Raw genomic sequence first — 230,686 nt, forward strand, 5'->3', positions numbered from 1 at the left:
CTCAAGGGTTTGCGCGTGGATGAATTGCATTCAAGGCAAAAGCTCTCGCATGCGAGCAATTTCTGGAATGGTAAATTGTGGCGGAAACGCTTGGCGCAAATTTTACGCCAGCCAAATCGCGACGATGTGCATCGCTTTTTTGCCGAAACAGTGACGCCTGCAATGTACTTGATCGAGCAAGAGCTGACGCAACGCGGCGTGAAGGCGCGCGTGCAGTTTATCGATGAAGATACGCTGCAACTGGTGGTGGAACAAGATCGCTTGCGTGATTTTGTATACGGAGTGAAATGCACGCAGCAAGCGGTGCCAGACTTTGCATTGGCGAATGAGGCGCTGCCATTATCAAGCCAGCCGGTGACATTTGAGCCAACGACTTATTTTGTTGATGGTCGTAAAGGTTACGATATTCAGTATTTCACCGAAGAAGAAATGCTGGCGGATATTTTGAAGCAGTACGAGCGGCACTTGAGCCTATCGTTGAATGCGGATGCGGCCTTGTTACAGCATGCGCCATCGCATCGATTCGGTGTTTAAAATCAAAAGTACACGCTAAATGCATTGGGTGGCGATGTTTTAAGCTATAACATGGTTACCCATTTTGCATTGACGCCTTCTGATGAAACAATCAACTCAAGCTTTGATACCCCGATTGCTGCAGCGTTTGACTGCGCAAGTCGGGGTTTATTTTTTATTTGCAATTGCGATGGCGCTGGGTTTGTTTTTGAGCGTTTTAATGTTGCAAAGTGGTGACCGGGTCAACGCAGTTACCCAGCCGTTGGTGATGCGCTTAGTACCATCGTTGCACGACATCAGCGATTTAAAAACGCTAGTGACCGAGCGCCAAGTCATCCTAAATCAGTATTTTGCGTACGGCTTGAGTCAGCAGCAGTTTAAAGAAAAACTGCAAATCAACCATCAGCGGATTCAGGCTCTGATCGACAAAGCAAGATCGAAATGGAAAACCGCGCCGCAGCATTTAGCGCTGGTGGCTTCATTTCAAAATACGCAGTTGGTTGCTGAGAAATTAGATCAAATTATGTTGTCCGAGCAGCCTGATTTGGACGAGGCGCGTGCTTTGCTGGTTGAAAATGCAATCGACACCAAAGACATCCTGAATCAGCTCGATGAGGCGTTTGTTTTAGCGAGTCAAAACATTGAGCGAGCGGGGCAAGTTTCGGCGCAAGAAGTGCAAAATATGATTCGTTTGGTGCTGACTTATAGCTTGGCGATTCTGATTATTGCGATCTTAGTGGCCTACTATATTCATGCAAGGCAGCGCGCTGAAAATCGGTTGGCTTACGCCGCCCGCCATGACCGATTGACTGATTTACTTAATCGCAGTGTATTTGAATCTGACCTTGCGGAACTGAACCAGCAGCCGCACGCGGCGATTTTGATTTCAATCGACCGTTTTCAACGCGTGTTGGGCGGTTTGGGCTATGAGGCGGGTGATGAGTTGGTGGTGGCGGTAAAAAATCGGCTGCAACCTGTCGTGCAGCAGTTGGGCGGCACGCTGTATCGATTTGAAGGCACACATTTTGCTGCTTTGTTTGCGCTGAACCAGCCGCAGTACCCGCAAAATTTACTGCCCTATCAGGCTTTATTGCATGCACTGAATGAAGCGATTCATGTTGCAGGGCACGAGCTATTTGCCACCTTGAGCATGGGCGGCGCAATGTATCCCAAGGATGGAGCGAATGCCATCGATTTGATTCGGAATATGGATGCGGCACTAGAGGTCGTGCAGGCGCAAGGTGGCAACGCATCGCAGTGCTATAGTTTAGAGATGAATGCAAAAGCGGTTGAACGGCTTGCGATGGAGGCAGAGCTGCGCTATGCCGTCGAGCGTGATGAATTGCTGCTGTATTTTCAGCCACAAACCTTGATTCCCAGCCTACAGGTCATCGGCGTGGAGTGCTTAGTTCGTTGGCAACATCAAGGCAAGCTGGTGCCTCCGTTTGAGTTTATCCCTCTGGCCGAAGAATCGGGCCTGATTATCCCGATTGGCGAATGGATTTTACGTACCGCTTGCCAGCAAGCGAAAGCTTGGCAAGCACAGGGTATGCCCTTGGTCGTGGCGATTAATATTTCGGCACGCCAATTTCAGCACCCGAAGTTTTTTGCTTTGGTGCAGCAAGTGTTGATCGAAACAGCAGTTGATCCTCAACTGATCGAGCTCGAAATCACCGAGGGCGTGGTGATGCAAGACGCCGATCATACGATTGAGCTGCTGCAACGCTTGCGTGGCTTGGGCGTGATGCTGTCGATTGATGATTTTGGTACTGGCTACTCCAGCCTTTCTTATTTAAAACGCTTCCCGATTAATAAGCTCAAAATCGATCAAAGTTTTGTTCGCGATATGGATAGTGATCAGGGCGATGCGGCGATTGTTGAGGCGGTGATTCGCCTTGGGCATAGTCTGGGTTTGACCGTGATTGCTGAGGGCGTAGAAACCGCAGCGCATTTGGCTGCGCTGGAGCAATTAGGGTGTGATGAATTACAAGGGTATTATTTTTCTCGCCCTTTACCTGCCTTAGATGCGCAGGCTTTCTTGCAAAAACAATTACTGCCCGAGTCAATTCAATAGGCAAGCCCTTGCGTTGGCGCAAGGTTTCAAATTAGTTTCAGGAAATGGCCGTAAAACTAGCAAATTGTGCAGTCTTTTGCGGCGATTTTCGGTATAAGAGAGCCTTCGTGTTTTACCGCCATTGAATTTGGAATTTCTATGCCTAGCAAAAAGCCCCCTCAAAATAAAACTGTCGCCATTATTGGCGGCGGCCCGGCTGGTTTGATGGCCGCAGAAGTCATTGCGACAGCAGGCTTTGCGGTGGACGTCTTTGATGCGATGCCTTCAGTCGGGCGCAAGTTTTTGCTGGCGGGTGTGGGCGGAATGAATATTACGCATTCAGAAGACTCGACTGCATTTTTGGGGCGTTATGGTCAGGCCAGCGCTGATTTAGCGCCGATGATTGCGCAGTTTGGTGCGAATGAACTTATCGCTTGGGTGCACGGACTGGGTATTGATACTTTTATTGGTTCGTCGGGCCGCGTCTTTCCGATCGAGATGAAGGCCGCGCCATTGCTGCGCGCGTGGTTAGCTCGGCTTAAAGCCAGTGGGGTGAAATTTCATGTCCGCCACCGTTGGCTAGGTTGGGGTGCGAACAAGTCGTTACGCTTTAGCAGTTCCGAGGGTGAGATTAGTCGCACGTTTGACGCGGTGATTCTGGCTTTGGGTGGTGCGAGCTGGGCTAAATTGGGTTCTGATGGTGCATGGGTGCCTTTACTCGCCGAGCAAGGCGTTAAGGTAGAGCCATTGAAACCCTCTAATTGCGGTTTTGATGTGGCTTGGAGCGCGCATTTAGCGGATAAATTTGCGGGTGCTCCCGTGAAAACCGTCGCCGCTGCAGCGCGCCCACACGATGCGAAAAAAACGGGTGAATTTGTATTGACGCAAAGCGGTGTGGAAGGCAGTTTGGTGTATGCCTTGTCGAGCCAATTGCGCGACGACATTGCCGAAAATGGCACGGCGACCTTGTGGCTGGATTTAGTGCCGCAAAAGTCATTGGCGCGAATTACTGAAGAACTGTCACAACCGCGCGGTGCGGATTCGATGGCGAATCATTTGCGCCGTAAACTTGGCATCGAAGGTGTCAAAGCGGGCTTGCTGCGTGAAATTGTGAGCAAAGACGATTTCACGCAACCAGCCAAACTAGCGGCGGCGATTAAATCGCTACCGATTACTTTAATCGCGCCACGGCCAATTGATGAGGCAATTAGCAGTGCAGGTGGCGTGACCTTCACCGGCCTTGATACGAATTTGATGTTGTCGCAAGTACCGGGCGTGTTCTGCGCGGGTGAAATGCTCGATTGGGAGGCTCCCACTGGTGGCTATTTACTTACCGCGTGTTTCAGTAGCGGCCGTGCGGCAGGCTTGGGCGTTGTGAATTGGCTTAATTCAGCGCACAAACCGCTCGCGAAAAAGAGAACCAAGGCCGAGCTGAGCGCCGAGACCGAAAAGTCAGCGCGCAAAGTGGCTAAATCAAAAACGGCAGAGGGTGACGTCGTTGCTGCTAAATCCAAGCGCAGCAAGGCCAAAGCTGAAAGCGCCGACCCAGTGGAGGTCGCTATCAAACCCAAGCGGGCGCGTAAGAGCAGCTAAGAATAAAAATTCATTACTATTTGAGATCGACCAATCATGATTGATGATATGCAGCAAGACCTGTTTTCCCAACTCGATACCGCTTTGGCCAACCGTGCCGCGTTGATTGAGCAACTCGCCAGCGAGCAAACCAACGCTTACCGCCTGTTTCATGGCGGTATTGAAGGCGTACGTGGTTTAACGATTGATCGTTACAACGACATGATCTTGGTGCAAACCTTCCATCGCACGCTGAGCCCAGAGCAACTCGAAGAAATTCAAGCGTTTTACGCCCGTACTTATCCAGACTGCGTGCTCGTGTACAACGATCGCAGCCACAGTAGTGGCCGCGTGATTAATCGCTTGACGGAAGCTGAGGAAATTATCGCCTACGAGCCGCGCATCGCACAGGAATTTGGCGTCGATTATCGAATCCAAGGCCGCCACAATATGCCTAATCCGTGGTTATTACTCGATACCCGTGCAGTGCGCCGTCGCATCATGCAAGAAGCGGCGGGTAAATCAGTGCTTAATCCGTTTGCCTACACCAGCAGCGCAGGAATTGCCGCCGCCAAAGCGGGCGCGCGTCATGTGGTGAATATTGATTTTTCAGAAGCCAATATTCAGATCGGTAAAAACAACGCCAAGCTGAATGATTTGCCGATTCGCGTGCGCTTTGTGCAATCGGACGCGTTTGCCGCGCTGAATCAATTATCGGGCAAGGGGCAACCTGCGATGGTGCGCGGTAAACGCATGCCATCGTTTCCCAAAATGGAACCACAGCAATTTGAGCTGCTGATCCTCGATCCACCGCGCGTGTCGAAAAGCCCGTTTGGTGTGGTCGATGTACTGAATGACTACGCTTCGGTGTTTAAACCTGCGCTACTGTCGACTAAGGAAGGTGGCACAATGATTTGCTGCAACAACGTCGCGCAAGTTTCGCGCGAAGCGTGGTTAGCACAAATGGAGCGCTCCGCCGCCAAAGCCGGCCGCCCGATTCAAAGTATGGAATGGATTAACCCAGACAGCGATTTCCCAACATCAGATGGCCCGCATCCTTTGAAAATCGCTTTGTTGCGAGTTTGATGAGTTAATAAAAACGGCCTGCTTTTGCAGGCTTTTTTGCGATGTTCAGATTGGGGGCTGATGGTCTTAAGTGCCTGCGGCACGGTGTTTTGCAGTCGCAATCCGCGACGGGGACTTACTTCTCTTTTCGCTACGAGAAGTAAGCAAGAGAAGGCGACCCATATATCTGCACCGACTTCGTCGGCTTGATATAAGGGATTTTATAAACCCCAACTCGACGATCGAGAAACTAATATCAACACGTTATCTGAATATACCAATTTTTATGGGTATGTCTAGGTATGCATTATTAATAAATGACTTTGCGCGTATACCTTTGCTTTGGTAGGCCGTATTTGACGCGAAGCGGCAATACGTAGCTGAGGTGCACCGCGTGCCGTGTTATGCCTTTGGCGATTAAGTGCCTTAATTGCGATTAACTCAAACTGCCGATCTGGATTCGTGAACGTTGGAGCGTCATCCGGCTGCTTGTGCTTTCGAGCGCTATCGTAATTTGTGAGCGTGCTTCCATCGTGAATCTAAGAGTCACCGGTTCTGTGGCTGTGTGCTTGGCTTTGTCAAAGGCATCGAATATTTCGGTCTCATCGATACTGATTTCCGCCATCAATTTACTGCCGCTTGGGCTGAGATAGGTGATTTGCACAAATCTTGGAATCGGCTCTAACACAAGGGGCGCAGACTGGGAGAACTCATGGAAGTGTCGCTCTCCGTTGAAGCTACGTACAAATATGTGCAAAGGGTCGGCTTTGCCGTCTACAAGTAGTCGCCAACGCTGACGCCGAGCACGGCGTGGCCATGTAGAGACGGGCGGACCGTTTTTCTCCAATGTCGTAAACTCTTCCTGACTGAGTCGCTTAGTTAAGGTAGAGCGGATAAATTCGGCACGGGGAATCGCCGGATTGTTAAGCACTGTGCTCCAATCTTGTGAAACTTGCTCTAGGCGAGCAGTTGCCACTTCCCGCACCAGACCATCACCCGCTAGCCAAACACTCACCCAGCCACCTAAGCCCATGCCGACGATGATTCTATGCCATGTGCTGCGTTCACGGGTGAGTGGTGTTGCAAACCCCTCTTCGAATAGTTGCCTAAGTAAAGCGTGGGGGAGTGGGATACTGCCTCCGTAGAACTGGTTTTCGGTAAAAGAGAACCAGGTCAATTTAAGGTGCTCCGGTATCGGCTTTTGTAGGGCACCCTCGATGCGTATTGAGCCAAATTCACCCCAGCCATTGTTGATGATCTTGCCCGTTGGGATGACCGCCGCAATTTCATCGTTTCGAGCCAGTAGTAAACCAGAAACCAGCATCATCGGGAAACGTTTGTCGGCACATTCGCTTGGGAGCCATTCAAATTTTTTAGACTGATCTAAAGCAGCCTGTACAGCCCTAGGCATACTCAAGGTAAAAAGCCCCGTGTGAGCGGCAAGCTTGAGGAAAAAACGGCGTGGATTGCAAGGTGCATCTGGCATGGTGGATTTCCAAATTAAATGGGTCAAACGATTTATCGTCTTCAACGCTGCGCTAATCGTATCTACTGATTGCAGTTTGTGATGCCAGAATCGGATTGGCGAGTTACGTCGTCGGCTAATCTTCCCTACGGGATTGGTGTATTTGATTGCAGGCTTTTATTTGTAATGCTTAGCTGGCAATACATCGGATTTATTGCTTCTCCGCTGACTCTTCTTCCACTTCCGGTTCTGCATGCGCTTCCAGCGAGAGGTGATCCAGTCCGCTGCTGTGCTCTTCTTTGCGGTGGTGTTGGCTATTGAGTTTGATTTTGAGGCGCAACTCATTGAGTGAATCGGCATTTTTCAGTGCTTCTTCCATGCCGATTTTGCCGGCTTCGTACAAATCAAACAGCGCCATATCAAAGGTTTGCATGCCGAGTTCTTTTGATTTGGTCATTACGGCTTTGATGCCGCCGATGTCGCCTTTGAAAATCAAATCGGTAATCAGCGGGGAATTGAGCAGGATTTCAATCGCGGCGCTGCGCCCTTTTCCATCAGGGGTTGGTACCAAGCGTTGCGAGATGATGCCGCGCATATTCATCGACAAATCCATATACAGCTGTGGGTGACGCTCTTCGGGGAAGAAGTTGACAATGCGCTCTAAGGCTTGATTCGAGCTATTGGCGTGTAGCGTGCCCATGCAGAGATGGCCGGTTTCAGCAAAATTCATTGCGTATTCCATCGTTTCACGGTCGCGAATTTCGCCAATCAGAATCACATCGGGCGCTTGGCGTAGCGTGTTTTTCAGCGCGGCAAACCAGCCCTTGGTATCGCGGCCGACTTCGCGGTGCGTGACGAGGCAATTTTTGTTTTTGTGCACATATTCAATTGGGTCTTCGATGGTGATGATGTGACCGTGGCTGTGCTCGTTGCGGTAGTCGAGCATCGCGGCCATCGTTGTTGATTTACCCGAGCCCGTTCCGCCGACCAGCAAGACTAGGCCACGTTTGCTCATCACTACTTCTTTGAGGATTTTGGGTAAGCCCATTTCATCAAAATTGGGAATTTTGCTGGTGATCGTGCGCAGTACCATGCCGACTTTTTCTTGCTGCATAAATACATTGACGCGGAAACGACCAATGCCTTCGGGATTGATCGCAAAATTGGCTTCAAATTCTGCTTCAAATTCAGTGCGCTGGTCAGGGCGCATAATGCAGTAGGCCAAGGCTTTGCTGGCGATGCCATTGAGTTTTTGCGAGCCGACGGGCGTCATTTTGCCGTTGATTTTCATCGCCGGAGGAAAGTCGTCGGCGATGAAGAGGTCGGATGCTTTGTGCTGAATCATCATTTTCAGCAAATCATTCATCGTCTTAGTGGCTTGTTCGGGACTCATGAGCGGACTCTGAAAGGTTGTGGCAGACCTTGTTTATAGTTTGAAATGAGGGGTTTGCCGTAAATTTGGTACGTTTGGCCGGATGATACGCATTGTGACTTGATAATAAAAAACCCATGTGTTTTGACATGGGTTTTAGAGACAAACATGTGTAATGTAGCTATCGATTATTCATCACGGCGTTTGTGACCACCACCGCCTAAGAGGGCTGCGGTTTGGCTACGGTTGTTGCGATTACCACGTTGCGATGAGCGTTCGCCACGTGAGGTGCCATAACCGTCATTCTGGCGATGACCACCGTGGTTATAGCTATCGTATTGTTTGTTGCCTTGGTAAGTCCGCGATTGGTGACTACGCCCGCTGCGCATCAATTCTGCGGGCAGTGTATTGGCGTTGCTCATCGGTTGCTGTTCATCGTAATTGATCCGTTCGCGACGAGGTGCGGCGACGGCTGAATCGTTACGTGCTGCGTTGCGTGGATTCCCGTTGCGAGGGTTACCGTTACGAGGTGCGCCATCTTGACGAGGACGGCGCTGCTCACGATCTTGCTCTGGATTGCGTGGGCGGCGGTTGTCTGCGTTGCGCGGGCGACGTTGCTCTTTGGCTCCTTCTGGACGACTTGCGTCACTTTCGCCTTCGGTACGTTCAGTACGAGCGCGGCGTTCGGCACGGGCTTCGCTTTTAGCGGCTGCTTGCGCTGCTGCGGTTTCCGCGAGAGCTTTGCTACGCGCGCCACTAAGGCGTGCACCACCGGCAACGGCTTGACCGCGTGGCGCGCGTGAGTTGCGATTGGGATCACGCGGTGGGCGATCACGGCCTAAACCACCGCGGATAATCGGTTCTGGTTTGACGCGCAAATCGGCTTCGAAACCTTCGAGGCAGAATTTTGGAATCTCTTGTTTGGTAATGCGCTCGATTTCAGCGAGTAATTTCAGTTCATCGACGCAAACCAGCGATACCGCTTCCCCGGTGCAGCCGGCGCGGCCAGTACGGCCAATTCGGTGTACATAATCTTCGGCCACGTTCGGCAATTCAAAGTTCACCACGTGCGGGAGTTCTTCGATATCCAAACCACGCGCGGCGATGTCAGTGGCGACCAAGACTTGCAATTCACCTGATTTAAATTGCGCCAAGGCGGCAGTCCGCGCGTTTTGGCTCTTGTTGCCGTGAATCGCCATCGCGGTAATTCCGGCGGCGTTGAGTTTCTCCGCGACTTTATTACACGCATGTTTGGTGCGCATAAATACTAAAACTTGGTGCCAATTGCCGTCTTGAATCAATTTGGTCAATAGCGGCAATTTTTTATCGCGGTCGACTAAATGCACGCGCTGGCTGATGAGTTCATTGGTCGTATTGCGGCGCGCCACTTCAACCAAGCCCGGGTTTTGTAGCAGTTTGTCGGCGAGCTCCTTGATTTCATCGGAGAACGTCGCTGAGAACAGCAGCGTTTGTCGCTCTTTCGGGAAAATCGCCATCAGTTTTTTGATGTCGTGGATGAAGCCCATATCGAGCATGCGGTCGGCTTCGTCGAGTACGAGGATTTCGATACCCGATAAATCGACTGAGCGTTGGCCAACCAAATCGAGCAATCGGCCCGGTGTTGCCACCAAAATATCCAATGGCGTACGTAAGCGTGCTTGTTGCGGGCGAATATTGACGCCGCCAAACACCACCATTGAGCTAATTTGCACGTATTTGGAATAAGTTTGCACTGATTCTTCGACTTGCGCGGCGAGTTCACGCGTCGGTGTCAGGATCAATACACGAGGGCGGCCTTTGCTGGTGAGCGGCTCTTTGCCGAGCAAAAGTTGCAAAATCGGTAGGGTGAAGCCAGCGGTTTTACCGGTGCCGGTTTGGGCGGCAGCGAGTAAATCGCCACCTTGAATCACCAAGGGAATCGCTTGGGCTTGGATTGGGGTGGGTGCAGTGTAGCCGGTGTCGCTAATCGCACGCAAAAGTGGTTCGGCTAGCCCTAGGTTAGCAAAAGTAAGTTCAGACATTTAGTGTTCCTGCTGCGGCCTGTCGCAAGGGGCGACACCAATCTAGGGCAGGTGGGGGTGTGTTGGATAGATGGCTTGCGCGGTTCGAACTAGGTGAGGAACTTGGGCAAGCAGCGCGCCGATTGGTAGGACGCGATCAAGGGCGCAGTGTACCTTGATTTTTCAAAAACACCAATGTTATCTGCTAGAAGGGATGAGGGCTGGGGATTAGGAATTGGGGATTAGAATCTAATTCCCCATTCTCGACTCCCAACTCTCTGCCTTTCAGCCATAACGCTGCTGCGCGACGACGGACAAGCCGCAGCCGACGCTGCCAAAATGATCGCCTTCGACGGCGCGGGCGGCCGGAAATTGCGCGGCTAGCGCGGCGCGCAGTGCTGGTACCGCCGATGAGCCACCAGTGAAAAACAGCGTATCGACTTGGCTGGCGGCAATGCCAGCCTGCGTGAGCGTGGTTTGTGCTGAAGCACAAATGCGTGCTGTTTCTTGTTCAATCGCTTGTTCAAATTGCCGGCGCTCGATCTGCGCCACGAGTCCTTTTTCGGCTTCGACTAAATCCAGTGCGAAGTGATCTTGCTCTGAGAGGGCGATTTTGGCCTCTTCGACGCGCATCGCGAGGTGGTGACCCGCTTGGCTGCGAATCACATTGAGTAAACGCTCAAATCGCACATTGTCGACCACTTCCGGCGAGATATCTTGAAAGCTGCGCCACATTTTGCGGGTGTAGGCAAAGTTGATCGTGTGCCACGTGGCCAGATGGAAAAATGCACTATTGGGTAATTCAGCGTTATTACTTAATCGCGAGCCTAAACCTAGCTCTGGCATCACGCAGGCGAGCGAGAGACGTTTATCAAAGTCAGTACCCCCTATGTGTACACCGCCGCTGGCTAATAAATCAGATGTTCGGTCGGCAATACCCCGTCTTTCTGGTGAGAGGCGAACCAAAGAAAAATCTGATGTACCGCCGCCGATGTCGACCACTAAGACTAATTCTTCTCGTTCGATGCGCTGTTCGTAATCGTGGGCTGCTGCGATGGGCTCAAATTGAAAACTGACTTCTTTAAAGCCTAAACCGTGCGCGATGTCGGCCAAGGTTGCTTCCGCTTCAGCGTCGGCGGCATCGTTATCATCAACAAAACGCACGGGACGGCCAAGCACGACTGCATCAAATTGTTGCCCCGCCGATTGTTCGGCGCGAGTTTTGACTTCGCCAATGAGCTGACCAATCAGATTTTTGAATGATAAATGACGCCCCCCGATTTCGGTGCCTGCATCCATTAGGCTGCTGCCGAGTAGGCTTTTCATCGAACGCATCAAGCGGCCTTCGTAGCCTTCCAAATATTCAGCCAAGGCAGCGCGACCGTAAGCCCAGCGTTCTTCTTCTAAGTTAAAGAAAACCGCCGAGGGAAGCGTGAGCTTTTGCTCTTCGAGAGCCAATAAAATCGCCCCAGCTGGGCGTACAATACCTGCCGTTGAATTGGAGGTGCCAAAGTCGATGCCGCAGGCAGAATAAGTCATATTTGGTGCAGGTTGAGCCTGTAAGGGGGTCGTTAGCGTACGCTGCCTCGCTGTTAGCGTCAAACGCGCTTGCTCAGTGGTTGGGGTTCTAATGATGTTGCCCTAGCGCAAAACCCCTAGAATGCTTTAATCTACGGGCAGCGCGCATAGACTCATTAGATTACCAACAGTAGATTACAACTAGGCATTGTAAACAGGCGATTCAGGCGATGATTTTTTTCTGTGGGGACGTCCACGGCCAATTTGGGCATATTATTACGGCGGTGAAACAACATCGGCCGGATGCCATTGTGCTGCTCGGCGATTTGCAAGCCCCACAACCGCTTGAGACCGTGCTCGCTGAAATCGTCGATCTAACCGAAGTTTGGTATATCCACGGCAATCACGATACCGATGGCACGCGAGATTATTGCAATCTGTGGGATTCGGGCATGAGCGATCGCAATCTACACGGTCGTGTCGTGGAAATCGCTGGCGTGCGGATTGCAGGTCTTGGCGGTATTTTTCGTGGTCATATCTGGATGCCGCCAGCGCATCCGGTTTACGCAAGCCCTGAGCATTATTTGCAGCATTGTGGCAAAGCCAATCAATGGCGGGGCGGTTTGCCGCGAAAACAACGCAGCAGTATTTTTTATGTGGATTATCAAGCTTTAAGCCATGAAAAGGCCGACATTTTGGTGACCCACGAAGCGCCGAGCTGCCATCCTTGGGGCTTTTCTGCGCTGGATCGCTTGGGGCAAGCGTTAAAAATCAAAAAGAGCTTTCACGGTCATCAACACGACAGCCTCGATTATCGCGACCATGACGCCCGCTTGGGTTTTCAAGCCTACGGTGTTGCGCTGCGCGCCATCATGGATGAAAACGGTAATCACATCGTTATTGGCGAATAAGTATTTTTAGCTCGTTTTTTCCTAATCCGTTTTTCGACATCAAATTGCAATCCCGTTTGTGGATAATGCCTGCTTGTTAATAAATACCAAGTCGTAAAAGTACCCATTTTTTTTGCTGATGAAGCGGCAAAATAGTGTACTTATTGCAATGGAATAGAGAACGATGATGTCGGATGAAATACTGCGCTTTATGGCCGCCCAACTTGATGCAGGGCAAAGCTTGCCAGAGGCGATTTTAGCGGTTGAGCAACAATTCAAAGTGAATTCAAAAGAGGTGTATCGCTCGCTAGCCTTTTGCGAACGACGTCAGCATTAAGATACCCATATGTTCTATTTGGGTAAAAATGACGCTGCTAAGTAGTAAAAATACCAACCTAGCTAACAAATTCAATAGCAGAATCAAAGGCATCTTTCATCGTTAGGATGCGGTCATGAATCAAGCTATTTTGGCATTTGTTCATCAACACCAAAGTGCAGGTCACACCTTGAGCCAAGCTGCGAGTGCTGCGGCAGTTAAGTTTAGTCTGAGTACCACACTGATTTATTTATCGATGGTGCAGGCGCAATGCCAGCAATCTGGGATTCCCCTTGCAGGGATGTGAATGAGGGGCGAAGCGGGCCGATAAGCCGGGTCCTGTCCAGATGTTACCATCCGTGACCATCATTCCTCTAGGCGCACCATTACTGATGCGCTCAAGCAACCTACCCGTAGACTCAGCGAGCCGCTTCAACGCCTACTGCTTGGTCTTGCTCCGAATGGGGTTTACCCTGCCAGACACTGTCGCCAGTGCTGCGGTGCGCTCTTACCGACCCCTTGCGGGGCTCCTTTTGAGAAGGACACCTTTTCACCCTTACCAGTGATCCAATCCCAATCATCTCATCTGATTGTTCAACTTGGCTCACTGGCGGTTCAGCTCTCTGTTGCACTTTCCGTCGGCTCACGCCGCCTGGCCGTTAGCCAGCATTCTGCTCTATGGAGCCCGGACTTTCCTCCCCCGCCAGCATTACACTGGCAGCAGCGATGGTCTGTCCCGCTTCGCGGTGGCGATTATCACCGCAATGCGGGTATCGGGCAAGCGAAGATGTTTGAGTGGTCACGGCTAGTGCGTGGCTTTGGCCGCCGCAATATTCCAGTGTGGTGATGCCTGACTCGCTAAGCTATTGCTTTAGTGATTCGATTAATTCCATTTCTTCCTGAGTAAATCCAGCCTGCTGCCGCGCAAGCTGATTCAGCGTGCCACGAAAGACGGGTGCGTCGTAGTCCCGCAGTAGCGTCACAAAAGTCTGGATGGGGTCGAGTGCGCGCTCTTGGCAGCACCAGTGATACCAGTGATTGCCAATACGCACATGGCCGATTTCATCTTGCAAGATGATGTCGAGAATTTCGCAGGCGCGCAGATCGCCAATATTGGATAGTTTTTGTTGAATAGGCGGAACGGCATCGAGGCCGCGCGCTTCCAAAATACGCGGCACTAGCGCCATGCGCGCCATGACGTCACTGTCGGTTTTAACGGCCATTTCCCACAAGCTGTTGTGAGCCGGAAAATCTCCGTAATCAAAGCCCAAGGTGTTTAAGTGCTCACGCAGCAAATTGAAGTGATAAGCTTCTTCGCGCGCAATCTTTAGCCAATCTGCGTAGTATTGGCTGGGCATGGTTCGAAAGCGATACAGCGCATCAAGCGCTAAGTTGATCGCATTAAATTCAATATGAGCAAATGCGTGTAATAGTGCGGCACGGTTTTCTGCTTCGCCTAAATTTCTACGGCGTGGCAAGTCTTTTGGAGCGACTAGCTCGGGTTTGCTAGGGCGACCTGGGGTTTCGATTCTGAGAATCGGTGTGGCGTCTTGTGCATCGAGATGGCTGATGTCGATGCCAGCAAGCTGGGCAATTTTTAAATCAGGGTCGGTTTCAATCAGGGCAGCAAAGGCAGCGGCAAACACAGCAAATATCCATATGAATAAGGCTGTGGCAGTATTGCGGCTCAGATTCAAACTGGCAAGCGGATTGAGCAATAAAATCGAAAGAAAAAACCGGTAAATTAGTTAAATGGAGTTGGTATTGATTTAGCAATCGAAAGGTGTATGCCAATGGCATTTTAATTGGCGTTGAAGTTCTTGCTTATAAATAATAGATTGTTACGAACAATAAAAGTGATTTCTGTTATCTAGAATTTTGACAATTGTTGTAAAAATAGACGCAAAGATTTGCGTTATTTATTTGATATTGCAAGACGAACTCAGAATTAATTTAAAGTTTGACGTTCATATTGTAACGTGGAAAACTAATGCTTCACTGACCTTGAGTGTATTACTGAAGGCTTTTTATTTGCTAGGCTAAGCACAATGATCTCATCTGATCTGTTGCAAGCATTATTTGACATTTCTCCTGCCGGTATTGCGATTGCGGACCAGCAAGGCCGCTATTTACAAGTAAATGATTCTTATTGTTGCCTATTTGGTTATTCCCGCGCCGAGCTAATTGGCAATACTTTTCGTTTGATTTTAACTGAGCAGGATCAAGCACTAGAAGCCATGATTTTGAATCTGGCGCTAACTCAAGATCGGTCGGCTCCCACGGAATGGCAGGTACGACATAAAAGTGGTCGGACTTTATTTGTTCACTCCGCCTTTAAAACTTTTTTCTATTCAGACGGCAGCGCCAAGATTCTCACTGTGTTGAGCGATGTTTCGGCCTTGGTGTGTTCGCTCAATATATTGCAAGACCAAGAAGCTCAATTGATCAAAACGAATGAATCATTAGAGCAAATGGTGTCCCGACGAACGATTGAATTAGAGCGTGCCAATGATGAATTGGCGCGACTTGCGACGCAGGACTTTCTCACCGCCACGCTAAATCGCCGCGCATTTGAATGTGAGGCCTCCAAGATTATCTATGCCTCTGATCGTTATCATCGGCCTGCTTCGTTTATGTTTTTAGATATTGATCATTTTAAGGCGATTAATGATCAATATGGTCATGCCGCAGGCGATGTGGTATTGCAAAAATTGGCATTGAATATTCGCGCCTTGCTCCGTGAGTCAGACCTTTTGGCGCGTTGGGGTGGGGAAGAATTTGTGGTGTGTTTGCCTGATACGGTATTGGCGGATGCGATTGTGGTGGGCGATAAGATACTTGAAGCATGCCGCCAGATGAAATTAAGTCATCAGCAATTTAGCATTGCCTTAACAGTCAGTGGCGGCGTGGTGCAGCGCACATTGAATGAGTCATTGCACGAAGTTTTACAAAAAGCCGATGTTTTATTGTATGAAGCCAAGCGGACGGGGCGGAATCGCTTGTTATCCGAAATGCCTGCGAGCACTGCCGCTAACGAAGCGGCGTTGTTAAATTTTCATATTTAATAACCATGCTGAGCATCGCATCATTTATATCGCACGACGATGATCGTGCAATAAAAACGGGCCGTTTGGCCCGTTTTCTCATTGGATCGAGATATGTTACTCGATGCCCGCCATGTCTTCTTCACTGGCGGAGGTCGCTTTTGCGCCATTTGTTTTTGGCCGTGTTGGATGCATGACATCGGGCTTGACGCCTTTACCATCGGGACCAACGTGTTGATTCACTGCGGGCAGATGATGAGCAATCCCTTTGTGGCAATCAATACACGTCATGCCTTCTGATAAGCCTTTTTGGTGCGCATTGGCTGAGCGGCTATTTTGCTCCATGTAATCAAAGTATTCGTAATTATGGCAATTGCGACACGCTTTGGAGTCATTGGCCTTCATTCGCTTCCATTCGTTTTCCGCGAGTTCAATCCGCTTGTCGAGGAATTTCTCACGAGTATCGATATAGCCAGTAAGTTTGCCCCAGACCTCTTTAGAAGCTTGGATTTTCCGAATCATCTTTGGCCCCCACTCATGTGGCACGTGGCAGTCTGGACAGGTCGCACGTACACCAGAACGATTCGTGTAATGGACGGTTTCTTGGTATTCCGGATACACATTGCTCTTCATTTCATGGCAAGAGAGGCAGAACTCTTCGGTATTGGTCATTTCAAGTGCGGTATTAAAACCGCCCCAAAATATGATCCCGACTAGAAACGCAACAATCGCCCCAATATAACCGAGGCGAATGGCTTTGATTTTTTGTACTACAGCACAGAGCCGACCTTTCAGCGTCGGTTTGCTTGGAATATCACTCATTTTGTGTTCCCTTATTGATTTACACCACTTGGCGATACGTCCGGCAAGTGGTGGTTTATTTATGTAGTTTTATTTCTTCACCAAACCTGCTGCGGGCTGAAAGGTATTGCCGACCAAGGGTTTGGCGTCGGTTTGGGGAACGTGACATTGTTGGCAGAAATAACGGCGCGGTGAGACATTGGTGAGCTCTGTACCACCCCGTGTTTTAAAATGCGTAATCGAGATCTTTGTCGCCCCAGTATCGGCGGTACGATCCCAGCTGTGGCAGTCCAGACATTTATTAAACTCTTTGGTAATTAAATAGCCTTTGGTACTGTGCGGAATAATCGGCGGCTGCTGCACAAAATGTCTTGGCAAAGGCTTGCGGTCTTTTTCCCAACGAAAATTTTCTGATGGCACATCGCCATTCATGACTTCGCTGCCTCTGAGTGATCTCAGCTCGGCGTGAGCCAGTGAACTGATCCCGATACAGATTAAAAATAAGATACTCATCAACGACTTCATTTTGATCTCCTAAGCAATAGAGTTAGCAGGTATTTGCTGCTAGCTCTATTGATTGAATGCTTATGTCTACATACCTACAATTTATCTGGCTTGACCTTGTTTGATTAAGCCTTCACGACTTTTACCGCACACTTTTTAAAGTCGGTTTGCTTCGAAATCGGGCAGGTTGCGTCCAAGGTGAGCTTGTTCACCAATCGCCCTTCATCAAAGAAAGGAATAAAGACCAAACCCACGGGTGGTTTATTTCGACCACGGGTTTCAAGCCGACCCGTGATCTCACCGCGGCGTGATGCGACTTTCACCACCATGCCACGTTGTAGGCCGCGTTTTTTGGCGTCATTCGGGTTCATAAATATCATGGCTTCGGGAACCGCGCGGTGCAGTTCGGGTACGCGACGGGTCATTGTGCCGGTGTGCCAGTGCTCGAGTACGCGGCCAGTGCATAACCACATATCGAAGTTGGCGTCGGGCATTTCGGGCGGCGCTTGGTATGGCAGGGCAATGATGTTGGCTCTGCCGTCTTTATTGCCGTAAAAGCGCACGCCTTCACCTTTTTTAACATAAGGATCAGAGCCTTCACGGTAGCGCCATTTGGTTTCTTTACCGTTGACCACCGGCCAGCGCAAGCCTCGCTCGAGGTGGTAGGTATCAAAGGTGGCTAAATCATGGCCATGCCCACGACCAAAGACGGCGTATTCTTCAAATAAACCTTTTTGAATATAAAAACCAGCCAGCTTGGCTTCGAAGTTTTCAAAGCCTTTTTGTAAATCGGTATTTTTAAAACGATTCACGTTGCCATTCATAAACAGCACTTCAAACAAGGTTTTGCCGTTCATACCCGCTGATTTGGCAATTAAATCGCTAGGCCAAACGTCTTCTACTTTGAAGCGTTTGGCAAACTGCATGATTTGCCACAAGTCAGATTGTGCTTCACCTGGCGGATTGACTTGTTGCCGCCAGAATTGGGTACGGCGTTCAGCGTTACCAAAGGCACCTTCTTTTTCTACCCACATTGCAGTTGGCAATACCAAGTCGGCTGCCAGCCCAGAGACGGTGGGATAAGGGTCGGAAACGACAATAAATGTGTCGGGGCGACGCCAGCCTGGATAGAGCTCTTCATTGATATTAGGGCCCGCCTGCATATTGTTATTGGCCATTTGCCAATACACTTTGACTTTACCGTCTTTAATAGCTCGCGCCATTGCAACGGCATGTAGGCCGATTTTGGCTGGCACCGTGCCCTCTGGGAGGCGCCAGATTTCTTCTGCATGTTTGCGGTGTTCAGGATTGGCGACCAACATATCAGCCGGTAAACGATGGGCAAAAGTGCCTACTTCACGCGCGGTGCCACAGGCCGATGGCTGTCCAGTCAAAGAGAATGGACTATTACCGGGTTCGGCGATTTTGCCGGTAAGCAAGTGAATGTTGTAAATCATATTATTCGCCCAAGTGCCACGGGTATGCTGATTAAAGCCCATGGTCCAGAACGACATTACTTTGATTTTTGGATCGGCATACAGCTCTGCTAACGCAATCAGGCGATCGACTGGAATACCGCAAAGTTTGCTGACTTTTTCGGCGGTGTATTCAGAAACGAATTTAGAAAACTGCTCAAATGAGCCTGGTTTCATGTCGTTCGGATTGCCTTTGGGCTTGCCATCTGCACCGGGGTAGCCATTGGTTTTAGCATTGGCTTCTAAAGGGTGTTTCGGGCGTAAACCAAAGCCAATATCGGTTTCACCAATTTTGAAATTACAGTGATCTTTGACGAATTTTTGATTTACTCGACCCGTCGAAATGATGTGATGGCAAATGAAGTTCATCATCGCCAAATCGGTCTGTGGGGTGAAAACTAGTCCATAGCCAATATCGGCTAATTCAAAAGAGCGATGCTCGTATGTTGAGAGCACACTGACTTTGACTTTAGGGTTTGAGAGGCGACGGTCGGTAATGCGGCTCCATAAAATCGGGTGCATTTCCGCCATATTGGAGCCCCACAGCACAAATGCGTCAGCAGCTTCAATATCATCGTAACAGCCCATTGGCTCATCCATGCCGAAAGTCCGCATAAACCCGGTTACGGCTGAAGCCATGCAATGACGTGCATTTGGGTCGATATTATTACTACGGAAACCGGCCTTCATTAATTTGGCAGCGGCATAGCCTTCCCAGACGGTCCATTGCCCTGAGCCAAACATCGCAATAGATTCAGGACCGCCGCTTTTGAGTGCATCTTTCCATTTCTTTTCCATGATATCGAAGGCTTCTTCCCAGCTGATTGGGGTGAATTCGCCGTTCTTGTCATATACGCCATTTTTTTTGCGTAGCAAGGGCTGGGTGAGGCGGTCTTCGCCGTACATGATTTTGGAAAGGAAATAGCCTTTTACACAATTGAGGCCTTTATTGACTTCTCCATCGGGGTCGCCTTGCGTGGCGACCACGCGACCATTTTGTGTGCCGACCAAAACCGAGCAGCCAGTGCCACAGAAACGGCAAGGTGCTTTGTCCCAGCGAATTGCATTGTCGCCTTTGCCTGCGACGGTCGGCATCGCTGGCGCAGCTTGGGCTAATGGAATGCCAGCGCTGGCTGCTGCAGCGGCTACGGCTGATATTTTAATAAATTCACGACGATCCAAACTCATGACAAATGCTCCTTGGCTGTTTTTTGTGTTGCTAATTCTTTAGGTGGTTGAGTCTCATCGTCGCTGTACTCATAGGCTAAAGTTGCTGAGGCGACATGAGAAATTTCCTGAATATTTTTTAATACGTCTGAGCCACGCAGACCGGGAACATCTTCAACGGTTGCGATGATTTTTCCTTCGTGCTCGATATGAATTTCTACGCCGGGTTGCGCCAAAATCGCAGCGCGAACTTCATCGTAGTGACCGGGCACTGCGCGAATGACTAGGCTGTAAATATTCATGTCGTTATTTCCAGTATGTTTAGACTTTGACTTGGGCAGGGCGCGACACAAGCGCCACAACCAGTACATTGCTCGGTGTTGATGTGGGGCTTGGCTACTTTGCCAATCGCTAATTCAAAACGAATCGCGCGCACGTCGCATACTTCGCCGCAGATTCGACATTCAATGTTCTTTAAGGCCAAACAGTTGTCAGTTCGTACTGCGCGTAGTGACCAAGGCTCAGCAGCGCTTTGCTCAATTGCTTTGGTGTTACAGACACGACTGCATTCGCCGCAAAAGGAACATTCGCCGTGAGCAAAATCGACAGTAGGAAACCCAGCGTCGCCGACTCGGATAATCTGAGTGGGGCAGGCCGATACGCAGTCGCCACATCGAGTGCAAATATCAACGAAATTGGGCTTGGACCACGGTGGGCGTGGCGCAGCGATTGTTTGTGGTTTGCGGCCAAAAAGTAAGTTGCGGCGGGATGTATCCACGATCGCGATTAATCCTATCTATTGATTGAAGAAGAGTAGGTGGTACGGCACCTTGCAACAATGCCTCTTTAGGGGGTAGTCCTCCGTCCACACCTCGGCAGACCACCTCTTTGTAGGTAGTGGCGCGGCATCTGGTATTTGCTTAAACGAGCTCGGTCATGGTGTACTCAAGGAATCGTCAAGTAGATGCTGAGATCTAGACTAAATTGACAGTTCATTGACGAGAGGATGGCGCCGCTTGGCGGGAGTTATCGTTGAATGGAGTTCGGTTCCATTCACCGAATGGAAATTTGGAGGTAGTTGTATTTGCGAGTAATGAATTACTTTCGGCAGGCATCGATTGTTCGCTTTATAACCCAAGCGTTGTTGCTGATGCTGGTGCCTGCTTTGTTGGCGCTGATACTGAGCTGGGCGATGGTTGTGAATACCACTGGCGAAGGCGTAGCGATTAATGTGGCCGGCTCACTTCGTAAACAAACTTATCTGATTGTGGCAACGCATTTGTCGCCGCCCGCGCCTGTTCCAGGTAGCCGTCCGATGTTGCACCAGGTGATCGATGAATTTGAGCGGCGCCTTTATAGCCCTGCGCTACTTAAAAACTTGCCGGACAATCCCAGCGACCCGATTCGAATCGCTTATAACCGTATGGAAATGTCGTGGCGTACCGAAATGAAGGATTTGTTTACGCCCTTGTACCGTGCACCCGATGGGAGTTTATTACCTAGGGCGATTGAGTTTGCCGCATTAATTGATGCGTATGTAGCCGCAATCGAAGCGCGGCACGAGTCACGGTTAGCCTGGTTGGGGCATTTCCAATGGATCTCGATTGGGGTGATGGCTTTGTTTTTTGCCTTGACGCTACTGTGGTTAAGGCAACGCGTTACCCGCCCATTGACCCAAATGGCGGCTGCGGCACAGAAGGTCAAGCAAGGCGATTTGCAAGTGCGTGCACCAGAAGATGGCGCTGGAGAAATCACGCAATTAGGTCAAGCGTTTAATCATATGGTCGCAGAGCTGGTGCTGGGGATTGAAGCCTTAGAAGCAAGAGTGGCCGAGAAAACGCAGGCTTTAACGCAAAATCAACGCAGCCTTGAGTTACTGTATCGCACCAAGCAGCGCTTATCGGATCAAGAGCCGAATCAAGCGACATTTGATGAAGTTTTAGCTGATGTGCGTGCGGTGGTTGAGCTTGAGCACGCCGCTATTTGTATTACCGAAACCGAGCAAGCGCCGCAAGCGTTTCGGATCTCCGTGGTGCCGAGCAAGCTCAGCGATGCTTGCGAACAGACCGACTGTGCCGATTGTGCCGAGGCTGCCGAACGCCCTTTAGTTGCGAGCCACTCACCGGTTTTTAAACTAAGTGATGGCCGTCGTACTTACGGGATTATGCCGATACAGCTCAAAACTCAACAGGCTTTGCTCGATTGGCAACAACAATTATTGGAAGCGGTGGCTAGACAAATTGGCACAGCTTTAGCCAATGCCAAGCGCAAGCAAGAGCAGCATCGCTTAGCCTTGCATGATGAACGCTCGGTGATCGCGCGCGAGTTACATGATTCATTAGCGCAGTCTTTGTCGTATTTAAAAATTCAAGTAGTGCGCTTAGAAAATCAATTTCCGGAAGTGCAGCGTAGCGATACCGCGAGTGCGGCCTTGGGTGAGTTGCGTGAGGGCCTGAATGGCGCATATCGCCAGTTGCGTGAATTGCTCAATACCTTCCGTTTGCAAATGAACGAGCGTGGCTTGACCGCGGCGCTGGAGCAAACGGTACAAGAATTTTCTGAGCGAGCTGAGCATTCAATTCAATTAGAAAACCGTTTGTTAGGGGTGGAATTAGCCGCCCACGAGGAAATACATATTTTACAAATCGTTCGTGAAGCTTTGGTCAATATTGAGCGGCATGCCAAAGCTCAACAGGCGTGGATTAGCTTGGCGTGGGAGGGCGAATACATCGTCGTTCGCATTGCTGACGATGGCTGCGGGATCGATGAAAACCCACATAAAAAACAGCACTATGGCTTAGGCATCATGCAAGATAGGGCCTTGAGTTTGCACGGTGATTTGCAATTATTACGGCGTGAACCTCGCGGCACCTTGGTGCAACTTAAATTTATTCCTTCGACGCCTTTTGCGATGTCGAATCCAATGAAAGAAGGTGAATCTCATGAGTCAATTTAATGTGATTGTGATCGACGATCATCCTTTGTTTCGCAAAGGGGTCGTGCAATTATTGGGGCTAGATCCGCGCTTTGTCGTGGTGGCCGAAGCCGCCAGCGGTGCCGAAGGGCTGGTGCTGGTACAGCAGCACAATCCTGATTTGGTGATTTTGGATTTGAATATGAAGGGCATGGACGGCATCGCCACGCTGCGCGCGATCAAGGAGCTGGATGTCGATTCGCGGGTGGTGATGTTGACGGTGTCGGATCAATCTACCGATCTGGTCGCTGCGGTACGCGCGGGCGCCGATGGCTATTTACTGAAAGACATGGAGCCAGAGGAAATCGTCGCTAGTTTGGCTGATGCACTGGAAGGGCAAATGGCGATTCCCGAGCGCCTTGGCCGTGCGCTGGCCTTGGCTCTGCGCGAAGACGATGGTAACGAACGCAATGCGATGCTGGAATCGTTGACCGAACGCGAGCGTGAAATTTTGGTTTGCCTCTCGCATGGTCTTTCAAACAAATTGGTTGGCCGTGAGCTTGGCATCGCTGAGGGTACGGTCAAAGTGCATGTGAAAAGTTTACTGCGTAAACTCAATTTCCGCTCACGGCTGGAAGCGGCGATTTGGGCGGTGGAGCAGGGGGTGAAATAATGGGTTTGTTCAGATTTGATGTTGATGAAAACTCGCTTCAACTTAAATGAATACGTTAATTTTCTATTCACCGTGGTCGCGCTGATGCCGCGCGGCACTTACTTTTCTTGAACGGCCAAGAAAAGTAAGCAAAAGAAGGCCGCCCTGTATCTGCGTCCGGCTTCGCCCGTTCTGGCCTAAGGCCATGGGCTTCGCTAAGGCAACAAGTTGCCAAGCTTCGCCACACCTCGCTGCGGACAATCGACAAGGCGGCGGGCTTTAACAAAACAGAGCCCGCCGAAAGCCCCTTGCCGCTTGTTCCTCGCTCGGCTTGATACAAGGGATTTCGCGCAGCTCAACCATTGCGGCACAGCATCAAAACCCAACTTGAATATCACCTAAATAATGCAGGTATTGCTATCTAGCTTTTTATTAATAATGGCTAGATGGTAATACATCGTTATTTATTCCTGCACGGAGCGTACCAATCTAGCTCTTTTTGATACAGCGACGTTTTGATATTCAATAAGCCCAAGGTCGAATGAAACAGGTTGTCGTGCGAGTATTTTTCGCCGGCCTTCGCTTTTAAACAAGACAGATCGATATTCGCCCTTGCCGCATATTCAGGCGAGAACCACAACATCGCAGGCACGTGTGTTTGTTGATCAGGCGCGAGCAAGTATGGCGTGCCGTGTAGATACAGGCCGCGTTCGCCCAGCGATTCGCCGTGATCAGAGATATACGTCATCGCCGTATCGACTTTGCTGCTGTTCTTGCGCAATAAATCAATCACATTTGACAGAACAAAATCGGTGTACAGCAGGCTATTGTCGTAGCTATTGGTGATTTGTGTTTGCGTACATTGATCGAGCTGCGCGGTATCGCAAGTCGGTTGGAATTTGGCAAACGCAGCAGGGTAGCGTTTGAAATAAGCGGGACCGTGGCTGCCCATCATGTGCAGCACAATGACCGTATCGCGCTGCATCGCGTCGATTTTGCCTTGTAAACCTTGTAGTAAGGCTTCGTCTAGACATTCGCCATCGTGGCATAGTTTGACTTCAGCAAAATCACGAGTATTTTCATTCGGTACGCGGTCACACGCGCCCTTGCAGCCTGATTGATTGTCGCGCCATAGCACTTGATAACCCGCACGCTGCACCACGTCGAGTAAGCCTTGATGGCTTTTCGCTTGATCTGCGCTGTAGTTATTACGCTCAAACATTGAGAACATACACGGTACCGACACTGCGGTATCGGTGCCGCATGAGCGCACCTCGGGTAAATTGATTAAGCCCGCTTCTTGTTTCAGTCGTGGGTTGGTTTCTCTAGCGTAACCATTCAGTGAGAAATTTGCGGCTCGGGCTGTTTCGCCGACCACGATGACGGTCAGTGTTGGGCGAGTCCCCGCAGTGGTGCTGCGTGTTGCATCAAGGCCAATCGGTGCGACGACGACGGCTTTAAGCTTTGCGTTTTGCTTGAGGTAGCTCGAGGTCGCTTGAATGTAATTGCTGGGTGCTAGCAAATAGCGCAGCTCGCGGTGATTGCGAAATACCGAGGCGAATTCTTTATAAAAGCCAAAACTAATCAATCCCAGCACCAGTGCGCTAGCGAGCACGATGGCGAGTTTAATTAAGGCTTCGCGGCGTAGTGGGCGAAACACCAGCGGCGTTCGCCATAAAAAAAACAGCGGCAGGCCGCCGAGCAGCAACCAGTACAAGGCCAACTTGGGCGTCAGCAAATCGAGCGTTTCGGTGGTATTGGTTTGCACTGCATTGCGTAGCATATCGACGTTCATCATCACGCCAAACTGCGCCATGAAATACACCACAAACGGCGTAATAATCAGCAGCAAGCTCAAGACCGGTTTCAGTACGTAAGGCAGCGCCAGCAAGGTTAGCAATAGATTGAGCACGACAACTAGAAAAAGCGCGCCAACCGCCATAAACAACCAGCCCGCTACGCCGCTAGGCTGCTGCACGGAATACAAGTGCTGCCAGAAAACGGGGTTGCTGACCAAAATAAAAAACAAGGCGGCAATCAGTGTTAATTGCTCACTACGCAGTGATTTACGCATGGCACACCTCCGCTTGTGCTTGAGTGGCGGGCGGCCAAATCAGATAGAACAGCGTTAACACACACCAAACGGTGAATAGAGTCCACAAATTGTGCGACAAGAAATGCGCGCCGCGCATCATTTGCGTCCAGCCCATCAGCGTGCCAACGATCAAGCCCGCGGCTAGTCCCCAGTAGGCTATGCGGGTATTGCTGCCAATGAATGAAAAATAAAAGGCCAGTAGCGCATACCCGCCAGATGAATGCCCGCCAGGAAAACAACGGCCGGCTTGTGTGCCACTAGGTAAATCGGCAAACAGCGGTAATTCAGCCGCAAAGCCGCCATAGCGTGCCAAATCCCATGGGCAAGCGTGAATGCTGAAACGCTTGAGCGTGGTGATCGTTAGCGTGCTCAATACAATACCGAGCCACAGCCAGAGCCAGCGTCGTTGTTCGGGAGCCTTAGTTTTTTTTGCGTGTAGCCAGTAAAAAAAAGTCGCCAAGCCGATCAGTTGCAGCGCAATTTTGAGCCCATCGTGCATCACGGTGCTCAGGATGAGTTGGTCGCGCCAAAAGAAATGCAGTTGAGGATCAAAATAGGGCGCGATTAGCGCGTGATCCCAATCAGTTTGTGGATAAAACCACAATAAAAAGCCACCCAAAATCGCAGGCGCGACCACATTCCACCACCGTAAATCCCGCATCATCCGCACTCATGCTATTGCTATTGAGCCAAGCTTAATGCAGTGCTTGTGAGCGATTTGCGAGTGAGCTGTGAGGGTTTTGTGAGGGCGAGATGGATCGCCCATTCGCGCTCAGCATTTTGCAGTAGCGCTTATTGCTGGCGTTGTGGCGTGTTGATTCGATGTGATCTGGGAATGAGATTTACACGTCAGCTACAAATCGTATGCTGATATGACTGCCTTGGCCGACTTCACTTTCAACGTGGTAGCGCCAGCCCATGCGATCACAGATAGCGGCGACAATCGCTAGCCCCAACCCGTGCCCTTCGGCAATATCGCTAGCGCGGCGAAAGGGCTCGAAGATATGCGGCAGCGCATCGGCAGCGATACCGCAGCCGGTGTCACTGAGCGTGAGTTCGCCGTCGGTATATGTCGCGGTGACGCTACCTTGTTCGGTATAGCGCCATGCGTTCGAAAGTAGATTATCCAGTAGTAGCGCGAGTAATTCGGGATCGGTTTCGATGATCACATCGCTAGCAACTTGATTGCGCCAATCCAATTCACGCTTGGTGTCGGGCAGGCGTTGCTCTGCTGCGTTCAGTGCTGCTGCCAAATACAGCGGCGTGCTTTGCTTTTGTGCAACGCCGCGCGCCAGCAGCAAGAGGCCGCGTAGTTTGCCTTCGATTTCATCAACAGAATGCACAATTTTGGCGATGCGGCCATGTTGCGGAGCTGGGCTGGAGTCGAGTAAGAGCTCGGCACTGGTGCGGATGCGCGTCAGTGGCGTGCGAATTTCGTGGCTTAAATGCGCGGTAAATTGTCGTTCCCGCGCCAAAAGCGCTACTTGTGCGTCGCGAGCTTGAGCGATGCGCTGCGCCAAAATAGCGACCTCTTCATCCATCGCAGCGTATTGTTCAACGGGTGTGTTGTTTTGCACCGAATGGGTGAGTCTTGCCAATTGGGATAATAAGGAATTGGCGAGATAGCGCCCGACAATCCACGCCAAAGTAATCACGCCCAGCGCGGTAATCAATAACCATAAGCGCAAATTATCCAAGCGTCGTTCGTGCGTTTCGGTGTTGTACAGCACATACCAGCGTTCACCATTTTTTTCGCGTACGCCGACATGAAATTCCAAGCCGCCTTGATACCATTCGGCATTGCCAATCGGAAATTGGAGTAACTCGGGAGGCAGTTGCGCCGGCACTTGCCCGAGTGGCGCGTGAAATAATTGCAAATGTTTCGGTAATAGAAAATGTTGGCTCGTGGGTTGCGCAATGATGCCATCGAGCGCGGTATTGACCACTTCATCGATTAAATCTTCTTCGCGCTCTTCGGCGGCCATCGAGAGCGCGATGGCAAAAATGATAATCGCTGCACTGGTCAGTGCGCTCATCGTCCAAGCGAGGCGTTTTTGTAGGCTGAGTTTTTTCTTCATGGTGCGCCTATCGTGCCCAGTTCGATCAGTTTATAGCCGCGGCCATGTACCGTTTGTAATGGACTGCGACCATCGGCCAGCGTTAAGGCGCGGCGTAATTGCGATAAATGATGGCGTAGCGTATCGCTGCTGTCTTGTGCCTCGCCCCACACGGCGATTTCTAAGCTTTCGCGCGTCACCAGTTGCCCGCTGTGTGCCAACAGCATCAGTAATAATTGCAGCGTTTTCGGTGGCAATTTTAAGACTTGGCCTTGCCAATGCGCCTCGCCCGAGCGGGGGTCGTAGCTGAGTTCACCACAGCGCATGATCGAATCGATCATTTGCCCTTGGCTGCGCTTGCGTAGCGCCTGAATGCGTAGCTCTAATTCTTTTAGTGCGAACGGTTTGACTAAATAATCATCTGCGCCTGCGCCAAAACCAGCGACTTTGTCGTCCAAAGTGTCGCGCGCGGTGAGCAGCAATATCGGTGTATTGAGCTTGAGTTGCGTGCGGACGCGCTGTGCGACTTCGAGCCCTGAAATGCCCGGCAGACCAATATCGACCACCAGCACGTCAAATACGTGTTGCTCGAGTAAGTGCAGCGCAATCGCGCCATTGAGTGCGGCGTCAACTTGATAGTCACGCGCCGCCAAATAGTCGTACACATTGGCCGCGATGTCGGCGTCGTCTTCGAGCAGCAAAATTCGGGCGGGCATGGGCGTCTCACTGAAAGCAGAGTCTAATTATGCCTGCTTTGCCGGATGAAGAACTAGCTCTGCCTTGTACTGGTGAACCGATGGTATCTGAATTAAGTGACGTATTGCCAGCTAGCTATTGATTAATAATGGCTAGCTGGCAATACATCATTGATGCTGCACCGAGCTGGCGGTGGTGTGTTGCTTTTCTTTGATGAGGCGGATTTCTTCTTTGAGCCAGACTTCATCTTCTGAGCCCGGCTCAAGTAGCGCCAATAATTTATTCCACCATTCAACGGCGGCGGCAATGTCGCCACGCTCGACGGCGGCGCTACCTGCCAGCATCAGCGCATCCGGTTCAGACGCATTGATGCTCAGCGATTTGACCAATAACTCGGTCGGGCGTCCCGCAAAGCTGGTTTTTTCAATTGCCAGTACGCCGGCAAAACGCGCCAATTCACCGGCGTTTTTTTGCAGCTCAGGCCATGCTTTTTCATACGCGGTGACCGCTTCGGCGTAACGCGCTTGGGCACGATAACTGCGCGCTAGCATCAACCAGCCTTTGGTATCGTTCGGTTCCAGCGCCATGCGCGCCTCGAGTTTTTTGACCATGCCGGCAATTTCATTCGGACCAATATCGGGGCGCTGGCGGGTCATCGGGTCGAGCGCCGTTGGTGTGCCGAGCTGCATGTACAGACCGCCAGCCGCCAACGGAATGAGGGTGAGTAAAATAATTGCGAGTTTCTTGGCCGGTAGATCGAGCTGCTTTTCCGCCACCGAGTCTGCAGTTCCCATTTCGCTGATTAAACGCGCTTGCGCTTCTTGGTGCGCGCTGTGGTGATCGCTTTCGCTTAAACGCCCATCGCGTAAATCGTCGTCGAGTTCTGCCAATATGCGCTCATGCAATGCGTAGCGTGCTTGGCGAATATCGCCCGCTTGTGAGCGCCCGCGCAGCAGCGGCCACAGTAAAAATAATAAAGTGACGACGATCATGACGGCGCATAGCAAGGTAAACAGACCAAAATTAGCTGCGTTCATGAGGTTTTCCTTCTGATTCTGCAAATTCAGCGCGCAAAGCAGCTAGCGCGGCCTCGTCGACCTGAGGCGGATTGACGCGGCGGCGGCGAATTCGGCGCACAAGTAAAAAAATGCCCGCCATCATCAGCAGTGGCGGTAGCAACCATAAAATCAAGGTGCGCGTTGTGAATGGTGGACGGTAGGTGACAAAGTCGCCGTAGCGTTCGATCAGATGCGTCATGATTTGCTGATTGCTGTCGCCTGCTGCAATCCGCTCACGGACTTCACGGCGCAAGTCTTCTGCCAGTGGCGCGCGCGAGCTGGCAAGACTTTCGTTTTGGCACACTAAGCAGCGCAGCTCGGTTGAGAGTTCAACCAGGCGCGCTTCGGCTGCCGGGTCGCTGGCCGCTGGTGCTGCGGTTTTGGCTTGGCTTGCGAGTGGTAGGCATAAAGTCAAAAACAGAAAAAGTCCACCAAAAACACGAAAGGCACGAAAATAAAGCCAACTTCTTAACGATAAATTCCTATGTGAACTGAGAGTGAAGCGCGGCGAAGCATAGTGAACTTGTTTTCGCCTTTTTTCGTGCTTTTCGTGTCTTTCGTGGACAACTGGGTTTGATGTTGAATTCATCGTTGTGCCTTTTGTAGCTCGGGCAGGATTGTGTTTTTGAACACCTCGGGCGTGATTGGGCCGATGTGCTTGTAGGTGATGATGCCAGCCTTGTCGATCACAAAAGTTTCCGGCACGCCGTACACCCCGTAATCAATGCCCACACGACCATCGCGGTCGGCAACGACGACGGCATACGGATTGCCGCGCGTTTGTAGCCAAGTTTTCGCGTCTTCATCTCGGTCTTTGTACGCGAGACCAACGAGCTTCACCTTGTAGGATTTCGCAATGTCGTTGAGTACCGGATGCTCTTGAATACAAGCGCCGCACCAAGACGCCCAGATGTTGAGTAAATACGCTTGGCCTTTAAGCTCAGAGGGGGAAAACTGCCCTGGAGCATCAAGTCGGTCGAGCTTAAAATTGGGCGCAGGTTTGCCTATCATCACAGATGGAATTTCACGCGGATTGAGCGTGAGACCCACTGCGAGCAACACGACCAGTGCGGCAAAAATAATCAGTGGTGCATAACGTTTCATCGTGTTTTCTTCCCAAAACGTTTTTGGCGGTAACGCTGATCGCTAAGCGCAATCAACCCACCCAAAGCCATCAATAAGCAGCCGTACCAAATCCAGCCCACCAACGGTTTGTAATGAACCCGCACCAACCAATCGCCAGTAAATGGATTTTGACCAATCGGCTCACCCAGCGCGACATAGATGTCTTTGATTTGCGTGTGGTGAATCGCCGCTTCGGTCATTGGCATTTGGCTAGAGAAATACTGGCGTTTTTCTGGCTTGAGTACACTGAGTGCTTTGCCGTTTTTGCTCAAGGTGAGGTTTCCGACTAAGGCGGCATAATTGCTAGCGCGCTCGGGTTTTACACCGTCAAAACGCAGGGTGTAGCCTGCAATTGAATGTGTATCGCCAATCGCCATCCGTAAATCGTCTTCGTGCTCGTAGCTCGATACTACTGTTACGCCAGCGACAAACACGGCAACGCCAAGGTGAGCGATGTGCATGCCGGAAAACGCCGCCGGTATTTTGCAGAATGCGGCGAACCAACTGAGGCCAGCGCGGCGGTAACTCAATAAACGCAAACTCCAGTCACGAACCGCCATCAGCGCGACCCACAGCGCCGCAGCTAGCGCGAGTGCAACGCCCCAGCGCCACGTACCCCAGCACAGCGGCAGCAATGCGCCGCCGACGATGGCGAGGATTAATGGCACTTTGCTCGCCAACCAAATGCCGTGGCCGTCTTGGTATTTCCAGCGTATCGTGCCACTGAAACCCATTAAAATGACAGCGGGCAGCATCAGCGGGATAAACACACTATTGAAGTACGGCGAGCCAACTGAGAGCTTGCCTTGGCCGAGTGCATCAATTACTAGCGGGTACAGCGTACCGATAAACACGGTGGTGCAGGCCACCACCAGTAATACGTTATTGGCGAGTAGTAAAGACTCGCGTGAACACCAGTCAAACGCGCCGCCACCTTCGAGCATTGGCGCTCGCCACGCGTACAGCGCCAGCGATGTGCCGATCACCACGCAAAGGAAAATCAAAATAAACGTGCCGCGCGCCGGATCGGTCGCAAACGCATGCACCGACGTGAGCACGCCGGAGCGAACGAGGAAAGTGCCGAGCAATGATAAGGAAAAAGTAGAAATCGCCAGCAGCACCGTCCAGTGCTTAAACGCATTGCGTTTTTCGGCCACCGCCAGCGAATGAATTAGCGCCGTGCCTGCTAACCACGGCATAAATGACGCATTTTCGACCGGATCCCAAAACCACCAGCCGCCCCAGCCGAGTTCGTAATACGCCCAAGCACTGCCGAGCATAATGCCCAACGTCAGCATTGCCCACGCCGCCGTCGTCCACGGGCGGCTCCAGCGCGCCCAAGTGGCATCGAGTCGCCCTGAAAGTAGTGCCGCGACGGCAAAAGCAAACGCGACTGAGAAACCGACATAGCCCATATACAGCAGCGGTGGATGGAAAATCAGCCCTAAATCTTGCAATAGTGGATTTAAATCCGCACCGTCGCTCGCCGCGGGCAGTTGCCGAATGAAGGGGCTCGACGTCAGTAAAATAAACAAATACAAGCCGCTACCAATCCAGCCCAATACGCCGCCGACTAAAGACTGCACCGACAGCGGCAAATTGCGCCCTAGCAGCGCCACCGCAGCGCCCCAGCCGGATAGCATCAATACCCACAGCAAGAGCGAGCCTTCGTGCCCACCCCAAACCGCAGCAACTTTGTAAAAGGTAGGCAGCAGACTATTCGATTGCCGAGCCACGTAGCGAATTGAGAAATCGTCTTGCAAAAATGCCGTCGTCAGTAGGCCAAACGCCGTCGCGGTGAGCAGCAGTTGCAATACCGCCGCGGGGCGCGCCACGCGCATCAGCGGCAGGCTGTTGTTGATGCCGCCCCAAATCCCCAACGTGCCCTGCACCAGTGAGACCAGCAGCGCCAAAATCAGCGCAAAGGTTCCAAGTTCACCAATCATTGCTGTTCCTTTTTCGCCGCCGCTTTTTGATGCGCTTTATTCACTGCGTCTTGGGCTTCGGGTGGCATATAGTTTTCATCGTGCTTGGCCAGCACTTCGCTGGCAGTAAACACACCGTTTTCCCAGCGACCCTCGGCGACCACGCCTTTTCCTTCTTTAAACAAATCCGGCAAGATGCCGCGATATTGCACCGGAATGGTTTTGTCAGTGTCGGTGACGGTAAATTGAATCGTCACCCCATCGGTTGCGCGCACCAGACTTTTGTCAACCACCATGCCGCCGATGCGGAACGCGCGGCCTTGCGGCGCTTCACCCGCTGCGACTTGCGTTGGCGTATAAAAAAACACCAGATTTTGTCGGAAGGCGTTGACGACAAAAAAAGTCACCAAAGCCAGTGCGATCAATGCGCCGATAATCCACGCTGCGCGTTTGCGTCTAGGGGTCATTCTGCTGTCCTTTCTAGTTCATCGGCTAAAGCCATCCGGCGTAATTGTTTCAGAACGTTTTTGCGCTGTTGCTTGATTAATACCCACTCTAGGCATAGGCCGATAGCGCATGCGACAAAAGAGCCCCAGACATATACGCCATAGCCGCCCATGGCGAAAAATTCACTCCAGGAATTCCAGACCATTATTTTGCTCCTTGTGCGATGAGTTCTTGCACCCAGCGGGTATGCCCTTCGCGCAGCAAAATCAGCGTGCGAACGCGGGACAATGCCGTTGCGATGCTGTACATCCACGCTGCGAATGACATCAGCAGCATTGCAATCAGCATGGTGGTCGCCATCGTTGAGCCTTTTTCGATTGAAATCGATGCGCCTTGATGCAGCGTATTCCACCATTTCACCGAGAAATAAATCACCGGCACATTAAACACACCCACAATCGCGAGCACCGAGCCTGCTTTGTCGGCGCGATCAGGTTCATCGATACTGCGCGTGAGTGCGATAAAACCCAGATACAGAAAAAACAGCAGCAACATCGACGTCAGCCGCGCATCCCACACCCAATACGTGCCCCACATCGGCTTGCCCCACAGCGCACCAGTGACGAGTGATAAAAACGCCATCAGCGCACCAGTTGGCGCGAGTGCTTGCGCCATCATCGCCGATAGCCGCGTGCGTAAAATTAAATGCATCACTGACCAAAACGCCATCACGATATAAATAAACATCGCCATCCAGCTCGTTGGTACGTGCAGGAAAATAATCCGATAGCCTTCCCCTTGTTGCGCATCAGCGGGGGCAAGGGCAAAACCGAGCCATAGACCAGCGATTGCCAGCAGCGTGGCGAGTGTTGCAAAAAATGGCAGCAGTTTGCCGGCCAGCGGGTAGAACTGCAGTGGCGAGGCGAAGTGAAATAGGTTTAGCCAGCGTGGGGCTTCAGGGTTCGGTTTCATTTTTACTGCTCTGTTATGCGGCGATGCCGCGTGTTTTTTAGTGCGCGGGCTGCCGCGCAGCAGGAAGGGGGCTTTGCTTCTCCAAAGCCCGCTTTACCCCAAAGGAGCCCCGAGGCGCGCCCAGCTCCGCTGTTCCCTTGCTCGTCGTGAGCCAAACGATGAAGCTGTTGGTCTCTCTCCTCACGCGGTGCGCGCTTTAACGGGGGTTTAAGCCCCTGCCCAATCATCGCGGCACTGCATTTGTGATGTTGCTGTATTGAGATTTTGTGCTGATACGATGTCATGCTCGGTGGACTGAGGTTTTTAAATCTCTCGATATCAAGCCGACGAAGTCGGTGCAGATATAGGTGCGCCTTTCTTTGCTGATTTTCTTTGGGGACTGAATATATAAAATCCCAAAGAAAGTAAGTCCTTGTCGCGGATTGCGACTGTAAAGCAATGTGCCGTAGGCACTGCAAAGAATGCGGACTTGAAAGCATCGCTTACTCCACCGCCAGCCGCATGGCCATCGCTGCTAACCATGGCGCTAAAAATAGCGATCCGCACAGAATCGCCGCCAGTAATGACAATTCGGCGTAACCGGTTAATCCGCCACTGACCGCCGCCACCGCGCCGCTGCCGAAAATCAGCACAGGCGCGTACAGCGGTAGCGCCAGCAAGGCCAAGAGCATTTCGCCTTGGCGTACGCCCAAGGTCAGCGCTGCGCCAACGCTGCCGAGTGCGCTGAGGGTTGGTGTGCCAATCAGTAGCGTCGCCATCAGCATCAATAATGCATCAGCCTCTAAGCCGTATTGAATGCCCAGTAGCGGGGCAATCAAGGTCAGTGGTACGCCAGTGCTCAGCCAATGGGCGATGAGTTTGCCGGCGACCATTACGCTGGCGGGGGCTGGCGCAAGCAGCAGTTGTTCGAGCGTGCCGTCTTGCCAGTCGGCGTGAAACAGCCGTGGTAGCGCGAGTAAATTGGCCAAAATCGCCGCTACCCACAACACGCCGGGGCCGATCCGCGCCAGCAATTGCGGCTCGGGTCCGACGGCGAGCGGAAATAGACTGGCGACTAAGACAAAGAAAACCAGTCCAACTAGTAAATCACCACGTTGTTGCCATGCGAGCAGTAGATCACGTTGAATGACGGTGAGGAAAAAACGGCTGTAGCTCATTTTTTCACCGATAGATTGAGTTCGGTGAGGTTGGGTATAGTCTCAGGAATGATTTGATGCGAGGTAAAGATCGTGATACCTCCGTTGGAGCAATGTTCGCTGATCCATGTTCCGAGTTGTTCTTGCGCTTTGGCGTCTAAACCCACAAACGGCTCGTCTAGCAACCACAGCGGACGGGGCGTAGCCACTAGTCGCGCCAATGCAGCGCGTTTTTTCTGCCCTTGTGACAAGCTCCGCACCGGTAAATCGGATTGCCGCGCCAAACCGACTTGCGCCAAAGCCTGCAAAACCGCCGCTTCAGAGAGTGGATTGCCCGCCAGTTTGGCCGTGAGCTGTAAATTGTCAAAGGGACTGAGCAACTCTTTCAGTGCGTCTTTATGACCGAGGTAATGCAACTGCGCGTAATAATCGTCGCCAAGCTTTGCAATCTTTTGCTCGCCCCAACTAATTTCACCGTGCAGCGGCTGCGTGAGACCTGCAAGCAACTTGAGTAACGTTGTTTTGCCCACGCCATTTTCACCGCGTAAATGCACACAATCGCCCGCTTGGAACGTGAGTGAGAGCGCAGAAAACAAAAGGCGATTGCCGCGTTGGGCGGCCAGTTGGGCAATAGAAAGCATGAGTGTCAGTATACGGAAGGTGCTGCTTGCGCGGCAGGTATTTGGCTCTAGCTGCGGCTATCTAATAAGAGGTAGTCCTTAATGCAAGCAGCATGGAGCAAGAATTCTTTTATAGTAATAGGTGCGGCGTGTGGCTTCAGATCGCAGACTATTCCATCGAGTGCAACAATGTGTTGTGTTGAATATAGATTCCGCCGCGATAGATTTACTCGTACAGTTCGACTCATCTCTTAACACTGGGCGTTGCTTGTTCGCCCCTTTGTAATACGCCGTTCATAGGGAATCATGCAAAACCTCATCAGTACTTCGCCAGTGTCATCAGATCGGGGGTTAGCCGACCGATTTGGTCGCGCCATCCGTTATCTACGATTGTCGGTGACTGATCGCTGCGATTTGCGCTGCAATTATTGCTTGCCGAAGGGTTTTGATGGTTACGAAGAGCCAAAGAATTGGCTGAATTTCGATGAAATCACGCGATTAGTCGGCATTTTTGCACAGGCTGGCGTGTCGCGCGTGCGTTTGACTGGCGGTGAACCGCTATTGCGCAAGAATTTGCCTGAACTTGCGGCGCGTTTGGCCGTTTTGCCCGGCATCGAAGATCTGTCTTTGTCGACCAACGCGACGCAACTGGTTAAACACGCTTCCGCGCTAAAAGCGGCTGGCGTAAAACGCATCAATGTCAGCCTCGATTCGCTCGATAAAGGCTGTATTAATACCATCACCGGCCGCGATAGTTTTGACGCGATTATGGCGGGCATTATGGCGGGCAAAGCCGCTGGCTTTGCGCCGATTAAACTCAATATGGTCGCCATGCGTGGCGTCAATGACCACGAAATCAGCCGAATGGTCGCCTTCTGCCTCGAAAATGACTTTATCTTGCGGCTAATTGAAGCGATGCCGATGGGCGATACTGGCCGCAATGCGCAGTATCTCGATTTGAATCCAGTGCGCGAGCAACTGGTACAGCAATTTGCTCTGATTCCCGAAGTGGCCGAGCTGGGTGGTGGCCCAGCTCGCTATTGGCAAACTGCCGACGGTAGCGGTCGAGTCGGTTTTATCACGCCGATTTCGCAACATTTTTGCGCCACGTGTAATCGCGTGCGCTTGGCGGTCGATGGCACTTTGTATATGTGTTTGGGGCAAGAAGAAAAATTCGAATTTGCGCCTTTGTTGCGTGGCGGAGCTTCGGATTCTGAAATCCTTGCGGCATTAAAAGAGGCGATTGAGCTAAAACCGGAGCGGCATGAGTTCAAAGAGCAGCCGGGGAAGATTATTCGGTTTATGTCGCAGACGGGGGGGTAGGTATTAGCTTATAAGCTTTGTCTATCAATTGCTCTATTTGTATACCTGCTTTTTTTATGTGCCTGCGGCACGATGGATTTCGATGCGCGTTTCCGTCGCGCGGACGGGTTCATTTCTTTTGCTTCTCCAAAAGAAACGAACCAAAGAAAACGAGCCCCGGGCGCGCCCAGCTCCGCTGTGCCCTCGGTCGTTCGTGAGCCAAACGATAAAGCTGTTTGTCTCCCTCCTCACTCGGTGCGCTTGGACGGGATTTGAAAACCATGCATCTACCATTGGCGTACTTGGTTGCGTGAATTGTTTGGTATCGCATGGTGGGTTATAGGTTTTATGTGCCTGCGGCACGATGGATTTTGGTGCGCGGGCTGCCGCGCGGCAGGTCTATTTCTTTTGCTTCTCCAAAAGAAATAGACGAAAGAAAAGGAGCCCCGGGCGCGCATCGGTTCCCGATGCCCTCGATCGGTCGTGAGCCAAACGATAAAACTGTTTGTCTCTCTCCTTACTCGGTGCGCTTAGACGGGATTTGAAAACCAGACATCCACCATCGCGTGCTTGGTTGCGTGATTCGATGGACATAACATCGTTGGTTTCAGGTTTCAGGTTTCAGGTTTCAGGTTTCAGGTTTCAGGTTGATGTGTGGACGTATTTGAATGTGGCCTTTATTTATCATGGCCTAGATGGCAATACATCGATTTTAAATCGCGCTCGTTGGTCTGGGGTTTAATATCCCGTTAAAACGAACACCGAGCACGAAGCGAGACGAACGGTTTTATCGTTTGGCTCGCGCCACGCGAGGGAACGGCGGAGCCGGGTTCGTCCCGGGTCGCCTTCTTTTGCTTACTTTTCTTGGCGAAGCAAGAAAAGTAAGTGCCGCGGCGCATAGCCGCTGACGATGCTTGGAAGTAAATGGAGTGGATAGGTTAAACTGTAGTTTTTGACTTGCCGCTGGCTAGAACCGGAATTTGAATATAATTATCGTTTAGGCCAACAAAGACAATTGAGAATCGACTAAGAAATCATGAAAAAAACAAAGCTTAAATCTCTACTTATAGTGTTATTTTCACTTACTTTATTTTCGTTTTACTTGTATTTTTCATCGAGCCCTATTGAGCGATATGCTGAAGTAAATCCCAAAGGCTACTTAATACTTACTATGGCCTACAAAACTTGGCCTGTTACTTCTCCAGATATTGTTAAAGAGCAAATGGAAAAAGAAGGTTATCTAAGTCTCAAAGTATTTCGTGAATTTTTTCAAAAAATATTCTTAGTCCATATTTAACTAAGGAAAAACATAAAGATAGGTTAATTGATAGTGTGAGAATAAAAAACAATCAAGACTACGATGAGGCAGAGTTGGAATTTATGAGAAAAGGATTGGAGAAGGAAATCGCTCGTAAGTACCAAATATCAAATTAGATAGCTACGTAGCTCCGATTAGCGTAGCGTAATCGGAGGAATGACTTGCGTACGATTACGCTATGCTAATCGTACCTACCTGCTGATGTTTCCGCTTTGGGTCGAAATCTGATTTTCATATCTAGTGGTAATTAGATTGGTTGTTAATAAAAAAACGAGAATTAAATTGTTTGTTTAAAATCTTAAATGCTAAAAAAATCTCCCCATATCCTCGCCATCACCGGCTACTCCGGTTCCGGTAAAACCACCCTTATCGAAGCACTACTCCCCGAACTCGCTCAACTTGGCTGGCGGGTGAATGTGATTAAGCATTCGCATCATGATTTGGAGCTGGAGCCGCCGCGTAAAGACAGCGCGCGGTTTCGCGCGGCGGGGGCGGGGGAGGTGATGGTGGTTTCGCCGTTTCGTTATGCGATTGTGCATGAACTGCGCGGCGCGGCGGAACCGACGTTGGCCGAGCAAATCGCCCGTCTTGCGCCAGCGGATTTGACGCTGCTGGAAGGCTTTAAGTCGGCAGAAATTCCTAAGATTGAAATCTGGCGCGAGGCGAATGGTAAACCACTGTTGTATCCGATTGATGCCAGTATTATCGCGATTGCCACGGATAGTAATGAGCAGCAGGCGATACCCGTGCTAAATTTGAATGATATTCCCGCGCTGGCGCGGTTTATTTTTGATTTGTTTGCTAAAAAACCGTAGTCCACGAAAAACACGAAATGCACGAAAAAAATTTTTCTTTAGCGACGAGTTTGGCGTTTAGGACTTGGTGCATATTAACTTCCCAATATTGGCGTCATTCCCGATAAAAGTATTCGGAGATGATGGTTTGGTTGAGCTTGGCATTTCGGACGCTTATTTTTAACCTAATTGTCTTTGTTCGTGTTTTTCGTACCTTTCGTGGGCTCCGCTTTTGACTTGTTCTGATTAATTTTTTGGAAACTCGCATGCTTGATTTTGATACCGCGCTGGCTAATTTGTTGGCTGCTGCGCGCCGCATTACTGATATTGAAACCGTGCCGCTGCTCTCTGCGAATGGGCGCGTGTTGGCGCAAGATATCGTCGCGCCGATTAATGTGCCCGGTTTTGATAACAGTGCGATGGATGGCTATGCGCTCAATATTGCCGATTTTGCCGCGCCACCAGCCGATTTTGTCATTAGCCAGCGGATTGCGGCGGGTGAGGTGGGGACAAGCTTGGCGGTGGGGGAGGCAGCGCGGATTTTTACGGGCGCGCCGATTCCTGCGGGGGCGAATGCGGTGGCGATGCAGGAAGTCTGCAGCGTGAGCGAAGGCCGTGCCAGCGTGGCGATGTCGCTGAAACAGGGCGCAAATATTCGGCGTGCAGGCGAAGACATCGCCGCGCAGACTGTGGTGCTGGCGGCGGGAACGCGCTTGGGTGCAGCGGAAATTGGTTTGGCGGCGTCGATTGGTGTGTCGATTTTGCCGGTGGTGCGGCGCTTGAAAGTGGCTTTGCTTAGCACTGGGGACGAGTTGGTCGAGCCGGGATTCAATTTGGCTGCGGGGCAGATTTATAACTCGAATCGCTATGCGATCAATACTTTGCTGCAAACGCTGGGCTGCGTGGTGAGCGACTTTGGCATTGTGGCTGATGAGCGCGAGGCGACGATTGCGCTGTTGCAAAAAGCCGCAGCAGCACACGATGTTGTTGTGACTTCTGGAGGGGTATCAGTTGGTGAAGAAGATCACGTAAAGGCTGCGGTTGAATACCTAGGTGAGCTTGATTTGTGGAAAATCGCGATGAAACCTGGCAAACCATTCGCGCATGGCCGGATTGGCGACACTGATTTTATTGGCTTGCCCGGCAACCCAGTATCAAGCTTTGTGACTTTTCTGATGCTGGTGCGACCGTTCTTGTTAGCAAGACAAGGTGTTCAGCAGCTTGAACCGATGCGTTTGCCGTTGATCGCTGCATTTGATTGGAAAAAGGCCGGAGATCGACGTGAGTTCTTGCGTGTTCGGCTCAATCGTACTGGTCAAGTTGAGCTATTCCCACGCCAAGGCTCTGGCGTGTTGACCTCGATGGTGTGGAGCGATGGTTTGGTCGATTTGCCGGCAGGACAAACGATTGCAGCGGGCGAGGTGGTGTCGTACTTGCCCTTGTCGGTGTTGTGTTAAAGGAAAGATTATGATTTCCGTAGTGTATTTCGCGCGTTTAAAAGAAGTATTTGGCCTTGCTGAAGAAACGCTGGCCAACACGCCCGCTAGTGTTGCTGATTTAATTGATTTACTGGCGGCACGCGGTGGCGTCTGGAGCGAGGAATTGGCGGGGGGCAAGGTGTTTCGCGTGGCGATAAATCAAGAGATGGCGCGCCTGAGCGATGAGATTCCCGAGGGCGCCGAAGTGGCGATTTTCCCGCCGGTGACCGGAGGTTGAGTGTGGATCAAACTGTCGCAGATCTGATTGTTGTACAGACGCAGGATTTTGATGTGGCTGCTGAGTATGCGCGGCTTGCGGGTGATGCCCGTATTGGTGCGGTGGTGATGTTTGTCGGTCGCGTGCGGGATTTGAGCCCTGAGCCTGAATTGATCGCCTTGGAATTAGAGCATTACCCCAAAATGACCGAACGGGCTTTGCAACAGATTGTGGCTGATGTGCGAGCGCGTTGGGCGCTTGACGCGGTGACGCTGATTCACCGCGTTGGTCCCTTACACCCAGCTGAGCAAATTGTGTTGGTTTTGACCGCCAGTGCGCATCGCGATGTCGCATATGCTGCAAATGCGTATATCATGGATTACTTAAAAACAGAGGCGCCGTTTTGGAAGAAAGAAGTGAGCTCGACCGCTAGTCATTGGGTGGATGCGCGCGAATCTGACCAAACGGCAAGGCAACGTTGGGAATGATGTGATGGTCGTGGCAGCGATTGCGTTAGCACGGGCGGGGAAGAATCAATGATCGTGGATGCGGTGATTTTGGCGGGCGGTGAAGGCCGCCGAATGGATGGTCGGGACAAAGGCTTGGTCGAGTTGTCGGGGCGGCCATTGGTTGAGTGGAGCTTGGAAGGCGTACAGCGCCAATCGGTGGCGGTTAACCATGTCTTGATTTCTGCTAATCGCAATCTGCCAGATTATGCCCGCTATGGCTTTGCCGTACTGCGAGATGTGTATCCCAATCATCCGGGGCCCATGGGCGGCATTCATGCGGCTTTCTTGGCCTCCCCTGCCAAGTTGATGCTGGTGATTCCGTGCGATTCGCCGTTTTTGCCTGCCGATTTATTGCAACAATTGCGCGCCGCGATGGAGCCCACAAAAGCACAGGCAGCAGTGGCCAAAACCAGCGATGGCCGGATTTATCCAACGATTTGTTTGCTGTCTCGCTCTGTTTTACCGTCTCTGATTGAGCATTTATCCTGCGGGCGTTTGAAAATGCTCGATTGGCTCAAGAGTATCGGCGCGGTTGAAGTCACGTTTGCCAAAAATAGTTTCCCTAATTTGAATACCTTGGATGATTTATCGGGTTTGGCTAATCGCTTGTCTGGCGCTGAGGCAATTCCGGTGGCGGGGGGGTTGACGCATTTTAATAGTGCGGGTGACGCGCATATGGTTGATGTTGGCAAAAAAGCCGACACGCACCGTGTTGCGACCGCGCAAGGCGATATTCGAATGCTGCCTGATACACTGCGTTTGATTGAAGAAGGGAATAATAAAAAAGGCGATGTGCTGGGTGTGGCGCGAATTGCCGCGATTATGGCGGCGAAAAAAACCAGTGATTTGATTCCGCTGTGTCATCCATTACCACTAACCAAGGTGAACGTAGATTTTCAAATTGACCGGATGAAATCGACCGTGCGCTGCATTGTAACGTGCGAAACCTACGGCAAAACCGGTATCGAAATGGAGGCACTTACTGCCGTGAATGTAGGGCTGCTGACCATCTACGATATGTGCAAAGCGGTCGATAAAGGCATGGTGATGACGGATATTCGTTTGCTGGAGAAAATCGGCGGTAAATCTGGGCATTGGGAAGCCCCCGTCGACTCGTTAATGATTTAGTGCTGCGCTAAGCTAGCGCGGTTGCTGAATTTGAAAAACAGATTAAAACAAAGCCCAGCTTGAAGATTCTAGCTGGGCTTTTTTTTCGTTTATGCCCAAGGGATTGGGGTTTTTGTTACTGCCACCGCGATCATATAGCCAAATGTTGCAAGCGCAGCAACAAAAGCGCTTGCACGGATCGCAAGGGTTTTTCCGCGTTTAATCGCAATCGTGCCCAGGCCGATATAGACAATTAGGGCGATCAGCTTCGCCATAATCCACGGCGTTTCACTGGGTTTTAAGCCTAGCATCACTGCCAGACTCACCCCCGCGATCAGCAAGCCCGTATCGATAATATGCGGTGCAATCCGCAAAGTTTTCATTTGCAAAGCCTTGGATGACTTCAGCATTAATAGCCCGCGTAGTAAAAATAGCACGCCAGATAGCGTCACTAAGCTTATGTGCAGATGCTTGATGTCCAAATAATATTCCATGCTTTTGTCTCGATGTGATGAATAGGTCTTATGCCTAGACGATTAAAACAGTAAAATGTTGCATTGTCGGCCTTAAATTGTAGAAAAAAATGGAAGAACCACTTCGCTTATCTAAACGCATGGCCGAATTAGGTCTGTGCTCCCGTCGCGAGGCCGATGAATACATCTCACGTGGTTGGGTTTTGGTCGATGGTCAGGTTGTCGACGTGCTGGGTACTAAAGTATTGCCGAGCCAGCATATTGAACTGCATAAATATGCGGCGCAAGTACAAGCTGGCCGCGTAACGATTTTGATTAATAAGCCGGTGGGTTATGTTTCGGGTCAGGCCGAGGATGGCTATGAGCCAGCTGTGGTGTTGTTTAAGCCAGAAAACCGCTGGGAAGGCGACAATAGCGGCATTCCGTTTTCGCCCGTTCATTATCAAGGTCTCGCACCTGCTGGCCGTTTGGATATTGATTCGGTCGGTCTCTTGGTGTTGACGCAAGACGGTGTAGTCGCCAAAACCTTGATTGGTGAAAACTCACAAGTTGAAAAAGAATATTTGGTGCGGGTGTCCGGCCATTTGAAAGCCGAAGGCTTGCGACTGCTCAATCACGGTCTGGAGCTTGATGGTGAAAAACTCAAGCCGGCGCGGGTTTGGTGGCAAAATAAAGACCAGTTGCGCTTTATCCTGCGCGAAGGTAAAAAACGCCAAATTCGCCGTATGTGTGAGCTGGTTGGCCTGCAAGTCGTCGGTCTACAGCGGATTCGCATTGGTCGCATTTTGCTGGGCGATTTGCCGCGCGGGCAATGGCGCTATTTGGCACCGAATGAGTCGTTTATTGGTGGCGATATCGAGAGCTAGGCCGTCGCGCCTTGCTGTTGTTGCGGCTTAGGGTCTGTTGACGTTTGGTTTCCCGCCGCGCTGGAGTGATTTTCACGGCGAATCAAGGCGTAGTAAGCGATGCATAGTCATTCTATGTGAGCTTGCTACAACGCAGAGTCGCCGCGAAAAGCGCCCAGCCGCCCTTCGGGTTTGACGGCTTTTGGCCTGATGCTGCGTTACAAAGCGCTGGCGTAGAATGACTACGCTGCGCGCTTCGTGCCTTGCCTCAGGCCAAAATCCGCACAAACGCGGCTGGTAAACCAAACGTCAACAGACCCTAGCAGCCCTCTCGTTGAGAGGGCTTCTTATTGAATGGGATTGAATGTGATGCGTGCAGATTTATGGCTGGTTGAACACGGCTTTGCCCATTCACGTACCGCGGCGCAAACGATGATTTTGGCTGGTCGCGTATCGGTGGATGGCAAGTTGCTCAGTAAAGTCGCGACCAAGCTAGCACCATACGCCAAGGTGAACGTAGCGGCTGATGAGCTGGATCGCTATGTGTCGCGCGGCGGGCTGAAACTCGCAGGCGCTTTGGCGGCGGCTAAGCTGGACGTAACGGGAATGCTGGCACTGGATGTGGGCATTTCCACGGGTGGCTTTACTGATTGTTTGTTGCAAGCCGGAGCGCGCCGCGTGATCGGCGTAGAAGTCGGTCATGATCAATTGCACTCACGCTTATTGGCGGATGAACGGGTTGAGCAATTTGAGGGCGTCAATGCGCGGCATTTGAGTCTGGATGTGATTGCGCCAGCGTTGCGTGATGAATCGATTGATTTGGTTGTCGGTGATGTGTCGTTTATTTCGCTGACTTTAGTACTACCTGCGCTGCGCTCGGTGCTGCCTGTCGGTGGGCAACTCCTGTTTTTAGTGAAGCCGCAATTTGAGTTAGGGCCGCAAGCTTTGGGCAAGGGCGGCATTGTGCGGGATGAGGCCTTATATCCGCAGGTTGCAGAGAAAATCAGGCTTGCTGCGAGCAATACTGGTTTTAAAGTGCAAAATTATTTCGCTAGTCCGATTGCTGGTGGCGATGGCAATAAAGAATTTTTTATTCAGGCCGTGGTCGTATAGTGTTATGGTATATGCTTGTAGATATTGATTGATAATGCTTTTGATCGTATACATCGATAGATAAATGCAAGCAGGGTCATCTTGTTGAATCAATATGACCCTGATGCATTTCTAATGCTTAGAAACCATCGTTCAGCGCAAAGCCGGCTCCGATGGTGTTTTGGCGCCAGTTATGGTCAATCATCGTTTCACCGTAGCCAGTAAAGCCTTGGACATAGGCACGCAATGGGCCTAGTACGGGTGGCGAGTACCAGCCGACTTGCAGCGCGCCTTTTCCGGTACTGAGATTGCCGCGAGCTAGCGCAGTAAAGCTGTGACCGTTCCAGCGATAGACTGCATTGAGCTGGCCGTGGCCATAGTAATCAAGAATGTCTGGATTTTCATCGACATCGTCGCTTTCAGACAGGCGATGCCATAGCTTGCCGTAAATGGCGAAATTGCCGTTTTCGATGCCTACTTCAGCAAAGAGTCGATCCCAGCTGCGTGAGATGCTCTCTGTTCTACCATTCGATTGGTGAGCGTAGCCTGCATTGAGCAATTTCCATTTGAAACCGGCACCTAAATCCACATCTGGGGCATAGCTGACGATCAGCTCAGGCATGTAGTTGGTTTCGCGGAATGGGCGCGAGTGATCGGCGTTGTAGACTTGCCAGTTGTTGTTTTGGGTGTAAGCACCCCAAACGCTCCAGCGGCGATCATCGGTGGTCCAGACCCGGCCTTTGAAACTGAGCTGGAATTTGGCTTCGATTGAATCTAGCTCATCTTTTGCATCCGGTTTTAATACTTTATATGGCGCGTTATTCGGGTTGTCTGAGTAGCGGCCTAGCAAAATATAGTTTGAATGATAGGTGCCAAGCTGATAGCGATCAGACGATGGGTCTAAACCCCAGGCGGTAGCAATCATTGATGTTGATTCGGTGCTTGCTGGGCTTGGTGTGGCAGCAACTTTTGCTTCTGGTGCTGGAGCAACCACAGGGGCTGCTTCTGTGCTAGTGCTGGCTATTGAGGTGGCAGCTTCAGGTGCGCCGCCATTGGCTTGGTCGTAGCAAGCAAGGCGTTCAACGCTGGAGACGATGCTGCGGCAATTGGATTGTGCCGCCGCGCTGCCTGCTGCAAACGCAACCAGCAAGGCCAGTGAGAGTGAGGTAAATTGCATTTTAGATTCCTGATGTTAATCGTTGATTTTTTGCGATTTTACTGTATTAGTTGCTCTGTGGTTTGAGTCGGACGCTGATGGTGCTGAGGCGCTTTAACTGCTTGTATTCATTTTTTATAGGCCAGCGGTCATAGGTCAAAATTTCTACCGGACGCCAAATTAAGACCCAAGCAAACACCACTAAACTTTGCTCTAGTGTGACGATCAGTCGTGAATTAGGAAACGCATTCATCAAGCCTAGGCCAATTAAAGTGCATACTAGAAAAATTAAAAAACCAATGAACAAACCTTTGCGACCAAGTCGGATGCCTTTGGCGAGCTCGGCTGCTTTGTCTTCGCTTCGGGTGACAAAATGGTGCCTGATTGTTCGCTCTAGTTGCTCGGCATTGACTTCTGGCAGTTTATTGGCCGGTAGAAAAATATTTAGTTCTATAGGCTCGTTGAGCGGAAGATTTTCGCAGTTGGCCAAAATATAACGCTCTGCTTGAGGATCTAATTCACGCTCACGAAAAGGAGCGGGATCAAAGCCGTTAAATAATTGCTCAGTGGTATTGATGCGCAGTTCAATTTGATGAGTCATCTCTAATTCCTGTTTATTGGCCATACATCAATGTCAGGCCGAATAGCAGCACCACCGCGAACAAAGTCATGGCCGCAATCGGCCAGTGCCCTAATGCAGTATCTAGTTTGGCTGCGCGGCTACTGATTGCTGTGGCGGGCTTTGTACTAGCTTGCAGTACGGCTTGTCCAATATCACCTGCCTTGATTGTGGGGAGTCGAATAGGGATGAGCCAAAGTACCGATGCTATGCTGATGCCGGCCAAAATAGGCCATAAGCCAGCCCATAATTTATAGGCTTCAAGGGCTTTGAGTAGTTCATGATTTGAGGAATGGGCGATTAAGCCTGCCGGTAGCAGTATGCAGCTTAGCGCTAGCCCAAGCCATGCGCTAGATTGGCTCAATAGCGCCTGAGCATCGGGTGTTGTTGCGAACATGGTCTTGAGCTGACGAATAAAGTGCAGCATCAGCAGCGTACTCGCAACAGAGGATAGGGTGGCCACCGTGTACGCGAAACCATCCCCCATGAAGTCTTTTGTAACGGCCTTTGCTAAATCGCCACCTGTCAGTGGTAAGCCTGCAAAACTCAGTGCAATCAAGATGACTGGCGTTAGCACGAACCAATAGCGGCGCTGCCCCGTGGCCACAATAACTCCAATTGCAAGGAATAAGCCCCCTTTCGCAACCACATGGCGCGCAGCATAAAATGCGGCAGCCAATCGTGCGCCGTCATCGGCCACCATTAAACCCATGCCCAAAATCGCGATGATAAAACCCATCTGGCTCACGCTCGAGTAAGCAAGGATGGTTTTCGGGTCTTTTTGTGTTAAGCCAATTGCTACGCCATAGAGCGCGCCAAATAATCCAATCGCTGCGAGTGCCATACCCCAATCGGGCAGAGCAAGCTGGTGTGGTAAAAACCGAATTAATCCTAATACACTGGCTTTGATGACTGCGCCACTGAGTACTGCGGCGACGGGGAGGATGGAAACGCTATAGGCTTTTGGCATGAAAAAATGCGTAGGAACCAGCCCAGCTTTAATACCAAAACCAATCAGTAATAAAGCAATAATCAGGTCGCGTTGCGATGAATCAGCTAAAGCCAGCGACGCATCATGAATCCACAGGCTATGCTCTGATGTAATCGAAGCGAGTAAGACAAAAGCGAGTAATAAAAAGGTCTCAGCAAATAAGGCTATCCCAAGATAGATCATTGCCACTGATTGCGAGCGAGCTGAGTTTTCAATCATCACCAAGCTACTCGCACCTACGCTCAGTAGCGCTAATAAACCGTAAAAACTGACCATGTCTGCCGCTAGATAGACGCCCATGCAGCCTGCGAGCGTCATCAACCAGCATACTGAAAACCGTTCGGGATTGACTGTGGACGGCAGCGATTTTTGCGCGTAACACGCACTGGCAATCCATAAAATAGCGGAGGCTCCCAGCAAAATCGCGCCTGCTAAATCTAAGGAAAAAGCGACGGGAACTCTGGGGCTGCCTAAAATCAGTGCGGGGGCGTCAACAGATAGTATTGCTGTAAAAACAGCAGGAATTGGTGCGTAGGGCAGTATACCTAGCATTTTTTTGCGAAGTGGTGCAAAAAAGCAGGCTAGTAATAAGGCCAAGGGTAAGCCAACGGTAATGCCGATCAATAGCGTAGCAAAGTTCATGGTTGCCCCAGCAAAACGGTGGACGGACGACCAATTTGAATCAGATCAATCGGTAGAAATGCGGCAAGTCCGAGTAAAAATGCCGTAAGTGCTAAGGCTAATACCACAAGTTCACGATAAAGTGGCACCGCCATTTTAGCTGGCGTTGGCTCAGGGTTGATTTGCATCGCTTGCACCATCACGATAAATACGTAACAGCTGGTGAGCAGGCCACCGATCAGCATGACTATCGCCCACCACCATTGTCCCGTGTTGAGTGCGGAGGATAGTAAAAGCCATTTGGCCAAAAAACCGCCTGTTGGGGGCAAGCCAATTAATGACGCTCCAGCCAGTGCAAAGGCCAACATCGTTAACGGTAATTGACGACCGACTCCACGCAAATCTGCGATACGGTCATGGCCTAAAGTACTGTAAATCAAGCCAGCAGCCATAAACATCGCTGCTTTGGCGGTGGCATGTGAAATCACTTGCAGCATGCCGCCGGTGCTTGCGCTTTCAGTCGGCAAGTGGAGTGCAGCAAGGCCAAAAAATAGCGGGAACATCAAAAATAAATAACCAATTTGCGCCACCGTCGAATAGGCAATCAGTAGTTTTAGCCTTGCTTGGCGTAGCGCAACGATATTGCCCACGATAATAGCGGCAACTCCTAATCCCGCCAAACACTGCGCCGCAGATAAAGTAACTAGCTCGGGCATTACATCGAGCCAGAGTCTCAATAATAAAAAGAATGAGCCTTTCACGACCAAGGCTGACAATACCGCACTGGCGCCGGCGGGGGCACCTGCATGCGCGGGGGGGAGCCACAGATGCAAAGGAAACAGCGCCGTTTTGGCTAACAGCCCGACAGTCATTAAAGCGGCTGCGGCATAACTGATTGCCTCTGGACGGATGGCTTGTGCAAGCAGCGTGATATCCAGCGTGCCGTAGGCACCATAGAGTAAAACCGCGCCTAGTAGATAGAGTACAGAACCCAGCAGAGCAAATAATAGATAGCGTAGCGCTGCTTGCAATGTCGCGGTCTTGCCATCGAGGCAAACCAGAGGAACGCCGGCAAAAGTGACTAATTCGAGTGCAACATACAGCGTGAATAAATCACTCGCGAGGAAAATCAGATTCAGCGCACCCCAGACTGCGAGTAGCAGAGTCCAAAACATCAGCGGTGCACGCGCTTCTTTGACCTCGCTGGGCGTTGTAAAGTCAGCGCGCGCAAATAGAGCGACGGCAAACAAAATCACGGCTGTGACCAGCAGCATTGCCGCTGCAAAACCATCAAGGTGCAACTGAATTCCCAGTGGTGGCGCCCATCCGCCGAGTAGATAATTCAGTGAGTTTTTGGTTTCGATCAGTTGCCAAACAAGCGCTGCGCTGAGTGCAATTCCGATAAAAAAGGCGAGGGTGGCAACGGTCTGTGCGCGTCTCCCTCCCGCAACAAAAGCGATGATCATGCCAATAAAAGGCATGGTCAGCGCCAAAACAAGGAGTGGGTCTCCGGCAGAGCTGATTTGGGATACCGAATTGAGCATTATGTTTGAGTAGGTGGCGTGGCGGATGGTGGTGTCTCGTCATGACTCAGGCTGGCTGTTTGACTGCTGTCATACAGGCGTAATAGCAAGGCGACGGCCAAGGCGGTCGCTGAAAAAGCAACCACGATTCCCGTAATTACTAAAGCATGTGGTACGGGATCAACGAGCATTGTTTGGGCTGCGCCGCGTCGTGCAACGACGCCGAATAATAGAAAAATGCCACTGCCCATTAAGTTAAACGCTAGAATTTTTCGCAAGGGCTGCGGATGAACAATAAAACCATACAGCCCTAAACCAATTAAAAGCGCGCCACATACGCCAAATAGTGTCGTTGAACTCATTCAGAATCGCTCCGCTTGGGAATGCCAATCACCAATAAAGCTAAGGTCACTGCGATTGAAATCATTGAGGCTAATTCAATCGCGATGATAAGTGGTTTGGCGATATGCTCTGGATAGGCTAAGAAGGCTTCCGCGAGTGGTAGCCCTGCGAAACCAATCACTAAAAACACCACAGTGCCGAACACTAAGCTGATTCGTAAACTGCGACGGCTGACCGCAGGTAAATCAATCAAGCCAGCCATCACTAGCAGTAGCGCCATTGCAGCCAATAAGGTTCCTGCTTGAAATTTGCCGCCCGGTAGGTCTGCACCCACCCACAAAATATATACCGCGATGACGATGCCAATTGGCGGAAGCAGCCGTGCTAAGTAAGTGAGTATGCCATTGGGCTCATTTTGGATGGCTATTCCGGGTTTTCCTCCCCAGTATTGATCTGGAGTCAGCGACCAGACTGCAATTAAGGCCAATACCAAGACAATCGCTTCGAGTAATGTATCAGTGGAGCGGAAGGCGAGTAGTACCGCAGTGACAGGATTTCCTAGGCCAGTACTCGCCATATTCTCAGCGACGTACGGCACCAGCGTTGGGCCTGTTTCAGGTAGTGTGAGCACGACAAACACTAATCCGGCGGTCACCACGATTGAGAGTAAGGCAGCAGCCCCGCGAGTTATGCGGTTTGGCCATTCGGCGCGCAGTGGAGCTTCTGTTGGACGTAATCGCATGGCTGCACCAATCAGTAGTATGCCAGACAGTCCGCCACCAATTGCGGCTTCAGTTAAGGCGGCGTCAATCGCATCTAAGCGCACCCAAACTAGTGCTAATAATAAGCCGTAAATGGCAAAGCCAATTGCTGCTGAAAACGTATCGCGAACTGCGATAATCCAGATTGCCAAAAGCAAAATCAGCACGAACAAACTGTAGTCAAATAGGAGTCCCATGTTCGCTCCTAATCGCCTGAGCGGCGTGCAAACCGCGCAATCAGTTGTGAAACGACAGCAGCCATCAGCATGATGAGCAGCCATATTCCAATTAATTTGAGTGCAACTAAGGGGCTAGAGACTCTGGGTAGCAGGCCGATGATGATGAGACCGAGTCCCAGATTGTCTGCTTTGGTTAATGCGTGTAGGCGGGTCAGCGTATCGGGAAAGCGTAAAAATCCGACCGTGCCGGCTAAAAAGAAAAATACGCCAGCAGCAACAAATACAATCGTAAAGAGGTTAAGTAGCGTATTCATTCTTGCTCGCCATCGTCGCGCTGGTCACCTGAGGCGGCCGCTTTCACAAACGCAATCGATGCCATTGCTGCCAATAAGGCTAAGCTGAGTGCTACATCAATAATGGCAGTTTCATTGCTTGCTGCGCTGAGTAATAACAAAATAGCGACGCCGCCGGTGCCAATCAATTGCGCAGCAAGTACACGGTCAACATCACTGGGCTCACGAAATAGCCGATACAAACTTAATGCAGTTAGCAGTAGGACTAAACACGCGGCAGCCATTAAAAACTCATTCATTGCTGTGATCGTCCTTTAGCACGGGAGCGAGCAATTGTTCTTCATGTTTTAGGCTTGCGCAAACATCAGCATTGATGTCTAAAACGTGATATTCCAGATGTTTAGAGCTTTGACCGCAAGGTACGGTGCCAGGCAATAAGCTGGTAATACTGGCAAAAGTGTTTCGTAAGAAGCCCGCGGAATGATTTACTGGGTACTGGATTAGGCCTGTGTTTAAAGGCATTTTGGGATCTAGCGCTCGTCGCGCCACATCCCAACCCGATAGAACCGATTGCCAGAGAAAGTGTGGAAAAAACAAAGCGAGCTGCCGTAACTGAACAGATTGCACTTTCGGTGGCATCAGCCAGAAGCTGACTTTGCTTGCCACCAGTGCTGCAATTCCGCCTACAATGAGATCTGCTGTTTTGCCAAACCCCATCAATACAATCCAAAGCACCATCAGTAAGGCCCATCGGATTATTGCTACGGCGAGTCTAGATTTCATTTTGTCGCTAACTCGGTTGGTGTTTCTGCTTCTGCCGATGATTTCGCTTTTGGTGGCTTGCCACCAAATACAGCAACGTACATTGCAGGCAGGAAGACCAAAGTCAGTAAGGTTGCAACGAACAGTCCACCCATAATCGCAAATGCCATTGGTCCCCAGAAGACCGTTGGTGCAATCGGAATCATCCCTAAAATAGTTGATAATGCAGTGAGCATCATTGGGCGTAAGCGAGACGTGCTTGATGCAATCACGGCTTCCCAGATGTCTTTACCGTCTTTGCGATCACTTTCAATCTGGTCTATTAAAATTACGGCATTTTTAGCAATCATACCTAACAGCGCCAAAATACCGAGAATTGCAACAAAACCCAGCGGACGACCTGATATCAATAGCGCGCCGACAACCCCAATTAAGCCCATTGGCATCAGTAGCACGACCATGCCAAGTCGGCGGAAGCTCACCAGTTGCAGCATCAGTAATGCAAGCATGGCTGCAAACATTAATGGCACAACTGCTAAAACTGAAGCTTGAGATTTTGCACTTTCTTCGGCAACACCAGCGAGTTCAATTTTGTAGCCTTTAGGTAGACTTGCATTGAGCTTTTCGATTTTGGGCGCTAATTCAGTTACTACTGCATCAGGCAATATACCTTCTCTAACATCCGCCATAATCGCAATCGTTGGCACGCGGTCACGACGAGAGATACGTGGTAATTCTTGAGTTTCTTTCAGCGTCGCGATTTGACTGAGTGGTACATTTTTTCCATTCCGTAGCGGAATTTGTAATGTACGCAATGTGGCAAATGAAAGTCGCTGATCATCATTCGCACGCGCTACGACATCAATCAAATAAATGTCATCGCGGACTTGGGTGATTGTCGAGCCAGATATCGCCATGTTTAGTGTTGCCGCCAAGGAAGCAGAGCTTACACCTAGTTGTCTTGCCTGATCTTGATCGATTTCAAGTCGTAGTTGGCGAGACGGTTCCATCCAGTCAAAATTAACCATGCGTGTGTTAGTGCTGGAGCCCATAATTTGAGCCACGTCACGGGCAATTTTCCGAACCTCATCAGGATCTTCACCGCTGGCGCGATATTGAACTGGCCAGCCGACGGGAGGCCCTAGCTCGAGCGGTGAAACGCGAGCTACGACTTCAGGAAACTCGTTAGCGAGCGCTTTTTCTAATTTATCTTGTAATCGCAAGCGTGCATCAAAGTCTTTCGCGACCACGACAAATTGACCCACAAATGCATCTGGCGTAAGTACATTGAGTGGCAGATAAAAGCGGATTGCGCCTTGTCCAACATAAGCACTCCAGTGATCGACATCTGGATCATCTTTGAGAATCTTATCAAATCGCTTAGATAGATCTTCACTCGCAAAGATCGAGGAGCCTTGCGGTAGATTCAGATCAACCAGAATTTCTGGGCGATCTGACGATGGAAAGAACTGTCTTGGTATAAATTGCGAGGCAAAAAGAGCAGCACAAAAAGCTGCTATTGTTAAGCCAATGGTGAGCCACTTTGCTTTTAAAGCTGCGTTTAAGAACGCGCTAAAGCCTTTTAATAAAGCACTCGGTTTAGGATTTGCCTCGACTTTAGGTGCTCGCAGTAAAGCCATGCCAATTAAGGGGGCAAAAATCACAGCAACCAGCCAAGAAACCAATAGTGCAATGCCAACAACAGCAAAAATGGAAAAGGTATATTCACCGGCAGAGCTTTTAGCAAAACCGATGGGTAAAAAGCCCGCAATCGTAACCAAAGTACCAATGAGCATTGGCGCTGCTAGCGCTTTATAGGCATAAGTTGCGGCCGCTTCTTTCGGTTCACCCATACCTAGGCGGCGAATCATTGCATCAACTGTCGTCATTGCATCGTCTACCAGCAGGGCTAGCGCAATAATCAATGCCCCTAGTGAAATCCGTTGCAGGTCAATTCCGTAGATTTGCATCACGATAAACACAATTGCCAAGGTCAGTGGAATCGTCAATGCAACGACTGTACCGGGTCTTGCACCTAGTGTTACAAAACTCACTGCGATAATGATAAGAATCGCTTGCCAGAGGGAGGTAATAAATTCGTTAATGGCAACGTCTACTGTCACTGCCTGATCGGAAACTAAAAATGATTCAATGCCGATTGGGAGTGTGGCCTGAATTTCAGCCATCTCTTTTTTAAGGTTTTTACCAAGAGCAAGAATGTCTCCAGAGTCACGCATTGCAATTGCTAAACCTAGGGCGGGCTTGCCATTGACGCGGAACATCGGTTGCGGTGGGTTTGAGTAGCTGCGCTTGACTGTGGCGATATCACCGAGTCTGACCATGCGGTCGCCAACGGCAAAGTTAAGTGCCTCAATATCTTTTTCTGAGTCGAATGAGCCGGAAACCCGTAGTGCAATGCGCTCGCTCGGTGCATGCAAAACTCCTGATGGACTAACCACATTTTGCGCACGCAATGCTCTGGCTATTTCGCCATAATCTAAGCCTAGTCCTGCAATTCTTTCAGTAGAAAACTCGATAACAATTTGTTCGTTCTGAAAGCCAATGATGTCCACTTTTGATACATCTGGTACATGAAGTAGGCGTGAGCGGGCATTCTCAACAATGTCGCGCAATTCGCGTTGCGAGAAACCATCAGCAGTGAAGCCATAAATGGTACCGAAAGTATCGCCAAAATCATCGTTAAACGCCGGTCCAAGGACTCCTGCAGGTAAAGTGCCACGAATATCATTGACATTATTACGAACACGCTGCCAAGTGCCTTGTACTTCGCTTGGTGGCGTAGAGCCTTTTAAATCAACGAAAATCGTTGTTAATCCAGCTCTTGTCACGCTGCGAACCGTATCAACGTGGGGAATCTCTTGAACTCGGCGTTCGATTCGCTCTGTCAGCTGTTTCTGGGTGTCTTCAATATTTGCACCCGGCCATGCTGCATTAATCACCATTGTGCGGAAGGTAAACACCGGATCTTCCGCGCGCCCTAAGCCCAAAAAGGCGGAAATGCCGCCAACTAAGGCCATAATCATTAAAAAGATGATTAATGATCGGCGGTTAATTGCCCATTCGGATAAATTGGGTCCGATCATTTATCACCTCGAGCAGTATTCACTTTTTGATTTGGGCGTAATGCTTGCACCCCTGCGGTCACGACTATGTCACCTGCATTCAGTCCTTTACCGACGGTGACACTAGCAAGACTTGAATGAACAACGTCTACGTTTCTTAAGTTGACTAGACTGGTTTTGGGGTCAACAACCCAAACAGCTGTTGAATTATTTGTGCGATTTAGTGCTGAGCTCGGAATTTCAAAGCCCGGAGGGGTGTCAATTTTAATTCGGCCCGTCACGGTTGTGCCAAGGCGCATCGCTGCGGGAGGATTGATAATTGACACACGGACACGGAATGAGCCCGTAATGGGGTCTGCTCGTGGAGCGACTTCACGCACACGACCTTCTGCTGTAACTCTTGGGTCAGTCGCTAGACTAATCGTGATTTTGGGGTTTTCTGGCGCCGTTTCTTTCAGTTGCGGTGGAATATTAAAGACAGCATCTAAGCCATCGTTGGTTGCAACTTCTACTACCATCCGCCCACCTTGTACTACTTCCCCAGGCTCGGCACCAACGGCAGTGACAACCCCGGTGACGCCTGATATTAATTTCGTAAAACCTAAGCGCGTTCTTGCAATATCTAAATTGGCTTTCGCGGAGTTAAATTGTGCTTCAGCGCTTTGTGCTTGTTGCACAATGCGATCAAAAGCGGCTTGAGAAATGAAATTTTGGCTGAGTAAGTAGCGATTACGTTTTTCATTGGCACGGGCTTCAATGAGTAATGCACGTGCGCCTTCGACATTTGCTTCTGCAGCAATCACGCCGCTTTGCTCTGTTTCAGGGCTTAGCACAGCAACTTCTTGCCCTGCTTTGACTTGATCGCCCACATCGACTGAGCGACTGACCATGCGTCCATCGACGCGGAATGCAAGATTGACCTGATTCTGGGCTTGCACTGTACCCGAAAGGACAGTTAAATCAGTTCCGTCGGTTTTGCCAACTGTGATGGTCTTCACTGTGCGTACTTCAACCGGTGGTGCTTCATCTGCGGGCTTGCACGCGACGAGGGTTGAAACTGCAACTGAGAGTGCGATGGTATTTCGCATGATCAGTGTGAATTTCGCATCAATTATTGACATAAACATGGCTTCCAATCAAAAAGATGGGTTGGTTTGATGTGCGCTGTATTGGTAAACGTTTTGCACAAAATATTAGTGAGTAAAAATTTCTAAATTATTGAGATTCAAAATTTCAATAAAAACAACGGTTTCAGCTGATTTATACGAAAAAACCTCACCCAAACTTTGCTTGGGTGAGGTTGATACTTAAATAATCAGTATCTCATTGTGCTTGTTGCATTTTCTTAGAAATCAACTGGATCCCGAACGATTGGGCAAGTCATGCAATGTCCACCACCACGGCCACGGCCCAATTCTGCGCCGACAATCGTAATGACCTCAACGCCTTCTTTACGCAACTGAGTATTGGTTTCAGTGTTACGGTCGTAGGCAAAGACAACGCCAGGAGCAACTGCAACAAGGTTATTACCACTGTCCCATTGCTGACGTTCTGATGCGTAATGATTGCCTGCTGTTTCAACGACACGCAGTTTTTTGAAGTTGAGTGACTCTGCGACTACATCGATAAATGATTTTTTCTCGATAGTGGCTTCAATGCCGCTTGGTTTATCGCTTGGGCGTAAGGAGATCGCGTGAACTTGGCTCATAAATTCAGGCGATAGTGTTACCACATCACGATCAGCAAACGTGAAAATGGTATCTAAGTGCATTGCGGTGCGTTTGCTTGGCATTGCTGCAATGATCACGCGCTCCGCAGCACCTTTTTTGAACAAATTGTTGGCCAATAAGCTGATGCCTTGGCGAGACGTGCGCTCACTCATACCGATCAACACCACGCCGTTACCAATTGGCATCACATCACCGCCTTCAATCGTCGCGCCACCAAAGTTAGTGTCAGGATCGCCAAACCAATATTCAAATTGAGCGCTGGTGAAGGTTGGGTGGAATTTATAAATAGCGGTGGTTAATAATGTTTCTTCTTTACGGGCAGGCCAGTAGAGTGGATTGAGTGTTACGCCGCCATAAATCCAGCAAGTTGTATCACGGGTATACAGTGTGTTAGGTAGTGGCGGTAATAGGTATTCGGTCACGCCGTGTGATTCGCGCACCAAATCAAGGTATCCGCATGATGAAAATTCATCCGGCAAATCCATTACCGAAACGCCGCCAATCAGTACCTCAGCTAAGCGGCGCGGGTCAAGGCTTTCTAAATAGGCGCGAGTTTCGTCAACTAAGCCAATCCCGACATTGGTTACTGTCACTTTGCGATCTAGAATCCACGCACGGGCTTCTGGAATCGCGACCGTTTCCGCCAATAGATTGTGCATTTCCAGAACTTCTACACCACGGTCACGCATTTTGCTCATAAAGTCAAAGTGGTCACGTTTAGCGTTCTGTACCCACATAACATCGTCAAATAGCAGTGAATCGTTATTGCTCGGTGTTAAGCGTGTATGGGCTAGGCCTGGGGCGCAGACCATGACTTTACGTAGTACACCAACCTCTGAATGAACACCAAAAGCAGTTGCTGCTGTCATTTTAAATACTCCTTATTGGGTATGATGAGCTTAAATCGCGATTTGGCCAGTTGCTAACGCAACAATACCGACGACTGCGCCAACACTCGTTGCGATAAACATGCCTTTCTCGATTGGGTTAAATACAGTATTGCCTTGTTCACGTTGCGCCATGATGAACATGATTGAGCCTGGAGCAAAAAGAATACACGCCAGCAAAATATGCTTGAAGCCGCCAGAAAACAGCATAAACAGCGCGTACAGTGTAGCTACGGCTGCAATTTTCATATCGCGCGCTAAAGCCGCGGCGTCATCTGCGTAAGATTCGCCTTTCTTGGTCAGTTTGAGCGCATACGCAGCGACTAATACGTATGGAATTAATGTCATTGCGCTGGTCATATCCAATGCAAGATTAAATGCTTCTTGGGCAAATAAAGTAGAGAGCAAGAAAACTTGTACCAGAATATTAGTCACCCAAAGTGCGGTTACGGGGACGCCATTGCTGTTTTCACGTGCTAGAAATTCTGGCACGAGTTTGCTTTTCGCTGCTGCAAATAACACTTCTGCAGCTAGTAATGACCATGCGAGGAAAGCCCCCAATACTGAAATAATCAAGCCAATACTGACAAACCACGCGCCCCAAGGGCCTACGATATGGGATAAAACGCCAGCCATTGAAGGTTGGCGCAGAGACGCTAATTCAGGACGAAACATTACGCCAAAAGGAAGCAAGGTCACAAGTACTAGTAAGCAAAGCACACCTACAAAGCCCATTACTGTGGCCCAACCCACATCTTCACGTTTTCTGGCAAAGCGCGAATACACGCTCGCGCCCTCAATACCAATAAATACGAAGACTGTCACTAACATAGTGCTGCGAATCTGGCCGAAAATGTCGGCAAAGCTATAAGCACCACCGCCCCAGAAGCTGGCAACAAACAAGTCTTTTTGGAAGGCAAATGCAACAATAATCAGGAATAGAATCAGGGGGATGATTTTGGCGATGGTGACAACTTGATTGATGAAGGCGGCTTCTTTTACGCCGCGTAAAATCATAAAGTGGAAGGCCCACAAGATAATTGATGAGAAGAAGATTGCCGATACTGTATTGCCATCGCCAAACATCGGCACGATAGCACCAATGGTTGATTTTATTAGAATAAAGTAGGTAACGTTTCCTAAGCAGGTACCAGCCCAAAAACCAAAAGCAGCAATAAACCCGGCGTAATTACCAAACCCTGCAGTCGCATAGCCGTAAATGCCGGTGTCAATTTCAGGTTTGCGTACGGCAAGAGATTGAAAGACAAACGCCAGCATTAACATCCCGCCGCCAGCAATAATCCAAGAGATAATCGCACCAAATGGTCCTGTCGCGGCTCCAAATCGAGCTGGGATTGAAAAAATTCCAGCTCCCACCATAGACCCAACTACCATGGCGGTAAGGGCGAGGCGCGAAATTTTTTGATCAGATTCTGTACTCATCATCTCTCCTGGATTTTGCTTTCATTAGATTGAGTTTTTATGTATGAGACTAACTATTTCTCGTAATATTGACTTATTACAGTGAGAGTCGTTTGAAATCTATAGTAATTCACTGTATGTGTCAAAAGCCTATCGTCAATATCGTATTTCACTGCCTTGTTCTTTATTTGTGCACTAAATGTGGCACACTGTTACTATTGCCTGAAAATTTTAACTCATTTTAACTATGAAATATGTAAGTTTGAAGAGGTTGACGTGAAACTTAAACCTATTTTCTTTTTGCTGGCTGTAACTCTTGCTGGTTCTGTTCAGGCTGTCGATTTAATTGATGCTTGGCGTGCAGCTCAAGCTTACGATGCAAATTTCTCTGCCGCTAAATCAGCCCAAATTGCTGGCCAGGAAAAGGCCATTCAGGGGCGATCTTTATTGCTGCCGCAAGTTGGCTTGGGCGCAAATTTGAATCATGCGCGAATTGACAGTTCACCTGGCAATCCCACCCCAACCAATCCGCAAGTAGATAAATCAGGGCAAACCTATGGATTTAGCGTTCGCTTAACTCAGCCTATTTATCGACAAGACGCGTTTGTTGCGGCCGATCAGTTGTCTAAACAAACTGAGTTGGCTGATTTGCAATTTCGTGTGGCCGAGCAGAATTTAATTCTACGTGTTGCACAGAGTTATTTTGATGTGCTGACTGCACAAGAAAACGTGGTTTTGTCAGCGGCACAGCGCGAGTCGGTCGCGCAACAGCTTGCGCAAGCAAAGCGCTCGTTTGATGTGGGGTCAGCAAACATCAATGATGTGAATGCTGCGCAAGCAAGATATGACGGCATTATTGCGACTGAGATTATTGCTGCGAATGAACTCGATATTCGACAAAACGCTTTTCGCTTGCTGACGAATTTGAATTCCGATCAATTGGCGACTGCGGCGAATAATATTGAGGCAACTTTGCCGGTACCGAATGATTTGAATGAGTGGCAGGCGCGCACTGAAACCGGCAGTTTTGAGTTGCTGGCTCAGCGTTTGAATTTAGATATCGTAGCGAAGAATATTCAACTGTATCGTTTGCAAGATACGCCAACTTTAGATCTAGTCGCGAGCTATGGTCAGAACTTTGACAGTAATGGTTTGGCGCGTAATGGAGGTACGGATCGATTAGGCACAGGCGTCATCGGTTTGCAATTTTCGGTACCTTTGTATACGGGTGGTCGTCGTTCATCCCAATTGCGGGAAAGCTTAGCTAATCGTGATCAACAAATGGATCGTGTCGAAGCCACACGTCGTGATGCGTTACAAACTAATAAGCAAGCGTTTCTTGGTGTCTCAGCAGGAGCAGCGCAAATTAGAGCACTGCAACAAGCCTTGGTATCGAGTAAGTCCTTATTGGACTCAACCAAGTTGGGTCATGAAGTCGGGGTGAGTACGATGCTGGATGTGCTCGATGCCAATCAGCGTTATTACGAAACGCGTTTTCGTTTAGTGGTCGCTAAATACAATTATATTTTCTCGACACTGCAGCTTGCAGCATCGACGGGCGTACTCAATGAGCAGGTGTTGCAGCACGCAAATCAATGGTTTGTCGCAACACGCTAATTGATGTCGATGGTAAAAAAGCCCAGCTGTGAAGAGATTTCGACAGCTGGGCTTTTTTATTGTGCTGATTGTTTAAAACGAACCAAACATCGTACCCAAAATAATCACTACCACTAGCGCAATAATCGCACCAACGATGCAGCTCATGACGATATCAAAATAGCTCTTACTATGCGTTGAGCCACATAAAGTCAGTAATGTAACGATGGCACCGTTGTGCGGTAGACTATCGAGCGTGCCTGCACCAATCACGGCGACACGATGGAGTAAGGCCGGATCCATGCCGATTTCAGTCGCTAACTGCAAGTAACTTGCTCCCAATGCATCAAGTGCAATCGTCATCCCGCCCGATGCTGATCCAGTAAGCGCAGACAGAATATTGGTTGAAATCGCTAATGAAACGAGTGGACCGCCTTGAATAGATAAGACCCAGTCTGTGATTAGTGAGAAGACCGGCATCGCCGCAACCACTGCGCCAAATCCAACTAAACTTGCCACACTTAAGATCGGCAAGCTGGACGCATTAGCACCAGCGGCTACGCTTTCGCGTAAATTGCCAAGGCGCTGGTGGTTGCCAATAATCAGTACAACAATGGCCGAGAGTAGTGCCACAATCACCGACCAGACGCCACTGACAGATGAAAGACTAATGCCACCCCATTGTGAGCTTTCTAGAAAGCTCGTGTCCATCCTCGGCAGGATCACCATCGACATTAAAAAATTCACCAAAATCACGACCAGCAACGGTAAAACAGCGATAAAAATACTCGGTGTTTGAGCACTATGGCAGCCAGTATGAATTTCATGAGGGTCAAAAGCGTCGGACGTTGCCGCACGTTCTCGTGTCATTGCGCTATCGGCGATCTCGGCGACTTTTTCAGTTTGGTCTGCGGCATCGACTCTGCCATAGCCTTCTCCGGCTAGGCGAGCTTTGGCTGCAGCTCTCAGCAACCACCACATGCCAAATGCGAACATGACGACTGACGCAATCAGCCCTAAGCCGGGTGCGGCAAAAGGTGTGGTACCAAAAAACGGCATTGGAATCGCATTTTGTACCGCAGGCGTACCCGGCATTGCCGACATGGTGAATGTAAATGTGCCTAAGCCAATCGCAGCTGGCATTAAACGATAAGGAATATCGGCTTTGCGAAACAAGCCTTGTGCCATCGGCACAATAACAAAGAAAGCGACAAATAGGCTCACGCCGCCGTAAGTGACTAATGCGCCCGCTAAAACGACAGCCAAAATTGCGCGCTCAATACCGAGTTTTTCAGTCATAAAGCGGGTAATTTCGGTGACTGAGCCGCTATCATCCATTAACTTACCAAACACCGCACCCGCCAAAAAGAGCGGAAAAAATTGCGCCACAAAAACACCCGCGGCACCCATGAAGGTCTGAGTCCAGTGTGCCAACATCGGCTCTCCTGAGCTCAGTGCCACAATTAGAGCGGCTAATGGTGTTAAGACCAATACACTCCAGCCCCGAAATGACATCCAGATGAGAAAGCCAAGCCCTAAGACAATACCTAGTAAGCCCATTTGCTTAAACCTCGGTCAGTAGACGATCAATATCAAGCGTAGAACGAACGCCAATATCGTTGCCATGTTTCGCTAAAAATGACTCGGCCGCTTTGCGCCCTTCGTCGCGCAGCATGCAAAAAAATGCCCACTCAGCGAGCATTTTTGATGACGCGCCCAACTGCAGCATAATGTCTTCACTCTCTACGCGGTGAATCCGCATCTTGGCCCATTGTGCGCCTTCGCCAGTGCTGGTTTCATTCGCGACTTGCCGCAAGAGTGCCGCCATGCGCAGCTCTTTGATTAGCGGTGAATTAAATGAAATTTCATTGAGACGATTATTGATTTCATTGGGGGTGCGTGGTGTTCCTGACCTTGCGACTGGGTTGATAGTCACTAGAATCGTATCGTCAGATTCGCAGTCGCGCACTAGCGGTGTAATGGTGGGATTACCAGTAAAGCCGCCATCCCAGTATGGCTCGCCGTCAATTTCAACCGCTTGGAATGTGGTGGGCAAGCAGGCGGATGCCATCAGGACATTGGGGGTAATTTCGTGATTACGGAAAACTCGGCCTCGGCCAGTATTGACATTGGTGGCCGTGATAAAAAGCCGTGGTACGCTGGTACTGGTCAGTCGCGTGAAATCGACACATTCTCCTAAAATCCGACTGAGTGGATTTTCGCTTGGCATGAAGCTGCTGTAGGGGGAGAGTAGCCGAGTTGATAATTCAGCAGCCATAAAGGCGGGCGAATAATCCAGCGTCCACATGCCAGTTAGAATTTCAATCGGTCCACGGCGAAATGGGCTCAGTAGAGCCGCATCTGCGACTGAACGCCAGAATTTTTCTAATGCTTTTTTGGCTCCTTCACGTCCGCCTGCGGCTAATCCATCCGCCATTACAGCGGCATTCATTGCGCCGGCCGAGGTGCCGGAAATGCCATCAAATTCTAGCCAAGTTTCTTCCAAGAACCGATCTAAAACGCCCCATGTGTAAGCACCATGCGAGCCGCCACCTTGTAATGCGAGGTCAACCAGCACGGTTTTACGATTCGTTTTTACTGCTGTTTTTGTGGATGCCGTCGTCATTGTGAGCCTTGTCAGTCAAATAGATGAATAGTCAGAATGGTGTTTTGAGCGTGTATTGTTGTGGCCTGTTTGGCTCTTCGACTGTTGCACGAATTTCTGAATCACTATCACTTGCTAAATAGATTGCATGCTTTTTTATGGGTATTTGCTTTTGAGCTTTGTTTAATAAAGACTGTATTGATATACCTGTACTATGTTGCTGTGCAGCATAAATATATGGCTATTTTAACGCAGCTTAGTTAAAAAGAAAGTTAAATTTGAGTAAATACAAAGATTTAGTTACAACTGATGCCATGCTTCGCTTTAATGATTGCAAGTAAGTTCGCAAGCGATGAGATGGGTTTTGCGATAGATCAGGGCGTTGCGAGGCTTAGGGTGGTTTGTGCTTGATGCTCGGTGCACATCGCCACTGTGAGTGGCAAACGCTTATCAGCGCTATGTCGGCGTGAATTGCTATGGATCGAATGTTTGAATAGCAACGGCATCAAATTCATTGATGCCGTTGGCTGTTTATTGATTTACTGCAGATGCTGATTGCTCGAGCGGATCAGCTGGGCGTTTGAGTTTGAAATCCAAGTTACGATTAAAAAAGTCACGTCCTTCATCAACTTCCTTAACCAGTGCTCTTACTGCGGGTTCTTCAAAACTAAATAAAGTTTCATAGAAATAGTCGTAGCTTTCTGGATAGGCAAACGCGGCCTCACGCATTAGCTTTTGGGCAATCGCTTGGTTGCCGCTTAAGGCTTCCATAATCGCCTGATCGGTCATTTGACCCGGATAAGGTCGCAGTGCGTTTAAATGCCGCAAAATACCGAGTTTCCATTTCATTTCACTTTGGCTGGCCACGATGTAATTTGATAAGCCGTAATCAGCGTAAAAATCAATCAGCGGGTTGTGGCGTAGCGTTTCTAATGTATGGATGCGTTCTGCGTTTACTTTTTCGTCTTTCGCTGGATCTAAAATCGGATAAATTTGCAGATAAAGCTGCCCACCTAAAACGGCAATCGTCAGCGCCACGCCGCCCCACATTGTCCAAATCACCCGCGCTACACTGGTGGGGAGCTTCAGGTTTGGTGCATCACTGCGTAGGAAAAATAAGGCTACCGCAAACGGGCCAAGAAAATGGAAGTACCATAAGGGGTATTCAACTAGGCTGTGCAGTAGTGATACCACTGCGAGCGATGCCCCATAAACAACTATTGGATTAGTCCATTGGCGGAACAAATTACAAAATGCCCAGACAATCCCACCAAGAATAATCATGCCACCAAAAATACCCGTCTCAGCAAGTAGGTTCAGCACGGAATTGTGCGCGTGCGTAAACAACACACTCTCTGACACAATCGCAAATTCAGGATTAACTTGCAGTGCCACACTTTGCGCGCCAAATGCGCCCCAGCCGATACCTGTCCAAGGATGAGCCAGAAACGCTTGCCATGCTTTATGCCATTCGACCAAGCGACGAGAGCCATTCGAGTCGATTCGGTCAAGCCCAGTTGGCACTTCGTTTTGGGCCTTGAGCATCGCTTGTAGCATTTCATTCACGACAGGCGCGATGAATTGCATAATCAGAATGAGCGCTGCAGCGATGGTGAGCGCTTTACCAAACTGGCGAACGATCTCGCCGCCGCGCCACCATAAAAATAGCCCCGCAGGTAGCCAAGCAAAAGCGTATAAAAATGGTGAACGGGAGCCGCAAAACGCTAAAGAGAGCGCTAACCAAGGAGCGACAATCCAGAACATCCACTTGGGGAGTTCATCTTTTTGTGTCACCAGATAAGCTGCACTCGCTAAGCCCCACGCTAAATAATGGCCATATAGATTTTTTTGCCCGATATTGCCAAAGATGAGCCGTGGTCCTTCTTGAATCAATTGCATGATTTGCGGGATGGCTAGGCCGGAGTTGAAAATCGACCCCGCTAATAAGCCCCATGCAAACATGGTGACCAGCTCATTTTTGTCATACACCGCAAATGCGCGGGAGAGCCCCCAAGCCACGCCACCCGCGCCCAAGGCATAAATGATGGGGTAGACGACTTCAGTGTGGTAATAAGGCTGGGTGATTAGCGCTTGCACGCCAATCCAGCTTGCAAAGGCAATCCAAATCAGGCTGGTCCAAGGTGGGTTTGATTTTTCACCGCGTGAGTTGGGAATAAAACCACCAGTGAGCGTAATTAAAACGCATAAGACAAAAGCAGCTAATTCAGAAGGAAAAACCGGATTTGGATTCCAGCGAAACGGAATACCACAAGGAACGGCTGCCAGTAAAAAAAGCAGCGTCTGCAAAATACGCAGTTGGATCATGGTTAACTCAAATAGGGATTATTCATCAATCGGGGGCTACAGGTTTCGGACGATACAGCATTCCGGCGATAAATACACCGAGTTCATACAGTAGCCATAAGGGAATCGCCAATAGCAATTGAGAAACGACATCGGGCGGGGTTACAACCGCGGCAATGACGAATGCACCCACAATGACGTAGGAACGAACTTCACGTAGCTTCTCAATACTGACCACGCCCATTTTGACCAATACAATCACGGCAATCGGTACTTGGAAAGTCACCCCAAACGCTAAAAACATCCCCAGCGCGAAATCGAGATATTCTCCTGAGTCGGGTAGCCACTGCATGCTCGTTGGCACGACTGAGACGATGAATTTGAATACGACACCAAACACCAGAAAATAAGCAAACGCCATGCCGATTAAAAATAAAAAACTGGAAGCAAAAATCAGCGGCACGATCAGTCTTTTTTCGTGCTGGTACAAGCCTGGAGCAATAAATGCCCATACTTGGTAGAGCGAGTGCGGAAGAGTCAAGACGAAGGCCACTAAGGCCGCAATTTTAACCTGCACCATAAATGGCGATGCAATGCCGATAGTGACTAATTTCTGCCCCGGTAGCACATGCGCCAACGGTGCAACCATCAGGTCGTAGAGCTGGGCAGAAAATGCGAAAGCAATAATAAAACCCAGCAAAAACACCAATACACCGCGCACTAAGCGCGTGCGAAGCTCTAATAAATGGCTAAATAAGGGTTGTAGATTGTCGTTCATCGCTTCGGCGTATCCGCCTCGCCGGTGACGGGGGAGGAGTAAGGTGTAAAAAGGGTGCTCATCATGGCCTAACGTCGATCACGGTAAGCACTATTGAGCGGCTGAATATTGCTCGCAAATAAGTCGAGCTGCCCGTATTCATTTTGCGCTGCTGCCACGCTGACTTCAGTGTGTGTTTCATCAGCGGCTACGGTTGGCGGCGTTTGTGCGCCCTCAGCTAACATGGCGGCTGCGTCTTGCAATGGCTGATGGATCGATTGCTGAATGTCATCCGCCTCTTTGCGCAAATCCGCTTCGAGTCGAGCCAACTCGCTCATTTGCATCTCTTGCTGGAGTTCCGCTTTGACATTGCCGATAAAGCGCTGAAGTTTGCCAATCAGCATGCCCGCCGTTCGCGCCACTTTGGGCATCCGTTCGGGGCCTACGACGATCAGCGTCACAGCACCGATTAGAATGAGTTCACCAAAGCTAACGTCAAACACAGGCGTAACCGTTGCATTCAGAGGATAAAGGGAGCAGGGACGGTGGCACCGTCCAGCGTGTGCTCACGATTAAGATTTGTCGTTGTCAATAACGCGGCCGACTTCTTTCTCGGCGGGTTTTTTCTCACCTTCTTCGCCTTCTTTCAGGCCATCTTTAAAACCTTTCACTGCCGAGCCTAAATCTTTACCGACAGAGCCCAATTTTTTGGTGCCAAAGACCAATACGATAATTACTAAAACAACGAGCCAATGCCAGATACTGAATGAACCCATGATAAACCTCAAAAAATATATGCTTGCTGCTGCAAAAAATAAAACGCTGCATAGGGTATATCTATGCAGGCTAATCAAAATAATGACTAGCGTCTATTACTCTTGCGGGGTACCTAAGACGTGCAAATGCAAATGGAAAACTTCTTGCCCACCTGCTAATCCGGTATTGATCGCGGTTTTAAAACCAGCCCCCAGACCTTGCTCACGAGCGATGACAGGGGCTAGAGCTAGCATTTTTCCGAGCAAAGCTTGATCTTCCATCGACGTGGTGAGCAATGACTCAATGTGGCGTTTTGGAATCAACAAGAAATGAACTGGTGCCGCTGGGCGAATGTCATTAAATGCGATGACATCATCGTCTTCATAAACGACTTTGGCCGGAATGGTGCCCGCTACAATTTTACAAAATAGGCAATCGCTCATTGGGTTAACCTTGTTTACGCGCAGCTTTTTCATCGATGCCGGAAATGCCTTCCCGACGCGCCAATTCAGCCAATACATCTTCGTGGCTTAATCCTTCGTGCGCTAGTAGCACCAAGGTGTGAAACCATAAATCAGCCACTTCGCGCACCAAATGCAGCTTGTCGCCGTCTTTTGCCGCCATGATGGTTTCAACTGCTTCTTCACCGACTTTTTTCAAAATCTCGTCAGTACCTTTGTGGAATAACTTCGCCACATAGGATGTAGACGGATCAGCCGAACGACGCTCAGCGAGCGTAGTAGATAGACGGTCAAGAATTTCAGCGGAAACCATAGGAACTCCTCAAAACGGCGATTATATTGCGTATACATTACAATTTCGTGGCTATTGTAACCCTGTGCGCGGGCGCTGTGTTTCTGCTGAATCAATTTTATTTGATTTTTGCCAGTGTTTGGGGCTCGGTACGCGATGGTTCGGTTTTATCTTCTTTTTGTCTCGGAATGGCACGGGACTTTCGTATATGATCATACAGCAGTGTTTACGTCGAATATGACCTAATTTGGTGCTGCTTAGAGCCAATTCAAATGTTATTGAAGAGATCGTGAGTTATGTTTGCAAAGATATTTAGTTTTTTTCGTTTCACGGTCATTAAACCAAGCCATTTGCTGGCAATTTTATCGATTATTTTAGTGTTGTTTGGTGTGGTGGCTTGGGGTTCATTAGCCTTGTATTGGTCTAATTTACCGTGGTGGACATTGCGCTTAGTGGTTTCGCTGGCATTTGCTGTGTTTGGGATCTGGGCGTTGTGGTTGTCGCGTCGTTCGAAGATGCGTTTTGTTTTTGCTGGCGTTTTTTTGCTGGTGTTGGCGTATTGGTGGGTAATTCCTGCTTCGCATCAGCGGATATGGCAAACCGAAGTTGCAGTGATGCCGCATGCTGAGATTGATGGTGATCGTGTTGTATTACGGAATGTGCGGAACTTCACCTATAAGACGCTGGACGATTTTACCGTGCATTACGAAGATCGCGAGGTGTTTCTATCTCATTTAACTGGCGTTGATTTCTTCATCTCGTATTGGATGCAGGGGCCTGTTGGCCATACGTTTTTGAGCTTTACTTTTGATAATGCACCGCCATTGTCAATTTCGATTGAAACTCGCCCCGAGTCACACGAAGGCTTTCATCCACTGGCGTCGATGTTTAAGCAGTTTGAATTGATTTATGTGGTTGGTGATGAAAAAGACATTGTTGGAGTGCGTACTAATCATCGCAAAGAAGATGTATTTTTATATCCTGTCCGCGTTTCAGCCGAAGGCGCACGGGCTTTATTCTTGATTTATTTAGAACGAATTAACGAGCTAGCGGCTAAGCCAGAGTGGTATAACTTACTCAGTAATAATTGCACTTTGAATATTGTTCGCTATGCCAACCGCGCTGGCCGGGTGGGAGACTTTAATATTCGGCATTTATTGAACGGCTGGATTGATGCCTATTTATATCATGCTGGATTTTTAGATACCGATTTACCATTTGATGAGTTGCGGCAACGTTCGCATATCAATGCTGCGGCACAAGCGGCGGAGGGTGATCCTGATTTCTCGAAACAGATTCGAGCGAGCTTGCCGATTGCTCCGGCTCGTGCAGCGAGTGCCCCTTAATTAGATTGAGATTGCTTTTGTATGTTTTGCGTAATGCAAATTCAGTAATATTATTCTGTGGTAGGTTTTTGCGGCATCATGCTTCGAATTCATGAGTGGTTCTATAATTCGAATTGATCAGCTGTGCGGGTTTTATGTTTTTAAATAAAGGAAATCAAAATGCAATGGTCTAAATCGTTAGTTCAAGCGCTGTTTGCGACATCATTGGTGTCGGTCGCAGGTGTAGCTGCCGCGCAATCAACAGTATCGTATGGCCGTATTACTGCGATTAATGCGGTAACTGAAGCCAATACGAATGCACAGGTCGCTGGCGCGGTGGTCGGTGGTACGATTGGGTTGGCATCAGGTTCTGGTCGCTCGGGTAGTAATCGAGCTTTGCGTGCAGTGGGTGGTGGTGTGGCTGGTCAGCAATTAACGCGCATGGCGACCAATTCACAAGCTTTCCAATACACGATTTTGATGAACAATAATCAAACCATCACCATGGTGATCGATCAAGGTGGCAAGCGCGTTGGTGATTGTGTATCTGTTGAGCAAGGTACGTTTAACAATTTGCGTCTAGCTGCTGATTCGCGTTGTACTGGCCGGGCTCAAGCACCTGTAGCGCGGAAAGATCAGCAAAATGCCAATGCGTGTGATGAAGCGAAACAAGGCTTGCTAACTGCAACAACTGATGCTGCTTTTGACCAAGCGGAACGCCGTGTACGCTTGCTGTGCGGATTCTAATCTAGATTTGAGTTGACAAAAAAAGACCACGCACAGCGTGGTCTTTTTTTGTCCGAAGAGAGATCAGTGAGAATGTCCAGCACCGTAAATTGACTTAGGGTCTTTGAGTACGTCTTCAGTGATCAACCATTCGCCGTCAGTCAAAGTACGGAAAAAGCAACTTTCGCGGCCAGTGTGGCAAGCGATGCCGCCTTCTTGGCGAATTTTGTAAATCAACACGTCGCCATCGCAATCGAGTTGGATGCTGCTCACGTGTTGAAAATGCCCTGATTCTTCACCTTTGTGCCACAGTTTTTGGCGTGAGCGTGTCCAATAGTGAGCAGTATGCTTCTGTGCGGTAAGCGCGACGGCCTCTGCATTCGCATACGCAAACATCATGACGCGCCCCGTGTTTTCATCTTGAGCGATCACCGGTACCAGACCGTTGTCGTCCCATTTAATTTCAGCCAGCCATGCGGGTAAACTCATAAGCGCACCTCAATCCCCGCTGCTTGCATCGCGAGTTTAGCGTCGCGAACTGAATATTCACCAAAATGGAAAATACTCGCCGCCAATACTGCATCAGCGTGACCTTGGGTAACGCCGTCAACCAAATGCTGCAAATTACCCACGCCGCCAGAGGCAATCACCGGAATGCTGACCGCATCCGATACCGCACGCGTCAGTGGCAGGTTGAAACCAATCTTGGTGCCATCGCGATCCATGCTGGTGAGCAAAATTTCACCCGCGCCCAGTTGCTGCATTTTTAGCGCCCATTCGACGGCATCTAGACCGGTGGCGCGGCGGCCACCGTGGGTGAACACTTCCCAGCGGCTATTGGTCGCATCGGTGGCTTTGGCATCAATTGCCACCACAATCGCTTGGCTACCAAAACGGCTAGCGGCTTGCTCGACGACTTCGGGATTGGTCACGGCAGTGGTGTTGATGCTGACTTTATCGGCGCCAGCATTCAGTAGTCGGCGCACATCGTCAGGAACACGAACGCCACCACCGACGGTGAGGGGAATAAAAACTTGTGAGGCGACGGCTTCAATGACATGCAAAATCAAATCCCGATTGTCGCTTGAGGCGGTAATGTCAAGAAAGGTCAGTTCATCTGCGCCTTGCTCATTGTAGCGACGGGCGATTTCGACAGGGTCTCCCGCATCACGCAGTTCGAGGAAGTTGACACCTTTAACGACACGACCATTTGTCACATCAAGGCAAGGGATAATTCGTTTAGCTAAAGGCATTTTATGTCTGTGAGGAGTAAGGAGTGAAGGGTGAGGTGAGGCGCTGCGAAAGGTGTGCGGTTTTACTTTTCACTCCTAACACTTTACTCCTCACGCTGTTGCTGTTTCCAGTTCTCCCAGATCGCCGCCGCCACCTCGGCGTATTGGCCGCGGCCACCGGCAAATTCGGGAGTGAACCATTGAGTAAAAACATTAAATACTAATTGCTGCACATCATCGACGCTCATGCACTGCGGCAAGCTGCGCATGATGCTGCCGACTTCGGGCGCATAGCCTTCAGGTTCGCTGACGAGGCTGATCATCATCGGATCGTAGTCAAACAGTATTTGACACACTTGAGCAAACCACTCGGGGTGATTGCTACGTAGCCATTCGCCCGTTTTTCTTTCGTCGCTTGCCCAATCAAACCATTCTGGTTTTTCCATGCGCCCTCGCGGTGTCTTAGGCGGTGAGTTCGTCCGCTAGATCTTGTGCTTTAGCAAAATCAATTGTGCCTTCATAAATGGCGCGTCCGGTGATGACGCCTTCGATGCCTTCATCCGCCACTTCGCATAGCTTGCGTACATCATCAAGGTTAGTCAGGCCGCCTGAAGCAATCACTGGAATCGTTAATGCTTGCGCCAATTTCACGGTCGCTTCGATGTTTACTCCCGACAGCATGCCATCGCGGCCAATGTCGGTGTAAATGATGCTTTCAACGCCATAGCCTTCAAAGCGTTTGGCCAGATCAATCACATTGTGGTCGGTGACTTTAGCCCAACCATCGGTTGCGACCATGCCGTCTTTGGCGTCCAAGCCAACGATGATATTGCCAGGGAAGGCGTCGCACGCTTCGTGCAAGAAGCCGGGCTGTTTGATTGCTGCCGTACCAATAATGACGTAATCAATACCCGCATCAAGATACATTTCGATGGTTTCGAGTGAGCGAATCCCGCCACCCAATTGCACCGGAACTTCGCCTTTGATTTCTGCCAAAATTGCTTTCACTGCGGCTAAATTTTTCGGTTTACCGGCAAATGCACCGTTTAGATCCACCAAATGCATACGGCGGGCGCCTTGGCCTAGCCAATGGCTAACAAAACTCGCCGGATCATCAGAGAAAACGGTTGCACCTTCCATTTCACCTTGGCGCAGGCGAACGCACTGGCCATCTTTTAAATCAATTGCAGGGATAATCAGCATGATATGAGCGTGTTATTGAGTGAGTCGTTAAGGGGGTTAACAAAAAAATAGTATAGGTTATAAATTTGTAACGTGATGATTTTTCAGTTATTGCAGACCATTCCACAGCACAAAATTCTTTAATAATTGCAAACCTGCCGTGCTGCTTTTCTCTGGATGGCATTGGATTGCAAAAATATTGTCTTTGGCAATCGCCACCGCAAATCGATTCGGGTAGCCCGTTTCGAGAATCGTGTCGTGTGGCTCGGTCGGCGCAAAGTGATAGCTATGTACAAAATAAAAGCGTTCAGTGTCGCTGATTCCGGCCCATAGCGGATGATCTTGGACAATAAACATTTCATTCCAGCCCATGTGCGGCACTTTGAGCTTCTGGCCGTTGGCATCGAACATATTTTCAGGTTTGAATTTGATGACCTTGCCTTTGAATACGCCTAGGCAATCCATATCGCTCTCTTCGCTGTGCTCAAACAATAATTGTGCGCCAACGCAAATCCCTAGGAATGGCTTGCTGGCGGCGGCATCAAGTACCGCTTGTTTCAAACCGCTGGCTTCTAATTCACGCATACAGTCGGGCATCGCGCCTTGGCCGGGGAAAACGACTTTATCGGCGCTGGCAACGACCGCAGGATCGGCGGTGAGGATGATTTCGGCGTGCTCTGCGGCTACTGACTCGAATGCTTTGGTCACGGAATGCAAATTGCCCATGCCATAGTCAACGATGGCGATTTTTTGCTTACTCATATCAACCTACCAAGGTGCCTTTGGTCGACGGTGTAATGCCGGCCATCCGTGGATCGAACTCAACCGCCATGCGTAGCGCACGGCCTAAGGCTTTAAAAATCGTTTCGGCTTGGTGGTGGGCATTTTTGCCCTTGAGATTGTCGATGTGCAAGCTGATTGCGGCGTGATTGACAAAACCACGGAAGAATTCGCCAAACAAATCGACATCAAAGCCGCCAATCATCGCACGAGTATATTCACAGTCGTATTCCAAACAGGGGCGACCAGAGAGATCGACCACGACGCGGCTCAGTGCTTCGTCGAGCGGCACATAGCTGTGCCCGTAACGGACGATGCCTTTTTTGTCGCCCACCGCTTTGGCAAACGCTTGGCCGAACGTGATGCCGACGTCTTCAACGGTGTGGTGTGCGTCGATGTGCAAATCGCCAACGGCTTTGATTTCAATATCAAACAGGCCGTGGCGCGCCACTTGGTCGAGCATGTGTTCGAAAAACGGTACGCCGGTATCAAATTTGCTCACGCCCGTGCCGTCGAGGTTCAGCGTAATGGTGATTTGGGTTTCTAGCGTATTGCGGGTGACAGTAACTTGGCGCATGGATCGATTCTCGGTGTTTGGGGCGTTATCGCTGCACATGCAGGCGCTAACGACTTAAGACGCTTATTTTCTAACAGAAACCGCTTTACGGGAAGTCTTACTAGCGATTTCCCCGGTAGGCAAAATTTGCTAGAGCGCAAAGGCAAGAGAATTGACCTAAATATCGATGGGTATATCAATCAATCTAAATTTTATTAAAGCTTTTGTTTGTATACCCCATGGTTTTTATGCTGACAGCCTAAATGGCATCGATTTTAATTGTTTTGCAGGCATCGTGTGTAGCGACTGGGTTTACAGTGCGAAATGAAATGTCCACTGAAATTTGCAGCTCAAGCGCCGGCCGTCGCCAGCGTTTAACTTGCCGGACTGGGCGAATCTGAATGACGCCATAAATTCAAATAGGTGTGCTCAGGATCGTAATTGGCGATTTGTTTTTCGATACTGAAGCGGCGATTGGCGCGCGGGTCAGTGCCGCAGCCGGCCAAGTACAGCCAGTTGCCTTGATTGCTATACACATCGTAATCGATCAATTGTGTTTCAAACCAAGCCGCGCCAGCACGCCAATCGCATTGCAGCTGATGAACCAGAAAGCTGGCGACGTTTTGGCGCATTCGATTCGATAAATAGCCTGTGGCCGTCAGTTCGCGCATGCCAGCGTCGATAAAAGGCTCGCCGGTCTGGGCTTGGCACCATCTGTAGAAATTCTCTGTATGGTGAGCAAGCGTTGCGGCGGCATTCAGACCGTTGGCACGATACAGCTGTCGCCCATAGCGCAGGTGTAAAAATCGAAAATAATCACGCCACAGCAGCTCAAACCCAATCCAATATGTGCTCTCGTTAGCACCCTCGCTGGCTTCGTGCGCCTTGATAGCATGGTTAATTTGTCTGGCTGACAGCGCGCCACTGGCGAGCCACGGTGAAAACTTTGTTGAATAATCGGTGCCGATTAATCCATTTCGCGTTTGTTTGTAGCTATCGGCTAAACCAGATTCAATGTAGTGCTGTAAATGCGCCGCCGCTGTTGTCGCGCCACCGCGCCATTGGGCGTGGTGATACGGAAAAGCGCTGCGCGCATCCTGCAGTGCAAATCCAGCCCAAGTCTGAATATCCACCGTCGCTACTGAATCAATCGCTGCGGGCGGTGCTGGCAGTCGCTCAATTGAGGGCTGTGGTGCTGGAGCGCGGATACCGGATTTTTCAATCTGCTGGCGAAATGGCGTGAATGTGGCGGGTAATTGGGCAATTGCAAAGGGCAGTTGGCTTGGATCGAATAAAGTCGATTGCCACTTCGTCGTGACCGTGACACCTTGTGCGCGTAAAGCCTCGACTTGCGCAATTTCTTCGGGCGCGGCAATGCTTTCACAATACAGGGTTGTGGTATTGAGCTGCCGCATCAGTTGCGGCAGGACTTTGCTGGGTTGACCTACAATAATCAGTAATTGATTACCGAGTCGTTTGCATTCTTGGCTAAGATCTTGCAGGGTATCGGCCAAAAATGCTTTTCTATGCTTGCCTATGCGAGTAAACCCCCACTTGGTATCTTCATCCGGCGCGAGGCAATATACCAGCGCCAGCTCTGTTGCTTGTTGGCAAGCTAAATTCAGCGCGGCGTTGTCGCTTAAGCGTAAATCATTGCGAAACCAATACAGGGCACTGGACATGATTCGTGTGTTGGATAAGGTGTGTGAGGCAAGGCTTGCGTGAGTAATCAGTGTTTCGTTGATGACTCGGTTTGATAAAGGCCCCTTGTAGTGCGATTGCCTTATCGATGCGAATGATATTCCAGCTGTTCATGCGCTGTCCTTGTTGGCAAAGTTATAGGTGATCAAGCTGTTCCAAATACAGCTCGGCTTGCGCAAGTGTCGCTGCGCGCTCAGCGTCGGGCATTTTTTGCCATGTTTGATAAGTCATTCCCAGTCTTGGATTTTTCTCAAGTTTTGCCGCGTGGCGGTGATGAAAATGCCAATACAGACTATTGAATGGACAAGCGCTTTCGCCGTGCCGTTGCTTGGGTTCGTAATGGCAGCCTTTGCAATAATCGCTCATCTTATTGATATAAGTTGCTGATCCAGCGTAGGGTTTACTGCCTAAGAGACCGCCGTCAGCATACTGGCTCATGCCGCGCGTATTGGGCATTTCAACCCATTCAAATGCATCGACATAAATCCCCAGATACCACGCATCGACCTCATCGGGCGCAATCCCTGCCAGCAGCGCAAAGTTGCCGGTCACCATCAGCCGCTGAATATGATGCGCGTAGCCCAGTTGCAGTGATTGCTCAATCGCGTGATGGGCGCAATTCATCTTGGTTTTTCCGTCCCAATGCCAGCTGGGCAAACGGCGTTGATGATTGAGCGCATTTAATTGTCCATACTCGGGCATTCGCGCCCAATACACGCCGCGAACGAACTCGCGCCAGCCTAAAATCTGCCGCACAAAGCCTTCCACGGTCGATAGAGAAACGCGCCCAGCTTCGTATTCATGCAGTGCAGCCTGAATCACTTCGAGTGGATGCAGTAATTTTAGGTTGAGCGCAAAAGAAAGCCCTGCGTGAAATAAAGTGGGCGACGCCGTGCTCATTGCGTCTTGGTAAGCGCCAAAATTGGGTAGCGCGTTTTGAATAAATTGCGCCAAAGCGTCTTTGGCTTGTGACCTAGTTATCGGCCATGGAAAAGCGCTGGCTTGCGGCTGGCCGATGGTTTTGACGCCGGCGGTGGTGATTTCTTGCCATAGCTCGCTTAAATCTGCCGCGTAATTGGGCCAGGCTGGCGCGGCGGGTTGACCGTTCCAACGTTTGCGATTGTCTTGATCAAAATTCCACTGCCCACCTAGCGGTTGACCTGTTGCATCCAATAGGATTTGGTATTGCTTGCGTAGTGCGCGATAGAAAAACTCCATGCGCGGAATTTTTTGCCTAAATTGAGCGCTAATCGCAGCTCGATCGGCGAGGAAGTGCTCACTATCGACGACAGTAACGGGAATTTCGAATTGCGCTGCGGCGGTTAGAAATTGACTTTCTAAGCGATATTCATCAGCCTGCTGGCGCTCTAACTGTGTAATTTGCTCTGTTTTGATGAGCGAGATTAAGTTGCTGATAAAGTTTTGCTGATTCTCTGCGTCGTTAATGCGGATATAGCGTACACGGCAGCCAGCATTTTGTAGTGCGCTTGCAAAGCCGCGCATTGCGGCAAAAATGCCCAGTACTTTTTGCGCGTGATGCCATGCGTAATCGGTTTCGCTGCGTAGCTCCATCAGCACATACAGCACATCGCTACGCTGGCGTTCTACTTCACTAAACCAACTATGGCGAATATTGAGCTGGTCGCCCAAGATGAGCCGGAGTGTGCTCATGATTGACCCTTGCGCTGCGCACAGCGCACGCTGCAGTATTTAACGGATTCCCAGTTGTTTGCCCATTTTTTCCGCCATGTAAAAGGGCGCTGGCAAACGGGGCAGGTTTTCTGGGGTAGCGTGAGTTTATGGTGCGTCATTTTTTAATGTATATGCCTATAAGCATTATGAATAATTATCTTCAAGGCTATACATATTAGATTTTTGGAAGTGGGCGTAAATGAGCATGCCCGCCATCCACACCAATGATTTGCCCGGTAATCCAGCGCGCGGCGTCGCTGAGCAAAAAAGCAATGAGCGCGGCGCTATCAGCGCCTTCGCCGACGATGCACATTGGATTCATTTTGGCATTGCGTTCCAGTGCTTCGGGTGTGCCGGTCAGTCGCTCTGATAATGCAGAACGCGTCAGACCCGGCATCACCGCATTCACACGAATACCTTTATCTGCATAGGTGGCTGCCGCCGTTTGTGCCAAGCTGGCGACCGCGGCTTTGGCGCTGGCAATCGCTTCGTGATTGGCAAAGCCCGCGCTGGCAACTAAAGAGCCGACTAACACGGCGGAGGCTGGCGTTTTGTTTTTCAGCTGCAAGGCAATAAATGCTTTTAGTGCATAAAAAGCCGAGAAATAGTTTTGCTTAAAGATCGCTTGGCAGTCATTGGCGCTGGTTAAATGCAGTGGCCGAATGAGCGTTGAGCCGACGCAATGCGCGAATCCATTAGGGATGAAATTAAGCTGTTGGGCGGTTTCTAAAATGATTTCGGCTGAGCCATCGGTGCTCAGGTCGCCGGGAATCACTAAGGATTCTGTGGCTAACTGCGTTGATAAAGTGAGCAGTTTTTCTTCGTGGCGACCGCTTAAAATAAGGCGGTGCCCTTGCTCAGATAAAGATTGCGCCAAGGCCGAGCCGATCGCACCAGCCGCACCGGTAATCCAGATCGTTTGCGACATCATGTAGCTCCAATACTTTGCAGGAATAAATGTTACTAATAAGTAGCAATATATACCTTTAAGTACGTTTCGCCAATCACTGTTGGTAAAAACAAAATTGATTATGCGCGCTGCTGCCGTTCTGGCAGTTGAAGGGGCTGCTGGCGGGGAATATAAACCAGATTATTTTGTGATTCGTTTGGCTCTTAAGGCTGCTGCGATACCTTCTTTTGCCCAATCGAGAAGTGTGATTTGCGATTCGTACGCTGATTCTGGCAGCGGGTAGTAGCTCATGGTTTGAGATCGATCATCTTTCATCGCAAAGCAAAATGGCGAGAGCTGTTCAGTCAAAAAGCGCTGACGATTGAGATCATCGACTTTGATGTACAGTACCTCATCGGCGATGAGGGCGAAAAATAGCTCATCATAGTAAAGGCCAAAGCCACCAAACATGGCTTTGGCACGTAAGTGACCGAGCGGAGCGAGTTCGTCGAGCAGATAGTCGACGTATTCACTACGTTTAGCCATTGCGATGTTTGCGCGTTCTTTGTACCAAGTGATAAATAATCACGCCGGCCGCCAAGGTCGCTAGCAAGTGCTTGAGGGTGTGGCCACTCATAAATCCGAGCAGGGCGTAAATTTGGTAATCAGCCAGTTCGGCTATTTTCGCCAGTACATACAGTGCAATGGCGGCGGCAAAAGTGAGTCGCTCTGCTTTGGGCGCATGCCATTGCCATGCCGGAATGAGCACCAGTGGCAAAATTTGCAAAGCAAGGTATAGGCGCAAATCCCCAGAGTAATACCAATACACGACGCCCACGATCGCAAAAATGCTGAGTGCGATGACCAAAGGCCATTGATTTTTTTGCGGTGAAAAGTCTTGCCACACTCCCGCTAATAAACCTGCACAGGCCAGCGAAATGGGAATTCGATCCCAAACTAGGCGTTCGTCATTCGGCATCCAGTGGTAGTAGCTAGAGCCTATCGCGGTGAGGAAAATCGCAAGCACAAATAAAGTGAAGCCGAGATTAAGTTGTGCTCGCCTTGGCCATAGATAGAAAACACCCCATACTGCGACCAGTGCAAAGCCAAGATTTGAACAAACATCACCACAATTGACTATGCCAAAGCGCATCACCGTATCGGCAAACGAGTGATAGCCTTCTAGCTGTGCAATCGGGCCGTTGATTGCCATTCCGATGGTCAAAGCCAATACAATAAAAAGAGTGATTAATTTCTGCATAGAGCAACCTAAAACACAAAGGGTATCGCGCAGATTAGCATAATTTGAAAAAATCAGCTCTAATCGTTATTTATTGGTGGTATTGCTTTAAAAACAATGTTTTTCAATTGCTTGATGGCAATACCTGTTGGTTAATTTGCCGGTTTAGCTGGAGTGAGCCGGGCGGGAATATTTAGCAGCTGATCTACCGTCGTAAAACGGTAGCCTTGTTGTTTTAATTCTGGAATCAATTGTGCGACCGCCATGATGGTCGGTTTCCGGCCTCGGCCACCGCTGTCGTGCATTAAGACGATCGCTTCTGGGTGAATATAATCGCGAATCACGTTGGCAATTTGTGTCGCAGCCAGCTCGTCGATGCTGTTTTTGTGGGTGTGATACCAATCAGCGGTATCGACTGACCATAAAATGGCAAACATTCTTTTTTGCTGTAAAAGCTCGACTTGTTGGTCGCTGATAAATCCATACGGTGGGCGCATCATACTGGGTTGGAAGCCCAAAATAGTTTGGTATACCGCTTGAGTTTTTTCGATCTGTTGACTCCACCATTGATTGCCTGCTGCTAAAGGGATTAGGCGCGGGTGGTTATAGCTATGATTGGCGAGCGTATGGCCCTCGGCGTAGGCGCGGCGCGCTAATTCAGGAAATTTTTCTATTTGACTACCTTGCCAGAAAAAAGTCGCTTTGACATTTTCTTTCTTGAGTAAATCAAGCAAGGCGGCGGTGTCGGCACTCGGTCCGTCGTCAAATGTAAAAGCGATTTGTTTTCGATCTCCCAAACCTTCTAAAAAATAGCTGGTTGGAAAATCGTTGGCCTGCTGAGCCAGCTTAGCAGGAGGAACTTGGTCCCAGCCTTCGACAAAAGGGGTGCGCAAACGCGGCGGACTTTGCGCGATGGCTTGCGCGACTAAAATAGTGAGGCAGGCAAACAGGGTGGTTTTGTGGCGCAGCATCGGTATTGCCTCCCTATAAATTCAACAGCGCGTGTGGCACTGCCAAGCGGCCAAAATGAGAAAAGTTCAATTGGCGAATTGTTTGCTCAATTATTTGCGCTGTAGATTAAAAAAGCCATCAATTCGTTGCAAGCGCCCATCGTTGCTGAACCCCTGCGGTTAAGCCCTTGCACGATTGCTGTTATCTGCTTGGTGCTGAGCGAAATGCTGTTTATGCTTAGTATTTAAGTCTTGAATGAATTTTAATGATGAATGCAGTCCAACTAGGCGCACACAATCAGCAATTAGCAGAAATGCAGCAGCTCATTTTTACCGAGCCCGTCTTGGCTCGGCAAAAATGTGGCCAATTGTTGGCGCATGCGCGGCATGCTTTTGATGCGCCGACGTTTATTTCGGCTGCTTTATCTTTATCATTAATCGAAGACCAGCTTGGTGATTTGCAACAGGCGATTTCGGTGCTTTCTGAGGCTTTAGTGTTTGCCGAGGAGTTCAAACAAAAGCAGCGAATTCCGCAATTGCTGGAGCAAATTGGCCGCTGCCATTACTCACAAGCCAATTATCCGCAGGCCTTAGATTATTGGCATCAATGTGCTCTGCAATGCGGTCAGCAGAATGATTTGCTTGAGACTCGTGCTTTGGCTTTAATCGGTTTAGGGCAAATCTGTGATGCCTGCGGCGAAAATGCACAGGCGATTCATTTGCATCAATTGGCGCATGACTTATTACTGAGCATCAACAATTATTTCTTACTCACGATGGCTAAAATCAATTGGGCTGTGAACTTGCAAAAAACAGGCCAATCGGAAGCTGCCCGTACGATTTTGCAAGAGTCGCTGCAATTGAGCTTGGCGCATGAGTTGCCACATCATGCGGCTGAAAGTCAGTTTCGATTGGCAGAAATCGCCATTAGTCTGGATGAGCTGATTTTGGCAGAGCAATATATTGAAGAAGGTTTAATGACAGTCGCTCTAACGCCTTATCACTGGTGCGAGATTAATTTACTGGCGCTGTGGGCTCAGTTGAGTTATCGCGCAGGACGTTTGGCGCAAGCCTTGGACATCGTTAAGCGCGGGCTACATATTGCGGAAGAAGATGGTTTACGGCATCTGGTATTTCGCTTGAGCCAGCAAGCGGTGCTATATGCTCGGGCTGGTGGGCTCAATGCGATTGCGGACGAATATCAGCGCAAGATTGATTTTTTGCAGGTGCATTTACACACGGAAATAGCGCAACCAAATGCACTGAATTTGCAGATGTTACGTGATTTAATCGCTTAGACTTGCTATTATCTTACGTGCTGCAAATCGGCAGCTTAACTCCACCATCAAGGCTCAGCGTGATATTCGTTTGGGTCGTCACATTGAATTAATTGGAAATACTCAGGCATGCCATTAAGCGGGCAAGAATATCGGCAGCATTTATTGGCGCAAAATAAAACCGAGATGTTTACTGATCCGGTTCGCGCGCGCGCGCAGTGCCTGAGTTTGCTCGATGAAGCGCGTCGTGTATTTGATACTAGTGCATTTATTGATGCGGCCTTGCAGCTATCGTTGATTGAAGATCAGCTTGGTGATTTAAATAGTGCGATTAGCCATCTTTCGGAAGCGATTGTGTTTGCAGAGGAATTTAAAAAAACGCAGTACATTCCCGAATTATTAGAGCAAATTGGCCGCTGTTATTACACGCAAGCCTGTTATCCACAAGCACTTGAGCATTGGCAGCAATGCGTTACGTTGTGCAAAAATCAGCCTGAATTTCTGAAAACCCGTAGCTTGGCATTGATGGGTTTGGGGCAAATTTGTGACGCTGGTCGAGATAATCGTTTGGCCGTGCAAATGCACGCCGCGGCACATCAATTATTGGCGGATGCTGGCGATGCATATTTATTGGTGAAAGCCAAAATTAATTGGGCAGTGAATTTGCAAAAACTGGCCGATTCAGTCGCGGCCAAGGCATTGCTGCGTGAAGCGCTGATACTATGTTTACAGCATCATTTTCCGCATTATGCCGCCACGTGCTGTTATCGCTTGGCTGAAATTGAATTGGCTGATGGGCATTTAGTGGCCGCGGAAAGTTTGATTGAGGAAGGTTTATCCATCGTGGCCAGCACCCCCTATCATTGGGCTGAGGTCAATTTATTGGGTTTGTGGGCGCAATTGATTGCCAAGGATGTGACGCAATTTGGGCGCGCGCTGGACGTGGTGGGACGCGCTTTAACGATTGCCAATGAAGATGGTTTTCGGCATTTGGAGTTGCGTTTGCTCGAGCAGGCTGAGCATTACGCACGGGAGTCTGGCTCTGCTGAATTGGCTGATGAATATGCTAGAAGAGCGAATTTTATTCAGCTCGATCTGTATTCGGCGATGAGCCCGCAGATGATTCCAAATGTAGCTGGCTTGAGTGCTTTATTGCTTTGAATGGGTATATTGCTCTATGTAATGAAATACATTGCTCAGAGGAATATACATAAAAAACCCGCGTGGCAGCGGGTTTTTTTATGGGCCATCGCCGCAGATTAATTCAGACGGAATTCTGCCGCGTTGGCGTGTGCGGTCAGTCCTTCGCCATGCGCTAAAACGCTGGCAATTTTGCCCAAGTTTTGCGCGCCAGCTTGTGAAACCTTAATTAAGCTCGAGCGTTTTTGGAAGTCATACACGCCGAGAGGGCTAGAAAAACGGGCGCTGCGAGCGGTTGGTAAAACGTGATTGGGCCCCGCGCAATAATCGCCCAGACTTTCTGAGGTGAATTGCCCCATAAAAATCGCGCCGGCGTGACGAATCAGCGGCAAGAGCGCATCAGGATTGCTCACTGATAATTCCATGTGTTCAGGAGCGATGTAATTTGCAATTTCGCACGCTTCAGCCAAGTCTTTGACCAGAATCAGCGCGCCACGATTGGCTAGCGATGCGCTGATGATGTCTTTGCGCGGTTGGCTTGGCAGTAATTTGGCGATACTGGCTTCGACTTCTGCCAAATAGGCTGCATCGGTACAGAGCAAAATTGATTGTGCGATTTCATCGTGCTCGGCTTGGCTAAATAAATCCATCGCCACCCAATCGGCAGGCGTGGTGCCATCAGCAACGACTAGAATTTCTGATGGGCCAGCGACCATATCAATGCCGACAATACCAAATACCGCACGTTTGGCCGCCGCTACATAGGCGTTGCCAGGGCCGGTGATTTTATCGACTTGCGGAATCGTTTGCGTGCCATACGCTAGTGCGCCAACGGCTTGCGCGCCACCAATCGCGAATGCGCGCGAAACGCCAGCCACGTACGCTGCGCCGAGCACCATATCGTTACGCTCGCCGCGCGGCGTTGGCACCACCATGATGATTTCTTTGACGCCAGCGACGTGGGCTGGAATTGCATTCATCAGCACTGACGATGGGTAAGTTGCTTTGCCGCCTGGCACGTAAATCCCCACGCGATCAAGAGCGGTAACTTGTTGACCGAGCATGGTGCCGTCTTCGTCTTCGTACGTCCACGATTGCATCACTTGTTTTTCATGGAAGCTGCGTACGCGCGCGGCGGCTGCTTGCAGCGCGGCGGCTTGATCGCTAGGCAGTCGCTCAAATGCGGCTTTCAGCTCGGCTTGGGTGAGTTCTAAATCGCTCATTGACTGCGCGGTAGTGCCGTCAAATTGATTGGTGTATTCAATGACTGCCGCATCGCCACGCGCTTTGACGTCGGCCAGAATCGCCGCTACACGGACGTCAACTTGTGGATCTTGCGAGGTTTCAAACGCCAACAGCGCGGTGAGCTCAGATTGGAAGTCGGCAGAAGTAGAATCAAAACGGCGAATCATGGCGTAGGCTCAGGGCAGTAAGAATGACCTCGATTATACCCTGACTTACGAAGCCGGTCGTATTCGTGCGGCGGCTGTCGCGGGGAAAAATGCGTATTGCTGAGTTAAGACAAATCAGATTGTTGCGATAACGGAGCGCTAGTGAATTATTGTTTTTGATGGTTTGCGAAATTTATTCTGGGTATTGCTACCTAGGCTTTAAAAATTAAAGTCTAGATAACAATACCTAATGTTTAGTGAGTGCTGCCAGAAACTGAATGCAGTAATTTATCTGTGTAGGCGAGTGCTGCTGCAGAAACTAAGAAGGTTAGATGAATGATGACTTGCCATTTCATCGTTGCTTCTGGAATGTGCGGCGCATTGATAAAAGTTTGCAATAAATGAATCGATGAAATGCTGATGATTGCCATCGATAGTTTGACTTTTAGCACTGTTGCATTTACATGATCTAGCCATTCGGGCTGATCAGGATCTCCGTCAATATTTAAGCGCGACACAAAGGTTTCATAGCCTCCCATCGTCACCATTAGCAATAAGTTGGCAATCATCACCACATCAATCAAACCTAACACGGCTAGCATCACGTCGGTTTCTGACATCGAAGTGAGGTTCATCAGCATTCGCGCTAGGCCTGCCAAAAATTTATATGCGTAAACGCCTTGGACGATAATGAGCCCGAGGTAGATCGGTAACTGTAGCCAACGACTACCGAAAATCATTTTTGCCAGTAAGTTGGATGTATTGCTTGGACGTGAAAATTCAGACATACGGGCTCCTTATCACGTAGAACGGTTTAAGTTTTTCTCTGGAAAAATCACCCGGCTAAACACTAGCGTAATGAAAATCCCAAAATGCGTTGAGCCAATCAATGATTCGGCGATAAATAACAATTTACCATCGGCATTACAGGGCAAAAAATCACCAAAGCCCACGGTTGCAAAGATGGTGGCTGAAAAATACAGGGAATCTAAGAAATTAGTATTATTCGTGCAGCCATCACTGGTGCCGTAGACATCAAACATTTGCCAGCCTGCGGCAAAAGTCAGAATCAGTAGCATATTGCTCAATATAAATAACCAGACGGCTTGCGCAGGATGCAGCCCTTGCTGCATCCGTTGACCATAAGCAATGCTGAAAATAAAAGCTAAATAATTGAGGTAGGTGGCGGCGATGAACCAATACATTGTCTCGGTGCCGTGATCTAATAAATCAAACCGTATTAGCAACGGCCAGAGAAACATGAACACCAAGGTATATAGAGGGACATGCCGCCAATGAATATCTTTGAGCGACATTTAGGCGTTGTGGCGACTAGCGACCGTGGCGCTAAAGGCATCAATCATTGGTTGTAAACGTTCGTGCTTGAGTTTGAGCGCTGATTGATTAATCACCAGACGGCTGGAAATATCGCGAATATGCTCAACCGCAGTGAGGTTATTGGCTTTGAGTGTACCGCCCGTCGACACCAAATCGACAATCGCGTCAGCCAAGCCCACCAGCGGCGCGAGTTCCATCGAACCATACAACTTAATTAAGTCGACATAAACGCCTTTGCTGGCGAAATGCTCTTTGGCTTGTTCGGTGTATTTAGTGGCCACTCGCAAGCGTGCGCCTTGTTTTACGGCACCTTCGTAATCAAAGCCATTTTGTACTGCAACCATCAGGCTGCATTTAGCGATTTCTAGATCCAGCGGCTGATACAAGCCTTGGCCGCCGTGTTCGATTAATACATCTTTACCCGCAACCCCCAAATCCGCCGCGCCGTATTGCACATAGGTTGGCACGTCTGATGCGCGCACGATAATCAGTTGCACATCAGGCTGATTGGTGCCAATGATCAATTTCCGGGTGCTTTCTGGCGCTTCGCTGGGCACAATGCCTGCCGCAGCCAACAGGGGCAAGGTTTCTTCGAAAATCCGTCCTTTGGATAGGGCGATGGTAATCATGGTGTTTCCTTTGGTGATACGAATGGGGCTGGGGTTGCCCCCTCACACCTCACTCCTAGCGCTTCACATTATTTAAATATTTTAAAGTTTGCCGGATATTTTGACGGCCAGCCATTCATGGCTTTGGCCGCTTCCCAGACTGAAAATAGCGATGCACCAATTGCCATCCACCAAATAAATAAGGCGGTATTTAACATCATCGCGGCCATCATCGATAGTGCGTAAAAGCAGCCCATCATCATTTGAAAGTTCGCCGCTTGCACGGCATGTTGCTCAACAAATTCCGAGTGAACCCGCGCAAATTGCAAGCCCAAAAAGGGAATAATCAGCGCCAAAATCGGAATCGGGATAATCGGTAACCAGCACAAGCCTGATAAATGAATAATGACAGCAGCAGCTTTTTCCGCCTGATTGGGCGGTTTGATTTTGCCGTCGCTGTCTTCACTAGCGGGTTTTGGATTGATCGTGAGCATTAGTGAAAGCGCTCGATGCTAGCGCCGATGCCGGCAAGTTTGGTTTCAATGTGCTCGTAACCGCGATCCAAATGGTAAATTCGATCCACAATCGTTTCACCTTCGGCAATTAAGCCAGCAATCACCAAGCTGGCGGATGCGCGTAGGTCGGTCGCCATCACGGTGGCACCAGATAATTTATCCACGCCAGTGATAATCGCGGTATTACCTTCGGTATTGATTTTCGCGCCCATCCGAATCAATTCGGGGGCGTGCATAAAGCGATTTTCAAAAATGGTTTCAGTCACGACGCCAGTACCTTCGGCGATGCAGTTAAGCATCATAAATTGCGCCTGCATATCGGTTGGGAACGCTGGATATGGCAAGGTACGGATATTGACGGCTTTGGCGCGGCGTTTCATATCAAGTGAAATCCACGTATCACCCGCTTCGATGTAAGCTCCAGCTTCACGCAATTTATCCAGCACCGCATCAAGAATGTCGGCACGGGTATTTTTGAGTAGCACTTTGCCTTGCGCGGCCGCTGCAGCGACCAAGAAAGTGCCGGTTTCGATGCGGTCGGCGATAATCGCGTGCTCGGCGCCATGCAAGCGCTCAACCCCTTCGATGGTAATCCGATCGGTGCCGTGGCCGCTGATTTTGGCGCCCATTTTGATTAAGCACTCGGCCAAGTCAACCACTTCAGGCTCACGCGCTGCATTTTCAATCGTCGTAATGCCGTCAGCCAAGGTCGCGGCCATTAGCAAGTTTTCGGTACCCGTAACGGTCACCATATCGCAGACAATACGCGCGCCTTTGAGGCGGCCTTTGGCTTTGACGTAACCGTGTTCGATGATGATTTCCGCGCCCATCGCTTCGAGGCCTTTGATGTGCTGATCAACCGGACGAGCACCAATCGCGCAGCCGCCTGGCAATGACACTTGCGCTTCTCCAAAGCGAGCCAGCGTTGGACCGAGCACCAAAATTGACGCACGCATTGTTTTAACTAATTCATACGGCGCGGTCAGGCTAGAGAGTTCAGCGGCAGTCAGTTCGTATTCATGCACATTGTCGGTCATCACACGTACGCCCATGCCTTGCAGCAATTTTTGCGTGGTTTTGACGTCGGCCAATTGCGGAACATTGGTTAGGCGTAGTGTTTCTGCGGTGAGCAGCGAGGCGCATAAAATCGGTAAGGCCGCATTTTTGGCGCCAGAGATTGTGATTTCGCCCGACAGTGGATGACCGCCGATAATTCTTAATTTGTCCATTTTCTACCTTTGCTGCCGTGTAGGAGCCGCTTTCTAGCTCTCTACCGGGCTGAATTTATTTAAAGTAAGTCCACCAAATGATCGCAACAATACCGATTAGCCATGGAATATTGGTCAGTGCGGTGATGTGACTCACACTGCGGTCTTGTGGCTTGCGGGCGTCGATTTTGGCTTGTTCAATAATTGCTTTTTGATCGTCGATGGCCGAGAGGTCAAAGCGTTTGTCGGGCTTGTTCATTGGCGTTGTGCTAATTCACTGGGGGTGAGTGTGGCGCGCATTGAAATCGCGTGCAGTTCACCCGAATCGATGTGCGATTTTAAGCCGTCATTAATTAGCCGATGGCGTGCCAATAAGCCCATGCCGGCAAATTGCTCGGAAATAATCGTCGCATAAAAATGGTGCCCATCACCTTCAACGTCAAGCTGCTCGCAAGGCAAAATTTGCGCGATCAGGGCTTTTACTTGTTCTGGCGTCATGTTGTCTTCTAAGTAACGAGTGTTACGCACTAAAAATCGTCCACAAGTACGTTAATGCTCAAAATATTATTTTGAGGGTATATTAACGTAGGCTAATTTAAATGGTGCTTGCATTTAAATACCCATATCAATTCGTTCAAGCCATTGCGCTAAAAAGCAGCGAGGGCTTGTTTTACGTGGACAAAACCTTTGTAACTAATGCCTTAGCGGCGAATTTTGTAGCCGGATTTTATCAAACTGAGCGTGAATGCGGCGAGAATAAGTAAACTAAATCCGACGACAGTCAAAGAAAGCCAAGGATTTACATCGCTTTGCCCGAAAAATCCGTAGCGGAAGCCATCGATCATATAAAACACGGGGTTGAAGTGAGAGATGTTTTGCCAAAACACTGGCAAGCTATGGATAGAGTAAAACACGCCAGAGAGGAAGGTGAGCGGCATAATCAGAAAGTTTTGAAATGCGGCCAATTGATCGTATTTCTCGGCCCAGATCCCGGCAATAATCCCCAAAATCGCCATTAATCCGCTGCCTAAAAAAGCAAAGAAAAATATCCATAGCGGGTATTGTGGTATAGGCATTGGGAATAATAGCGAAGTGAGTAATACCCCTGATCCAACTACAAGTCCGCGCACGATGGCGGCGAGGGTGTAGGCGGCAAAAAATTCAAAGTGCGATAGCGGTGGCAGCAAGATAAACACGATGCTGCCAGTCACTTTGGACTGAATAATGCTGGAGCTGGTATTGGCAAATGCGTTTTGCAGCATGCTCATCATCATCAGACCCGGAATCAGAAAAGCCGTGTAGCTCACGCCAGGAAAAGGCTGCACGTGTTCAGCGAGTACATGCGCAAAAATCAACAGGTACATCAACGCCGTCAGCACTGGCGCGGCGACGGTTTGAAAACCTACTTTCCAAAAGCGAAGAATTTCTTTGTAAAACAGAGTCGAAAAGCCAGTCATAACGTGTGAGGAGTAAGGTGTGAAGCGTAAGGGCTTCGCCCTCATTGCCTTGCCTTGACTCGTTTTCCTTATTGATTTTGCGAATAAACGATGGAGGGCGGTGGTTTTCCAGCTAACGCCTCACCCTCAGGCCTTAGTTAATGTTCATCATTTGCACGAAGATGTCTTCGAGGTCGGGCTGCGAGATGGTGACGTCTTTTAGCGTAATGCCTGCCGCTCGAACCTCGTTGAGGATCATTTCAAGCTGAGTGCAATCGGTCAGTTTCAATTCAAAGCCCTGTTCGTGTTCGTGTAATAACAGCGGATTTAATGCGCTTGGTAGTTGCGCCGGTTTTAGCTTGAGCAACACCGTTCGCGCCGCGCCGCGCGCCATGATTTGCGCTTTGTCTTCCAGCGCGAGCAGGCGGCCTTGTTTGAGCATGGCGATGCGATTGCAGAGTGTTTCGGCTTCCTCAAGGTAGTGGGTCGTTAACACGATGGTGTGGCCGTCGTTATTCAGGCGACGGATAAACGCCCACAGCGTTTGCCGCAATTCGACATCGACGCCCGCGGTTGGCTCATCAAGCACAATCACGGGGGGTTTATGCACCAAGGCTTGAGCCACCATGACGCGGCGCTTCATACCGCCTGATAATGCCCGCATATTGGCATCGGCTTTATCGGTGAGTCCCAAATTTTCTAAAATTTCATCAATCCACGCCTGATTGTTTTTGATACCAAAATAGCCCGATTGAAATTGCAGCGTTTCTCGGACGGTAAAAAACGGATCAAACACCAATTCTTGCGGCACAATCCCGACCGCACGCCGTGCTTGGCGATAATCTTTTTGGACGTCGTAGCCCATCACGGTGGTGCGACCTGCGCTGGGTTTGCTCAAGCCCGCTAAAATCGAAATCAGCGTGGTTTTACCTGCGCCATTGGGGCCAAGTAGTGCGAAGAAATCGCCTTCGGCCACTTCAAAGCGAATGTCGTTCAGCGCGGTAAATTCGCCAAATCGCTTGCTGATTCCATCAAAAACAATTGCGCTCATGGCTGTGTCTCGGTGCTTGCATGGTGTGTTGCTGCATCGGCCGCGTGCTCGACTTCATTATCGATTTCGTCGTCGCCCATCGGCAGTGGGTGCGGAGGATTACCATGATGAATTTTAAACCAGCGCCGTTGCAAGTAGCTGTCGCGAATAAACGCATAAGGATCGCTTTGTTCTTGAATCACGGCATCGAGTGGCAGTAATTGTGAACGCGCATTGATGATGAAGATTGAGTAATACGCGATTTGCCCTGATAAGTCATCGATATAATCAATCGGCCCCCACGCCAAGCGCACCAATGGGTCGGCGCTATCGCGTAGTGTCAGTGGGCCATAAAAAGGCACCATTAAAAACGGCCCTGACGGCACTCCCCAGTGCCCTAGCGCCTGACCAAAGTCGTTTTCTTGCTTTTCAATATTGAGGTCACTCGCCCAATCGATTAAGCCTGCCACGCCCAGAGTGGTATTGACCAAGGCACGGCCAAAGCTTTGCGAGGCTGGCGTTGCTTTTCCCTGTAATAACGCGGCTGGAATGGCAAATAGATCATCAATATTTTCAAAAAAATTATCGATCCCTTTACGCAGTGGCGGAGGTATAAACCGCACGTAACCTTGGCTAACGGGGCGTAGCACAGCATCATCAACGGCTTTGTTGACAGCGAAAATGGGGCGATTGATCGATTCGAGCGGATCGTAATTGTTCTGTGGGGTCGCACAAGCGACCAGTAACAACAGAGGTAAAACAATTAAGCGACGCATGATGGTTACTCAGGGGAAAAACGTACAGGACTGAATTATAGAGTTATTTTTTCAGGGCTTGTTGAGGTTTGCTGCTGCGAGTTTCGCAGCTCGGTTGCTGATACGCGGCAAACTAAACGTCAACAGACGACCCCAGGTTCAAGACGTCGAGCAATCCATAGACTGCAATCAGTTGACGCAAATTATTGGGTAAATTATGCCAAACCAGTTGGCATTGCGCCGCTTTCGCTCGGCGCTGCCATTCCAGTAATACGGCTACCGCGCTTGAATCCACGATTTCCAAGGCCGCGAAATTGATCGCCAAGCGGCCAGTCGCTAGTGTGCTATCGAGCAGGTTTAGTGCCGCAGGGCTATTGCGTAGCGTCAGTTCCCGGCCTAAGACAATCTCATGCATTATTTATTCGGCCGTGAGTTATTGTTTTTTTCCGCCATATTTTTGATTAAGCCGTCGATGCCATCTTTGCGAATGACGGCGCCAAATTGATTGCGGTGATTATTGATAAAGCTAATTCCTTCTACAGTGATGTCGTAGACTTTCCAGCTGCTACCTACTTTTTCAAAACTAAAGTCCAGAGGAATTGGTTTCTGATTTGGGAGCGTCACTTCGGTGCGGATGGTTTGCTCTTCATCATCGTTGCCCGCGCGAGTGCCTTTGATATTGATTTGTGCGTTTTTATACAAAGTTAATGCCGATAAATAAGTGCGCACCATCATGGTACGAAACTCTTTGCTCAGCGCTTCTTGCTGGGCAGGGGTGGCGCTTTTCCAATAGCGACCGACGGCAAGTGAAGTCATTCTTTGGTAATCAGCCAGCGGAGATAGACGTTGATCCACTAAATCGCGGGTTTTGGCGGCATCTTTTTCATTTTTTTGGATGATTTCTAATACATCTTTGCTCGCCGCACGAATGATTTGCTCTGGTGTTTCGGCGCTGGCAAAGCTAGCGCTGGCGATGAGACTCAGCGAGCAAATGAATAAGAGATGGCGTAGTTTTTGCAGCATTGATTACTTCTCCGAATGATCAGTTTTGTCGGCTTGGCTAAATAAAAACCGACTGATGAGTTGCTCTAAGACAATCGCCGATGACGTCACTTTGAAAGTGTCGCCAGCAGCTAGATTTTTTTCTTCCGCACCGGGCGTGATGCCGATGTATTGTTCGCCCAAGAGGCCAGAAGTCAGAATTTCAGCTGAGCTATCTCGACTGAAATGATAACGACTATCGACCGCCATTTCGACACGAGCAACATAGCGTTCGCTATCGAGCGTGATATTGCTCACGCGGCCAACGACAACGCCAGCGCTTTTGACAGGAGAGCGAGTTTTCAAGCCGCCAATATTTTCAAAATCAGCAATCAAGGTGTAGCTTGCCGTAGCAGGGAGTGAGCTTGAGCTACTCACTTGTAAGGCCAAGAACAGCAATGCCGCCAGCCCTGCGGCGGCGAATAAGCCAACCCAAAAATCAATCATTCCACGTTTCACGGCATACCTCTTAATTTTTTAAAACTTGTTTGGCTTAGAAAACCACAAAAAAACAACAAAATCATGCAGGGGTTCACTTTCGTGTTTTTGGGTTTTTCGTGGCAATTTTCTTGCTAAACCCCGCGGAACATAAATGCCGTCAGAATAAAATCGAGCGCCAAAATCACTAATGAACTGGTCACGACCGTGCGCGTTGTGGCGCGGGAAATCCCTTCGGCGGTGGGCGGCGCATCATAGCCTTCGAACACCGCGATCAAGGAAACAGCAAAGCCAAAAAAGGCACTTTTAATGATGCCATTCATCACATCAAGACGAAAATCGACAGAGCCTTGCATTTGCGACCAAAAACTACCGTCATCCAGTCCGAGTAATTTCACACCAATTAAATAACCACCCCAAATGCCCATTGCGCTAAAAATTGCAGCGAGTAGCGGCATTGAGATGACGCCGCCCCAAAACCGTGGTGCGACCACGCGAGCAATCGGATTGACCGCCATCATTTCCATTGCCGACAGTTGTTCGGTGACTTTCATCAGGCCAATTTCCGCGGTAATTGCGCTGCCCGCACGACTAGCAAACAGTAGTGCGGCAACGACGGGGCCGAGCTCTCGCACCAATGATAAAGCGACTAAAACGCCGAGCGAGCTGGACGCGCCAAAGCGCTGTAGCGTGTCGTAGCCTTGCAAAGCCAGCACCATCCCAACAAATAAGCCAGATACTGAAATAATTAATACCGATAACACGCCAGCGAACCAAATCTCGCGTAGCGTCAGCCGTGGGCGTAATAAACTCGTGCCGGAGTGGCGCAAGATAGCAACGAGGAATCGACATGCGAAACCCAATTTTATCAGCGCATTGCTCAGTGGCGCACCCAGCCGACTAAAAAAATTAAATAACACGCGTCACCTCATGCGGGGCGGCTATCTTCAAAATGCAGTGCATATTACAAGCCCAATTGTTCGGCATAAATGGGGGCCGGTTTATGGAAAGGCAATGGGCCGTCCGGACGGGCATTGATAAATTGCTGCACATACGGATGTGTCGATGCTCGTACTTCATCCGGCGTGCCTTGCGCGACAATCACGCCTTCGGCAAGGAAATAAATATAATCCACAATCGCTAGCGATTCTGCTACGTCATGCGTCACGACAATTGAGGCGGTACCGAGCGCGTCATTGAGCTCACGAATCAGTTTGCCTACGGTGGCGAGTGAAATTGGATCGAGGCCGGTAAACGGTTCGTCGTACAACATCACCGCAGGATCAAGCGCAATCGCGCGAGCCAAAGCCACTCGGCGCGCCATGCCGCCTGATAATTCATGCGGCATTTGCTGCGCCGCACCGCGTAAACCAACCGCTTCGAGCTTCATCAGAACCAAATCACGAATCATGGATTCAGGCAGTTGGGTGCGTTCGCGCAGCGGAAAAGCGACGTTGTCAAAAACCGATAAATCAGTGAATAAAGCGCCAAACTGAAACAACATGCCCAGCTTGCGGCGCATCGCATACAGGCCGCTTTCATTGAGTGCACCAACGTTCTCACCGTCTAACCACACCGCGCCTTGCTGCGCTTGCAATTGCCCGCCGATGAGTTTGAGTAAAGTGGTTTTACCTGAGCCAGAGCCACCCATAATCGCCACAACTTGTCCGCGGGAAATCGACAGAGACACATCCCGCAAAATCGCGTTTTCTCCGTAGGCAAAGCTGACATTTTGAAATTCAAGCAGATTCATGGGGGGGGCTTCAGTGAATGACGGCAAATTTTAGGGTTTTCTTGCCAGATACGCTAGAAATATACCTGTTATTGCGATGCAGCATAATAGGGGAAAGCTTAAATTGAGCTTAATTTAACATGATTAAAGCGCCCTGAATCAGCGGGCCAATTGCCTTAGCAGCGAAGTCTCGAGTGAAGTGTTGTCATTTTCAAACGCACTATTTTTGATGTATTGCTCTGTACTTTTTGATTTTACTTGCTTTGATGGCAATACCATTTGATTGTAGTGTATTTTTAAAACCTTTCTTCAGTCTTTGTTACGCTTTTTATTTCTGAAAGATATGATGGGTTTTGAGAATCAGTACATATTCACAGTGGCATTGTTGGTATCTACAACCGAGTGAGGAGGAAGACTTTTGTACCTTGAATTTTTTGGTTTAAAAAGTCCACCATTTCGACTGACCGCGCATCCTGATTTTTTCTTTAGCGGCGCCGGGCGCGGTGCTTTACTGGACGCCTTGCTGTACGCGGTTACGTCGGGCGAAGGCCTGATTAAAGTTACAGGTGAGGTCGGCGCTGGCAAAACGATGCTGTGTCGTATGTTGCTTGAGCGCCTGCCGGCGCATGTGGACGCCATTTTTTTACCTAATCCTGCATTAAGTGAAGATGAATTACTGCTGACCTTGGCGGATGAGCTCAAAATTCAATTTCATTCTGATCGCGCCTCGCAAAAAATACGCCTGATCGAAGAAAGCTTAATTGCCAAATATGCCGCAGGTCGACAAGTGGTCTTGATTGTTGATGAAGCCCATGCGATGCCCAAAGCGACGCTCGAGCTGATTCGGCTGCTGTCCAATCTCGACTCTGGGCAGCAAAAATTATTGCAAATTGTGCTGTTTGCTCAACTGGAACTCGACGATATTTTGCAATTGCACGAGCTACGCGCGTTGCGTGAGCGGATTAGTTATAGCTTGATGGTGCCGGTGCTTAATGCCGCGGAAGTTGGTGATTACTTAGCTTGCCGATTATTTGCCGCAGGGCATCACGGCAGCGCTATTTTTACGCCCGTGGCAGTCAAACATATTGCCGAAGTAGCTCAAGGCTTAAGTCGGCGAGTGAATTTATTGGCGGACAAAGCGATGTTAGCTGCGTTTTCTGAAAACTCAACGCAGGTCACGCTAAAACACGCCAAGTTGGCCGAGTTAGAGTGTGAATATTCTAATCCATCGTCAAAACAAAAATACCTCCTCGCGGCACTCTTGGTGCTGACTTTTGCCTTGCTGGTGACTGCCTGGCATTTTTGGTCCAGCAATTCCGCTATCAGCGTGGAAAAAGTAGCCGAAGGTCATCGACTGGCCGAATTAAGGACGATTTCGGCTGCGCACTCCGTTGCCTCTTCGATTGAGCCGACGTTTGGCGAGTTGATTTTGATGTCGCGAGATCGGATTAAAGCTGCCGAAGCCAGTAGCGTGACGGTACTGGTCTCAAAAATTCCTTCACAACAAAGTGAGCAACTCAAGCCGCTAATTAAGGACATCGACCGATTGATTGGCCCTGGCCGCATCATTATTTACCCCACTAAAGTCCATGGCGTTTCCGCATGGGGTGTGCTTGCTGGTTTATATCCAGATCGGCAGCGTGCTCAATCGGTCAAAAATCAGCTGCAACATCATAAAAATTTACGCGGTACACAGGTGTTGACAATTGGAGTACTGCGCAGCGAAATGTTGTTGCCCCGCGACTAGCTCGCTTGAAATGGGCGATAAACTCGGTTTTTTTAGATGCTGTGCTAAGTTAAACAGAGCTTATCTATTTATTAAATACGGCATATGAAAAAAATAATACTTGGGATTGGGGTACTGGTTTGCTCAGTAACGGCTTGCACCACCTCTAGTGGACTTGGGCCTTTATCTCCTGCTCATATTACCGCGCCGGCTAAAAATGAGCCGCCTGTGGCATCAATTCCGGCGTTAGCGCGCCCTATCCCGCAGTTGGCAAAACCCAGTGCAACGCCCAAATTAGAAACTTATAGCGTGGTGGTCAGCCAGCTGGATGTACATGATTTACTGTTTGCATTAGCGCGTGATGCCCGAATTAACGTTGACGTCAGCCCCGGGGTGACCGGTGTTGTTACGCTGAACGCGATTAATCAGACGCTACCGCAGATTTTAGATCGGATTGCCCGCCAAGTTGATTTGCGCTGGAGTATGGAAAATGGGGTTTTGAACATCACTCCCGACTCACCGATGGTGAAGATTTATCACGTTGATTACTTCAATTTAGCGCGAAATATGAAGTCAACGTTGAATATCTTGAATTCTGTCAAATCGGTTGCCGAAGATTCAGGTGGCTCGGGGGCTAATGGCAGTACGTCGTTTTCGTCGATAGACAGTGAATCACAAAATCAATTCTGGAAAAGATTAGAAGCTAATTTAAAAGAAATTTTAGATGTAAAAGCCGAAGGCGCAGCAACAGCGACCTCGCTCAATACTGCAAAAATTGCTCAGCTAAGTCAGCAAGCGACACAAAAAATTGTGCCGCAGTCTGCCGATGCATCGACGGCGCTAGCGGTGGTTGATAAAGCGGCCAAGCTCGATAAAACCCTCGCGCAAACTGAAAAAGTGCAAGCCGAGACGGCCGCTTTGCAAATGAAGCCCAGCATTGAATCCAAGCCAGTTGATGCAAATTTTGTGGTGATTAATCCTGAAACTGGCACGATTACCATTCGTGCCAGTAGCAAAGGTCAGGCTAAAGTTGCTGAGTTTCTCGCTTCAATTCAAGCTTCTGCACAAAGACAGGTTTTAATTGAAGCCACAATTGTTGAAGTGGTATTGAGTGATCAATATCAAGCAGGCGTTGATTGGTCGCAAATTGCCAATGGTGCCGGATGGAGCTTTGGGCAGAGTTTAATTGGCGCTAACTTATCAGCTGCGCCATTGAGTTTGATTTCTTATAAAAGTACAGATTTTAACGCCACGGTCAAATTGTTAGAGCAATTTGGTAAAACTCGGGTTTTATCTAGCCCTAAAATTACCGCGCTTAATAATCAACCGGCAGTGATGAAAGTCGTCGAAGAGTTAGTGTATTTCACGATGAATGTCACTCAGTCGACTTCAGATTCTAATGGCGTTATTACGCCACCGACTTATGAAAGTGTACTACGCACCGTGCCCGTGGGTTTGGTGATGCAAGTAACGCCGCAAATATCCGCCTCTGGCATGATTTCGATGAGTATACGACCAACGATTACCAACGTCAGTGGATATGTAGAAGATCCCGCAGTGGCGATTATTGCTGCGCAGACCAATACTACGCTCAAAAGCTTAGTGCCTGAACTACAAGTAAGAGAATTTGATTCCACGCTGAAAATTGCCAGTGGACAAGTGGCGGTGTTAGGGGGGCTGATTCAGGATAAGCAAACTAATCTCCGCCAAGGGGTTCCGGGTTTATCCAGACTGCCTTGGTTGGGGGATGCGTTTAGCTATCGTGATGATAAAGTCAGAAAAATCGAATTAGTTGTGTTTTTGCGTCCAATTGTCGTGAAAGAAAATGGCCAAGATGAGCGCTTAGGCAGTTTGAAATCGTATTTACCAAGTGATGATTTTTTCAATCTGCCGCAAGATCAGGAGTTATCTGCTTTTCAAAGTGGCCTGATTCCATTCCCTCGTCAGCAGGGAGTTCGGTAATGAGTTTGTTATTACAAGCGCTAAAAAAAGCTGAGGAAGATAAACGCCGCCGCGCGGCACAGGCCAATGCTGAGGAAGTTGCAACTGCGCCAGAAGTTGAGTTCCCAACTTTAAATTTAGTTGAAACAGAAGCGCAGGAGCCTGCGCCACAAATCGAGTTGGAAGCCGCTGTAGCTGTGCCGCCTGTGCCGGATGTGGGGTTGAATGACTGGGCGGTGGTGCCGCCCGATATGCCTGCTGAAGTTACGCTTGCCCCCGATACTGCTGCCGCGGAATTGGGGCAAAATCGTACTGATTTACCAGAATTGATTGAATCTCCTATGGCTGTGGTGGATAGCGAGCCGATTGCGCCACAGGTCTCTGCCAAGTTGCCCGAGGTCGAAGTTGCCCCGTTGAGCCAGCCCGCCGCGGAAATCAATGAGTCTGTTGGCGCGCGCGCGTCGATGACGCCTCCACCGCTTGCTACTGCCGTTAGCCCGTCGACGCCAGCGCAAGCTATCGCTAAAAATTTTTTTACTCGGTCGAATACTCAGCCCACGCGGGGACTTTTACCGTGGTTATTCCTTGGTGCTGGCCTGTTATTGGCTGGCATGATGTCTTGGTTTGTGTGGCAGTACCGTCAGCTCACCCAGCCTATTGCAGCGACCGAAGCGCCGGCATCGCCGCCAAATGTGGCTAGTGCTAGTGCAGTTAAGCCTGTGTATTCTGATGAAGCTATTGTAAATAATGAAGTAGCGGAAGATACCTCGGTAAGTCAAGTAGCGAACATCGATAAAGCTGCAGCGGCTAAGGCTTCTGTGGTTGCTGAGTCCTTGGTAACAAAACCAATTCAGGCAGAGAAAACGACGCGTGTGCAGCCAGATTTGATGCCTCCCCCTCAGTTTGTAAGGCAATCGGCATCACAAAATAGCCCTGATCCTGTGTTGTTGGCGTGGCAAGCCTATCAAAGCGGTCATTTCGAGCAGGCTGAATCGCTTTATCGCAAGGTATTACTGGCCGATCCGCGGCAGCGCGATGCTTTATTGGGCTTGGCAGCGATCGCGCAGCAACGTGGTGATGTTGGTGCCGCATCGGCTTTGTATCAACGGGTGTTACGTACTAATCCACAAGATGAAAGTGCGAAAGCCGCTTTACTATTACTGAATTCTGCACAATTGCCCGAACAAGAGGCGGTACAGCTCGAGCAAAGTGGCAAGTCTGATCCGATGGTGTTGGGTCAGTATTACGCATCGCAACAGCGCTGGAGCCAAGCGCAAGAGCAATTCTTTTTGGCGTATTCTGCCAATCCCAATAGCGCCGATGCCGCTTTGAATTTGGCCGTGAGTCTGGATCATTTAAAGCAAAGCGCTTTGGCAAAAACTTATTATTTGAAAGCTTTGCAAGCGACGGGCACTTATTATTTTGATCGGAGTCAGGTTGAACAACGCTTGGCGGAATTGAATGCGGCGACAGGGGTTACACCATGAATGCGCCGCGTAATAAATTACCCTTGGGCGAGCTGCTAGTTAGCAAAGGGATTATCACCGACGATCAATTGCGGATTGCGCTTTTGGAGCAACGCCGTTCAGGCGCACCACTTGGCAAGTTGATGGTGTCGCTCGGTTTTGCTTCTGAAAATGTACTGCGTGAAGCCTTATCAGAAAACCTCGGCCAAGAAAGTGTCGATTTAAGCCGCGTCATTGCCGATGTGCAAACAATACGTTTAGTCCCCAAGGAAATGGCCAAACGCCTGTTGGTGTTGCCGATAGGCTTGAATTTGGCGAGTAAACGTCTCACGGTGGCGATGGCCAATCCCAATAATTTGGTCGCCTTGGATCAGCTAAGGCTGCAAACCAAAGATCAGTTTGAAATTGAAACTCTGCTGGCCGCCGAATCCGATATCGTTCGTGCGATTGATCAATACTACGGCTTTGAATTATCAATTGACGGTATTTTGCGTGAGATCGAGACTGGAGAAATTGACTACGCAAGCCTCGCTAACGCTGAAGCCGAGTATAGCCAACCGGTAGTGCGTTTGATTGATGCTTTGCTGGCCGATGCAGTCACGCGTGGCGCGTCGGATATTCACTTTGAGCCCGAGCAATCGTTTGTGCGGATTCGCTATCGGATTGACGGTGTGTTGCGGCAAATTCGGGCCTTGCATAAAACGTATTGGCCGGCGATGGTGGTGCGGCTCAAAGTATTGGCGACGATGAATATCGCTGAAACGCGAGCGCCGCAGGATGGGCGAATTTCGCTGACTTTGTCGGGGCGGGCGCTCGATTTTCGGGTTTCGGCGCAGCCAACCACATGGGGTGAAAATATCGTATTGCGGATCTTAGACCGGCAAAAAGGTTTAGTTCCGCTCGAAGAACTCGGCTTAAGCGATGAAAATCTGGATGCGCTGCGCCTAATGATTGCGAGGCCAGAAGGCATTATTTTGGTCACCGGGCCAACTGGCTCGGGTAAAACCACCACCTTGTATTCGATTTTGAATCACATCAACTCGGTTGCTGTGAATATTATGACTTTGGAAGATCCGGTCGAATATCCGATTGCGCAAATTCGGCAAACCTCAGTTAATGAAGTCTCCAAAATGGACTTTGCCAACGGGATTCGCTCGATGATGCGGCAGGATCCCGACGTGATTTTAATCGGTGAGATTCGCGATAAAGACACCGCTGAAATGGCGTTTCGCGCTGCAATGACCGGCCATCAAGTGTATTCGACGCTACATACCAATTCGGCGATTGGTGCTTTGCCGCGCTTGCTGGATATTGGCGTACTGCCGGATATCTTGTCGGGCAATATGATCGGCATCATTGCACAACGCTTGGTGCGAACCTTGTGTATTTTTTGTGCAGAGGCGTATAGCCCTGATGACTTTGAAAAACAATTGCTACAGGTTGATACCCAATCAGATATTCAAATTTATCGTGCCGTCGGTTGCCCTAAGTGCGAGCATCAAGGGTATCGAGGCCGGATGACGGTGATTGAAATTTTAAAACTCGACGCTGATCTGGATGAATTAATCGCGCGGCGCGCCACGATGCGTGAAATCCGGCAGTTGGCAATGGCCAAAGGATTTAAACCGCTGGCCGTTGATGCTTGCCGCCGGGTGTTAGAAGGTAAAACCACGCTCGATGAAATTGCTCGCGTCGTCGATTTAACGGATCGAGTGGGCTGATGCGTTTTGTCTATCGGGCTGTTGATGGCCAAGGAAAAGTACAGCAAGGGCAAATCGAAGCTGCCAATCTAGCCGATTTAGAATTGCGATTGGGTCGGCTAGGCATGACGCTGATTCATGCCAAAAGCAGCAGCACAGATTTATTTGGTCGCCGAAAAATCAGTCGTCGTGAGCTGATTACCTTTACTTTTCATCTTGAACAATTAACCCGCGCTGGCGTGCCCTTGCTCGAGGGGCTTGCCGATTTGCGCGACAGCATCGACCACCCTGTTTTTCGCGAAGTGATTGCCAATGTGATTGAGGACATCGAAGGCGGCAGCTTGCTCTCGCAAGCCTTGGCCGCGCATCCCAAGGTGTTTGACGTGGTGTTTGTGAATTTAATTCGTGCAGGAGAAGCCAGCGGTGAATTGGCCGAGGTGCTCAAAAACCTAACCGAATCGATTAAATGGCAAGATGAACTGATTGCCCAGGCGAAAAAAGTCGTGATGTATCCGGCATTTGTTGCTGTGCTGGTGTTTGGCGTGGTGTGTTTTTTGATGGTGTATTTAGTGCCGCAATTGGTTGAGTTTATTAAATCGATGAAGCAGGAAATACCATTAAATACACAAATTTTGCTGTGGATTTCGAACTTTTTTGTGCATTTCTGGTGGCTAATTATGCTGACGCCACCTCTCGTTTTGGCGGTGATGCGCTGGCGAGTCAAAACAGACCCTGCGTTTCGCTTTCAAGTGGATGGTTGGAAACTGCGGATTCCCCCAGTCGGTAGCATCTTGCACAAGATTATTCTGGCGCGGTTTGCGAATTTTTTTGCGTTGCTGTATGGCGCCGGGATTCCGATTTTGGATTGCATTCGAATTACCCAAGGGATCGTCAACAATACGGTGATTGCCGATGCATTGGCGCGCGTTGAAGGGCAAATTCGTGAAGGCCAAGGCGTGAGTGCGAGCTTTGAGCGTGTGGGTATGTTCCCGCCGCTGGTGCTGCGGATGCTGCGCGTTGGCGAAAATACCGGCCAGCTTGATCAGGCTTTGCTGAATGTATCGTATTTTTATAATCGCGACATCAAAGAAGCGATTGAGCGGGTGCAAGCTTTGGTTGAACCGACCATGACGGTGATTTTGGGGCTGATCTTGGCGTGGATTATGTCTTCGGTCTTGGGGCCGATTTTCGATACGATTAGTAAACTCCGATGAAGAATAAGAAGATTGTTCTACTGTTAACGCAAGCGCATCTGGCGGCATTGGCTTGGTCAGAACGGGGGGCGCTGCCGCTAAAGCACTTTGCCCACGATGAAGCGGGTCGGGCAGACTTGGCTGAGTTTGTGCTGCGTTATCCTGCGGCACGCTATTATTTATTGACTGATCTGGTTGAGGAAGATTTTCAGCGTGACGTCGCGCCGCATCTATCGAGTCGTGATCAGTCGCAATTGTTACGCCGCAAGCTGGATCAATTATTTCGCGCCACGCCGTATCGCCGTGCCGTGGTGCAAACGCGTGGTAAGCGTGGGCAACAAGATCAGTTACAACTGTCGGCAATTATTAATCGCGAATTGCTCGACGTCATTGTCGAGGTCTTATTAACGGCACGAGTTGATTTGCAGGGCATCTACTCGGTCGCCTTATTAAGCCAAGATATTTTTTACAAACTCAAGCTCGATATACCGCATCTATTGCTGATGTCGTCCTCTTGTGCCGGCACTTTACGGCAGAGCTATTTCACTCCCGCTGGATTGCAGTTTTCTCGCTTAGGCGCGTTTGACGCCAAGCAACAGCTCTCTGGGCAAGGTTTGCTGATTGCCGCTGAAATTCGTCGAGCCCGGCAATATTTAAGTACATTACGGCTGATGGGGCGTGATGAACAACTGCAAGTCTTAGCTTTGTTTGACGCTAGTTTTGCCGAACAATTGCCGTTGGTGATTCATGAGTTAAGCGAGGAAGCGGAGCAATTGGAGGTGGTGGCGGAGTCGGGATTGCCGATGTTAGTGCAAAAACTGAAATTGCCTGCACAGTGTTCAACTTGGCATGATGTCTTGGTGGCGTCGCTATTGAATTTAAAAGTAAGCAATCATTACGCGCCACCCAAGATATTGCGCTACGGTCGTTTGTATCAAATCGGCAGGGGTATGCAGTGGGCTGCATTATCTATATTTGTGCTTGGGTTAATACTCTCTGGTTTTGGTTTTTGGCAAAGTGATCAGATTCAGCAACAATTGAATTTAAATAATACGCAGATTCAGCGCGAACACACTCGCTTGCGCGAGTTAAACCAAAAATTAAAATCAGCTAATGCCGAGCAGCCTGCGCAAATTCAAGCCGCGGTGGAATTGTATCGACGAGATATTCAGCACTGGCCCAGTGCCGAGCACGCCGCGCAGCAATTTAGCCAAATCTTCCTAGCGTTCCCGCGCTTGATGTTAGAGAAATTTGAGTGGCACGTTGGCGGAATGACGCCAGCTGTAGCAGAAGGCCAACCCGTGAGCGGCGAGCCCACTTTGCCACGCGGCGCTGAGCAGTGGATGATTGCTGGGCGGGTGAGTGACCCTGCTGCTTATCGACAGGCCTTGTCGGATGTGAATCGTTTGGCGGAGCGATTGCGGCAATTGCCCAACGCTACGGTTAATATTTTAAAGCAGCCGATCGATATTCGCCCGGAAGCGTCGGTCAACACTAAAGTCGCTGGTCCTGATGGCAAAGCGCGCGTTGATTTCATCATCCAAGTGACGTTGGCAGCCACCACCGCGGAGCTTGCGCCATGAACTGGACCAGTTATTCACGACAAGATTGGCTGTTGATTCGTAGCGCGCTGGTGGGTTTGAGCGGGGCGATGCTGGTTGCTGGCGTCTTGTTGTTGGGAACGCAAATTTACCTGTATTTTAGCCAGCAAGAGCAAGTACGCACGCAACAGGAACTACAGCTCGCCCGTGCGAATGCTGATGCCGCGCAGCGCGCTTGGGATAGTGTGCGTCTGCATCAAGCCGAGTTTAATCTATTGCAGCAACGCCACATTGTGGGGGCTGAGCGACGTTTGGATTGGATTGAGGCCTTGTCGGTGCTAGCTCAGTCTCGGCCAGAGCTGCAGTTGGAATATCAATTTTCGCCACAACAAGTGCTCGAACAATCGCCCCCAATTAATCAGTTTCAAGTGTATGCCAGCTCAATGAAGCTGGGCTTGCTGGCTAAAAATGAGACGGTCTTTTCCGAGATGACGCAATGGCTGAGCCAGCAGCCAGGCTTTGCTGCGCCGGCTGCGTGCCAAATGCAACGGGCAGAGCAGCCGGGTATCGCCGTGTCTTGTGATTATGTCTGGCTAACGATTGCTCCTGTGAAAGTTGAGGCTACACCATGATGCGTCGACCGATAAATAGGCTGACAAAAATTTCCGCCCATCGTGGGCTCGGCTCGCTGCACTATTTGTACGCTCTTCGGCTTCGCCACCGGGGTCGAAAATTGTGGGTCAGTTACTTATTGTGCTGCTTGATTGCGCTGCCTGCACATGCGGGTCAATGGGGGCGATTGTTTTACTCGGAGCAAGAGCGTCAAGAGGGCGTTAGCCATCACGCGCCACCGAGCGATCCGGTGCAAAAACCAGCGCAACTTCAGCGCTTTGACGGTGAATTGCAAACGCCGCGTGGCAAAGTGCGCTGGGTGAACGGCCAAACCGCACAGCCGCCCGCAGGCAAAAAGCCAGGAGACGTTTGGCAAGAATAAGGAAATGCCTAGCTTAGTGGGTATTGCTTGCTAGCAATTGATGTTATTGATTTTCATGTAGATACATTGTGTTTTTGTCGATTACTTTGTTTTTGACTAGAGAAGGCGCTGTAAACACTGTGTTACAGCGTTTTTTTATGGTGCGAGTAAAATGCGGCGCATTGCTCGCCAATCCGGCGTAGGGGAAGTCAGTGTTTGATGCGCGTTTGCGTTCTAATATTTTTGCCTTGTACTTGGTGCAGGGGCTTAACTATGTCGTTTCCTTTGTTACTTTCCCTTTTCTTTTAGTGCAACTCGGTACTGAAGGCTTTGGCGTGATGAATTACGCCTTTGCTGCGATTCAATACGGCGTGTTGTTGACCGATTTTGGTTTTAATTTGTCGGCGGTGCGCGATGTGGCGCAAGTGCGCGACGATCCTAAGGCCGCCGCGCGGATTTTTTGGCGAGTGACTTGGGCTAAGACCTTGCTGATGGTCGTTTCAAGTTTGATTTTGCTGGTGTTGACGTTCTCGCTAGGCAGCTGGCAAGCACATGCCGATGTGTTTTTATGGAGCCAGCTCTATATTTTGAGCTCGGTGTTATTCCCGATTTGGTATTTCCAAGGTTTTGAAAAATTACAGCTCGCTTCTGGCTTGATGGTGTTTGCCCGCGCCTTGACGCTGGGCTTTTTGCTGCTGTGGATTAGCGGCCCAGACGACGTTGCGCTAGCGGTGATTTTACAAGCGACGCCACAAATTTTGGCGGGCGTGTTGTGGTGGTTGACGGGTTGGGGCGTAGCTAAACCAGAATGGGTAAAAATTCATTATTCTGAATTAAAACAATCGCTCAAGGGCAGTTGGCCGTTTTTCCTCTCGGCCATCTCAACCAGTCTTTACACCACTTCGACCACGGTCTTGCTCGGCTTGTTTTCTGTACCCTTGCAAGTTGGTTTGTTCGCGGCTGCGAATAAACTCGTCTATATCGCACAAGGTTTGATCGGCCCCTTGGTACAAGCCACTTATCCGCGGATTGCACAGCTCGCGGTAAGCGACAAACCCGCAGCGGTTCGTTTGATTAATAAATCATTTTATATTCAGGGCGCAGTGGGCTTGGCGATGACATTGGCGCTCGCTTTAGCTTTGCCACTGTTTACACCTTTGAGCGTGGCATGGTTTGGTGCCGATTTTTCTTTGTCTCGTGCTTTTCTTGCATTGAGCAATTCGCAAGACGTGATGTATTGGTTGTCGCCGGTGATTTTGCTCGGGGCGCTATCGTACGTGTACGGGCAACAAACCTTGCTCGTGTTTGGCTTTGAGCGCTATTTTGCACGCGTGCTGATTGCGGCGGGGATCCTGAATGTCGTGTTGATGTGCTGGTGGGTGCCAGGCTCCAGCGTGGGCGGGGTGCGTGCGGCACAAAGTGTGCTGACAGTTGAATTATTTATTGTGCTGGCTTTTTGGTGGCGAGCACGGCAAATTGTTCGTGATACGCTTTCGGAAGACAAAGCCTAATGCCCACCGTTTCTTTTTTACTGCCTTGTTTTAACAGCGCAGCGTTTTTGCAGCAGACGCTTGATTCAATCAGTGCGCAAACATTTAAAGACTTTGAATGTATCGCCATTGACGATGGCTCGACCGATGCTACGCTGAACCTCTTGCAAGCACATGCGGCAAAAGACGCCCGATTTGTCGTGATCACCCGTGAAAATCACGGCTTGATCGCTACGCTTAACGAAGCAATCGTCGTCGCGCGCGGTGAATGGCTGGCGCGGATCGACGCCGATGATATTTGCACGCCAGATCGCATCGATAAGCAGCTTGCCAGATTGATTGAAACCGGCGCTGACGTCTGCGGCGCTTGGGTGCGCTTTATCGGTGATCGCAGTGGCGTTTGGCAAACGCAAAGCAGCGACGGCGCGATTAAAGCGGGCTTATTGTTTAATTCAACGTTGGCGCATCCCACCGTGATGCTGCGCGCCAGCTTAGTCAAAGCGCAAGGCTACGATGCGGCTGCGCTGCATGCTGAAGATTACGCATTGTGGTGTCGATTGGCGAAACAAGGTGCGAGCTTCACTGGCGTTCCCGAAGTGTTACTTGAATATCGCTGCCACGCGGGGCAAATTACGCAGTCAAAAAAAGAGCAATTGCGCGCCACCGCGCAGAAAATTCGTCTGGATTACGCAAGCCATGCGCTACCGTTGCCCCTGCAACCCGTGGCCGCAGAGTTTGTTGAGCTCGCTGAGCCTGGTCAAAGCTTGTCGGTTACCGAATGCCGTAGCCTGTTTATGATTTACCTGCAATTGCTCCAGCTTTGGCCGGAAAGCCGGGCGGCTTTGAGTGAAGTGTGGCTAGATACTTTGCAAAGAACGCAAGCTGTTAATTTGGGTATGTTATTAGATGTATTGTCAATGAAGGCAAAGCTGGCTATACCTAGCTCAGAGAAATTAAAATGGCGTAAGCAGTTGTTGCGTATTGTGCTGAGTGACACCGTTTGGCAAATGCTAAAGCGAGGCCGAGCATGAGCGAAACTTCAGGCAAGAAAATCGCCATTTTCCTCCGTGATTTAGGTTTGGGTGGCGTTGAGCGTTGCGCAGTACTGGTTGGCGAGGCGCTCGCTGCGCGTGGTTTTGCCGTGACGCTGGTGCTGCTGGGCGGCAGTCGCAATTTGTGGACGTCGCGAATTAATCACATTCAAGTCGTTGATGTATCCAAGGCATGGCAACCGCTAAAACCGTGGACGTGGTTGGCAGGCTGGCGCGCCGCCCGCTGCATTGCCCGTGAGCATGATGTGGTTATTGCGGGCACGTTTTTGCTGCCCTTGTACATGGCGTATGCGGCGACTTTGGGGCTGAGAAAACGGGTGTCGCCCGAACCAACTTGCGTCGCCAGCGCAGACGTGACGCGAAGCCACCGGAGTGGACATCAAGTCCATGAGGATGGCGAGCAGCGCACGACAAAGTCACGGCCAGCGCAGCAGCAAGCTTGCCGGGTGATGGGCTGGGTGCATGGGCCGTTTTATGAGTTGGATGCGTTTGCCAAAATGAATCCGGTGCATCGTGCGGCCTGCCAGTTTGTGTATCGGCGCTTGGATGAGCTGATTTTTGTTTCTAATCACGCCAAAGCTTCAATGGCGCGTTGGCTAGATTGTGAGCCCAAATCAACGTGGCAAGTGCTACCCAATTTCGTCGATGCGGCTCAAGCGCTGCCCGCCGTTCTGCCTCGTAAAGAGGGTGCTCCGCTACGACTCCTATTTGTTGGCCGGATTGCGGTCGAAAAACAGCCGCATCTGTGGCTGGATACTTTGGCGGCGCTCAATGCCAAACATGTCGCCGCGCATTTAACGATTGTGGGCGATGGGCCGTTGGAAGAATGGCTAAAAAATGAAGTCCTGCAGCGCGGTTTGAGTCAGCAAATTCACTTTGCGGGGCGACAAGACAATGTCAGCCGCTACCTTGGTGAGTCGGATGTGCTGCTGCTAACATCCAGCTTTGAAGGCTGCCCCTTGGTGGTATTGGAAGCAATGCCAATCGGAATAATGGTTGCCAGCACAAACGCTGGTGGAGTATATGAGCTATTTGCCGAGCGCCGCGCTGAGTTTGTGGTGAATCAAGCCAGTGGTGAGGCCTTAGCCGAGCTCATTATTCAGCAACAAACTCACGCCGCCGAATTAGCCGCTTGGCTCAAGCAACGCGCTGAGTTTTATTCGCAAGGGGCGCTGATTGCACGTTGGGTGGCGCTGTTGCAAAGGGCGTACGATGTTTGAGTTCGACCATTTTTTTGAGTGGTATGAATTCGGCGCTCTAGAAAGCGTTATGCTGGTGCTGGGTAAAGCAGCAGAGTGAACTATTGTTGCCAACTATACCCTTGGTGATTCGTTACTAAAGCCCAAGCTGTCGATTTGCATAATCGACCGCTTGGGCTTGAAAAAGTTACGCAGTCAGCAGGCTGTTGGTTTCTGTGTTGACTGGATTTGCTTTTACTTTGCTAGCAAGCAATAGCGCAGTGCTAATCGCTCCCACAATTAGCGCGGCATACATGGCCATAAAGCCTGTAAAACCTAGCGCAGCGGCCAGCGGTTTGGCGATACCTAAAAAGGCGGCAAATAGCCACGAGGTGGCAGAAACCGCGCCTAACATAAACATGGTACGCAAACGCGCAGTTTCGAGACTGCATAGTGTTTTTCGAGCAGCAAAATTGGGTAAAACAAGGCGATGCAATAAATAGCCATTCAGCGTCAGTATTGATACTACCGTTAGTTTGGCCATCAGTTTAGCTTTTGCGGCGAGTTCAGCCCAACTTGGCCAGTGGCTAAAATCGATGGCGATAATGCTTAGCCCTGTTAACCAGAGCACGATCAACGCAATACTAACGATGCGTGATAATTCCATTAAAAAAACCGTATCGGTCTCAGTCAGTTGCCCCTTACGCAGAATACATTTCGCATCTGAAATGATAATTCCGCCGAGTGCCACACAGCATGCAAGTAGGTGAGGGTAGAGTGCGATGAGGCGCCAGCTAGAGTCGAGCATGGGTGTTGACCTTTTTATATTTGTTTTCAGATGTACGGTATTGATTTTTGGAAATATTATGCATATCCAAAATTTGCTGCAATAAAAAATTACAGTTAATTATGTTTTGTATTGTTTGTTGCTTACAATCAATCGGTTTTGCACTTAATTTTTGGCTATTCCCATGAATTTATTGGGGATTTGCATTTTGATTTAGTTGTTGTCAAAGTGTTGCACTTTTGTAAGTTACGCTGTGTAAAACAGTGCCTAATGTTCTTTTTTTGGCTGCACTTGTCGTTGATGTCTCCGCAGACTTTTTTATCAGACTGCGCTGCAGCCCAGCGTTGTTGCCGAGTGTGTAAATAAACAGCATTGCCAATAGCAAATCCCGTTAAAATAGTGACTTATTAGTGAAAAAAAATGCTATGAATCGCGCCACATTTTTAATTCCCCATTTCAATAATCCCCAAGGGCTAGTCGCCTCGCTGGCATCGGTTGGCACAGCCGAATTGGTCGATGCGGTGATTGTGGATGATGGCAGTGTGCGCGCGCCGATTGATGAGGCGCAATGCCGTGCCGCGTGGCGCGCTCAGGGTGAATTGAAGTTTTATTATTTGCCGCATAATTGCGGCATTGAGTATGCGCTCAACACGGGGCTGGAAGCGATTTTGGCGGCGGGTTACGAATTTGTCGCCCGACTTGATTGTGATGATCTGTGTGTATCTGACCGTATTGCTCGCCAAGTGGCGTTTTTAGACCAATACCCTGAAGTTTATTTGCTTGGCAGTGCGGTGACTTTCTTTGATGCATCGGGTGACCGTTTTACGCTGAAGCAGCCACAGACGCATGCTGAGATTGTGACGCAGATGCATAAAGACAATGCGTTTACGCACCCAAGCGTGATGTTCCGTACAAAAGGCGTGCGCGAAATTGGCCTATATCCGATGGATTGCAAGGCGGCAGAAGACTTTGCGTATTTTTGGCAATTTGTAGATCGCTACCAAACGGCGAATTTGGCCGAAGTTTTGACCAAAAGTGAGTATAACGACAGCGGGATTTCGATGAGTCGCCGCCGTCAGCAACAAGCAATGCGAATCAAAATCCTCGCCCGCTATTTTGATTGGCGACCGCAGTCGGCGCTCAATATAGCTAAAGCCACAGCTTCATTTGCGCTACCTGTTTCATTCACCCGCAAAATCAAACGCCTACTTGGAGTTGGCACGTGGAATTGAGCTCCGTGCCGATTGATTTTGGCGAGAATGGTTTTGCCTGGCTACGTGGCGCACTAAGCGCCGATCAGTGCGCCGCATTAAAATTTACGTTGCTAGATTTTGCTGTGGCTGCCGGTCGTGGTGGTGTACGACAAATCCATCAAAAAAGTGAGACCATTCAAGAATTAGCGCTGCAGGGTGAGCTTGCGATTTTGGCTCAAAATCTATTACAAGAACCCATACATTTGGTGCGTTCGATCTTCTTTGATAAAACGCCGCAACAAAATTGGTTAGTGAGCTGGCATCAGGACTTAACCGTAACAGCAGCAGAAACTTTTAGTGCTGAGGGTTGGGGGCCGTGGTCGAGGAAAGAAAATATAATTCATGTGCAGCCTCCGCTGGAAGTTTTGCAGTCCATGTTAACCATGCGGCTACATCTAGATCGAGCAACGAAGCAGAACGGTTGCTTGAAAGTGATTCCACGCTCGCATCTTGGCGGTATTGTTCGTTCTGAATTGAGTGCCAAAGAAGTGAATGCAGTTTTTTGTGAGGCTGAAGTGGGGGATATTTTGCTGATGTCACCTTTACTGTGGCATGCATCATCAAAGGCCATTGAAGCTAGTAGCCGTCAAGTTTTACATTTTGAATATTCAAATCATCGCTGTGCAACAGATTTAGCTTGGCCGGCATTGGAAATCGCATGAGTGAACAGCTGCCCGTTTTATTATTAATCCCGCACTATAACAACCCTGCCGCGCTAGTGAAATCGCTGGCGAGTATTGGCGCAAATGAGCCGTGTGACGTGTTGGTGGTGGATGATGGTAGTGTGCGTGCGCCGATTGATATGACGGCGGCCAATGGAGCCTACCAAGGTTGCGGTAGATTGCGCGTGTTGAATTTGCCGCAAAACAAGGGCATTGAAGGCGCGTTGAACGCCGGTTTAGCGTGGGCCAAATCGCGTGGCTATGAATGGATTGCGCGGCTCGATTGCGGTGATGAGAACGTATCTGACCGTATCACTCGTCAATTGTCGTTTCTAGCTAAACACCCCGAGGTGGTATTGCTTGGTGGCGCGGCGAGTTTTGTCGACCAACATGGCGTGGAACAATTCGTTTTGCGCCATCCGACAGGGCAAGCTGAGATTCTTCAGTTTATGAAGAAAAACTCAGCGTATATTCATCCGAGTGTTATGTTTAAATTGTCTGCGGTAGATACGTTGGGTGGGTATCCATTGGATATGCCAGCGGCGGAAGATTATGCGTTGTTTTGGGCGCTAGCGCGGCAGTTTCCAGTGGCGAATTTACCTGATGTATTAATTAAGTACGAACTCGATCCGAATGGTATTTCCTTGGGTAAGCGTAAAACGCAGCTGCAGTCGCGCTTGAAATTGCAACGCAAGTATTTTGATGGCAGCCCGGCGGCGGTTGCGGGCATTGCGCGCACCGTTGCTTTGCTGGCGATGCCGTATGAGTTGGCGTTTAAAATCAAGGCCAAATTGCGTAAGGAAAAAGCATGAGTGCGATTGTCCACGTGGTTGAATCATTTGGCGCGGGCACGCTGTCTATGGTGTCGGCTATCGCCAATCGGCAGGCGCAAGACGGGCATTCTGTGACCGTTATTCACTCGGTACGCGAGGAAACTCCCGCTAATTGGCGTGCGTTGTTTGCGGATGCAGTGCAATGTATTCATCTGCCAATGCAAAGGGCGATTCACCCGCTGAATGATTTTCGTACGGGTCGTGCCTTGTTGAAATGGATTAAGGAGATTGCGCCGGATGTGGTGCATCTGCATTCGAGTAAAGCGGGTGCGGTTGGGCGGTTGGTGAGTTTGGCTTGGGCGGGCAAGGCGGACGGGCCGCGTTGGTTTTTCTCGCCGCATGGTTTGTCGTTTTTGCAGCGCGCCGAGGGGCGGCTGAAAAATGGGGTCTTTTTGGCGATTGAAAAAGTCCTGGCGGGGGTGCCAGTGACCTTTATCGCCTGCTCGCCGTCTGAGGGCGAAGAAATCCGCACGCATTTATCGAGCAATGTACTGGTGGTCAATAATGCCGTCGATTTGGCGGCGATTCCTCAAGCTCGCTCAATCAATGACGTGGCAAACGAGCGTAAAATTCGCATTGGTACGGTGGGGCGCGTGTGTTTAGCGCGTAATCCTGAGTTTTTCGCTGAAGTTGCGCACAAAATGGCTACCGATAACGCAGAGTTTGTCTGGATTGGCGGTGGTGATGACAGCGGTGAATTGGCTTTAAAAAACGCCCAAGTTGCAGTGTCTGGCTGGTGTGATCGCAGTGCGGCGCTGGCGGCTTTGGCGACCTTGGATATTTATATTCAGACCAGCCGTTGGGAAGGCTTGCCAGTGGCGGTGATTGAGGCGATGGCGGCGGGCTTGCCGGTGGTGGCGACTAATGTGGTGGGTAATCGTGATTTGGTGCAGCACGGTGCAAATGGCTATTTGGCGCATACGCCCGATGAATTTGTCGCGCATCTCAAATCCTTACTGGCTGACAGCCACTTGCGCGCTCAATTAGGGCAACAAGCGCAGGCTTTTGCACGTGAGCGATATTCTTTAGATCAAATGATGGGCAGTTTGTACGCCGCGTATGGCCTGCCATCAATAACAAAAAAACGTAATAACGAGACGCAATGAAACAAGAAAAACATTTACAAGCTGAACCCGCCAAACCTTGGCTTGCGATGGCTGACTTTACCGCACTGGCGATTTCGTTTGGCGTGGCGATGTTGCTGCTGTGGATTTTTCGCTATGGTCGAATTTCAGCCAGTTTTGAGTTGTGGTGGGCGTGGGAAGGCCGCCAACAAGGTCTAGCCTTTTTGGGCTTGGCGCTGATTACCGTCATTAACTTTTGGTGGCGTGGTCACTACAGTTTGCGACTACCATTCTGGGATGAATTGCTGGAAATTTTACGGGCACTGCTTCTGGCTGCGCTACTCAATGGTATGTTGGTTTTGCTGGGTAAATTTACCGTATCTCGGTTTTTGTGGCCGGTATCTTGGGGTATTGCGCTGGTGCTATTGCCGTATTGTCGCGGCGTAATGCGCGATTTTCTGCTTAAAAAACGGATCTGGCAGCTGCCGACGGTGATTATTGGCGCTGGCGTCAATGCGATTGAAGCTTATCGAGCGATGCATAGCGAGCGTCAATTGGGTTTTGAAGTGCAGGCGTTTTTGTCGGTTGATCAAGACGCGCCGAATGAGTTATTGATTAATGATGACGTCTTGCCAGTGGTGCGTTTACCGCGGGAAGAGTTGCTCGCGTGGCTGGCGATGAATGGTCGCCCGCATGTCGTGATTGCGGTGAATGAGGATGAGTTGCGCCAGCTGGAAAATCAGATTGAGCAATTATCGCTGCGCTACAAAGATATTCATATTATTCCGCCGATTGCGGGGCTGCCGCTGTTTGGCGTGGTGCCGCATCATTTCTTTAGCCATGAAGTGCTGCTGCTGCGGGTAAGAAATAATTTGCTGGTCAAGCCGCTCATTTGGTTGAAACGTGCTTTCGATTTATTTGGCGCGATGTGCGGCTTATTGTTGCTGGCACCGTTGTTGACGTATGTGGCATGGCGTATCAAATGCGAGGGCGGTCCTGGGGCGATCTTCTTTGGTCATGTGCGTGTCGGCATGAATGGTGTGCCGTTTAAGTGCTGGAAGTTTCGTACGATGGTACACAATTCGCAAGAAGTGCTTGAGCAGCTATTGGCGACCGATCCACAGGCGCGAGCGGAATGGGATACCGATTTCAAATTAAAAAACGACCCACGGATTACCAAAATCGGCGCGTTTTTACGTAAAACCAGCCTCGATGAGATTCCACAATTGTGGAATGTGATTTGCGGTGAAATGTCCTTGGTGGGACCACGACCCATTATCGATGCCGAACTTGAGCGCTATGGTGATAAAGTTGATTTTTATTTGGAAGCACGGCCAGGGCTTACGGGATTGTGGCAGGTATCGGGTCGTAACGACACCAGTTATGCTGAGCGAGTAGCGCTTGATGCTTGGTACGTTAAGAATTGGAATTTGTGGTACGACATTGCGATTGTCTGCAAGACGATAAAAACGGTGGTCAGTGGTCGTGGAGCGTATTAGAAGAATGTGAGGCGTTAGGAATGAGGCGTGAGGAGTAAAGTCAAAAGCTTTTCCCCTTACTCCTCACCCCTTACTCCTCACCTACCGGAGGTAGGTAATGCAAGATTTTGTTCAATGGTTTCGCCAAGCTGCGCCTTACATTCATGCCTTCCGTGGCCGAACTTTCGTGATCGCTTTGGGGGGCGAAGTGGTGCGTGATGGCAAGTTTGCCACGCTGACGCACGACATTAATTTGCTGACCAGTTTGGGCGTACGACTGATCGTTGTGCACGGTGCGCGGCCACAAATTGAAGCGCGTATCGCAGAGCGTGGGCTGGAAGGCCGTTACTTGAACGGGATTCGTGTCACTGATCAAGCTTCGCTGGAGTGCGTGATTCAGGCGGCAGGTCATGTGCGCGTTGAGATTGAATCATGGTTGTCGATGGGATTACCCAATTCGCCGATGGCCAATGCCGACATTCGTGTTTCGGCGGGTAATTTTATTACCGCGCAGCCGATGGGCGTGCGGGATGGCGTTGATCTGCAATATACCGGTGAAGTGCGTAAAGTCGACACCACGGCGATCAATTACCGGATGGATGACGGCGAGTTGGTGTTGATTTCCACCATCGGTTATTCACCAACTGGCGAGATTTTTAATTTAACACTGGAAGATGTCGCCACTGCGACGGCAACGGCGCTGAAAGCGGATAAATTATTATTTTTATTTGGTCAGGCGGGCGTCGTGAATGATGCGGGCGAGTTGCAAACCGAATTGACTGCTTTAGAAGCCGAGCAATTTTTAGCGGAGCATCCCGATACCAATGACGATGTTTCTTTGTATTTGCCCTGCGCGGTACGTGCGGTGCGTAATGGTGTACAGCGGGCGCATTTGATCAGTAATAATGTCGATGGTAGCTTGTTGATGGAGCTTTTCACGCATGATGGCATCGGTACGATGATCTCGCGTGAGTCGCTCGAAACCTTGCGCCAAGCGACGATTGATGACATTGGTGGGATGTTGGCCTTGATCGAGCCGCTCGAAGAGCAAGGTGTGCTGGTGAAACGGGGGCGCGAATTGCTCGAGCGTGAAGTGCATCGTTATTCGGTGCTGGAGCACGATGGTAAAACTATCGGTATTGTTGCGATTCACCCTTTCCCAAATAGCAAAATGGCCGAGCTGGCCTGCTTGGTGATTCATCCGGATTATCGTGACGAAGATCGGGGTGCGGATTTACTGCGTCACGTTGAGCAACAAGCGCGCGGCCTCGGTATTGAAAAACTCTTTGCCCTGACCACGCGAACCAGCCATTGGTTTGTTGAGCGCGGCTTTAAGCAAGCGTCGGTTGATGAGTTGCCGATGGAAAAGAAAGAAATGTATAACTACCAACGACGCTCTAAAGTATTTATTAAGCAATTACAACGTTAAGTGTGGTTAAGTTTCGGCGTATGCTCAAGCTGGAGCGGGTAGCGTGGTGGCCTAGGCTTTAAAAGTATGTCTCAACTACTGGATCGCTGCGAAAACGCTCCGGCGCAGGCTAATATGAGCCAGTGCTCTGTGCTTTGCTGTCGTGGTGTTGTTGCAGGTTGATACATTTGCGTGGCTTGAGCTTAGATCAAGCATCCGAATTGACTGCGCGTGTCGTATTTCGCGCGACAAGTTGTATATTTTCTCCATGCAGGATTTTAAGAGATAGTAAGCTCAGAAGATGTCCTTATTTTCCTTCTCTCCACGAACTCGCTTTATTGTGGCATTTTGCGTGCTGCAGATCGTGCTGTTTGTTGCTTTGATCGTTAATACCCAGCGAATTTGGTCTGAAATCGTTCAGCAAGAAAACGAACAGCATGTGCAATCGCTGTCACGGTTATTGAAAACTGCATTTATTCCTTCGATGGTCGCGGGGAATCGAGTCAAAGCGGCTGATTTATTAGATAGTTTGCAAACGGCAGATGGGATTGAGTATTTGGTCTTGCTCGATGCAAATCATCGAGTGATCGCCGCTCGTGGTTGGGATGTCTCTAAACCGATGCCAGTCATTGAGCCTGGGATGTTGATGGCGCCCAAGGCTGGTCGTTTGATGCACGCGCGTTTGAGTTTAGATTCTGGCGGTGAATTTCTAGGTGAAATCCGATTTGGCGTGTTAACCGATGCATTAAGTTCGGGCTTTGATCGTTTGTTGCTACAAAATGGTTTGTTGCTATTGCTTGGATTTGTGCTGCTGTCAGCATTGCTGATTTACGCCGCGTGGTGGATTTCCAATCATTTGCAGCGGATGATTCAGGCTACCGAAGCTTCGGCAACCGGTTTTTTTGAGCCAATGACGGTGCCGGCGGGTGAGGATCAAATTACCAAGATTTCGCAGCGTTTTAATGAAATGGCGTTGTCGATTAAAGCGCATGTGCAGGCACTTAACCAAAGTGAAACCAAATACCAAGCGATTGCCGATGCATCGACTAGCGTTGAGTTATTACTTAGCCCCGAAGGAAAATTACTGTGGGTGAACGCGGCGGTTTCACGCCTAACTGCGTATTCAGTCAATGAATGTATGCTGCTGCCGGATTTCCCGTTGACGATTGCGACGCCAGAAGAGCGTTTACGGGTGGAAGAAACGCTGCGCAGCGCGATTGAGCAGCAATCTAGCGAGCAAGATTACGAGTTTCGTGCGATGCGGCGCGATGGCACTTTGTTCTGGGCTGCAGCTAGTTGGCAGCCGATGTTTGATGTCAACCATAGCTATCAAGGGTTAAGGCTGAGCATTCGCGATAACTCTGAAATCAAAGATGAGCGTCTCGCGCTTCGCAAATCGGTGATTGAATTACGCCAAATCCAATCTTTAGGCAAAAGCTATTTGCAGCACGCCGAATCAGAACGCGCGCGGATGTTGGCTTTGCTCGCTGCGATGCGGTTTGGCGTTTTGTTTGTTGATAATGAAAATCGAATCGTCTTTTTTAATCCTGCATTTTGCGAAATGTGGGGTTTGTCATCGCAACAAATCATGATTGGCCGCCCAATTGGGCAGATTTTACAATTGGCAGATAATCGCCCTGCGATGGGGGATGTGCTGTCGTATTACCTAGAAGAATTTGCCTCACTGGAAGAGCGGGTCGACTTTGGTGAGGTCACCTTGAATGACAATCGAATTATTCTACAAAGTTGCTACCGCGTAATGGATCCGCAAGGTGAAACCAATGGCCGAATGTGGGTGTACGAAGACGTCACGCAACAGCGACTCATTGCTGAGCGCATGGTCAGTTTGGCTGAGCGCGATGCATTGACTGGATTATTTAATCGACACCGCTTTCAACAAGAATTGCACCGGATGGTCTCCGAGGCTGATCGTCGGCAAACCACGATGGCCTTGGTGTTTTTTGATTTGGACGAATTTAAGCTCGTCAATGACAGCTTTGGTCATACGGTCGGTGATGAATTATTGAAAAGTATTGCGCGTGAAGTCGGCAAGCAAGTCCGGCTCCATGAAGTCTTTGCCCGTTTGGGTGGGGATGAATTTGCAGTGCTGTTGCCAGAATGCGATGAGTTTGAGGTGAGTAAACTGGCTGATCGTATCGTGCAAACCGTCTTGCAAATGCAGTTTGTGGCAGGCAATCTTCCGATGCGGCCATCAACCTCGGTTGGCGTGGCGATGTATCCACTGCATGCGAGCTCGCCCGATCAATTAGTTGCCCATGCCGATACGGCGATGTATCAAGCCAAGGCGGCTGGCAAAGGCACATGGCGGATTTATCGCCCAGAATCAGATCATACCCGCAGTGAGTTGAGCCGATTGTCGTGGAAAGAGCGAATCATCGATGCACTTGAACATGATGGATTTGAGCTGCATTACCAAGGCATTTATCACACCGAAGATAAAAGTCTGGCGCATTTGGAAGCCTTGGTGCGGATGAAAGACGCTGACAGTCCGGGCGGCATTATTATGCCGGGACAGTTTATTCCCCATGCTGAAAAGACTGGCAAAATTGTGGATTTGGATCGCTGGGTGATTCGAGAGGTTATTCAGTTACTGGCGCAATATCCCGATTGCCCATCGATTGCGGTGAATGTCTCGGGGCGCTCATTTGATGAGCCTGAGTTGCCTTTATATATTGCGAGTTTGCTGGCGCAATATAAAGTGAATCCAAAGCGGCTGTTGGTCGAGTTGACCGAGACTTCAGCGGTATCGGATTTGTCGGATGCGCAGCGCTTTATTGATGCCTTGCGTGATACCGGCTGCGTGGTGTGCTTAGACGATTTTGGCGTGGGCTTTGCATCATTTGCCTACTTGAAGCAATTAAAAGCCGATGTATTGAAGATTGACGGTTTGTTTATTCGTGATCTGCCCAATGATAGCGACAGTCAGATTTTTGTCCGTGGCATGGTCAGCATCGCGCACGATATGGGTAAAACTACGATTGCTGAATTTGTCGAGAGCGAAACGATTTTCAATATGTTGCTTGAGTTTGGTGTCGATCAAGTGCAAGGGTATTGGTTAGATAAACCACAAAAAAATCACCCTGGTCTGAAGTAGGTATTGCTCAAAAGTCATTGATTTTTCAATTCTTTCCAAGCAATACCTTATGGTGTTTATTGTTGAGCAATCACTGCTTGAATGTTTTTCTCGCCGGTAACGCGGCTGATCACAGCAAGGGCATCATTGCGATTTGCAAATGGCCCTAAACGCACTTTATAAAGATTGGCAACGTTTTGAATGCCGAGTTTATTCGCATCATGGTCGAGTTCACGGGCAAGGTGTGCTTTAAAGTTTTCGGCGTTGCTCTGTGATGAAAATGCGCCTAACTGCACATAAATGCTGCCATTGGTTTCTGCAATCGGAATCGGACGTGGGTTTGCGGCAGTAATAACATTGCTGCTGGCAGGCGGTGTTGTGCGTGGCGCGGTGGCTGATGCAATAAATGCACTCGGTGCATCGCTAGGCACTAGGCTCTCAACAATGACTTCGGCGCTCCCTTGGTTGGCATAACCTAATCGGCAAGCGGCTAAAAATGATAAGTCCATCACCCGCCCCTTGTGAAAAGGACCGCGATCATTAATTCGTACAATGACGCTGCGGCCATTTTTAACGTGCGTGACCCGGGCATAGCTCGGGATCGGCAGTGTCGGGTGTGCCGCGGTCATTTGAAACATATCATAGGTCTCACCAGTACTGGTTTTTTGCCCATGAAACTTGCGACCATACCAGCTAGCAATCCCTTGTTCTTTGGCTTGCCCGATTTGATCTTGCGGCGTAAATGAGAGTCCGAGTACGTTGTAGGGGCGGTTGGCCCATTTGTGAAAGGGTTCCCAGCGTGGTATTGGCTCTTGGATGTAGTCGATATTGGCGGGGAAATCGGCCATCGGGCCATCATCTTTATAAAAAGCACCGTTGCCGGATTTGGGATTGTAACTGCAGGAGTACGGCGATGGTTTAGCGCTGACCGCCGGTGGCGTCGGAGTAGGGGTGGCTACCGGTGGTTTGCTTGGTGTACTGATATTGGGTGTGTTGCTGCATGCTGCTAACAATAAAGCATACAGCGATATACCAAGTTTATTGTTCTTCATTTCACACCTGCAAGATTCATAATCACCCACAGCTCACACTTTCATCAATGGTCGATCGCGTTGAATACTCATTAAAATCCCAAAGCCCGCCAAAATGGAGACCATCGATGTTCCACCGTAGGAAATCAGTGGCAAAGGCACGCCAACCACCGGCAACATGCCGGTGACCATGCCCATATTGACGAGCGCATAGGTAAAGAAGTTCATCGAAATCGCCCCCGCCAACAGGCGACCAAACAAGGTCGACGCATTATTTGCGATCATCAAACCACGGAAAATCACGGCTAAGTAGATCATCAGTAACACTACATTGCCAGCCAAACCAAATTCTTCGCCATACACGGCAAAGATAAAGTCGGTGGTTCGCTCTGGAATAAAGTCCAGATGCGTTTGTGTCCCTGCGAGCCAGCCTTTGCCAAACAGGCCGCCAGAGCCAATCGCAATCGTACCTTGAATAATGTGATAGCCAGCACCGAGTGGGTCTTCCATAGGGTTTAGCATCGTCGCGATTCGGCGGCATTGGTATTCATGCAAAATATTGATGCAAAGATCCCAATGCGTGACGGTATAAGCACCAACCGCAATCCCGACGCCCATCACAGCTAATACTACCCAAGGTAATCCAGCAAAAAAGAGAATATAAAAGCCAGATGACGCAACCAGTAGACTGGTGCCTAAATCGGGTTGTTTCAAAATCAAAGCAACTGGAACCAAAATAATCATCGCACCACCGATAAAATGGCGCCAATTGAGGCTAGCTTGGTAATGGTTGAAATACCATGCCATCATCAGCGGCAGGGCAATCCGCATGATTTCTGAGGGCTGAATTCGGGTTACGCCAATATTGAGCCAGCGCGTTGCACCGTGGCTGGTAATACCAAATAATTCAACGGCAATCAGTAAAATTACGCCACCAACATAGGCTGGCAGCGCCAATTGCATCAATGTTCGCTGCTGAATATTGGCGACAAACCACAGCACCCCCAGCGAAATTCCCATGAAAACGACTTTATCAGTGACACGATCCAAGTCTCGATTAGAGGCGGAATACAAGAGCCCCGCGGAAAGCGCAAAGATAATTAAAATAAAACAAAATAGCGCAGGATCGATTGGGCGCTTGATGCGCCCCCAAATATAACTAATCACGAACAACATCCTCTGCGGGTGCGATGGCTGATGCGCCGGACGCAGTTTTTTCTACTGGGTCTGCCGGCATTTTGCCTAAGAGGTAAAAGTCCAATACTTTACGGGCAATCGGAGCGGCAGCTTGCGCGCCGAAGCCACCATTTTCGACAATGACTGCCAACGCAATCGTCGGTTTGTCGGCCGGAGCGAAGGCAATAAACCAAGAGTGGTCACGCAAGCGTTCTTTCACTGCATTGGCATTGTATTTCGCGCCTTTCAAGCTATAAACCTGCGCGGTGCCTGTTTTACCTGCGGAGACATACTCAGCGCCTTTAAATACACTCGCGCCAGTCCCGATAGTCATTACCCCTTCCATGCCACGAATGACGCGTTCGATATTTTCCGGCTTCCAATTCATGGTTTTGCTCGGCTGCGGCTCGACTAAGGTTTTCTTGCCGCTGCTTGGATCGGTGAGCGTGGCGACGACATGCGGCTTGAACGCTACGCCGCGATTAGCCAGTGTCGCAGTAGCATGCGCCATTTGCATAGGAGTGAATGAGTTATAACCTTGGCCAATCCCGATTGAAACAGTTTCACCAGAAAACCATTTCTGTTGCGCTGGGTTTTTAAAGCGCTGCTTTTTCCATTCTGGGCTAGGTAAGATGCCCGCGCGTTCACCGGGCAAATCCACGCCAGTCTGCTTGCCGAAATCCATTGACGACATAAACCCAGCAATTTTATCAATCCCCATTTGCACCGCGAGTTGATAAAAATAGGTATCGCTAGATAGCGCAATCGAACGATCAAAGCTCATTGAGCCGTAACCGCCTTTTTTTGAGTCATTAAAGCGATGCCCACCGTACATAAAGTAGCCGGGGTCAGAAATCGTTTGGTGAACCAAAGGGGTGTTGTATTCGAGCGCCGCCATCGCCATAAATGGCTTGTAGGTTGAACCGGGTGGATATTCGCCGCGAATTGCACGATTCAGTAAGGGTTTATCGATCGAAGTATTCAGTTCATTCCAGCTAATGGGATCAATGCCATCGACAAATAAATTCGGGTCAAAGCCCGGCTTGGAGACCAGCGCTAATACGCCGCCGGTTTGCGGATCGATTGCGACCAAGGCACCACGACGGTCGCCAAATTGTTTTTCGACCATTTCTTGTAAACGAATATCGATCGACAAGGTTAAGTCTTGGCCAGACATTGGTGGCGTTCGGCTGAGCGTGCGTACTGCGCGGCCGCCAGAGTCGATTTCTACTTTTTCAAATCCAGTTCTGCCGTGCAGCTGTGCCTCATAGCTACTTTCGATCCCGAGTTTGCCGATGTAATCAGTACCGCGATAATTGGCGTACACGCCTTTTTCTTCGAGGTCTTTGATATCTCTATCATTAATGCGGCCAATGTAGCCAATTAAATGACTGCCGATTTCGCCCATTGGGTATTGACGAAATAAGCGCGCTTTCAGCTCAACGCCGGGGAATAAATAGCTTTGTGCAGCAAAGCGGGCGACTTCTTCATCGCTTAAGCGAGTGCGAATTGGCAAGGTTTCAAAATCTTTGGTTTCTTCTTGCAGCTTTTTAAAACGGCGTCGATCTTTGGGAGTGATATCAACAATCCCTTTTAAGCGAGTGATCGTGTCTTCCAAATCGTCGACTTTAGATGGTGTGATTTCCAAGGTATACGCTGAAAAATTATGCGCTAATACGACGCCGTTGCGATCACGAATAATTCCGCGCGATGGTGGAATTGGCACCAAAGAAATTCGGTTTTGCTCGGCCAGAGTCAAATAGCGATTGTGCTCGGCGACTTGTAACCAAATAAAACGAGCTAGCAAGACGCCAAACATCGTCAAAATAAATAACACCGCCACAATGAGGCGGATTTGAAACGCAAAGCGCTCACCTTTGGGGTTGAGAACCACCTTTTTATTCATCATGCACTCCCGAGCTTGTGCTGCGCGGTACAGCAAAAATCGAGGTCAGCAGTGGCGCTGAGAGAAAAACTAAAGACATGACTGAGTGGGCCAAAGATGCAGGTTGATCGTCGAATTCATAATTCGTCAGGTACGTTTTTGCGCTGGTAGTGCAGCATTAGATTTGAGAAAGGAGGCCATAAGATCGAAGCAAATAAGCTACCAGCAAAATAGCCCCAGCCAACAAATGGCTCGCCCATCAGACTACGAATAAATACCATAATCGCTTGCGATAAAATCAGCAAAGCAAATGCAACTAGCGCTTGTTGCCAGAACGGAAAAATCGCCAGTTGTCGCTGCCGAACCAAGGCTAGATAGGCAATCACCGAATAGGCGAGCGCGTGCTGGCCTAATACATTGCCATCAGCGACATCCATCGCCAGCCCAAGAAAGAAAGCGCAAGCTACACCGACGCGGCGAGGTTGATTAAGAGCCCAATAAATAATCAGAAAGGCAATAAAATCGGGTGCAAAATTGATTGCGGTCGCTTGCCAAGGCAATAAATTAATCAACATCGCAATCAGAAACGATGAAATGATAAATCCAACGCCGGCGGGGCGTAATAATTGGCGACTAATTGGCATAATGTAATCCCCTCAGGCGAGTGCGAAGCGGTGGCATTAGTGTTTTTTGGCTTTTGGCGCTGAGGCTTCGGTTGGGTAAGGAGGAGGCGTAGCTGGCGCATCTAAAATCAGAAAATAACGATGCTGATCGATCTGGGCTAAAGGCTCACTGTAAATTCGAGCAAAAGCGTTTCCTGTGGTGCGTTCAATCTTGGTGACTTTGGCTACGGGCAGTCCGGCGGGGTAAATGCTATCGATGCCAGAGGTGAGTAAGCGATCGCCAACTTGGATATCGACATTTGGCGCCATATTGCGCACTTCCAACGGCGCATGCCGTCCAGAACCATAAACGACGGTGCGTAATTGATTGCGTTCAATCATCACTGGCACCATGTGATTTCGATCCGACAGTAGGCGTACTTCGCTGGTCAATGGTTGAACTCGAACGATTTGCCCGACCACACCACTGGCATCCAGCACAATTTGTCCGGGGCTAATGTCGCTTTGTTGTCCTTTATCTAGCACCAATTTAGCCGCAAATGGATCGCGGCTATTGTATAAAATTTTGGTCAATTGAGCTTGGCGAGGCGTGTTTTCGCTGGCAATTTTTAGATTACGTAAGTGCGCATTTTCTATTTCTAAGGCATTTAGACGCATCGCCATGCCTTTGGCAGCTAATTTCTCGTTATTCAGCATTTTGTTTTCGCTGACCAGCTGAGTTTGTTGCTGTAGATAATCATTGCCTTCAATTAAGGCGTTAATTGGGGTTGTTGCCAGCCATTGCAAAGGATAAAGCGCTAGCGATAGCTTATCGCGGACTTGATTCAGTAGCTGATAATTGGCATCGCCCACCATCAATCCAATCGAGATTGCTGAGAATATTAAAACCCGCGTGAGCGGTTTAGGGCCTTGCTTAAAAAAGGCGGGTTGGTTGGCTTGCATTCTGAGTTAGGACTTAGGGGTTAGCTGTTGCTTAGATTTGGCGGGCGTAGGCGTATGAGGCGTGATGCGACTTATTTTTCCCCTCACGCCCAGCACCTCACTCCTTACACGACTTAGTCGTTTGCAAAAATGCCAATGCTGCCTTTGTCGAGCTTCTCAAGTGCTTTGCCCGTGCCGCGTACCACGCAAGTCAATGGATCTTCGGCCACAATCACGGGTAAGCCAGTTTCTTCCATTAAAAGACGATCCAAATCGCGTAAAAGTGCGCCGCCACCTGTGAGCACCATGCCTTTCTCGGCAATATCAGCACCCAATTCTGGAGGAGTTTGCTCCAGTGCTTGTTTCACCGCAGAAACGATTTGGTTGAGCGGGTCAGTCAATGCTTCCAAGATTTCGTTGCTAGAAATCGTGAATGAGCGTGGAATACCTTCGGCCAAATTGCGGCCTTTGACTTCCATTTCGCGCACTTCAGCGCCAGGGAAGGCAGAACCGATGCGTTTTTTGATTTCTTCCGCCGTCGTTTCGCCAATCAACATGCCGTAATTGCGGCGAATGTAGTTGATGATAGCTTCATCAAATTTATCACCACCCACGCGAACGCTAGAAGCGTATACGATGCCGCCGAGTGAAATTACGCCAACTTCGGTCGTGCCGCCACCGATATCAACCACCATCGAGCCCGTTGCTTCTTCAACAGGCAAGCCAGCACCGATCGCGGCGGCCATAGGCTCTTCGATCAATTCCACTTTACGCGCACCAGCGCCAAGAGCCGATTCGCGAATCGCGCGACGTTCCACTTGCGTCGAGCCGCAAGGTACGCAAATCACGATGCGCGGTGGCGATGAAAACATACGGCTTGGGTTCACCTTTTTGATGAACTGTTTCAGCATTTGCTCGGTGATAGTGAAGTCAGCAATCACACCATCTTTCATTGGGCGAACTGCGTTGATATTGCCAGGCGTGCGGCCTAACATTTTTTTTGCTTCTGCGCCGACCGATAAAATCGTTTTTTTGCCTGAAGGGCCGCCATCTTGTTGAATCGCCACTACTGATGGCTCATCCAAAACGATCCCTTTACCTTGCATATAAATCAAGGTGTTAGCGGTGCCCAAGTCGATGGCGATGTCGTTGGCAAAGTAGCCAGAGAGAAGTCCAAACATTAAATTTCCCGCAATATATGAGGTGTGATGGCCGGCTGAATTTGGGTTCAGCCCACTAGTAAATGGGTAGCGTGCGCGTATTATGCTGCATTGCAACGAAACTCGCAGCGCATTTGTTTTTTATCGTTTCGCGTCCACTTTTAACGCTACAACGAGCGGTTGTCGCGGGTGGGAGAAACAAACCCGATATGATACCCTATTGTGCTGATGTTGAAGAAGGTTTAACGGAGTAAATACGACCATGTTGCAATCAATTTGCGATCTACGGCGTAACAGAGCTCCGCGCGTAGTTTCAGGTTTGTATCTACAAATCGACGATGTTCGGCGTCAAAGGGCTACGCTGCCGCTTAAGGACGTGTCTACAAGGAATTTATTATGTCGTTATCAATCGACGATGTTCGGCGCATTGCGCGTCTGGCACGGATTTCCGTGACCGAAAATGAAGTGGCTGAGAGCCAAGTCCAGCTCAACCGCTTGTTTGATTTAATTGAAGAAATGCGCGCCATTGATACCACCGGCATCGCACCAATGCCGCATCCGCAAGACATGCTACTTCGCTTACGTGACGATGTAGCAACCGCGACCAATCGTCGCGAAGCGTTCCAAGCGGTAGCGCCAGCGGTAGAAAACGGCCTGTATCTAGTTCCGAAAGTCATTGAATAAGGAGTTGCGGTGAGGTGTGAGGTGTGAGGAGTAAGGTGCTAAAGCCTTTACCCCTCACCCCTCACTCCTTACCCCTCACACGCTATGAATTACACCATCAAACAAATCATCGACCAACTCGCTGCGGGACAAACAACCGCCGTGGCGTTGGCCACGCAATATCTAGATCGAATCGAAGCGCATGCAGATCTGAATGCCTTTATCACTGTGGATCGCGAAAAAGCCTTGGCGCAAGCCGCTGCTGCCGATGCCGCTCGTGCTGCGGGCGACAAACGCCCCTTGCTCGGCGTGCCGTTTGCACACAAAGACATCTTTTGCGCCGAAGGTTGGAAAACCACCTGCGGCAGCAAAATGCTCGACAACTTTGTCGCTCCGTATTCATCGAATGTCGCAGAGCTTTGCGACGCTGCGGGTTTAGTGCCGCTAGGTCGCACCAATATGGACGAGTTCGCAATGGGCTCGAGCAACGAAAACAGCTTCTACGGCGCAGTGAAAAACCCGTGGGATTTCAACGCTGTTCCCGGTGGTTCATCAGGTGGTTCGGCAGCAGCAGTCGCTGCACGTTTAGTGCCGATGGCAACGGGCACCGATACTGGCGGCTCGATTCGCCAACCTGCGGCTTTTTGCGGGATTACGGGGATTAAACCGACCTACGGTATCGTGAGCCGTTTTGGCATGATTGCTTACGCCAGTTCCTTGGATCAAGGCGGTGCAATGGCGCAAACCGCTGAAGACTGCGCGATTTTGCTCAATGTGATGGCGGGTTTTGACGAGCGCGATGCCACCAGCCTTGAGCATGCCAAAGAAGATTACACACGTGATTTGAATACGCCGCTGGCCGGCATCAAAATCGGCTTGCCGCGTGAATATTTCGCCGAAGGTTTGGCCGACGACGTTCGTGCTGCAATTGAAACCGCGATTGCCGAATACAAAAAGCTCGGTGCTACGATTGTCGATGTGAGCTTGCCGAACACCAAAATGGCGATTCCAGCGTATTACGTGATTGCACCCGCCGAAGCCTCGACTAATCTGAGCCGTTTTGACGGCGTGCGCTACGGTCACCGCGCTGCCGATTACAATGGCCTCAATGATATGTATGAGAAAACGCGTGCAGAAGGGTTCGGGAACGAAGTCAAACGCCGCATTTTGACCGGCGCGTATGTACTGAGCCACGGTTACTACGACGCGTATTACCTGCAAGCGCAAAAAATCCGCCGCATTATTTCGGATGATTTCCAAGCCGTATTCAAACAATGCGACGTGTTGTTTAGCCCGGTGTCACCAAGCACCGCATGGAATCTAGGTGAGAAAAACGCCGATCCAGTCGCGATGTATTTGGAAGACATCTACACGCTCGGCGTGAATTTGGCTGGCTTGCCAGCGATGAGCGTGCCAGTCGGCTTCGGTAGCAATGGTCGCCCAGTGGGTATGCAAATCATCGGTAATTACTTGTCGGAAAGCCGAATGCTCGGCATCGCGCATCAATTCCAGCAAGTGACTGATTGGCACACCAAGGCGCCACAACTCTGAGGAGAGCGGCATGGCATTAACGCAAAGTGATTTTGTTTCGCCTGAGCAATATTTGGCTGAAGAAGAATTACGGCAGGAACGGCATGAATATTATGACGGACTCGTTTATGCCATGACGGGGGGCACGTTGGCGCACAATATACTGGCGATGAATCTGCTCGTTCGTCTGATGCCGCATTTGCAAGGCTCACCTTGCCGAGCGTTTATTAACGACGTGCGCCTACAGATCGAGAGTGCTGATTGTTATTTTTATCCAGATTTATTGGTGCATTGCGCTGAAACTGCCAAATCGAGTTCGACGGTGAGTTCAGCCAAGATCGTGGTCGAAGTGCTGTCGCCCTCGACGGGTAGCTATGATCTGGGTAAGAAATTCGACATCTATCGTCAGCTCGATTCATTGCAAGAGTATGTATTGATTGACTCGGAATCAAAGAATGTACGGGTGTATCGCCGCGCAGAGCATGGTGACTGGGTTTTTCACGCCTATACCTGTGATGAAACTTTGCGTCTAGCCAGTATTGATTTTTCTGTGTCGTTGACTGAACTGTACGACGACACGGGCATTGAGGAATAAACCATGAAATGGGAAGTCGTAATCGGGCTAGAGGTTCACACTCAGCTCACCACAAAATCGAAAATTTTCTCACCGGCCAGCACCGCATTTGGCGCTGCGCCGAATACGCAAACTGCGGTGGTGGATATCGCCTTGCCGGGTGCTTTGCCAGTGATGAACCGCGCCGCCGTTGAGCGCGCAATTCAGTTTGGCCTTGCGATTGGCGCGAACGTCAAACGCAGATCAGTCTTTGATCGTAAAAACTACTTTTACCCTGATTTGCCAAAAGGCTATCAAATTTCTCAAATGGATTTGCCAGTGGTTGAAGGCGGCGTCATCACGATCCAAGTCGGCGATGAAGAGCGCAAAATCAACCTCACTCGCGCCCATTTAGAAGAAGATGCCGGCAAATCGCTGCACGAAGACTACCAAGGCATGACCGGTATCGACTTAAATCGCGCCGGTACGCCGCTGCTCGAAATCGTCTCTGAACCAGAAATGCGCTCATCGGCTGAAGCGGTGGCTTACGCCAAAGCGTTGTACGAGTTAGTCACGTGGATTGGCATTTGCGACGGCAATATGAGCGAGGGCTCATTCCGTGTCGACGCCAACGTGTCGGTGCGCCCCGCAGGCCAAGTTGAATTTGGCACGCGCCGCGAAATTAAAAATCTGAACTCGTTCAAATTCTTGCAGCAAGCGATTGATTACGAAATCCGCTGGCAAATCGAAACCATCGAAGACGGCGGCCGCGTCGTGCAAGGCACGGTGCTGTTTGACCCCGACAAAGGCGAAACGCGCATGATGCGCAGCAAAGAAGACGCGCATGATTACCGCTACTTCCCCGATCCAGATTTGCCGCCGCTAGTGATTTCAGAAGAATGGATTGAGCGTGTACGCAGCGAATTGCCAGAATTGCCAGCAGCAATGCAAACACGCTTTGTCGAACAGTATGGTATTACCGCCTACGATGCGCGGATGTTGACCACTAGCAAGATACTGGCCGCTTACTTTGAAGCCACCGTTGCCGCGGGCGCGGATGCCAAACTCGCCGCGAACTGGATCATGGGCGACATCTCCGCCACGCTGAACCGCGAAGAGAAAACGATTGCCGATTGCCCTGTGTCTGCAGAAGCGCTCGGCGCGCTGATCGGCCGCATTGCCGACAACACGATCAACAATAAAACCGCTAAAGACGTGTTGAAGAAAATGTGGGAATCGGGCGATTCAGCCGATGTGATTATCGAGCGTGATGGTCTGAAGCAAGAGTCGGACACTGGTGCGATTGAAGCAATTGTTGATACCGTGCTGGCGGCCAATCCAAAGGCGATTGAAGAATATCGCAGTGGTAAAGAGAAGGCACTCAATGCCTTGGTTGGCCAAGTAATGAAAGGCTCAGGCGGCAAGGCCAATCCAGCGATGGCGTTGGAGTTGTTGAAGAAGAAGGTGGGGTAAATTTATTAAGTCGGTGAAAACCGACTTAATTCTTTCTAGTGCATTGCGATCGTGCGTGAGTTGAGGCTAGTTAGTTGCTGCCCGACTCTTCTTCGGCAATTCTAAGAAGGCAATCTTTTTGTGCTGTAGCGCCAAGTTTTTTGTCTTTAGGAACTGTCAATTTAAAGGATGATGATGATCACTGCATTTAATCTTGCTGGTTTTTTTGCCGCGCACGCTATTTGGTGCGTTTCTGATGGAGAAGTCCTGACACCAATGTTTGCCTATGTAGACGATCATGATAAAAAAATGGAGCGGCTCGACGTTGGCGGGGACTTGGAAAAATCTGTTGATTACGGAAAACAAATGCTTGAGTCTAATAACTCAGACGCCAATGATGCTGTTTTGTTGTACGACGGAAGGATCACAATTAATGGTGATAAAATCGATGCAATCATTGTGGAGATAAGGTGTTATTTTTCACCGTCCTCTAAAGCAATTATGGCTATTCCTTATAAGACAGCTGCGGTTGGAGATTTTCGTGTGTTCAAGCCAAAGCTCCTACAATGGGATAATTGCGATGACTTTAGTCTTGATTCTGCTTTCGAGTCATTTTTTTATGGTGTTGACTCCCATGAAAAAGGTTCTGCTGTGTGGGATAAGGCGATAGATCAATCAATGTGATTGTCGTTGCAAGTTTGCCTTGCTGCCACGTAGCTAGTAGGGCGTAATCGCCGAAGGCATTACGCCGCATGAATATGGCTTGGTGTATTGCCGCTTCGCGTCGAATACACCCTACCAATAACAAAAAAACCGCCCGATTGATTCTGGCGGCTTTGTTTTATGCGGCTGCGCCGCGAAGGTTTTGGGGCGCGAGCTGCGCGCGGCAGGTTCATTTCTTTTGCTTCTCCAAAAGAAACGAACCAAAGAAAAGGAGCCCCGGGCGCGCCCAGCTCCGCTGTGCCCTCGCGTGGCGTGAGCCAAACGATGAAGCCGTTTGTCTCCCTTCGTGCTTCGGTGCGCTTAGACGGGATTTGAAAACCCATGATTCCACCATTCATTTACTTTATTTTGAGTTGCTACTGGTTGGCATTGCCACTGGATTCCGGCCTGCGCCGGAATGAGAGTTTATTGGGTAAGTTTCCTATGTATTTAATTGTAGCCATTGATTAGCAATGGCTGGATGGCAATACATCTAATTAATTTCAAATTTATTTTGCTGAAGATACTCTGGCGCTCAATTAGAGCGGATTGCCCGTGGAGCCGCGCCGTTCGGGAGGCGGTTGGCAAGGTTTTAAGACGCGACTGTTTGAGCTGCGCGACGCTAGCGCGCAGCGAGTTTGAGCGTCGCCTTGCCAATTGCCGGACGGACGGGGTTTCGCGGTGATCGGGCGCGCTGGGGTTGTTAGGGGTGGGGCAAGACCACCCCTAACTCGTCAGGCCGGCGAAACGGCCGGTTCACCGCCTGCGCAGCAGGCTTTGCAACTTTGGATCAATCTGCCAGCCCATCGCCTATAGTATTCACACCAATCCCTACGACAGTCTGTAGTAATATCCCGCCATCCCAAATTGGAGCCCAATATGCTCGACCGTTCCTACGTAGAAAAAGCCGCCGACAGCGGCTTAAACAAACTGAAATTACTGCAAACCGATCCGCGCCGCTATGCGCTGCGTTCGATTTTGGCGGGGATGTATTTAACCATTACGGTGTTTGCTTACTGGACGATGGTTCATAACCTGCACGATCTTGCGGTTGGCAAAGTGATTACATCGCTGTTTTTTGGCGTTGGCCTGATCATTATTGTGTTTACCAATGCCGAGCTGTTCACCAGCAATACGATGTATTTGAGCGTGTCGTCTGCGGAAGGCAAAACCAATTGGAAAGAAACGCTGTTTTTGTGGACGGTGTGTTTTTTCGGGAATTTTTTGGGTGCGGTGATTGTAGCGGGTTTGCTCTACGGCGCTGGGATGATTCAGGCTTTGCCCCTCGATCATGCGCTGTATACGGGCGCGGCGCATAAAGTGCATCAAGCGGGTAGCGAGATTTTCTTTAAGGGGATTTTGGCAAACTGGGTGGTGTGTTTGGCGGTGCGCTTGGCTTTGCGCTGTAAAGAAGACGTGGCGAAAATTATGGTGATGATGCTGGTGATTTCTATTTTCGTCTACAGCGGTTATGAGCACTCGATTGCCAATTTGGGTACGTTTTCGATTTCGCTATTAGGTAATGGCAGCATCACGTATAGCGAGGCTTTGCATAATTTGCTGTATAGCACCTTGGGCAATATCGTCGGTGGGGTGGTGCTGTTGGGGTTGCCGTTTGCGTATCTGAATCCGACGGATTATCAGGATGCGAATGTGGATAAATAAATGGGTTGATTGAATTGCAGCATATTTTTTGCGGGCAGGAACTGATTGCAATGCGCTGAGTCTGACCCCACGTAGAGAAACCGTAGTACTTTATTCATGAAAAAGGGGAATTGAAATGGGTTTGTTTGATATGTTCAAGAGCGACACCAGCACGACAATGAGTCCGCATTTCGCTTTTGCGACGGGCTTGCTGTATATGATGTCGGCCGATGGCGAGATGGATAACGAAGAAGTGGGTCATTTGTTGTCGGTATTGGGCGGACAAAAATCAAGCAGTGGTGCGATCGGTGTTGGTGCGCAAAATCGTCAATTGCTTGACCGTGCTTTGGCCTACCGTCAAAAGAACTCGATTGATACCTTCCTTGCTGAAGCGACGCCAGTGCTGACTGATGCGCAAAAAATGTGCATTTTGATGAATATGCTCGATTCTGCTTTCTCGGACGGTGAAGCAGAGCCAGAAGAGCAAGCTCTGTTTGCCAAGATTCAAACTGCGTTTGGCATCAGCGATGAGCGTTTCAAACCCTTCTTTGAAGTGCTGATGGTTAAAAACGATCGCTCAGTGTTCGTAAATAAAGATCACCCAAGCAATCAACCTGGCTACACGGTGAAATTGAGCTAATTTACTGTTTTCGTTTCACATAAAACCGCCCTTGTGGCGGTTTTTTATTGGGCGAGCACAAAAAAGCAGCGCGTATGTCTCGCTGTCGTGGCAAATTGGGCTCTGAGCGGCTAGGCTAAAAGCGTCTCGTAGATGCTGGAGAAGTCTGATGTCAGAACCGCAAATTGCGCAAAAAGCGCCGTATGTTGTCGAGGTTGAGGCTGGTAAAACTTATTATTGGTGCGCCTGTGGTCATAGTAAAACTCAGCCGTTTTGTGATGGTACGCATCGGCATACGCATATGCAGCCGATTAAGTTTGTCGCCGAAGACAGCGAGACGTTGTATTTATGCGGCTGTAAACACAGCGAAGAAAAACCGTTTTGCGATGGCTCGCATGCTCACTTATAAACCACCAAGATGTATTGGCGTGTAGGCTTTGATTTGTATTGCTTATAGGTTAATACATCAGATTTATTCGAGTTGAGCCAAACTTTTCACCATGTGCAGATAGGTTTCAGCATGCGCTTGGCCGTGGCGAGATTCACGCAGCGCCAAGCTCCATTGTGCAATTGCAGCTTTGAGTTGCTGTGGCGTATTGGCGGCCTTGATTTTGTCTTGCATATTCGCAGCCATGACGCCTAAAAAGCGCGTAGAACTTTCTAGCATGATTTGCTGAATTTCGGCGTAGGGCAGGTTAGTTTGCTGGATCGCGGAGGGTTGAGCAGGGCTAGGGCTGATTGCCTGCACAATCAAATTGCCGCCACTCACCCCAATTGGCTCGCCATCCGATTTAGCTGTGTCTTGCATCAGTTTGACATAGCCATCCATGATCAAATCGTATAAGGCTTGACCAAACTGAATATGGTTAAATTGCTGAATTAGCTCGCGTGCGGTATGGCGGCCATCGACCAGCACCAACACTTGCCGCATATGCAGCGATAGCGTGCGCTTTTGCTGGCGAAGTACGGCGAGGCCTTTTTCAGTTTTGCAGTAGAGCGAATCTGGCAGGATATAAATGGCGTTCATCATCAAATCCTTATATACACAAACATAACACCAACATAGCTCTGCTTTCTATTCGTGCAAGAAATTGTTTTTCGCTGCTGATAAACGGTAGGTGCTTGTTTTTGTTACGTATTTATTGCTGCTGTGGCAGCTAGGACTGATGTGGCTTGCTGCTTCGCAACGCAGCAAAGCATGGTGAAGTGGTATTGAAGTTGTGTATTTTTATCTGAGCAGTGAGTAGCTCTGCGCCGAGCGGGTTGGAGACGCGGCACATGCTGAGCCGACTCAATTTGAATCAGCAGAATGAATCTTTTACTCCTCAGCAGTCCAATTGCGCCATGCTCGCAGTAGCGCCGCTTGGCCGTGCTTGACACCTGCTTCATCGATTAAATTCCACACGGTCGCATTCTCAATCCAAAAGCGGCGGCCTGATTTGGCGATACGCAGGCCGCGATAGCCTGTGCTAAAGCCATGTTGATCTACCGCCGCGAGTAATTGGGCGCGCTCCTCGCGATTAGGTGCTTCGGCTGATAGCCGCGAGGGCAGGCCGATCAATTCGGCGTGGGCATATTCAAAGCAGTTTTGTGCCGTTTGATTGGCATAAATAAAGCACGGGTCACTGGCGGTATTGTGCGCGAGAATTGCAAATGGTGCGTCGTGTTGTAGCCAGTCTGCGGCTTGCTCGGCGGTGTAGCCTGCTGGCGTGAGTGATTCACCGAGCAGACGCTGGTAGCTGCTGAGAATGAGTTGGCTTAGTTCAAGTTGAGTCATAGGAATCGGTCGACGAAAGACGCTGCTACTGTAGCTGAAATCGGTGATGTCGAGCTAGTGCTGAGGGCGTGTCGTAAGCGAAGGCGTAAAAAAGGCTGCTAGTCGAGTGCTAGCAGCCAGTATGGTGTTGATACGACCGACTCTGTTGAATCAATCAAGTCGGTCATTTCATCGGATTATTGCAAATCAAAGCGATCCAAATTCATCACCTTGCTCCATGCAGCAACGAAATCAGCGATGAATTTTTGCTGGGCATCGCTGGCTGCGTAAACTTCGGCAATCGCGCGTAGTTGCGAGTTCGAGCCAAAGACGAGATCCACGATGGTCGCCGTTGCTTTGACTGCACCCGTTTTGCGGTCACGCCCTTCAAGCACGCCTTCGCTGGCGGTGCGTTGCCATTGCGTACTCATATCGAGTAGCTGCACGAAGAAATCATTAGTCAATGTTTCAGGTTTGCTGCTGAAATTACCATGTTGGTCTGGGTTGAGGGCACGCAAGCCACCAATCAACACCGTCATTTCTGGTGCGGTGAGCGTGAGCAGTTGCGCTTTATCGATCAGTAACTCGGCAGATGCAGACTCTAAGCCGGCTTTAACGTAATTACGGAAACCATCGGCCAGCGGTTCTAGCACCGCAAACGAGGCGACGTCGGTTTGCTCTTGCGTCGCATCCATGCGACCAGCAGCAAACGGCACTTGTATTGCCACTCCCGCTTTTTGCGCGGCAGCTTCTACTGCGGCATTGCCACCCAACACAATTAAATCGGCGAGCGAAACTTGTTTGCCATCGGTTTGTGCACTATTAAATTCAGCTTGAATCGCGCTCAGTTTGGCCAGTACGGCGGCCAATTGCGTCGGTTGATTCACCGCCCAGTCTTTTTGCGGCGCAAGGCGAATGCGTGCGCCGTTGGCACCACCACGTTTATCACTGCCACGGAAGGTCGACGCTGAAGCCCACGCTGTTGTAACTAACTGGCTGATTGAGAGGCCACATGTAAGTAGTTTGGCTTTGAGCGCGGCAATGTCTTGCTCGTTGATTAACGGATGATTCACTGCAGGAATCGGGTCTTGCCAAATCAGTGTTTCGCTTGGCACGAGCGCGCCCAAATAGCGGCTGCGTGGGCCTAAATCGCGGTGCGTTAGTTTGAACCAAGCGCGGGCAAATGCGTCGGCAAATTCGGCGGGGTTTTGATGGAAACGGCGCGAAATTTTCTCATAAGCGGGGTCCATGCGCAGCGACATATCGGCGGTGGTCATCATTGGTGGATGTTTTTTCGCTGGGTCGTGTGCATCGGGAATCATGTGCTCGGGTTTCACATTTTTGGCAACCCATTGTTTGGCACCGGCAGGGCTCTTGGTGAGTTCCCATTCATAGCCAAACAGCATATCAAAGTAGCCGTTGTCCCACGTGGTTGGGTTCGGTTTCCACGCGCCTTCGATACCGCTAGTGGTGGTGTGTACGCCTTTGCCACTGCCAAACTGATTAATCCAGCCTAGACCTTGTGCTTCGATTGGTGCGGCTTCTGGTTCCGGGCCAACGAGGGCAGGATCACCTGCGCCATGGGCTTTACCAAAAGTATGTCCTCCTGCCACCAGTGCGACGGTTTCTTCATCATTCATCGCCATTCGCGCAAAGGTTTCTCGTACGTCACGACCCGATGCGACTGGATCGGGGTTGCCATCTGGGCCTTCTGGATTCACGTAAATCAAGCCCATTTGTACCGCAGCGAGTGGATTTTCCAGCTGGCGCTCGCCTGAATAGCGGCTGCCTGGCTTATCGCTGGTTGCTAGCCATTCTTTTTCCATGCCCCAGTAGATATCTTCTTCTGGCTCCCAAATATCGACGCGACCGCCGGCAAAACCAAAGGTTTTAAAGCCCATCGATTCGAGCGCAACATTCCCTGCGAGAATCATCAAGTCAGCCCAAGAAATTTTGCGGCCGTATTTTTGTTTAATCGGCCATAAAAGACGACGGGCTTTATCCAGATTTCCGTTGTCGGGCCAGCTATTGAGTGGGGCAAAGCGCTGATTGCCAGTACCTGCGCCGCCACGACCGTCGGTGACCCGATAGGTGCCGGCTGCATGCCATGCCATCCGAATCATTAAGCCGCCATAATGCCCCCAGTCGGCTGGCCACCAGTCTTGTGAGTCAGTCATCAGCGCTTTTAAATCGGCGGTGAGTGCGTTTAGATCCAGTGTTTTAAATTCGCTGGCGTAGTCAAATGCTGCGCCCATTGGATCGGATTTGCTGGAGTGCTGGTGCAAAATGCTCAGTTTCAGTTGGTTTGGCCACCAGTCGGCGTTGGATGGTGCCGCAGCAACTGCGTTGCGTTGCAGGGTATTCGAAAATGGGCACTTAGATTCATTAGACATGACGTACTCCTTAGTTGATGTGAAATCAAATGGCTGTACTACTCTAGAACGTTATGGTTTGATTTTCTAATTGGATTTAGCAATCGGCTTAATAGTTCTAATTCTCATTGTGTGATTAGTTCATAGCGTGGGCTGCGTTTTTAGATCAGTGCGAGCCGTTTGCCTTGGTGCTTGAATTGATCAGGCGTAGCATGATTGGTTTCTGACGGGGGGAGGCGCTGTATGCAATTGGTGATCGGCAATAAAAATTATTCGTCTTGGTCTTTGCGTCCTTGGCTGGGTTTGAAAGTGGCTGGCATCGAGTTTGAAGAACGCTTGCATAATTTGTACGCGGAACATGCGCGAGAAGAGCGCTTGCAATGGTCGCCAACTGGCAAAGTCCCGGTGCTGCTCGATGATGACCTCACGATTTGGGAAACTATTGCGATTGCTGAATACATCGCCGAGCGTTTTCCATTGGCGCAATTGTGGCCACAAGATCCGATTGCCCGCGCCTTAGCGCGTACCGTTTGTGCTGAAATGCATGCGGGTTTTGCGGCTTTGCGAACAGCGTGCCCGATGGATGTGCGTAGTCGTCATGCTTTTGAGCTGACGCCGGAAGTCGCTGCTGATGTTGCGCGTATTGTTGCCTTGTGGGCTGATTGCCGCGAGCGTTATGGGATTGCCTCCAGTGAAGGTGAGTTTTTATTTGGTCATTTCACGTGGGCGGATGCGTTTTTTGCGCCGGTGGTCACGCGCTTTGTCAGTTATGGCATTGAAGTGCCGACAGAGGCGCAGCTCTATATGCAAACTGTGCTCGCTTTACCTGCGATGCAAGAATGGATTGCCGCCGCTGAACTTGAAGCTTGGACAGCACCGTAAGTTCAGCGCGACATCTAGTGCGCTGGCGGTCTTGTTACAATAAATAATCCAAAAACAGCGCTTACGAGTGCTGTTTTTTGTTGCTCATTTTTTAGGCAAGAGGTAGAATTCGCGCCTTCCCTTTTTCGACATTTCTGCCATGCATATTGGCCCGTATCAGCTGAAAAACAATCTGATCGTTGCGCCTATGGCTGGCGTGACCGACCGTCCTTTCCGTAAATTGTGCAAGCAATTTGGCGCGGGTCACGCGGTGTCAGAAATGATGAGTAGCGATCAGGCGCTACGCAGTAGTCAAAAATCGCTGTTGCGTGCCAATTTCGAAGGTGAGTTGGCACCGATCTCCGCACAAATTGCCGGGCATGACCCAAAAATGCTGGCCGATGCTGCGCGTTTTCAAGTCGCCAATGGCGCACAAATTGTCGACATCAATATGGGCTGCCCAGTGAAAAAAGTCTGCAATAAGCTCGCGGGTTCCGCGCTATTGCAAGATGAAAAACTGGTCGGTGAGATTTTGGATGCGGTGGTGGATGCAGTGGATGTTCCGGTCACGCTGAAAACCCGCTTGGGTTTTAGCAATGGCGCCGAGAATATTATTCGCGTCGCGCAGCGCGCAGAAGCCGCGGGTATTGCGGCGTTGGCGATTCATGGTCGCACCCGTGAGGATATGTATAACGGCAGCGCGCGCTACGCGCTGATCCGCGAAGTAAAACAGCAGTTATCGATCCCCGTGATCGCCAATGGCGACATTGATAGCCCGGAAAAAGCGGCGCTGGTGCTGCGCGAAACGGGCGCTGACGCAATTATGATCGGTCGCGCCGCACAAGGTCGGCCATGGATTTTTCGTGAAATAGCACATTTCTTAGCCACGGGCGAGACACTACCGCCGCCCGCCGTGCTGGAAATTCGCGATGTATTACTTGGCCATTTGGAAGAGTTGTATGCGTTTTACGGCGAATATTCGGGTTGCCGGATCGCGCGTAAGCATATCGCTTGGTATACCAAAGGTTTACACAACAGTAATGAATTTCGGCAGTCGATGTATGCCGAGGAAAGTACCGCAGGGCAAGCGCTAGCGGTGGATACCTATTTAAAAAGTTTGCTCGCCTTTGGCGAGCGACTGCAATACCGCAACGAGTCGGATGATTGAATCATTCGTTCGTGACGACACAACAATAAACTAACACCGAAAAATCGGGAGAAATATGTCTGAACAATCAGATTTGATTGCTGCAGCGATTACCGCGTCGCTAGCGCAATATTTTAGTGATTTAGATGGCGAGCCGCCGAGTGCTTTGTACGAGATGGTGCTGGCGCGGATGGAAAAACCGCTACTGATTGATGTACTCAAACGAGTTGATGGTAATCAGTCGCGCGCCTCGGAAATGCTTGGGATTAATCGCAATACCCTAAGAAAAAAACTGCAGGCTTACGATTTGTTGTGATGTCGTGGCGGCACCAACGGGCCATGACCCGATACTAATTTTGATAAATTCAATGGACTGAGGATTTCACATGAGTAAAGTAACTCGCGCACTGATTAGCGTTTCAGATAAAACCGGCGTATTGGAATTTGCCAAAGCCTTGCATCAGCAAGGCGTAGAAATTCTTTCCACAGGTGGCACGGCAAAACTGTTCGCTGACAACGGTTTGCCAGTGATTGAAGTGGCTGATTACACTGGCTTTCCAGAAATGCTTGATGGCCGAGTGAAAACTTTGCATCCAAAAATCCACGGCGGTATTTTGGGTCGTCGTGATTTGGACGCGCATGTGGCGACGATGTCTGAACACGGCATCGGTAATATTGATTTGGTGTGCGTGAACTTGTACCCGTTTGAAGCGACCATCGCCAAACCCGATTGCTCTTACGAAGACGCAATCGAAAACATCGATATTGGTGGCCCAGCCATGGTGCGTTCCGCAGCAAAAAACCATGCGCACGTGGCGATTGTGACCGATGCGTCTGACTACAATTTGTTGATCGAAGAAATGCAAGCCAACGGCGGCGCATTGACTTTGGCTACGCGCAAAAACTTGGCGAAAAAAGCCTTTAGCCATACCGCAGCGTATGACGGTGCGATTTCTAACTACCTGACTGCTTTGACTAGCGATGGCGAAAAAGCAGCTTACCCAACGCGCTTGAACTTGCAATTCGAAAAAGTGCAAGACATGCGTTACGGCGAAAACCCACATCAATCAGCGGCGTTCTACCGTGATTTGGATCCAGCAGCGGGCAGCTTGGCCAATTACAAGCAATTGCAAGGCAAGGAATTGTCTTACAACAATATCGCTGACTCAGATGCGGCGTGGGAATGTGTGAAGCAATTTGCGGAACCTGCCTGTGTAATTGTGAAGCACGCTAATCCATGTGGTGTTGCCGTGGGTAAAGACAGCTATAGCGCATACCGCTTAGCGTTGGCAACGGATACCACGAGCGCATTTGGCGGTATTATTGCCTTTAACAAAACTGTCGATGCCGACACGATTGAAGCCGTTTCGGCGCAATTCTTGGAAGTTTTGATCGCGCCAGCCTACACGGCAGAAGCTTTGGCATTGATCGCCAAAAAACAAAATGTCCGTGTATTGGAAATCGCGATTGAAAGCGGCGAAAACCGTTTTGATTTGAAACGCGTTGGCGGCGGCCTCTTGGTGCAAACGCCTGACGTGCATGCCTTGATGCTGGCTGATCTGAAAGTCGTGACCAAATTGCAACCGACTCCAGAACAATTGAAAGACCTGTTGTTTGCTTGGAATGTCGCTAAATTTGTGAAATCAAACGCGATTGTGTTCTGCAAAGGCGGCCAAACGCTGGGCGTGGGCGCAGGCCAAATGAGCCGTGTTGATTCGACCAAAATTGCTGCGATCAAAGCGCGCAACGCAGGTTTGGAATTGCGTGGTTCTGTTGCGGCGTCAGACGCGTTCTTCCCGTTCCGCGATGGTGTGGATGTGATTGCTGAGAATGGTGTTTCTGCGATTATTCAACCGGGCGGCAGTTTGCGTGATGAAGAAGTGATTGCGGCGGCAGATGAGCATGGTATTGCGATGGTGATGACCGGCATTCGCCACTTCCGCCATTAATTTGCGGCTGCGCCGTGCTTGGGCTTTGTCACTTGGTCGCTCGTGTATAAAGCATACACGTCGCTTCCGCGTTTCGTGCCTAAACGCGGCTCGCTCGCAAATGGGTGAAATTACGGTGGCTTTGTCGCTGCGCGGCTTGTGTACATTTCAGTCACGTCGCTGCTAGCTTCGCGCCACCACCGCGCCCGCTGCCGATTTTGTTGTAATAAATAAATTGATTGAAGCCCGATTCGTCGGGCTTCATATTTCTAAGTTCGTCAGTTTTTTGGGCTGCTTATCTAATTCAGATGCTTGATGTAGTAAAATAGCCGTTCATTGAAAACTATTACTGATGATCTTGGGTGTATATCAGTGTAGCCTTTTCTAAATAAAACCTACATGAATATACCTTTATGGAAATCGTATGTTTAAAAAAATATGGGCTCTGATTACGCTATGCGCTTTGCTCTCATTGCCTGCTCAAGCAGTCGACTGTGAGAGCTGGGTTTGGGGATTTGATACTGCCTGTTCGCATATTTCTGGCACTTGGAATGAGGGCAGCGCCGGTCTTTATTTGACGGGCTACGCTTGGCACAATCGCTCGACTTATGATGCCGATAAAATCGACTCCTACAATGAGTTTGCTTATGGTGGTGGATTGGGGTATCACCGGCCAATTGGCAATAAGAATGAAGAAATGATCTATACCCTTGCATTTGCTGATTCGCATGAAGATCCGCAAGTGCACGTCGGTTATGCATATATGTGGTATTGGGATGTGATCGGGCCGCTGCGCGCTGGCGCAGGTTGGACGGGGGGCTTGTTTTTCCGTAACGCCGATTATAACTATGCACCGATGCCATTTGTGTTGCCAATTTTGGGCATGAAATACGATAAAGCTAATTTTTACGCGACTTATATTCCAGGGAGTAAAAACAATGGCAATGTGCTGTTTGTTTTTACCCGATTTGATTATTGATTTTTAGATTAGATGTGAGGAGTAAGGCGTGAGGCGTTCGGTGTAATAGTCCCTCACACCTCACCCCTTACTCCTCACGGAGTTTATATGAATATATTAGTGATTGGTTCTGGTGGCCGAGAGCATGCTTTGGCTTGGAAATTAGCGCAGTCAGAACGTTCTAGCAAAGTGTTTGTCGCGCCGGGCAATGCAGGCACCGCCTTAGAAAAAAATCTAATCAATGTACCGATTAGCGATATTCCAGCTTTGATTGAGTTTGCTAAAGCCGAGAATGTGCATTTGACCGTGGTGGGCCCAGAAGCACCGTTGTCGCAAGGCGTCGTCGATGCCTTCCGTCAGGCTGGGCTAAAAATTTTTGGTCCAACCCAAAAGGGTGCGCAACTCGAGTCATCGAAAGATTTCGCCAAAGCATTTATGCAACGCCACGGTATTCCAACCGCGGATTACCAAACCTTCTCGGATGCCGCCGCAGCGCACGCCTACATCGATGCCAAAGGCGCACCGATTGTCATCAAGGCCGATGGCTTGGCGGCAGGTAAAGGCGTCGTTGTGGCGATGGATTTGGCTGAGGCGCATGGCGCAGTCGATGCGATGTTGTCGGATAATCAATTTGGTGATGCGGGCGCACGCGTGGTGATCGAAGAATTCCTCACCGGCGAAGAAGCCAGCTTTATCGTGATGGTTGACGGCAAAAACGTGTTGGCGATGGCGTCCAGCCAAGACCACAAACGCTTGCTCGATGGCGATTTAGGCCCGAACACCGGCGGCATGGGCGCATACAGCCCGGCGCCAGTGGTAACACCAGAAATCAATGCCCGCGCGATGCGCGAAGTGATTTTGCCCACCGTACAAGGGATGGCGAAAGATGGCATTGAGTACACTGGTTTTCTCTATGCCGGTTTGATGGTCAGCCCCGATGGTTCATTGAAAACACTCGAATTTAACTGCCGTTTTGGTGATCCAGAAACGCAGCCGATTATGCTGCGTTTGAAATCGGACTTTGTGACGCTGATCGAACATGGCGTGAATGGCACGCTCGATCAAGTCGAGTGCGAATGGGATCGCCGTGTGGCGCTCGGTGTCGTGATGGCGGCTGCAAATTACCCAGAAACGCCACGCAAAGGTGATGTGATTACCGGATTGCCAGGTGAGTTGGACGACGGTCATGTCTTCCACGCTGGTACAACGCTGAACGCAGCGGGCGAGCCGGTGACTAGCGGCGGTCGTGTCTTGTGTGTAACGGCGTTTGGCGAAAATTACCAACTCGCGCAAAAACGCGCGTACGAAATTTTGGCCAATGTGAAATTCGACGGTGCACAATACCGCAGTGATATTGCATGGCGAGCCATTAACCGTAAGTAGGTCGATTCTAGTTCAAATGAAAAAGCGGCTTCGGCCGCTTTTTTTTTACGGATAAATTTAAAGAGTAGCCAGTACTTGATGGGTATATGTATTGAGACTTTGTTAGAAAATTGCTCTGACAATATACCCTATGATATTGAGTTATTGTTGTATTTATTGACCTTGCACAATGTGGGGGAATAACTTATCTGTGGTATTATCAATCGTTCTCATTTAGGTCTTCGCTATGTTGAATCTTGCCCAATTAGCGCTGCATCAGCGCGCCGTCGTGCGGCTTATTGCCACAGCTAGTGACTTGGTGCCGCGTTTATCGGCGCTAGGTCTGCGTGAGCAGTGTGAAATTACGGTACTGCGTCGTGGCTGGTTGGGTGGACCTTTGCAGGTTCGGGTTGGCAATACTGACTTTATGTTGCGTCGCGCTGATGCAGCCTTGATTCAGGTGGCGATTTTAGAATCGGCACCTGCAGCACCGCTTGAAGCAGCCGAGGCGTTGGTATGAAGCGCGTCGCACTGGTGGGTATGCCCAATACAGGCAAGTCGACGCTATTTAATCGTTTAACTGGCGGTACGGCGCGGGTGGCCAATTGGCCAGGTTTGACGGTGGAGTTGGCATCGAGCCGTATTTTGCTCGGCGCTGAGATGGTGCAAATTTTCGATTTACCTGGCATTTATGATTTAACGGGCGGCGCAGAAGACGAACAAGTGGCGCAGCGATTTTTGGCTGAGGCTCAACTGGATGCGATTGTATTGGTGCTGAATGCGACGCAGCTTGATCGACAATTGGCACTGGCCTTGCAGCTCAAAGCGCTGGGCGCGCCGATGTTGATTTGCTTAAATATGCGCGACGAAGCCAAACGCGCAGCGATTAGCGTTGATTGTGAGCAGTTAGAGCAAGAGTTGGGCTGCCCGGTGCAATTGATTAGTGCGAAGTTGGGTGATGGCTTACCTGAAGCAAAAAACAAACTCAGTCGATTATTCGCTCAGCCTGCGGTCGACATCAATTTGGCAGGCGTACCTGCGGCTACCACGATGTATGCTGAGGAAAAACGAATTTACTCAGCCGCAGTGCATCAGCCGCCGATCTTGGCCGCTGATACCACCGCCAAAGTAGACCAGTTCGTGCTACATCCTTGGCTCGGCTTGCCCTTATTTATCTTGGTGATGTTGGGCTTATTTCAACTGACGTACGCAATTGGCACACCGTTGCAAGACACGATGGAGGCGGGCTTAACTTGGCTTAAGGAAACCGCGCTGCTGCCATTGACTCAGAATCTACCGAGTTTTTGGCAAGGGCTGATCGTCAATGGCCTGTTTGATGGTGTGACGACGGTACTAACGTTTGCACCGCTAATTTTCCTATTTTTCTGCCTGATGTCGGTGATTGAAGATTCCGGCTATTTTGCGCGTGCTGCCTTTATGATGGACGGCATCATGAGCCGGATGGGTTTGGACGGCCGTGGTTTTGTGATGTTGATGATGGGCTTTGGCTGCAATGTGCCAGCGATTATGGGTACGCGTGTTATCCGCGATCATAAAGCACGTTTGCTGACGATGCTCACGATTCCGTTTTCCTTGTGCTCGGCGCGCTTGCAGATTTTTCTGTTTTTAAGCGGTGCGCTGTTTAGCCCCGCCAATGCGCCGTGGGTGTTGCTGTCGCTGTATTTGATGAGTATTTTGATTGCGATGCTGACTGCAGTGCTGTTTCGTTCACATTTCAAATCGAACGAGCCATTTGCACTTGAATTGCCGCCTTACCGCCTACCGCTAGTGAGCCATATCTGGCGTCGTGGTTGGGGCGAGGCGCGTGATTTCCTGCGTTTGGCCAGTACGATGATTGTGATCGGTGTAGTGTTGGTCTGGCTGCTAACGAATTTCCCCAATCCACAGCATAGTTACGCGGGGATCATTTCTGACTTTTTCCAACCTGTACTATCGCCGATTGGTATTGATTCAACCTTGTCGATTGCTTTGATTTTTGGCTTTGTTGCTAAAGAAGTGGTGCTCGGCGCGCTGTCGGTGATTACGGGGCACGAAGGCGCGGCGCTGGCAACCCAGCTCGCGCATACGCTCGATCCAGTGTCCGCTTATAGTTTTATGTTGTTCACGTTGACGTATATTCCCTGCGTTTCGGTGATTGCAGCGATGAATAAAGAGTCTAAATCCAGCGCATTTACCGCATTTTCACTGGTTTGGTCGCTGGGTTTGGCGTGGTTAATTTCCTTTGTATTTTATCAATCAGCGCGTCTGCTGAATTTTTAATCGCCGTCTACTCCTTTAGTGTGGCGTGAAGTGGGTGTTTTCAGGGTAAAATGGCGGGTTTTGCACCTCGCCATTTTTTCATGAACTTGCTCGTCTTAGGCCTGAACTACCAAACTGCTCCGCTAGCGGTACGGGAGCGGCTAAGCTTTAATCCGGATGAGTTAAACAACGCTTTGGCCGATTTGGTCGCGATGAAGGGCGTGTTTGAAGCGGCGATTGTGTCTACCTGTAATCGAACCGAGCTGTATTGCCACGCCCGCGATATTGATCAGGTGATGTATTGGCTTGCAGCCTATAGAAATCAAAGCGTGGATAGCATTACCTCGCATCTTTATATTCATCAAGGCGAAGCGGCTGCGCGCCATGCCTACCGCGTGGTGTCGGGCTTAGATTCGATGGTGGTCGGCGAGACGCAAATTGTCGGCCAGTTTAAAGACGCCGAACGCATCGCGCGCGAAGCGGGCACCTTGGGCACTTTGCTCAATGGCGTATTTCAGCGCGCCTTTTCAGTGGCTAAAGAAGTACGCACGCAGACCAAAATTGGCGCGTCGTCGGTTTCGATGGCCGCCGCTGCGGTACGCTTGGCCGAGCGAATTTTCCCGTCGATTGCAGATTGCAATGTGCTGTTTATCGGCGCCGGTGAAATGATTGAGCTCTGTGCCACGCATTTTGCCGCCCAAAAACCGAAGAAAATAGCGATTGCCAATCGCACGCTGGAGCGTGGCGAAGTTTTGGCGAGTAAATTTAATGGCGAAGCGATGTTGTTGGGCGATTTGCCCAGCCGAATGGCCGAGTTTGACGTGGTCGTTACATCTACCGCCGCATCGTTACCGATTGTCGGCAAAGGCATGGTTGAGCGTGCGTTAAAAGCCCGGCGCCATCGGCCGATTTTTATGGTTGATTTGGCTGTGCCACGCGATGTGGAAAGCGAAGTCTCGGAATTGAATGACGTGTATTTATTTACCGTTGATGACTTGGCGGAAGTTGTGCGGCAGGGTGTTGAATCGCGTTCGCTTGAAGTAGAAAGCGCCGAGGCGATTATTAGCGAGCGCCTGCATGATTTTAATACTTGGTTAGCCGGTCGGGCACTGGTGCCAACGATACGTGATTTGCGTGATCATTCCGACCGAATTAGCCGCACTGAAGTGGCGCGCGCGCAAAAACGCCTCGCTGCGGGGGATGATCCAAGCAAAGTGCTCGAGCAAATGGCGCAGCAGATGCAAAATAAATTTCTGCATGCACCGCTGGCTGCCCTCAATAGTGCGGCACCGGATGAGCAAGAAACGCTGATCAATTTGGTACGCCGCTTGTACCGATTGCAAGATATAGATTAGAAATGTGAGGAGTGCGGTGTGAGGGGGCTGTATTTAAGCCCCAAACATTGCACTCTTTAATGATTATTTGGTGAGTTGATGGTGGGAACGCGAGGGTTTTACTCCTCGCTCCTCACCCCTCCCACCTCACGGAAGACAAATGAAACCATCGATTCAAGCCAAGTTATCGCAACTGGCCGACCGTTTAGAAGAAGTGAGCGCACTGCTCGCAAGTGAAGAAGCCACGCGCGATATGGATCAATATCGCAAACTCAATCGTGAATACAGCGAAATCACGCCCGTGGTTGAGTTGTGGCATGAGTTTAATCGGATTAACGCTAATTTGGCCGATGCCGAAGCGATGCTGTCCGATCCGGAAATGGCCGATTTGGCCGCAGAAGAAATCAAAGACGGCAAAGTGCGCTTGGAGCAACTCGATTACGACTTGCAAACGGCGCTACTGCCGAAGGACCCGAATGACGAGCGCAATATTTTCCTTGAAATTCGGGCTGGCACGGGCGGCGACGAGGCTGCGCTGTTTGCTGCTGATTTATTCCGCATGTATAGCCGCTACGCCGAGCGTAATCGTTGGCAAGTCGAAGTGATGTCGGTGAATGAGTCGGAGCTGGGCGGTTATAAAGAGGTGATCGCACGTATCGTCGGGCAGGGCGCGTATTCTCGTCTGCGCTTTGAGTCGGGCGCGCATCGCGTACAGCGCGTTCCGGCAACAGAAACCCAAGGCCGGATTCATACCTCGGCGTGTACTGTTGCGGTGATGGCCGAGGCCGATGAGTTGGAAGAAATCAATATCAATCCGGCCGATTTGCGTATTGATACCTTCCGCGCCAGCGGTGCCGGTGGGCAGCATATTAATAAGACTGACTCCGCGGTGCGTGTTGTGCACATCCCAACTGGGATTATTGTTGAGTGCCAGGACGACCGCTCGCAGCACAAAAATAAAGCGCGTGCGCTCGCGGTGTTGTCGGCGCGGATTAAAGACGCGCAAATGCAGGAAATCAATGCCAAAGAGGCCGCCGAACGCAAATCGTTGATTGGCTCGGGTGATCGTTCAGAGCGCATCCGTACTTATAATTTCCCGCAAGGCCGTATGACCGATCACCGGATTAACCTCACGCTGTACAAGCTCGATTACATCATGGATGGTGATTTGGCCGAATTAACACAAGCCTTGATGAGTGAGCGGCAGGCAGAATTGCTGGCACAATTAAGTGAATAAATGGGTATTGCTCGCTAGCTTTTGAAAATAAAGATTTAGCAGGATATACGGGTTGGTGTTTTAAATCGATAGATCAAGTTTGGCTTTAGCTTTGGCGCATAAAAAATGAATGTATTTTACGAAGAAGATGGCAGCTTTAAAGTAGCAACGATTCAAGACGAGCAGCCAGCGAGCTTGCAAGTGGAGGATACGCGCGGCAAGCGCAGTAAAATCAAGGCTGCCAATGTTTTGCTGAAATTCGATAAAGTCAGCTTGGATGATTTTTCAAAAGCCGCGCAGGCCGAAGCTGCTGAGATCGACGTGACTTTGTTGTGGGAATGTTGCGGTGGTGAAGAGCTTGGTTTTGCCGCGATTGCCGCTGAATATTTTGGTAAAAATCCAAGCTTGATTCAGCAGGCTGCTGCTGCCATCGCGCTGCACGCAGCGCCGATGTACTTCTATCGTAAAGGTCGTGGTAACTACAAAGCCGCGCCAGAAGAAAACTTGAAAGCGGCCTTGGCAGGCCAAGAGCGCAAACAGCGCGAAGCCGAGCAAATGGCTACATGGCAAACTGAGTTGCTGGCAGGTATCTTGCCAGAAGCCTTCAAACCTATTTTGTCTAGACTAATACATCGCCCAGATAAGAATGGCTTGGAATACAAAGCCCTAGCGGCGGCGGCTGATGCAGCGCAAACGTCGACATTGCGTTTACTCGATAAAGTCGGCGCGATTCCGAATATTGCGCAATATTTCCTCGATGGCTTTTTGGCCGAGCATTTCCCGAAAGGGCGTGGTTTTGCTGAGTTTGAGCCAGTGACAGCCCCCGAAGATTTGCCAATCGCTGATGTGCAAGCGTTTTCAATTGACGATGCGACGACGACCGAAATTGACGATGCGTTTAGTTTGGTGAAACTGAAAAACGGCAACTGGCAAGTCGGCATCCACATTGCTGCGCCGGTGCTCGGTATTGCGCCGGGATCAAAACTAGATCAAGTGGTGCTCGACCGCCTGTCGACGGTGTATTTCCCCGGCGACAAAATCACGATGTTGCCGGATGATGCAGTCGATGTGTTTACACTGGAAGCAGGTGCAGCGCGCCCTGCGGTATCGATGTATCTGGAAGTGTCGCTCGGTTTTGATATTTTGAGTTATCGCTCGGTGATCGAACGCGTGCCAGTGGTCGCCAATTTGCGCCATCACGATATCGAGCCGTATTTCAATGAGGAAACAGCAGGGCAAGACGTGCCTGATTATGCGTGGAAAGACGAGCTCAATTTCCTGTGGCATTTCGCTGGCGCGCTCGAAGGGCGTCGTGGCAAGGCCGATCAGCCGCAACAAACGCGAATGGATTACAACTTCTACATTGATCGCGATGTTGTTGATGGCGTTGAGAGTGAAAAAGTGCGTATCGTGCCGCGTAAACGTGGCGCACCGATGGATAAGCTCGTCGCCGAGCTGATGATTTTGGTCAATAGCCAATGGGGCAAAGAGCTGCGCGATGCAGAAATCGCCGGCATTTATCGCTCACAAGGTGGTGGCCGCGTTCGGCTGTCTACACAAGCGACTGCGCATGCAGGGCTCGGCGTCGAGTGCTATATGTGGTCTAGTTCGCCGCTGCGCCGCGCCGTGGATTACATCAATCAGCAGCAATTAGTTGCTATGCTACGCAATGAAAAGCCGCGTTATCAGAAAAATGATGCTGAATTATTTACGGCGATTTCGTCATTTGACGCCGCGTATGCCGCTTACGCTGATTTCCAAGACAAAATGGAACGCTACTGGTGCTTGCGTTATATGGAGCAGGAAAACCTGAAAGACTTTAGCGCGCAGGTAATTAAAGAAAATCTGGTGCGGATTGATGGAATGCCGTTGGTGATTCGCGTTGGTGGCTTGCCCGAGTTGCCAGCTGGAACTACGGTGGCTTTGCAGCGTCTGAATATTGATTATCTCGACTTAACCGTAGAAATGCGCCTCGCGCGGATGTAAAGACGCTGCGCATCCCGTGATTGCCATTCGGGTGGTGCTCAGAATCCTCATGTACTTGATGTACATTCCGGTTCTTGTGCTCCAGCCTCACGGCACTGACGGGCGCTCGCAGTCTTTAAACTATACGTTGAGCGAATGAGTTGGATAGCTTGGGATCACAACGATCCGATCTGAAGTTGTACTTTTGAAGGAATAACGATGCAGCCTAACCGCCGCCTCAGTGATTTTTTACCGTTGAAGTTTGGCAACGGTAATCAAGTGAAACAGTTTTCCAAACCGTGCGTGAAATGCGGCACGATGCTGGAAGCCAAGCATATGAACGGAGTGGCGCGCTTGGTTGAAGATCATATTGCGATTGCCGCCGAAGCCAAATGTCACAAATGCGGCGAGACTTTTGGTGTCGCTTGTGTGATTAATCCAGAAAAACAAGTCAAACGTGTCGTTTTGCCGCGAATTTTGTTCAACTGGTATTTGCGCGCTTTACCGGCGCAAAAAGGCGAAATCGCACCGCAGGCGATGCTCAATCGTTCTGTGCTCGATTCATTGCCAGAAGCTCGTGATGCTGCTGAAGATGCGGCTGAAATCGCCCGCGCAAACGCTGCACGCCGCCAAGTGAGGGCACAAAATATTGTACGAGCTGATGAAAGCATCGGGCGTTTTCAAGATAAGGCGATTCCGGCTTGGCTGTTGCTTGATGGTAATCGCTTTGAATTTGACCGGATTGCACCGAATGCGCAGGTGGGCGAGGGTGAATATTTGCTCGATGGTTGCCTGATTTATCGCGCGAAAGCTTGATATTTATCGTTAATACGCATTGGCAATTAAATGAATCCATTTATAATCGCGCCATTATGAATGCGCTTTATATTCGGCTTGTTTTAAACGAGCCCACAGCGCGGGAGAAAACTTATGCAACGCAATATGTTGAAATCTAAACTGCATCGTGTGACAGCAACCCATGCTGAGCTGCATTACGAAGGCTCGTGCGCGATTGATGAAAACTTGCTTGAAGCGGCCAATATTCGCGAGTACGAAGCAATTGATATTTGGAATATCAATAACGGCGCGCGTTTTTCGACTTATGCCATCAAAGGCCAACGCGGTTCTGGCATTATTTCAGTTAATGGCTCGGCCGCGCGCCATGCGCAAGTGGGCGATTTATTGATTATCGCTACGTTCGCTGATTACTCTGACGAAGAACTCGTTGATCACAAGCCGTCTTTGATTTATGTCGATAGCAATAATCAAATGACACACAGTAAAAACGCGATTCCAACGCAGACGCTGTAAGCTTTGTTGGCTGGTGGCGCTTGCTGTTGCCACCTTGAGTTGAGCAAGCCTCAAACATTGAGTTTGAGGCTTTTTTTATGCCCTCATGTTGCTTGACGCTAATGTGAAACATCTCACCCTGTACGGGAAAACCCGCCCCCTAATGTATTGATTTGTCATGATTTGTTTGTAATATTAGCGTCCGCTCATAGATGTGATCGACGATGCTGAAGATTGCAGATGGTTTTCTTGCCGATATAACGGTACAAATTTGACTCAAATTTTTGCCGTACTTACGTCTGAGTTCATCTGCAACAAAAAGCTAATCTTTAATCGTTACTCAGCAGCCAGATTCCCATTGCCACTGCTTTGCTGGTAATTTGCCGTTGGCATAAAAATAATGAAAATCGGAGTAGAGACTCATGAAACAGATGTTGCGTATTGGTGTATTGGCTGCAGTGATTAGCCAGATTGCGCCAGCCCAAGCCGCTACCGTTACAGAGTGGAGTAGCAGCAAAACCTACGAGACCGCAGGCACGGTGGTGAGCTACCAAGGCCAGTTGTATAGCAATAAATGGTGGACGACCAACGATAATCCTAGCCTTTCTGGGCAATGGGGCGTGTGGGCCAAGGTCAGCGGTGCGGTGATAACCCCTGCGCCAACGCTGGCTCCCACAACGAAACCAAGTGTAGCTCCAACGAATGCGCCGACCGCAGCGCCTATCGTCACTAGTGCGCCAACGGTGACAAATTGTAGCGCTGCTGCATGGAACAGCGGCACCGCCTACACCACGGGCCAAAGCGTTAGTTATAACGGCCGTATTTACAAGGCACAGTGGTGGACACGCGGCAATGTGCCGAGCGAGAACGTTGGCGTCGGCCTGCCTTGGCTTGACTTAGGCGTGTGCGCTGCAAACGTTACGCCAAGCGCGGCACCGACAGTCGCGCCGACGCTGCAAGCAACGGTGAGCCCTGTGCCGACAGTGGTGGCAAGCATTAAGCCAACTGCAACACCGATGTCAACTGTTGCTCCGACTATTAAGCCAACAGCGACTTCAGCTCCGACTGTAGCCCCAACGATTAAACCAAGCGCTACGCCGACTGCCACGCCAACAGTTAAACCGACAGCTACGCCAGTTGCCAATAATATTGTGCCGCCGCGCGCGCTGACTTTAGAGCAGCCGGGTGATATTGGCACCTTGCGCACCGCGCAATTACGCAGCTTTAACCACACGCCATTCCAATCGACGGGGTATTGGGTACAGCCGGGCGATACACTGGTGGTGAATTATGTGTACAGCGGTCTTGCGCCAAACAAGCAACCCGAAATTTGGCTACATAGCATTGATGACGACACGTGGAATTACGATTCAGATCAAAAAATCAAACTGAATGTCGGCAGTAATACCATCGTGTCGAACGTGAAAGGCGCCGTGTATGTGGCGGCGTTTAATCAGCCGACTGGCGGTGAGCTCAAAGTGGAGATCGTTTCCGGTGGTCGTGTGATGCCGCGTTTTGTGCTCGGTCAACATACGCCAGCTAATTGGCAAGCAATGCTGGCAGCCTACGGTGATGCGCCGTACGGTGAATTGGTCGGTAATCGCATTATGCTGACCGCAACGATGGAAAAAGTGAAAAAACACGTTGATGATCCAGTGGCTTTGATGACGCTGTGGGATCAAATCGTCGGTTTAGCCAATGAGCAATATGGTTTGAAAGCGGGTAATGCCACACCGCATATTCCAACGCCGCATCGCTTCCATTATGTTGAATTGCCGCCGTACGATGGCTGGATGTACTCATGGCAATATCGGATGGCATCCGCGTCCGCTGATGGTGCAATTCGCCCAGTGCTCAATAGCAAAACTTTGCGAGAAGATGGCTGGGGCCCGTGGCATGAGTTGGGTCATCAATATCAAATGAGTACGTTTACTTGGACCGATCAAACGGAAGTGACGGTGAATTTGACTTCGGCGTATGTGCAGCGTGCTTTGGGTCAGCCATCGCGTTATGAAGTCGAAGGCACTTGGACCAATACCTTTGCGTATTTGAAACAAGGCACGCGTGACTTCGCGGCGCAAAAAGACTTGTTTGTGCGTGCGACGATGTTTTGGCAACTCGATTTAGCATTTGGTCGTGATTTCTACGCCAAGCTCGGGGCGAACTATCGCAACTTGCCTGCGGCGCAACGTCCAAGTGGCGACGATGCTGAAAAGCAAATGTTCATCGTCGAAACCAGCCGTGTTGCAGGTTACGATTTGACGCCGTTCTTTAATGCTTGGGGCATTCCAGTGACGGCTACAACGCAAACTAAATTGAACGGTATGGCGTTGAAAACGCTGACTGATCCAATTTGGCTCAATCGCGATAGTAATGTAGCTTATAAATTTTATTGATAAGGGTATTGCTCTGTAGTTATTTATTTTTATTTGCTACAGAAATATACCTATAAAGTTTTTCTAAGCTGATGCTCCCGCTTGTTGAACAAGCTGGAGCGTTTTTATTGGTGCGCGTATGATGCGGCCATTCTGTTGGAGCCGTTTATGAACATCACCGCCGTCAAAGATTACCTGCTGACCTTGCAGCAAAATATTGTCGCCACTTTGGAAAACCTCGATGGCGCGTGCTTTCGTACCGATAGTTGGGAGCGTCCAGAAGGCGGTGGTGGCATTAGTCGCTTGATTGAAGGCGGCGCATTGTTTGAGCGCGGTGGCGTGAATTTCTCGCACGTGATGGGCGCAACTTTGCCACCCTCAGCCAGCGCGCATCGCCCTGAACTCGCCGGTCGCGCGTGGGAAGCCATGGGGGTGTCGCTGGTGCTGCATCCGCGCAACCCTTACATTCCCACCGTACACATGAATGTACGATTTTTTATCGCGAAGCCGCCCGAAGTAGAACTGGCAAAGAGTGCGGGAGCGAACCAAGGAGACGCTGACGAAGCCAACGCAGGGGCAGCCCCGCAATCGCAGGCAGTTTTTTGGTTTGGTGGCGGTATGGATCTGACTCCTTATTACGGCCATCAGGAAGATGCCAAGCATTTTCACCAAACCTGTGCTGAGGCACTGGCGCCATTTGGCGATGAGCTGTATCCGCGCTTTAAAGATTGGTGTGATAAATACTTCTTCCTCAAGCACCGCAACGAAGCGCGCGGAATTGGTGGTATTTTCTTTGATGATTTTTCTGAACTGGGTTTTGATGGCAGCCTTGCGATGCTGCAAGCAGTCGGCGATGCGTTTTTGACTGCGTACGTACCGATTGTGGAACGCCGCCGTGATTGTGAATACGGCGCGCGTGAACGAGATTGGCAAGCTTATCGTCGTGGTCGTTATGTCGAGTTTAATTTAGTGTGGGATCGCGGCACACTGTTTGGTTTGCAATCGGGCGGGCGCACTGAATCGATTTTGATGTCGATGCCGCCGATGGCCAATTGGCGCTATGATTATCATCCTGAAGTTGGCAGTCCAGAAGCGGCATTGTTGACGGAGTTTTTACCGATCAAGAACTGGTTGCAGGCATAGTGACTCTTGTCATTCATCGCAGGGGATAAGCATGAAAATGATTTGGCACATGGTGTTTCTTTTTGCTGTTGCAATCAGCGCATTTGCCGCAGATGTTTCGTACCTTGGTGTTAAACCCGCTGTGATCATTGATGTGCGAACGCCAGAAGAGTTTGCCGCTGGTCATCTTGATGGTGCTGTTAATATTCCGTATGAGCAAATCGGTAAAGGGATCAATACTATCCCTTCGCTCACCAAGTCGAGCCCGATTTTGATTTACTGCCGCAGTGGTCGCCGCTCGGCGATTGCTGCTCAAAGCCTTGAGCAATTAGGTTTTCAGCGTGTTTATGATGGTGGCGCGATGAGTGATGTGCAGAGAAAACTGCAGTCTTGTGCTGCCAAAACTTGCTAGGGAGCTGTTCTAAGTTGGTTCGCCGCGGGTGGCATTACGATGTTGCGTGCGAAATGCTTGCTTCGCGCTATACATGGCCTGATCGGCCGCAGCGAGCAACGCATCTGGATTGTCATAAGTATTGGCCGTAAAACTAGCTACGCCAATACTGAATGAAATGCCATGTTCTGCGGTCAGAGGCCTGACTTGTTGCTCTAATCGTTCGCAGATTTGCTGCGGGTTTTCATCACTTAAAAGCAGCGCAAATTCATCTCCGCCAATTCGAAAAGCTTGCGCATTACTTTGTTTGAGTAACTTGGCGCATTCACACAGTACCAAATCCCCTCGATCATGACCAAACTGGTCATTCACTTGCTTAAATAGGTTCACGTCGATATAGAGCAGAGCGCCGGATGTGCTGATTAGCGCTTGTTCGAGTTGCGCAAATAAGGCGCGTCGATTGCCTAGTTCTGTTAATTCATCCAAATAGGCTTGTCGATAAAGTTTGTGTTCGAGTTTGTCTCGTTCGAGCATCACACGAATAAAGGCAAGTCCGATAAAAAAAATGCCACCTGCAAAAAAGAGATCGTCCAGCATATTGACTAGTCGACCTTCTGGACTATTAGGGTGAAAGACGCCATCCAGCCAATCTAAGACACTCGCAGTCAAATACAGACTGATTCCGAGTAAGAAGGAGCGGAGTTCCGTTCGAAACCCCAAGTGAAACCAAGCGTAGCACAGCAATAAGCAGGTGATCAGCAGACCAAAAAAATCGTGGCCGCCTGGAATTTGTAGCAATTCAATAAGTCCGCGAATCCCGATTAAAATTGCGATCCAGAATAGAGCGTGCCAGTGCAGCATGGTTGATTGTCCTACGCGATTTAGCGCGTATATTTATCGACGATACGCTGGTAACTGCCATCTTTTTTCATCGCTTTGATGGCTTTATCGATGGCGTTGCGGGTGGCGCTGTGGTCTTTGGTTTTATAAAAAGCGAGATAACTCTGTGAAGTGTTTATTTCGGGTGATAAAACAGTCACTTGGTCGAGCAATTTATTTTGTTGCAATAAATGCAGCGTGCCAATTCGGTCGCCAGCCATCAAGTCAATTCGTCCAGCTATCAGTTTTTTGATGTTGGTGAGCGTGTCGATGCTGAACTCGGGGTGTTTTAAGGCGCCGTTTTTCACTGCAGCATCAAATACCGCGCCATAACTGCCTTGGCGTAGTAAGCCTATGTTTTGTTCAGCAAGCGCATTGAGGTCGCCGTTGTATTGAATCGGGCTTCCTTTTTTGACAAAAAATACAGAGGACAGCGGAATGAGTGATTCGTTTGAGAAATTCAGAAGTTGTTCGCGTTCTGGGGTTTTTATGGTTGCAAACACGGCATCGGCCTCGCCATGTTGTGCCATCCAGAGCGCCCGAGCCCAAGGAACAACTTTAAATTCGACCGGTAGTTGACTACGAGCAAATGCCTCTTTCAGAACCTCAACGACTAGTCCTTTAACTTCGCCAGCCTCTTCGTATTCGTAAGGCGGGTAATTGCCGGTGACTAGGCGAATGGGCTCGGCCGCGATGGAGACTGAACCGAGTAGGACGAAACTCAATATCAGCAGCGTTATGCTTTTCATTGTGCCCGCCATTCATTTCCCATATTGATTGATTGCCGCAGCGACTTGAGCGAGTGGAATAATTTTACTGACGCCTTTCATATCAATCGCCTCTTTAGGCATGCCAAATACCACGCAACTGGCGTGATCTTGAGCGTAGGTGGTGGCGCCCATATCAAACATTTCTTTCATGCCGCGTGCACCATCATCCCCCATGCCGGTGAGAATGAACCCCACTGCATTTTTTCCCGCTGCCGCGGCTGCCGAACGAAATAACACATCCACTGAAGGGCGATGACGGCAAACTAGCGGGCCGTCGAGCACTTCAACTAAGTATTGATTATTTGCGCGCTTAATTAATAAATGCTTACCGCCGGGCGCGATCAAAGCCACTCCGGGTAAAATTCGATCATTGTTTCTCGCTTCACGAACTTCAATTTTGCAGCGGGTATTGAGGCGTGAAGCAAAACTGCTGGTGAATTTTTCGGGCATGTGCTGAACAATCACAATGCCCGGGGTATTGGTCGCGACTTGTGTGAGGACTTGCTCAAGGGCTTGGGTGCCCCCGGTGGAGGCCCCTATCGCGATAATGGTTTCGGTGCTGCCAATAAACTGTCGGTTGTTTGGTGCCGATAGCATCGCGTCGGCGGTTAGCTTGGGCGTGTGCATTCGTTCGGTGAGAGATCCCGGAGGGTGTTTATCTGACTGGCGTTCAGGCGAGTGTGAGCGCGAATGGGTGGCGCGCTCGCTGTGGGTACTGGTGGCCGGTTTAATCGCGGCGGGCGTTTCACTGGGGGTTGTGGTGCTGCCGCCAGATAGTCGGGCTGTTATTTTGGCTAAGTGTGCGCGTTTGGCATTGCTATCCATCGCCGTGAACTCCGATATTCATACACTTATTCATAGTGCCTACCGCGATTGAAAGATAGTTGTCGACTGATATAAATTAAGGTTCTATGTATTTTTATACGGGTTTATACGTAAATCTGGCAAACTACCAGTAAATATTATTGGGCGAGCGAGGAATAGATAATGCAAGATCAGCAGGGGATGTACGATCCCGCCAATGAACACGATGCCTGTGGCGTTGGCTTTGTAGCACATATCAAGGGCCAGAAGAGCCACAATATCATTGAGCAAGGCTTGCTCATCTTAAAAAATATCGATCATCGCGGTGCGGTGGGGGCTGATGCTTTAGCAGGTGATGGTGCGGGTATCTTGATCCAGATCCCAGATACATTGTTCCGCAAGGCAATGCTGGCGAATGGCGTTGTATTACCGCCAGCAGGCGATTATGGCGTGGCAATGTGTTTCTTGCCGCAAGAAGCTGCCGCCCGCGCTGCCTGTGAAGAAGAAATTGAGCGCGCTGTTCGCGCGGAAAAACAAGTTGTTTTGGGCTGGCGTGATGTGCCGGTGAATCGCGAGATGCCGATGTCGCCGCTGATTAAAGCGACTGAACCTGTGATTCGCCAACTCTTTATTGGTCGCGGCAATGATGTACTGGTGACTGATGCGCTCGAGCGCAAACTGTACATTATTCGTAAACGCGCTAGCCATGCGATTCGCGCTTTGAAACTCAAATATGGCGGTGAGTATTACATTCCGTCTTGTTCTGCGCGCACCGTCAATTACAAAGGTTTGCTGCTTGCCGATCAAGTGGGCGAGTATTACCTTGATTTACAAGACCCAGCCTGTATCTCGGCGCTAGCCTTGGTGCATCAACGTTTCTCGACCAATACCTTCCCAACTTGGGATTTGGCGCATCCGTTCCGCTATATTGCGCACAACGGTGAAATCAACACCTTGCGTGGCAATGTGAACTGGATTCGTGCTCGCGAAAAAGCCATCAGCTCGCCGGTACTCGGTAAAGACATCGACAAAATCTGGCCGCTGATTTATCCAGGCCAATCGGATTCAGCGTCGTTTGATAACGCGCTTGAGCTTTTGGTGATGGGTGGATACTCATTGTCACAAGCGATGATGATGATGATTCCTGAAGCGTGGGAACGCAACGACGAGATGGACGAAAATCGCCGTGCTTTCTACGAATATCACGCGGCGATGATGGAGCCATGGGATGGCCCAGCGGCCGTCGCGTTTACCGATGGTCGCCAAATCGGCGCAACGCTCGATCGTAATGGTCTGCGTCCAGCGCGCTACTTAGTTACCAACGATGATTTGGTGGTGATGGCGTCTGAGTCAGGCGTGTTGCCGATTGCCGACGAGCGTATCAATAAAAAATGGCGTCTACAGCCGGGCAAAATGTTCCTGATCGATTTGGAACAAGGCCGGATTATCGACGACAAAGAAATCAAAGACAGTCTTGCTAATGCCAAACCGTATCGCGAATGGATCGATAAGATCCGCGTGAAACTCGATGATATCGAGGCGGAAGGCGATGCCGCAGTTTTGCCCCAAGCGAGTTTGCTCGATAGTCAGCAAGCTTTTGGTTTTACCCAAGAAGACATCAAATTCTTGCTCGAACCAATGGCAAAAAATGGTGAAGAAGCCACTGGCTCAATGGGCAATGACGCCGCGTTGACCGTGCTGTCGCAAAAAAATAAACCGCTGTATCACTACTTCAAGCAATTGTTCGCGCAAGTGACCAACCCACCGATTGATCCAATTCGTGAAGAGATGGTGATGTCGCTGGTGTCATTTATCGGCCCGAAACCGAATTTGCTCGGCACCACCGACATTAATCCGCCGATTCGCCTTGAAGTGACTCAGCCGGTACTCTCCAGCGCGCAATTTGAAAAAATCCGTAATATCGGCCAATACACCAGCGGTAAATTCTATTCGCACGAACTGAATATTTGCTACCCAGTGGCTTGGGGCAAAGAAGGCATTGAGGCGCGCTTGGCGTCCTTGGTGGCCGAAGCCGAAGACGCAGTGAAGTCAGGTGCGAATATTCTGATTGTGTCGGATCGCAAGATGGATGCCCAGCATGTAGCGATTCCAGCGCTATTGGCAACGTCTGCGGTTCATCAGCACTTGGTTAAACGTGGCTTGCGTACAAGCACGGGTTTGGTCGTTGAAACCGGTTCGGCGCGTGAAACGCATCATATTGCTTTGCTGGGTGGTTACGGCGCGGAAGCGGTTTATCCGTATTTGACCTTGGCAACGCTGGCTGACCTAGCCAACGGTGATGCCGAACTGGCGGCCAAATATCAGAAAAACTTTATCAAAGCCGTTGGTAAAGGCTTGATGAAGGTGATGTCGAAAATGGGCATCTCAACCTATATGTCGTACACCGGCGCGCAGATTTTTGAAGCGATTGGTTTGCAAAAAGCCTTGGTGAAAAAATACTTCACTGGCACCGCAAGCAATATCGAGGGTATCGGTCTGTTTGATGTTGCTGAAGAAGCGGTTCGGCTGCATACCGCTGCATTTGGTGCCGATCCAGTATTGGCGAATCAGCTTGATGCGGGTGGCGAATACGCTTTCCGGATTCGTGGTGAAGACCATTTATGGACGCCTGATTCGATTGCCAAATTGCAACACGCGACGCGTAGCAATTCCTACTCAACGTATAAAGAATACGCCGCGCTGATTAATGATCAAAGCAAACGTCATCTGACTTTGCGCGGTCTGTTTGAGATCAAACCTGCTGGCGCGCCAGTGCCGCTGGACGAAGTTGAGCCAGCAGCTGAAATCGTTAAACGCTTTGCCACAGGCGCGATGTCGCTCGGCTCGATTTCGACCGAAGCGCATTCAACCTTGGCGATTGCGATGAACCGCATCGGCGGCAAATCCAATACCGGTGAAGGTGGTGAAGACGCAGCACGTTTTGGCGTACTCAAAGCTGGCCAAACGCTGTCGGAAGTCATCGGCAAAAGCCGGATTGAGCGTGACTATACGTTCAAAGAAGGCGATAGTTTGCGCTCTGCGATCAAGCAGGTCGCTTCGGGCCGCTTTGGTGTGACGACCGAATACCTCGTGAATGCGGATCAAATCCAGATCAAAATGGCGCAGGGCGCGAAACCCGGTGAGGGTGGTCAGTTGCCAGGCCACAAGGTTTCTGAATACATCGGTAAATTGCGGCATTCAGTGCCGGGGGTGGGCTTGATTTCGCCGCCACCGCATCACGATATCTACTCGATTGAAGACTTGGCGCAGCTGATTCATGACTTGAAAAACGTCAATCCAGTTGCATCGATTTCGGTGAAATTGGTTGCTGAAGTCGGTGTAGGTACTGTGGCTGCTGGTGTTTCCAAAGCCAAAGCCGATCATTTGGTGATTGCTGGTCACGATGGTGGTACCGGTGCTTCGCCACAATCGTCGATTAAACACGCAGGTGGCCCGTGGGAATTGGGCTTGGCGGAAACGCAGCAAACGCTGGTGCTGAACAAACTGCGCGGTCGGATTCGTGTGCAAGTCGACGGTCAAATGAAAACGGGTCGTGATGTGATTATTGGCGCCTTGCTTGGCGCTGATGAGTTTGGTTTTGCGACTGCGCCGCTGGTGGTGGAAGGCTGCATCATGATGCGTAAGTGTCATTTAAATACCTGCCCAGTCGGTGTTGCAACACAGGATCCGGTGCTGCGCCAACGTTTCTCAGGCCAGCCAGAGCATGTGGTGAATTACTTCTTCTTCGTTGCTGAAGAAGCGCGTCAAATCATGGCAGAAATGGGCGTGCGTAGCCTTGATGAATTGATTGGCCGCTCTGATTTGCTCGATAAACAAAAAGGCATTGAGCACTGGAAAACCCAAGGTTTGGATTTCAGCAAAGTATTCCACCAAGTGGCTGCGCCAGCAGAAGTGGCTCGTCTGCACGCCGAAACGCAAGATCACGGCTTGGTTAAAGCGCTCGACAATGAATTGATCGCGCAAGCCGCACCGGCGCTTGAGCGTGGTGAAGTAACGAAAATTAGCCTCGCGGTGAAAAACATCAACCGTACCGTCGGTGCGATGTTGTCAGGTGAAGTGGCGCGTCGTTATGGTCATGCTGGTTTGCCAGATGACACACTACAAGTCGCATTGAATGGCACTGCGGGTCAGAGTTTTGGTGCGTTCTTAGCGCGTGGCATCACTATGAGCTTAACCGGTGAAGGCAATGACTACGTCGGTAAAGGCTTGTCAGGCGGTCGCATTGTGATTCGCCCGAACGCTGGTTTTGTTGGTAAAACGTGGGAAAACATTATTGTCGGCAATACCGTGTTGTTCGGTGCGATTGCGGGTGAAGCATTCTTTGCTGGTGTCGGCGGCGAGCGTTTTGCGGTGCGTAACTCAGGCGCTACGGCGGTCGTTGAAGGCCTTGGCGATCATGGTTGCGAATACATGACGGGCGGTACGGTCGTGGTGCTTGGCACAACGGGGCGCAACTTTGCAGCGGGGATGTCGGGCGGGATTGCTTACGTTTATGATCCAGACGGTATCTTTGCTGGTCGTTGCAATATGGCGCAAGTGGCGCTTGAGCGCGTTATGGCGGCAGATACACAAGAGCAACCGTTCCACAATGGCGTGGCCGATGAAGTACAGCTCAAAGCCTTGATCGAAAAACATGCCGCCTTAACGGGCAGCCAACGCGCCGAAGAGATTTTGGCCAACTGGCCAGCTAGCCGCGCTGCGTTTGTCAAAGTGTTCCCGAACGAATATCGTCGTGCACTAAAAGAAATCGCCGCTGTTAAAGCAGAAACAGCGCAGAAGGAGATTGCATAATGGGTAAGCCAACCGGTTTTTTAGAAATCGACCGCGTTAAAGACAGTTACGAGCCGGTCGCGCAGCGCATTACGCATTATCGCGAGTTTGTTCCTGCGCTGACCGACGACAAAGCCAAGCTGCAAGGCGCGCGTTGTATGGATTGCGGCATCCCGTTTTGCAATAACGGCTGTCCGGTTAACAACGTGATTCCTGATTTTAATGACTTGGTGTATCGCCAAGATTGGGAAAATGCGCTGACTGTGCTGCATTCGACCAATAACTTCCCTGAGTTTACCGGCCGAATTTGCCCCGCGCCGTGCGAAGCGGCCTGTACGCTAGGCATCAATGACGACCCAGTGGGTATCAAATCAATTGAGCGCGCGATTATCGATAAGGCGTGGGATAACGGTTGGGTCGTTCCGCAAGTTGCGGCCGTGAAAACGGGCAAAAAAGTCGCGATTGTCGGCTCAGGCCCCGCAGGTTTAGCCGCGGCGCAGCAACTCGCCCGCGTTGGGCATGCGGTCACCGTGTTTGAGAAAAATGATGCTGTTGGTGGTTTGCTACGTTATGGCATTCCTGATTTCAAACTCGGTCAAGACGTGATCGATCGCCGTGTTGCGCAACTTAAAGCTGAGGGTATTGAGTTCAAGACTAATTCAGTGGTTGGATCGAACGATATACCTGCTGGTATCGTTTGCGATGGCAAAACTGTGATTACGCCAGCGCAGCTTGATGCTGAGTTTGATGCGGTGATTTTGGCGGGTGGCGCCGAAGTGCCGCGCGATTTGCCCGTGGCAGGTCGTGATTTGCAAGGCGTGCATTACGCGCTGGAGTTGTTGATCGCGCAAAATAAACAAGTCGGCGGTGGCGCAGCTAATCCAATCAACGCAGCGGGAAAACATGTGGTGGTGATTGGCGGTGGCGATACCGGTTCTGACTGCGTGGGGACGAGTAATCGCCACGGCGCAGTGAGCGTGACGCAGCTTGAATTAATGCCACAACCGCCAGAGCAAGAAAACAAATCCATTGTTTGGCCGTATTGGCCGGTCAAAATGCGTACTTCAAGCAGTCACGAAGAAGGCGTTGAGCGCGACTTCGCGGTGCAAACGCAAGAATTCGTTGGCGAAAACGGCGTGCTAAAAGCGGTAAAATTGGTTCGCTTGGAATGGAAAGACGGCAAACCAACGCCAATCGCTGGCAGCGAATTTGAGCTGAAAGCCGATTTGGTGTTCTTGGCGATGGGCTTTACTAATCCAGTGGCCAGTTTGCTCGACGCGTTTGGAGTGGAAAAAGACGCGCGCGGTAATGCAAAAGCAACGACTGATGGTGTGGGTTGCTACCAAACCAGCGTCGCCAAAGTGTTTGCCGCTGGCGACGTTCGCCGTGGTCAATCGCTCGTTGTCTGGGCAATCCGCGAAGGCCGCCAAGCCGCACGTGAGGTTGATCAATATTTGATGGGGGCTTCAGTGCTTCCTCGCTAGTTGGTATGTGCTTGCGGGTGCAGACTTATTTGGATTTCCGCAGTATACGTAAGTAAAAGAGCCAGCTTTGCTGGCTTTTTTATTTGGCTAGAATTTTGCTGTTACATTGCCTCAGGGCTTACTGAGGCATTTACTTAGCGCATTCCATCAGGCGGATCAGGCTATTTTTGTCAGGCTTAATCAAGTACCATCCGCTCTTCAAATGAAAGAGACTCACGTAATGAACGAGCCAATCCAGCAAGAAACGCCATCGAATTGGTATGTGATTCTGCGTCCAAATCATGAACGTAAAGTAGCAGCAAAGAGCAAGCTATATCGCTTGCGAAATTACCAGCCAGAGCGCGTCGATTTGCTTGAGGAAATCGCCGGTGACGCACAGTTTAAATACAATCGATTTAAGCGCGTGATTGATTCACCTGAGCAATTTTTGATCGATCGTTTAAAACGTGCTTGTGTTGAAAAGATTGGTCATGATCGCGATATTATTCATTACATTATTGCGATTGCGCTGGAACGCAGTGAGTTATCTAAGCGTCGCTAGTCTGGATCTGAATTCGTTTGAACGCAGTTTGTGTAATGAAATCACCCCGATTTATTCTCGCAAACTGACTATGTTTTTAAGTAATTCATCTGATGGCGTATGCCATTATTCGTTTGTCCTTGGGGTTTATCCCGATTGTCCCTTTGGGTTGCGTTTAACACCCTTTATCGCTAGAATCAAGCCCCTTTGCTTGACTAGGGTCAACCCCTAGTTGCATGTTTTTGATTGATTATTGGTCTTTGAAGGTGCCGCTGTGATGGATAGACAAAGCTGGTTGAAGGGCACGTTATACCGCCCGCAGTTCGAGCAAGATAGCTGCGGCTTCGGTTTGATTGCGCAAATGGATGATAAACCTAGCCATTGGCTGGTTTCGACTGCAATTAACTCGCTAGCCTGTTTGACTCACCGTGGTGCGGTTGCTGCCGATGGCAAATCGGGCGACGGCTGTGGTTTGCTGTTCCGTTTGCCAAAAGACTTTTTGCGCGCCGTGGCCTTGGATAATGGCTATAGCTTGGCAACGCAATTCACTGCGGGTTTGGTGTTCTCAAACCTAGATAAAGCAGAATCAGCGAAGTCGATTGCCAACTTAGTGGCTGCAGTTGAAGGCCAAGGCCTTGTTGTTGCTGGTGTTCGCGATGTACCTGTCAATTTAGACGCGCTTGGCGAAGCCGCAATGCGCTCATTGCCAACCATTCAACAAATTTTTGTGAATTCGCCAGACGGTTTGTCTGAGCTTGAGTTTGCCCGTAAATTGTATCAAGCACGACGTATTGCCGAGAAAGCCAATGCGGGCGATGTTCACTTCTATATACCTACGCTAAACCCATACGTGATGTCGTACAAGGGTTTGGTGACGCCAGACAATCTGCCAGTGTTCTACCTCGACTTAAAAGACGAGCGTTTTGCTTCGAGTATGGCGGTGTATCACCAACGTTTCTCGACCAATACTTGGCCACAATGGAAATTGGCGCAGCCGTTCCGTTTCCTCGCGCACAACGGCGAAATCAATACGTTAACGGGTAACCGTGCGTGGGCCAAAGCGCGTGAAGCGATCATGGACAGCAATCTGCTCGACATGGAAGCGATCCGTCCTATCGTGCAAACCAACGGTTCCGACTCGATGAGTATGGACAATATGCTGGAAAGCTTGGTGCTCGGCGGCGTGGATATCTTCCGCGCCTTCCGTTTGATGGTGCCACCGGCATGGCAAAACGTCGATACCAATGACCGCGATCTACGCGCGTTCTACGAATACAACTCGCTGCATATGGAGCCATGGGATGGCCCAGCCGGTATCGTTTGGGCGGCAGGCGATTATGCTGGTTGTGCGCTTGACCGCAACGGCTTGCGCCCAGCGCGTTATGTGATTACCAAAGATCGCCACATCACCATCGCCTCGGAAATCGGCGTATGGGGCTACAAGCCAGAAGAAGTGGTGAAAAAAGGCCGCGTGAAACCGGGGCAAATCGTTGCGGTAGATTTTAAAACCGGCGAATTTATTGAATCTGAAGCGATTGATAACAAGCTCAAAACCGCGCAACCGTACCGCGCTTGGCTGAAAGAGCACGCCAATCATTTGGAAATGGCGGCCGACAATAGTCCACTCGAAGAAATGGACAAAGCAACCTTGCTGACGTACCAAAAACAATTCCAACTGACGTTCGAAGAACGCGATCAGATCTTGCGCGTATTGGCTAATGACGGTCAGGAAGCGATTGGTTCGATGGGTGATGACACGCCAATGGCCGTGTTGTCAGAAAAAGTTCGCTCGCCGTTTGACTACTTGCGCCAACAATTTGCCCAAGTAACAAATCCGCCGATCGACCCGATTCGTGAAGCGATAGTCATGTCGCTGAATACGTGTTTTGGCCCAGAGCGCAATCTGTTTGAAGATGGCCCAGACCACGCCAAACGGATGGAAGTCACGTCGCCTGTCTTGTCGACTGACAAATTCGCGGTGTTGACTAGCCAAACTGATCCAGACTTTAAGACTGCGTATTTCAATTTGGCGTTTGAAGGCTCTAGCCTGAAAGCTGCGATTGAAAAGCTGCAAGCCGATGTGCTCGCGAGCGTTCGTAACGATGGCACTGTGATCATCGTGTTGTCGGATAAAAATATCGCCAAAGGCCGGATGCCAATTCCTGCGCTGTTTGCTGTTGGTGCGGTGCATCATGGTTTGATCAATGCAGGTTTGCGTTGCCGCACGAATATCATCGTAGAAACGGCAACGACGCGTGACCCGCATCATTTCGCTTGCTTGATCGGTTACGGCGCGACCGCAGTGGTGCCTTACCTTGCCTACCAAACGATCAAAGAATTGATCGATATGGGGCAAATTGAAGCAACGCTTGAAAAAGCGGCGAATAACTTCCGTAAAGGTATCAATAAAGGCTTGATGAAAATCTTGTCGAAAATGGGTATCTCAACGATTGCATCTTACCGCGGTTCACAATTGTTTGAAGGCGTGGGTATCGGTGAAGAAGTCATCGATTTGTGCTTAACCGGTACGGTTTCGCGGATTTCGGGTGCGAATTTCGCCGATTTTGAAGCTGATCAAGTGAAGTTGAATCGTTTGGCATTCAACCCAATGCGCCCATTGGCGCAAGGTGGCTTGCTCAAATATGTATTTGGCGAGGAATACCACGCTTACAACCCAGATGTGGTCATGGCGCTACAAAAAGCCGTACAAAACGGTGATTACAAAGCCTACAAACAATACGCTGATCTGGTCAACAAGCGCCCAGTGGCGATGTTGCGTGACTTGATGGCGCTGCAAATTGACCCCGCGAAGTCAATTTCACTCGACGAAGTTGAGCCGCTAGAAAGCATCGTGAAGCGTTTTGACTCGGCGGGTATGTCGCTTGGTGCCTTGAGCCCTGAAGCACATGAAGCCTTGGCAGAAGGCATGTACCGTCTTGGCGCACGCTCGAACTCGGGTGAAGGCGGTGAAGACGAAGCGCGCTACGGCACGCCGAAAATGTCGAAAATCAAGCAAGTGGCTTCAGGTCGTTTCGGCGTAACGCCGCACTACCTCGTGAATGCTGAAGTCTTGCAAATTAAAGTCGCCCAAGGTGCAAAACCAGGTGAAGGCGGCCAGTTGCCAGGCGATAAAGTATCGCCGCTGATTGCCAAACTGCGTCATAGCAAACCAGGCATTAGCTTGATTTCTCCGCCTCCGCATCACGATATTTATTCGATTGAAGATTTGGCGCAGTTGATTTTTGACTTGAAACAGGTCAATCCAGAAGCTTTGGTTTCAGTGAAGTTGGTCGCAGAACCAGGTGTTGGTACGATTGCGGCGGGTGTGGCAAAAGCCTACGCTGATTTGATCACGATCTCGGGGTATGATGGCGGAACCGCTGCTTCGCCGCTGGCTTCAGTGAAATACGCTGGGTCACCATTTGAATTGGGACTGACCGAAGCACAGCAAGTATTGCGTGCCAACGGTTTGCGTGGCCGGGTTCGCGTGCAAGCCGACGGTGGTCTAAAAACCGGTATGGACGTTGTGAAAGCTGCAATTATGGGTGCTGAGAGCTTCGGCTTTGGTACTGGCCCGATGGTGGCTTTGGGTTGCAAATTCTTGCGGATTTGCCACTTGAACAATTGCGCGACGGGCGTGGCAACGCAAGAAATCAAATTGCGCAGCAAGTTCTTTATCGGCTTGCCAGAAATGGTCGTCAATTATTTCACGTTCATCGCGCAAGAAACGCGTGAATTGATGGCGGCCTTGGGCATCCGTAAATTTGAAGACTTAGTGGGCCGTACTGAATTGCTGGGCTTAATCGAAGGCGTCACTGAGAAACAGAAGAAACTCGCGATGAGCGCGCTGTTGAGCCAAGGTACGACGCCAGATTCAGTGCCACGTTTCTGCGTTGAAGCAAGCAATCCGTCATTCGATAAAGGCGAGTTGGCCGAAGAAATGGTTCGTGATGCATTGGCGGGTATTAAAGCCGGCGCGAAACAGAGCTTTGAATACGATGTACGCAATATTCACCGTTCAATCGGTGCGCGTTTGTCGGGTGAGATCGCTAAAGCGCACGGCGCAGCGGGCTTGCCGGATGGCTCATTGCATATCAAATTGAATGGCTCTGCAGGTCAATCGCTGGGTGTTTGGAATGCGAAAGGCTTGACGATCGAATTGGCGGGTGACGCTAACGATTACGTTGGTAAAGGTATGAACGGCGGTCAAGTGATTATCTATCCACCAGTGGGTAGTGAGTTCGCTTCAAGCGACGCGGTGATTGCTGGTAATACGTGTCTGTACGGCGCAACTGGCGGTGAATTGTTTGCGGCGGGTATGGCCGGTGAGCGCTTCGCGGTGCGGAACTCAGGTGCGACCGCAGTGATCGAAGGCGTGGGTGACCATGGTTGTGAATACATGACTGGTGGCTGCGTCGTGGTGCTCGGCGAAACCGGTTATAACTTTGGCGCCGGTATGACTGGTGGTTTTGCGCTGGTTTACGATCCAAATCAAAAATTCGCCTATCGCTACAACAATGAATTGATTGATACCAATCTGATCAATGGTGAAGCCTACGGTGCGATCCGTGCCTTCCTGAAAGACAAAATCACTGCTCACGTGGCATTGACGGGTTCGAGCAAGGGCGCTGAGTTGCTGGCTAACTTTGATGAAGCGGTGGACTACTTCTGGTTGGTAAAACCAAAAGTGGCCAAGTTGGATGCTTTGTTGAAAGACTAATGTGTGAGGCGGGAGGTGTGAGGTGTTAGGGGTAAAACCCAGCCTCCTTCTCGCGCGAAAGTGAATGGATTAAGGATGGGTGGTTTGGGAGTTCGAGGTTTACACCTCACCCCTCACTCCTCACTCCTCACAGAGGTAATACAATGTCAGACGTATTTCAGTTTCTGAATGTCGCGCGCAACCCTGGCGATAAAGTCGCGGTTGAAAAGCGTAAATTTGTCTTTAAAGAAATCTACACGCCGCTGGATAAAACAACTTCGGGTGAGCAAGCGGGTCGCTGCTTGTCCTGTGGTAATCCGTATTGCTCATGGGAGTGCCCAGTGCACAACCACATTCCACACTGGTTGAAATTGGTGGACGAAGGCAAATTGTTTGAAGCGGCTGAGTTGAGCCATAAAACCAACTCGCTACCAGAAATCTGTGGCCGCGTTTGCCCGCAAGATCGCTTGTGTGAAGGCGCATGCACGCTCAATCAAGTTGATGCCGGTGCGGTATCGATTGGTTCGGTCGAAAAATACATTACCGACGAAGCGTTCAAAGCCGGCTGGCGTCCTGATATGTCGGGTGTGATTCAAACGGGTAAAAAAGTCGCCGTCATTGGCGCAGGTCCAGCAGGCTTGGGTTGTGCGGATATCTTGGTGCGTAATGGTGTAACGCCCGTGGTGTTTGATCGTTACGAAGAAATCGGTGGCTTGCTCACTTTCGGTATTCCAGAATTCAAACTGGAAAAAGACGTTATCGCAACGCGCCGTAAAATCATGGAAGAAATGGGCGTTGAGTTTCGCCTGAATACTGAAATCGGTACCGACGTAAGTATCGAAGAATTGCTCGCTGATTACGATGCCGTATTTATGGGTATGGGCGCGTACAAATACATGAAAGGCGGCTTTGCTGGTGAAGAGTTGCCCGGCGTGATCGAAGCACTGCCGTTCTTGATTAATAATGTGCGTAATAGCATGGGTACACTGGGCGAAGAAGCTTTTGTTTCTATGCAAGGTAAACGTGTGGTGGTGCTCGGTGGTGGTGATACCGCCATGGATTGCAACCGCACTTCGATTCGCCAAGGTGCAGCCAGTGTGATTTGTGCTTACCGCCGTGACGAAGAAAACATGCCAGGCTCGAAGCGCGAAGTAGCGAATGCTAAAGAAGAAGGCGTTGAATTCCAGTGGAACAGCCAGCCAGTGAAAATCGAGCAAAATGCCGATGGCAGCTTGGCATTGACTTTGGTGTCGACGCAATTGGGCGCTCCGGATGAAAAAGGCCGTCGTCGTCCAGAATTGATCGCGGGCTCAGAGCGTGTGGTGAATTGCGATCACGTGGTGGTTGCGTTTGGTTTCTCGGCTGAGCCAGAAAGCTGGTTTGAGGCACAGGGCGTGAAAACCGATGACTGGGGGCGCACGCTTGCGAGCGACAAGCAAACCTTCAAGCACCAAACGTCTAACCCGAAAATCTTCGCCGGTGGCGACCAAGTTCGTGGTGCAGATCTTGTTGTGCGCGCCGTTTATGAAGGCCGTAATGCCGCTGAAGGTATTTTGGAGTACATTGGCGCTTGGTAACAGCCACGTTCAAGAAAAAGCCTCGCTGTTTGCGGGGCTTTTTTTATGTGTGGCGTTTGCAGTCGCGTTGAATTGGGTGTGTGAGTAATGGACAAATTAGCAATTGGGCGAGTGCTACAGCGGCAAGGTCATCCCAAGCGGGCAATGCAGGCCTTGTTAGATGGCTTGGCTTTGGCGCAAAACAGCAAGGGCGACGAGGCGGGTTATTGGCTCGCGATTGCCAATCTGGAGCATGAAGCGGGGGAGTACGCGACGGCGCTGGCCTTGCACCAACGTGCTTTGGCGCTCGCGCGCTGTGACAAACAGCGATGCTCGGCGCAACTGGGTTTGGCTGCTGATTTGTGGGCGATGGGGGAAGAAACGACGGCTTTGGTGCTTCAGCAAGCCGCCTTGTCATTTGCAGGCCTGGCTGCTGATCCGGTGTTGTTGGAAGAGTCGGCAAGGTTGTATCGGCTGCAACAGCAGTGGTTACTTGCCTTGCAGCAATATACCGCAGCTGTGAGTGCGGTGACTGAAGCTGATGCGCTGGCTTTGCATTTGGCAATTTTAGAAGTGCACTTACAGTTGCCGACGATTGACGGTTTAGTTGGCGCGGTCGAGCAGGCCAAGCAGGCACTGGCCTTATCGAGTAGCAATCATTTGCATGAGGCGCTATTGCTCGCCTTAGCGCAGTGCTGCGAGCGCTTGGCGCACTATGTGGCTGCCGCCGAGTTTTACCAAGCAGCGCTTGCGCTGCAAGCAGAGCAAAAAACAGTAAAAAAAACGCCACGACGTTTATTGAGCATTGAACTCAAGTTGCAACAAACGATTAGCGAAATTGAAATTGACGTACTGCAGCACAAAAATGCCCAGCAAATCGAACAAGTACAGCGCTTAGAAAGCGCGACGTATCGTGACTCTTTAACGGGTTTACACAATTTGCGCTATTTACAGGCGCGCTGGGAAGATTTATTAGCGCAAGCGCAGCAAACCCATGCGCTGTGTGTGATTCATATGGGGGTCGATCAATCGACGCATCTGCGCGATGTGATGGGCGATGAGGTGGCCAACGAATCCGTGTTGCGAATTGCCAATGTGTTGCGGCGCTGCTGCCCTGCAGACGGCGTATTGGTGGCTGCCAATAATAGCGAATTTAGATTGTTATTGCCTTTGGCTGAGAAAGCACCGGTACAGCATTTGATCGACATGATTCAGCGTGAAGTCGCGCTGCTCGATTGCACGCAATTACCAGAGGCGTTGACAGTGAGTTTTGGTTGCACCGCATTTCAAACCGGAGATCATGTTGATGTGCTGCAGTTGCGCGCAGATTTAGCGCTGTATTTAGCGATGCGCCGAGGTGCTGGTGCGGTAGTGTGGGAGGAGCAAGCATGAGTGTGAAGGGAAATCAAACTGAGTTTGCCACAGCGCTCACTTGTGCGTTAAGAAATGCTGAGTGTGGCTCGCCTCCGCGGTTTGAAGTCGCCAGCGAATGGGTACAGCAAGCTAAAGGCGATGCTCATTTATACGGCATTGCACTCGAAATCTTGGGTCATGCCCATCAGCATTCCTGTGAACACCGCCTCGCTCAAACGGCATTTGCGGCGGCGGTGACTCAATATCGGCAGGCCGGTTCTTTGGCTTTTGCGACCAAGGCACTGATTTTACTGGGAACTTCGCTGTTGCTGACAGAAGAGCCTTTGCTGGCACTGGAGCAGTGGTCGGATGCTTTAGTGATTGCACGCGATACCAAAGATCTTGCCCAGTGCGCCAAAGTGTATCTGGCAATTAGCCAAGTTTATATTGGCTTTGGCGATGACAAAGCGTCGCTGCATTACAATCAAATGGCTTTGAAAATGGCCAAAGTATTGGGCGATTCTTATCTTACGTGCGAAACACACTTGTATGTGGTGAGCGATTACCTACGTTTGCAGCGCTATACGCAGGCCTTGGCGGAGCTTGATTGCGCTGAGCAATTATTGTCGGTGCCAAATAAAGTATGGTCGGCAGAAATTATCTATTACCGCGGCGCGATTCACGCTAAGCAGGGCTTGTTGCCGCAGGCCAAGGTCGAGTTAGAGACGGCTTACGAATTAAGTACTGAGAATGCTAATTTGTGGGGACAAATTCATGCTTTGGCCGCATTAGGTGAGGTGTTATTGGCGTTGAATGACCCGAAAACGGAAACGGTGTTGCAGCAGGCTTTAACGTTGGCTGAGCGGGTTCAGCTTAGCCAGATCGTTTTGCGATGCAATACAGCCTTGGTGCAATGGTTTTTGCAGTGCCAGCAGGCTAAAGACGCAGTGCCTTTATTGGCGAAACTGACCGCATTACATCGCCCTCGTACGGTAAAAATCACCGCCAGCCATCAACAGCGGATTGCCGAGTTAGAAAATAATAGCCGAATTTTACAACTGCAGCGCGAGTTGACTTGAGTATTGTTTTGATGGGTATATTACTCTAGCATATTTCCAACATGACCTAATGATATATACCCTGATGATATGCTTTCTGCTTTCTGCTTTCTGCTTTCTGCTTTCTGCTTTCTGCTTTCTGCTTTTAGCGAAATATGAAGGCCGGGCGCGGTTGGTGAACTCCTGACTTTCCCGTATCACGATGACGCGGTACTCGGTGTACACTGCAGCCATGGAATCGCAAACTTTTCTCTCTGCTTTTATCTTATTGCTCTTGGTGACCGACCCCTTGGGGGGGATTCCTTTATTCGTCGCTATGATGAAAAAAGTCCCTCAGGCGCGGCGCTGGCGGATGATTGCTCGCGAAGTGAGCGTCGCGTTTTTAGTGCTCTTGCTGTTTATGGTGTTCGGGCAGAAATTTCTGCAAGTGATGCACTTATCGCAAACTTCGCTGGGTATTGCGGGTGGAGTGATTTTATTTTTGATTGCCTTGCGGATGGTGTTTCCGCACCCTGACGGGGTGTTTGGCGATACTAATGATGGTGAACCGTATATCGTGCCACTGGCAATTCCACTCTTGGCTGGTCCTTCGGCATTAGCAACGGTGCTATTGCTGGTGTCGCGTGATCCTGAGCGGCTGTGGGTGTGGGTGGCTGCTTTAGCATTGACGATGCTAGTTTGTGCCTTGACCTTGGCATTCTCTGAGAAAATTTCTCAGGTCTTGGGCGAGCAGGTGACGACGGCGTTTGAACGCTTGATGGGCTTGATTTTGACTGCGATCGCCGTGCAAATGTTGCTTGATGGGATTCGCCAGTATTTATCCTCCTTATAAAAAAATAGCAAAAATTTCTTGCGCAGTAGCAAGCCGAGAACAGGTCGAATCATCTGTTGCGGTGCTTTGCCTGAAGATTGACTCGACGTTGCGCGGTTGATTTGCACGCTGGTGTTTGATGCGTCACAACTCTAGCGGTGGTTTTCGGTGCGAACGGGTAAAAATACCCTAAAATTGCGCTGTCTGCTTATAATCGCCAAACTAAGGAGTTTCCCTGATGACGCAAAATGAATTGAAAGAAGCCGTTGGCCGCGCTGCGATTGCTTATGTGCCAGAAAATTGTATCGTTGGTGTGGGTACCGGTTCGACCGCGAATTACTTTATTGATGCGTTGGCGGAAATTAAGGGGCAAATTCAAGGTGCGGTGTCCTCATCGGAGGCCAGTGTGGCGCGTTTGAAATCCCACGGCATTCCGGTATTTGATCTGAATACGATTAATGAGCTGCCGGTATACGTCGATGGCGCTGATGAAATCAATCATCAATTGCAAATGCTCAAAGGTGGCGGTGCAGCGCTGACGCGGGAAAAAATCATTGCCGCGGTCGCAGAACAGTTTATTTGCATCTGCGACGAGAGTAAATTGGTTGATGTGCTGGGCAAATTTCCGTTGCCAGTTGAAGTCATTCCAATGGCGCGCTCGCATGTGGCGCGAGAAATTGTGAAGCTAGGTGGTCATCCAGCGTATCGCGAAGGCGTCATTACCGATAATGGCAATATCATTATTGATGTGCATGGACTTTCGATTAGCCAAGCGACAGAGTTAGAAACTAAACTCAATCAAATCGTTGGGGTAGTGACCAATGGTTTGTTTGCCCATCGCCGTGCTGACGTGCTGCTGCTTGGAACCGCAAATGGTGTAAAAACAATTAAATAATTGTTATGACAAAACTTCCCCAGCTACGTTGCTTCGTCTCGCTGTACAAAGTGTACTGTCTTCGACTTTGCGCCTTGCTGGGAAAATTTTGTATTCTTACTTAAATGATCGCCTGAACTGCAGATGAAACAGTATTGTAATAAAAAGCTGGTATTTTGCATTGATTAACACACTGGAGAACCGTGTCATGTCAGAACATATTTCAAAGCAGTTTGATGCCGACTTGGAGGCAATTCGCTCACAAGTTATGGGCATGGCCGGTTTGGTCGAAGAGCAAGTCCGTTTAGCAATGCAGGCTTTGGCTTCTGGTGATATCGAAATCATCGACAAAGTGATGGCACAAGAAGCAACTGTGAATGAAATGCACGTCAAGCTCGACGATATGTGCGTGCACATGATTGCGCGTCGCCAACCTGCTGCTACTGATTTGCGTATGGTGATGACGGTGATCAAATCGGTTGAGGACTTGGAAAGCATTGGCGATAAAGCGTATCGTATCTGTAAACGTGCTAAAAACATTTATGATTCAGGTCGTTTGCAAGTGCCGCGTTTCCATGATCTGAATCACATTGCTGATTTGGCTTTGGAAATGTTGAGCAATGCTTTGGATTCGTTTGCGCGTATGGATTCGGCAACGGCATCCGAAGTGATTCGTGCTGATGCACAATTGGATCAAGAATACTCGTCTTTGCATCGTCAATTAATCACGGTGATGATGGAAGATCCGCGTTCAATCACTTTGATTTTGGATATCTTGTGGGTAGCCAAAGCGATCGAGCGGATTGGTGATTTGGCGGTAAATGTCGCTGAGCACGTGATTTACTTGGTCAAAGGCCAAGATATTCGTCATAAAACTCAAGCTGAAGTGGATGCGGTTGCGTTGAAATAATCGGGAAGCTTGGGCGCTCTGCGTCAGGTTTTACTGCGCAAGACCAAGAAAGGGTGGCTTTGGCCACCCTTTCTTTATTTGGTATTTGCCATTGCGCGGCGTAGCACGTATTGTTATGCCCGCAAGCTTGCGACCTACTGGAGTGAATATCGAATGAGCGACTGTTCTGTCATTGCCGCTGTTGATCTCGGCTCCAACAGCTTTCGCCTGCAAGTCGCTCGGGTGGTCGAAGGTTCTTTGTTTCCCCTTGATTCTTTAAAAGAAACTGTCCGTCTCGGTGCTGGTTTGGATGCGCAAGGTTGTCTGACGCCAGAGGCGATCAACGAGATGGTCGAGGCTTTAGGTCGCTTTGGCGAGCGTCTGATTGGCTTGCCTCCGCAATGTGTGCGAGCCGTTGCCACCAATACCTTCCGTGTTGCGAAGAATAGCGCTGATTTTCTCCCGCAGGCTGAAGCTGCCCTAGGTTTTCCGATTGAAATTATTGCCGGTCGTGAAGAAGCGCGTTTAATTTATATCGGTGCGGCGCATAGTTTGCCCAGTACCAAAGAGCGACGCTTGGTCGTCGATATTGGTGGAGGCTCTACAGAACTCATTATTGGTAGCCAATACCGCTCGTTTAGTACTGAAAGTATTCAATTGGGTTGCGTCGGCTGGAGTGCGCGTTATTTTCCAGACGGCATCATTACTCGCGAACGAATGGAAGCGGCCGAGCTAGCGGCGCGCGGTGCGTTTTTACCGCTAGTGCCAACTTTTTATTCGGGCGAATGGCAGCGCGCAATTGGCACCTCGGGGACGGCGCGTTCATTAGCGGATATTTTAGAGTTAAACGATTTGTCTGCACTGGGAATTACGCGTGAAGGTATGGCTGCGCTGCGTGAGAAAATGATTGCGGCAGGACATATCGATCAGTTGCAACTGAATGGTCTGCGTGATGACCGACGACCCGTGTTGCCCGGTGGTTTTGCGATTATGCATGCGGCGTTTGATATGCTGGGCATCGAACGGATGTCGATTACCTATGGCGCGCTGCGCGATGGGGTTTTGTACGACTTGGTGCAGCGTCAAACACAGTACGATGTGCGTGACCGCACGGTTGATTTCTTTCAGCGTCGCTACCATGTGGACGGCCCGCAGGCTTATCGGGTTTCTCAATTGGCGGCGGCGTTATTTGATAGTTTGCGCGGCGAAACGCAATCGGATGACGCGGTGTTAGCGCGCAATTTAACCATGGCGGCTGCCTTGCATGAAGTGGGGCGCTCGATTGCGCATGCGAGCTACCATAAACATTCGGCTTATATTTTGCAGTACGCTGATATGCCCGGGTTTTCCCGCCGAGAGCAAATTTGGCTGTCACGCTTGGTATTGGCGCACGCAGGCAGCTTAAATAAGCTCGCGAATTTAGAAATTAAGCCAGCGGAATGGGATGCGATTTTGTGCCTGCGCTTGGCAGTGTTATTTTATCGCGCTCGCCTTGACGAAGCGCCGCCGCTGGGATTGTTATCCCATTGTGCCGAAGGTTATTGCTTAGAGCTCGATGCGGCGTGGCTGGAGGCGCATCCACTGACCTTATACGCCTTGAATGAGGAAATGAAAGCATGGCAAAACATGGGCATAAATCTACAGATCAGTCCCGTCGTCAGCGTGTAAAAGCGCATCTTGCGGCCGATAAGGCGGGTGCTGCGCCCGGCACCATGCAGTATGTTGGTCATCAAGCCCCCAATCCTACCCTTGCTACTTTGATCGAATTTGGTCCAGAACCTGCTGATTTTCTGGAAACGACGTTTGATGATCTTGAATCGGGGCGCGATTATCAGCCCAAATATTCAACCTTATGGCTCAATGTACATGGTTTGGAAAATCACGAACTTCTTAAGCTAATCGGCAAGCGCTTTAAATTGCACCCTTTGGTACTCGAAGACATTCTAAATACCCAGCAACGCCCCAAAGTTGAGCAATACGGCGAGTATTTATTTATTACTGCGCGTTTAGTGAGTGTGGATGAGGAAGGTCAGCTCGGTAGCGAGCAGGTCAGTATTATCGTTGGCCGCGGATTTGTGCTGACTTTTCAAGAAAAGCCGACCGGCACGTTTGCGGCCATTCGGGAAACTTTGCGCAGTAGTGAATCGCAAATCCGTAAATTAGGCCCAGATTATTTGGTTTATTCTTTGCTGGATAAATTAGTTGATCGCTATTTCTTGGTGCTAGAACAGCTCGGTGAACGGAGCGAGAGCTTAGATGAGGCGATTAATGCATCACCATCGCCCGAGCAAATGAGTGAAGTGCAAGATTTGCGCCGAGGATTGCAGTACATCAAACGTAGTCTATGGCCGATGCGCGAGGTACTTAATACTTTGCAACGTGATGATGCTGATTTTTTTCATAGCGAAACTCAGCTGTATTTACGTGATGCCTACGATCACACGGTGCAATTGATTGAGACGGTGGAGTCTTTGCGCGAGGTCGCCGCGGGCTTGCAAGAAATGTATTTGTCTTTGCAATCACAGCGCTTAAATGAGCAAATGCGGATGCTGACGGTAATCACCACCATTTTTATGCCGCTCACCTTGATCGCCGGTATCTATGGTATGAATTTTGACAATATGCCAGAGCTGCATTGGGCGGGCGGTTACTATGCTGTGCTGGGCTTGATGGGGGCGATTGCCATCATGTTAAGCTTGTTTTTCTGGTTACGTCGCTGGGTTTGATGTATATCGCTAGAGTCTTTGCTAATCAAAGCAGTTAGCGATATACATATAAGTCATTGTCTCTCGTCGTGCGCTGTACGCGCTGCAGCAAGCGCAGCAGATGCGGTTTAAATCAACCAAGCAAAGATAAAAACGCCGAGCATGGCTAGGGCAAGTCCTACTTTGGCAATAGCTCCTAATAGCATTCCGATACCACTGGCAACCCCGACTTTGCCTGCTCGTAGTAGGTCTTGGCGTGCATACAACTCACCCGCTGCCGCGCCGAGGAAAGGACCTAAAATCATCCCCGGAATTCCGCCCAAAATGCCAATCACTGAGCCAATTAAAGCACCCCAGACGGCGGCTTGACTGGCACCAACGCGCTTGGCGCCAATTGCGCCAGCAAAATAGTCCAGCACGCAGGAAAGCAGCATCAGCACGAATAGCAGCAGTAGTGAGAGCCAGCCAACCCGTAGAAACTGATCGTGCCATGCCAGCAAGACCATGCCAGCAAACATTAGTGGCGTAGAGGGTAGTAGCGGTAGTATGGTGCCGGCTAAGCCGCCGAATATCATCACACCACCGAGCAGCCAAATGATGAGGTCTAAACTTTCCAAAATGAAATCCTTCTGTGGTGCTTAACGCTGAGGCAGTTTGATTTGACGCCGAGACATAAAAATAGTGCCGCAGATTGAAAAAATAAAAACACGGTAAAACAATCATTTATTAGATTGTACTTCCGCTAATCAAAACAAATCCATCAAAAGAGTTGACGCTGAGCGCTGGGTGGTGTTTAATTGCGGCTCTTCGAAACGAAGCAGTGTTTCGAATGGCTCGTTAGCTCAGTTGGTAGAGCAGCGGATTGAAAATCCGCGTGTCCGTGGTTCGATTCCGCGACGAGCCACCAAGTATTCAAGGGTCTAGCTACTGGCTAGACCCTTTTTCAAATGCTCTAGTAGCATGGCTCGTTAGCTCAGTTGGTAGAGCAGCGGATTGAAAATCCGCGTGTCCGTGGTTCGATTCCGCGACGAGCCACCAGAATTTCGGTTTAAACCGAGCAAAAGCCCGCGAATGCAAGTTCGGCGGGTTTTTTGTTATCTGGGGTATTGTCCGCTAGCGCTTTGAGGTGAATGCCTGTAGTGCAATACCTAATAAAAAAAAGACAGCCGAGGCTGTCTTTTTTGTTGGATGCAATGCAATTTAATCTTTGCGTTCCACTTGGCTGACATCGCGCACTGCGCCAGTGTCGGCACTGGTGGTCATCGCGGCGTAGGCGCGTAGCGCTGCGCTGACAAAGCGTTCGCGGCTAACCGGTTTCCATGCGTCTTTGCCGCGAGCATTCATCGCTGCGCGGCGAGCATCGAGTGCTGCGGCGTCAATTTTGAGATTGATGCTGCGATTTGGAATATCAATTTCAATCGTATCGCCTTCTTCCACCAAGCCAATCGCACCACCTTCGGCGGCTTCTGGGCTGGCGTGGCCAATCGATAAGCCGGATGTGCCGCCCGAGAAGCGACCGTCAGTGAGTAGGGCGCACGCTTTGCCGAGGCCTTTTGATTTGAGGTATGACGTTGGGTAGAGCATTTCTTGCATGCCAGGGCCGCCTTTCGGGCCTTCGTAGCGAATGATGACAACGTCACCCGCAACGACTTCATCGGCCAAAATACTAGCAACGGCATCGTCTTGTGATTCGTAAACGCGTGCGCGCCCGGTAAATTTCAGGATCGAATCGTCTACGCCAGCGGTTTTGACGATGCAGCCGCGTTCGGCGATGTTGCCGTATAGGACTGCGATGCCGCCGTCTTGCGAGTAAGCGTGTTCTTTGCTGCGGATGCAGCCATTTTCACGATCCAAATCTAATTCAGGCCAGCGCATGCTTTGGCTGAATGCAATCGTGGTGGCTACGCCGCCGGGGGCTGCGCGATACATCAAGTGTGCCAAGCTATCGGGTGAGTTTTTGATGACGTCCCATTGATCTAAGCTTGCGCCCATGGTTTTGGCGTGAACGGTAGGGACGTCACGATGGATTAAGCCCGCACGATCAAGTTCGGCTAAGATGCCGATCACGCCGCCAGCGCGGTGTACGTCTTCCATATGGTATTTCTGTGTGGCTGGGGCGACTTTGGCGAGGCAGGGTACTTTGCGGCTCATGCGATCGATGTCGGCCATTTTGAAATCAACACCGGCTTCGTTGGCGGCAGCGAGTAAGTGCAATACGGTATTGGTTGAGCCGCCCATCGCGATGTCGAGCGCAATCGCGTTTTCAAACGCTTTGAAGGTGGCGATATTGCGTGGCAAGACCGATTCGTCGCCTTGCTCATAGTAACGTTTGGCTAGCTCAACAATGGTGCGGCCTGCTTGTAGGAATAATTGCTTGCGATCGCCGTGTGTGGCGAGCATTGAACCGTTGCCTGGTAATGAAAGACCGAGTGCTTCGGTGAGGCAGTTCATTGAGTTAGCGGTAAACATGCCAGAGCACGAACCACAGGTCGGGCAGGCGCTACGTTCAACGGCGGCGACTTCTTCATCGCTGACACGGCTGTCGGCGGCTTCGACCATCGCATCAACCAAGTCGAGCTTGCGAATTTCGCCATTCCAGTTCACTTTGCCCGCTTCCATTGGGCCACCAGAAACGAAAATAACTGGGATATTGAGGCGTAAAGATGCCATTAACATGCCGGGGGTAATTTTGTCGCAGTTTGAAATGCATACGATTGCGTCGGCGCAATGGGCGTTGACCATGTATTCGACTGAATCCGCAATTAAATCGCGGCTTGGCAGGCTATACAGCATGCCGCCATGACCCATGGCGATGCCGTCATCAACGGCAATCGTGTTGAATTCTTTGGCGACGCCACCCGCTTTTTCGATTTCACGAGCCACCAATTGGCCCAGATTGTGTAGGTGAACGTGACCAGGGACGAACTGGGTAAATGAGTTGCAAACAGCGATAATGGGCTTGTCGAAGTCGCCGTCTTTCATGCCAGTGGCGCGCCAAAGGGCGCGGGCGCCGGCCATATTACGGCCGTGAGTCGTGGTGCGTGAGCGATAGGTTGGCATGTCGTTTCCTTTTGCGGTGTGCGAATAGTGAGTAGATTGTAGCGAAAAAAAAGCAATACAGGTTTTCAGAAGTGCGCAAGGTAAATTGTCTTTGTGTCTGTAATACGAAAAGCTGATAGAAGTGAAGTGTCTGGCGGTATAATCGCGGCCTCACTTTTAGAGGCTGATTATGTTAGTTCATCCGCAATTTGATCCGGTCGCCATCCATATTTATGGCGGATTTGGTGTGCACTGGTACGGTCTGATGTACTTAATCGGATTCGTTTTGTTTGTGATGTTGGGGCGCTGGCGGATACGAAGAGGCAATCCGCCGGGGTGGCAGACGAGCGAAATGGATGACTTGCTCTTCTATGGTGTCATGGGTGTGATTTTGGGGGGGCGCTTAGGGTATGTGTTGTTTTACAAACCTGCATTTTATTTGGCACATCCATTCGATATTCTAAAGGTCTGGGAAGGCGGAATGGCTTTTCATGGCGGATTTTTGGGGGTGTTGGTGGCGATGGCCTTGTTTGGTCGCAAAACCAATCGAAGTTTTTTTCAGGTGACTGATTTTATTGCGCCATTGGTTCCGCTGGGTTTGGCCGCAGGGCGGTTGGGGAACTTCATTAATGGCGAATTGTGGGGGCGAGTGACTGATGCGGCGACGCCGTGGGCGATGATTTTTCCGCAAGCAATGGATGGTTTGCCGCGACATCCCTCTCAACTGTATCAATTTGCGTTGGAAGGGGTATTGCTGTTTGTGATTTTGTGGCGCTATTCAGCCAAGCCCAGAGCGACTGGGCAAATTTCTGCGTTATTTTTGATTGGTTATGGTGCGTTCCGTTTTATCGCCGAATTTGCACGTGAGCCAGATGACTTTTTGGGCTTGCTTGCGATGAATTTAAGTATGGGGCAATTGCTGTCGCTGCCGATGATTATCTTCGGGTTGGTTTTGTTGGTTTGGTCTAATGGTAAGAAAAGCATGCTATAGGCGCAGTAGAGTAAAAATATTTACGTAATAAAATGAGTGCGTTAGCTATTTTTACCTAGAAAATTAAGTCAAAATAGTCAAAACTATTTGACGTCTTTGGGGGCTCTGTTCATAATGCTGGCTCTCTGTGGCGGGGTTACCCCAGCGGTCAACGGGTCCGGACTGTAAATCCGGCGGCTCTGCCTTCGAAGGTTCGAATCCTTCCCCCGCCACCAGAAACCCAATTGTCGAGCTTGCGACAGTAAGGGCGAATCACAGGAATAAGTCATGCGGGTGTAGCTCAATGGTAGAGCAGAAGCCTTCCAAGCTTACGACGAGGGTTCGATTCCCTTCACCCGCTCCAGTTTTTGCCGATGTAGCTCAGGGGTAGAGCACTCCCTTGGTAAGGGAGAGGTCGTGAGTTCAATTCTCATCATCGGCTCCAACAGTTGTCAGTTATTAATTTATTTCAAGATCTCGAGAAGGAAATAAGCAATGGCTAAGGAAAAGTTTACGCGGACAAAGCCGCACGTTAACGTGGGTACAATCGGTCACGTGGATCATGGCAAAACAACGCTGACAGCTGCGATTACTACAATTCTGTCGAAAAAATTCGGTGGTATTGCTAAAGATTACGCATCAATTGATAGCGCGCCAGAAGAAAAAGCACGTGGTATTACGATTAATACTGCGCACGTTGAATACGAAACTGAAATCCGTCACTACGCACACGTTGACTGCCCAGGTCACGCGGACTACGTGAAAAACATGATTACTGGTGCCGCTCAGATGGACGGCGCAGTATTGGTTGTTTCTGCGGCCGACGGTCCTATGCCACAAACTCGCGAGCACATCTTGTTGTCTCGTCAAGTTGGTGTTCCATACATCATCGTATTCATGAACAAAGCTGACTTGGTTGATGATGCTGAGTTGCTTGAATTGGTTGAAATGGAAATTCGTGATTTGTTGTCTAAATACGATTTCCCTGGTGATGACACTCCAGTTATTACTGGTTCTGCACGTTTGGCGCTTGAAGGTGACCAATCAGAATACGGCGAGCCAGCCATCTTCCGCTTGGCAGATGCTTTGGATACTTACATTCCTGAGCCAGAGCGCGCAATCGACGGTACATTCTTGATGCCAGTTGAGGACGTGTTCTCAATCTCTGGTCGTGGTACTGTTGTGACTGGTCGTGTTGAACGCGGTATCGTTAAAGTGGGTGAAGAGATCGAGATCGTTGGTATCGTTCCAACTGTTAAGACGACTTGTACTGGTGTTGAGATGTTCCGTAAATTGCTTGACCAAGGTCAAGCAGGTGACAACATCGGTGCCTTGCTCCGTGGTACTAAGCGTGAAGACGTTCAACGTGGTCAAGTTTTGGCAAAACCAGGTTCAATCACTCCGCACACTAAGTTCACTGCAGAGATCTACGTTTTGTCTAAAGATGAAGGTGGTCGTCATACGCCATTCTTTAGTAACTACCGTCCACAGTTCTACTTCCGTACAACTGACGTGACTGGCGCGATTGAGTTGCCAGAAGGTACTGAAATGGTAATGCCTGGTGACAACGTATCTATCACTGTAACTTTGATCTGCCCAGTTGCGATGGAGCAAGGTTTGCGCTTCGCGATTCGTGAAGGTGGTCGTACTGTTGGTGCAGGTGTTGTAGCAACAATTTTGGTATAAAAAGGTTGTAAAAAGGGTGTAACGCTGTTATAGTTATGCCCTCTCCGTAGGCGAGTAGCTCAATTGGTAGAGTACCGGTCTCCAAAACCGGGGGTTGTGGGTTCGAGACCCCCCTCGCCTGCCACAATATATCAACGGAGCCGTTCCTGAGAAGGAGCGGCTCTGTTTTATGGGTCGCAGATAAAGCAATGCAAAGCATAGAACGAGTGAAGATAGTAGCTGCCCTTTCGTTGGTGTTGTTGGGTGTGGCTGGTTTTTATATGGTTCCGGCAGGGCAATCCTTTTTGGGTTCTGTGTCTGTCGCTGTGGGCTTGATTGCAGCAGGTGTAGTAATGTGGTTCACCACTTTGGGCCGCACATTTGTTGACTATGCTCGTGATTCGGTTAAAGAAGCGCAGAAGGTTGTTTGGCCTAGCAAGAAAGAAACTTGGCAGGTGACTGCGGTTGTTTTCTTATTTGTTAGTGTTTTATCTCTGTTTATGTGGGCGGTTGACTCTGGTCTCGCTTGGTTGTTTTACGATATCGTGCTCGGTCGCGGTAAATAAACGGAGTGTTAACGATGGGTATGCGTTGGTATGTAGTACATGCGTATTCTGGCTTTGAAAAGAGCGTTCAGAAAGCATTGATTGAAAAAATTAGTCGGCTGGATATGGGCCATTTATTTGGCCAAATTTTAGTTCCAGTCGAAGAAGTGATGGAAATTAAAAACGGTAAAAAAACGCTCACTGAGCGTAAATTTTATCCAGGTTATGTCTTTGTAGAGATGGACATGACCGACGACAGCTGGCACTTGGTGAAAAGTACGCCAAAAGTGACTGGTTTTATTGGCGGTAGCGGCACTAAACCAATGCCAATTCCTGCGCGAGAAGTTGAGCGCATGATGCAGCAAGTGCAAGAAGGCGTTGAGAAGCCGCGTCCGAAAGTATTGTTTGAAGTAGGTGAGTCATTGCGTGTAACGGATGGCCCATTTGCCGACTTTAACGCAACCGTTGAAGTGATTGACTATGAGAAGAGTCGCCTGAAGGTGTCGGTGATGATTTTTGGTCGAGCTACTCCGGTTGATCTGGAATTTTCACAAGTCGAGAAGATTTGATTTGTGTAGGCTGACGCAGTAATGCGTTGATGTTTGGGGAGCTGGATATTTTCCAGCGTTTGACCCGTTTTTTAGGAGTTGTATCGTGGCTAAAAAAATTGTCGGCTATGTAAAGCTGCAAGTGCCCGCTGGTAAAGCAAATCCATCGCCACCAATCGGTCCGGCTTTGGGTCAGCGTGGTTTGAATATTATGGAATTTTGTAAAGCATTTAATGCTGCAACCCAAGGTGTTGAGCCTGGCTTGCCAATTCCAGTGGTAATTACTGCATATGCAGATAAATCATTCACTTTCGTGATGAAATCGCCTCCTGCAACTATTCTGTTGAAGAAAGCTGCTGGTATCACTAAAGGTTCTTCACGCCCACATACTGACAAGGTTGGTGTTGTGACTCGTGCTCAACTTGAAGAAATCGTTAAAACTAAGCAAAACGACTTGACTGGTGCTGATATGGACGCTTCAGTACGTATTCTTGCGGGTTCTGCACGTTCAATCGGTATTACCGTGGAGGGCGTGTAAATGGCTAAGGTTTCTAAGCGTCTTGCAGCTCTGAATGCAACTGTTGATCGCAACAAATTCTACCCAGTAGCAGAGGCAATTGCCTTGGTGCAATCTGCGGCTACTGCGAAATTTAACGAATCAGTTGACGTATCTTTCAACCTTGGTGTTGACCCACGTAAATCCGACCAAGTTGTTCGTGGTGCGGTGGTGTTGCCAAAAGGTACCGGTAAAACTGTACGTGTTGCTGTGTTTACACAAGGCGCGAACGTTGAATTGGCTAAAGCAGCTGGTGCAGACATCGTTGGTTTTGACGATTTGGCTGAACAAATTAAAGCTGGCGTAATGGACTTTGATATTGTGATTGCATCTCCAGATGCAATGCGTATCGTTGGTCAATTGGGTCAAATCTTGGGTCCACGTGGCATGATGCCTAACCCGAAAGTAGGTACTGTAACTCCGAATGTTGCTGAAGCGGTTAAAAACGCAAAAGCCGGTCAAGTTCAATACCGTACTGACAAAGGTGGTGTTGTGCATGCAACAATCGGCCGTGCAAACTTTACTGTCGCTGATTTGCAAGAGAACTTGGTTGCTTTGGCAGATGCTTTGCAAAAAGCAAAACCAGCAAGCTCTAAAGGCGTGTACTTTAAGAAGATCGCTGTTTCTAGCACTATGGGTGTAGGCGTACGCGTCGACACAGCCACAGTTCTAGCATAAAGACTTTGGGTTGCTGAACCATATCTCGATATGGCTCAGCAAAATGTCAAAGACCGTAGGCGCCAAAACCTAGTTTTGGCTTAATCTAAGCGACCAAACGCTAGCCTACGCAGACGGTGTGCCCAATGCAGGCTTCTCATTGACTCATTCGAGTTAATAAAAGTCTCCTGAATATTGGTCGCCGTTTGATTGGGTGGCGCGATTTATCGCGCTGAACTTAACTAATGGAGGTTGACCTTGAGTCTGAATCTTGACGACAAAAAAGCGGTCGTGGCTGAGATTGCAGCGGTAGTTGCAAACGCTCAAACCATCGTTATCGCTGAATACCGTGGAATCGGGGTTGCTAGCATGACTGAATTGCGCAAACAAGCGCGTGAGTCAGGCGTATACTTGCGTGTTCTTAAAAACACCTTGGCACGCCGTGCTGTTGAAGGAACACCGTTCGCTGCATTGGCCGACAAAATGTCTGGCCCATTGGTGTACGGCATTTCTGAAGACGCAGTTGCTGCAGCTAAAGTCATCCAAGCTTTCTCGAAGAAAGACGAGAAAATTAAGGTGATTGCTGGTTCTTACGAAGGCAAAGTATTGACTGCTGCTGAAGTTGCTCAACTCGCTACTATCCCGAGCCGTGAAGAATTGCTCTCGATGTTGCTGGGTGTTATGCAAGCACCAGTTTCTGCATTTGCTCGTGGTCTTGGCGCATTGGCTGCCAAGAAAGCCGAAGGTGCTGCACCTGCTGAAGTTGCTCCTGCTGCCGCTGAAGAAGCGTCAACAGAAGCTCCAGCTGATGCTGCCTAAGCTTTTTCCCTATTTTGAATTTGATTTAATCTGACAAGATTTTCAGGAGTACTAGAAATGGCTGTTACTAAAGAAGACATCCTTGAAGCAGTAGGTTCATTGACTGTTATGGAATTGAATGAGCTGGTTAAGGCATTCGAAGAAAAATTTGGCGTTTCTGCTGCTGCTATGGCAGTTGCAGGTCCAGCTGGCGCTGCTGGTGGCGCTGCTGCTGCTGAAGAACAATCTGAATTTGACGTTATCTTGACTGGCGCTGGCGCACAGAAAGTTGGCGTTATTAAAGTTGTTCGTGAAGTAACAGGTTTGGGCTTGAAAGAAGCTAAAGATTTGGTTGATGGCGCTCCAAAAACAATCAAAGAAGGCGTTTCTAAAGCCGACGCAGATGCAATCGCTAAGAAATTGATCGAAGCTGGCGCGACTGCTGAAGTTAAGTAATTCTGCTGAAGTAATGTAGTACAGGCAGACGGAGCAATCCGTCTGCCCTTTTGCGTTTGTGTACTAAGGCCTTTCTTACAAGGACTCGTGTCATAAATGCGTCGTTTGCAGCTCGTTCTTGCAGCTGACAAACCTGAGACCGCTCACTGCCGTTTGATCGGGCGTTTGCGGTTTGTCAATTGCGCCCAACCCATGGAGAGTTTATGAGTATGAAATACTCGTTCACTGAAAAAAAACGCATTCGCAAGAGTTTTGCGAAGCGGGCGAGTGTCCTCGAGGTGCCATTCCTATTGGCGACTCAGATTGACTCTTATTCCGAATACTTGCAACTTGGCGTTTCTGTTGAAGATCGTCGCGAAATTGGTTTGCAAGCTGCGTTTAATTCAATTTTCCCTATCGTTTCCCATAACGAATATGCACGTTTGGAATTTGTGCATTACACCTTGGGCGTGCCAGCATTCGATGTTAAAGAATGTCAGCAGCGCGGCATTACTTTTGCCGCTCCGTTGCGTGCGCGTGTTCGCTTGGTCATCATGGATCGCGAATCGTCGAAACCAACGGTCAAGGAAGTGAAAGAGCAGGATGTTTACTTCGGTGAAATTCCGCTCATGACACGCAGTGGCTCGTTTGTTATTAACGGTACCGAACGTGTAATCGTTTCTCAGTTGCACCGCTCTCCGGGTGTGTTCTTTGAGCATGATAAAGGCAAAACCCATAGCTCAGGCAAATTACTGTTCTCGGCTCGTGTGATTCCTTACCGCGGCTCATGGCTCGATTTCGAATTTGATCCGAAAGATCTGTTGTTCTTCCGTATCGACCGTCGTCGTAAGATGCCAGTGTCTATCCTGTTGAAAGCGCTAGGGTATACGGCTGAACAGATTCTGGCTCAATTCTTTGATACAGATACCTTCTACCTCACTGATGATGGCATTTATTGGGAACTTGTTCCTGATCGCCTACGCGGTGAAGTGGCTAAATTCGACATCATCGCCGATGATGGTCGTGTATTGGCACAAAAAGACAAGCGTATTACCGCTAAAACAATTCGCGATATCAATAATGCCGGCATGACGCGCATTCAAGTACCGCTGGATTATATGTATGGTCGTATTCTATCGACTGCGGTGATTAGTCCTGATACGGGCGAATTGGTCGCAAAAGCGAACGACGAAATTACTGAAGATCTATTGGTTAAACTCGATAGCGCTGAAGTAAAAGAAATTAAAACGCTATACATCAATGACCTCGACCAAGGCGGCTTTATTTCTGCCACCTTGCGCACTGATGAAACATTGGATGAATGGCAAGCACGTGTGGCAATTTACCGCATGATGCGTCCTGGCGAGCCGCCAACAGAAGATGCGGTACAGGCTTTGTTCAAAGGCTTATTCTTTAATGATGAGCGCTACGATCTTTCAGCCGTTGGCCGTATGAAATTTAATAGCCGTGCTTATCCAGATCGTTTGGATGAAAAAGCACCGGGCTGGCAGCGTCGTTTCTACGAGCAAGCGGGCAAGAAAGGTATTAACGGTTCTGGCGTCTTGTCGACAGAAGATATCGTTGCGGTGATCGGTATCTTGATCGAACTACGTAATAGCCGTGGCGAAGTGGATGACATTGATCACTTGGGTAACCGTCGTGTTCGGTCGGTCGGTGAGTTGGCAGAAAACCAATTCCGCGCTGGTCTTGTGCGTGTTGAGCGCGCGGTTAAAGAGCGTTTGTCACAAGCAGAGTCAGACAACTTGATGCCACACGACTTGATCAATGCCAAGCCGGTTTCGGCGGCAGTGAAAGAGTTCTTTGGTTCGTCACAGTTATCGCAATTTATGGACCAAACGAATCCATTGTCTGAAATCACCCACAAGCGCCGTGTGTCGGCACTGGGTCCAGGTGGTTTGACGCGTGAGCGCGCCGGCTTTGAAGTTCGTGACGTGCATCCAACGCATTACGGTCGTGTTTGTCCGATTGAAACACCGGAAGGTCCAAACATTGGTTTGATCAATTCATTGTCTTGCTACGCACGCACGAATGAATATGGTTTCTTGGAAACGCCGTACCGTAAAGTGATTAATGGTCAAGCGACGCTTGAAATTGAATACTTGTCGGCGATTCAAGAAGGTAAATATGTTATTGCGCAGGCGAATGCCGGTTTGGATGCCGATAACAAATTGACCGACGAATTGGTAACTTGCCGTGAAGCAGGCGAAACGATCGTAGCTACGCCAGATCGCGTGCAATACATGGACGTTGCGCCGAGTCAGATCGTTTCTGTTGCAGCTTCATTGATTCCATTCTTGGAACACGATGACGCCAACCGTGCATTGATGGGCGCCAACATGCAACGTCAAGCGGTTCCTTGCTTGCGCGCAGAAGCACCTATGGTCGGTACCGGTATCGAGCGCACGTGTGCAACTGACTCAGGTACTGCGGTAACTGCATTGCGTGGTGGTGTCGTTGATTTCGTTGATGCAACACGTATCGTGGTTCGTGTAAACGACAGCGAAACGGTAGCAGGTGAGACCGGTGTAGATATCTACAACTTGGTTAAGTTTACCCGTTCGAATCAGAATACCAATACGAATCAACGTCCGATCGTCGTAAAAGGTGATCGTATCGAGAAAGGTGATGTGGTTGCCGACGGCGCTTCAACTGATTTAGGTGAGTTGGCATTGGGTCAAAATATGACCATCGCCTTCATGCCTTGGAATGGTTACAACTTCGAAGATTCGATTTTGATCTCCGAAAAAGTCATTGCGGATGACCGTTACACTTCGATTCATATCGAAGAGTTGAACGTGATGGCCCGTGATACAAAATTAGGCCCTGAAGAAATTACCCGTGATATTTCCAATTTGTCAGAGCGTATGCTCGGCCGCTTGGATGAATCTGGCGTGGTTTATATCGGTGCAGAAGTTGAAGCTGGCGATGTATTGGTGGGTAAAGTAACGCCAAAAGGTGAAACCCAGCTCACGCCAGAAGAAAAACTGCTGCGTGCGATCTTCGGTGAAAAAGCGTCTGACGTTAAAGACACTAGCTTGCGCGTGCCTTCAGGCATGGTGGGTACTGTGATTGACGTGCAAGTGTTTACTCGTGAAGGGATTGAACGTGATAAACGTGCCCAAGCCATTATCGATGAACAATTGCGTCGCTACCGCCAAGACTTGAACGACCAGTTGCGTATTGTTAACGATGACTTGTTCGAGCGTATCGAGCGGATGATTGTTGGTAAAGTCGCGAATGGCGGTCCTAAACGTTTAGCTAAAGGCACAGAAATTACTGCTGAATACTTGGCAGACCAAGTGTCGAAACATGACTGGTTCGATATCCGTCTTGCGGATGAGGAAGGCGCGCGTCAATTGGAAGCGATGAAAGACTTGATCGCTCAAATGAAGCAAGAGTTCGAACTGCGCTTTGAAGACAAAAAACGTAAATTGACGCAAGGTGACGAGTTGCCTCCTGGCGTTATCAAGATGGTTAAAGTGTATGTGGCCGTTAAACGCCGCCTACAACCTGGCGATAAAATGGCCGGCCGTCACGGTAACAAGGGTGTGGTTTCGAAAATCTTGCCCGTAGAAGATTTGCCACACATGGCCGATGGCACAACGGTTGATATCGTGTTGAACCCATTGGGCGTTCCATCACGGATGAATATCGGTCAGATTCTTGAAGTGCATTTGGGTTGGGCTGCCAAAGGGATTGGTCAACGAATTGATGCGATGTTGCGTGAACAGCGCAATGTGGCCGAAGTGCGTGAAACCTTGAACAAGATTTATCAGTCAAAAGGCCGTGCCGAAGACATTAGTGATTTGTCTGATGAAGAGATCATGAATCTAGCGCAAGGATTGCGTACAGGTATGACTTTTGCCAGCCCGGTATTTGACGGCGCTGATGAGTCTGAGATTCAAGAAATGCTGCAATTGGCGTATCCAGATGAAGATCCACGTACGCAGCAACTTGGTTTCAACAGCAGCAAGACGCAAATGCAGTTGTTTGATGGTCGCACGGGTGAACCGTTTGAACGTAAAGTGACCGTTGGCGTGATGCATTACTTGAAACTGCATCACTTGGTTGATGACAAGATGCATGCGCGTTCAACAGGTCCGTATTCTCTCGTGACTCAGCAACCATTGGGCGGTAAAGCTCAGTTCGGTGGTCAGCGTTTCGGTGAGATGGAGGTGTGGGCATTGGAAGCATATGGCGCTGCATACACTCTGCAAGAAATGTTGACTGTGAAGTCAGATGACGTGAATGGCCGTACTAAAGTTTACGAAAACATTGTGAAGGGTGATCACCGCATTGATGCTGGCATGCCAGAGTCCTTCAATGTATTGGTTAAGGAAATCCGCTCGCTCGGTATTGATATCGATCTGGAAACCTACTAATCGCTGTGAGGTATAGGATCGCGGGCTAGATTTAATCTTGCCTTGCGATCGATACCCTGATTGTCCTCACTGGAGAATATTGGAATGAAAGGCTTACTCGAACTTTTCAAGCAAGTCGCGCAGGACGAAGAATTTGACGCGATTAAAATTGGCCTAGCATCGCCAGAAAAAATCCGTTCTTGGTCTTTCGGCGAAGTGAAAAAGCCAGAAACCATTAACTACCGTACGTTCAAACCAGAGCGTGACGGTCTGTTTTGTGCTCGTATTTTCGGGCCAATTAAAGATTACGAATGCTTGTGCGGTAAATACAAGCGTTTGAAACATCGCGGTGTAATTTGCGAGAAGTGCGGCGTTGAAGTGACCTTGTCAAAAGTGCGCCGTGAGCGTATGGGTCACATTGACCTTGCTTCACCTGTTGCGCATATTTGGTTCTTGAAATCACTCCCAAGTCGTTTGGGTATGGTTTTGGATATCGCTTTGCGTGATATCGAACGCGTCTTGTATTTCGAAGCATTCATCGTGGTTGAGCCAGGCATGACACCACTGACACGTGGTCAGTTGCTCACCGAAGAAGATTACTTCGCCAAAGTTGAAGAATACGGCGATGAGTTCGTGGCCTTGATGGGCGCGGAAGCTGTACGTGAATTGCTCAAGTCAATGGACGTTGACCAAGAGATTAGCAATCTGCGTGCCGAACTCGATAGCACCGGTTCAGAAACCAAAATCAAGAAAATCGCTAAGCGCTTGAAAGTGCTTGAAGCGTTTGATCGCTCAGGTATCAAGCCAGAGTGGATGATTATGGAGGTGTTGCCGGTATTACCTCCGGAATTACGTCCATTAGTTCCACTGGATGGCGGTCGTTTTGCGACTTCTGACTTGAATGATTTATATCGTCGCGTAATCAACCGTAATAACCGTTTGAAGCGTCTGCTTGAATTGCGCGCTCCGGAAATTATCGTCCGCAACGAAAAACGTATGTTGCAAGAAGCGGTGGATTCATTGCTCGACAACGGTCGTCGTGGTAAGGCGATGACTGGCGCGAACAAACGTCCGTTGAAATCGCTTGCCGATATGATTAAAGGTAAGGGCGGTCGTTTCCGTCAGAACTTGCTGGGTAAACGTGTTGATTACTCAGGTCGTTCTGTTATTACCGTTGGTCCTACTTTACGTTTGCATCAATGTGGCTTGCCAAAATTGATGGCGCTCGAGTTGTTCAAGCCATTCATTTTCCATAAATTGGAAGTAATGGGCTTGGCAACAACGATTAAAGCAGCGAAGAAAATGGTTGAAAGCCAAGAGCCTGTAGTTTGGGATATCTTGGAAGACGTGATTCGCGAACATCCAATTCTATTGAACCGTGCGCCAACATTGCATCGCTTGGGTATTCAAGCCTTTGAGCCGATGTTGATTGAAGGTAAGGCGATTCAGTTGCATCCTCTCGTTTGTGCGGCATTCAATGCTGACTTTGACGGTGACCAAATGGCGGTTCACGTTCCATTGTCGCTTGAAGCGCAAATGGAAGCGCGCACTTTGATGTTGGCCTCGAACAACGTTTTGGCACCAGCCAACGGCGAGCCGATCATCGTTCCGTCGCAAGATATCGTGTTGGGTCTGTATTACATGACTCGCGAAGCGAAATATGCCAAGGGTGAGCGCCTGAATGAAGATGGCAAACGCCTGACTATTTTTGCCGATGTTGCTGAAGCATTGCGCGCATACCAAAGCAAAGAAGTCACGCTGCAAACACGTGTATCGATTCGCTTGAAAGAATGGTTCAAGAATGAGTCTGGCGATTGGGAAAGCAAACTAGTTCGCCGTGATACTACGGTTGGCCGAGCGATCTTGTCAGAAATTTTGCCAAAAGGTCTTGCGTTCTCGCATATCGACAAGTCATTGAAAAAGAAAGAAATTGGTAAGTTGATCAATGCTTCTTTCCGTCGCTGCGGCTTGAAAGAAACCGTGATTTTTGCTGACCAATTGATGTACACCGGTTTTGCATATTCAACTCGCGGTGGTATTTCAATTTGCGTTGATGATATGTTGGTTCCAGCGAACAAAGTACCGTTGTTGGCGGCAGCGCAAGCTGAAGTGAAAGAAATCGAGCAGCAATATAGTTCTGGTTTGGTAACGAACGGCGAACGCTACAACAAGGTCGTTGATATCTGGGGCCGTGCTGGTGACCAAATTGCGAAGGCGATGATGGATCAGTTGGCGAAAGAGACTGTCTTTGATGCGAATGGCAACAAAGATGAGCAAGAATCGTTTAACTCGATTTACATGATGGCTGATTCGGGTGCGCGTGGTTCTCCTGCACAGATTCGTCAGTTGGCCGGTATGCGTGGTTTGATGGCGAAACCGGATGGTTCGATTATCGAAACGCCGATTACGACCAACTTCCGTGAAGGGTTGACGGTTCTGCAGTACTTTATTTCGACGCACGGTGCGCGTAAAGGTCTTGCAGATACGGCATTGAAGACAGCGAACTCAGGTTACCTGACTCGTCGTCTGGTTGACGTTACCCAAGACTTGGTTGTGACTGAAGACGATTGCGGTACAAAAAATGGCGTTTCAATGAAAGCCGTTATGCAAGGCGGTGACGTTGTTGAAGCGCTCCGTGACCGTATTTTGGGTCGTATCGTGGTTAAAGACGTGGTTGATCCATCAACTCAAGAAACGATTTTCGAAGTCGGTACATTGCTGAACGAAGATGCAGTTGATGAAATTGAAGCACGTAATATCGACGAAGTGATGGTTCGTACACCATTGTCGTGCGAAACACGTTATGGCTTGTGCGCGAAGTGCTATGGCCGTGACTTGGGTCGTGGTCAGATTGTTAATGCCGGTGAAGCGGTTGGTGTTATTGCAGCGCAGTCGATTGGTGAACCAGGTACTCAGTTGACGATGCGTACGTTCCACATTGGTGGTGCGGCATCTCGAGCAGCAGCTGCAAGCCAAGTTGAAGCGAAATCAAACGGCCGTATTGGCTTTAGTGCCAATATGCGTTATGTAACCAATGCGAAAAACGAGTTAGTGGTGATTGCTCGTTCAGCAGAGCTGTTGATTTTGGATGATGTGGGTCGTGAACGCGAAACACACAAAATCCCTTACGGCGCAACGTTAACTGTTAAAGCCGATGATATTGTTAAAGCGGGGACTGTTCTCGGTACTTGGGATCCGCATACTCGCCCAATCATTACGGAGTACTCAGGTACAGTTCGTTTTGAGAATGTCGAAGAAGGTATGACGGTTGTTAAACAAGTCGATGAAGTAACAGGCTTGTCTACACTGGTTGTTATTGCTTCTAAAGCAAAAGTGACTGCGTCTAAAGCGGTTCGACCATTGGTTAAACTGATTGATGAAAACGGTCATGAAATGAAATTGGCAGGTACCGATACTGCAGTAACGATTTCATTCCAAGTTGGCTCTATCATTACAGTGAAAGATGGTCAGAAAGTGGGTGTGGGTGATGTATTGGCTCGTATTCCACAAGAATCTGCGAAGACACGTGATATTACCGGTGGTCTGCCACGTGTTGCTGAGTTGTTTGAAGCTCGCTCACCGAAAGATGCAGGTATGTTGGCGGAAATCACAGGTACAGCAAGCTTTGGTAAAGATACCAAAGGTAAGCAGCGTCTGGTCTTGACTGATCTTGAAGGTACGCCGCATGAATATCTGATTTCTAAAGACAAGCATGTGATGGTGCATGATGGTCAAGTGGTGAGTCAGGGTGAAATGATTGTTGACGGGCCTATTGATCCGCATGACATCTTGCGTTTGCAAGGTATTGAGGCATTGTCTCGTTACATCGTGCAAGAGGTTCAAGAGGTTTATCGCTTGCAAGGCGTTAAGATTAATGACAAGCATATCGAAGTGATTGTTCGTCAGATGTTACGCCGTGTTGTAATTTCAGATGCAGGTGATTCGGAATTCATCTTGGGCGAACAGGTTGAGCGTGCAGAAGTATTGATCGCAAATGACAAGCTGGCCGAAGAAGGCAAAGAAATCGCGAAGTTTGACAATATTCTTTTAGGTATTACGAAAGCCTCATTGTCAACCGATTCGTTTATTTCGGCGGCTTCGTTCCAAGAAACCACTCGCGTACTCACAGAAGCTGCAATTATGGGTAAAGTTGATGATTTGCGCGGCTTGAAAGAAAACGTGATTGTAGGGCGTTTGATTCCTGCTGGTACAGGTCTTGCCTACCACAAGAATCGTAAACGCCAGCTAGCTAAGAATGAAGTTTTAGCGCCATTTGCTGAAGCTGCTGCAGAAGTTATTGCTGAAATCGGCGATATTTCGGAATAATCACTAAAATGCAAGCCGACTCTTGTCGGTTTGCATTGACGTGGATTCGTTCTTTTCCTTATAATTCAAAGTCTTTTTCTGCGGAGAGCGATTTTGTCGCTCTCCGCAGCGTTTCCAGTAAGGAAACCTTAGCCAGATCACACTCGTGATATGGTTTTTTTTAACGCGGTAGGAAGTGAAAAACAATGCCAACTATCAATCAACTCGTTCGTAAAGGACGCGTTGCGGAAAAACTAAAGAGCAAAGTTCCAGCTCTTGAGGCTTGCCCGCAAAAACGTGGTGTATGCACTCGTGTGTATACAACAACTCCAAAAAAACCAAACTCTGCATTGCGTAAAGTATGCAAAGTTCGCTTGACCAACGGTTTCGAAGTTATTTCGTACATCGGCGGTGAAGGTCACAACTTGCAAGAGCATAGCGTTGTATTGCTACGCGGCGGTCGTGTAAAAGATTTGCCAGGTGTTCGCTATCACTGCGTACGTGGCTCTCTTGACTTGGCTGGCGTTAAAAATCGTAAGCAAGCTCGCTCTAAATACGGTGCAAAACGCCCTAAGGCGTAATTTGATGCTGTATCGAGTGGCGGCTACATATGAGCCGTCAAGTAAGTGGTCATCTTTATAGGTGCCCGCGGGGTGTTCCCCAACTGAATGTCACATTAAGGAAGTAAGTTATGCCAAGACGCAGAGAAGTCCCAAAGCGTGATGTGTTGCCAGATCCAAAATTCGGTAGCACTGAACTCGCTAAATTCATGAACGTAGTAATGCTTGATGGCAAAAAAGCTGTCGCAGAACGTATCGTTTATGGTGCACTTGCCCAGATCGAAAAAAAGACGGGTAAAGATGCAATTGAAATTTTTAACACCGCAATTGGCAATGTTAAGCCAATCGTTGAGGTTAAAAGCCGTCGTGTCGGTGGCGCCAACTACCAGGTGCCAGTAGAAGTACGTCCAAGCCGTCGTCTGGCATTGTCGATGCGCTGGGTTCGCGAGGCGGCTCGTAAACGTGGTGAAAAATCAATGGATCTGCGTCTAGCAGGTGAACTTCTTGACGCGGCTGAAGGTCGCGGCGGCGCGATGAAGAAACGCGATGAAGTGCATCGTATGGCTGATGCGAATAAAGCATTCGCCCATTTCCGCTTCTAATCACGTAGTAAGAATAAGGAAATCGCCGTGGCTCGCAAGACCCCTATTGAGCGTTACCGTAATATCGGTATTTCAGCTCACATTGATGCAGGTAAAACGACTACTACCGAACGTATTTTGTTCTACACCGGTGTTAATCACAAAATTGGTGAAGTTCATGATGGCGCTGCCACTATGGACTGGATGGAGCAAGAGCAAGAGCGTGGTATTACCATTACTTCTGCTGCAACGACTACATACTGGAAAGGTATGGGTCTGCAGTTCCAAGAGCACTTGGTAAATATTATTGATACCCCAGGTCACGTAGACTTTACGATTGAAGTAGAGCGTTCTATGCGTGTTCTGGATGGCGCGTGTATGGTTTATTGTGCTGTGGGTGGTGTTCAACCTCAGTCAGAAACTGTGTGGCGTCAAGCTAACAAGTATAACGTTCCTCGTTTAGCGTTCGTGAATAAGATGGACCGCTCAGGTGCCAACTTCTTCCGTGCTGTTGAGCAAATGAAGCTGCGCTTGAAAGCTAATCCTGTGCCTGTGGTTGTGCCTATTGGTGCAGAAGATAAGTTTGAAGGTGTTGTAGATCTTCTGAAAATGAAAGCGATTATCTGGGACGATGCGTCTCAAGGTATGAAGTTTGAGTACGGCGACATTCCGGCTGATTTGGTGTCAGTAGCACAAGAATGGCGTGAGAAGATGGTTGAATCTGCGGCTGAGGCTTCAGAAGAGTTGATGAATAAGTACCTAGAAACCGGTGAGCTTTCTGAAGAAGAAATCATTGCTGCTTTGCGTACTCGTACATTGGCTTGCGAAATTCAACCTGTTCTTTGCGGTTCAGCATTTAAGAATAAGGGCGTTCAACGTATGTTGGATGCGGTAATTGAATTCTTGCCATCACCTTTGGATATTCCAGATGTGAAGGGTGTTGATGACCGTGAGCAAGAGGCTTCTCGCCCTGCTTCTGATGATGCCCCATTCTCTGCTCTTGCATTCAAATTGATGAATGACCCGTATGTTGGTCAGTTGACTTTCTTCCGTGTTTACTCAGGTGTTTTGAACTCAGGTGATTCTGTTCTTAACTCTGTGAAAGACAAGAAAGAGCGTATTGGTCGTATCGTTCAAATGCATGCAAATGATCGTAAAGAGATCGAAGAAGTTCGTGCTGGCGATATTGCTGCTGCGATTGGTTTGAAAGACGTTACAACCGGTGAAACTCTTTGTGATCCTGCTAGCCCAATTATTTTGGAGCGCATGGTATTCCCTGAGCCAGTAATTCACGTTGCAGTTGAGCCGAAAACTAAAGCTGACCAAGAAAAAATGGGTATTGCGCTTGGCCGTTTGGCTAAAGAAGATCCATCTTTCCGTGTTAAAACGGACGAAGAAACTGGGCAGACAATTATGTCTGGTATGGGTGAGTTGCACCTTGAGATTCTTGTCGACCGTATGAAGCGTGAGTTTGGTGTTGAAGCTAATGTTGGTGCTCCGCAAGTTGCATATCGCGAAACAATTACCCAAATCGCTGCCGACGTTCAAGGTAAGCATGCGAAACAGTCTGGTGGTAAAGGTCAGTATGGCGATTGTACGATCACGATCGAGCCGGCTGGTGAAGGTAATGGCTATAGCTTCCATGATGAGATCAAGGGCGGTGTGATTCCTCGTGAATTCATTCCTTCTGTTGATAAGGGTATCCAAAATACAATGAAGTCGGGTGTGTTGGCTGGCTTCCCTGTTGTTGACGTTAAAGTTCGCTTGACGTTTGGTTCTTACCACGATGTTGACTCGTCTCAGATTGCATTTGAATTGGCTGGTTCTTTGGCATTCAAAGAAGCTATGCGTCGTGCAGGGCCGGTAATTCTTGAGCCAATGATGGCTGTTGAAATCGAGACTCCAGAAGACTACATGGGCGACATCATGGGTGATATCTCTTCACGCCGTGGTATCTTGCAGGGTATGGATGATAATCCTGCTGGCGGTAAAATGGTTAAAGCTGAAGTTCCGTTGTCAGAGATGTTTGGCTACTCAACTACTTTGCGCTCAATGTCGCAAGGTCGTGCTACGTACTCAATGGAATTTAAGCACTACTCTATTGCGCCTAAACATATTGCAGACGCTATCGTTACTAAGAAATAATTTTATTTAAGGATTTTCAGAAAATGGCAAAAGAAAAGTTTACGCGGACAAAGCCGCACGTTAACGTGGGTACAATCGGTCACGTGGATCATGGCAAAACAACGCTGACAGCTGCGATTACTACAATTCTGTCGAAAAAATTCGGTGGTATTGCTAAAGATTACGCATCAATTGATAGCGCGCCAGAAGAAAAAGCACGTGGTATTACGATTAATACTGCGCACGTTGAGTACGAAACTGAAATCCGTCACTACGCACACGTTGACTGCCCAGGTCACGCGGACTACGTGAAAAACATGATTACTGGTGCCGCTCAGATGGACGGCGCGGTATTGGTTGTTTCTGCAGCCGACGGTCCTATGCCACAAACTCGCGAGCACATCTTGTTGTCTCGTCAAGTTGGTGTTCCATACATCATCGTATTCATGAACAAAGCTGACTTGGTTGATGATGCTGAGTTGCTTGAATTGGTTGAAATGGAAATTCGTGATTTGTTGTCTAAATACGATTTCCCAGGTGATGACACTCCTGTTATTACTGGTTCTGCACGTTTGGCACTTGAAGGTGACCAATCAGAATATGGTGAGCCAGCCATCTTCCGCTTGGCAGATGCTTTGGATACTTACATTCCTGAGCCAGAGCGCGCAATCGACGGTACATTCTTGATGCCAGTTGAAGACGTGTTCTCAATTTCTGGTCGTGGTACTGTTGTAACTGGCCGTGTTGAGCGTGGTATTGTTAAAGTGGGTGAAGAGATCGAGATCGTTGGTATCGTTCCAACGGTTAAGACGACTTGTACAGGTGTTGAGATGTTCCGTAAATTGCTTGACCAAGGTCAAGCAGGTGACAACATCGGTGCCTTGCTCCGTGGTACTAAGCGTGAAGACGTTCAGCGTGGTCAAGTTTTGGCAAAACCAGGTTCAATCACTCCGCACACTAAGTTCACTGCAGAGATCTACGTATTGTCTAAAGATGAAGGTGGTCGTCATACGCCATTCTTTAGTAACTACCGTCCACAGTTCTACTTCCGTACAACTGACGTGACTGGCGCGATTGAATTGCCAGAAGGTACAGAAATGGTAATGCCTGGTGATAACGTATCAATCACTGTGACTTTGATCTGCCCAGTTGCGATGGAGCAAGGTTTGCGCTTCGCGATTCGTGAAGGTGGTCGTACTGTTGGCGCCGGTGTTGTTGCCACGATTCTTGTTTAAGGAACGTGTAAATGCAAAACCAAAAAATTCGCATCCGTTTGAAAGCATTTGACTATGCTTTGATTGATCGTTCGGCTCAAGAGATTGTAGAGACGGCAAAGCGCACAGGTGCTGTTGTTAAGGGGCCAATTCCTTTGCCAACAAAAATTGAGCGTTTCGATATTTTGAGCTCTCCACACGTTAACAAAACTGCGCGTGATCAATTCGAAATCCGTACTCATTTGCGTATGATGGATATCGTAGATCCGACAGATAAAACTGTTGATGCTCTGATGAAGCTTGATTTGCCTGCTGGCGTTGATGTTGAAATTAAATTGAACTAAGTTGTTTGTTTTGGTGCGGTTGATTAAAAAACTTGCACTAACTATAAACATGCGATAATATCTCGGGCTTGCCATTTATAGTGGCAAGCCCGTTTTATTTTTTAATAGTCATAGCCAGTCAATCGTAACTGGCCCTTGAAAAGGGAATAACTATGAGCTTAGGTCTTGTAGGTCGCAAGGTCGGCATGACTCGCGTTTTTGCTGAGGATGGTGCTTCCATTCCAGTGACTGTGCTTGATATGTCAGCCAATCGCGTCACGCAAATCAAAACATTAGAGGCTGACGGCTACTCTGCCGTTCAAGTTACTTTTGGTTTGAAAAAAGCTAGTCGTGTTAATAAAGCAGAAGCTGGTCATTTTGCTAAAGCAGGTGTAGAAGCTGGTTTGGCGCTCGTTGAGTTCCGTGTGCCTGCTGAAAAGGCTGCTGAGCTTAAAGCTGGTGATGCTTTATCTGTAGATTTGTTTAGTGTTGGTCAAATGGTTGATGTTACTGGTACTACCCAAGGTAAGGGTTGGGCTGGTGTTATCAAACGTTACCACTTTGCATCTAATCGTGCTTCGCACGGTAACTCAGTTTCTCACCGTTCAGCTGGTTCTATTGGTCAGGCTCAAGATCCTGGTCGCGTATTGCCAGGTAAGCGCATGGCGGGTCAACTCGGTAATGTTCAGCGTACTGTTCAAAACCTAGAAGTTGTTCGCGTAGATGCTGAGCGTCAGTTGTTGCTGGTTAAGGGTGGTGTACCGGGCTCTAAAGGCAATGACGTTATCGTTCGTTCGAGCGTTAAGGCAGGTGCATAATGGAACTTAAAGTTGTTAATACAAAAGGCGAGTCTCAAGTTGCTTTTGCGGCTTCTGATGACTTGTTTGGTCGTGAATTTAATGAGGCTTTGGTTCATCAAGTTGTAACTGCTTACTTTGCAAATGCCCGTAGCGCTAATCGTGCGCAATTGGGTCGTGATAATGTTAAGCATTCAACTAAAAAACCTTGGCGTCAAAAAGGTACTGGCCGTGCTCGTGCTGGTATGTCGTCTTCTCCGTTGTGGCGTGGTGGTGGTCGTGCATTCCCAAATAGCCCTGATGAGAACTTCTCGCACAAAGTAAATCGTAAAATGTACCGTGCAGGTATTGCAACGATCGTTTCTCAATTGGTGCGCGAAGAGCGTTTGCTGGTTGTTGATTCGTTTGCTTTGGAAGCGCCAAAAACTAAAGCTTTTGCTCAAAAATTGGCTGAAATGCAGCTTGATAACGTATTGATCGTTACTAAAGAGCTGGATGAGAACCTGTATTTGGCTTCGCGCAATCTGCCACATGTATTGGTGTTGGAAGCTACGCAAGTTGATCCGGTAAGTTTGGTACGCTTCAAGAAAGTTGTGTTCACGCGTGATGCACTACAGGCTTTTGAGGAGTTGTTTGCATGATCAAAATCGCAGAAAATCGCATGCTTCAAGTGATTTTGGCGCCAGTGGTGTCTGAAAAGGGCACTATGATCGCTGAAAAAGCTGAGCAAGTCGTATTTCGTGTGTCAACCGATGCGACTAAGGCTGAAATTAAAGCGGCAGTAGAACTTTTGTTTAAAGTGAAAGTAGAAGCTGTCAATGTAGTTAACGTAAAAGGTAAGACTAAGCGTTTCGGCCGTACCAATGGTCGTCGTAAAGACTGGAAAAAGGCTTATGTTAGCCTGGTTTCAGGTCAAGAGCTTGATCTTGCTGCTGCGCAATAAGGAGGCTGATAATGGCTTTGGTTAAAGTAAAACCGACATCGCCCGGTCGCCGCGCAGTCGTTAAAGTTGTAAGTCCTGATTTGCACAAAGGCGCGCCTTACGCACCTTTGTTGGTAAAAAAATCAAAAACAGGTGGTCGTAATAATAATGGCCATATCACTACTCGTCATATTGGTGGTGGTCACAAGCAGCATTACCGTTTAATCGACTTCCGTCGTAATAAAGATGGTATCGTGGCAAAAGTTGAGCGCTTGGAATACGATCCGAATCGTACTGCAAACATCGCTTTGTTGTGCTACGCAGATGGTGAACGTGCTTACATTATTGCTCCTAAAGGCTTGACTGCAGGTATGACTGTGGTTTCTGGTTCTGAGGCGCCAATTAAAGTTGGTAACACTCTGCCAATTCGTAATATCCCAGTTGGTTCTACGATCCATTGTATCGAAATGCAACCAGGTAAAGGTGCTCAGATTGCACGTTCAGCTGGTACAAGTGTTCAGTTGCTGGCTCGTGATGGTTCTTACGCTCAATTGCGCCTTCGCTCAGGTGAGATTCGCAAAGTGCACGTAGACTGCCGCGCAACGATTGGTGAGGTGGGTAATAGTGAGCACAGCCTACGTTCTTACGGTAAAGCTGGTGCTAAACGTTGGTTGGGTGTTCGTCCTACTGTTCGTGGTACTGCAATGAATCCAGTTGACCATCCGCACGGTGGTGGTGAAGGTCGTACAGGTGAAGGTCGTGTGCCTGTTAGTCCTTGGGGTCAGCCAACTAAGGGCTATCGTACGCGTCGTAACAAGCGTACTAGCAATATGATCGTTCGCCGTCGTCCAGCGAATAAGAGGTAATGTAAATGGCACGTTCTCTTAAAAAGGGTCCATTTGTTGACCTGCACTTGTTGAAAAAAGTTGAGGCGGTTCGCGCAACTAATGACAAGCGTCCAGTTAAAACTTGGTCACGTCGTTCAACAGTATTGCCAGACTTTGTTGGTCTGACTATTGCTGTGCATAACGGCAAACAGCATATTCCTGTTTACGTTAATGAAAACATGGTAGGCCATAAGTTGGGTGAGTTTGCACTGACCCGTACTTTTAAAGGCCATGCCGCGGACAAAAAATCCAAGCGATAAGGTGAAGACATGCAAGTATCTGCTGTACTAAGCAACACTCGCCTCTCCGCTCAAAAAGCGCGGCTTGTCGCTGACCTCGTTCGTGGCAAGCCTGTTGAGCAGGCGTTAAACATTCTGGCCTTCAGCCCTAAAAAGGGTGCGGTACTGATTAAGAAGGTTTTGGAGTCGGCTATTGCCAATGCCGAGCACAATGAAGGTGCCGATATCGACACCCTAAAAGTGAAAACGATTTATGTGGATAAAGGACCTTCTTTGAAGCGTTTTACTGCTCGTGCTAAAGGCCGTGGCAATAAAATCGAGAAGCAAACTTGCCACATCACGCTGACTGTTGGCGATTAAGGAGCGACTCATGGGTCAGAAAATTCATCCGACGGGTTTTCGTTTACCTGTCACCAAAAATTGGTCCTCGCGCTGGTATGCAAGCAGCACTAGTTTTGCAAAAATGCTTAACGAAGATATCGAAGTTCGTGCATTTTTAAAGAAAAAATTAGTTGGTGCTGCTGTTAGTCGTATCGTTATTGAGCGTCCAGCAAAAAATGCCAAGGTTACAATTTACTCGGCTCGTCCTGGTGTTGTGATTGGCAAAAAAGGCGAAGATATTGAGCAGTTGAAGCTTGCTTTGCAAAAAATCTTGAATGTTCCTGTTCATGTGAATATTGAAGAAGTGCGCAAGCCTGAGATTGATGCCCAAATTATTGCTGATAGCATTACTGCTCAATTAGAAAAGCGCGTAATGTTCCGTCGTGCTATGAAGCGTGCAATGCAAAATGCGATGCGCCTGGGTGCTCAAGGTATCAAGATCATGTCTTCGGGACGTTTGAATGGTATCGAAATTGCACGTACTGAATGGTACCGTGAAGGTCGTGTTCCATTGCATACATTGCGTGCAGATATTGATTATGCAACTTCTGAAGCCAAAACTACTTACGGTATTATTGGTGTTAAGGTTTGGGTTTACAAAGGCGATTTAAAGCCTGGTGAGCGCGTAGCCGCAGAGGTAGTAGAGCCACAGAAGAAACCACGTAAGGGGCCACGAAATGCTGCAGCCAACTAGACTCAAGTACCGTAAGGTTCAAAAAGGTCGTAATACTGGTATTGCTACACGTGGTAATACTGTTGCGTTCGGTGAATTCGGTTTGAAAGCAATTGGTCGTGGTCGTTTGACTGCGCGTCAGATCGAATCTGCTCGTCGTGCTATTACGCGTTACATTAAACGTGGTGGCCGTGTTTGGATTCGAGCGTTTCCAGATAAACCTATTTCTACTAAGCCCGCTGAAGTTCGTATGGGTGGGGGTAAGGGTTCACCTGATTACTACGTGGCAGAAATTCAACCAGGTAAAGTTTTGTACGAATTGAATGGTGTGTCTGAAGAAGTGGCTCGTGAGGCGTTCCGTTTGGCGTCCGCTAAGTTGCCATTTGCAGTGACCATGGTTTCTCGTCAAGTGGGGCAATGATGAAAGCAACTGAACTACAACAAAAAACCGTTGACGAGCTGAAGGGCGAGTTAACGTCGTTGTTGAAAGCCCAGTTTAGTCTTCGCATGCAGCATGCGACAGGACAATTGGCTAATACCAGCGAAATCAAGCGTGTGCGCAGAGATGTTGCACGTGTACTTACTGTTCTGAATCAGAAGGCTGCCTAATATGAGCGAAGCAAAACTCAAGCGTACGCTGACTGGTCGAGTGGTTAGCGCAAAGATGGACAAGACTGTTACTGTATTGGTGGAGCGTTTGGTTAAGCACCCACTTTACGGAAAAATGGTTCGTCAGTCTAAAAAATACCATGCACATGACGAAGCAAATCAGTATGTAGATGGTGATTTGGTTGTGATTGCAGAGTGCCGTCCGTTGTCTAAAACTAAAAATTGGACTGTGACTGCCTTGGTAGAAAAAGCTCGCGCTGTATAATTGATGTAATTAATTATATTTAGCATAAAAGCTTGTGTGGGCATTCTGCTTTGTGTAGAATGCCCTCTTTCCTTGTGAGGTCCATTGGATTTCACTGTTTTCCCATCGGGATCCAAAACTAGCCGCTATTGGCTCGGTTCATCCGGGCACCTGGTAAACCAGGCTGATTAAGCGGGTTAAGTTGGAGGTTTGTCTTAAATGATTCAAATGCAATCAAAGCTAGATGTTGCTGATAACACGGGTGCGCGTTCTGTAATGTGCATTAAAGTGTTGGGCGGCTCTAAGCGCCGTTATGCGTCTGTTGGCGATATCATCAAGGTTAGCATTAAAGATGCTGCACCTCGTAGTCGTGTTAAAAAAGGCGATGTATACAATGCGGTCGTAGTTCGTACCGCTAAGGGTGTACGTCGTGCTGATGGCGCGCTTATTAAGTTTGATGGTAATGCGGCTGTTCTTCTTAATGCAAAACTTGAGCCGATCGGCACTCGTATTTTCGGGCCAGTTACGCGTGAATTGCGTACAGAGCGTTTTATGAAAATCGTGTCACTCGCGCCAGAAGTTCTTTAAGGGGTATCCAGCATGAACAAGATTCGCAAAGGCGATGAAGTAATCGTTCTCACTGGCAAAGATAAGGGTAAGCGCGGCATCGTGCTTACATCTATTCCAGCTGAAGGTCGTGTTGTGGTTGAAGGTGTGAATGTTGCTAAAAAGCACCAAAAACCAAATCCAATGCGCGGCGTTCAAGGTGGTATCGTTGAGTTGACTAAGTCAATTGACGTATCTAATGTGGCTATCTTCAATACTGCGACTGGCAAGGCTGATCGTGTTGGCTTCAAGATTCTTGAGGACGGCAAGAAAGTGCGTGTGTTCAAGTCTAGTGGCGAAGTAGTTGGCGGCTAAGGGGAATCAAGATGGCTCGTTTTCAAGAGATTTATGAGAACCAGATTGTTCCCGAGTTGATTAAGCAATTCGGCTACAAGTCTGTGATGCAAGTGCCACGTATCGAAAAAATCACCATCAACATGGGTGTTGGTGAGGCAGTTGCAGATAAAAAAGTAATGGATTTCGCAGTTGGTGATATGCAGAAAATTGCAGGTCAAAAGCCGGTGGTTACAAAGTCTAAAAAGTCGATTGCGGGCTTTAAGATTCGTGATAACTATCCAGTTGGCTGCAAAGTTACTTTGCGTCGCGAACGTATGTTTGAATTCCTTGATCGCCTGATCACAATCGCGCTGCCGCGTGTGCGTGACTTCCGTGGTGTTGGTGGCAAGTCCTTTGATGGACGTGGCAACTTTAACATGGGTGTGAAAGAGCAAATTATCTTCCCGGAAATTGAGTACGATAAGATTGATGCGCTTCGTGGTATGAATATCACGATCACAACTACGGCTAAAACTGACGATGAAGCGCGTGCTTTGCTCGCTGCCTTCAAATTCCCGTTTAAGACTTGAGGCGATCATGGCAAAACTTGCACTGATTAATCGTGAAGCAAAACGCGCAGCTGCTGTACAAAAGTTTGCAGCTAAACGCGCCGCGCTTTTGGTCGTAATTAACGATCAAAATGCGAGTGAAGAAGAACAATTCCAAGCTCGCTTGAAACTCCAGCAACTTCCACGTAATGCATCACCAGTACGTCTGCATAATCGCTGCGCGCTAACTGGTCGTTCACGTGGTGTGTTCCGCAAATTCGGTCTCGGTCGCAGTAAGCTGCGTGAGCTCGCCTTCAAAGGTGAGATCCCGGGTCTGGTCAAAGCTAGCTGGTAATAGGAGAGATAACACATGGCAATGCATGATCCTATCGCCGATATGTTGACTCGTATCCGCAATGCACAACGTGCTGATAAAGCTGCTGTGGCTATGCCTTCTTCTAAACTGAAAGTGGCAATTGCTAAAGTTTTGGTGGAAGAAGGTTATGTTGAATCGTTTACCGTTGCTGGCGACGTTAAACCTGTTTTGACAATTGAATTGAAATACTATGCTGGTCGCCCAGTTATTGAGCGTCTTGATCGTGTTTCTAAGCCTGGACTGCGTGATTATCGCGGTGCTGGTGACATTCCAAATGTAATGAATGGTCTTGGTGTGGCGATTGTGTCTACATCCAAGGGTGTGATGACCGACCGCAAAGCGCGTGCCAATGGTATTGGTGGCGAGCTTTTGTGCATCGTAGCTTGATGAGGGATTCACAATGTCACGCGTAGCTAAAAGCCCGGTAGCGATTCCGGCAGGCGTTGAAGTAAGTGTTGCTTCAGGTCAAATCGTTGTTAAAGGACCTAAGGGTTCTTTGGCTCAACCTATTGTTTCAGATGTAACTGTTAAAGTTGAAGACGGCAATGTGGTTTTTGCCGCAAATGGCAATAGCAAGTTTGCTCGTGCTATGTCTGGTACTTTACGTGCACTTGTTAACAACATGGTTAATGGTGTGTCTAAAGGTTTTGAGCGTAAATTAACACTTGTTGGTGTTGGTTATCGTGCTCAAGCCCAAGGCGAAGTATTGAATCTCTCATTGGGTTTCTCACATCCAGTAGCACATGCAATTCCTAAAGGAATTACGTGTGAGACTCCATCTCAAACTGAGATCCTATTGAAGGGTGCCGATAAACAGCTTATTGGTCAGGTTGCTGCAGATATTCGCGCTTACCGCTCTCCAGAACCTTATAAAGGTAAAGGCGTTCGTTATGCTGATGAAGTTGTGGTTATCAAAGAAACCAAGAAGAAGTAATCGAGGCTGAATCATGGATAAGAATCAAAGTAGACTTCGTCGTGCACGTAAAACCCGTGCCAAGATTGCGGAGCTCAAGGTTGTGCGCTTGTCGGTCCATCGTACCAATAGCCACATGTACGCCCAAATTATTGATGCAACGGGTGGTAATGTTTTGGCTTCAGCGAATACATTGGAAGCAACTTTGCGTGCTGAAGTTAAAAATGGTGGCAGTGTTGCTGGTGCAACCGCTGTTGGTAAATTGATTGCAGAACGTGCAAAGGCAGCTGGTATTCAAGCAGTTGCATTTGATCGTTCCGGTTTCCAGTACCATGGTCGCGTGAAAGCGTTGGCTGATGCTGCTCGTGAAGCTGGCCTGGCCTTCTAATTGAGTTTGGAGTTGAATAATGGCTAAGAACGAAAGAGAAGAAGTTAAGGACGGTCTGCTCGAGAAAATGGTTAGCGTTAATCGCGTAACCAAAGTTGTGAAGGGTGGTCGTATCCTTGGCTTTGCTGCACTTACTGTTGTTGGTGACGGCGATGGTAGTGTGGGCATGGGCAAAGGCAAGTCGAAAGAAGTGCCAGTTGCAGTGCAAAAAGCAATGGAAGAAGCTCGCCGGAAAATGGTGAAAGTGAATTTGCGTAACGGTACTGTGCAGCACACGGTATTTGGAAAGCATGGTGCAACTACTGTGTTTATGCAACCGGCTCCAGAAGGTACTGGTATTATTGCTGGTGGTCCTATGCGCGCTGTGTTTGAAGTGATGGGTATTCATAACATTACTGCAAAATGTCACGGTTCTACTAACCCATACAACATCGTGCGTGCGACTTTGGATGGTTTGGCTAAGCTTCAAACCCCTTCTGATATTGCTGCGAAGCGCGGCAAAACAGTTGAAGAAATTCTTGGGGGTGCACAATGAGCGAAGTTAAAACAATTAAGGTGACATTGGTTAAGAGCTTAATTGGTCGCCTTGAGGCTCATAAAGCGTGTGCACGTGGTTTGGGGTTGCGTCGTTTAAACAGCTCTGCTGTTGTGATCGATACTCCTGCAAATCGTGGCATGGTTAATAAAATCAGCTACTTGCTAAAGGTGGAGGGTTAATATGCAACTTAATAACCTAACTCCTGGTGCCGGCGCAAAACATGCAGCGAAGCGTGTTGGCCGTGGTATCGGTTCTGGTTTAGGCAAAACTTGTGGTCGTGGCCACAAGGGTCAAAAGTCTCGTACTGGTGGCTTTCATAAAGTGGGTTTCGAAGGCGGTCAAATGCCTTTGCAACGCCGTTTGCCTAAACGTGGTTTTGTGTCTCTTGCTAAAGGCAGGAATGCAGAAATTACTTTGTCTGAATTAAATGCATTGCCAATCGGTGAGGTTGACTTGTTGAGTCTAATTCAGGCTGGTTTGATTTCTCAGCATTCTTTAACTTGCAAAGTGGTGTTGTCTGGCACGATTGAGCGCGCAGTGACTGTAAAAGGTTTGGGCGTAACAAAGGGTGCAAAGGCTGCAATTGAAGCTGCTGGTGGTTCCATTAGCGAGTAATGCTGTAATTCAAAAGGATAGGGCAGAACGTGGCAAATCCCGCTTTGGCTGGCTCAGCAAGTAAATTTGCTGATCTTAAAAAACGGATCTGGTTCGTTGTCGGTGCGCTGATCGTTTATCGTATTGGCGCACATATTCCAGTACCGGGTATTAACCCGGTGGAATTGGCGAACTTGTTCCAATCGTCACAAACTGGCTTATTGAACATGTTTAACATGTTCTCAGGTGGTGCTCTTTCGCGATTTACTGTATTTGCGATTGGTATCATGCCTTACATTTCGGCGTCGATTATTGTTCAACTTGCCGGCGAAGTGCTGCCTTCCCTTAAACAGCTGAAAAAAGAGGGTGAATCTGGTAAGCGTAAACTTACTCAGTACACCCGCTATTTCACTGTTCTTTTGGCTTCGGCGCAAAGTTTTGGCATTGCAATGATGTTGTTTCGTCAGCCAAATTTGGTAGTAATGGATCAAGGTATGTTTGTTGTGATGACAATGATCTCCTTGGTGACCGGAACGATGTTTTTGATGTGGCTGGGTGAGCAGATTACAGAGCGTGGTATGGGTAATGGAATTTCTATCCTTATTTGTGCCGGTATCGCTGCGGGTGTGCCATCGGCAATCGCTAAGACATTAACGCTTTCAACTCAAGGTTCATTACCAATTTTATTGGTTTTGTTCTTGTTTGTGGGTGTTGTGTTGTTAACTGCTGCCGTTGTGTATGTTGAACGTGGACAACGTAAGGTTCCAATTCAATACGCAAAACGCCAAGTTGGTAATCGCTTGATGCAAGCGCAAAGTTCATTTTTACCTTTAAAAGTAAATATGGCGGGCGTAATTCCTCCGATTTTTGCCTCATCAATTATCCTATTTCCAGCTACGGTGTTGTCGTGGACTGGCAATAGCGAGAAATTGTCATGGCTTAAGTCATTAGGGGATATGCTTCATCCTGGACAGCCGTTATATGTATTGTTCTACGCTGCTGCGATCATATTCTTCTGTTTCTTTTATACCGCGCTTGTGTTTAGCCCAAGAGAAACAGCTGACAATTTGAAAAAGAGCGGTGCGATGGTTCCGGGTTATCGGCCTGGTGATCATACGGCGAAGTATGTTGAGAAAGTGATTCTACGGTTGACACTAGTAGGTGCAGTTTACATCACGATTATTTGCTTAATACCTGAGTTCTTGATTTTGAAATGGAATGTTCCATTCTACTTTGGTGGTACATCACTGCTAATTATGGTTGTGGTAACAATGGATTTCATGGCTCAATTGCAATCTTATGTGCTTTCTCATCAGTATGAAGGCTTGCTAAAGAAAGCAAACTTCAAGGGTTAAGTCAGTTTTTGTATTTGCCCTTATCTTGTAGACCTTTGTAATATTGCCAGTTTATTTTTTAAACTGGTAATGTTACATAAATCGGACGTGCGGTTCTTGTTTTACTTCCCAGCGAGTGGCGAATGCTATATGATTCACACCCTCTTGGATTGCATGGTTGCTTTTTGTGATCATAAAACAAGTTCTGTATTGTATTCCAGCCTTAGGGTTGGGATTTTATTTTTGATCGTAAAGGATAGACCATGAGAGTTCAGGCATCGGTCAAGAAAATCTGCCGTAATTGCAAAATTATTCGACGCAATCGTGTTGTTCGTGTGATTTGCACAGACCCACGGCACAAGCAGCGCCAAGGTTGATTCGTAAAATCAATTCTTGGAGTTAGTATCCACGACTTTTTAACCTGGGGTAAGAAGTATGGCCCGTATTGCTGGGGTTAATATTCCCAATCATCAGCATGCTGTGATCGGCCTTCAGGCTATTTTTGGTATCGGCCAAACTCGCGCTAAAGCGATTTGTGCAAGTACTGGAATTGAGCCAAGCAAGAAGGTAAAAGATCTCAGTGATGTTGAACTCGAAAAACTGCGTGACGAAGTAGGTAAATTCACTATTGAGGGTGATTTACGTCGTGAAGTAACGATGAGCATCAAGCGTCTTATGGATCTTGGTTGCTATCGTGGTTTACGTCATCGTAAAGGCTTACCTTGTCGCGGTCAGCGCACGAAAACCAACGCACGTACTCGTAAGGGTCCGCGCAAGGCTATCGCTGGCAAGAAGTAACTAAGGACATAAATTATGGCTAAAGCAAACACAGCTCGTGTACGTAAGAAAGTCAAGAAGAGCGTGTCTGAAGGTATCGTGCACGTTCACGCTTCTTTCAATAACACGATCATTACCATCACTGATCGCCAAGGCAATGCTTTATCTTGGGCTACCTCGGGCGGTGCTGGTTTCAAGGGCTCTCGTAAAAGTACACCTTTTGCTGCACAGGTTGCCGCAGAAGCTGCTGGTAAAGTTGCCCAAGAATATGGTGTTAAGAACCTCGAAGTTCGTATCAAAGGTCCGGGCCCAGGTCGCGAATCTGCAGTGCGTGCATTGAACGCGCTCGGCTTCAAGATCACCAGTATCTCGGATGTGACGCCAGTTCCACACAACGGCTGCCGTCCGTCGAAGAAGCGTCGTATCTAAATCTGGAGTAAGAAATGGCTCGTTATATTGGACCAAAGTGCAAACTTGCACGCCGCGAAGGAACGGATCTGTTCTTGAAGAGCGCTCGTCGTTCGCTCGATAGCAAATGCAAGCTGGAACAAGCCCCAGGCCAGCATGGCGCGAAGAAAAATACGCGTCAATCTGACTACGGCGTTCACCTGCGCGAAAAGCAAAAGATTCGTCGTATTTACGGCGTTCTAGAACGTCAATTCCGTGGCTACTTCCATGAAGCAGCGCGTCGCAAGGGTTCAACTGGTGAAAATCTGTTGAAACTTCTTGAGAGTCGCCTTGATAACGTTGTTTATCGCATGGGCTACGGTTCTACCCGTTCTGAATCTCGTCAACTAGTTTCCCATAAAGCAATCACTGTAAATGGCAAACCAGTAAATATCCCATCTTTCCAAGTTAAAGCTGGTGATGTGGTTGCTGTTCGTGAAAAGTCTAAGAAACAAGTACGTATTCAAGAGGCCTTGTCTCTTGCTGAAGGTATTGGTTTCCCAAACTGGGTGCAAGTTGATTCTAAGAAAATGGAAGGCGTATTTAAAAGTATGCCAGAGCGTTCTGACCTTTCTAGCGATATTAATGAATCGCTGGTGGTTGAATTCTATTCCAAGTAATAACTTGACCCGCTAAGGCAAGGGATACTGACTTATGCAAATCAACGCAAATGACTTGCTCAAACCGCGCATCATTGATGTACAGGCTGTTGCTTCGGCGCATGCTAAAGTTGTGATGGAGCCTTTTGAGCGTGGTTATGGCCATACGCTCGGTAATGCATTACGCCGGATTTTGCTTTCTTCAATGCCGGGGTATGCTCCGACAGAAGTTAAAATTGAAGGTGTTGTGCATGAATACTCCGCGCTAGATGGTGTACAGGAAGACGTTGTTGACATCCTGCTAAACCTTAAAGGCGTTGTGCTTAAGCTGCATGGTCGGGACTCTGTTACGCTCACTCTCTCTAAAGAGGGTGAGGGTATTGTTACGGCGTCCGACATTCAGCTTCCGCATGATGTCGAAGTGATCAATCCGAATCATGTGATTGCTCACCTTTCTGCTGGTGGTAAGCTCAACATGGAAGTTACAGTTGAGAAGGGGCGCGGCTATCAACCTGCTCCTGCTCGACTGAATAAAGATGAGGGTCGTACCATTGGTACGGTTGTGCTAGATGCTTCATTTAGCCCGATTCGCCGTGTTAGCTATCAAGTAGAAAGCGCTCGTGTCGAGCAGCGTACCGATCTTGATCGTTTAATTATCGACATTGAAACCAATGGCGTGATTGAACCGGATGAGGCAGTTCGCCAAGCCGCACGGATGTTGATTGACCAACTTGGCGTTTTTGCCGATTTGGAAGGTACGCCTGAAGTAACAGTTGCAGAACCAACTATCACAATAGATCCAATCTTGCTTCGCCCGGTTGATGATCTTGAATTGACAGTGCGTTCGGCTAATTGCCTTAAAGCGGAAAACATCTATTACATTGGCGATCTAATTCAACGTACAGAGACTGAGCTTTTAAAAGCACCTAATTTAGGTCGTAAGTCACTGAATGAGATCAAAGAAGTGCTAGCTTCGAAGGGCCTTAGCCTTGGCATGCGCCTCGAAAACTGGCCACCGGCTGGCTTAGATAAGCCTTGAAGTCGGCACTAGCAAAGGAACTGACAAATGCGTCACCGTCTTTCTAATCGTAAACTAAATCGCACGACAAGCCATCGTCTTGCGATGCTTCGCAACTTGGCTAACTCGTTGCTAAAGCATGAAGTAATTAAAACGACTCTACCAAAAGCAAAAGAACTTCGCCGTGTAGCTGAGCCGTTGATCACTTTGGGTAAAAAACCAAGTTTGGCTAATCGTCGCTTGGCATTTGACCGCACTCGTGATCGTGATGTTGTTGTAAAATTATTCGATGTGCTTGGCCCACGTTATGCAGCGCGTAACGGTGGCTATCTACGCGTTCTGAAGTGTGGTTTCCGTCAAGGTGACAATGCCCCTATGGCATTTGTTGAACTTGTTGATCGCCCTGAAGAAGTTGAAGCGCTAGACAGTGCAGAATAATTGGTAATTTGAAAAGGCCAACTCATGTTGGCCTTTTTTATTCTGTAATTAATCTTGCTGCTGTAGGTTGAACATCATACCAGTGCCATTGTTTTGCCGTATAAAGTGATGCCGAAACAATTAATTTATGCACATCTTCGGTATCAATTTTCAAGAATTCTGCTGCTTTGGCAAGATCTTCAAAGTATAGTTCAGAATAGACAGACCATTCCGTGTGTCTTGCAATTGAGGTTGCCAGTTTAACTAACCGTACGCGTGGCTCCTCATCATAATCATCATTTGCTAGGTGAGTTAGAATTTTAGGTAGGCTCCATAACGCGCAAAGTCTTTGCTGTAATTCATGAATGCTACAACCTAAGGTTTCATTTTGAATTTCTTTACTTCTTAAGTTTCGGTTCCCTTTTAATTTTTCTTTAATACTATTCATTAGCTCAGGTGCTATTTGCCAGAGTAGTATCTCAGCGGTTTCGTGTAATAGCGCAGCAGTGACAATTTCATTTGGGTCAAGGTCTCTTCTATATTTCCCCATTGAATCGGCTATTTGAGATGCGAAATATGCCCTATAGCATGTCTTGTGGCAGTTATCTATCGCAGTATCATTTCGACTCATTGCATCTTCAATATGTCGAGTACCACCGAAAGAGCTGAAAAAACCTTTAATGCCGATCATTAATAATACTTTTTCTATAGTGGTTACGTCCGTTGTTTGTGAATGACTGCGCTTTGTTTCTTGATGCTTTAATAATTTTAGACTGAGTAATGGGTCGTGTCTGATTAAGATTGATAAATCTCTCAGGTCAATATCACTGATGTTTTGCTGATGTTTTATAATTTGCTCATGGGTGTACTTTAATATTGGCACTTCAAGAGTGCTGAGTAGCGAGAGCCATGATTCAATATTATTTGGGTATTTTTTTGTCATTATGTTTGCTTCTTTTAAGGAAAATCCATTGATGCAGAACTATGTAATTGGAGATATACAAGGCTGTTTTGATGAGTTTATGGCCTTATTATCCTTAATTGAGTTTAAATCAAATCTTGATAAAGTCTATCTTGTTGGAGATTTGGTTAATCGAGGGCCGCGCTCTCTGGATGTGCTGCGGTTTGTGTATGAAAATAGGATGTCAATCCAGTTGGTGCTTGGTAACCACGATTTGCATTTATTGGCTTGCTGGGCGGGTGTTGCTATTACTAAGCCACAGGACACAATTACTGACATACTTGAGGCTGCTGATGTTGATGTATTAATGCACTGGCTGCGTACACAGCCTTTATTGATGGAGCTGCCAAATCATATTATTGTGCACGCAGGAATTAGTCCGAGTCTAAGCTTAATGCAAAATAGCCAGCTTGCTGAATTTTGTTCCCAAAAATTGGCAAGTGATAATTTTGTATGGTGGTTGTCAAATATGTATGGCAACACGCCTCTATCTTGGTCTGAAGATTTGACTGAGCTTGAACGTTTCAGGTTTGGAATAAATTCATTCACTAGAATGAGAATGCTGGCGGGGAGTGGTTTAGATTTGAGATTTAAGGGGACGATTGAGTCTGCGCCAGCGCATTTACGTCCTTGGTTTGTTGAAAATATTGAAGGTTCGAAGGTCGTTATATTTGGCCATTGGTCGGCTCTTGGCTTGTTTTTTAATGAAAAGGTAATTGCCTTAGATACGGGCTGTATATGGGGTGGACAATTGACTGCAATTTGTCTCGAGAATAATCGCTTATTTCAATGCCCAGCTCAATCAGGTGTGGGAGTTGTAGCTGAATAAATCCATTGCACGGACAGAGAAATTCTGACTTAGCTTGCTAAATCTGGCAGGGACGTTTGCGTGTCGTTTTCTGGGTTATCTGCTTGATCTTCGATACGGTAACTTTCATCTGCCCATGCACCTAAGTCGATTAACTTACACCGTTCAGAGCAAAAAGGCCGATAAGGATTACAGTCGTTGTACAGGCTAGTATTTCGGCAGATTGGGCACGAAACAAATATTGACGATGGCATTATAGATTGCAATATGACAATGTGAACTGAACGTCTGAATCAACCACTTTGGCTCGGTCGCCACTTGTGCTTGGCACAATGAAGCGGATGTTAATCGCATATCGATTAGCGGATAATTCTGGAACCGCAGGTAAATCATCGTTTAGGCTGACTTTTAGCAGCTGTACAGTCTTACCGCCAGACATTTGCTGAAACGATCCTGCTTTTGCAATAAAGTGGCTTGATTTAGCAGAGTCTCTTAATAGCTTTAAGACTATGTCTAAGCCATGTTTAATAGGGAGTAATGGGCTTAGCCAGCGTTCAATATCGAGCTTTCTACGCTCAGATGGTTGCGTTCGCCAGTAATGATAAGATGGAAGGTCGAACTCACAAACTCCACCAGGGATTGAGATTCTTTGCTTGATGGCCATTAACCATTCGTTTTCTCTTAGGTATTGTCCCAGTTTCCCCGTCATAGCAAGTAAACGAGCATGTGTTGATTCGATTTCTGTGAGTACACGCTCAAGTGCATCTTCTGAAATGTGTGGATTATTTCTAAGAACAATTAATGCTTGGCGTTGACGCTCTAATTCTTGTAGCAAGTCGGATTTAAGGTCTGCTCTGCTTGCTACTTCCATAATTTCAAAAATACCGAGCAGCGCCATGTGGTGATCGATTGGTTGATCACGGGATGCAAATGAAATAGTACGGATGTAGAGATCTTCGAGTCTCAACAGAGTTCGAATTTTCTCATTAATCGGGAATTCGTAGCTGATCACAATTTAATAGCCTTAGAAAGTTTTGCAATTCTGCAGCAAACCATCAATTTTGAAAACCCATTGCGTAGATATTTAAGATTTTTCTAATAGAAATTTATGCAATTGCGACACTTTGTCGTCAATACTGTCAAATCCTTCTTCATTGCAAATTACTAGATCAGCAAGACGGTTTCTTTCATTTCTACTCATTTGTGCCTGGATGATTTTCTTGACTTGCTCATGGCTTAAGCCACTGCGTTGCATAACACGGGCCACTTGCGTGGCCTCACTGCAGTCGATCACGATGGTGTAATCGCTGAGGTTGAGGAAGTCGGAGAATTCAAATAATAAAGGTACCGCGAGAATGCAGTATATGTAATTGGATTCTAGTTGAGAAATTTGTGATTTGATTTCGTCTAAGATCAAGGGGTGAAATATAGCTTCAACTTGTTTTTTCTTGCAATCGTCATCAAAAATAATTTGTCGTAGCCAGTCTTTGTTGAGTTTGCCATCGTTTAATAGTGACTGTGACCCGAACTGTTGCTCAACTAATAAATTAGCAATTGAGTAGGGCTGGGTTAAATGATGATAAATGACATCCGCATCGATAACCGGCACACCTAAACGTGAAAAAGCGGCACAGAATGTGCTTTTCCCCGAGCCGATGCCGCCTGTTAGTCCCGCAACTAGCAATTTAACTTATTCCATAAAGCGCAATAGAAAGTTCTTGTCCCCAAATTAGTGCAAGTAAACCAGCAACGCCTAGGTATGGGCCAAATGGCATAGGCTTATTCCAGCCTCTGTTTTTACCCAGAACCATGGCAATCCCGATGACGGCTCCTGCAAATGATGACAATAAAATAATCATTGGTATCATGCTCCAGCCAAACCAAGCACCTAAGGCCGCAAGTAGTTTAAAGTCGCCATATCCCATGCCTTCTTTGCCTGTAATTAATTTGAAGAGCCAGTATACCGACCAGAGTGATAGATAGCCTATGATTGCGCCATATACTGCGCTATTTAATGTAGTGAAAATTTCAAAGCTGTTGAATAGTAGGCCGATCCAGATTAATGGCAAAGTCATGCAGTCGGGCAGTAGATATGTATCTGCATCAATCATGATTAGCGCAATTAAAAACCATGCCAGTATTAACCCTCCTGCTAAGGCGTATGACAAGCCAAAATGAATAGCTAGCCCAGCAGAGAAAAGGCCTGTTACGAGTTCGATGATTGGGTAGCGTATACTAATTTTGCTCTGGCAGTGGCGGCATCTTCCCTTCAAAAATAACCAGCTTATAACTGGGATATTTTCAAGTGCACTAATTTGATGATGACACTTTGGGCAAGCTGAGCGCGGAGTGACTAAATTGTATTTTAGCGGCTTTGCTGCTGGAGTGATTTGTTGTTCAAAATAGATCGAGCACTCTGCTTTAAATTCGTGCTCAAGCATAATCGGTAGTCTGTGAATCACGACATTCAAAAAACTACCAACCATAACGCCAATAATGCCGATGTAACATGCAAGCAGTATAGGAAAGTTGAGTGCAGTAATATAATTATCCACCAACGGCTGCACCCATTTTGAAAATTGGCAGATACATTGCAATCACTAAGCCACCAATTAATGTGCCGAGTACAACCATGATGACCGGTTCCATCAGGCTGGATAGTGCCTCTACAGCATTATCTACTTCTTCTTCATAATAATCAGCGACTTTGCTGAGCATCGCATCTAATGAGCCTGATTCTTCGCCAATAGAGGTCATTTGCATCACCATATTGGGAAATACGTTGGCATTTTGCATTGCCACGGTAAGGCTTGTGCCTGTGCTTACTTCGGATTGAATCTTCTTTGTTGCCATTTTATAAATGTAATTACCTGCAGCGCCGCCGACTGATTCGAGCGATTCGACCAGCGGGACACCCGCAGCAAACATAGTCGAGAGTGTCCGAGTCCAGCGAGCAATCGTTGCATTTTTAACGATCTGACCAAACACCGGTAGCTTTAAGATCAGCCTGTCCATAAAAATTTGCATTGCTTCCGATCTTTGCCAGGCATTCATAAATAACCAGACCCCGCCAAAAATGCCGCCGAATATAATGTACCAGTAGCTGACAAAGAAATCGGAGATGGCCATTACAAATAGCGTGGGGGCAGGGAGATCCGCGCCAAAACTAGAAAACAAGTCTTTGAATGCTGGAATAACGAAAATCATAATTACCGCTGTGATAATAAATGCAGCAACAATAATCGCGGTTGGATAAAACATTGCCGATTTGATTTTCTTTTTGACTGCGAGAATTTTTTCTTTGTAGGTGGCTAATCGCGCTAAGAGGGCGTCTAGAATACCGGCTTGTTCTCCTGCTTGAACTAGATTGCAATACAGAGTGTCAAATTGTAGTGGGTGTTTTCTAAACGCTTGTGTTAGCGAAGAACCCGTTTCAATATCAGTTTTAATTTCTGTTAGTAGCTTGGTTACAGAAGGGTTGGCATGGCCTTTGGCGACAATATCAAAGGAGGTTAGCAATGGCACCCCAGACTTCAGCATGGTGGCTAGCTGGCGAGTGAACATTGCGATATCAGTTTCTGTGATCTTACTGCCGCCGCGCATGCGCACTTTTTTGATACTGACGACATTAACGCCTTGCCGTCTTAAGGTGTTTTTAACGACCGCTTCTCCGCTTGCACGCATTTCACCACTGATGGCTTTGCCGGTACGATCTTTGCCCTTCCAATGGAAAGTAAATTCTTTCACTGCAGAGCTGGCTGTTTTTTTTACGGTTGCCATATTGGGCCTCTATTCGTTGGTCACGGCCATGATTTCTTCTAATGAAGTTAGGCCTTGTTTTACTTTTCTTAATCCTGCTTCTCGTAAAGACAGTACGCCTTCTCTACGTGCTTGATCTGCGATATCGATTGCATTACCACTATTCATAATGATGCGGTTAAGTTCATCAGTAATCGGCATGACTTGATAGATGCCTACGCGGCCTTTGTAGCCAGTTCCTTTGCAGATGTCACACCCTTTGGGGCCGTAGGCCTTCCAACTGCCATCAAGATCGCTAGGTTCAAACCCAGCGCTTAATAGTGCCGCTTCGGGAATTTCGACTGCTTGTTTGCAACTGCAAAGTCGACGTGCTAATCGTTGTGCGGTAATTAAAATGACCGATGAGGCAATATTAAATGGTTGTATGCCCATATTGAGCATTCGCGTTAACGTGGTTGGCGCATCATTGGTGTGGAGCGTGGAGAATACCATGTGGCCAGTTTGGGCTGCTTTAATGGCAATGTCCGCTGTTTCTAGATCGCGAATCTCGCCCACCATGATGATATCTGGATCTTGGCGTAGGAAGGCCTTGAGTGCAGCAGAAAACGTTAGCCCAGCTTTGTCATTGACATTGACTTGATTGATGCCTGGTAAATTAATCTCGCAAGGGTCTTCTGCGGTTGAGATATTAATATCGGGTTTGTTGAGTAAGTTTAAGCAAGTATAAAGTGAAACCGTTTTTCCCGAACCTGTTGGTCCTGTGACCAGCACCATGCCGTAAGGGCGTTGAATTGCATCGAGAATGATCGCTTTTTGGTCAGGATCATAGCCTAGCGCATCAATTCCAAGTGTTGCAGAGGACGGATCTAAAATCCTCATTACGATTTTTTCGCCGTGCATGGTGGGCAGTGTGGAGACTCGGAAGTCAATAGCACGGCTTTTTGATAAAACCAGTTTCATCCGCCCGTCTTGTGGGATGCGCTTTTCGGAAATATCTAATTTAGAAATCACTTTAATACGCGAGGAGATTTTTTCTTTGATCGCTAGTGGTGGCGTCGCGATTTCACGTAGAACGCCATCGACACGAAAGCGAATCCGGAAAAATTTCTCATATGGCTCGAAATGAAGATCGGATGCCCCTTGGTTGATGGCGTCCATGAGTATTTTTTGCAAATATTTAACTACGGGCGCATCATCAATTTCGAGATTGGCGCCGTTGTCTTGCTCCGGTTGGTCGTCGCCCCCTGCCATTTCAAGGTCTGCTTCATCGATGACCATGTCTTTGAGTGTTGCGCCACTCGCTTCAATCATTTTACTTAGTAAAACGGCTAGCTTTGGATCTTCAACAATAATTGGCTCAACTTGGGAGTTGGTTTGAAAACGAACGTTTTCTACCGCAGCCATATTGGTAATATCTGAAATCCCAATAAAAAGCTTAGTGCCGCGCTTATACAGAGGAACTAAGCGTTGTGTTTGCATCGCTTTGGCGTCAAGAATGCCTTGTGGGATGTAGCTTGGGTCTACTCGATCAAGATCGAGCAATGGGTAGCCAAATGTTTTGGAAGAAAAATCCGCAATATCACGGGCAGACATTTTCTTGCTTTGGATTAGCTGCTCAATAAATGAAATTTTGTTAGTCGTGGCAGTCGTTTGCAAAGCTTCGGCATCGGCTTCGATTAAGCGTCCGTGTTGCACTAACAGCCGTGCAAGTCCAGAAATATGAGGTGCGGTCATAATCGCGAGATAACTCCAAAGCTTTTATTTTTGAAATGAATGTAGCTAGAAATATAGTGTTTTTTATCAATTTTTGCTTGCAGTCTAGCAGATGTAGCGCCGTTGGCGATGTGGTGTTGTTCTATGGTGTGCTCAATGTTGTATCAGTGTTGCTGTGTTGGATTTTGGATCGGGGCGCTCATATGCAATAGGTGAAAGTAGAGATATTGAATGCTAGCCGCAAGATTGATTGGGTATGCTTGGCTAGCCCTTGTTAATGAATGCTTCTAGCGCAATACGTGTTCCAATGTAGCCTAAGAATAATAGGCAGAACCCAGTTAAAGCCCAATTGGCGGCGAAACGGCCACGCCAACCATAGTTGATTCGCCCGATCAACAATGTGCCGAAGATCACCCAAGATGCGAGTGCGAAAATCGTTTTGTGAGAGAAAGAGAAAAATGAGCCGCTGGTTTGTTCCGACAAAATACTGCCCGTGATTAGCGCTGCCGTGAGTAGGGCAAAGCCGATTGCAACACAGCTAAAGAGTAGTTTTTCTAGCGTCAGCAGCGGGGGAAGGGTGTGGGCGAGTATTTTTTTACTATTTTGGTGCAAGTTTTTATCCGAGAAACGCATTAGAATCGCGACGGCCGCCGCGTTAACGACGAGGCCTTGTGCCAGCATGGCAAGTAAGAAGTGACTACGCGATAAGTTGTTTTGCACGTAGTTGATCGCGTGCCCGGTGGGTAAAATGATCGACAGCAAAATGAAGCAGACGATAAACGCAAACAAAGGCGGCTCTAAGCCATCCAGCTTCCAGTGCAATTTACCTAATAAATAAATATTTAAACTCAGCCATGCGGTGAGAGATAGGGATTCAGCGGCGCCAAAGTGTAATTGCGGCTGGTCAATGAAAGGCAGTAGCACTGCAGTGCCATGTAAAACATACACTGCAATCAGTAAAAGATGCTCAGGTATTTTGCGAGCTGTCGTGTGCTCAACAAGGCGAATTTGGCAAAAATGCCAGCCGAGTAGCAGGTAAATGAAAAAGGTCAGTGGCGTAAGCAGGGTGGACACGTCAATTCAGGGTAAAATGTCGATTGTTTAGTCTAACAGAGTCGGTGCCCACTCGGCATCAACCGCATTAAAGGTGTAACGCATGTTTGAAAATCTGTCTGGCCGCTTGGGTGGCGTCGTTAAAACGCTGCGCGGTAACGCCCGCTTGACTGAAGACAATATGAAGGATGCGCTGCGCGAAGTGCGCATGGCGCTGCTTGAGGCCGACGTGGCTTTGCCTGCGGTGAAGCAATTTATTAGCGACGTCAAAGTTCGTGCCGAGGGTCAAGAAGTTATTGGAAGTTTAACGCCAGGCCAAGCCTTGATTGGCGTCGTATACGAAGAACTCACCAAATTAATGGGCGCACAGAACGATGCGCTCAAATTGGCAGCCGTGCCGCCGGCCGTGATCTTGATGGCGGGTTTGCAAGGCGCGGGTAAAACGACAACCTCGGGTAAGTTGGCCAAGCATTTAAAAGAAACGCAAAAGAAAAAAGTGTTACTGGTTTCCGCTGACGTGTATCGCCCGGCAGCGATTGAGCAGCTCAAGACGCTGGCGGGGCAACTCAGCGTCGATTGGTTTCCGTCCGATGTAACGCAAAAGCCTGTTGATATTGCCTTGGCGGCAATCGATCATGCTAAACGGCATTTCTACGATGTGCTGATTGTCGATACTGCGGGCCGTCTGGCGGTCGATGAGGCGATGATGACCGAAATTAAGGCCTTGCATGCCGCGGTGAATCCGGTTGAAACCTTATTCGTGGTCGATGCGATGCAGGGGCAAGACGCCGTGAATGTGGCGCAAGCCTTCAATGAAGCGCTGCCATTAACAGGGGTTGTGCTGACTAAAATGGACGGCGACTCGCGTGGCGGTGCCGCTTTGTCAGTGCGTCATATCACTGGTAAGCCGATTAAGTTCTTGGGGACCGGTGAAAAGCTTACTGGGCTGGAGCCATTCCATCCGGATCGGATGGCGAGTCGTGTGCTCGGCATGGGCGATGTACTGTCTTTGATTGAAGATGTTAAAAACATCGTCGATGAAGCTGAAGCGCTCAAAATGATGAAAAAGGTCAAATCCGGCAAAGGATTTGATCTGGAAGACTTTAAAACCCAAATCCAGCAAATGAAAAAAATGGGCGGCATGTCAGCCTTGATGGATAAGTTGCCAGGCAATATGGCGGCGCTAGCCGACAGTCAAGTGACTGACAAATCTGTCGCACGCATCGAAGGGATTATCAATTCAATGACGCCGCTGGAGCGCCGCAAACCTGAGCTACTAAAAGCGAGTCGTAAACGCCGCATCGCCGCGGGCGCGGGGGTGTCAGTGCAAGAAGTGAATCGTTTGCTGAAGCAATTTGAACAAACACAAAAAATGATGAAGCAGTTTTCGGGTGGTGGCATGATGAAAATGATGCGTGGCCTGAAAGGAATGATGCCTGGAATGTAAATAGTCTGGGTATTGCTTGTTATGCTCTTTTGGGTATTGCCTTGGGGGTTATACCTAAGCCAGATCTGGCTGCTGGGTTTTGTTTTGAATGCAACGGTGTTGCCGTTTAGAAGTTAATTGTGCCGCAGCCTTGCGGCGAAGTCTGTTTTCTGGCAGAATCGCCGCCTTTCTGCTAATAACCAATATTGGGTTTTATTATGGTCGTGATTCGTCTAGCTCGTGGTGGCGCAAAAGATCGCCCGTTCTACAACATCGTTGTGACTGATTCGCGCAATCGCCGCGATGGTCGTTTCATCGAGCGCGTAGGTTTTTACAATCCTCAAGCCCGTGGCGCTGAAGAAGCAGTTCGTTTGACGCAAGATCGTCTGACTTACTGGCTCGGCGTTGGCGCACAGCCTTCTGATACTGTTGCTCGTTTGTTAAAAAACGCTAAGTAATCAAATCAGTGTTGAAGAATCAAAAGTCCTCAGCGGCGGCCACTGACGTACCAGAAGATCTGGTAGCGATGGGGTATGTGAGTGGGGCTTTTGGCATTCAAGGCTGGATTAATCTGGTCGCTGACACCGAAAGTGCCGATAGCTTGTTGGACTATTCAGTCTGGTGGCTGGGGCGTAATGGTGTATTTCGTGCGTATACTGTGGTGGATTCTCATTTGCAGCCTAAAAAATTGGGCGCAAAGCTAGAAGGTGTTAATGACCGTGATGCGGCCTTTGCACTGAAAGGCTGTGAGATTTTTGTTCCTCGCAGCAGTATGCCGCCGGCGGCTGATGGTGAATATTACTGGGCCGATTTAATCGGTTTAGTGGTCGTTAACCAGCAAGATGAACGCTTGGGTGTCATTGAGAAGTTGTTTGAAACCGGCGCGAACGATGTCATCGTCGTTAAAGACGAAACAACAGAACGTCTGGTGCCCTTTGTTGGGCATGTGGTGTTGGATGTTAATCTAGAAACGCGTGTGATGCGCGTGGATTGGGGTTTGGATTATTAATCGGAACGCCAAAGATTTGTGCGTAGGTTCGCATGCAATTTGATGTCGTCACTCTGTTTCCAGAGATGTTTGAAGCCATTAGCGCGCACGGGGTCACTCGACGGGCGGTTGAGCTCAATTTGATTCGATTGACAACATGGAATCCGCGAACGTACACCACGGATAACTATCATCGTGTTGACGATCGTCCCTTCGGTGGTGGTCCTGGCATGGTGATGTTGCCTGCTCCGCTGGATCAAGCCTTGGCTGCGGCCAAGCAGCATCAAAGCGATGCAGGATGTGTGTCACACACGATTTATTTGTCGCCGCAAGGCGCGCCGCTCACGCATAAAAAAGCCGAACAATTGGCGCAAATGTCAGGTTTAGTTTTGTTGTGTGGTCGGTATGAAGGCGTTGACGAGCGTGTGATTCAAACGCAAGTCGATGAAGAAATTTCGGTCGGAGATTATGTATTATCGGGCGGTGAATTGCCGGCGATGATTCTAATTGATGCCGTATCCCGCTTGATTCCTGGTGTGCTCAATACCGCAGCCAGTGCAGTGGAAGATTCTTTTGTGGATGGGTTGCTCGATTGCCCGCATTACACCCGTCCCGAAAATTATCGCGGTATGCTGGTTCCTGATGTCTTGATGTCGGGAAATCATGCCGCAATAAGGCGCTGGCGTCTTAAACAATCACTCGGTCGTACTTGGTTGCGTCGTCCTGATTTGTTACAAAGTCGCCAGTTAACTAAAGAGGAAGCTCGGCTTCTGGCTGAATTCAAAACTGAATATGCAGCATTCCCGAATCCTCGGGCAGAAGGTACGGTTTCACATACGGAGTAGTATCCAAATGAATTTGTTACAAATTCTTGAGCAAGAAGAAATTGCTCGTTTAGGTAAAGAAATCCCTGAATTCGCACCTGGCGACACTGTTGTTGTTAGCGTTAAAGTGAAAGAGGGTACTCGTGAACGTCTACAGGCTTACGAAGGCATCGTGATTGCTAAACGTAACCGTGGTTTGAACAGCTCGTTTATCGTGCGTAAAATTTCTTCTGGCATGGGTGTTGAGCGTACTTTCCAAACGTACTCTCCACTCGTTGCTGGTATTGAAGTGAAACGTCGTGGTGACGTTCGCCGCGCGAAACTGTACTACCTCCGTGATCGTTCGGGTAAATCTGCACGTATTAAGGAAAAATTGCCTGCACGTAAAGTGGCTGCTGCTGAAGCGTAATCGCCCAGTAGCAAACACTGTGTTAGACAGCTTAGCTGTCGGCAAGAGAAGCCCCGCATCGCGGGGCTTTTTTATTAGGTATTTGCATCTGGCATTTGCTAGATATGCTTTGCAGTCAAATACCCTGCAATAAACTTTGTTTGGCGGCATGAATTACCGCCAAACTCAGTCGTTCTAATTTAGGCGATTGCACCCGCCAGCAGTGCCAGTACAGATTGACATCGGTCGGGTGCTCAGGGGCGAGATCAATCAGTGTGCCGCTATTGAGTAAATCGCGGTACTGCAATTCCGGCACCATGCCGTAGCCCAGCCCCAATTGAATCGCTTGTAAAAACGCCTCACTGGATGGCACATAATGGCTGTGAATGTGCGTGCTCGGTAAACCTAAGGTGCGTAGTAGAAAATTCGCTTGCAAAGCATCTTTGCGGTTAAATACCATCAGCGGTGCGGCGCGTGCCGCTTCGCGTTGCAAACCTTGCGGAAAATACCGCGCCGCAAATTGCGGATGAGCGAGCATCCGATAGCGCATAATCCCCAGTGGTTCGGCGCGGCAACCGCGTAGCGCCTCCATTTCGCTGGAAACACCGGCCAGTGCATGGCCGCTTTCTAAAAATGTATAAGTGTGATCTTGATCGTCGACGGTAATGTCGAGTAGCACGCGCTCGGCAATCAGAAAATCAGCCAGCGCGGGCAATAGCCAGGTCGCCAAGGTGTCGTGATTGACGACAATCGGTACGGTGAGTGGGCGGTTTTGTTCGTCGTCGAGTTCGGCAAAAAATTCACTTTCTAATAAATGGCTGCGACGCAGATATTGCGCTAAACGCTGACCCGCGCGCGTTGGGCGGCAGGGTCGGGTACGCTGCAGCAGCGGCGTGCCGAGTTGATTTTCCAGTGCGCTGACGCGTTGCGACACCGCCGATGGCGTCAGATGCAGTATCGCCGCCGCCTGTTCAAAACTACCGCTATCAATCACTGCCAATAGTGCTTCGCCCTTGCGAATATCAAGCATTGCTGATTCCTTCTTGACCAGTTAAAGGTCAAAGACGCTAGTCCACGAAAAACACGAAAGGCACGAAAATAAAGCCGAATTCAAGCGAAAGTGAGATAGAACTATGCTTTGAGATTGACTTATTTGCTGTGGTTTTTTTGATCTTGTTCGTGATTTTTGTGCCTTTCGTGGACTCCGTTTTTGACTGTTGGATAGGCTGATGCCACATCATTTATTAAGAAAAATTAAGTATTAATTAGAAATGATAAAGTATGTTTAACTTCGCCGCAGCTTCTATGACAATCGAGGCAGATCAAGTGCAGGTGAAATGAGATGATTGATTGGGTGGTATTTGTAAAGGCCTTGGGTTTGTGCGCGGCACTGATTATGGCGATTGGTGCGCAAAATGCTTACGTATTGCGGGTAGGAATTCAGCGCCAGCATTTAGTGATGACGCTGGCCGTTTGTATTTTGCTTGATGCGCTATTGATTGCTTTAGGCGTATTTGGCATGGGCGCGCTGGTACAAGCGTCACCGATTTTGCTGGGTGCGGCGCGTTGGGGTGGAGCCGCGTTTTTGATTTGGTATGGTTTGCGCAGTTGGGCCGCAATTTTGCGCCGTGATACCGCACTAGATGTTGAACCGAGCGCAGCGCCGGTGAGCGCTAAGCGGGCGCTGATTACTATTTTGGCGATTTCCTTGCTTAATCCGCACGTTTACTTGGATACCGTGGTGCTGCTTGGTTCAATTGGCGGCAGTTATGCGGCAGATTTGCAACCTAGTTTTATTCTGGGCGCGGCGAGTGCTTCGCTGTTGTGGTTTTGTGTGCTGGGCTTTGCGGCGCACACGCTATCGCGCTATTTATCACGCCCTGTGGCTTGGCAATGGATTGATGGTATTACCGGCGGTACGATGCTGTTTTTGGCAGGAACCTTGGTGTTTGCTTAGCATTAAAGCGCTTCAACCATCGCTTTGATTTTGACCGCCTTCTCAAAATGATCGAGGCGATGCGTTTGAATCCACCATGTCGCCGCTTCCATTAATAAGCTTGGATTGTCATTTTTATTGGCGAAAAAAGCGTAAAACGATACGCCGACGTTCTCACCTTTCTGTTCTATCTTTTGCTGACAAACAGCAATTATTTTTTGTTTTAAGACGGGATTCATAGTTTTTGGGTATGCATCGCTAGACTTTATTAATTAAAGCCTAGCGATGTATACATCAGTAGTTGATCTCGGGTGCAATCATTTCCGCGTAATCATACAGCGCCGCTAGAATTTCCTCGCCGCGCTCGTCGGCGTCTTCCGAAAGGCGATCAATTTCCTCGCTGTAGGCTTCCAATGTGCGTGCGCCCGCTGCGCCGTCAAACAATTTTTCGCTACGCCATTGCTCCCAACGCAGCACTTCTTGCTCGTTGAGGCTGCTTGGATAATTTCGGGCGCGGTAGCGGAAAAATAATTCTTCGAGTTGCCGATCATCAAAATGCGCTTGCTCGACGGCAAGCTTTTCCGGCGACAAAGTACGGATACGATTGAGGGTGCGGCGATCGGTCGGAGATACAAAGCCGCCATATAAATTGGCATCGACATCCACTTTCTCGCTGCTATTTTCGCGTTTAAAGACATCGCGCCAAATGGCTGATAAATCAGCACCCGTAGCGAGTTGTGCGGCGTGCGCTTGAATGACGTCCATATCGACACCCCACAGTGCTGCTTGTTCTGTGCTGAGTGTTCTCAGATTGCTGACGACAATCGGTGATTTATTGGCATGAATGGTTTTGATTGGCAGACGTGTGACGCCTTCGGGCAAGTCGGCTAGTTTGGTAAACATTCGTTCGCGCATCGTCGCTGCGTCGAGTGTAAACAATTCGCTTGGATCAAAAGCCAAATCCCAGACGATAATTTCATTTTTATTCGTTGGATGCGTCGCCAGCGGCCAGACAATCGCTAGATTGCCGCGCTCAACGCCGTACATGCCGGAAATATGAATAAATGGTTTTGGATTGGCGAGATTAATTTCATCAAAGACGCGGTCTTTCTTGCGCAAGGCCAAGCAGAAATCGAATAGCCGCGGCTGTTTTTCACGAATCAAACGCGCCAGCGCAATGGTTGCGCGTACATCCGAGAGTGCATCGTGCGCCGCTTCATGAACGAGGCCGTTGGCTTTGCTGAGTAACTCGAGCTTAAAGCTGACCTTGCCTTCCTCATTGATCGGCCATTCAATTCCCGCAGGGCGCAGCGCATAGGTGGCGCGCACCACGTCCAGCAAATCCCAACGTGAGCAATCGTTTTGCCATTCGCGCGCGTAGGGATCCATCAAATTGCGCCAGAACAGATAGCGCGTTACTTCATCATCAAAGCGAATCGTGTTGTAACCGACGCCGATGGTGCCCGGCGCTGCGAGCTCACGCTCGATCAGATTGGCAAATTGGTTTTCTGGCACGCCTTTTTCAAGGCAGGTTTGCGGCGTGATGCCAGTGAGCAAACAAGCAAACGGGTCGGGTAGATAATCATTGGCGGGCTGGCAATAAAGCATTAATGGCTCGCCAATTTCGTTCAGCTCGCTATCGGTGCGAATACCAGCAAATTGGCTCGGGCGATCCAAGCGCGGCACCGCGCCAAAGGTTTCGTAGTCATGCCAGAAATAGGTGTGCGTCATTATTTTCAAGCCTTGCCGAAATGAAGCCGTTTTTATACGGGGAACAGGGCGGGCTGGCAAGTCAATTACGGCATTCCAATTCAATCTTTGCGCGCATAGTAGGTGATGGGGCTGGTGCTGGATGGAGTCGATAAATAATGATAGCGATCTGGCCACTCCTGCCAAGTTTTACCCGTAGTCAAATCGGCCATGCTGGTGATACGAAAGCGAAATTGGCGCGGCATCTCATGTGCAAGATCAATGTGCAGCGGATGCGCTGCGCCAAGTTCAAAAAGCCAGTAGGGCTCGCAACTATCTGACGTGCTGGTGGTGCCTGCTTGCGCTGCCGTAATTTGGCAACGCGCTACCAAACGTACCGATCGAATATCAAAACCATACTCGATTGCTGCCGCGCCTTTTGTGCCATTCACGACAATCGCGCAGTGAGCAATATCCGTCATCACTGTATTGGGGATCTGCCGCTGACTCATGGTTTCAGCTGGGATGTGATACCAGCGTGCGCTGCCATTTTGAAAGCCTGCTAAATATTCGGCGGTTCGGCCGCCGCCAGTTTTGGCGACTAAGACCAGTGCATTGCT

227 protein-coding genes, 6 tRNA genes, 1 other RNA gene and 1 pseudogene (2 of these 235 only partly in view) are annotated in these 230,686 nt (G+C 49.2%); 132 read left to right on the top strand and 103 right to left on the bottom strand.

From position 1 onward, the window contains the following. From GM173_RS08765 to GM173_RS08780, 4 genes are all read left to right on the top strand, one after another. Window positions 1–534, top strand: the 3' portion of a protein-coding gene (locus GM173_RS08765; protein WP_203571001.1) for a BCCT family transporter. 1,485 nt of this gene lie to the left of the window's left edge; the window shows 534 of its 2,019 coding nt (coding positions 1,486–2,019); the start codon falls outside the window, past its left edge; the stop codon is at window positions 532–534. Window positions 535–616: 82 nt separating this feature from the next. Beyond that, a complete protein-coding gene (locus GM173_RS08770; RefSeq protein ID WP_203571002.1) occupies window positions 617–2,587 on the top strand; it encodes a putative bifunctional diguanylate cyclase/phosphodiesterase in 1,971 nt (656 codons plus the stop codon). A 138-nt stretch (window positions 2,588–2,725) separates the two neighbouring features. Continuing rightward, window positions 2,726–4,159 carry a TIGR03862 family flavoprotein gene (locus GM173_RS08775; RefSeq protein ID WP_203571003.1) on the top strand — a complete coding sequence of 478 codons (1,434 nt, stop codon included), beginning with the start codon at window positions 2,726–2,728 and terminating at the stop codon, window positions 4,157–4,159. Window positions 4,160–4,195: 36 nt separating this feature from the next. Continuing rightward, entirely contained in the window at window positions 4,196–5,224 is a 1,029-nt protein-coding gene (locus GM173_RS08780) for a class I SAM-dependent rRNA methyltransferase (RefSeq protein ID WP_239078446.1), read from the top strand. 415 nt (window positions 5,225–5,639) lie between these two features. On the opposite strand, the gene GM173_RS08785 is transcribed toward GM173_RS08780, so the two are convergent. The 4 genes from GM173_RS08785 to GM173_RS08800 all read right to left on the bottom strand — a co-directional run bounded on the left by GM173_RS08785 (window position 5,640) and on the right by GM173_RS08800 (window position 11,579). Next, window positions 5,640–6,689 (bottom strand): DUF2931 family protein, encoded by a 1,050-nt coding sequence (locus GM173_RS08785; RefSeq protein ID WP_203571004.1) that lies wholly within the window; start codon window positions 6,687–6,689, stop codon window positions 5,640–5,642. Between the two features lie 190 nt (window positions 6,690–6,879). Continuing rightward, window positions 6,880–8,061, bottom strand: a complete 1,182-nt coding sequence (locus tag GM173_RS08790) for a PilT/PilU family type 4a pilus ATPase (RefSeq protein WP_203571005.1) — start codon at window positions 8,059–8,061, stop codon at window positions 6,880–6,882. A gap of 167 nt (window positions 8,062–8,228) precedes the next feature. Further along, on the bottom strand, window positions 8,229–10,061 hold the full coding sequence (locus GM173_RS08795; protein WP_203571006.1) for a DEAD/DEAH box helicase: 1,833 nt from the start codon (window positions 10,059–10,061) through the stop codon (window positions 8,229–8,231). Between the two features lie 264 nt (window positions 10,062–10,325). Continuing rightward, window positions 10,326–11,579 (bottom strand): Hsp70 family protein, encoded by a 1,254-nt coding sequence (locus GM173_RS08800; RefSeq protein WP_203571007.1) that lies wholly within the window; start codon window positions 11,577–11,579, stop codon window positions 10,326–10,328. A 209-nt stretch (window positions 11,580–11,788) separates the two neighbouring features. On the opposite strand from GM173_RS08800, the gene GM173_RS08805 reads away from it, so the two are divergent. The 3 genes from GM173_RS08805 (at window position 11,789) to GM173_RS08815 (ending at window position 13,071) form a co-directional block, all read left to right on the top strand. Further along, the gene (locus GM173_RS08805) at window positions 11,789–12,469 is read left to right on the top strand and encodes a metallophosphoesterase family protein (RefSeq protein ID WP_203571008.1); all 681 of its coding nucleotides are present in this window, start codon (window positions 11,789–11,791) and stop codon (window positions 12,467–12,469) included. Window positions 12,470–12,635: 166 nt separating this feature from the next. Then, complete coding sequence (locus tag GM173_RS08810; protein ID WP_203571009.1) at window positions 12,636–12,785, top strand: hypothetical protein; 150 nt, start codon at window positions 12,636–12,638, stop codon at window positions 12,783–12,785. A gap of 115 nt (window positions 12,786–12,900) precedes the next feature. Then, window positions 12,901–13,071, top strand: coding sequence for a hypothetical protein (locus GM173_RS08815; protein ID WP_203571010.1), 171 nt, complete (start codon window positions 12,901–12,903; stop codon window positions 13,069–13,071). A gap of 5 nt (window positions 13,072–13,076) precedes the next feature. Here GM173_RS08815 and rnpB read toward each other — a convergent pair. Together rnpB and GM173_RS08825 are read right to left on the bottom strand one after the other, a co-directional pair. Next, an RNA gene (gene rnpB, locus GM173_RS08820) (RNase P RNA component class A) lies at window positions 13,077–13,507 on the bottom strand. Between the two features lie 120 nt (window positions 13,508–13,627). Beyond that, window positions 13,628–14,410, bottom strand: a complete 783-nt coding sequence (locus tag GM173_RS08825) for a ferritin-like domain-containing protein (RefSeq protein WP_308439590.1) — start codon at window positions 14,408–14,410, stop codon at window positions 13,628–13,630. Between the two features lie 402 nt (window positions 14,411–14,812). On the opposite strand from GM173_RS08825, the gene GM173_RS08830 reads away from it, so the two are divergent. Beyond that, complete coding sequence (locus tag GM173_RS08830) at window positions 14,813–15,829, top strand: sensor domain-containing diguanylate cyclase (RefSeq protein WP_203571011.1); 1,017 nt, start codon at window positions 14,813–14,815, stop codon at window positions 15,827–15,829. 96 nt (window positions 15,830–15,925) lie between these two features. Here the strand turns inward: GM173_RS08830 and GM173_RS08835 are convergent, their stop codons facing one another. The 5 genes from GM173_RS08835 to napF all read right to left on the bottom strand — a co-directional run bounded on the left by GM173_RS08835 (window position 15,926) and on the right by napF (window position 20,533). Further along, on the bottom strand, window positions 15,926–16,630 hold the full coding sequence (locus tag GM173_RS08835) for a NapC/NirT family cytochrome c (RefSeq protein WP_203571012.1): 705 nt from the start codon (window positions 16,628–16,630) through the stop codon (window positions 15,926–15,928). A gap of 69 nt (window positions 16,631–16,699) precedes the next feature. After that, on the bottom strand, window positions 16,700–17,134 hold the full coding sequence (locus tag GM173_RS08840) for a nitrate reductase cytochrome c-type subunit (protein WP_203571013.1): 435 nt from the start codon (window positions 17,132–17,134) through the stop codon (window positions 16,700–16,702). Window positions 17,135–17,238: 104 nt separating this feature from the next. Next, on the bottom strand, window positions 17,239–19,776 hold the full coding sequence (gene napA, locus GM173_RS08845; RefSeq protein WP_203571014.1) for a nitrate reductase catalytic subunit NapA: 2,538 nt from the start codon (window positions 19,774–19,776) through the stop codon (window positions 17,239–17,241). Further along, window positions 19,773–20,057: a chaperone NapD gene (locus tag GM173_RS08850; RefSeq protein WP_203571015.1), complete on the bottom strand. Its 285-nt coding sequence runs from the start codon at window positions 20,055–20,057 to the stop codon at window positions 19,773–19,775. Before GM173_RS08850 ends, napA begins: the two co-directional genes overlap by 4 nt. Then, window positions 20,054–20,533 carry a ferredoxin-type protein NapF gene (gene napF, locus GM173_RS16400; protein ID WP_203571016.1) on the bottom strand — a complete coding sequence of 160 codons (480 nt, stop codon included), beginning with the start codon at window positions 20,531–20,533 and terminating at the stop codon, window positions 20,054–20,056. The genes GM173_RS08850 and napF overlap by 4 nt, the downstream gene beginning before the upstream one ends. A 315-nt stretch (window positions 20,534–20,848) precedes the next feature. Between napF and GM173_RS08860 the strand changes: the two genes are divergently transcribed. Together GM173_RS08860 and narL are read left to right on the top strand one after the other, a co-directional pair. Next, entirely contained in the window at window positions 20,849–22,711 is a 1,863-nt protein-coding gene (locus GM173_RS08860; RefSeq protein WP_203571017.1) for a HAMP domain-containing protein, read from the top strand. Further along, window positions 22,698–23,342: a two-component system response regulator NarL gene (gene narL, locus GM173_RS08865; protein ID WP_203571018.1), complete on the top strand. Its 645-nt coding sequence runs from the start codon at window positions 22,698–22,700 to the stop codon at window positions 23,340–23,342. Before GM173_RS08860 ends, narL begins: the two co-directional genes overlap by 14 nt. Window positions 23,343–23,781: 439 nt before the next feature. On the opposite strand, the gene GM173_RS08870 is transcribed toward narL, so the two are convergent. The 13 genes from GM173_RS08870 to ccmA all read right to left on the bottom strand — a co-directional run bounded on the left by GM173_RS08870 (window position 23,782) and on the right by ccmA (window position 35,473). Further along, on the bottom strand, window positions 23,782–25,395 hold the full coding sequence (locus GM173_RS08870; protein WP_203571019.1) for a phosphoethanolamine transferase: 1,614 nt from the start codon (window positions 25,393–25,395) through the stop codon (window positions 23,782–23,784). Then, on the bottom strand, window positions 25,388–26,077 hold the full coding sequence (locus GM173_RS08875) for a phosphatase PAP2 family protein (RefSeq protein ID WP_203571020.1): 690 nt from the start codon (window positions 26,075–26,077) through the stop codon (window positions 25,388–25,390). The genes GM173_RS08870 and GM173_RS08875 overlap by 8 nt, the downstream gene beginning before the upstream one ends. Before the next feature lie 181 nt (window positions 26,078–26,258). Further along, window positions 26,259–27,494, bottom strand: a complete 1,236-nt coding sequence (locus GM173_RS08880; RefSeq protein ID WP_203571021.1) for a sensor histidine kinase — start codon at window positions 27,492–27,494, stop codon at window positions 26,259–26,261. Then, entirely contained in the window at window positions 27,491–28,189 is a 699-nt protein-coding gene (locus GM173_RS08885; protein WP_203571022.1) for a response regulator transcription factor, read from the bottom strand. Before GM173_RS08885 ends, GM173_RS08880 begins: the two co-directional genes overlap by 4 nt. 147 nt (window positions 28,190–28,336) lie before the next feature. Further along, the gene (gene ccmI / locus GM173_RS08890) at window positions 28,337–29,206 is read right to left on the bottom strand and encodes a c-type cytochrome biogenesis protein CcmI (protein ID WP_203571023.1); all 870 of its coding nucleotides are present in this window, start codon (window positions 29,204–29,206) and stop codon (window positions 28,337–28,339) included. Continuing rightward, window positions 29,193–29,642 carry a cytochrome c-type biogenesis protein gene (locus GM173_RS08895; protein ID WP_203571024.1) on the bottom strand — a complete coding sequence of 150 codons (450 nt, stop codon included), beginning with the start codon at window positions 29,640–29,642 and terminating at the stop codon, window positions 29,193–29,195. The genes ccmI and GM173_RS08895 overlap by 14 nt, the downstream gene beginning before the upstream one ends. A gap of 170 nt (window positions 29,643–29,812) precedes the next feature. Beyond that, window positions 29,813–30,331 carry a DsbE family thiol:disulfide interchange protein gene (locus GM173_RS08900; protein WP_203571025.1) on the bottom strand — a complete coding sequence of 173 codons (519 nt, stop codon included), beginning with the start codon at window positions 30,329–30,331 and terminating at the stop codon, window positions 29,813–29,815. Beyond that, complete coding sequence (locus GM173_RS08905) at window positions 30,328–32,298, bottom strand: heme lyase CcmF/NrfE family subunit (RefSeq protein WP_203571026.1); 1,971 nt, start codon at window positions 32,296–32,298, stop codon at window positions 30,328–30,330. Before GM173_RS08905 ends, GM173_RS08900 begins: the two co-directional genes overlap by 4 nt. After that, a complete protein-coding gene (gene ccmE, locus GM173_RS08910; RefSeq protein ID WP_203571027.1) occupies window positions 32,295–32,744 on the bottom strand; it encodes a cytochrome c maturation protein CcmE in 450 nt (149 codons plus the stop codon). The genes GM173_RS08905 and ccmE overlap by 4 nt, the downstream gene beginning before the upstream one ends. Next, on the bottom strand, window positions 32,741–32,929 hold the full coding sequence (gene ccmD, locus GM173_RS08915; RefSeq protein ID WP_203571028.1) for a heme exporter protein CcmD: 189 nt from the start codon (window positions 32,927–32,929) through the stop codon (window positions 32,741–32,743). The genes ccmE and ccmD overlap by 4 nt, the downstream gene beginning before the upstream one ends. Beyond that, window positions 32,929–33,696, bottom strand: coding sequence for a heme ABC transporter permease CcmC (ccmC, locus tag GM173_RS08920; protein ID WP_203571029.1), 768 nt, complete (start codon window positions 33,694–33,696; stop codon window positions 32,929–32,931). The genes ccmD and ccmC overlap by 1 nt, the downstream gene beginning before the upstream one ends. A gap of 482 nt (window positions 33,697–34,178) precedes the next feature. After that, on the bottom strand, window positions 34,179–34,853 hold the full coding sequence (ccmB, locus tag GM173_RS08925) for a heme exporter protein CcmB (protein ID WP_203571030.1): 675 nt from the start codon (window positions 34,851–34,853) through the stop codon (window positions 34,179–34,181). Next, window positions 34,850–35,473, bottom strand: a complete 624-nt coding sequence (gene ccmA / locus GM173_RS08930; RefSeq protein WP_203571031.1) for a cytochrome c biogenesis heme-transporting ATPase CcmA — start codon at window positions 35,471–35,473, stop codon at window positions 34,850–34,852. Before ccmA ends, ccmB begins: the two co-directional genes overlap by 4 nt. A gap of 285 nt (window positions 35,474–35,758) precedes the next feature. Here ccmA and moaA point away from each other — a divergent pair, with 285 nt between their 5' ends. From moaA to moaC, 6 genes are all read left to right on the top strand, one after another. Further along, a complete protein-coding gene (gene moaA / locus GM173_RS08935; protein WP_203571032.1) occupies window positions 35,759–36,775 on the top strand; it encodes a GTP 3',8-cyclase MoaA in 1,017 nt (338 codons plus the stop codon). Between the two features lie 1,599 nt (window positions 36,776–38,374). Beyond that, window positions 38,375–38,887 carry a molybdopterin-guanine dinucleotide biosynthesis protein B gene (gene mobB, locus GM173_RS08940; RefSeq protein ID WP_203571033.1) on the top strand — a complete coding sequence of 171 codons (513 nt, stop codon included), beginning with the start codon at window positions 38,375–38,377 and terminating at the stop codon, window positions 38,885–38,887. 245 nt (window positions 38,888–39,132) lie between these two features. Continuing rightward, window positions 39,133–40,323: a molybdopterin molybdotransferase MoeA gene (locus tag GM173_RS08945; RefSeq protein ID WP_203571034.1), complete on the top strand. Its 1,191-nt coding sequence runs from the start codon at window positions 39,133–39,135 to the stop codon at window positions 40,321–40,323. A 10-nt stretch (window positions 40,324–40,333) separates the two neighbouring features. Further along, window positions 40,334–40,582 (top strand): MoaD/ThiS family protein, encoded by a 249-nt coding sequence (locus GM173_RS08950; protein WP_239078448.1) that lies wholly within the window; start codon window positions 40,334–40,336, stop codon window positions 40,580–40,582. 2 nt (window positions 40,583–40,584) lie between these two features. Then, complete coding sequence (gene moaE, locus GM173_RS08955; protein ID WP_203571035.1) at window positions 40,585–41,049, top strand: molybdopterin synthase catalytic subunit MoaE; 465 nt, start codon at window positions 40,585–40,587, stop codon at window positions 41,047–41,049. A 48-nt stretch (window positions 41,050–41,097) separates the two neighbouring features. Beyond that, entirely contained in the window at window positions 41,098–42,198 is a 1,101-nt protein-coding gene (gene moaC / locus GM173_RS16440) for a cyclic pyranopterin monophosphate synthase MoaC (RefSeq protein ID WP_444542498.1), read from the top strand. 89 nt (window positions 42,199–42,287) lie between these two features. Here the strand turns inward: moaC and GM173_RS08965 are convergent, their stop codons facing one another. Continuing rightward, the gene (locus tag GM173_RS08965) at window positions 42,288–42,671 is read right to left on the bottom strand and encodes a SirB2 family protein (protein ID WP_203571036.1); all 384 of its coding nucleotides are present in this window, start codon (window positions 42,669–42,671) and stop codon (window positions 42,288–42,290) included. A gap of 89 nt (window positions 42,672–42,760) precedes the next feature. Between GM173_RS08965 and GM173_RS08970 the strand changes: the two genes are divergently transcribed. Both GM173_RS08970 and GM173_RS08975 read left to right on the top strand, forming a co-directional pair. Continuing rightward, window positions 42,761–43,516: a pseudouridine synthase gene (locus GM173_RS08970; RefSeq protein ID WP_239078449.1), complete on the top strand. Its 756-nt coding sequence runs from the start codon at window positions 42,761–42,763 to the stop codon at window positions 43,514–43,516. A gap of 348 nt (window positions 43,517–43,864) precedes the next feature. Continuing rightward, complete coding sequence (locus GM173_RS08975; RefSeq protein WP_239078450.1) at window positions 43,865–44,608, top strand: TlyA family RNA methyltransferase; 744 nt, start codon at window positions 43,865–43,867, stop codon at window positions 44,606–44,608. Between the two features lie 118 nt (window positions 44,609–44,726). Here GM173_RS08975 and GM173_RS08980 read toward each other — a convergent pair whose 3' ends face one another. The 13 genes from GM173_RS08980 to GM173_RS09040 form a co-directional block, all read right to left on the bottom strand. Then, complete coding sequence (locus GM173_RS08980; RefSeq protein WP_203571037.1) at window positions 44,727–45,764, bottom strand: phospholipase A; 1,038 nt, start codon at window positions 45,762–45,764, stop codon at window positions 44,727–44,729. 46 nt (window positions 45,765–45,810) lie between these two features. After that, window positions 45,811–46,344, bottom strand: a complete 534-nt coding sequence (locus tag GM173_RS08985; RefSeq protein WP_203571038.1) for a hypothetical protein — start codon at window positions 46,342–46,344, stop codon at window positions 45,811–45,813. 13 nt (window positions 46,345–46,357) lie between these two features. Then, window positions 46,358–47,995: a proton-conducting transporter transmembrane domain-containing protein gene (locus tag GM173_RS08990; protein ID WP_203571039.1), complete on the bottom strand. Its 1,638-nt coding sequence runs from the start codon at window positions 47,993–47,995 to the stop codon at window positions 46,358–46,360. Further along, window positions 47,992–49,455, bottom strand: a complete 1,464-nt coding sequence (locus GM173_RS08995; protein WP_203571040.1) for a complex I subunit 5 family protein — start codon at window positions 49,453–49,455, stop codon at window positions 47,992–47,994. Before GM173_RS08995 ends, GM173_RS08990 begins: the two co-directional genes overlap by 4 nt. Before the next feature lie 62 nt (window positions 49,456–49,517). Then, window positions 49,518–49,859, bottom strand: a complete 342-nt coding sequence (locus tag GM173_RS09000) for an NADH-quinone oxidoreductase subunit K (RefSeq protein ID WP_203571041.1) — start codon at window positions 49,857–49,859, stop codon at window positions 49,518–49,520. Further along, window positions 49,856–50,797, bottom strand: coding sequence for a Na(+)/H(+) antiporter subunit B (locus GM173_RS09005; RefSeq protein ID WP_203571042.1), 942 nt, complete (start codon window positions 50,795–50,797; stop codon window positions 49,856–49,858). The genes GM173_RS09000 and GM173_RS09005 overlap by 4 nt, the downstream gene beginning before the upstream one ends. 8 nt (window positions 50,798–50,805) lie before the next feature. Further along, window positions 50,806–51,093 (bottom strand): monovalent cation/H(+) antiporter subunit G, encoded by a 288-nt coding sequence (locus tag GM173_RS09010; RefSeq protein WP_203571043.1) that lies wholly within the window; start codon window positions 51,091–51,093, stop codon window positions 50,806–50,808. Then, complete coding sequence (locus GM173_RS09015; protein ID WP_203571044.1) at window positions 51,090–51,371, bottom strand: MrpF/PhaF family protein; 282 nt, start codon at window positions 51,369–51,371, stop codon at window positions 51,090–51,092. The genes GM173_RS09010 and GM173_RS09015 overlap by 4 nt, the downstream gene beginning before the upstream one ends. Then, window positions 51,364–51,855 carry a Na+/H+ antiporter subunit E gene (locus GM173_RS09020; RefSeq protein ID WP_203571045.1) on the bottom strand — a complete coding sequence of 164 codons (492 nt, stop codon included), beginning with the start codon at window positions 51,853–51,855 and terminating at the stop codon, window positions 51,364–51,366. Before GM173_RS09020 ends, GM173_RS09015 begins: the two co-directional genes overlap by 8 nt. Next, the gene (locus tag GM173_RS09025; protein ID WP_203571046.1) at window positions 51,852–54,938 is read right to left on the bottom strand and encodes an efflux RND transporter permease subunit; all 3,087 of its coding nucleotides are present in this window, start codon (window positions 54,936–54,938) and stop codon (window positions 51,852–51,854) included. The genes GM173_RS09020 and GM173_RS09025 overlap by 4 nt, the downstream gene beginning before the upstream one ends. Then, window positions 54,935–56,038 (bottom strand): efflux RND transporter periplasmic adaptor subunit, encoded by a 1,104-nt coding sequence (locus tag GM173_RS09030; RefSeq protein ID WP_203571047.1) that lies wholly within the window; start codon window positions 56,036–56,038, stop codon window positions 54,935–54,937. Before GM173_RS09030 ends, GM173_RS09025 begins: the two co-directional genes overlap by 4 nt. A 224-nt stretch (window positions 56,039–56,262) precedes the next feature. Beyond that, window positions 56,263–57,516, bottom strand: coding sequence for an arginine deiminase (gene arcA, locus GM173_RS09035; protein WP_203571048.1), 1,254 nt, complete (start codon window positions 57,514–57,516; stop codon window positions 56,263–56,265). Window positions 57,517–57,546: 30 nt separating this feature from the next. Continuing rightward, entirely contained in the window at window positions 57,547–58,977 is a 1,431-nt protein-coding gene (locus GM173_RS09040) for a basic amino acid/polyamine antiporter (protein WP_203571049.1), read from the bottom strand. Between the two features lie 255 nt (window positions 58,978–59,232). On the opposite strand from GM173_RS09040, the gene GM173_RS09045 reads away from it, so the two are divergent. Next, complete coding sequence (locus GM173_RS09045; RefSeq protein ID WP_203571050.1) at window positions 59,233–60,573, top strand: TolC family outer membrane protein; 1,341 nt, start codon at window positions 59,233–59,235, stop codon at window positions 60,571–60,573. Between the two features lie 72 nt (window positions 60,574–60,645). Here the strand turns inward: GM173_RS09045 and GM173_RS09050 are convergent, their stop codons facing one another. The 8 genes and pseudogenes from GM173_RS09050 to GM173_RS09085 form a co-directional block, all read right to left on the bottom strand. Further along, window positions 60,646–62,112: a GntP family permease gene (locus GM173_RS09050; RefSeq protein ID WP_203571051.1), complete on the bottom strand. Its 1,467-nt coding sequence runs from the start codon at window positions 62,110–62,112 to the stop codon at window positions 60,646–60,648. A 4-nt stretch (window positions 62,113–62,116) separates the two neighbouring features. Beyond that, window positions 62,117–63,178, bottom strand: a complete 1,062-nt coding sequence (locus tag GM173_RS09055) for a patatin-like phospholipase family protein (RefSeq protein WP_203571052.1) — start codon at window positions 63,176–63,178, stop codon at window positions 62,117–62,119. Window positions 63,179–63,688: 510 nt separating this feature from the next. Next, on the bottom strand, window positions 63,689–65,482 hold the full coding sequence (locus tag GM173_RS09060) for a PglL family O-oligosaccharyltransferase (protein WP_203571053.1): 1,794 nt from the start codon (window positions 65,480–65,482) through the stop codon (window positions 63,689–63,691). A gap of 25 nt (window positions 65,483–65,507) precedes the next feature. Next, the gene (tatC, locus tag GM173_RS09065; RefSeq protein ID WP_203571054.1) at window positions 65,508–66,239 is read right to left on the bottom strand and encodes a twin-arginine translocase subunit TatC; all 732 of its coding nucleotides are present in this window, start codon (window positions 66,237–66,239) and stop codon (window positions 65,508–65,510) included. A gap of 334 nt (window positions 66,240–66,573) precedes the next feature. After that, window positions 66,574–66,721: pseudogene (locus GM173_RS16405) on the bottom strand (twin-arginine translocase TatA/TatE family subunit); the annotation flags it as partial. 69 nt (window positions 66,722–66,790) lie between these two features. Next, window positions 66,791–66,994, bottom strand: a complete 204-nt coding sequence (tatA, locus tag GM173_RS09075; protein ID WP_203571056.1) for a Sec-independent protein translocase subunit TatA — start codon at window positions 66,992–66,994, stop codon at window positions 66,791–66,793. A gap of 96 nt (window positions 66,995–67,090) precedes the next feature. Continuing rightward, a complete protein-coding gene (locus GM173_RS09080; RefSeq protein ID WP_203571057.1) occupies window positions 67,091–67,417 on the bottom strand; it encodes a histidine triad nucleotide-binding protein in 327 nt (108 codons plus the stop codon). Window positions 67,418–67,421: 4 nt separating this feature from the next. Continuing rightward, window positions 67,422–67,748 (bottom strand): phosphoribosyl-ATP diphosphatase, encoded by a 327-nt coding sequence (locus GM173_RS09085; protein WP_203571058.1) that lies wholly within the window; start codon window positions 67,746–67,748, stop codon window positions 67,422–67,424. Window positions 67,749–68,023: 275 nt separating this feature from the next. Between GM173_RS09085 and GM173_RS09090 the strand changes: the two genes are divergently transcribed. Together GM173_RS09090 and GM173_RS09095 are read left to right on the top strand one after the other, a co-directional pair. Continuing rightward, complete coding sequence (locus GM173_RS09090; RefSeq protein ID WP_203571059.1) at window positions 68,024–69,073, top strand: Lnb N-terminal periplasmic domain-containing protein; 1,050 nt, start codon at window positions 68,024–68,026, stop codon at window positions 69,071–69,073. A gap of 159 nt (window positions 69,074–69,232) precedes the next feature. Beyond that, window positions 69,233–69,799, top strand: coding sequence for a hypothetical protein (locus GM173_RS09095; RefSeq protein WP_203571060.1), 567 nt, complete (start codon window positions 69,233–69,235; stop codon window positions 69,797–69,799). A 63-nt stretch (window positions 69,800–69,862) separates the two neighbouring features. Here GM173_RS09095 and hisI read toward each other — a convergent pair whose 3' ends face one another. The 13 genes from hisI to GM173_RS09160 all read right to left on the bottom strand — a co-directional run bounded on the left by hisI (window position 69,863) and on the right by GM173_RS09160 (window position 80,021). Continuing rightward, the gene (gene hisI, locus GM173_RS09100) at window positions 69,863–70,267 is read right to left on the bottom strand and encodes a phosphoribosyl-AMP cyclohydrolase (RefSeq protein WP_203571061.1); all 405 of its coding nucleotides are present in this window, start codon (window positions 70,265–70,267) and stop codon (window positions 69,863–69,865) included. Continuing rightward, window positions 70,264–71,031 (bottom strand): imidazole glycerol phosphate synthase subunit HisF, encoded by a 768-nt coding sequence (hisF, locus tag GM173_RS09105; protein ID WP_203571062.1) that lies wholly within the window; start codon window positions 71,029–71,031, stop codon window positions 70,264–70,266. Before hisF ends, hisI begins: the two co-directional genes overlap by 4 nt. An 83-nt stretch (window positions 71,032–71,114) precedes the next feature. Continuing rightward, window positions 71,115–71,456 carry a hypothetical protein gene (locus GM173_RS09110; RefSeq protein ID WP_203571063.1) on the bottom strand — a complete coding sequence of 114 codons (342 nt, stop codon included), beginning with the start codon at window positions 71,454–71,456 and terminating at the stop codon, window positions 71,115–71,117. Window positions 71,457–71,472: 16 nt separating this feature from the next. Then, complete coding sequence (gene hisA / locus GM173_RS09115; RefSeq protein ID WP_203571064.1) at window positions 71,473–72,213, bottom strand: 1-(5-phosphoribosyl)-5-[(5-phosphoribosylamino)methylideneamino]imidazole-4-carboxamide isomerase; 741 nt, start codon at window positions 72,211–72,213, stop codon at window positions 71,473–71,475. 87 nt (window positions 72,214–72,300) lie between these two features. Further along, entirely contained in the window at window positions 72,301–72,954 is a 654-nt protein-coding gene (gene hisH, locus GM173_RS09120; protein WP_203571065.1) for an imidazole glycerol phosphate synthase subunit HisH, read from the bottom strand. 1 nt (window position 72,955) lies between these two features. Continuing rightward, window positions 72,956–73,549: an imidazoleglycerol-phosphate dehydratase HisB gene (gene hisB, locus GM173_RS09125; protein WP_203571066.1), complete on the bottom strand. Its 594-nt coding sequence runs from the start codon at window positions 73,547–73,549 to the stop codon at window positions 72,956–72,958. Window positions 73,550–73,902: 353 nt separating this feature from the next. Beyond that, complete coding sequence (locus GM173_RS09130; RefSeq protein WP_203571067.1) at window positions 73,903–75,210, bottom strand: DASH family cryptochrome; 1,308 nt, start codon at window positions 75,208–75,210, stop codon at window positions 73,903–73,905. Window positions 75,211–75,364: 154 nt separating this feature from the next. Beyond that, the gene (locus GM173_RS09135) at window positions 75,365–76,900 is read right to left on the bottom strand and encodes a cryptochrome/photolyase family protein (RefSeq protein ID WP_203571068.1); all 1,536 of its coding nucleotides are present in this window, start codon (window positions 76,898–76,900) and stop codon (window positions 75,365–75,367) included. Continuing rightward, window positions 76,897–77,040: a DUF2256 domain-containing protein gene (locus GM173_RS09140; protein ID WP_203571069.1), complete on the bottom strand. Its 144-nt coding sequence runs from the start codon at window positions 77,038–77,040 to the stop codon at window positions 76,897–76,899. Before GM173_RS09140 ends, GM173_RS09135 begins: the two co-directional genes overlap by 4 nt. A 56-nt stretch (window positions 77,041–77,096) precedes the next feature. Continuing rightward, complete coding sequence (locus GM173_RS09145) at window positions 77,097–77,849, bottom strand: SDR family NAD(P)-dependent oxidoreductase (RefSeq protein ID WP_203571070.1); 753 nt, start codon at window positions 77,847–77,849, stop codon at window positions 77,097–77,099. Window positions 77,850–78,011: 162 nt separating this feature from the next. Beyond that, window positions 78,012–78,356: a TfoX/Sxy family protein gene (locus GM173_RS09150; RefSeq protein WP_203571071.1), complete on the bottom strand. Its 345-nt coding sequence runs from the start codon at window positions 78,354–78,356 to the stop codon at window positions 78,012–78,014. Beyond that, window positions 78,349–79,071, bottom strand: coding sequence for a hypothetical protein (locus tag GM173_RS09155; RefSeq protein ID WP_203571072.1), 723 nt, complete (start codon window positions 79,069–79,071; stop codon window positions 78,349–78,351). Before GM173_RS09155 ends, GM173_RS09150 begins: the two co-directional genes overlap by 8 nt. Window positions 79,072–79,202: 131 nt before the next feature. Further along, window positions 79,203–80,021, bottom strand: a complete 819-nt coding sequence (locus GM173_RS09160) for a polysaccharide deacetylase family protein (RefSeq protein ID WP_203571073.1) — start codon at window positions 80,019–80,021, stop codon at window positions 79,203–79,205. 245 nt (window positions 80,022–80,266) lie between these two features. Between GM173_RS09160 and GM173_RS09165 the strand changes: the two genes are divergently transcribed. Together GM173_RS09165 and GM173_RS09170 are read left to right on the top strand one after the other, a co-directional pair. Continuing rightward, a complete protein-coding gene (locus GM173_RS09165; protein ID WP_203571074.1) occupies window positions 80,267–81,298 on the top strand; it encodes a tetratricopeptide repeat protein in 1,032 nt (343 codons plus the stop codon). Between the two features lie 108 nt (window positions 81,299–81,406). Then, the gene (locus GM173_RS09170; protein WP_203571075.1) at window positions 81,407–82,438 is read left to right on the top strand and encodes a tetratricopeptide repeat protein; all 1,032 of its coding nucleotides are present in this window, start codon (window positions 81,407–81,409) and stop codon (window positions 82,436–82,438) included. A 98-nt stretch (window positions 82,439–82,536) separates the two neighbouring features. Here the strand turns inward: GM173_RS09170 and hisD are convergent, their stop codons facing one another. From hisD to GM173_RS09250, 16 genes are all read right to left on the bottom strand, one after another. Continuing rightward, entirely contained in the window at window positions 82,537–83,829 is a 1,293-nt protein-coding gene (hisD, locus tag GM173_RS09175; protein ID WP_239078451.1) for a histidinol dehydrogenase, read from the bottom strand. Window positions 83,830–84,062: 233 nt separating this feature from the next. Then, a complete protein-coding gene (locus GM173_RS09180) occupies window positions 84,063–84,596 on the bottom strand; it encodes a TIGR00645 family protein (protein ID WP_203571076.1) in 534 nt (177 codons plus the stop codon). 12 nt (window positions 84,597–84,608) lie between these two features. Next, window positions 84,609–85,124, bottom strand: a complete 516-nt coding sequence (locus GM173_RS09185; RefSeq protein ID WP_203571077.1) for a potassium channel family protein — start codon at window positions 85,122–85,124, stop codon at window positions 84,609–84,611. Then, a complete protein-coding gene (gene hisG / locus GM173_RS09190) occupies window positions 85,125–85,775 on the bottom strand; it encodes an ATP phosphoribosyltransferase (protein ID WP_203571078.1) in 651 nt (216 codons plus the stop codon). A 68-nt stretch (window positions 85,776–85,843) separates the two neighbouring features. Further along, window positions 85,844–86,248 carry a magnetosome magnetite crystal formation protein family gene (locus GM173_RS09195; RefSeq protein WP_203571079.1) on the bottom strand — a complete coding sequence of 135 codons (405 nt, stop codon included), beginning with the start codon at window positions 86,246–86,248 and terminating at the stop codon, window positions 85,844–85,846. Then, window positions 86,248–87,498 carry a UDP-N-acetylglucosamine 1-carboxyvinyltransferase gene (gene murA, locus GM173_RS09200; protein WP_203571080.1) on the bottom strand — a complete coding sequence of 417 codons (1,251 nt, stop codon included), beginning with the start codon at window positions 87,496–87,498 and terminating at the stop codon, window positions 86,248–86,250. The genes GM173_RS09195 and murA overlap by 1 nt, the downstream gene beginning before the upstream one ends. A 55-nt stretch (window positions 87,499–87,553) precedes the next feature. Beyond that, a complete protein-coding gene (locus GM173_RS09205; protein ID WP_203571081.1) occupies window positions 87,554–87,736 on the bottom strand; it encodes a hypothetical protein in 183 nt (60 codons plus the stop codon). After that, a complete protein-coding gene (locus tag GM173_RS09210; protein ID WP_203571228.1) occupies window positions 87,733–87,975 on the bottom strand; it encodes a BolA family protein in 243 nt (80 codons plus the stop codon). Before GM173_RS09210 ends, GM173_RS09205 begins: the two co-directional genes overlap by 4 nt. A 203-nt stretch (window positions 87,976–88,178) precedes the next feature. Further along, a complete protein-coding gene (locus GM173_RS09215) occupies window positions 88,179–88,934 on the bottom strand; it encodes an ABC transporter permease (RefSeq protein WP_203571229.1) in 756 nt (251 codons plus the stop codon). 133 nt (window positions 88,935–89,067) lie between these two features. Beyond that, window positions 89,068–89,964, bottom strand: coding sequence for an ABC transporter ATP-binding protein (locus tag GM173_RS09220; RefSeq protein ID WP_203571082.1), 897 nt, complete (start codon window positions 89,962–89,964; stop codon window positions 89,068–89,070). Further along, window positions 89,961–90,719: an MlaA family lipoprotein gene (locus tag GM173_RS09225; RefSeq protein WP_203571083.1), complete on the bottom strand. Its 759-nt coding sequence runs from the start codon at window positions 90,717–90,719 to the stop codon at window positions 89,961–89,963. The genes GM173_RS09220 and GM173_RS09225 overlap by 4 nt, the downstream gene beginning before the upstream one ends. A 112-nt stretch (window positions 90,720–90,831) precedes the next feature. Next, entirely contained in the window at window positions 90,832–91,113 is a 282-nt protein-coding gene (locus tag GM173_RS09230; RefSeq protein WP_203571084.1) for an STAS domain-containing protein, read from the bottom strand. Then, window positions 91,113–91,721, bottom strand: a complete 609-nt coding sequence (locus GM173_RS09235) for an MlaC/ttg2D family ABC transporter substrate-binding protein (RefSeq protein WP_203571085.1) — start codon at window positions 91,719–91,721, stop codon at window positions 91,113–91,115. Before GM173_RS09235 ends, GM173_RS09230 begins: the two co-directional genes overlap by 1 nt. A gap of 3 nt (window positions 91,722–91,724) precedes the next feature. After that, window positions 91,725–92,198 carry an outer membrane lipid asymmetry maintenance protein MlaD gene (gene mlaD, locus GM173_RS09240; protein WP_203571086.1) on the bottom strand — a complete coding sequence of 158 codons (474 nt, stop codon included), beginning with the start codon at window positions 92,196–92,198 and terminating at the stop codon, window positions 91,725–91,727. A gap of 113 nt (window positions 92,199–92,311) precedes the next feature. Further along, window positions 92,312–93,097 carry a lipid asymmetry maintenance ABC transporter permease subunit MlaE gene (mlaE, locus tag GM173_RS09245; protein ID WP_308439591.1) on the bottom strand — a complete coding sequence of 262 codons (786 nt, stop codon included), beginning with the start codon at window positions 93,095–93,097 and terminating at the stop codon, window positions 92,312–92,314. A gap of 44 nt (window positions 93,098–93,141) precedes the next feature. Beyond that, window positions 93,142–93,930, bottom strand: coding sequence for an ABC transporter ATP-binding protein (locus GM173_RS09250; protein WP_203571087.1), 789 nt, complete (start codon window positions 93,928–93,930; stop codon window positions 93,142–93,144). 397 nt (window positions 93,931–94,327) lie between these two features. Between GM173_RS09250 and GM173_RS09255 the strand changes: the two genes are divergently transcribed. From GM173_RS09255 to GM173_RS09305, 11 genes are all read left to right on the top strand, one after another. Beyond that, the gene (locus tag GM173_RS09255) at window positions 94,328–95,656 is read left to right on the top strand and encodes an ExeA family protein (RefSeq protein ID WP_203571088.1); all 1,329 of its coding nucleotides are present in this window, start codon (window positions 94,328–94,330) and stop codon (window positions 95,654–95,656) included. Window positions 95,657–95,863: 207 nt separating this feature from the next. Then, window positions 95,864–97,597, top strand: a complete 1,734-nt coding sequence (locus GM173_RS16305; RefSeq protein ID WP_203571089.1) for a type II secretion system protein GspD — start codon at window positions 95,864–95,866, stop codon at window positions 97,595–97,597. Continuing rightward, the gene (locus GM173_RS09265) at window positions 97,597–99,063 is read left to right on the top strand and encodes a tetratricopeptide repeat protein (RefSeq protein WP_203571090.1); all 1,467 of its coding nucleotides are present in this window, start codon (window positions 97,597–97,599) and stop codon (window positions 99,061–99,063) included. The genes GM173_RS16305 and GM173_RS09265 overlap by 1 nt, the downstream gene beginning before the upstream one ends. Next, complete coding sequence (locus tag GM173_RS09270; RefSeq protein ID WP_203571091.1) at window positions 99,060–100,763, top strand: GspE/PulE family protein; 1,704 nt, start codon at window positions 99,060–99,062, stop codon at window positions 100,761–100,763. Before GM173_RS09265 ends, GM173_RS09270 begins: the two co-directional genes overlap by 4 nt. Continuing rightward, window positions 100,763–101,956, top strand: coding sequence for a type II secretion system F family protein (locus GM173_RS09275; RefSeq protein ID WP_203571092.1), 1,194 nt, complete (start codon window positions 100,763–100,765; stop codon window positions 101,954–101,956). Before GM173_RS09270 ends, GM173_RS09275 begins: the two co-directional genes overlap by 1 nt. Then, entirely contained in the window at window positions 101,953–103,518 is a 1,566-nt protein-coding gene (locus GM173_RS09280; protein WP_203571093.1) for a hypothetical protein, read from the top strand. The genes GM173_RS09275 and GM173_RS09280 overlap by 4 nt, the downstream gene beginning before the upstream one ends. Further along, entirely contained in the window at window positions 103,515–104,108 is a 594-nt protein-coding gene (locus GM173_RS09285; RefSeq protein WP_203571094.1) for a hypothetical protein, read from the top strand. The genes GM173_RS09280 and GM173_RS09285 overlap by 4 nt, the downstream gene beginning before the upstream one ends. 101 nt (window positions 104,109–104,209) lie before the next feature. Continuing rightward, window positions 104,210–104,470, top strand: a complete 261-nt coding sequence (locus tag GM173_RS09290) for a hypothetical protein (protein ID WP_203571095.1) — start codon at window positions 104,210–104,212, stop codon at window positions 104,468–104,470. Between the two features lie 191 nt (window positions 104,471–104,661). Continuing rightward, the gene (locus GM173_RS09295; RefSeq protein ID WP_203571096.1) at window positions 104,662–105,960 is read left to right on the top strand and encodes an oligosaccharide flippase family protein; all 1,299 of its coding nucleotides are present in this window, start codon (window positions 104,662–104,664) and stop codon (window positions 105,958–105,960) included. Then, window positions 105,960–106,970 carry a glycosyltransferase family 2 protein gene (locus GM173_RS09300; RefSeq protein ID WP_203571097.1) on the top strand — a complete coding sequence of 337 codons (1,011 nt, stop codon included), beginning with the start codon at window positions 105,960–105,962 and terminating at the stop codon, window positions 106,968–106,970. The genes GM173_RS09295 and GM173_RS09300 overlap by 1 nt, the downstream gene beginning before the upstream one ends. Continuing rightward, a complete protein-coding gene (locus tag GM173_RS09305) occupies window positions 106,967–108,211 on the top strand; it encodes a glycosyltransferase (protein ID WP_203571098.1) in 1,245 nt (414 codons plus the stop codon). Before GM173_RS09300 ends, GM173_RS09305 begins: the two co-directional genes overlap by 4 nt. A 166-nt stretch (window positions 108,212–108,377) precedes the next feature. On the opposite strand, the gene GM173_RS09310 is transcribed toward GM173_RS09305, so the two are convergent. After that, complete coding sequence (locus GM173_RS09310; RefSeq protein WP_203571099.1) at window positions 108,378–108,977, bottom strand: hypothetical protein; 600 nt, start codon at window positions 108,975–108,977, stop codon at window positions 108,378–108,380. Window positions 108,978–109,381: 404 nt separating this feature from the next. On the opposite strand from GM173_RS09310, the gene GM173_RS09315 reads away from it, so the two are divergent. The 7 genes from GM173_RS09315 (at window position 109,382) to GM173_RS09345 (ending at window position 118,769) form a co-directional block, all read left to right on the top strand. Then, a complete protein-coding gene (locus tag GM173_RS09315; RefSeq protein ID WP_203571100.1) occupies window positions 109,382–110,188 on the top strand; it encodes a glycosyltransferase in 807 nt (268 codons plus the stop codon). Further along, window positions 110,179–110,871 (top strand): phytanoyl-CoA dioxygenase family protein, encoded by a 693-nt coding sequence (locus GM173_RS09320; RefSeq protein WP_203571101.1) that lies wholly within the window; start codon window positions 110,179–110,181, stop codon window positions 110,869–110,871. The genes GM173_RS09315 and GM173_RS09320 overlap by 10 nt, the downstream gene beginning before the upstream one ends. Then, window positions 110,868–111,683 carry a glycosyltransferase gene (locus GM173_RS09325; RefSeq protein WP_203571102.1) on the top strand — a complete coding sequence of 272 codons (816 nt, stop codon included), beginning with the start codon at window positions 110,868–110,870 and terminating at the stop codon, window positions 111,681–111,683. Before GM173_RS09320 ends, GM173_RS09325 begins: the two co-directional genes overlap by 4 nt. Beyond that, on the top strand, window positions 111,680–112,810 hold the full coding sequence (locus tag GM173_RS09330; protein WP_203571103.1) for a glycosyltransferase: 1,131 nt from the start codon (window positions 111,680–111,682) through the stop codon (window positions 112,808–112,810). Before GM173_RS09325 ends, GM173_RS09330 begins: the two co-directional genes overlap by 4 nt. Next, window positions 112,807–114,267, top strand: a complete 1,461-nt coding sequence (wbaP, locus tag GM173_RS09335) for an undecaprenyl-phosphate galactose phosphotransferase WbaP (protein WP_203571104.1) — start codon at window positions 112,807–112,809, stop codon at window positions 114,265–114,267. Before GM173_RS09330 ends, wbaP begins: the two co-directional genes overlap by 4 nt. Before the next feature lie 97 nt (window positions 114,268–114,364). Further along, entirely contained in the window at window positions 114,365–115,675 is a 1,311-nt protein-coding gene (gene argA, locus GM173_RS09340; protein ID WP_203571105.1) for an amino-acid N-acetyltransferase, read from the top strand. Between the two features lie 280 nt (window positions 115,676–115,955). Continuing rightward, window positions 115,956–118,769 (top strand): sensor domain-containing protein, encoded by a 2,814-nt coding sequence (locus GM173_RS09345; protein WP_203571106.1) that lies wholly within the window; start codon window positions 115,956–115,958, stop codon window positions 118,767–118,769. Between the two features lie 56 nt (window positions 118,770–118,825). On the opposite strand, the gene GM173_RS09350 is transcribed toward GM173_RS09345, so the two are convergent. From GM173_RS09350 to GM173_RS09375, 6 genes are all read right to left on the bottom strand, one after another. Continuing rightward, window positions 118,826–119,800, bottom strand: a complete 975-nt coding sequence (locus tag GM173_RS09350) for a septal ring lytic transglycosylase RlpA family protein (protein ID WP_203571107.1) — start codon at window positions 119,798–119,800, stop codon at window positions 118,826–118,828. A 33-nt stretch (window positions 119,801–119,833) separates the two neighbouring features. Then, window positions 119,834–120,955: a rod shape-determining protein RodA gene (rodA, locus tag GM173_RS09355; RefSeq protein ID WP_203571108.1), complete on the bottom strand. Its 1,122-nt coding sequence runs from the start codon at window positions 120,953–120,955 to the stop codon at window positions 119,834–119,836. Continuing rightward, window positions 120,939–122,861 carry a penicillin-binding protein 2 gene (gene mrdA, locus GM173_RS09360; protein WP_203571109.1) on the bottom strand — a complete coding sequence of 641 codons (1,923 nt, stop codon included), beginning with the start codon at window positions 122,859–122,861 and terminating at the stop codon, window positions 120,939–120,941. The genes rodA and mrdA overlap by 17 nt, the downstream gene beginning before the upstream one ends. Before the next feature lie 116 nt (window positions 122,862–122,977). Continuing rightward, on the bottom strand, window positions 122,978–123,484 hold the full coding sequence (gene mreD / locus GM173_RS09365) for a rod shape-determining protein MreD (protein ID WP_203571110.1): 507 nt from the start codon (window positions 123,482–123,484) through the stop codon (window positions 122,978–122,980). A 36-nt stretch (window positions 123,485–123,520) separates the two neighbouring features. After that, complete coding sequence (mreC, locus tag GM173_RS09370) at window positions 123,521–124,405, bottom strand: rod shape-determining protein MreC (protein ID WP_203571111.1); 885 nt, start codon at window positions 124,403–124,405, stop codon at window positions 123,521–123,523. A gap of 113 nt (window positions 124,406–124,518) precedes the next feature. After that, on the bottom strand, window positions 124,519–125,565 hold the full coding sequence (locus GM173_RS09375; protein WP_203571112.1) for a rod shape-determining protein: 1,047 nt from the start codon (window positions 125,563–125,565) through the stop codon (window positions 124,519–124,521). Window positions 125,566–125,940: 375 nt separating this feature from the next. Here GM173_RS09375 and gatC point away from each other — a divergent pair, with 375 nt between their 5' ends. The 5 genes from gatC to GM173_RS09400 all read left to right on the top strand — a co-directional run bounded on the left by gatC (window position 125,941) and on the right by GM173_RS09400 (window position 130,426). Further along, entirely contained in the window at window positions 125,941–126,228 is a 288-nt protein-coding gene (gene gatC, locus GM173_RS09380; RefSeq protein WP_203571113.1) for an Asp-tRNA(Asn)/Glu-tRNA(Gln) amidotransferase subunit GatC, read from the top strand. A gap of 84 nt (window positions 126,229–126,312) precedes the next feature. Next, window positions 126,313–127,758 (top strand): Asp-tRNA(Asn)/Glu-tRNA(Gln) amidotransferase subunit GatA, encoded by a 1,446-nt coding sequence (gene gatA / locus GM173_RS09385; protein WP_203571114.1) that lies wholly within the window; start codon window positions 126,313–126,315, stop codon window positions 127,756–127,758. Between the two features lie 10 nt (window positions 127,759–127,768). Next, complete coding sequence (locus GM173_RS09390; protein ID WP_203571115.1) at window positions 127,769–128,332, top strand: Uma2 family endonuclease; 564 nt, start codon at window positions 127,769–127,771, stop codon at window positions 128,330–128,332. Window positions 128,333–128,335: 3 nt separating this feature from the next. Next, the gene (gatB, locus tag GM173_RS09395) at window positions 128,336–129,763 is read left to right on the top strand and encodes an Asp-tRNA(Asn)/Glu-tRNA(Gln) amidotransferase subunit GatB (RefSeq protein ID WP_203571116.1); all 1,428 of its coding nucleotides are present in this window, start codon (window positions 128,336–128,338) and stop codon (window positions 129,761–129,763) included. Between the two features lie 174 nt (window positions 129,764–129,937). Continuing rightward, on the top strand, window positions 129,938–130,426 hold the full coding sequence (locus tag GM173_RS09400; RefSeq protein ID WP_203571117.1) for a hypothetical protein: 489 nt from the start codon (window positions 129,938–129,940) through the stop codon (window positions 130,424–130,426). A 59-nt stretch (window positions 130,427–130,485) separates the two neighbouring features. Here GM173_RS09400 and GM173_RS09405 read toward each other — a convergent pair whose 3' ends face one another. Further along, window positions 130,486–130,788 (bottom strand): hypothetical protein, encoded by a 303-nt coding sequence (locus GM173_RS09405; RefSeq protein ID WP_203571118.1) that lies wholly within the window; start codon window positions 130,786–130,788, stop codon window positions 130,486–130,488. 535 nt (window positions 130,789–131,323) lie between these two features. Between GM173_RS09405 and GM173_RS09410 the strand changes: the two genes are divergently transcribed. The 3 genes from GM173_RS09410 to GM173_RS09420 all read left to right on the top strand — a co-directional run bounded on the left by GM173_RS09410 (window position 131,324) and on the right by GM173_RS09420 (window position 133,116). After that, entirely contained in the window at window positions 131,324–132,109 is a 786-nt protein-coding gene (locus GM173_RS09410; RefSeq protein ID WP_203571119.1) for a formate/nitrite transporter family protein, read from the top strand. A 115-nt stretch (window positions 132,110–132,224) separates the two neighbouring features. Beyond that, window positions 132,225–132,728, top strand: a complete 504-nt coding sequence (locus GM173_RS09415) for a tellurite resistance TerB family protein (protein WP_203571120.1) — start codon at window positions 132,225–132,227, stop codon at window positions 132,726–132,728. A 148-nt stretch (window positions 132,729–132,876) separates the two neighbouring features. Further along, window positions 132,877–133,116 (top strand): CDGSH iron-sulfur domain-containing protein, encoded by a 240-nt coding sequence (locus tag GM173_RS09420; RefSeq protein ID WP_203571231.1) that lies wholly within the window; start codon window positions 132,877–132,879, stop codon window positions 133,114–133,116. A gap of 63 nt (window positions 133,117–133,179) precedes the next feature. Here GM173_RS09420 and GM173_RS09425 read toward each other — a convergent pair whose 3' ends face one another. From GM173_RS09425 to katG, 3 genes are all read right to left on the bottom strand, one after another. After that, window positions 133,180–133,734, bottom strand: a complete 555-nt coding sequence (locus tag GM173_RS09425; protein ID WP_203571121.1) for a hypothetical protein — start codon at window positions 133,732–133,734, stop codon at window positions 133,180–133,182. A gap of 291 nt (window positions 133,735–134,025) precedes the next feature. Continuing rightward, window positions 134,026–134,484: an MEKHLA domain-containing protein gene (locus GM173_RS09430; RefSeq protein ID WP_203571122.1), complete on the bottom strand. Its 459-nt coding sequence runs from the start codon at window positions 134,482–134,484 to the stop codon at window positions 134,026–134,028. 176 nt (window positions 134,485–134,660) lie between these two features. Continuing rightward, entirely contained in the window at window positions 134,661–136,856 is a 2,196-nt protein-coding gene (katG, locus tag GM173_RS09435; RefSeq protein ID WP_203571123.1) for a catalase/peroxidase HPI, read from the bottom strand. 222 nt (window positions 136,857–137,078) lie between these two features. Between katG and GM173_RS09440 the strand changes: the two genes are divergently transcribed. The 16 genes from GM173_RS09440 (at window position 137,079) to GM173_RS09515 (ending at window position 155,064) form a co-directional block, all read left to right on the top strand. Further along, the gene (locus GM173_RS09440; RefSeq protein WP_203571124.1) at window positions 137,079–137,717 is read left to right on the top strand and encodes a glutathione S-transferase family protein; all 639 of its coding nucleotides are present in this window, start codon (window positions 137,079–137,081) and stop codon (window positions 137,715–137,717) included. Window positions 137,718–137,856: 139 nt separating this feature from the next. After that, a complete protein-coding gene (gene dusB / locus GM173_RS09445) occupies window positions 137,857–138,864 on the top strand; it encodes a tRNA dihydrouridine synthase DusB (protein WP_239078452.1) in 1,008 nt (335 codons plus the stop codon). A 55-nt stretch (window positions 138,865–138,919) separates the two neighbouring features. Further along, window positions 138,920–139,159, top strand: coding sequence for a helix-turn-helix domain-containing protein (locus tag GM173_RS09450; RefSeq protein ID WP_203571125.1), 240 nt, complete (start codon window positions 138,920–138,922; stop codon window positions 139,157–139,159). Window positions 139,160–139,229: 70 nt separating this feature from the next. Further along, the gene (gene purH / locus GM173_RS09455; RefSeq protein WP_203571126.1) at window positions 139,230–140,792 is read left to right on the top strand and encodes a bifunctional phosphoribosylaminoimidazolecarboxamide formyltransferase/IMP cyclohydrolase; all 1,563 of its coding nucleotides are present in this window, start codon (window positions 139,230–139,232) and stop codon (window positions 140,790–140,792) included. 403 nt (window positions 140,793–141,195) lie between these two features. Then, the gene (pagP, locus tag GM173_RS09460; RefSeq protein WP_203571127.1) at window positions 141,196–141,750 is read left to right on the top strand and encodes a lipid IV(A) palmitoyltransferase PagP; all 555 of its coding nucleotides are present in this window, start codon (window positions 141,196–141,198) and stop codon (window positions 141,748–141,750) included. 87 nt (window positions 141,751–141,837) lie between these two features. Then, window positions 141,838–143,112 (top strand): phosphoribosylamine--glycine ligase, encoded by a 1,275-nt coding sequence (gene purD / locus GM173_RS09465; RefSeq protein WP_203571128.1) that lies wholly within the window; start codon window positions 141,838–141,840, stop codon window positions 143,110–143,112. 226 nt (window positions 143,113–143,338) lie between these two features. Beyond that, window positions 143,339–143,611: a FeoA family protein gene (locus GM173_RS09470; RefSeq protein ID WP_203571129.1), complete on the top strand. Its 273-nt coding sequence runs from the start codon at window positions 143,339–143,341 to the stop codon at window positions 143,609–143,611. After that, window positions 143,608–145,371: a ferrous iron transport protein B gene (gene feoB, locus GM173_RS09475; RefSeq protein ID WP_203571130.1), complete on the top strand. Its 1,764-nt coding sequence runs from the start codon at window positions 143,608–143,610 to the stop codon at window positions 145,369–145,371. Before GM173_RS09470 ends, feoB begins: the two co-directional genes overlap by 4 nt. A gap of 80 nt (window positions 145,372–145,451) precedes the next feature. Then, on the top strand, window positions 145,452–146,705 hold the full coding sequence (gene hemA / locus GM173_RS09480; RefSeq protein ID WP_203571131.1) for a glutamyl-tRNA reductase: 1,254 nt from the start codon (window positions 145,452–145,454) through the stop codon (window positions 146,703–146,705). Window positions 146,706–146,844: 139 nt separating this feature from the next. Next, window positions 146,845–147,921, top strand: coding sequence for a peptide chain release factor 1 (prfA, locus tag GM173_RS09485; protein ID WP_203571132.1), 1,077 nt, complete (start codon window positions 146,845–146,847; stop codon window positions 147,919–147,921). A gap of 105 nt (window positions 147,922–148,026) precedes the next feature. Next, a complete protein-coding gene (locus GM173_RS09490) occupies window positions 148,027–149,886 on the top strand; it encodes a ribonuclease catalytic domain-containing protein (RefSeq protein WP_203571133.1) in 1,860 nt (619 codons plus the stop codon). A gap of 198 nt (window positions 149,887–150,084) precedes the next feature. Continuing rightward, complete coding sequence (locus GM173_RS09495) at window positions 150,085–150,681, top strand: hypothetical protein (protein ID WP_203571134.1); 597 nt, start codon at window positions 150,085–150,087, stop codon at window positions 150,679–150,681. A 114-nt stretch (window positions 150,682–150,795) separates the two neighbouring features. Next, complete coding sequence (gene panD / locus GM173_RS09500) at window positions 150,796–151,176, top strand: aspartate 1-decarboxylase (protein WP_203571135.1); 381 nt, start codon at window positions 150,796–150,798, stop codon at window positions 151,174–151,176. Between the two features lie 401 nt (window positions 151,177–151,577). Then, window positions 151,578–153,551, top strand: a complete 1,974-nt coding sequence (locus tag GM173_RS16210) for a M60 family metallopeptidase (protein WP_203571136.1) — start codon at window positions 151,578–151,580, stop codon at window positions 153,549–153,551. Window positions 153,552–153,698: 147 nt separating this feature from the next. Next, window positions 153,699–154,673 carry an oxygen-dependent coproporphyrinogen-III oxidase gene (hemF, locus tag GM173_RS09510; RefSeq protein ID WP_203571137.1) on the top strand — a complete coding sequence of 325 codons (975 nt, stop codon included), beginning with the start codon at window positions 153,699–153,701 and terminating at the stop codon, window positions 154,671–154,673. Window positions 154,674–154,704: 31 nt separating this feature from the next. Continuing rightward, window positions 154,705–155,064, top strand: a complete 360-nt coding sequence (locus GM173_RS09515) for a rhodanese-like domain-containing protein (protein ID WP_203571138.1) — start codon at window positions 154,705–154,707, stop codon at window positions 155,062–155,064. 9 nt (window positions 155,065–155,073) lie between these two features. Here the strand turns inward: GM173_RS09515 and GM173_RS09520 are convergent, their stop codons facing one another. From GM173_RS09520 to GM173_RS09530, 3 genes are read right to left on the bottom strand one after another with little or no spacing between them, the layout of a single operon-like run. After that, complete coding sequence (locus GM173_RS09520; RefSeq protein ID WP_203571139.1) at window positions 155,074–155,904, bottom strand: GGDEF domain-containing protein; 831 nt, start codon at window positions 155,902–155,904, stop codon at window positions 155,074–155,076. Window positions 155,905–155,924: 20 nt separating this feature from the next. Beyond that, window positions 155,925–156,671 (bottom strand): substrate-binding periplasmic protein, encoded by a 747-nt coding sequence (locus GM173_RS09525; protein ID WP_203571140.1) that lies wholly within the window; start codon window positions 156,669–156,671, stop codon window positions 155,925–155,927. Between the two features lie 12 nt (window positions 156,672–156,683). Further along, window positions 156,684–157,517, bottom strand: coding sequence for a chemotaxis protein CheB (locus GM173_RS09530; protein WP_203571141.1), 834 nt, complete (start codon window positions 157,515–157,517; stop codon window positions 156,684–156,686). Between the two features lie 162 nt (window positions 157,518–157,679). Here GM173_RS09530 and gltB (GM173_RS09535) point away from each other — a divergent pair, with 162 nt between their 5' ends. The 12 genes from gltB (GM173_RS09535) to corA all read left to right on the top strand — a co-directional run bounded on the left by gltB (GM173_RS09535) (window position 157,680) and on the right by corA (window position 178,257). After that, complete coding sequence (gltB, locus tag GM173_RS09535; RefSeq protein WP_203571142.1) at window positions 157,680–162,308, top strand: glutamate synthase large subunit; 4,629 nt, start codon at window positions 157,680–157,682, stop codon at window positions 162,306–162,308. Then, window positions 162,308–163,771, top strand: coding sequence for a glutamate synthase subunit beta (locus GM173_RS09540; RefSeq protein ID WP_203571143.1), 1,464 nt, complete (start codon window positions 162,308–162,310; stop codon window positions 163,769–163,771). Before gltB (GM173_RS09535) ends, GM173_RS09540 begins: the two co-directional genes overlap by 1 nt. A gap of 220 nt (window positions 163,772–163,991) precedes the next feature. After that, the gene (locus GM173_RS09545) at window positions 163,992–164,312 is read left to right on the top strand and encodes a hypothetical protein (RefSeq protein ID WP_203571144.1); all 321 of its coding nucleotides are present in this window, start codon (window positions 163,992–163,994) and stop codon (window positions 164,310–164,312) included. A gap of 256 nt (window positions 164,313–164,568) precedes the next feature. Then, on the top strand, window positions 164,569–169,011 hold the full coding sequence (gene gltB / locus GM173_RS09550; protein WP_203571145.1) for a glutamate synthase large subunit: 4,443 nt from the start codon (window positions 164,569–164,571) through the stop codon (window positions 169,009–169,011). A gap of 143 nt (window positions 169,012–169,154) precedes the next feature. Beyond that, window positions 169,155–170,567 (top strand): glutamate synthase small subunit GltD family protein, encoded by a 1,413-nt coding sequence (locus GM173_RS09555; RefSeq protein WP_203571146.1) that lies wholly within the window; start codon window positions 169,155–169,157, stop codon window positions 170,565–170,567. An 87-nt stretch (window positions 170,568–170,654) separates the two neighbouring features. Continuing rightward, window positions 170,655–171,938, top strand: coding sequence for a tetratricopeptide repeat-containing diguanylate cyclase (locus GM173_RS09560; RefSeq protein WP_203571147.1), 1,284 nt, complete (start codon window positions 170,655–170,657; stop codon window positions 171,936–171,938). Next, window positions 171,935–172,978 (top strand): hypothetical protein, encoded by a 1,044-nt coding sequence (locus GM173_RS09565; protein ID WP_203571148.1) that lies wholly within the window; start codon window positions 171,935–171,937, stop codon window positions 172,976–172,978. The genes GM173_RS09560 and GM173_RS09565 overlap by 4 nt, the downstream gene beginning before the upstream one ends. Before the next feature lie 211 nt (window positions 172,979–173,189). Continuing rightward, a complete protein-coding gene (locus GM173_RS09570) occupies window positions 173,190–173,789 on the top strand; it encodes a MarC family protein (protein ID WP_203571149.1) in 600 nt (199 codons plus the stop codon). Between the two features lie 217 nt (window positions 173,790–174,006). Further along, window positions 174,007–174,663 carry a ribose-5-phosphate isomerase RpiA gene (gene rpiA, locus GM173_RS09575; RefSeq protein ID WP_203571150.1) on the top strand — a complete coding sequence of 219 codons (657 nt, stop codon included), beginning with the start codon at window positions 174,007–174,009 and terminating at the stop codon, window positions 174,661–174,663. A 187-nt stretch (window positions 174,664–174,850) separates the two neighbouring features. Continuing rightward, entirely contained in the window at window positions 174,851–175,552 is a 702-nt protein-coding gene (gene phoU / locus GM173_RS09580) for a phosphate signaling complex protein PhoU (protein ID WP_203571151.1), read from the top strand. Between the two features lie 153 nt (window positions 175,553–175,705). After that, a complete protein-coding gene (gene ppx / locus GM173_RS09585) occupies window positions 175,706–177,199 on the top strand; it encodes an exopolyphosphatase (protein ID WP_203571152.1) in 1,494 nt (497 codons plus the stop codon). Further along, window positions 177,148–178,257, top strand: a complete 1,110-nt coding sequence (gene corA / locus GM173_RS09590) for a magnesium/cobalt transporter CorA (protein WP_239078453.1) — start codon at window positions 177,148–177,150, stop codon at window positions 178,255–178,257. Before ppx ends, corA begins: the two co-directional genes overlap by 52 nt. Before the next feature lie 107 nt (window positions 178,258–178,364). On the opposite strand, the gene GM173_RS09595 is transcribed toward corA, so the two are convergent. Further along, on the bottom strand, window positions 178,365–178,853 hold the full coding sequence (locus GM173_RS09595; RefSeq protein WP_239078454.1) for a DUF456 domain-containing protein: 489 nt from the start codon (window positions 178,851–178,853) through the stop codon (window positions 178,365–178,367). A 214-nt stretch (window positions 178,854–179,067) separates the two neighbouring features. On the opposite strand from GM173_RS09595, the gene GM173_RS09600 reads away from it, so the two are divergent. Both GM173_RS09600 and GM173_RS09605 read left to right on the top strand, forming a co-directional pair. Beyond that, window positions 179,068–179,143, top strand: a tRNA-Phe gene (locus GM173_RS09600). Window positions 179,144–179,198: 55 nt separating this feature from the next. After that, window positions 179,199–179,274: transfer RNA gene (locus GM173_RS09605), tRNA-Phe, on the top strand. A gap of 162 nt (window positions 179,275–179,436) precedes the next feature. Here the strand turns inward: GM173_RS09605 and ilvD are convergent. Then, a complete protein-coding gene (gene ilvD / locus GM173_RS09610; RefSeq protein WP_203571153.1) occupies window positions 179,437–181,296 on the bottom strand; it encodes a dihydroxy-acid dehydratase in 1,860 nt (619 codons plus the stop codon). 169 nt (window positions 181,297–181,465) lie between these two features. On the opposite strand from ilvD, the gene lgt reads away from it, so the two are divergent. The 46 genes from lgt (at window position 181,466) to rplQ (ending at window position 214,542) form a co-directional block, all read left to right on the top strand. Further along, window positions 181,466–182,266, top strand: a complete 801-nt coding sequence (lgt, locus tag GM173_RS09615; protein WP_203571154.1) for a prolipoprotein diacylglyceryl transferase — start codon at window positions 181,466–181,468, stop codon at window positions 182,264–182,266. A 129-nt stretch (window positions 182,267–182,395) separates the two neighbouring features. Further along, a tRNA-Tyr gene (locus tag GM173_RS09620) sits at window positions 182,396–182,481 on the top strand. A gap of 54 nt (window positions 182,482–182,535) precedes the next feature. After that, window positions 182,536–182,609, top strand: a tRNA-Gly gene (locus tag GM173_RS09625). 6 nt (window positions 182,610–182,615) lie between these two features. After that, window positions 182,616–182,690, top strand: a tRNA-Thr gene (locus tag GM173_RS09630). Between the two features lie 50 nt (window positions 182,691–182,740). Continuing rightward, window positions 182,741–183,931: an elongation factor Tu gene (tuf, locus tag GM173_RS09635; RefSeq protein ID WP_203571155.1), complete on the top strand. Its 1,191-nt coding sequence runs from the start codon at window positions 182,741–182,743 to the stop codon at window positions 183,929–183,931. A gap of 48 nt (window positions 183,932–183,979) precedes the next feature. Continuing rightward, a tRNA-Trp gene (locus GM173_RS09640) sits at window positions 183,980–184,055 on the top strand. 64 nt (window positions 184,056–184,119) lie between these two features. Then, window positions 184,120–184,476, top strand: a complete 357-nt coding sequence (secE, locus tag GM173_RS09645) for a preprotein translocase subunit SecE (RefSeq protein ID WP_203571156.1) — start codon at window positions 184,120–184,122, stop codon at window positions 184,474–184,476. Window positions 184,477–184,490: 14 nt separating this feature from the next. After that, window positions 184,491–185,024: a transcription termination/antitermination protein NusG gene (gene nusG, locus GM173_RS09650; RefSeq protein ID WP_203571157.1), complete on the top strand. Its 534-nt coding sequence runs from the start codon at window positions 184,491–184,493 to the stop codon at window positions 185,022–185,024. Window positions 185,025–185,109: 85 nt separating this feature from the next. Continuing rightward, window positions 185,110–185,541 carry a 50S ribosomal protein L11 gene (gene rplK, locus GM173_RS09655; protein WP_203571158.1) on the top strand — a complete coding sequence of 144 codons (432 nt, stop codon included), beginning with the start codon at window positions 185,110–185,112 and terminating at the stop codon, window positions 185,539–185,541. Next, entirely contained in the window at window positions 185,542–186,237 is a 696-nt protein-coding gene (rplA, locus tag GM173_RS09660) for a 50S ribosomal protein L1 (protein ID WP_203571159.1), read from the top strand. 237 nt (window positions 186,238–186,474) lie between these two features. After that, on the top strand, window positions 186,475–187,035 hold the full coding sequence (rplJ, locus tag GM173_RS09665; RefSeq protein ID WP_203571160.1) for a 50S ribosomal protein L10: 561 nt from the start codon (window positions 186,475–186,477) through the stop codon (window positions 187,033–187,035). Window positions 187,036–187,092: 57 nt separating this feature from the next. After that, a complete protein-coding gene (gene rplL / locus GM173_RS09670) occupies window positions 187,093–187,470 on the top strand; it encodes a 50S ribosomal protein L7/L12 (RefSeq protein WP_203571161.1) in 378 nt (125 codons plus the stop codon). Between the two features lie 209 nt (window positions 187,471–187,679). Continuing rightward, a complete protein-coding gene (gene rpoB / locus GM173_RS09675) occupies window positions 187,680–191,852 on the top strand; it encodes a DNA-directed RNA polymerase subunit beta (protein WP_203571235.1) in 4,173 nt (1,390 codons plus the stop codon). Between the two features lie 84 nt (window positions 191,853–191,936). Beyond that, window positions 191,937–196,157 (top strand): DNA-directed RNA polymerase subunit beta', encoded by a 4,221-nt coding sequence (rpoC, locus tag GM173_RS09680; RefSeq protein WP_203571162.1) that lies wholly within the window; start codon window positions 191,937–191,939, stop codon window positions 196,155–196,157. 185 nt (window positions 196,158–196,342) lie between these two features. Next, complete coding sequence (rpsL, locus tag GM173_RS09685; protein ID WP_203571163.1) at window positions 196,343–196,717, top strand: 30S ribosomal protein S12; 375 nt, start codon at window positions 196,343–196,345, stop codon at window positions 196,715–196,717. Window positions 196,718–196,827: 110 nt separating this feature from the next. Further along, complete coding sequence (gene rpsG, locus GM173_RS09690) at window positions 196,828–197,298, top strand: 30S ribosomal protein S7 (protein WP_203571164.1); 471 nt, start codon at window positions 196,828–196,830, stop codon at window positions 197,296–197,298. 27 nt (window positions 197,299–197,325) lie between these two features. Next, the gene (gene fusA, locus GM173_RS09695; protein ID WP_203571165.1) at window positions 197,326–199,422 is read left to right on the top strand and encodes an elongation factor G; all 2,097 of its coding nucleotides are present in this window, start codon (window positions 197,326–197,328) and stop codon (window positions 199,420–199,422) included. Between the two features lie 23 nt (window positions 199,423–199,445). Beyond that, entirely contained in the window at window positions 199,446–200,636 is a 1,191-nt protein-coding gene (gene tuf / locus GM173_RS09700; RefSeq protein ID WP_203571155.1) for an elongation factor Tu, read from the top strand. Window positions 200,637–200,647: 11 nt separating this feature from the next. Continuing rightward, a complete protein-coding gene (gene rpsJ, locus GM173_RS09705; RefSeq protein ID WP_203571166.1) occupies window positions 200,648–200,959 on the top strand; it encodes a 30S ribosomal protein S10 in 312 nt (103 codons plus the stop codon). A gap of 152 nt (window positions 200,960–201,111) precedes the next feature. Continuing rightward, window positions 201,112–201,756 carry a 50S ribosomal protein L3 gene (gene rplC, locus GM173_RS09710; protein WP_203571167.1) on the top strand — a complete coding sequence of 215 codons (645 nt, stop codon included), beginning with the start codon at window positions 201,112–201,114 and terminating at the stop codon, window positions 201,754–201,756. Continuing rightward, on the top strand, window positions 201,756–202,376 hold the full coding sequence (gene rplD / locus GM173_RS09715) for a 50S ribosomal protein L4 (protein ID WP_203571168.1): 621 nt from the start codon (window positions 201,756–201,758) through the stop codon (window positions 202,374–202,376). The genes rplC and rplD overlap by 1 nt, the downstream gene beginning before the upstream one ends. Then, window positions 202,376–202,678 (top strand): 50S ribosomal protein L23, encoded by a 303-nt coding sequence (gene rplW, locus GM173_RS09720; protein WP_203571236.1) that lies wholly within the window; start codon window positions 202,376–202,378, stop codon window positions 202,676–202,678. The genes rplD and rplW overlap by 1 nt, the downstream gene beginning before the upstream one ends. A gap of 11 nt (window positions 202,679–202,689) precedes the next feature. Next, window positions 202,690–203,523: a 50S ribosomal protein L2 gene (rplB, locus tag GM173_RS09725; RefSeq protein WP_203571169.1), complete on the top strand. Its 834-nt coding sequence runs from the start codon at window positions 202,690–202,692 to the stop codon at window positions 203,521–203,523. Between the two features lie 5 nt (window positions 203,524–203,528). After that, window positions 203,529–203,804, top strand: a complete 276-nt coding sequence (gene rpsS / locus GM173_RS09730; RefSeq protein WP_027469928.1) for a 30S ribosomal protein S19 — start codon at window positions 203,529–203,531, stop codon at window positions 203,802–203,804. Window positions 203,805–203,813: 9 nt separating this feature from the next. Beyond that, window positions 203,814–204,143 (top strand): 50S ribosomal protein L22, encoded by a 330-nt coding sequence (gene rplV / locus GM173_RS09735; protein ID WP_027469929.1) that lies wholly within the window; start codon window positions 203,814–203,816, stop codon window positions 204,141–204,143. A 10-nt stretch (window positions 204,144–204,153) separates the two neighbouring features. After that, the gene (gene rpsC, locus GM173_RS09740; protein WP_203571170.1) at window positions 204,154–204,858 is read left to right on the top strand and encodes a 30S ribosomal protein S3; all 705 of its coding nucleotides are present in this window, start codon (window positions 204,154–204,156) and stop codon (window positions 204,856–204,858) included. Then, window positions 204,842–205,258 carry a 50S ribosomal protein L16 gene (rplP, locus tag GM173_RS09745; RefSeq protein ID WP_203571171.1) on the top strand — a complete coding sequence of 139 codons (417 nt, stop codon included), beginning with the start codon at window positions 204,842–204,844 and terminating at the stop codon, window positions 205,256–205,258. The genes rpsC and rplP overlap by 17 nt, the downstream gene beginning before the upstream one ends. Further along, the gene (rpmC, locus tag GM173_RS09750) at window positions 205,258–205,446 is read left to right on the top strand and encodes a 50S ribosomal protein L29 (protein ID WP_203571172.1); all 189 of its coding nucleotides are present in this window, start codon (window positions 205,258–205,260) and stop codon (window positions 205,444–205,446) included. The genes rplP and rpmC overlap by 1 nt, the downstream gene beginning before the upstream one ends. 1 nt (window position 205,447) lies before the next feature. Further along, window positions 205,448–205,711 (top strand): 30S ribosomal protein S17, encoded by a 264-nt coding sequence (rpsQ, locus tag GM173_RS09755; protein WP_203571173.1) that lies wholly within the window; start codon window positions 205,448–205,450, stop codon window positions 205,709–205,711. Window positions 205,712–205,909: 198 nt separating this feature from the next. Beyond that, window positions 205,910–206,278: a 50S ribosomal protein L14 gene (gene rplN / locus GM173_RS09760; protein WP_027469934.1), complete on the top strand. Its 369-nt coding sequence runs from the start codon at window positions 205,910–205,912 to the stop codon at window positions 206,276–206,278. Window positions 206,279–206,290: 12 nt separating this feature from the next. Further along, entirely contained in the window at window positions 206,291–206,611 is a 321-nt protein-coding gene (gene rplX, locus GM173_RS09765; protein ID WP_203571174.1) for a 50S ribosomal protein L24, read from the top strand. An 11-nt stretch (window positions 206,612–206,622) separates the two neighbouring features. Further along, window positions 206,623–207,162 carry a 50S ribosomal protein L5 gene (gene rplE / locus GM173_RS09770; protein ID WP_203571175.1) on the top strand — a complete coding sequence of 180 codons (540 nt, stop codon included), beginning with the start codon at window positions 206,623–206,625 and terminating at the stop codon, window positions 207,160–207,162. A 7-nt stretch (window positions 207,163–207,169) separates the two neighbouring features. Continuing rightward, complete coding sequence (gene rpsN, locus GM173_RS09775) at window positions 207,170–207,475, top strand: 30S ribosomal protein S14 (RefSeq protein ID WP_203571176.1); 306 nt, start codon at window positions 207,170–207,172, stop codon at window positions 207,473–207,475. 15 nt (window positions 207,476–207,490) lie between these two features. Further along, entirely contained in the window at window positions 207,491–207,883 is a 393-nt protein-coding gene (gene rpsH, locus GM173_RS09780) for a 30S ribosomal protein S8 (protein ID WP_203571177.1), read from the top strand. Window positions 207,884–207,896: 13 nt separating this feature from the next. Then, window positions 207,897–208,430 carry a 50S ribosomal protein L6 gene (rplF, locus tag GM173_RS09785; RefSeq protein WP_203571178.1) on the top strand — a complete coding sequence of 178 codons (534 nt, stop codon included), beginning with the start codon at window positions 207,897–207,899 and terminating at the stop codon, window positions 208,428–208,430. A 13-nt stretch (window positions 208,431–208,443) separates the two neighbouring features. Continuing rightward, on the top strand, window positions 208,444–208,797 hold the full coding sequence (gene rplR, locus GM173_RS09790) for a 50S ribosomal protein L18 (RefSeq protein ID WP_203571179.1): 354 nt from the start codon (window positions 208,444–208,446) through the stop codon (window positions 208,795–208,797). Between the two features lie 19 nt (window positions 208,798–208,816). Next, window positions 208,817–209,332 (top strand): 30S ribosomal protein S5, encoded by a 516-nt coding sequence (rpsE, locus tag GM173_RS09795; RefSeq protein ID WP_203571180.1) that lies wholly within the window; start codon window positions 208,817–208,819, stop codon window positions 209,330–209,332. Then, a complete protein-coding gene (gene rpmD, locus GM173_RS09800; RefSeq protein ID WP_203571181.1) occupies window positions 209,329–209,514 on the top strand; it encodes a 50S ribosomal protein L30 in 186 nt (61 codons plus the stop codon). The genes rpsE and rpmD overlap by 4 nt, the downstream gene beginning before the upstream one ends. A 1-nt stretch (window position 209,515) precedes the next feature. Beyond that, a complete protein-coding gene (gene rplO, locus GM173_RS09805; RefSeq protein WP_203571182.1) occupies window positions 209,516–209,950 on the top strand; it encodes a 50S ribosomal protein L15 in 435 nt (144 codons plus the stop codon). A 29-nt stretch (window positions 209,951–209,979) separates the two neighbouring features. Then, entirely contained in the window at window positions 209,980–211,284 is a 1,305-nt protein-coding gene (gene secY / locus GM173_RS09810) for a preprotein translocase subunit SecY (RefSeq protein ID WP_203571183.1), read from the top strand. A 242-nt stretch (window positions 211,285–211,526) separates the two neighbouring features. Beyond that, window positions 211,527–211,640: a 50S ribosomal protein L36 gene (gene rpmJ, locus GM173_RS09815; RefSeq protein ID WP_018748524.1), complete on the top strand. Its 114-nt coding sequence runs from the start codon at window positions 211,527–211,529 to the stop codon at window positions 211,638–211,640. 58 nt (window positions 211,641–211,698) lie between these two features. Continuing rightward, complete coding sequence (rpsM, locus tag GM173_RS09820) at window positions 211,699–212,061, top strand: 30S ribosomal protein S13 (protein WP_203571184.1); 363 nt, start codon at window positions 211,699–211,701, stop codon at window positions 212,059–212,061. Between the two features lie 15 nt (window positions 212,062–212,076). Continuing rightward, complete coding sequence (gene rpsK / locus GM173_RS09825) at window positions 212,077–212,469, top strand: 30S ribosomal protein S11 (protein WP_203571185.1); 393 nt, start codon at window positions 212,077–212,079, stop codon at window positions 212,467–212,469. 14 nt (window positions 212,470–212,483) lie between these two features. After that, window positions 212,484–213,107: a 30S ribosomal protein S4 gene (rpsD, locus tag GM173_RS09830; protein ID WP_203571186.1), complete on the top strand. Its 624-nt coding sequence runs from the start codon at window positions 212,484–212,486 to the stop codon at window positions 213,105–213,107. A 34-nt stretch (window positions 213,108–213,141) separates the two neighbouring features. After that, on the top strand, window positions 213,142–214,125 hold the full coding sequence (locus GM173_RS09835) for a DNA-directed RNA polymerase subunit alpha (protein WP_203571187.1): 984 nt from the start codon (window positions 213,142–213,144) through the stop codon (window positions 214,123–214,125). Between the two features lie 27 nt (window positions 214,126–214,152). Next, window positions 214,153–214,542 (top strand): 50S ribosomal protein L17, encoded by a 390-nt coding sequence (gene rplQ, locus GM173_RS09840; protein WP_203571188.1) that lies wholly within the window; start codon window positions 214,153–214,155, stop codon window positions 214,540–214,542. 37 nt (window positions 214,543–214,579) lie between these two features. Here rplQ and GM173_RS09845 read toward each other — a convergent pair whose 3' ends face one another. After that, complete coding sequence (locus GM173_RS09845; protein WP_203571189.1) at window positions 214,580–215,464, bottom strand: HDOD domain-containing protein; 885 nt, start codon at window positions 215,462–215,464, stop codon at window positions 214,580–214,582. A 31-nt stretch (window positions 215,465–215,495) separates the two neighbouring features. Between GM173_RS09845 and GM173_RS09850 the strand changes: the two genes are divergently transcribed. Continuing rightward, window positions 215,496–216,311 carry a symmetrical bis(5'-nucleosyl)-tetraphosphatase gene (locus GM173_RS09850; protein WP_203571190.1) on the top strand — a complete coding sequence of 272 codons (816 nt, stop codon included), beginning with the start codon at window positions 215,496–215,498 and terminating at the stop codon, window positions 216,309–216,311. Window positions 216,312–216,340: 29 nt separating this feature from the next. On the opposite strand, the gene GM173_RS09855 is transcribed toward GM173_RS09850, so the two are convergent. The 7 genes from GM173_RS09855 to GM173_RS09885 all read right to left on the bottom strand — a co-directional run bounded on the left by GM173_RS09855 (window position 216,341) and on the right by GM173_RS09885 (window position 222,836). Beyond that, window positions 216,341–216,544 (bottom strand): DNA gyrase inhibitor YacG, encoded by a 204-nt coding sequence (locus GM173_RS09855; protein WP_203571191.1) that lies wholly within the window; start codon window positions 216,542–216,544, stop codon window positions 216,341–216,343. After that, window positions 216,544–217,302 carry a cell division protein ZapD gene (gene zapD, locus GM173_RS09860; RefSeq protein ID WP_203571192.1) on the bottom strand — a complete coding sequence of 253 codons (759 nt, stop codon included), beginning with the start codon at window positions 217,300–217,302 and terminating at the stop codon, window positions 216,544–216,546. Before zapD ends, GM173_RS09855 begins: the two co-directional genes overlap by 1 nt. 72 nt (window positions 217,303–217,374) lie before the next feature. Continuing rightward, a complete protein-coding gene (coaE, locus tag GM173_RS09865) occupies window positions 217,375–217,974 on the bottom strand; it encodes a dephospho-CoA kinase (RefSeq protein ID WP_203571193.1) in 600 nt (199 codons plus the stop codon). 1 nt (window position 217,975) lies between these two features. Continuing rightward, window positions 217,976–218,845, bottom strand: coding sequence for a prepilin peptidase (locus GM173_RS09870; protein ID WP_308439594.1), 870 nt, complete (start codon window positions 218,843–218,845; stop codon window positions 217,976–217,978). Beyond that, window positions 218,838–220,070, bottom strand: coding sequence for a type II secretion system F family protein (locus GM173_RS09875; RefSeq protein ID WP_203571194.1), 1,233 nt, complete (start codon window positions 220,068–220,070; stop codon window positions 218,838–218,840). Before GM173_RS09875 ends, GM173_RS09870 begins: the two co-directional genes overlap by 8 nt. A gap of 9 nt (window positions 220,071–220,079) precedes the next feature. Then, window positions 220,080–221,783, bottom strand: coding sequence for a type IV-A pilus assembly ATPase PilB (gene pilB, locus GM173_RS09880; protein ID WP_203571195.1), 1,704 nt, complete (start codon window positions 221,781–221,783; stop codon window positions 220,080–220,082). A 243-nt stretch (window positions 221,784–222,026) separates the two neighbouring features. Beyond that, a complete protein-coding gene (locus tag GM173_RS09885) occupies window positions 222,027–222,836 on the bottom strand; it encodes a cytochrome C assembly family protein (RefSeq protein WP_203571196.1) in 810 nt (269 codons plus the stop codon). A gap of 82 nt (window positions 222,837–222,918) precedes the next feature. Between GM173_RS09885 and ffh the strand changes: the two genes are divergently transcribed. The 5 genes from ffh (at window position 222,919) to rplS (ending at window position 226,462) form a co-directional block, all read left to right on the top strand. Continuing rightward, the gene (ffh, locus tag GM173_RS09890; RefSeq protein ID WP_203571197.1) at window positions 222,919–224,262 is read left to right on the top strand and encodes a signal recognition particle protein; all 1,344 of its coding nucleotides are present in this window, start codon (window positions 222,919–222,921) and stop codon (window positions 224,260–224,262) included. Window positions 224,263–224,459: 197 nt separating this feature from the next. Beyond that, entirely contained in the window at window positions 224,460–224,699 is a 240-nt protein-coding gene (gene rpsP / locus GM173_RS09895) for a 30S ribosomal protein S16 (protein WP_203571198.1), read from the top strand. 8 nt (window positions 224,700–224,707) lie between these two features. After that, on the top strand, window positions 224,708–225,250 hold the full coding sequence (gene rimM, locus GM173_RS09900; protein WP_308439595.1) for a ribosome maturation factor RimM: 543 nt from the start codon (window positions 224,708–224,710) through the stop codon (window positions 225,248–225,250). A 32-nt stretch (window positions 225,251–225,282) separates the two neighbouring features. Continuing rightward, the gene (gene trmD / locus GM173_RS09905; RefSeq protein WP_203571199.1) at window positions 225,283–226,074 is read left to right on the top strand and encodes a tRNA (guanosine(37)-N1)-methyltransferase TrmD; all 792 of its coding nucleotides are present in this window, start codon (window positions 225,283–225,285) and stop codon (window positions 226,072–226,074) included. Window positions 226,075–226,081: 7 nt separating this feature from the next. After that, window positions 226,082–226,462 carry a 50S ribosomal protein L19 gene (gene rplS, locus GM173_RS09910; RefSeq protein WP_203571200.1) on the top strand — a complete coding sequence of 127 codons (381 nt, stop codon included), beginning with the start codon at window positions 226,082–226,084 and terminating at the stop codon, window positions 226,460–226,462. Between the two features lie 115 nt (window positions 226,463–226,577). On the opposite strand, the gene GM173_RS09915 is transcribed toward rplS, so the two are convergent. After that, a complete protein-coding gene (locus GM173_RS09915; RefSeq protein WP_203571201.1) occupies window positions 226,578–227,471 on the bottom strand; it encodes a LysR family transcriptional regulator ArgP in 894 nt (297 codons plus the stop codon). Between the two features lie 312 nt (window positions 227,472–227,783). Between GM173_RS09915 and GM173_RS09920 the strand changes: the two genes are divergently transcribed. After that, window positions 227,784–228,398, top strand: a complete 615-nt coding sequence (locus GM173_RS09920; protein ID WP_239078456.1) for a LysE/ArgO family amino acid transporter — start codon at window positions 227,784–227,786, stop codon at window positions 228,396–228,398. A 2-nt stretch (window positions 228,399–228,400) separates the two neighbouring features. Here the strand turns inward: GM173_RS09920 and GM173_RS09925 are convergent, their stop codons facing one another. The 3 genes from GM173_RS09925 to GM173_RS09935 all read right to left on the bottom strand — a co-directional run. Then, window positions 228,401–228,616, bottom strand: a complete 216-nt coding sequence (locus GM173_RS09925) for a DUF6500 family protein (protein WP_203571202.1) — start codon at window positions 228,614–228,616, stop codon at window positions 228,401–228,403. A gap of 55 nt (window positions 228,617–228,671) precedes the next feature. Then, window positions 228,672–230,108, bottom strand: coding sequence for an exodeoxyribonuclease I (gene sbcB, locus GM173_RS09930; protein WP_239078457.1), 1,437 nt, complete (start codon window positions 230,106–230,108; stop codon window positions 228,672–228,674). 80 nt (window positions 230,109–230,188) lie between these two features. Continuing rightward, window positions 230,189–230,686, bottom strand: partial view of a DUF2357 domain-containing protein gene (locus tag GM173_RS09935; RefSeq protein ID WP_203571203.1) — the 3' portion only. 1,857 nt of this gene lie beyond the right edge of the window; the window shows 498 of its 2,355 coding nt (coding positions 1,858–2,355); the start codon falls outside the window, past its right edge; it ends in the stop codon at window positions 230,189–230,191.

Source organism: Deefgea chitinilytica (genome assembly GCF_016881405.1).
Classification (GTDB): Bacteria; Pseudomonadota; Gammaproteobacteria; order Burkholderiales; family Chitinibacteraceae; genus Deefgea; species Deefgea chitinilytica.

Coding starts and splice junctions, on each gene's coding strand:
- rpoB (WP_203571235.1), top strand. CDS start 187,680: ATGAAATACTCGTTCACTGAAAAAAAACGCATTCGCAAGAGTTTTGCG.
- GM173_RS09565 (WP_203571148.1), top strand. CDS start 171,935: ATGAGTGTGAAGGGAAATCAAACTGAGTTTGCCACAGCGCTCACTTGT.
- GM173_RS09850 (WP_203571190.1), top strand. CDS start 215,496: ATGCAGAACTATGTAATTGGAGATATACAAGGCTGTTTTGATGAGTTT.
- ilvD (WP_203571153.1), bottom strand. CDS start 181,296: ATGCCAACCTATCGCTCACGCACCACGACTCACGGCCGTAATATGGCC.
- purD (WP_203571128.1), top strand. CDS start 141,838: ATGAATATATTAGTGATTGGTTCTGGTGGCCGAGAGCATGCTTTGGCT.
- tuf (WP_203571155.1), top strand. CDS start 182,741: ATGGCTAAGGAAAAGTTTACGCGGACAAAGCCGCACGTTAACGTGGGT.
- rplL (WP_203571161.1), top strand. CDS start 187,093: ATGGCTGTTACTAAAGAAGACATCCTTGAAGCAGTAGGTTCATTGACT.
- GM173_RS08975 (WP_239078450.1), top strand. CDS start 43,865: ATGCGTGCAGATTTATGGCTGGTTGAACACGGCTTTGCCCATTCACGT.
- GM173_RS09330 (WP_203571103.1), top strand. CDS start 111,680: ATGAGTGCGATTGTCCACGTGGTTGAATCATTTGGCGCGGGCACGCTG.
- hemA (WP_203571131.1), top strand. CDS start 145,452: ATGAACTTGCTCGTCTTAGGCCTGAACTACCAAACTGCTCCGCTAGCG.
- GM173_RS09325 (WP_203571102.1), top strand. CDS start 110,868: ATGAGTGAACAGCTGCCCGTTTTATTATTAATCCCGCACTATAACAAC.
- GM173_RS09420 (WP_203571231.1), top strand. CDS start 132,877: ATGTCAGAACCGCAAATTGCGCAAAAAGCGCCGTATGTTGTCGAGGTT.
- GM173_RS09180 (WP_203571076.1), bottom strand. CDS start 84,596: ATGTCTGAATTTTCACGTCCAAGCAATACATCCAACTTACTGGCAAAA.
- GM173_RS09450 (WP_203571125.1), top strand. CDS start 138,920: ATGTCTGAACAATCAGATTTGATTGCTGCAGCGATTACCGCGTCGCTA.
- GM173_RS16210 (WP_203571136.1), top strand. CDS start 151,578: ATGAAACAGATGTTGCGTATTGGTGTATTGGCTGCAGTGATTAGCCAG.
- hisH (WP_203571065.1), bottom strand. CDS start 72,954: ATGAGTAAGCAAAAAATCGCCATCGTTGACTATGGCATGGGCAATTTG.
- rplN (WP_027469934.1), top strand. CDS start 205,910: ATGATTCAAATGCAATCAAAGCTAGATGTTGCTGATAACACGGGTGCG.
- GM173_RS09915 (WP_203571201.1), bottom strand. CDS start 227,471: ATGCTTGATATTCGCAAGGGCGAAGCACTATTGGCAGTGATTGATAGC.
- GM173_RS09000 (WP_203571041.1), bottom strand. CDS start 49,859: ATGAGTTCAACGACACTATTTGGCGTATGTGGCGCGCTTTTAATTGGT.
- moaA (WP_203571032.1), top strand. CDS start 35,759: ATGCAAAACCTCATCAGTACTTCGCCAGTGTCATCAGATCGGGGGTTA.
- sbcB (WP_239078457.1), bottom strand. CDS start 230,108: ATGACGCACACCTATTTCTGGCATGACTACGAAACCTTTGGCGCGGTG.
- GM173_RS09195 (WP_203571079.1), bottom strand. CDS start 86,248: ATGCTCACGATCAATCCAAAACCCGCTAGTGAAGACAGCGACGGCAAA.
- moaC (WP_444542498.1), top strand. CDS start 41,098: ATGATCGTGGATGCGGTGATTTTGGCGGGCGGTGAAGGCCGCCGAATG.
- prfA (WP_203571132.1), top strand. CDS start 146,845: ATGAAACCATCGATTCAAGCCAAGTTATCGCAACTGGCCGACCGTTTA.
- GM173_RS09405 (WP_203571118.1), bottom strand. CDS start 130,788: ATGGGTTTTCAAATCCCGTCTAAGCGCACCGAAGCACGAAGGGAGACA.
- GM173_RS09080 (WP_203571057.1), bottom strand. CDS start 67,417: ATGAGCGATTGCCTATTTTGTAAAATTGTAGCGGGCACCATTCCGGCC.
- katG (WP_203571123.1), bottom strand. CDS start 136,856: ATGTCTAATGAATCTAAGTGCCCATTTTCGAATACCCTGCAACGCAAC.
- GM173_RS09030 (WP_203571047.1), bottom strand. CDS start 56,038: ATGTCAATAATTGATGCGAAATTCACACTGATCATGCGAAATACCATC.
- GM173_RS08785 (WP_203571004.1), bottom strand. CDS start 6,689: ATGCCAGATGCACCTTGCAATCCACGCCGTTTTTTCCTCAAGCTTGCC.
- GM173_RS09225 (WP_203571083.1), bottom strand. CDS start 90,719: ATGCGTCGCTTAATTGTTTTACCTCTGTTGTTACTGGTCGCTTGTGCG.
- rpsG (WP_203571164.1), top strand. CDS start 196,828: ATGCCAAGACGCAGAGAAGTCCCAAAGCGTGATGTGTTGCCAGATCCA.
- GM173_RS09345 (WP_203571106.1), top strand. CDS start 115,956: ATGTCCTTATTTTCCTTCTCTCCACGAACTCGCTTTATTGTGGCATTT.
- tatA (WP_203571056.1), bottom strand. CDS start 66,994: ATGGGTTCATTCAGTATCTGGCATTGGCTCGTTGTTTTAGTAATTATC.
- GM173_RS09400 (WP_203571117.1), top strand. CDS start 129,938: ATGATCACTGCATTTAATCTTGCTGGTTTTTTTGCCGCGCACGCTATT.
- rpsL (WP_203571163.1), top strand. CDS start 196,343: ATGCCAACTATCAATCAACTCGTTCGTAAAGGACGCGTTGCGGAAAAA.
- GM173_RS08970 (WP_239078449.1), top strand. CDS start 42,761: ATGGAAGAACCACTTCGCTTATCTAAACGCATGGCCGAATTAGGTCTG.
- rpsC (WP_203571170.1), top strand. CDS start 204,154: ATGGGTCAGAAAATTCATCCGACGGGTTTTCGTTTACCTGTCACCAAA.
- GM173_RS09410 (WP_203571119.1), top strand. CDS start 131,324: ATGCTCGACCGTTCCTACGTAGAAAAAGCCGCCGACAGCGGCTTAAAC.
- GM173_RS08875 (WP_203571020.1), bottom strand. CDS start 26,077: ATGCGGGATTTACGGTGGTGGAATGTGGTCGCGCCTGCGATTTTGGGT.
- GM173_RS09375 (WP_203571112.1), bottom strand. CDS start 125,565: ATGTTTGGACTTCTCTCTGGCTACTTTGCCAACGACATCGCCATCGAC.
- GM173_RS09210 (WP_203571228.1), bottom strand. CDS start 87,975: ATGACGCCAGAACAAGTAAAAGCCCTGATCGCGCAAATTTTGCCTTGC.
- GM173_RS09425 (WP_203571121.1), bottom strand. CDS start 133,734: ATGAACGCCATTTATATCCTGCCAGATTCGCTCTACTGCAAAACTGAA.
- GM173_RS09145 (WP_203571070.1), bottom strand. CDS start 77,849: ATGTCGCAAACGATCTGGATTACCGGTGCGGCTGGTGCGATCGGCTCG.
- GM173_RS09555 (WP_203571146.1), top strand. CDS start 169,155: ATGTCAGACGTATTTCAGTTTCTGAATGTCGCGCGCAACCCTGGCGAT.
- pagP (WP_203571127.1), top strand. CDS start 141,196: ATGTTTAAAAAAATATGGGCTCTGATTACGCTATGCGCTTTGCTCTCA.
- GM173_RS09205 (WP_203571081.1), bottom strand. CDS start 87,736: ATGAACAAGCCCGACAAACGCTTTGACCTCTCGGCCATCGACGATCAA.
- gltB (WP_203571142.1), top strand. CDS start 157,680: ATGCAAGATCAGCAGGGGATGTACGATCCCGCCAATGAACACGATGCC.
- GM173_RS09155 (WP_203571072.1), bottom strand. CDS start 79,071: ATGCAGAAATTAATCACTCTTTTTATTGTATTGGCTTTGACCATCGGA.
- rpmC (WP_203571172.1), top strand. CDS start 205,258: ATGAAAGCAACTGAACTACAACAAAAAACCGTTGACGAGCTGAAGGGC.
- argA (WP_203571105.1), top strand. CDS start 114,365: ATGCAAGATTTTGTTCAATGGTTTCGCCAAGCTGCGCCTTACATTCAT.
- GM173_RS09925 (WP_203571202.1), bottom strand. CDS start 228,616: ATGAATCCCGTCTTAAAACAAAAAATAATTGCTGTTTGTCAGCAAAAG.
- GM173_RS08850 (WP_203571015.1), bottom strand. CDS start 20,057: ATGAATATTTACAGCCTAGTCATTCGCGCAGTGCCCGGTCACTACGAT.
- rpsH (WP_203571177.1), top strand. CDS start 207,491: ATGGCAATGCATGATCCTATCGCCGATATGTTGACTCGTATCCGCAAT.
- nusG (WP_203571157.1), top strand. CDS start 184,491: ATGGGTATGCGTTGGTATGTAGTACATGCGTATTCTGGCTTTGAAAAG.
- rpsS (WP_027469928.1), top strand. CDS start 203,529: ATGGCACGTTCTCTTAAAAAGGGTCCATTTGTTGACCTGCACTTGTTG.
- GM173_RS09250 (WP_203571087.1), bottom strand. CDS start 93,930: ATGAATCTGCTTGAATTTCAAAATGTCAGCTTTGCCTACGGAGAAAAC.
- GM173_RS09570 (WP_203571149.1), top strand. CDS start 173,190: ATGGAATCGCAAACTTTTCTCTCTGCTTTTATCTTATTGCTCTTGGTG.
- rpmD (WP_203571181.1), top strand. CDS start 209,329: ATGAGCGAAGTTAAAACAATTAAGGTGACATTGGTTAAGAGCTTAATT.
- ccmC (WP_203571029.1), bottom strand. CDS start 33,696: ATGAAACCGAACCCTGAAGCCCCACGCTGGCTAAACCTATTTCACTTC.
- GM173_RS08860 (WP_203571017.1), top strand. CDS start 20,849: ATGAATTACTTTCGGCAGGCATCGATTGTTCGCTTTATAACCCAAGCG.
- phoU (WP_203571151.1), top strand. CDS start 174,851: ATGTCAGAACATATTTCAAAGCAGTTTGATGCCGACTTGGAGGCAATT.
- rplR (WP_203571179.1), top strand. CDS start 208,444: ATGGATAAGAATCAAAGTAGACTTCGTCGTGCACGTAAAACCCGTGCC.
- mobB (WP_203571033.1), top strand. CDS start 38,375: ATGCTAAAAAAATCTCCCCATATCCTCGCCATCACCGGCTACTCCGGT.
- GM173_RS09285 (WP_203571094.1), top strand. CDS start 103,515: ATGAACTGGACCAGTTATTCACGACAAGATTGGCTGTTGATTCGTAGC.
- GM173_RS09140 (WP_203571069.1), bottom strand. CDS start 77,040: ATGACGCACCATAAACTCACGCTACCCCAGAAAACCTGCCCCGTTTGC.
- GM173_RS09010 (WP_203571043.1), bottom strand. CDS start 51,093: ATGAATACGCTACTTAACCTCTTTACGATTGTATTTGTTGCTGCTGGC.
- rpoC (WP_203571162.1), top strand. CDS start 191,937: ATGAAAGGCTTACTCGAACTTTTCAAGCAAGTCGCGCAGGACGAAGAA.
- GM173_RS08965 (WP_203571036.1), bottom strand. CDS start 42,671: ATGGAATATTATTTGGACATCAAGCATCTGCACATAAGCTTAGTGACG.
- tuf (WP_203571155.1), top strand. CDS start 199,446: ATGGCAAAAGAAAAGTTTACGCGGACAAAGCCGCACGTTAACGTGGGT.
- hisI (WP_203571061.1), bottom strand. CDS start 70,267: ATGAGTTTACCCGCATGGCTGGCTGAAATTAAATGGGACGACAACGGT.
- GM173_RS09490 (WP_203571133.1), top strand. CDS start 148,027: ATGAATGTATTTTACGAAGAAGATGGCAGCTTTAAAGTAGCAACGATT.
- rplV (WP_027469929.1), top strand. CDS start 203,814: ATGCAAGTATCTGCTGTACTAAGCAACACTCGCCTCTCCGCTCAAAAA.
- GM173_RS08980 (WP_203571037.1), bottom strand. CDS start 45,764: ATGCAATTTACCTCACTCTCACTGGCCTTGCTGGTTGCGTTTGCAGCA.
- GM173_RS08800 (WP_203571007.1), bottom strand. CDS start 11,579: ATGACTTATTCTGCCTGCGGCATCGACTTTGGCACCTCCAATTCAACG.
- corA (WP_239078453.1), top strand. CDS start 177,148: ATGGCAAAACATGGGCATAAATCTACAGATCAGTCCCGTCGTCAGCGT.
- GM173_RS09530 (WP_203571141.1), bottom strand. CDS start 157,517: ATGGATAGCAATGCCAAACGCGCACACTTAGCCAAAATAACAGCCCGA.
- napA (WP_203571014.1), bottom strand. CDS start 19,776: ATGAGTTTGGATCGTCGTGAATTTATTAAAATATCAGCCGTAGCCGCT.
- GM173_RS09090 (WP_203571059.1), top strand. CDS start 68,024: ATGTTTGCAAAGATATTTAGTTTTTTTCGTTTCACGGTCATTAAACCA.
- mreC (WP_203571111.1), bottom strand. CDS start 124,405: ATGCAAGCCAACCAACCCGCCTTTTTTAAGCAAGGCCCTAAACCGCTC.
- GM173_RS09855 (WP_203571191.1), bottom strand. CDS start 216,544: ATGCCATCGTCAATATTTGTTTCGTGCCCAATCTGCCGAAATACTAGC.
- GM173_RS09495 (WP_203571134.1), top strand. CDS start 150,085: ATGCAGCCTAACCGCCGCCTCAGTGATTTTTTACCGTTGAAGTTTGGC.
- panD (WP_203571135.1), top strand. CDS start 150,796: ATGCAACGCAATATGTTGAAATCTAAACTGCATCGTGTGACAGCAACC.
- GM173_RS09170 (WP_203571075.1), top strand. CDS start 81,407: ATGCCATTAAGCGGGCAAGAATATCGGCAGCATTTATTGGCGCAAAAT.
- GM173_RS09430 (WP_203571122.1), bottom strand. CDS start 134,484: ATGACTCAACTTGAACTAAGCCAACTCATTCTCAGCAGCTACCAGCGT.
- GM173_RS08770 (WP_203571002.1), top strand. CDS start 617: ATGAAACAATCAACTCAAGCTTTGATACCCCGATTGCTGCAGCGTTTG.
- rpmJ (WP_018748524.1), top strand. CDS start 211,527: ATGAGAGTTCAGGCATCGGTCAAGAAAATCTGCCGTAATTGCAAAATT.
- GM173_RS09545 (WP_203571144.1), top strand. CDS start 163,992: ATGAACGAGCCAATCCAGCAAGAAACGCCATCGAATTGGTATGTGATT.
- GM173_RS08780 (WP_239078446.1), top strand. CDS start 4,196: ATGATTGATGATATGCAGCAAGACCTGTTTTCCCAACTCGATACCGCT.
- GM173_RS09015 (WP_203571044.1), bottom strand. CDS start 51,371: ATGAATGAGTTTTTAATGGCTGCCGCGTGTTTAGTCCTACTGCTAACT.
- rpiA (WP_203571150.1), top strand. CDS start 174,007: ATGACGCAAAATGAATTGAAAGAAGCCGTTGGCCGCGCTGCGATTGCT.
- mreD (WP_203571110.1), bottom strand. CDS start 123,484: ATGCCAATTAGTCGCCAATTATTACGCCCCGCCGGCGTTGGATTTATC.
- GM173_RS09220 (WP_203571082.1), bottom strand. CDS start 89,964: ATGAGCGCAATTGTTTTTGATGGAATCAGCAAGCGATTTGGCGAATTT.
- rplQ (WP_203571188.1), top strand. CDS start 214,153: ATGCGTCACCGTCTTTCTAATCGTAAACTAAATCGCACGACAAGCCAT.
- GM173_RS08795 (WP_203571006.1), bottom strand. CDS start 10,061: ATGTCTGAACTTACTTTTGCTAACCTAGGGCTAGCCGAACCACTTTTG.
- tatC (WP_203571054.1), bottom strand. CDS start 66,239: ATGAACGACAATCTACAACCCTTATTTAGCCATTTATTAGAGCTTCGC.
- GM173_RS08775 (WP_203571003.1), top strand. CDS start 2,726: ATGCCTAGCAAAAAGCCCCCTCAAAATAAAACTGTCGCCATTATTGGC.
- GM173_RS09315 (WP_203571100.1), top strand. CDS start 109,382: ATGAATCGCGCCACATTTTTAATTCCCCATTTCAATAATCCCCAAGGG.
- GM173_RS08950 (WP_239078448.1), top strand. CDS start 40,334: ATGATTTCCGTAGTGTATTTCGCGCGTTTAAAAGAAGTATTTGGCCTT.
- GM173_RS09055 (WP_203571052.1), bottom strand. CDS start 63,178: ATGACGACGGCATCCACAAAAACAGCAGTAAAAACGAATCGTAAAACC.
- GM173_RS08815 (WP_203571010.1), top strand. CDS start 12,901: ATGAATCAAGCTATTTTGGCATTTGTTCATCAACACCAAAGTGCAGGT.
- secE (WP_203571156.1), top strand. CDS start 184,120: ATGCAAAGCATAGAACGAGTGAAGATAGTAGCTGCCCTTTCGTTGGTG.
- GM173_RS09160 (WP_203571073.1), bottom strand. CDS start 80,021: ATGCTGCGCCACAAAACCACCCTGTTTGCCTGCCTCACTATTTTAGTC.
- GM173_RS09150 (WP_203571071.1), bottom strand. CDS start 78,356: ATGGCTAAACGTAGTGAATACGTCGACTATCTGCTCGACGAACTCGCT.
- rplS (WP_203571200.1), top strand. CDS start 226,082: ATGAATTTGTTACAAATTCTTGAGCAAGAAGAAATTGCTCGTTTAGGT.
- feoB (WP_203571130.1), top strand. CDS start 143,608: ATGAAGCGCGTCGCACTGGTGGGTATGCCCAATACAGGCAAGTCGACG.
- GM173_RS09185 (WP_203571077.1), bottom strand. CDS start 85,124: ATGTCGCTCAAAGATATTCATTGGCGGCATGTCCCTCTATATACCTTG.
- rplE (WP_203571175.1), top strand. CDS start 206,623: ATGGCTCGTTTTCAAGAGATTTATGAGAACCAGATTGTTCCCGAGTTG.
- purH (WP_203571126.1), top strand. CDS start 139,230: ATGAGTAAAGTAACTCGCGCACTGATTAGCGTTTCAGATAAAACCGGC.
- rpsE (WP_203571180.1), top strand. CDS start 208,817: ATGGCTAAGAACGAAAGAGAAGAAGTTAAGGACGGTCTGCTCGAGAAA.
- GM173_RS09310 (WP_203571099.1), bottom strand. CDS start 108,977: ATGCTCGACTCTAGCTGGCGCCTCATCGCACTCTACCCTCACCTACTT.
- GM173_RS08900 (WP_203571025.1), bottom strand. CDS start 30,331: ATGAAACGTTATGCACCACTGATTATTTTTGCCGCACTGGTCGTGTTG.
- GM173_RS08790 (WP_203571005.1), bottom strand. CDS start 8,061: ATGAGTCCCGAACAAGCCACTAAGACGATGAATGATTTGCTGAAAATG.
- GM173_RS08905 (WP_203571026.1), bottom strand. CDS start 32,298: ATGATTGGTGAACTTGGAACCTTTGCGCTGATTTTGGCGCTGCTGGTC.
- gatB (WP_203571116.1), top strand. CDS start 128,336: ATGAAATGGGAAGTCGTAATCGGGCTAGAGGTTCACACTCAGCTCACC.
- ccmI (WP_203571023.1), bottom strand. CDS start 29,206: ATGAACGCAGCTAATTTTGGTCTGTTTACCTTGCTATGCGCCGTCATG.
- rpsN (WP_203571176.1), top strand. CDS start 207,170: ATGGCAAAACTTGCACTGATTAATCGTGAAGCAAAACGCGCAGCTGCT.
- GM173_RS09415 (WP_203571120.1), top strand. CDS start 132,225: ATGGGTTTGTTTGATATGTTCAAGAGCGACACCAGCACGACAATGAGT.
- GM173_RS09265 (WP_203571090.1), top strand. CDS start 97,597: ATGAGTTTGTTATTACAAGCGCTAAAAAAAGCTGAGGAAGATAAACGC.
- GM173_RS09020 (WP_203571045.1), bottom strand. CDS start 51,855: ATGAAATCTAGACTCGCCGTAGCAATAATCCGATGGGCCTTACTGATG.
- GM173_RS09835 (WP_203571187.1), top strand. CDS start 213,142: ATGCAAATCAACGCAAATGACTTGCTCAAACCGCGCATCATTGATGTA.
- GM173_RS09215 (WP_203571229.1), bottom strand. CDS start 88,934: ATGACTGGCTTTTCGACTCTGTTTTACAAAGAAATTCTTCGCTTTTGG.
- GM173_RS09515 (WP_203571138.1), top strand. CDS start 154,705: ATGAAAATGATTTGGCACATGGTGTTTCTTTTTGCTGTTGCAATCAGC.
- GM173_RS09230 (WP_203571084.1), bottom strand. CDS start 91,113: ATGCATGAGATTGTCTTAGGCCGGGAACTGACGCTACGCAATAGCCCT.
- GM173_RS08810 (WP_203571009.1), top strand. CDS start 12,636: ATGTCGGATGAAATACTGCGCTTTATGGCCGCCCAACTTGATGCAGGG.
- ccmE (WP_203571027.1), bottom strand. CDS start 32,744: ATGACCCCTAGACGCAAACGCGCAGCGTGGATTATCGGCGCATTGATC.
- hisD (WP_239078451.1), bottom strand. CDS start 83,829: ATGATTCGCCGTTTTGATTCTACTTCTGCCGACTTCCAATCTGAGCTC.
- GM173_RS09300 (WP_203571097.1), top strand. CDS start 105,960: ATGCCCACCGTTTCTTTTTTACTGCCTTGTTTTAACAGCGCAGCGTTT.
- hisG (WP_203571078.1), bottom strand. CDS start 85,775: ATGATTACCATCGCCCTATCCAAAGGACGGATTTTCGAAGAAACCTTG.
- GM173_RS09560 (WP_203571147.1), top strand. CDS start 170,655: ATGGACAAATTAGCAATTGGGCGAGTGCTACAGCGGCAAGGTCATCCC.
- ppx (WP_203571152.1), top strand. CDS start 175,706: ATGAGCGACTGTTCTGTCATTGCCGCTGTTGATCTCGGCTCCAACAGC.
- GM173_RS09440 (WP_203571124.1), top strand. CDS start 137,079: ATGCAATTGGTGATCGGCAATAAAAATTATTCGTCTTGGTCTTTGCGT.
- GM173_RS09470 (WP_203571129.1), top strand. CDS start 143,339: ATGTTGAATCTTGCCCAATTAGCGCTGCATCAGCGCGCCGTCGTGCGG.
- rodA (WP_203571108.1), bottom strand. CDS start 120,955: ATGTTGTTCGTGATTAGTTATATTTGGGGGCGCATCAAGCGCCCAATC.
- GM173_RS09040 (WP_203571049.1), bottom strand. CDS start 58,977: ATGAGTACAGAATCTGATCAAAAAATTTCGCGCCTCGCCCTTACCGCC.
- GM173_RS08840 (WP_203571013.1), bottom strand. CDS start 17,134: ATGAAGTCGTTGATGAGTATCTTATTTTTAATCTGTATCGGGATCAGT.
- ffh (WP_203571197.1), top strand. CDS start 222,919: ATGTTTGAAAATCTGTCTGGCCGCTTGGGTGGCGTCGTTAAAACGCTG.
- GM173_RS09235 (WP_203571085.1), bottom strand. CDS start 91,721: ATGCTGCAAAAACTACGCCATCTCTTATTCATTTGCTCGCTGAGTCTC.
- GM173_RS08985 (WP_203571038.1), bottom strand. CDS start 46,344: ATGACTCATCAAATTGAACTGCGCATCAATACCACTGAGCAATTATTT.
- GM173_RS09025 (WP_203571046.1), bottom strand. CDS start 54,938: ATGATCGGACCCAATTTATCCGAATGGGCAATTAACCGCCGATCATTA.
- hemF (WP_203571137.1), top strand. CDS start 153,699: ATGAACATCACCGCCGTCAAAGATTACCTGCTGACCTTGCAGCAAAAT.
- GM173_RS09005 (WP_203571042.1), bottom strand. CDS start 50,797: ATGGGACTCCTATTTGACTACAGTTTGTTCGTGCTGATTTTGCTTTTG.
- rplB (WP_203571169.1), top strand. CDS start 202,690: ATGGCTTTGGTTAAAGTAAAACCGACATCGCCCGGTCGCCGCGCAGTC.
- trmD (WP_203571199.1), top strand. CDS start 225,283: ATGCAATTTGATGTCGTCACTCTGTTTCCAGAGATGTTTGAAGCCATT.
- GM173_RS09280 (WP_203571093.1), top strand. CDS start 101,953: ATGAAGAATAAGAAGATTGTTCTACTGTTAACGCAAGCGCATCTGGCG.
- GM173_RS09520 (WP_203571139.1), bottom strand. CDS start 155,904: ATGCTGCACTGGCACGCTCTATTCTGGATCGCAATTTTAATCGGGATT.
- rpsK (WP_203571185.1), top strand. CDS start 212,077: ATGGCTAAAGCAAACACAGCTCGTGTACGTAAGAAAGTCAAGAAGAGC.
- gatA (WP_203571114.1), top strand. CDS start 126,313: ATGAATTACACCATCAAACAAATCATCGACCAACTCGCTGCGGGACAA.
- GM173_RS09095 (WP_203571060.1), top strand. CDS start 69,233: ATGCAATGGTCTAAATCGTTAGTTCAAGCGCTGTTTGCGACATCATTG.
- ccmD (WP_203571028.1), bottom strand. CDS start 32,929: ATGGTCTGGAATTCCTGGAGTGAATTTTTCGCCATGGGCGGCTATGGC.
- rplC (WP_203571167.1), top strand. CDS start 201,112: ATGAGCTTAGGTCTTGTAGGTCGCAAGGTCGGCATGACTCGCGTTTTT.
- dusB (WP_239078452.1), top strand. CDS start 137,857: ATGCATATTGGCCCGTATCAGCTGAAAAACAATCTGATCGTTGCGCCT.
- rplP (WP_203571171.1), top strand. CDS start 204,842: ATGCTGCAGCCAACTAGACTCAAGTACCGTAAGGTTCAAAAAGGTCGT.
- GM173_RS09085 (WP_203571058.1), bottom strand. CDS start 67,748: ATGGTTTCCGCTGAAATTCTTGACCGTCTATCTACTACGCTCGCTGAG.
- GM173_RS09270 (WP_203571091.1), top strand. CDS start 99,060: ATGAATGCGCCGCGTAATAAATTACCCTTGGGCGAGCTGCTAGTTAGC.
- hisA (WP_203571064.1), bottom strand. CDS start 72,213: ATGCTGATTATCCCTGCAATTGATTTAAAAGATGGCCAGTGCGTTCGC.
- wbaP (WP_203571104.1), top strand. CDS start 112,807: ATGAAACAAGAAAAACATTTACAAGCTGAACCCGCCAAACCTTGGCTT.
- arcA (WP_203571048.1), bottom strand. CDS start 57,516: ATGACAGCAGCAACTGCTTTTGGTGTTCATTCAGAGGTTGGTGTACTA.
- GM173_RS08880 (WP_203571021.1), bottom strand. CDS start 27,494: ATGAAGAAAAAACTCAGCCTACAAAAACGCCTCGCTTGGACGATGAGC.
- rpsP (WP_203571198.1), top strand. CDS start 224,460: ATGGTCGTGATTCGTCTAGCTCGTGGTGGCGCAAAAGATCGCCCGTTC.
- GM173_RS08870 (WP_203571019.1), bottom strand. CDS start 25,395: ATGCGTAAATCACTGCGTAGTGAGCAATTAACACTGATTGCCGCCTTG.
- GM173_RS09050 (WP_203571051.1), bottom strand. CDS start 62,112: ATGGGCTTACTAGGTATTGTCTTAGGGCTTGGCTTTCTCATCTGGATG.
- rplX (WP_203571174.1), top strand. CDS start 206,291: ATGAACAAGATTCGCAAAGGCGATGAAGTAATCGTTCTCACTGGCAAA.
- mrdA (WP_203571109.1), bottom strand. CDS start 122,861: ATGAATAAAAAGGTGGTTCTCAACCCCAAAGGTGAGCGCTTTGCGTTT.
- GM173_RS09110 (WP_203571063.1), bottom strand. CDS start 71,456: ATGGAAAAACCAGAATGGTTTGATTGGGCAAGCGACGAAAGAAAAACG.
- rpsD (WP_203571186.1), top strand. CDS start 212,484: ATGGCTCGTTATATTGGACCAAAGTGCAAACTTGCACGCCGCGAAGGA.
- ccmA (WP_203571031.1), bottom strand. CDS start 35,473: ATGCTTTCTATTGCCCAACTGGCCGCCCAACGCGGCAATCGCCTTTTG.
- GM173_RS09540 (WP_203571143.1), top strand. CDS start 162,308: ATGGGTAAGCCAACCGGTTTTTTAGAAATCGACCGCGTTAAAGACAGT.
- GM173_RS09875 (WP_203571194.1), bottom strand. CDS start 220,070: ATGGCAACCGTAAAAAAAACAGCCAGCTCTGCAGTGAAAGAATTTACT.
- GM173_RS09275 (WP_203571092.1), top strand. CDS start 100,763: ATGCGTTTTGTCTATCGGGCTGTTGATGGCCAAGGAAAAGTACAGCAA.
- gltB (WP_203571145.1), top strand. CDS start 164,569: ATGGATAGACAAAGCTGGTTGAAGGGCACGTTATACCGCCCGCAGTTC.
- gatC (WP_203571113.1), top strand. CDS start 125,941: ATGTCGTTATCAATCGACGATGTTCGGCGCATTGCGCGTCTGGCACGG.
- murA (WP_203571080.1), bottom strand. CDS start 87,498: ATGGACAAATTAAGAATTATCGGCGGTCATCCACTGTCGGGCGAAATC.
- GM173_RS08830 (WP_203571011.1), top strand. CDS start 14,813: ATGATCTCATCTGATCTGTTGCAAGCATTATTTGACATTTCTCCTGCC.
- rpsJ (WP_203571166.1), top strand. CDS start 200,648: ATGCAAAACCAAAAAATTCGCATCCGTTTGAAAGCATTTGACTATGCT.
- GM173_RS08805 (WP_203571008.1), top strand. CDS start 11,789: ATGATTTTTTTCTGTGGGGACGTCCACGGCCAATTTGGGCATATTATT.
- rpsQ (WP_203571173.1), top strand. CDS start 205,448: ATGAGCGAAGCAAAACTCAAGCGTACGCTGACTGGTCGAGTGGTTAGC.
- GM173_RS08945 (WP_203571034.1), top strand. CDS start 39,133: ATGCTTGATTTTGATACCGCGCTGGCTAATTTGTTGGCTGCTGCGCGC.
- GM173_RS09135 (WP_203571068.1), bottom strand. CDS start 76,900: ATGAGCACACTCCGGCTCATCTTGGGCGACCAGCTCAATATTCGCCAT.
- GM173_RS09305 (WP_203571098.1), top strand. CDS start 106,967: ATGAGCGAAACTTCAGGCAAGAAAATCGCCATTTTCCTCCGTGATTTA.
- GM173_RS09060 (WP_203571053.1), bottom strand. CDS start 65,482: ATGATCCAACTGCGTATTTTGCAGACGCTGCTTTTTTTACTGGCAGCC.
- narL (WP_203571018.1), top strand. CDS start 22,698: ATGAGTCAATTTAATGTGATTGTGATCGACGATCATCCTTTGTTTCGC.
- GM173_RS09390 (WP_203571115.1), top strand. CDS start 127,769: ATGGCATTAACGCAAAGTGATTTTGTTTCGCCTGAGCAATATTTGGCT.
- GM173_RS09130 (WP_203571067.1), bottom strand. CDS start 75,210: ATGTCCAGTGCCCTGTATTGGTTTCGCAATGATTTACGCTTAAGCGAC.
- GM173_RS09845 (WP_203571189.1), bottom strand. CDS start 215,464: ATGACAAAAAAATACCCAAATAATATTGAATCATGGCTCTCGCTACTC.
- hisB (WP_203571066.1), bottom strand. CDS start 73,549: ATGCGCCAAGTTACTGTCACCCGCAATACGCTAGAAACCCAAATCACC.
- rpsM (WP_203571184.1), top strand. CDS start 211,699: ATGGCCCGTATTGCTGGGGTTAATATTCCCAATCATCAGCATGCTGTG.
- GM173_RS08835 (WP_203571012.1), bottom strand. CDS start 16,630: ATGAGTGATATTCCAAGCAAACCGACGCTGAAAGGTCGGCTCTGTGCT.
- lgt (WP_203571154.1), top strand. CDS start 181,466: ATGTTAGTTCATCCGCAATTTGATCCGGTCGCCATCCATATTTATGGC.
- GM173_RS09165 (WP_203571074.1), top strand. CDS start 80,267: ATGATGAATGCAGTCCAACTAGGCGCACACAATCAGCAATTAGCAGAA.
- GM173_RS09525 (WP_203571140.1), bottom strand. CDS start 156,671: ATGAAAAGCATAACGCTGCTGATATTGAGTTTCGTCCTACTCGGTTCA.
- GM173_RS08995 (WP_203571040.1), bottom strand. CDS start 49,455: ATGCCTTTTATTGGCATGATCATCGCTTTTGTTGCGGGAGGGAGACGC.
- rplF (WP_203571178.1), top strand. CDS start 207,897: ATGTCACGCGTAGCTAAAAGCCCGGTAGCGATTCCGGCAGGCGTTGAA.
- hisF (WP_203571062.1), bottom strand. CDS start 71,031: ATGCCTTTAGCTAAACGAATTATCCCTTGCCTTGATGTGACAAATGGT.
- rplA (WP_203571159.1), top strand. CDS start 185,542: ATGGCTAAGGTTTCTAAGCGTCTTGCAGCTCTGAATGCAACTGTTGAT.
- pilB (WP_203571195.1), bottom strand. CDS start 221,783: ATGACCGCACCTCATATTTCTGGACTTGCACGGCTGTTAGTGCAACAC.
- rplO (WP_203571182.1), top strand. CDS start 209,516: ATGCAACTTAATAACCTAACTCCTGGTGCCGGCGCAAAACATGCAGCG.
- GM173_RS09350 (WP_203571107.1), bottom strand. CDS start 119,800: ATGAAGAACAATAAACTTGGTATATCGCTGTATGCTTTATTGTTAGCA.
- rplD (WP_203571168.1), top strand. CDS start 201,756: ATGGAACTTAAAGTTGTTAATACAAAAGGCGAGTCTCAAGTTGCTTTT.
- ccmB (WP_203571030.1), bottom strand. CDS start 34,853: ATGAGCTACAGCCGTTTTTTCCTCACCGTCATTCAACGTGATCTACTG.
- GM173_RS09920 (WP_239078456.1), top strand. CDS start 227,784: ATGATTGATTGGGTGGTATTTGTAAAGGCCTTGGGTTTGTGCGCGGCA.
- GM173_RS08990 (WP_203571039.1), bottom strand. CDS start 47,995: ATGAACTTTGCTACGCTATTGATCGGCATTACCGTTGGCTTACCCTTG.
- GM173_RS08885 (WP_203571022.1), bottom strand. CDS start 28,189: ATGCCCGCCCGAATTTTGCTGCTCGAAGACGACGCCGACATCGCGGCC.